This window comes from Brevibacillus fulvus (assembly GCF_016908525.1).
In the GTDB taxonomy this organism is placed as follows: domain Bacteria; phylum Bacillota; class Bacilli; order Brevibacillales; family Brevibacillaceae; genus Brevibacillus_G; species Brevibacillus_G fulvus.
Genome location: NZ_JAFBEB010000001.1, coordinates 171,500 through 402,185, shown reverse-complemented (window position 1 = coordinate 402,185; position 230,686 = coordinate 171,500). Strand labels below are relative to the sequence as shown.

Annotated in this window: 228 protein-coding genes, 1 tRNA gene and 1 other annotated feature (1 of these 230 only partly in view); of the genes, 27 read left to right on the top strand and 202 right to left on the bottom strand. The window is 50.2% G+C overall.

The window, feature by feature from the left end; all coding sequences use genetic code 11:
- From JOD01_RS02080 to JOD01_RS02060, 5 genes are all read right to left on the bottom strand, one after another.
- On the bottom strand, nucleotides 1-224 hold the start of the coding sequence (locus tag JOD01_RS02080; protein ID WP_204516547.1) for a glycine C-acetyltransferase. It extends 970 nt beyond the left edge of the window; only the first 224 of its 1,194 coding nucleotides appear in the window; its start codon is at nucleotides 222-224; its stop codon lies beyond the left edge, outside the window.
- A gap of 224 nt (nucleotides 225-448) precedes the next feature.
- Entirely contained in the window at nucleotides 449-2,551 is a 2,103-nt protein-coding gene (gene nagZ, locus JOD01_RS02075; protein ID WP_239565117.1) for a beta-N-acetylhexosaminidase, read from the bottom strand.
- A 36-nt stretch (nucleotides 2,552-2,587) separates the two neighbouring features.
- A complete protein-coding gene (locus tag JOD01_RS02070; protein WP_338028502.1) occupies nucleotides 2,588-4,303 on the bottom strand; it encodes a serine hydrolase domain-containing protein in 1,716 nt (571 codons plus the stop codon).
- Between the two features lie 17 nt (nucleotides 4,304-4,320).
- Complete coding sequence (locus JOD01_RS02065; RefSeq protein ID WP_204516545.1) at nucleotides 4,321-5,583, bottom strand: exo-beta-N-acetylmuramidase NamZ family protein; 1,263 nt, start codon at nucleotides 5,581-5,583, stop codon at nucleotides 4,321-4,323.
- Between the two features lie 406 nt (nucleotides 5,584-5,989).
- Nucleotides 5,990-6,184: a hypothetical protein gene (locus tag JOD01_RS02060; RefSeq protein ID WP_204516544.1), complete on the bottom strand. Its 195-nt coding sequence runs from the start codon at nucleotides 6,182-6,184 to the stop codon at nucleotides 5,990-5,992.
- A gap of 274 nt (nucleotides 6,185-6,458) precedes the next feature.
- Between JOD01_RS02060 and pdxR the strand changes: the two genes are divergently transcribed.
- Nucleotides 6,459-7,928 (top strand): MocR-like pyridoxine biosynthesis transcription factor PdxR, encoded by a 1,470-nt coding sequence (pdxR, locus tag JOD01_RS02055; protein WP_204516543.1) that lies wholly within the window; start codon nucleotides 6,459-6,461, stop codon nucleotides 7,926-7,928.
- Nucleotides 7,929-7,946: 18 nt separating this feature from the next.
- Entirely contained in the window at nucleotides 7,947-8,294 is a 348-nt protein-coding gene (locus tag JOD01_RS02050) for a DMT family transporter (protein WP_204516826.1), read from the top strand.
- A gap of 74 nt (nucleotides 8,295-8,368) precedes the next feature.
- On the opposite strand, the gene rbsB is transcribed toward JOD01_RS02050, so the two are convergent.
- The 16 genes from rbsB to JOD01_RS01970 form a co-directional block, all read right to left on the bottom strand.
- Nucleotides 8,369-9,340: a ribose ABC transporter substrate-binding protein RbsB gene (gene rbsB / locus JOD01_RS02045; protein WP_204516542.1), complete on the bottom strand. Its 972-nt coding sequence runs from the start codon at nucleotides 9,338-9,340 to the stop codon at nucleotides 8,369-8,371.
- A 25-nt stretch (nucleotides 9,341-9,365) separates the two neighbouring features.
- A complete protein-coding gene (locus tag JOD01_RS02040) occupies nucleotides 9,366-10,331 on the bottom strand; it encodes an ABC transporter permease (protein ID WP_204516541.1) in 966 nt (321 codons plus the stop codon).
- Nucleotides 10,321-11,829 carry a sugar ABC transporter ATP-binding protein gene (locus JOD01_RS02035; RefSeq protein WP_204516540.1) on the bottom strand — a complete coding sequence of 503 codons (1,509 nt, stop codon included), beginning with the start codon at nucleotides 11,827-11,829 and terminating at the stop codon, nucleotides 10,321-10,323. The genes JOD01_RS02040 and JOD01_RS02035 overlap by 11 nt, the downstream gene beginning before the upstream one ends.
- 14 nt (nucleotides 11,830-11,843) lie before the next feature.
- Nucleotides 11,844-12,239 (bottom strand): D-ribose pyranase, encoded by a 396-nt coding sequence (gene rbsD / locus JOD01_RS02030; protein WP_204516539.1) that lies wholly within the window; start codon nucleotides 12,237-12,239, stop codon nucleotides 11,844-11,846.
- Nucleotides 12,236-13,174 carry a ribokinase gene (gene rbsK / locus JOD01_RS02025; RefSeq protein ID WP_204516538.1) on the bottom strand — a complete coding sequence of 313 codons (939 nt, stop codon included), beginning with the start codon at nucleotides 13,172-13,174 and terminating at the stop codon, nucleotides 12,236-12,238. Before rbsK ends, rbsD begins: the two co-directional genes overlap by 4 nt.
- Nucleotides 13,174-14,178, bottom strand: a complete 1,005-nt coding sequence (locus JOD01_RS02020; protein ID WP_204516537.1) for a LacI family DNA-binding transcriptional regulator — start codon at nucleotides 14,176-14,178, stop codon at nucleotides 13,174-13,176. The genes rbsK and JOD01_RS02020 overlap by 1 nt, the downstream gene beginning before the upstream one ends.
- A gap of 272 nt (nucleotides 14,179-14,450) precedes the next feature.
- A complete protein-coding gene (locus tag JOD01_RS02015; protein WP_204516536.1) occupies nucleotides 14,451-15,020 on the bottom strand; it encodes a cysteine hydrolase family protein in 570 nt (189 codons plus the stop codon).
- 85 nt (nucleotides 15,021-15,105) lie between these two features.
- Nucleotides 15,106-16,095, bottom strand: coding sequence for a YpdA family putative bacillithiol disulfide reductase (locus JOD01_RS02010; protein ID WP_204516535.1), 990 nt, complete (start codon nucleotides 16,093-16,095; stop codon nucleotides 15,106-15,108).
- Nucleotides 16,092-17,189 (bottom strand): AbrB family transcriptional regulator, encoded by a 1,098-nt coding sequence (locus tag JOD01_RS02005; RefSeq protein WP_204516534.1) that lies wholly within the window; start codon nucleotides 17,187-17,189, stop codon nucleotides 16,092-16,094. Before JOD01_RS02005 ends, JOD01_RS02010 begins: the two co-directional genes overlap by 4 nt.
- A gap of 108 nt (nucleotides 17,190-17,297) precedes the next feature.
- Complete coding sequence (locus JOD01_RS02000; protein ID WP_204516533.1) at nucleotides 17,298-18,227, bottom strand: alpha/beta hydrolase; 930 nt, start codon at nucleotides 18,225-18,227, stop codon at nucleotides 17,298-17,300.
- A 135-nt stretch (nucleotides 18,228-18,362) separates the two neighbouring features.
- Complete coding sequence (locus JOD01_RS01995) at nucleotides 18,363-19,640, bottom strand: hypothetical protein (RefSeq protein ID WP_204516532.1); 1,278 nt, start codon at nucleotides 19,638-19,640, stop codon at nucleotides 18,363-18,365.
- Between the two features lie 176 nt (nucleotides 19,641-19,816).
- Complete coding sequence (locus JOD01_RS01990) at nucleotides 19,817-22,642, bottom strand: M14 family metallopeptidase (RefSeq protein ID WP_204516531.1); 2,826 nt, start codon at nucleotides 22,640-22,642, stop codon at nucleotides 19,817-19,819.
- A 184-nt stretch (nucleotides 22,643-22,826) separates the two neighbouring features.
- Nucleotides 22,827-23,177, bottom strand: a complete 351-nt coding sequence (locus tag JOD01_RS01985) for a DUF1516 family protein (protein ID WP_204516530.1) — start codon at nucleotides 23,175-23,177, stop codon at nucleotides 22,827-22,829.
- A gap of 106 nt (nucleotides 23,178-23,283) precedes the next feature.
- Complete coding sequence (locus JOD01_RS01980) at nucleotides 23,284-24,456, bottom strand: GGDEF domain-containing protein (RefSeq protein WP_204516529.1); 1,173 nt, start codon at nucleotides 24,454-24,456, stop codon at nucleotides 23,284-23,286.
- 120 nt (nucleotides 24,457-24,576) lie between these two features.
- The gene (rarD, locus tag JOD01_RS01975) at nucleotides 24,577-25,479 is read right to left on the bottom strand and encodes an EamA family transporter RarD (protein ID WP_204516528.1); all 903 of its coding nucleotides are present in this window, start codon (nucleotides 25,477-25,479) and stop codon (nucleotides 24,577-24,579) included.
- Between the two features lie 64 nt (nucleotides 25,480-25,543).
- On the bottom strand, nucleotides 25,544-26,608 hold the full coding sequence (locus JOD01_RS01970) for an undecaprenyldiphospho-muramoylpentapeptide beta-N-acetylglucosaminyltransferase (protein ID WP_204516527.1): 1,065 nt from the start codon (nucleotides 26,606-26,608) through the stop codon (nucleotides 25,544-25,546).
- 144 nt (nucleotides 26,609-26,752) lie between these two features.
- Here JOD01_RS01970 and JOD01_RS01965 point away from each other — a divergent pair, with 144 nt between their 5' ends.
- A complete protein-coding gene (locus JOD01_RS01965; RefSeq protein ID WP_204516526.1) occupies nucleotides 26,753-27,097 on the top strand; it encodes a histidine triad nucleotide-binding protein in 345 nt (114 codons plus the stop codon).
- Between the two features lie 54 nt (nucleotides 27,098-27,151).
- On the opposite strand, the gene moaA is transcribed toward JOD01_RS01965, so the two are convergent.
- Nucleotides 27,152-28,171, bottom strand: coding sequence for a GTP 3',8-cyclase MoaA (gene moaA, locus JOD01_RS01960; RefSeq protein ID WP_204516525.1), 1,020 nt, complete (start codon nucleotides 28,169-28,171; stop codon nucleotides 27,152-27,154).
- Nucleotides 28,172-28,370: 199 nt separating this feature from the next.
- Here moaA and JOD01_RS01955 point away from each other — a divergent pair, with 199 nt between their 5' ends.
- Nucleotides 28,371-29,966: an S-layer homology domain-containing protein gene (locus tag JOD01_RS01955; RefSeq protein WP_204516524.1), complete on the top strand. Its 1,596-nt coding sequence runs from the start codon at nucleotides 28,371-28,373 to the stop codon at nucleotides 29,964-29,966.
- A gap of 60 nt (nucleotides 29,967-30,026) precedes the next feature.
- On the opposite strand, the gene JOD01_RS01950 is transcribed toward JOD01_RS01955, so the two are convergent.
- The 3 genes from JOD01_RS01950 to JOD01_RS01940 form a co-directional block, all read right to left on the bottom strand.
- Complete coding sequence (locus tag JOD01_RS01950; RefSeq protein ID WP_204516523.1) at nucleotides 30,027-31,481, bottom strand: nicotinate phosphoribosyltransferase; 1,455 nt, start codon at nucleotides 31,479-31,481, stop codon at nucleotides 30,027-30,029.
- A gap of 204 nt (nucleotides 31,482-31,685) precedes the next feature.
- The gene (locus JOD01_RS01945) at nucleotides 31,686-33,284 is read right to left on the bottom strand and encodes an acetate--CoA ligase (RefSeq protein ID WP_204516522.1); all 1,599 of its coding nucleotides are present in this window, start codon (nucleotides 33,282-33,284) and stop codon (nucleotides 31,686-31,688) included.
- Nucleotides 33,285-33,347: 63 nt separating this feature from the next.
- A complete protein-coding gene (locus JOD01_RS01940; protein ID WP_204516521.1) occupies nucleotides 33,348-33,974 on the bottom strand; it encodes a fumarylacetoacetate hydrolase family protein in 627 nt (208 codons plus the stop codon).
- Nucleotides 33,975-34,159: 185 nt separating this feature from the next.
- Between JOD01_RS01940 and JOD01_RS01935 the strand changes: the two genes are divergently transcribed.
- Nucleotides 34,160-34,783 carry a SurA N-terminal domain-containing protein gene (locus tag JOD01_RS01935; protein WP_204516520.1) on the top strand — a complete coding sequence of 208 codons (624 nt, stop codon included), beginning with the start codon at nucleotides 34,160-34,162 and terminating at the stop codon, nucleotides 34,781-34,783.
- A gap of 183 nt (nucleotides 34,784-34,966) precedes the next feature.
- Nucleotides 34,967-35,890, top strand: coding sequence for a C40 family peptidase (locus JOD01_RS01930; protein ID WP_239565116.1), 924 nt, complete (start codon nucleotides 34,967-34,969; stop codon nucleotides 35,888-35,890).
- A 62-nt stretch (nucleotides 35,891-35,952) separates the two neighbouring features.
- On the opposite strand, the gene JOD01_RS01925 is transcribed toward JOD01_RS01930, so the two are convergent.
- From JOD01_RS01925 to JOD01_RS01915, 3 genes are all read right to left on the bottom strand, one after another.
- Nucleotides 35,953-36,231, bottom strand: a complete 279-nt coding sequence (locus tag JOD01_RS01925) for a hypothetical protein (RefSeq protein ID WP_204516519.1) — start codon at nucleotides 36,229-36,231, stop codon at nucleotides 35,953-35,955.
- A 75-nt stretch (nucleotides 36,232-36,306) separates the two neighbouring features.
- The gene (locus JOD01_RS01920) at nucleotides 36,307-38,076 is read right to left on the bottom strand and encodes a M3 family oligoendopeptidase (RefSeq protein WP_204516518.1); all 1,770 of its coding nucleotides are present in this window, start codon (nucleotides 38,074-38,076) and stop codon (nucleotides 36,307-36,309) included.
- An 86-nt stretch (nucleotides 38,077-38,162) separates the two neighbouring features.
- A complete protein-coding gene (locus JOD01_RS01915; RefSeq protein ID WP_204516517.1) occupies nucleotides 38,163-38,405 on the bottom strand; it encodes a hypothetical protein in 243 nt (80 codons plus the stop codon).
- 81 nt (nucleotides 38,406-38,486) lie between these two features.
- Between JOD01_RS01915 and JOD01_RS01910 the strand changes: the two genes are divergently transcribed.
- Nucleotides 38,487-39,557 carry a YheC/YheD family endospore coat-associated protein gene (locus JOD01_RS01910; protein WP_204516516.1) on the top strand — a complete coding sequence of 357 codons (1,071 nt, stop codon included), beginning with the start codon at nucleotides 38,487-38,489 and terminating at the stop codon, nucleotides 39,555-39,557.
- Between the two features lie 18 nt (nucleotides 39,558-39,575).
- Here JOD01_RS01910 and JOD01_RS19945 read toward each other — a convergent pair whose 3' ends face one another.
- From JOD01_RS19945 to JOD01_RS01890, 4 genes are all read right to left on the bottom strand, one after another.
- Nucleotides 39,576-41,420 (bottom strand): diguanylate cyclase, encoded by a 1,845-nt coding sequence (locus JOD01_RS19945; protein WP_204516515.1) that lies wholly within the window; start codon nucleotides 41,418-41,420, stop codon nucleotides 39,576-39,578.
- 219 nt (nucleotides 41,421-41,639) lie between these two features.
- Complete coding sequence (locus JOD01_RS01900; RefSeq protein WP_204516514.1) at nucleotides 41,640-42,311, bottom strand: GNAT family N-acetyltransferase; 672 nt, start codon at nucleotides 42,309-42,311, stop codon at nucleotides 41,640-41,642.
- A gap of 4 nt (nucleotides 42,312-42,315) precedes the next feature.
- A complete protein-coding gene (locus tag JOD01_RS01895; protein ID WP_204516513.1) occupies nucleotides 42,316-43,002 on the bottom strand; it encodes a GNAT family N-acetyltransferase in 687 nt (228 codons plus the stop codon).
- 29 nt (nucleotides 43,003-43,031) lie between these two features.
- A complete protein-coding gene (locus tag JOD01_RS01890; RefSeq protein WP_204516512.1) occupies nucleotides 43,032-43,889 on the bottom strand; it encodes a carbon-nitrogen hydrolase family protein in 858 nt (285 codons plus the stop codon).
- A 218-nt stretch (nucleotides 43,890-44,107) separates the two neighbouring features.
- Here JOD01_RS01890 and JOD01_RS01885 point away from each other — a divergent pair, with 218 nt between their 5' ends.
- A complete protein-coding gene (locus JOD01_RS01885) occupies nucleotides 44,108-44,296 on the top strand; it encodes a hypothetical protein (protein ID WP_204516511.1) in 189 nt (62 codons plus the stop codon).
- Here JOD01_RS01885 and JOD01_RS01880 read toward each other — a convergent pair.
- From JOD01_RS01880 to JOD01_RS01860, 5 genes are all read right to left on the bottom strand, one after another.
- A complete protein-coding gene (locus tag JOD01_RS01880) occupies nucleotides 44,293-44,925 on the bottom strand; it encodes a TVP38/TMEM64 family protein (protein WP_204516510.1) in 633 nt (210 codons plus the stop codon). The genes JOD01_RS01885 and JOD01_RS01880 overlap by 4 nt on opposite strands.
- Before the next feature lie 77 nt (nucleotides 44,926-45,002).
- The gene (locus JOD01_RS01875) at nucleotides 45,003-46,616 is read right to left on the bottom strand and encodes an ABC-F family ATP-binding cassette domain-containing protein (protein WP_204516509.1); all 1,614 of its coding nucleotides are present in this window, start codon (nucleotides 46,614-46,616) and stop codon (nucleotides 45,003-45,005) included.
- A 35-nt stretch (nucleotides 46,617-46,651) separates the two neighbouring features.
- On the bottom strand, nucleotides 46,652-48,586 hold the full coding sequence (locus JOD01_RS01870) for an ABC-F family ATP-binding cassette domain-containing protein (protein WP_204516508.1): 1,935 nt from the start codon (nucleotides 48,584-48,586) through the stop codon (nucleotides 46,652-46,654).
- A gap of 187 nt (nucleotides 48,587-48,773) precedes the next feature.
- Nucleotides 48,774-49,313, bottom strand: a complete 540-nt coding sequence (gene dut, locus JOD01_RS01865) for a dUTP diphosphatase (RefSeq protein ID WP_204516507.1) — start codon at nucleotides 49,311-49,313, stop codon at nucleotides 48,774-48,776.
- A gap of 74 nt (nucleotides 49,314-49,387) precedes the next feature.
- Entirely contained in the window at nucleotides 49,388-50,383 is a 996-nt protein-coding gene (locus JOD01_RS01860; protein ID WP_204516506.1) for a cation diffusion facilitator family transporter, read from the bottom strand.
- Between the two features lie 197 nt (nucleotides 50,384-50,580).
- On the opposite strand from JOD01_RS01860, the gene trhO reads away from it, so the two are divergent.
- Together trhO and JOD01_RS01850 are read left to right on the top strand one after the other, a co-directional pair.
- Nucleotides 50,581-51,507, top strand: coding sequence for an oxygen-dependent tRNA uridine(34) hydroxylase TrhO (trhO, locus tag JOD01_RS01855; RefSeq protein ID WP_204516505.1), 927 nt, complete (start codon nucleotides 50,581-50,583; stop codon nucleotides 51,505-51,507).
- Between the two features lie 129 nt (nucleotides 51,508-51,636).
- Nucleotides 51,637-53,088 (top strand): amidase family protein, encoded by a 1,452-nt coding sequence (locus tag JOD01_RS01850; RefSeq protein WP_204516504.1) that lies wholly within the window; start codon nucleotides 51,637-51,639, stop codon nucleotides 53,086-53,088.
- A 189-nt stretch (nucleotides 53,089-53,277) separates the two neighbouring features.
- On the opposite strand, the gene JOD01_RS01845 is transcribed toward JOD01_RS01850, so the two are convergent.
- The 5 genes from JOD01_RS01845 to JOD01_RS01825 form a co-directional block, all read right to left on the bottom strand.
- A complete protein-coding gene (locus JOD01_RS01845; protein ID WP_204516503.1) occupies nucleotides 53,278-53,721 on the bottom strand; it encodes a hypothetical protein in 444 nt (147 codons plus the stop codon).
- Nucleotides 53,722-53,816: 95 nt separating this feature from the next.
- Nucleotides 53,817-54,905 carry a YheC/YheD family endospore coat-associated protein gene (locus tag JOD01_RS01840; RefSeq protein ID WP_204516502.1) on the bottom strand — a complete coding sequence of 363 codons (1,089 nt, stop codon included), beginning with the start codon at nucleotides 54,903-54,905 and terminating at the stop codon, nucleotides 53,817-53,819.
- Between the two features lie 59 nt (nucleotides 54,906-54,964).
- Nucleotides 54,965-55,876 carry an RluA family pseudouridine synthase gene (locus JOD01_RS01835; RefSeq protein ID WP_204516824.1) on the bottom strand — a complete coding sequence of 304 codons (912 nt, stop codon included), beginning with the start codon at nucleotides 55,874-55,876 and terminating at the stop codon, nucleotides 54,965-54,967.
- 37 nt (nucleotides 55,877-55,913) lie between these two features.
- Nucleotides 55,914-56,255 (bottom strand): thioredoxin family protein, encoded by a 342-nt coding sequence (locus tag JOD01_RS01830; protein WP_204516501.1) that lies wholly within the window; start codon nucleotides 56,253-56,255, stop codon nucleotides 55,914-55,916.
- 101 nt (nucleotides 56,256-56,356) lie between these two features.
- Nucleotides 56,357-57,235 carry a LysR family transcriptional regulator gene (locus JOD01_RS01825; RefSeq protein WP_204516500.1) on the bottom strand — a complete coding sequence of 293 codons (879 nt, stop codon included), beginning with the start codon at nucleotides 57,233-57,235 and terminating at the stop codon, nucleotides 56,357-56,359.
- Nucleotides 57,236-57,352: 117 nt separating this feature from the next.
- Here JOD01_RS01825 and leuC point away from each other — a divergent pair, with 117 nt between their 5' ends.
- Nucleotides 57,353-58,780, top strand: coding sequence for a 3-isopropylmalate dehydratase large subunit (gene leuC, locus JOD01_RS01820; RefSeq protein ID WP_204516499.1), 1,428 nt, complete (start codon nucleotides 57,353-57,355; stop codon nucleotides 58,778-58,780).
- Nucleotides 58,777-59,367: a 3-isopropylmalate dehydratase small subunit gene (gene leuD, locus JOD01_RS01815; RefSeq protein ID WP_204516498.1), complete on the top strand. Its 591-nt coding sequence runs from the start codon at nucleotides 58,777-58,779 to the stop codon at nucleotides 59,365-59,367. Before leuC ends, leuD begins: the two co-directional genes overlap by 4 nt.
- A gap of 134 nt (nucleotides 59,368-59,501) precedes the next feature.
- Here the strand turns inward: leuD and JOD01_RS01810 are convergent, their stop codons facing one another.
- The 30 genes from JOD01_RS01810 to JOD01_RS01665 form a co-directional block, all read right to left on the bottom strand.
- The gene (locus JOD01_RS01810; RefSeq protein ID WP_204516497.1) at nucleotides 59,502-59,963 is read right to left on the bottom strand and encodes a hypothetical protein; all 462 of its coding nucleotides are present in this window, start codon (nucleotides 59,961-59,963) and stop codon (nucleotides 59,502-59,504) included.
- Between the two features lie 95 nt (nucleotides 59,964-60,058).
- The gene (locus JOD01_RS01805) at nucleotides 60,059-60,550 is read right to left on the bottom strand and encodes a YajQ family cyclic di-GMP-binding protein (RefSeq protein WP_204516496.1); all 492 of its coding nucleotides are present in this window, start codon (nucleotides 60,548-60,550) and stop codon (nucleotides 60,059-60,061) included.
- Between the two features lie 22 nt (nucleotides 60,551-60,572).
- Nucleotides 60,573-61,361 carry an SDR family oxidoreductase gene (locus JOD01_RS01800; RefSeq protein WP_204516495.1) on the bottom strand — a complete coding sequence of 263 codons (789 nt, stop codon included), beginning with the start codon at nucleotides 61,359-61,361 and terminating at the stop codon, nucleotides 60,573-60,575.
- A gap of 122 nt (nucleotides 61,362-61,483) precedes the next feature.
- Nucleotides 61,484-62,659 (bottom strand): FtsW/RodA/SpoVE family cell cycle protein, encoded by a 1,176-nt coding sequence (locus JOD01_RS01795; protein WP_204516494.1) that lies wholly within the window; start codon nucleotides 62,657-62,659, stop codon nucleotides 61,484-61,486.
- Between the two features lie 150 nt (nucleotides 62,660-62,809).
- The gene (gene pepF / locus JOD01_RS01790) at nucleotides 62,810-64,618 is read right to left on the bottom strand and encodes an oligoendopeptidase F (RefSeq protein WP_204516493.1); all 1,809 of its coding nucleotides are present in this window, start codon (nucleotides 64,616-64,618) and stop codon (nucleotides 62,810-62,812) included.
- 132 nt (nucleotides 64,619-64,750) lie between these two features.
- Nucleotides 64,751-65,800 carry a glucose-1-phosphate thymidylyltransferase gene (locus tag JOD01_RS01785; protein ID WP_204516492.1) on the bottom strand — a complete coding sequence of 350 codons (1,050 nt, stop codon included), beginning with the start codon at nucleotides 65,798-65,800 and terminating at the stop codon, nucleotides 64,751-64,753.
- A gap of 123 nt (nucleotides 65,801-65,923) precedes the next feature.
- Nucleotides 65,924-66,247 carry a hypothetical protein gene (locus JOD01_RS01780; RefSeq protein ID WP_204516491.1) on the bottom strand — a complete coding sequence of 108 codons (324 nt, stop codon included), beginning with the start codon at nucleotides 66,245-66,247 and terminating at the stop codon, nucleotides 65,924-65,926.
- A gap of 94 nt (nucleotides 66,248-66,341) precedes the next feature.
- Nucleotides 66,342-67,031 carry a DnaD domain-containing protein gene (locus tag JOD01_RS01775; protein ID WP_204516490.1) on the bottom strand — a complete coding sequence of 230 codons (690 nt, stop codon included), beginning with the start codon at nucleotides 67,029-67,031 and terminating at the stop codon, nucleotides 66,342-66,344.
- A gap of 180 nt (nucleotides 67,032-67,211) precedes the next feature.
- Complete coding sequence (asnS, locus tag JOD01_RS01770) at nucleotides 67,212-68,501, bottom strand: asparagine--tRNA ligase (RefSeq protein ID WP_204516489.1); 1,290 nt, start codon at nucleotides 68,499-68,501, stop codon at nucleotides 67,212-67,214.
- A 152-nt stretch (nucleotides 68,502-68,653) separates the two neighbouring features.
- Complete coding sequence (locus JOD01_RS01765; RefSeq protein WP_204516488.1) at nucleotides 68,654-69,832, bottom strand: pyridoxal phosphate-dependent aminotransferase; 1,179 nt, start codon at nucleotides 69,830-69,832, stop codon at nucleotides 68,654-68,656.
- A 163-nt stretch (nucleotides 69,833-69,995) separates the two neighbouring features.
- A complete protein-coding gene (locus JOD01_RS01760; RefSeq protein WP_204516487.1) occupies nucleotides 69,996-73,163 on the bottom strand; it encodes a WIAG-tail domain in 3,168 nt (1,055 codons plus the stop codon).
- 147 nt (nucleotides 73,164-73,310) lie between these two features.
- A complete protein-coding gene (locus JOD01_RS01755) occupies nucleotides 73,311-74,816 on the bottom strand; it encodes an AAA family ATPase (protein WP_204516486.1) in 1,506 nt (501 codons plus the stop codon).
- Nucleotides 74,809-75,345: a hypothetical protein gene (locus tag JOD01_RS01750; RefSeq protein WP_204516485.1), complete on the bottom strand. Its 537-nt coding sequence runs from the start codon at nucleotides 75,343-75,345 to the stop codon at nucleotides 74,809-74,811. The genes JOD01_RS01755 and JOD01_RS01750 overlap by 8 nt, the downstream gene beginning before the upstream one ends.
- Before the next feature lie 212 nt (nucleotides 75,346-75,557).
- A complete protein-coding gene (locus JOD01_RS01745; protein ID WP_204516484.1) occupies nucleotides 75,558-76,049 on the bottom strand; it encodes a cell wall elongation regulator TseB-like domain-containing protein in 492 nt (163 codons plus the stop codon).
- A 17-nt stretch (nucleotides 76,050-76,066) separates the two neighbouring features.
- Nucleotides 76,067-76,759 carry a hypothetical protein gene (locus tag JOD01_RS01740; RefSeq protein WP_204516483.1) on the bottom strand — a complete coding sequence of 231 codons (693 nt, stop codon included), beginning with the start codon at nucleotides 76,757-76,759 and terminating at the stop codon, nucleotides 76,067-76,069.
- A gap of 420 nt (nucleotides 76,760-77,179) precedes the next feature.
- Nucleotides 77,180-78,478, bottom strand: coding sequence for an amidohydrolase (locus tag JOD01_RS01735; RefSeq protein WP_204516482.1), 1,299 nt, complete (start codon nucleotides 78,476-78,478; stop codon nucleotides 77,180-77,182).
- 7 nt (nucleotides 78,479-78,485) lie between these two features.
- Nucleotides 78,486-79,109, bottom strand: a complete 624-nt coding sequence (locus JOD01_RS01730; RefSeq protein ID WP_204516481.1) for a redox-sensing transcriptional repressor Rex — start codon at nucleotides 79,107-79,109, stop codon at nucleotides 78,486-78,488.
- 15 nt (nucleotides 79,110-79,124) lie between these two features.
- A complete protein-coding gene (locus JOD01_RS01725) occupies nucleotides 79,125-80,012 on the bottom strand; it encodes a ComEC/Rec2 family competence protein (RefSeq protein WP_204516480.1) in 888 nt (295 codons plus the stop codon).
- A 52-nt stretch (nucleotides 80,013-80,064) separates the two neighbouring features.
- Entirely contained in the window at nucleotides 80,065-82,935 is a 2,871-nt protein-coding gene (gene dinG, locus JOD01_RS01720) for an ATP-dependent DNA helicase DinG (protein ID WP_204516479.1), read from the bottom strand.
- Nucleotides 82,936-83,032: 97 nt separating this feature from the next.
- Nucleotides 83,033-84,460, bottom strand: a complete 1,428-nt coding sequence (locus JOD01_RS01715; protein WP_204516478.1) for a tetratricopeptide repeat protein — start codon at nucleotides 84,458-84,460, stop codon at nucleotides 83,033-83,035.
- A 108-nt stretch (nucleotides 84,461-84,568) separates the two neighbouring features.
- Entirely contained in the window at nucleotides 84,569-84,952 is a 384-nt protein-coding gene (gene panD / locus JOD01_RS01710) for an aspartate 1-decarboxylase (RefSeq protein ID WP_204516477.1), read from the bottom strand.
- 25 nt (nucleotides 84,953-84,977) lie between these two features.
- Nucleotides 84,978-85,838 (bottom strand): pantoate--beta-alanine ligase, encoded by an 861-nt coding sequence (gene panC / locus JOD01_RS01705; protein ID WP_239565115.1) that lies wholly within the window; start codon nucleotides 85,836-85,838, stop codon nucleotides 84,978-84,980.
- Nucleotides 85,835-86,698, bottom strand: coding sequence for a 3-methyl-2-oxobutanoate hydroxymethyltransferase (panB, locus tag JOD01_RS01700; RefSeq protein ID WP_204516476.1), 864 nt, complete (start codon nucleotides 86,696-86,698; stop codon nucleotides 85,835-85,837). Before panB ends, panC begins: the two co-directional genes overlap by 4 nt.
- A gap of 245 nt (nucleotides 86,699-86,943) precedes the next feature.
- Nucleotides 86,944-87,924, bottom strand: a complete 981-nt coding sequence (locus JOD01_RS01695) for a biotin--[acetyl-CoA-carboxylase] ligase (RefSeq protein WP_204516475.1) — start codon at nucleotides 87,922-87,924, stop codon at nucleotides 86,944-86,946.
- Nucleotides 87,899-89,143 (bottom strand): CCA tRNA nucleotidyltransferase, encoded by a 1,245-nt coding sequence (locus JOD01_RS01690; RefSeq protein ID WP_204516474.1) that lies wholly within the window; start codon nucleotides 89,141-89,143, stop codon nucleotides 87,899-87,901. Before JOD01_RS01690 ends, JOD01_RS01695 begins: the two co-directional genes overlap by 26 nt.
- A gap of 135 nt (nucleotides 89,144-89,278) precedes the next feature.
- Nucleotides 89,279-90,391: an N-acetyl-alpha-D-glucosaminyl L-malate synthase BshA gene (gene bshA, locus JOD01_RS01685; protein WP_204516473.1), complete on the bottom strand. Its 1,113-nt coding sequence runs from the start codon at nucleotides 90,389-90,391 to the stop codon at nucleotides 89,279-89,281.
- A gap of 43 nt (nucleotides 90,392-90,434) precedes the next feature.
- The gene (bshB1, locus tag JOD01_RS01680) at nucleotides 90,435-91,130 is read right to left on the bottom strand and encodes a bacillithiol biosynthesis deacetylase BshB1 (protein WP_204516472.1); all 696 of its coding nucleotides are present in this window, start codon (nucleotides 91,128-91,130) and stop codon (nucleotides 90,435-90,437) included.
- Between the two features lie 5 nt (nucleotides 91,131-91,135).
- A complete protein-coding gene (gene mgsA, locus JOD01_RS01675; RefSeq protein WP_204516471.1) occupies nucleotides 91,136-91,540 on the bottom strand; it encodes a methylglyoxal synthase in 405 nt (134 codons plus the stop codon).
- 32 nt (nucleotides 91,541-91,572) lie between these two features.
- Entirely contained in the window at nucleotides 91,573-92,331 is a 759-nt protein-coding gene (dapB, locus tag JOD01_RS01670; protein ID WP_204516470.1) for a 4-hydroxy-tetrahydrodipicolinate reductase, read from the bottom strand.
- A gap of 5 nt (nucleotides 92,332-92,336) precedes the next feature.
- Nucleotides 92,337-92,675, bottom strand: coding sequence for a nucleotide pyrophosphohydrolase (locus tag JOD01_RS01665; RefSeq protein WP_204516469.1), 339 nt, complete (start codon nucleotides 92,673-92,675; stop codon nucleotides 92,337-92,339).
- A 169-nt stretch (nucleotides 92,676-92,844) separates the two neighbouring features.
- Here JOD01_RS01665 and JOD01_RS01660 point away from each other — a divergent pair, with 169 nt between their 5' ends.
- On the top strand, nucleotides 92,845-93,705 hold the full coding sequence (locus tag JOD01_RS01660) for a YitT family protein (protein ID WP_204516468.1): 861 nt from the start codon (nucleotides 92,845-92,847) through the stop codon (nucleotides 93,703-93,705).
- A gap of 70 nt (nucleotides 93,706-93,775) precedes the next feature.
- Here JOD01_RS01660 and JOD01_RS01655 read toward each other — a convergent pair whose 3' ends face one another.
- The 43 genes from JOD01_RS01655 to JOD01_RS01445 form a co-directional block, all read right to left on the bottom strand.
- Nucleotides 93,776-94,591 carry a sporulation protein YpjB gene (locus JOD01_RS01655; RefSeq protein ID WP_204516467.1) on the bottom strand — a complete coding sequence of 272 codons (816 nt, stop codon included), beginning with the start codon at nucleotides 94,589-94,591 and terminating at the stop codon, nucleotides 93,776-93,778.
- Between the two features lie 48 nt (nucleotides 94,592-94,639).
- Nucleotides 94,640-95,239, bottom strand: coding sequence for a DUF1405 domain-containing protein (locus JOD01_RS01650; RefSeq protein ID WP_204516466.1), 600 nt, complete (start codon nucleotides 95,237-95,239; stop codon nucleotides 94,640-94,642).
- A 167-nt stretch (nucleotides 95,240-95,406) separates the two neighbouring features.
- The gene (locus tag JOD01_RS01645; RefSeq protein ID WP_204516465.1) at nucleotides 95,407-96,177 is read right to left on the bottom strand and encodes a menaquinol-cytochrome c reductase cytochrome b/c subunit; all 771 of its coding nucleotides are present in this window, start codon (nucleotides 96,175-96,177) and stop codon (nucleotides 95,407-95,409) included.
- Nucleotides 96,178-96,210: 33 nt separating this feature from the next.
- Nucleotides 96,211-96,882, bottom strand: coding sequence for a menaquinol-cytochrome c reductase cytochrome b subunit (qcrB, locus tag JOD01_RS01640; protein ID WP_204516464.1), 672 nt, complete (start codon nucleotides 96,880-96,882; stop codon nucleotides 96,211-96,213).
- Nucleotide 96,883: 1 nt separating this feature from the next.
- On the bottom strand, nucleotides 96,884-97,402 hold the full coding sequence (locus JOD01_RS01635) for a QcrA and Rieske domain-containing protein (RefSeq protein WP_204516463.1): 519 nt from the start codon (nucleotides 97,400-97,402) through the stop codon (nucleotides 96,884-96,886).
- A 214-nt stretch (nucleotides 97,403-97,616) separates the two neighbouring features.
- Nucleotides 97,617-98,036 carry a DUF2487 family protein gene (locus JOD01_RS01630; protein ID WP_204516462.1) on the bottom strand — a complete coding sequence of 140 codons (420 nt, stop codon included), beginning with the start codon at nucleotides 98,034-98,036 and terminating at the stop codon, nucleotides 97,617-97,619.
- A 79-nt stretch (nucleotides 98,037-98,115) separates the two neighbouring features.
- Nucleotides 98,116-98,343: an IDEAL domain-containing protein gene (locus JOD01_RS01625; protein WP_204516461.1), complete on the bottom strand. Its 228-nt coding sequence runs from the start codon at nucleotides 98,341-98,343 to the stop codon at nucleotides 98,116-98,118.
- Between the two features lie 9 nt (nucleotides 98,344-98,352).
- Nucleotides 98,353-99,471, bottom strand: a complete 1,119-nt coding sequence (locus JOD01_RS01620; protein WP_204516460.1) for a hypothetical protein — start codon at nucleotides 99,469-99,471, stop codon at nucleotides 98,353-98,355.
- A 96-nt stretch (nucleotides 99,472-99,567) separates the two neighbouring features.
- Nucleotides 99,568-100,509: a tetratricopeptide repeat protein gene (locus JOD01_RS01615; protein WP_204516459.1), complete on the bottom strand. Its 942-nt coding sequence runs from the start codon at nucleotides 100,507-100,509 to the stop codon at nucleotides 99,568-99,570.
- A gap of 75 nt (nucleotides 100,510-100,584) precedes the next feature.
- The gene (locus JOD01_RS01610; RefSeq protein ID WP_204516458.1) at nucleotides 100,585-101,229 is read right to left on the bottom strand and encodes an anti-sigma factor; all 645 of its coding nucleotides are present in this window, start codon (nucleotides 101,227-101,229) and stop codon (nucleotides 100,585-100,587) included.
- Complete coding sequence (locus JOD01_RS01605; RefSeq protein ID WP_204516457.1) at nucleotides 101,226-101,819, bottom strand: RNA polymerase sigma factor; 594 nt, start codon at nucleotides 101,817-101,819, stop codon at nucleotides 101,226-101,228. The genes JOD01_RS01610 and JOD01_RS01605 overlap by 4 nt, the downstream gene beginning before the upstream one ends.
- 149 nt (nucleotides 101,820-101,968) lie before the next feature.
- Nucleotides 101,969-103,090 carry a hypothetical protein gene (locus JOD01_RS01600; protein ID WP_204516456.1) on the bottom strand — a complete coding sequence of 374 codons (1,122 nt, stop codon included), beginning with the start codon at nucleotides 103,088-103,090 and terminating at the stop codon, nucleotides 101,969-101,971.
- 326 nt (nucleotides 103,091-103,416) lie between these two features.
- Entirely contained in the window at nucleotides 103,417-104,703 is a 1,287-nt protein-coding gene (gene aroA / locus JOD01_RS01595) for a 3-phosphoshikimate 1-carboxyvinyltransferase (RefSeq protein WP_204516822.1), read from the bottom strand.
- A gap of 23 nt (nucleotides 104,704-104,726) precedes the next feature.
- Nucleotides 104,727-105,827 (bottom strand): prephenate dehydrogenase, encoded by a 1,101-nt coding sequence (locus JOD01_RS01590; RefSeq protein ID WP_204516455.1) that lies wholly within the window; start codon nucleotides 105,825-105,827, stop codon nucleotides 104,727-104,729.
- A gap of 60 nt (nucleotides 105,828-105,887) precedes the next feature.
- A complete protein-coding gene (hisC, locus tag JOD01_RS01585; RefSeq protein WP_204516454.1) occupies nucleotides 105,888-106,982 on the bottom strand; it encodes a histidinol-phosphate transaminase in 1,095 nt (364 codons plus the stop codon).
- A gap of 30 nt (nucleotides 106,983-107,012) precedes the next feature.
- Nucleotides 107,013-107,831 carry a tryptophan synthase subunit alpha gene (trpA, locus tag JOD01_RS01580; protein WP_204516821.1) on the bottom strand — a complete coding sequence of 273 codons (819 nt, stop codon included), beginning with the start codon at nucleotides 107,829-107,831 and terminating at the stop codon, nucleotides 107,013-107,015.
- Nucleotides 107,831-109,051: a tryptophan synthase subunit beta gene (gene trpB, locus JOD01_RS01575; protein WP_204516453.1), complete on the bottom strand. Its 1,221-nt coding sequence runs from the start codon at nucleotides 109,049-109,051 to the stop codon at nucleotides 107,831-107,833. Before trpB ends, trpA begins: the two co-directional genes overlap by 1 nt.
- Entirely contained in the window at nucleotides 109,038-109,685 is a 648-nt protein-coding gene (locus tag JOD01_RS01570) for a phosphoribosylanthranilate isomerase (protein ID WP_204516452.1), read from the bottom strand. The genes trpB and JOD01_RS01570 overlap by 14 nt, the downstream gene beginning before the upstream one ends.
- Nucleotides 109,682-110,485 (bottom strand): indole-3-glycerol phosphate synthase TrpC, encoded by an 804-nt coding sequence (gene trpC, locus JOD01_RS01565; RefSeq protein ID WP_204516451.1) that lies wholly within the window; start codon nucleotides 110,483-110,485, stop codon nucleotides 109,682-109,684. The genes JOD01_RS01570 and trpC overlap by 4 nt, the downstream gene beginning before the upstream one ends.
- Entirely contained in the window at nucleotides 110,475-111,500 is a 1,026-nt protein-coding gene (trpD, locus tag JOD01_RS01560) for an anthranilate phosphoribosyltransferase (protein WP_204516450.1), read from the bottom strand. Before trpD ends, trpC begins: the two co-directional genes overlap by 11 nt.
- Nucleotides 111,493-113,010 carry an anthranilate synthase component I gene (gene trpE, locus JOD01_RS01555; protein ID WP_204516449.1) on the bottom strand — a complete coding sequence of 506 codons (1,518 nt, stop codon included), beginning with the start codon at nucleotides 113,008-113,010 and terminating at the stop codon, nucleotides 111,493-111,495. The genes trpD and trpE overlap by 8 nt, the downstream gene beginning before the upstream one ends.
- A 279-nt stretch (nucleotides 113,011-113,289) precedes the next feature.
- On the bottom strand, nucleotides 113,290-113,658 hold the full coding sequence (gene aroH / locus JOD01_RS01550) for a chorismate mutase (protein ID WP_204516448.1): 369 nt from the start codon (nucleotides 113,656-113,658) through the stop codon (nucleotides 113,290-113,292).
- Nucleotides 113,655-114,764 (bottom strand): 3-dehydroquinate synthase, encoded by a 1,110-nt coding sequence (aroB, locus tag JOD01_RS01545; protein ID WP_204516447.1) that lies wholly within the window; start codon nucleotides 114,762-114,764, stop codon nucleotides 113,655-113,657. Before aroB ends, aroH begins: the two co-directional genes overlap by 4 nt.
- Entirely contained in the window at nucleotides 114,764-115,924 is a 1,161-nt protein-coding gene (aroC, locus tag JOD01_RS01540) for a chorismate synthase (RefSeq protein WP_204516446.1), read from the bottom strand. The genes aroB and aroC overlap by 1 nt, the downstream gene beginning before the upstream one ends.
- Nucleotides 115,925-116,114: 190 nt before the next feature.
- Entirely contained in the window at nucleotides 116,115-116,282 is a 168-nt protein-coding gene (locus JOD01_RS01535; protein ID WP_204516445.1) for a hypothetical protein, read from the bottom strand.
- A gap of 76 nt (nucleotides 116,283-116,358) precedes the next feature.
- Nucleotides 116,359-117,138, bottom strand: a complete 780-nt coding sequence (locus tag JOD01_RS01530) for a CheR family methyltransferase (RefSeq protein ID WP_204516444.1) — start codon at nucleotides 117,136-117,138, stop codon at nucleotides 116,359-116,361.
- A 127-nt stretch (nucleotides 117,139-117,265) separates the two neighbouring features.
- On the bottom strand, nucleotides 117,266-117,709 hold the full coding sequence (gene ndk / locus JOD01_RS01525; protein WP_204516443.1) for a nucleoside-diphosphate kinase: 444 nt from the start codon (nucleotides 117,707-117,709) through the stop codon (nucleotides 117,266-117,268).
- Nucleotides 117,710-117,814: 105 nt separating this feature from the next.
- Nucleotides 117,815-118,780 (bottom strand): heptaprenyl diphosphate synthase component II, encoded by a 966-nt coding sequence (gene hepT, locus JOD01_RS01520; protein WP_204516442.1) that lies wholly within the window; start codon nucleotides 118,778-118,780, stop codon nucleotides 117,815-117,817.
- Nucleotides 118,781-118,838: 58 nt separating this feature from the next.
- The gene (locus JOD01_RS01515) at nucleotides 118,839-119,432 is read right to left on the bottom strand and encodes a UbiX family flavin prenyltransferase (RefSeq protein WP_204516441.1); all 594 of its coding nucleotides are present in this window, start codon (nucleotides 119,430-119,432) and stop codon (nucleotides 118,839-118,841) included.
- A complete protein-coding gene (locus JOD01_RS01510) occupies nucleotides 119,429-120,292 on the bottom strand; it encodes a UbiA-like polyprenyltransferase (RefSeq protein WP_204516440.1) in 864 nt (287 codons plus the stop codon). Before JOD01_RS01510 ends, JOD01_RS01515 begins: the two co-directional genes overlap by 4 nt.
- Before the next feature lie 42 nt (nucleotides 120,293-120,334).
- Nucleotides 120,335-121,054: a demethylmenaquinone methyltransferase gene (locus JOD01_RS01505; protein ID WP_204516439.1), complete on the bottom strand. Its 720-nt coding sequence runs from the start codon at nucleotides 121,052-121,054 to the stop codon at nucleotides 120,335-120,337.
- Nucleotides 121,055-121,059: 5 nt separating this feature from the next.
- Complete coding sequence (locus tag JOD01_RS01500) at nucleotides 121,060-121,893, bottom strand: heptaprenyl diphosphate synthase component 1 (protein ID WP_204516438.1); 834 nt, start codon at nucleotides 121,891-121,893, stop codon at nucleotides 121,060-121,062.
- 63 nt (nucleotides 121,894-121,956) lie between these two features.
- Nucleotides 121,957-122,478 carry a hypothetical protein gene (locus tag JOD01_RS01495; protein WP_204516437.1) on the bottom strand — a complete coding sequence of 174 codons (522 nt, stop codon included), beginning with the start codon at nucleotides 122,476-122,478 and terminating at the stop codon, nucleotides 121,957-121,959.
- A 62-nt stretch (nucleotides 122,479-122,540) separates the two neighbouring features.
- Entirely contained in the window at nucleotides 122,541-122,771 is a 231-nt protein-coding gene (mtrB, locus tag JOD01_RS01490) for a trp RNA-binding attenuation protein MtrB (protein WP_204516436.1), read from the bottom strand.
- 73 nt (nucleotides 122,772-122,844) lie between these two features.
- Complete coding sequence (locus JOD01_RS01485) at nucleotides 122,845-123,525, bottom strand: lytic transglycosylase domain-containing protein (protein WP_204516435.1); 681 nt, start codon at nucleotides 123,523-123,525, stop codon at nucleotides 122,845-122,847.
- A gap of 137 nt (nucleotides 123,526-123,662) precedes the next feature.
- Nucleotides 123,663-123,739: transfer RNA gene (locus tag JOD01_RS01480), tRNA-Pro, on the bottom strand.
- 263 nt (nucleotides 123,740-124,002) lie between these two features.
- A complete protein-coding gene (gene folE / locus JOD01_RS01475) occupies nucleotides 124,003-124,566 on the bottom strand; it encodes a GTP cyclohydrolase I FolE (RefSeq protein ID WP_338028500.1) in 564 nt (187 codons plus the stop codon).
- A 207-nt stretch (nucleotides 124,567-124,773) separates the two neighbouring features.
- A complete protein-coding gene (locus JOD01_RS01470; protein ID WP_204516434.1) occupies nucleotides 124,774-125,046 on the bottom strand; it encodes an HU family DNA-binding protein in 273 nt (90 codons plus the stop codon).
- 224 nt (nucleotides 125,047-125,270) lie between these two features.
- Nucleotides 125,271-126,749, bottom strand: a complete 1,479-nt coding sequence (gene spoIVA, locus JOD01_RS01465; RefSeq protein WP_204516819.1) for a stage IV sporulation protein A — start codon at nucleotides 126,747-126,749, stop codon at nucleotides 125,271-125,273.
- Nucleotides 126,750-126,988: 239 nt separating this feature from the next.
- Complete coding sequence (locus JOD01_RS01460; RefSeq protein WP_204516433.1) at nucleotides 126,989-127,717, bottom strand: DUF3939 domain-containing protein; 729 nt, start codon at nucleotides 127,715-127,717, stop codon at nucleotides 126,989-126,991.
- A 16-nt stretch (nucleotides 127,718-127,733) separates the two neighbouring features.
- On the bottom strand, nucleotides 127,734-128,081 hold the full coding sequence (locus JOD01_RS01455) for a 2Fe-2S iron-sulfur cluster-binding protein (protein WP_204516432.1): 348 nt from the start codon (nucleotides 128,079-128,081) through the stop codon (nucleotides 127,734-127,736).
- 13 nt (nucleotides 128,082-128,094) lie between these two features.
- Nucleotides 128,095-128,391: a 2Fe-2S iron-sulfur cluster-binding protein gene (locus tag JOD01_RS01450; RefSeq protein ID WP_204516431.1), complete on the bottom strand. Its 297-nt coding sequence runs from the start codon at nucleotides 128,389-128,391 to the stop codon at nucleotides 128,095-128,097.
- A 48-nt stretch (nucleotides 128,392-128,439) separates the two neighbouring features.
- Nucleotides 128,440-128,628, bottom strand: coding sequence for a DUF2768 family protein (locus tag JOD01_RS01445; protein ID WP_204516430.1), 189 nt, complete (start codon nucleotides 128,626-128,628; stop codon nucleotides 128,440-128,442).
- Between the two features lie 118 nt (nucleotides 128,629-128,746).
- Between JOD01_RS01445 and JOD01_RS01440 the strand changes: the two genes are divergently transcribed.
- Nucleotides 128,747-129,202 carry a hypothetical protein gene (locus JOD01_RS01440; RefSeq protein WP_204516429.1) on the top strand — a complete coding sequence of 152 codons (456 nt, stop codon included), beginning with the start codon at nucleotides 128,747-128,749 and terminating at the stop codon, nucleotides 129,200-129,202.
- A 121-nt stretch (nucleotides 129,203-129,323) separates the two neighbouring features.
- On the opposite strand, the gene JOD01_RS01435 is transcribed toward JOD01_RS01440, so the two are convergent.
- The 14 genes from JOD01_RS01435 to prsW form a co-directional block, all read right to left on the bottom strand.
- Nucleotides 129,324-129,587, bottom strand: a complete 264-nt coding sequence (locus tag JOD01_RS01435) for a stage VI sporulation protein F (protein ID WP_204516428.1) — start codon at nucleotides 129,585-129,587, stop codon at nucleotides 129,324-129,326.
- A gap of 88 nt (nucleotides 129,588-129,675) precedes the next feature.
- Nucleotides 129,676-130,695, bottom strand: a complete 1,020-nt coding sequence (locus JOD01_RS01430; RefSeq protein ID WP_204516427.1) for an NAD(P)H-dependent glycerol-3-phosphate dehydrogenase — start codon at nucleotides 130,693-130,695, stop codon at nucleotides 129,676-129,678.
- Between the two features lie 15 nt (nucleotides 130,696-130,710).
- A complete protein-coding gene (gene plsY, locus JOD01_RS01425; RefSeq protein ID WP_204516426.1) occupies nucleotides 130,711-131,319 on the bottom strand; it encodes a glycerol-3-phosphate 1-O-acyltransferase PlsY in 609 nt (202 codons plus the stop codon).
- 13 nt (nucleotides 131,320-131,332) lie between these two features.
- Nucleotides 131,333-132,646, bottom strand: a complete 1,314-nt coding sequence (gene der, locus JOD01_RS01420; protein ID WP_204516425.1) for a ribosome biogenesis GTPase Der — start codon at nucleotides 132,644-132,646, stop codon at nucleotides 131,333-131,335.
- Between the two features lie 99 nt (nucleotides 132,647-132,745).
- Nucleotides 132,746-133,390, bottom strand: a complete 645-nt coding sequence (locus JOD01_RS01415) for a YphA family membrane protein (RefSeq protein WP_204516424.1) — start codon at nucleotides 133,388-133,390, stop codon at nucleotides 132,746-132,748.
- A 68-nt stretch (nucleotides 133,391-133,458) separates the two neighbouring features.
- Nucleotides 133,459-134,514, bottom strand: a complete 1,056-nt coding sequence (gene fni / locus JOD01_RS01410; protein ID WP_204516423.1) for a type 2 isopentenyl-diphosphate Delta-isomerase — start codon at nucleotides 134,512-134,514, stop codon at nucleotides 133,459-133,461.
- A gap of 148 nt (nucleotides 134,515-134,662) precedes the next feature.
- A complete protein-coding gene (gene rpsA, locus JOD01_RS01405) occupies nucleotides 134,663-135,838 on the bottom strand; it encodes a 30S ribosomal protein S1 (protein ID WP_204516422.1) in 1,176 nt (391 codons plus the stop codon).
- Between the two features lie 169 nt (nucleotides 135,839-136,007).
- A complete protein-coding gene (locus JOD01_RS01400; RefSeq protein ID WP_204516421.1) occupies nucleotides 136,008-136,601 on the bottom strand; it encodes a 1-acyl-sn-glycerol-3-phosphate acyltransferase in 594 nt (197 codons plus the stop codon).
- 5 nt (nucleotides 136,602-136,606) lie between these two features.
- Nucleotides 136,607-137,269, bottom strand: coding sequence for a (d)CMP kinase (gene cmk, locus JOD01_RS01395; protein WP_204516420.1), 663 nt, complete (start codon nucleotides 137,267-137,269; stop codon nucleotides 136,607-136,609).
- A 220-nt stretch (nucleotides 137,270-137,489) separates the two neighbouring features.
- The gene (locus tag JOD01_RS01390) at nucleotides 137,490-137,678 is read right to left on the bottom strand and encodes a hypothetical protein (RefSeq protein ID WP_204516419.1); all 189 of its coding nucleotides are present in this window, start codon (nucleotides 137,676-137,678) and stop codon (nucleotides 137,490-137,492) included.
- A gap of 28 nt (nucleotides 137,679-137,706) precedes the next feature.
- Entirely contained in the window at nucleotides 137,707-138,393 is a 687-nt protein-coding gene (locus JOD01_RS01385) for a flagellar brake protein (RefSeq protein WP_204516418.1), read from the bottom strand.
- 109 nt (nucleotides 138,394-138,502) lie between these two features.
- Nucleotides 138,503-139,849, bottom strand: coding sequence for a germination protein YpeB (gene ypeB, locus JOD01_RS01380; RefSeq protein WP_204516417.1), 1,347 nt, complete (start codon nucleotides 139,847-139,849; stop codon nucleotides 138,503-138,505).
- A gap of 130 nt (nucleotides 139,850-139,979) precedes the next feature.
- On the bottom strand, nucleotides 139,980-140,141 hold the full coding sequence (locus JOD01_RS01375; protein WP_204516416.1) for a hypothetical protein: 162 nt from the start codon (nucleotides 140,139-140,141) through the stop codon (nucleotides 139,980-139,982).
- Nucleotides 140,142-140,160: 19 nt separating this feature from the next.
- The gene (gene prsW, locus JOD01_RS01370) at nucleotides 140,161-140,832 is read right to left on the bottom strand and encodes a glutamic-type intramembrane protease PrsW (RefSeq protein WP_204516415.1); all 672 of its coding nucleotides are present in this window, start codon (nucleotides 140,830-140,832) and stop codon (nucleotides 140,161-140,163) included.
- Nucleotides 140,833-140,925: 93 nt separating this feature from the next.
- On the opposite strand from prsW, the gene JOD01_RS01365 reads away from it, so the two are divergent.
- Nucleotides 140,926-141,891, top strand: coding sequence for an asparaginase (locus JOD01_RS01365; RefSeq protein ID WP_204516414.1), 966 nt, complete (start codon nucleotides 140,926-140,928; stop codon nucleotides 141,889-141,891).
- Between the two features lie 74 nt (nucleotides 141,892-141,965).
- On the opposite strand, the gene JOD01_RS19940 is transcribed toward JOD01_RS01365, so the two are convergent.
- A complete protein-coding gene (locus tag JOD01_RS19940; RefSeq protein ID WP_204516413.1) occupies nucleotides 141,966-143,702 on the bottom strand; it encodes a stalk domain-containing protein in 1,737 nt (578 codons plus the stop codon).
- Nucleotides 143,703-143,887: 185 nt separating this feature from the next.
- Entirely contained in the window at nucleotides 143,888-145,120 is a 1,233-nt protein-coding gene (locus tag JOD01_RS01355; RefSeq protein WP_204516818.1) for a Glu/Leu/Phe/Val family dehydrogenase, read from the bottom strand.
- A 351-nt stretch (nucleotides 145,121-145,471) separates the two neighbouring features.
- On the opposite strand from JOD01_RS01355, the gene JOD01_RS01350 reads away from it, so the two are divergent.
- A complete protein-coding gene (locus tag JOD01_RS01350; protein ID WP_204516412.1) occupies nucleotides 145,472-146,206 on the top strand; it encodes a PIG-L deacetylase family protein in 735 nt (244 codons plus the stop codon).
- 66 nt (nucleotides 146,207-146,272) lie between these two features.
- Here the strand turns inward: JOD01_RS01350 and JOD01_RS01345 are convergent, their stop codons facing one another.
- The 7 genes from JOD01_RS01345 to JOD01_RS01315 all read right to left on the bottom strand — a co-directional run bounded on the left by JOD01_RS01345 (nucleotide 146,273) and on the right by JOD01_RS01315 (nucleotide 152,534).
- Complete coding sequence (locus JOD01_RS01345) at nucleotides 146,273-146,869, bottom strand: genetic competence negative regulator (RefSeq protein ID WP_204516411.1); 597 nt, start codon at nucleotides 146,867-146,869, stop codon at nucleotides 146,273-146,275.
- A gap of 295 nt (nucleotides 146,870-147,164) precedes the next feature.
- Nucleotides 147,165-147,578, bottom strand: a complete 414-nt coding sequence (locus tag JOD01_RS01340; protein ID WP_204516410.1) for a hypothetical protein — start codon at nucleotides 147,576-147,578, stop codon at nucleotides 147,165-147,167.
- Nucleotides 147,579-147,651: 73 nt separating this feature from the next.
- Nucleotides 147,652-148,581, bottom strand: coding sequence for an NAD(P)/FAD-dependent oxidoreductase (locus tag JOD01_RS01335; RefSeq protein WP_204516409.1), 930 nt, complete (start codon nucleotides 148,579-148,581; stop codon nucleotides 147,652-147,654).
- A 58-nt stretch (nucleotides 148,582-148,639) separates the two neighbouring features.
- Nucleotides 148,640-149,266 (bottom strand): LysM peptidoglycan-binding domain-containing protein, encoded by a 627-nt coding sequence (locus JOD01_RS01330; protein ID WP_204516408.1) that lies wholly within the window; start codon nucleotides 149,264-149,266, stop codon nucleotides 148,640-148,642.
- The gene (locus tag JOD01_RS01325; RefSeq protein WP_239565111.1) at nucleotides 149,229-149,849 is read right to left on the bottom strand and encodes a CPBP family intramembrane glutamic endopeptidase; all 621 of its coding nucleotides are present in this window, start codon (nucleotides 149,847-149,849) and stop codon (nucleotides 149,229-149,231) included. Before JOD01_RS01325 ends, JOD01_RS01330 begins: the two co-directional genes overlap by 38 nt.
- On the bottom strand, nucleotides 149,846-151,426 hold the full coding sequence (locus tag JOD01_RS01320) for a RecQ family ATP-dependent DNA helicase (RefSeq protein ID WP_204516407.1): 1,581 nt from the start codon (nucleotides 151,424-151,426) through the stop codon (nucleotides 149,846-149,848). Before JOD01_RS01320 ends, JOD01_RS01325 begins: the two co-directional genes overlap by 4 nt.
- The gene (locus tag JOD01_RS01315; RefSeq protein WP_204516406.1) at nucleotides 151,416-152,534 is read right to left on the bottom strand and encodes a YpbB family protein; all 1,119 of its coding nucleotides are present in this window, start codon (nucleotides 152,532-152,534) and stop codon (nucleotides 151,416-151,418) included. The genes JOD01_RS01320 and JOD01_RS01315 overlap by 11 nt, the downstream gene beginning before the upstream one ends.
- 106 nt (nucleotides 152,535-152,640) lie before the next feature.
- Here JOD01_RS01315 and JOD01_RS01310 point away from each other — a divergent pair, with 106 nt between their 5' ends.
- The 7 genes from JOD01_RS01310 to JOD01_RS01280 all read left to right on the top strand — a co-directional run bounded on the left by JOD01_RS01310 (nucleotide 152,641) and on the right by JOD01_RS01280 (nucleotide 159,453).
- Complete coding sequence (locus JOD01_RS01310; protein ID WP_204516405.1) at nucleotides 152,641-153,558, top strand: hypothetical protein; 918 nt, start codon at nucleotides 152,641-152,643, stop codon at nucleotides 153,556-153,558.
- 93 nt (nucleotides 153,559-153,651) lie between these two features.
- Nucleotides 153,652-153,861: a ferredoxin gene (locus JOD01_RS01305; RefSeq protein WP_204516404.1), complete on the top strand. Its 210-nt coding sequence runs from the start codon at nucleotides 153,652-153,654 to the stop codon at nucleotides 153,859-153,861.
- Nucleotides 153,862-154,012: 151 nt separating this feature from the next.
- Nucleotides 154,013-154,510 (top strand): inorganic diphosphatase, encoded by a 498-nt coding sequence (locus JOD01_RS01300; protein ID WP_204516403.1) that lies wholly within the window; start codon nucleotides 154,013-154,015, stop codon nucleotides 154,508-154,510.
- 198 nt (nucleotides 154,511-154,708) lie between these two features.
- Nucleotides 154,709-154,950 (top strand) — a binding site (T-box leader).
- Between the two features lie 103 nt (nucleotides 154,951-155,053).
- Nucleotides 155,054-156,208, top strand: coding sequence for a pyridoxal-phosphate-dependent aminotransferase family protein (locus JOD01_RS01295; protein WP_204516402.1), 1,155 nt, complete (start codon nucleotides 155,054-155,056; stop codon nucleotides 156,206-156,208).
- On the top strand, nucleotides 156,201-157,784 hold the full coding sequence (gene serA, locus JOD01_RS01290; RefSeq protein ID WP_204516401.1) for a phosphoglycerate dehydrogenase: 1,584 nt from the start codon (nucleotides 156,201-156,203) through the stop codon (nucleotides 157,782-157,784). Before JOD01_RS01295 ends, serA begins: the two co-directional genes overlap by 8 nt.
- 97 nt (nucleotides 157,785-157,881) lie before the next feature.
- On the top strand, nucleotides 157,882-159,165 hold the full coding sequence (locus tag JOD01_RS01285; RefSeq protein ID WP_204516400.1) for an ArsB/NhaD family transporter: 1,284 nt from the start codon (nucleotides 157,882-157,884) through the stop codon (nucleotides 159,163-159,165).
- A 12-nt stretch (nucleotides 159,166-159,177) separates the two neighbouring features.
- The gene (locus tag JOD01_RS01280; protein ID WP_204516399.1) at nucleotides 159,178-159,453 is read left to right on the top strand and encodes a hypothetical protein; all 276 of its coding nucleotides are present in this window, start codon (nucleotides 159,178-159,180) and stop codon (nucleotides 159,451-159,453) included.
- A 135-nt stretch (nucleotides 159,454-159,588) separates the two neighbouring features.
- Here JOD01_RS01280 and JOD01_RS01275 read toward each other — a convergent pair whose 3' ends face one another.
- The 45 genes from JOD01_RS01275 to JOD01_RS01055 form a co-directional block, all read right to left on the bottom strand.
- On the bottom strand, nucleotides 159,589-160,722 hold the full coding sequence (locus JOD01_RS01275; protein WP_204516398.1) for an HAD family hydrolase: 1,134 nt from the start codon (nucleotides 160,720-160,722) through the stop codon (nucleotides 159,589-159,591).
- Nucleotides 160,715-162,514 carry an ATP-binding protein gene (locus JOD01_RS01270; RefSeq protein ID WP_204516397.1) on the bottom strand — a complete coding sequence of 600 codons (1,800 nt, stop codon included), beginning with the start codon at nucleotides 162,512-162,514 and terminating at the stop codon, nucleotides 160,715-160,717. Before JOD01_RS01270 ends, JOD01_RS01275 begins: the two co-directional genes overlap by 8 nt.
- 1 nt (nucleotide 162,515) lies before the next feature.
- A complete protein-coding gene (locus tag JOD01_RS01265; protein WP_204516396.1) occupies nucleotides 162,516-163,232 on the bottom strand; it encodes a response regulator transcription factor in 717 nt (238 codons plus the stop codon).
- 94 nt (nucleotides 163,233-163,326) lie between these two features.
- Entirely contained in the window at nucleotides 163,327-164,556 is a 1,230-nt protein-coding gene (gene ccsB, locus JOD01_RS01260) for a c-type cytochrome biogenesis protein CcsB (protein ID WP_239565110.1), read from the bottom strand.
- Between the two features lie 23 nt (nucleotides 164,557-164,579).
- Nucleotides 164,580-166,211: a cytochrome c biogenesis protein ResB gene (gene resB / locus JOD01_RS01255; RefSeq protein ID WP_204516395.1), complete on the bottom strand. Its 1,632-nt coding sequence runs from the start codon at nucleotides 166,209-166,211 to the stop codon at nucleotides 164,580-164,582.
- A gap of 13 nt (nucleotides 166,212-166,224) precedes the next feature.
- A complete protein-coding gene (gene resA / locus JOD01_RS01250; RefSeq protein ID WP_204516394.1) occupies nucleotides 166,225-166,749 on the bottom strand; it encodes a thiol-disulfide oxidoreductase ResA in 525 nt (174 codons plus the stop codon).
- 110 nt (nucleotides 166,750-166,859) lie between these two features.
- Nucleotides 166,860-167,588 carry a pseudouridine synthase gene (locus JOD01_RS01245; protein ID WP_204516815.1) on the bottom strand — a complete coding sequence of 243 codons (729 nt, stop codon included), beginning with the start codon at nucleotides 167,586-167,588 and terminating at the stop codon, nucleotides 166,860-166,862.
- Nucleotides 167,589-167,681: 93 nt separating this feature from the next.
- Nucleotides 167,682-168,215 (bottom strand): spore maturation protein, encoded by a 534-nt coding sequence (locus JOD01_RS01240; protein WP_204516393.1) that lies wholly within the window; start codon nucleotides 168,213-168,215, stop codon nucleotides 167,682-167,684.
- Nucleotides 168,216-168,225: 10 nt separating this feature from the next.
- Nucleotides 168,226-168,816, bottom strand: coding sequence for a nucleoside recognition domain-containing protein (locus JOD01_RS01235; protein ID WP_204516392.1), 591 nt, complete (start codon nucleotides 168,814-168,816; stop codon nucleotides 168,226-168,228).
- Nucleotides 168,809-169,990, bottom strand: a complete 1,182-nt coding sequence (locus JOD01_RS01230) for a D-alanyl-D-alanine carboxypeptidase family protein (protein WP_204516391.1) — start codon at nucleotides 169,988-169,990, stop codon at nucleotides 168,809-168,811. The genes JOD01_RS01235 and JOD01_RS01230 overlap by 8 nt, the downstream gene beginning before the upstream one ends.
- 73 nt (nucleotides 169,991-170,063) lie before the next feature.
- Nucleotides 170,064-170,660, bottom strand: coding sequence for an SMC-Scp complex subunit ScpB (gene scpB, locus JOD01_RS01225; protein WP_204516390.1), 597 nt, complete (start codon nucleotides 170,658-170,660; stop codon nucleotides 170,064-170,066).
- On the bottom strand, nucleotides 170,650-171,414 hold the full coding sequence (locus JOD01_RS01220) for a segregation/condensation protein A (RefSeq protein ID WP_204516389.1): 765 nt from the start codon (nucleotides 171,412-171,414) through the stop codon (nucleotides 170,650-170,652). The genes scpB and JOD01_RS01220 overlap by 11 nt, the downstream gene beginning before the upstream one ends.
- Before the next feature lie 31 nt (nucleotides 171,415-171,445).
- Nucleotides 171,446-172,120: a site-2 protease family protein gene (locus JOD01_RS01215; RefSeq protein ID WP_204516388.1), complete on the bottom strand. Its 675-nt coding sequence runs from the start codon at nucleotides 172,118-172,120 to the stop codon at nucleotides 171,446-171,448.
- A gap of 126 nt (nucleotides 172,121-172,246) precedes the next feature.
- Nucleotides 172,247-172,654: a flavodoxin family protein gene (locus JOD01_RS01210; RefSeq protein WP_204516387.1), complete on the bottom strand. Its 408-nt coding sequence runs from the start codon at nucleotides 172,652-172,654 to the stop codon at nucleotides 172,247-172,249.
- Nucleotides 172,644-173,669 carry a ribonucleotide-diphosphate reductase subunit beta gene (locus JOD01_RS01205; RefSeq protein WP_239565109.1) on the bottom strand — a complete coding sequence of 342 codons (1,026 nt, stop codon included), beginning with the start codon at nucleotides 173,667-173,669 and terminating at the stop codon, nucleotides 172,644-172,646. The genes JOD01_RS01210 and JOD01_RS01205 overlap by 11 nt, the downstream gene beginning before the upstream one ends.
- A 17-nt stretch (nucleotides 173,670-173,686) precedes the next feature.
- The gene (locus JOD01_RS01200; RefSeq protein WP_204516386.1) at nucleotides 173,687-176,008 is read right to left on the bottom strand and encodes a ribonucleoside-diphosphate reductase subunit alpha; all 2,322 of its coding nucleotides are present in this window, start codon (nucleotides 176,006-176,008) and stop codon (nucleotides 173,687-173,689) included.
- A gap of 293 nt (nucleotides 176,009-176,301) precedes the next feature.
- Nucleotides 176,302-176,736, bottom strand: coding sequence for a peptidylprolyl isomerase (locus JOD01_RS01195; RefSeq protein WP_204516385.1), 435 nt, complete (start codon nucleotides 176,734-176,736; stop codon nucleotides 176,302-176,304).
- A gap of 153 nt (nucleotides 176,737-176,889) precedes the next feature.
- A complete protein-coding gene (lysA, locus tag JOD01_RS01190) occupies nucleotides 176,890-178,212 on the bottom strand; it encodes a diaminopimelate decarboxylase (protein ID WP_204516384.1) in 1,323 nt (440 codons plus the stop codon).
- Between the two features lie 193 nt (nucleotides 178,213-178,405).
- Entirely contained in the window at nucleotides 178,406-179,878 is a 1,473-nt protein-coding gene (locus JOD01_RS01185; protein WP_204516383.1) for a spore germination protein, read from the bottom strand.
- On the bottom strand, nucleotides 179,781-180,446 hold the full coding sequence (gene spoVAEA / locus JOD01_RS01180) for a stage V sporulation protein SpoVABEA (protein ID WP_204516382.1): 666 nt from the start codon (nucleotides 180,444-180,446) through the stop codon (nucleotides 179,781-179,783). The genes JOD01_RS01185 and spoVAEA overlap by 98 nt, the downstream gene beginning before the upstream one ends.
- Nucleotides 180,447-180,475: 29 nt before the next feature.
- Nucleotides 180,476-180,826, bottom strand: coding sequence for a stage V sporulation protein AE (spoVAE, locus tag JOD01_RS01175; protein WP_204516813.1), 351 nt, complete (start codon nucleotides 180,824-180,826; stop codon nucleotides 180,476-180,478).
- Nucleotides 180,827-180,832: 6 nt separating this feature from the next.
- Nucleotides 180,833-181,855 carry a stage V sporulation protein AD gene (spoVAD, locus tag JOD01_RS01170; RefSeq protein ID WP_420829067.1) on the bottom strand — a complete coding sequence of 341 codons (1,023 nt, stop codon included), beginning with the start codon at nucleotides 181,853-181,855 and terminating at the stop codon, nucleotides 180,833-180,835.
- A gap of 31 nt (nucleotides 181,856-181,886) precedes the next feature.
- Entirely contained in the window at nucleotides 181,887-182,327 is a 441-nt protein-coding gene (spoVAC, locus tag JOD01_RS01165; RefSeq protein ID WP_204516812.1) for a stage V sporulation protein AC, read from the bottom strand.
- Between the two features lie 162 nt (nucleotides 182,328-182,489).
- A complete protein-coding gene (gene sigF / locus JOD01_RS01160; RefSeq protein ID WP_204516380.1) occupies nucleotides 182,490-183,245 on the bottom strand; it encodes an RNA polymerase sporulation sigma factor SigF in 756 nt (251 codons plus the stop codon).
- 11 nt (nucleotides 183,246-183,256) lie between these two features.
- On the bottom strand, nucleotides 183,257-183,703 hold the full coding sequence (spoIIAB, locus tag JOD01_RS01155) for an anti-sigma F factor (protein ID WP_204516379.1): 447 nt from the start codon (nucleotides 183,701-183,703) through the stop codon (nucleotides 183,257-183,259).
- Between the two features lies 1 nt (nucleotide 183,704).
- Nucleotides 183,705-184,055 carry an anti-sigma F factor antagonist gene (gene spoIIAA, locus JOD01_RS01150; protein ID WP_204516378.1) on the bottom strand — a complete coding sequence of 117 codons (351 nt, stop codon included), beginning with the start codon at nucleotides 184,053-184,055 and terminating at the stop codon, nucleotides 183,705-183,707.
- Between the two features lie 152 nt (nucleotides 184,056-184,207).
- Complete coding sequence (locus JOD01_RS01145) at nucleotides 184,208-185,380, bottom strand: D-alanyl-D-alanine carboxypeptidase family protein (protein ID WP_204516377.1); 1,173 nt, start codon at nucleotides 185,378-185,380, stop codon at nucleotides 184,208-184,210.
- A 269-nt stretch (nucleotides 185,381-185,649) separates the two neighbouring features.
- Nucleotides 185,650-187,617 carry a DUF2207 domain-containing protein gene (locus JOD01_RS01140; protein ID WP_204516376.1) on the bottom strand — a complete coding sequence of 656 codons (1,968 nt, stop codon included), beginning with the start codon at nucleotides 187,615-187,617 and terminating at the stop codon, nucleotides 185,650-185,652.
- Nucleotides 187,618-187,765: 148 nt separating this feature from the next.
- Nucleotides 187,766-189,907 (bottom strand): methyl-accepting chemotaxis protein, encoded by a 2,142-nt coding sequence (locus tag JOD01_RS01135; protein ID WP_204516375.1) that lies wholly within the window; start codon nucleotides 189,905-189,907, stop codon nucleotides 187,766-187,768.
- Between the two features lie 230 nt (nucleotides 189,908-190,137).
- Nucleotides 190,138-191,097 carry an ABC transporter ATP-binding protein gene (locus tag JOD01_RS01130; RefSeq protein ID WP_204516374.1) on the bottom strand — a complete coding sequence of 320 codons (960 nt, stop codon included), beginning with the start codon at nucleotides 191,095-191,097 and terminating at the stop codon, nucleotides 190,138-190,140.
- A gap of 16 nt (nucleotides 191,098-191,113) precedes the next feature.
- Nucleotides 191,114-192,109 (bottom strand): ABC transporter ATP-binding protein, encoded by a 996-nt coding sequence (locus JOD01_RS01125; RefSeq protein WP_204516373.1) that lies wholly within the window; start codon nucleotides 192,107-192,109, stop codon nucleotides 191,114-191,116.
- A gap of 13 nt (nucleotides 192,110-192,122) precedes the next feature.
- Complete coding sequence (locus JOD01_RS01120) at nucleotides 192,123-193,040, bottom strand: ABC transporter permease (RefSeq protein WP_204516811.1); 918 nt, start codon at nucleotides 193,038-193,040, stop codon at nucleotides 192,123-192,125.
- Nucleotides 193,041-193,044: 4 nt separating this feature from the next.
- Nucleotides 193,045-193,977 carry an ABC transporter permease gene (locus tag JOD01_RS01115; RefSeq protein WP_204516372.1) on the bottom strand — a complete coding sequence of 311 codons (933 nt, stop codon included), beginning with the start codon at nucleotides 193,975-193,977 and terminating at the stop codon, nucleotides 193,045-193,047.
- A gap of 253 nt (nucleotides 193,978-194,230) precedes the next feature.
- Entirely contained in the window at nucleotides 194,231-195,874 is a 1,644-nt protein-coding gene (locus JOD01_RS01110; RefSeq protein ID WP_239565108.1) for a peptide ABC transporter substrate-binding protein, read from the bottom strand.
- 412 nt (nucleotides 195,875-196,286) lie between these two features.
- Nucleotides 196,287-197,588 carry a pyrimidine-nucleoside phosphorylase gene (locus JOD01_RS01105; RefSeq protein ID WP_204516371.1) on the bottom strand — a complete coding sequence of 434 codons (1,302 nt, stop codon included), beginning with the start codon at nucleotides 197,586-197,588 and terminating at the stop codon, nucleotides 196,287-196,289.
- Nucleotides 197,589-197,647: 59 nt separating this feature from the next.
- The gene (locus JOD01_RS01100; RefSeq protein WP_204516370.1) at nucleotides 197,648-198,460 is read right to left on the bottom strand and encodes a purine-nucleoside phosphorylase; all 813 of its coding nucleotides are present in this window, start codon (nucleotides 198,458-198,460) and stop codon (nucleotides 197,648-197,650) included.
- 16 nt (nucleotides 198,461-198,476) lie between these two features.
- Nucleotides 198,477-199,652: a phosphopentomutase gene (gene deoB / locus JOD01_RS01095; protein ID WP_204516369.1), complete on the bottom strand. Its 1,176-nt coding sequence runs from the start codon at nucleotides 199,650-199,652 to the stop codon at nucleotides 198,477-198,479.
- Between the two features lie 69 nt (nucleotides 199,653-199,721).
- On the bottom strand, nucleotides 199,722-200,609 hold the full coding sequence (xerD, locus tag JOD01_RS01090; protein WP_204516368.1) for a site-specific tyrosine recombinase XerD: 888 nt from the start codon (nucleotides 200,607-200,609) through the stop codon (nucleotides 199,722-199,724).
- An 85-nt stretch (nucleotides 200,610-200,694) separates the two neighbouring features.
- Nucleotides 200,695-200,934, bottom strand: coding sequence for a DUF4227 family protein (locus JOD01_RS01085; protein ID WP_204516367.1), 240 nt, complete (start codon nucleotides 200,932-200,934; stop codon nucleotides 200,695-200,697).
- Between the two features lie 148 nt (nucleotides 200,935-201,082).
- Complete coding sequence (fur, locus tag JOD01_RS01080; protein ID WP_204516366.1) at nucleotides 201,083-201,544, bottom strand: ferric iron uptake transcriptional regulator; 462 nt, start codon at nucleotides 201,542-201,544, stop codon at nucleotides 201,083-201,085.
- Between the two features lie 130 nt (nucleotides 201,545-201,674).
- On the bottom strand, nucleotides 201,675-202,301 hold the full coding sequence (spoIIM, locus tag JOD01_RS01075; RefSeq protein WP_204516365.1) for a stage II sporulation protein M: 627 nt from the start codon (nucleotides 202,299-202,301) through the stop codon (nucleotides 201,675-201,677).
- 58 nt (nucleotides 202,302-202,359) lie between these two features.
- Nucleotides 202,360-202,869 carry a dihydrofolate reductase gene (locus tag JOD01_RS01070; protein ID WP_204516364.1) on the bottom strand — a complete coding sequence of 170 codons (510 nt, stop codon included), beginning with the start codon at nucleotides 202,867-202,869 and terminating at the stop codon, nucleotides 202,360-202,362.
- Nucleotides 202,866-203,651, bottom strand: coding sequence for a thymidylate synthase (locus JOD01_RS01065; protein WP_204516363.1), 786 nt, complete (start codon nucleotides 203,649-203,651; stop codon nucleotides 202,866-202,868). The genes JOD01_RS01070 and JOD01_RS01065 overlap by 4 nt, the downstream gene beginning before the upstream one ends.
- Entirely contained in the window at nucleotides 203,648-204,826 is a 1,179-nt protein-coding gene (locus JOD01_RS01060) for an endonuclease Q family protein (protein WP_204516809.1), read from the bottom strand. Before JOD01_RS01060 ends, JOD01_RS01065 begins: the two co-directional genes overlap by 4 nt.
- Before the next feature lie 25 nt (nucleotides 204,827-204,851).
- Entirely contained in the window at nucleotides 204,852-205,409 is a 558-nt protein-coding gene (locus JOD01_RS01055; protein ID WP_204516362.1) for an NUDIX hydrolase, read from the bottom strand.
- Between the two features lie 157 nt (nucleotides 205,410-205,566).
- On the opposite strand from JOD01_RS01055, the gene mciZ reads away from it, so the two are divergent.
- On the top strand, nucleotides 205,567-205,716 hold the full coding sequence (mciZ, locus tag JOD01_RS01050; RefSeq protein WP_204516361.1) for a Z-ring formation inhibitor MciZ: 150 nt from the start codon (nucleotides 205,567-205,569) through the stop codon (nucleotides 205,714-205,716).
- A 185-nt stretch (nucleotides 205,717-205,901) separates the two neighbouring features.
- On the opposite strand, the gene JOD01_RS01045 is transcribed toward mciZ, so the two are convergent.
- The 11 genes from JOD01_RS01045 to JOD01_RS00995 all read right to left on the bottom strand — a co-directional run bounded on the left by JOD01_RS01045 (nucleotide 205,902) and on the right by JOD01_RS00995 (nucleotide 221,745).
- A complete protein-coding gene (locus tag JOD01_RS01045; RefSeq protein WP_204516360.1) occupies nucleotides 205,902-207,017 on the bottom strand; it encodes a M20/M25/M40 family metallo-hydrolase in 1,116 nt (371 codons plus the stop codon).
- 147 nt (nucleotides 207,018-207,164) lie between these two features.
- Nucleotides 207,165-208,721 carry an acyl-CoA carboxylase subunit beta gene (locus JOD01_RS01040; RefSeq protein WP_204516359.1) on the bottom strand — a complete coding sequence of 519 codons (1,557 nt, stop codon included), beginning with the start codon at nucleotides 208,719-208,721 and terminating at the stop codon, nucleotides 207,165-207,167.
- Nucleotides 208,690-209,199, bottom strand: a complete 510-nt coding sequence (mce, locus tag JOD01_RS01035) for a methylmalonyl-CoA epimerase (RefSeq protein ID WP_239565107.1) — start codon at nucleotides 209,197-209,199, stop codon at nucleotides 208,690-208,692. The genes JOD01_RS01040 and mce overlap by 32 nt, the downstream gene beginning before the upstream one ends.
- Nucleotides 209,200-209,645: 446 nt before the next feature.
- Nucleotides 209,646-211,832: a copper amine oxidase N-terminal domain-containing protein gene (locus JOD01_RS01030; RefSeq protein WP_204516358.1), complete on the bottom strand. Its 2,187-nt coding sequence runs from the start codon at nucleotides 211,830-211,832 to the stop codon at nucleotides 209,646-209,648.
- A gap of 48 nt (nucleotides 211,833-211,880) precedes the next feature.
- Nucleotides 211,881-213,125: a hypothetical protein gene (locus JOD01_RS01025; RefSeq protein WP_204516357.1), complete on the bottom strand. Its 1,245-nt coding sequence runs from the start codon at nucleotides 213,123-213,125 to the stop codon at nucleotides 211,881-211,883.
- A gap of 440 nt (nucleotides 213,126-213,565) precedes the next feature.
- Complete coding sequence (locus tag JOD01_RS01020) at nucleotides 213,566-214,849, bottom strand: dihydrolipoamide acetyltransferase family protein (RefSeq protein WP_204516356.1); 1,284 nt, start codon at nucleotides 214,847-214,849, stop codon at nucleotides 213,566-213,568.
- 20 nt (nucleotides 214,850-214,869) lie between these two features.
- Nucleotides 214,870-215,853, bottom strand: a complete 984-nt coding sequence (locus JOD01_RS01015) for an alpha-ketoacid dehydrogenase subunit beta (RefSeq protein WP_204516355.1) — start codon at nucleotides 215,851-215,853, stop codon at nucleotides 214,870-214,872.
- Between the two features lie 6 nt (nucleotides 215,854-215,859).
- On the bottom strand, nucleotides 215,860-216,861 hold the full coding sequence (locus JOD01_RS01010) for a thiamine pyrophosphate-dependent dehydrogenase E1 component subunit alpha (protein WP_204516354.1): 1,002 nt from the start codon (nucleotides 216,859-216,861) through the stop codon (nucleotides 215,860-215,862).
- Between the two features lie 19 nt (nucleotides 216,862-216,880).
- Entirely contained in the window at nucleotides 216,881-218,302 is a 1,422-nt protein-coding gene (gene lpdA, locus JOD01_RS01005) for a dihydrolipoyl dehydrogenase (RefSeq protein ID WP_204516353.1), read from the bottom strand.
- Between the two features lie 68 nt (nucleotides 218,303-218,370).
- Nucleotides 218,371-219,462 carry a Leu/Phe/Val dehydrogenase gene (locus JOD01_RS01000; protein ID WP_204516352.1) on the bottom strand — a complete coding sequence of 364 codons (1,092 nt, stop codon included), beginning with the start codon at nucleotides 219,460-219,462 and terminating at the stop codon, nucleotides 218,371-218,373.
- Nucleotides 219,463-219,693: 231 nt separating this feature from the next.
- Entirely contained in the window at nucleotides 219,694-221,745 is a 2,052-nt protein-coding gene (locus tag JOD01_RS00995) for a sigma 54-interacting transcriptional regulator (protein WP_204516351.1), read from the bottom strand.
- A 184-nt stretch (nucleotides 221,746-221,929) separates the two neighbouring features.
- Between JOD01_RS00995 and JOD01_RS00990 the strand changes: the two genes are divergently transcribed.
- Complete coding sequence (locus JOD01_RS00990; RefSeq protein WP_239565106.1) at nucleotides 221,930-222,190, top strand: DUF2627 domain-containing protein; 261 nt, start codon at nucleotides 221,930-221,932, stop codon at nucleotides 222,188-222,190.
- A gap of 81 nt (nucleotides 222,191-222,271) precedes the next feature.
- On the opposite strand, the gene JOD01_RS00985 is transcribed toward JOD01_RS00990, so the two are convergent.
- Both JOD01_RS00985 and JOD01_RS00980 read right to left on the bottom strand, forming a co-directional pair.
- Entirely contained in the window at nucleotides 222,272-222,451 is a 180-nt protein-coding gene (locus JOD01_RS00985; RefSeq protein ID WP_204516350.1) for a DUF2759 family protein, read from the bottom strand.
- Between the two features lie 112 nt (nucleotides 222,452-222,563).
- Nucleotides 222,564-223,400 (bottom strand): metallophosphoesterase, encoded by an 837-nt coding sequence (locus JOD01_RS00980; protein ID WP_239565105.1) that lies wholly within the window; start codon nucleotides 223,398-223,400, stop codon nucleotides 222,564-222,566.
- A gap of 105 nt (nucleotides 223,401-223,505) precedes the next feature.
- Here JOD01_RS00980 and JOD01_RS00975 point away from each other — a divergent pair, with 105 nt between their 5' ends.
- Nucleotides 223,506-224,165: a hypothetical protein gene (locus JOD01_RS00975; RefSeq protein WP_204516349.1), complete on the top strand. Its 660-nt coding sequence runs from the start codon at nucleotides 223,506-223,508 to the stop codon at nucleotides 224,163-224,165.
- Between the two features lie 12 nt (nucleotides 224,166-224,177).
- Here JOD01_RS00975 and JOD01_RS00970 read toward each other — a convergent pair whose 3' ends face one another.
- Nucleotides 224,178-224,327 (bottom strand): hypothetical protein, encoded by a 150-nt coding sequence (locus JOD01_RS00970; protein WP_204516348.1) that lies wholly within the window; start codon nucleotides 224,325-224,327, stop codon nucleotides 224,178-224,180.
- A 299-nt stretch (nucleotides 224,328-224,626) separates the two neighbouring features.
- Here JOD01_RS00970 and JOD01_RS00965 point away from each other — a divergent pair, with 299 nt between their 5' ends.
- Entirely contained in the window at nucleotides 224,627-224,791 is a 165-nt protein-coding gene (locus JOD01_RS00965; RefSeq protein WP_204516347.1) for an aspartyl-phosphate phosphatase Spo0E family protein, read from the top strand.
- Nucleotides 224,792-225,108: 317 nt separating this feature from the next.
- Here JOD01_RS00965 and spo0A read toward each other — a convergent pair whose 3' ends face one another.
- The 5 genes from spo0A to JOD01_RS00940 all read right to left on the bottom strand — a co-directional run bounded on the left by spo0A (nucleotide 225,109) and on the right by JOD01_RS00940 (nucleotide 230,662).
- On the bottom strand, nucleotides 225,109-225,903 hold the full coding sequence (spo0A, locus tag JOD01_RS00960; protein ID WP_204516346.1) for a sporulation transcription factor Spo0A: 795 nt from the start codon (nucleotides 225,901-225,903) through the stop codon (nucleotides 225,109-225,111).
- A gap of 259 nt (nucleotides 225,904-226,162) precedes the next feature.
- Entirely contained in the window at nucleotides 226,163-227,473 is a 1,311-nt protein-coding gene (gene spoIVB / locus JOD01_RS00955) for a SpoIVB peptidase (protein ID WP_239565148.1), read from the bottom strand.
- Between the two features lie 132 nt (nucleotides 227,474-227,605).
- A complete protein-coding gene (gene recN, locus JOD01_RS00950; protein WP_204516344.1) occupies nucleotides 227,606-229,336 on the bottom strand; it encodes a DNA repair protein RecN in 1,731 nt (576 codons plus the stop codon).
- 13 nt (nucleotides 229,337-229,349) lie between these two features.
- Nucleotides 229,350-229,799: a transcriptional regulator AhrC/ArgR gene (ahrC, locus tag JOD01_RS00945; RefSeq protein WP_204516343.1), complete on the bottom strand. Its 450-nt coding sequence runs from the start codon at nucleotides 229,797-229,799 to the stop codon at nucleotides 229,350-229,352.
- 5 nt (nucleotides 229,800-229,804) lie between these two features.
- Nucleotides 229,805-230,662, bottom strand: a complete 858-nt coding sequence (locus JOD01_RS00940) for an NAD(+)/NADH kinase (protein WP_204516342.1) — start codon at nucleotides 230,660-230,662, stop codon at nucleotides 229,805-229,807.
- Between the last annotated feature and the right edge of the window lie 24 nt (nucleotides 230,663-230,686).

Genomic DNA, 230,686 nt, shown 5'->3' with positions numbered 1-230,686 from the left:
CCTACCCCGTACTGGCGAGTCGCCGCCACCGCTGCCTCGATAAGGCGAGGGTCGGTAGCCAATCCCAAATAATTGTTGGAAGACAAATTGATTCGTTCTTTTCCGCCAACCTTGATTATCGGGCCGTTGGCGGTTTCCAGCGGATCGATCACGTTGTATAACCCTTTGCTTTTTAACTCCGCCAAATTTTCTTCAAGAAACTGCCGCAAGATGCTGCTGCCCATTGTCCATTCCTCCACTTCAGCTTTCAAAGTTTTCCTGAATTATCCATTCCTCGCCAACAGATGTCTTTCCTGAGTAGACAAAATGATTCCAGTTAAAAACGCTATATAATAAGGTTTACCTGCTGTAAGATTATCATTTTTCTTGCCCAATGTCCATATGGAGCGGACATATTTTGCGCAAAAAAACAGGGGATTTTTTCATCCCCTGTCCGGATTGCCACTTGCTATTGACCATACTCCAACCCAAAGCCAAATGGGTACAACAATTTCCCGTCCAGCCCCGGAATCGCCACCGGCAGTTTGCCCGTCGGTTTGGTTTCGCCAAACAGGACAGCGGCGGCGGCCTTAAAGCTGGCTTCGCGAAAACCGTACTGCGCCAGGTAAGCATCAGCTTCTGTTAGCGCGCTGATGTCGTACGGATTGCGAATCGCCACAACAATGACCGGTTTGTCAGTCGATTGCAGCAATTGCCGGTACAGAGCCATCACCGGATGTGTGGGCGAACGATCGGCCGCTGTGGCGCTGTAAGAACCAATGATAACGGCATCGGCAGCCGCAAGCTTGTTCTTCAGCTCGTCTGTCCATTTGCCTTCGCTGACATCCGCAACGGCAGTACGCGGATTATATCTCTTGATTGCCGCCGCCAGATTGTTTACATAAGAACTGCCAACGACGAGCAGATTCCGGTTTTGATTCGGCGCCAACGGCAAGATTTGCTCGTTTTTCACCAACGTAATCGATTGACCGGCGATTTCCGCCTCGGTGGCCCGATGTTCCGGCGAACCGACGATTTGCTTGGCTGTTTGGATCATTTGCGCTAGATCGCTCGGCTGTTCGGTTTTGAAAATCCCCCGCTTGACTTTCAGTGTCAAAATACGACGCACCGACTGCTCAATGCGTTGTTCACTGATCTCCCCGTTGTTGACCGCCTGTTTAAGCCCTTCGCTTACTTCCGCCAAACCAACCGGCATCAGGATAATGTCCACCCCCGCCTTGACCGCTCGAACGGCGGCGTCAACAGGTCCAAAATGGTCGGCAATCGCCTGCATATTCATGGCATCGGTAGACACCACTCCGTCGAAGCCCAATTGATCCCGGATCAATCCTGTAATCACCTTTGGCGAAAGCGTAGCCGGCAGCGCGATCAGCGTGCCGTCTTTTTGCGAAACAACTTTGGTATCGTCGATTTTGGGGAAGGTGACATGGGCAGTCATAATCGCGTCGACTCCCTGCTCGATTGCTTGCTTGAACGGATACAGCTCTATTTGCAGCAGGCGGTCCATATCATGGGGTACTTCCGGCAGTCCCAAATGGGAATCGACCGCTGTGTCGCCATGGCCCGGGAAATGCTTCGCCGTCGCTGCGATGCCGTTTTGCTGCAGTCCTTGCACATAGGCGATTCCCAACTCAGCCACCAGCTGCGGGTCACTGGCAAACGAGCGGACGCCGATCACAGGGTTATCCGGATTGTTGTTCACATCGAGATCAGGCGCGAAATCGGTATTAATGCCAAGTGCGGCCAGCTCTTGCCCAATGACATCGCCGGCGGCGCGAGCCAATTCAACCGATCTCGTTGCCCCGATCGCCATGTTGCCCGGCAGGTCAGTCCCTTCCTGCAAGCGGGTGACGATCCCTCCTTCCTGGTCAATGCTGATCAGCAAGCCATACTTCTCCGCCGCTTGTTGATAGTCGTTGACCAGCCGTACGGTTTGTTCGGTATTGACCACATTCTCCCGGAACAAAATCACGCCGCCTACATGGTACTTTTGAATCTGTTTTGCGATTTGCGGAAGCATCGTCGTCACATCTTTCCCCTCATACTTCCGGAAATCCGGCATCAGCAGCTGACCGATTTTTTCTTCCAATGTCATCCCGGAAATCGCTTTGCTGATCAGTTGGTATCGTTCGCCAATTTCCTTGACCACTTTGGCGGCCGGTTGCGAGCCCCGGTTATAATCGATGGCAATGCGATCGGCGAATTGTCCATCCGTCACCTGGATAAACGTTCTGCCATTGTGGTTCAGCAGGCGAACGAATCCTTGATTATCCACTGTTGCCACATTTTTGTTGGACGAACTCCATTGCAAAGAACGGTTCACCTTGGCAAAATGCCCGTCGGCAAATACATGCAGCGCGACCAATTGCAAAGTTTCTCCCTCTACTGCCGCTTCCACTTCCGGCAAGTTCATCTGGATGACGAGATCAACGACCGGCGACTGATCGGCCGCTTTTGCCGCAAAGGGAGTGAAAAAACTGGTCTGCGACAGCCAAAAAGTCAAGAGCAACGCTACGATCATCAAACGTTTCCCATTGAACAAATGGGTCATGGGCATTTCCTCCTTCACGGATGTTTCCCGCTTTGTTTATTCTTGGGTCCAGCCGTCCGCAATCCAGTTTGCCTTGAGCGGCTGACCATTCTGCCCGAAAATTTGCGGATTGTGAAGATACCAGCCACGTCCGTTTACCGATTCGTCTGTCGCATAACGGAACCGCAGCTTTTTGGTTCCTGCCGGAATTTTCCAGGAAAGCTGCTGCCAGTCGCTCTCCCCGGTCATCCCTGCTCCGATGGACTGCCAGTTTTGTCCGTCCGTCGTTGCTTCAACATAACCGTAGTCCCGCTCATTTTCGATCCGGTACCAGACGTCGGCGGAAAGTGTCCCTCCCTCTGGCAATTTGATCTCTGCCGTCAATGTCGTTTGCAGCTGATCGCCGCTGCCGGCAAACCAGCGTTTGTCTTTCCACGGGTTGGCAACAGGAATAGCCAGTGCCGCCTGCCTTGCCACAGTTCTGCGCACCGGATTGGTCGACACAGTCTCGCGGGTAGGATGTACGCGGTTGGTCAGCAAAATACAAATGGTTTCATTATTGGGACTCACGACAATCGACGTTCCGGTGTAGCCGGTATGCCCCATGGAAAAGGCGTCCCCCAGCGCATCCATGTACCAGCCCTGGTTCAACTCCCAGCCTAGCCCGTGATCATCACCGGGAAATTGCGGTAGTTGGTTTTCCATCATCAATTTGACCGATTGTTTGGACAAAATCTGTTGGCCTTTGTACGTGCCTTTATTCAGCATCATTTGGGCAAAGACGGCCAAATCCCGGGCGGTGCTGAACACGCCGGCATGACCGGCCACTCCATCAAGCGACCAAGCTTTTTCGTCATGGACCTGCCCCCAGACCATCGGCCGGTTCGTCCACGGCTGTGACTCGGTGGCCGCAATTCGCTTCTTCAAGCGCTCGGGCGGATTGTACATCGTGTCGGACATCCCCAGCGGTTCGACAATCTGCTGCTCGACATACTGGTCCAGACGCTGCCCGCTTATGCGCTCAACCAATGCTCCCAAGACGATCAGGTTCAAATCGCTGTAAACGTATTGTGTTCCCGGTTCGCTTTGCAGCGGATGGGCAAAGACAATCTGCAGTCGGTCTTCACGACTGGTACCTTGCAAATACAAGTCTTTGATGGAAGGTTCAAAGCCGGAGGTATGCACCAGCAGTTGACGAATGGTGACCCGCTCCTTGCCGTTTGCCGCAAATTCAGGGATATACTTGGCCACCGGATCGTCGAGTTTGAGCTTTCCTTGGTCATACAACTGCATGATGGCGGTAGCCGTAAACAATTTGCTGATGGAAGCCAAGTCAAAAATCGTGTCCGGCTTCATCGGTATCGGTTCATCCATGAGACCAAACTGGTCATCGGTATAGCGGGCCGCGTAACCGTAAGCCTGTTCTTTGACAATCACTCCCCGGCGGGCGATCAGGACAACTGCGCCCGGCATCGTCTTCTTCGCAATCTCCGCTTCGATCAATCGATCGATTTGCGCCAGCGGTTCGGCTGTCATTCCTGCTGCCGCATGGGCGCCTGGATGCAAAACGGATGAAGAATGCCCTGGCTGATCCCAAGAGTGACGCAAAGGGTTTTTGACCGGTTTCGCTTTCTTGTTTGTTCCCGCTTGGACGGTTTGCTCCTGCCCGGTTTGGACGGGTTCCTGCCCGGTCGGTTCGGCCGATACAGGCGGACGAAGCAGGCTGAAGCTCAAGACGGCACTTAATACAAGCAGGGTCTTTTTTTTCTTCACAACCATCTCTCCCCTGTTTATTTATAAAGCAAATAGCGTTGCCGCAATTCCTTGAATTTGTTCAGTTCCGGCTGCCAGGCGGCAATGATTCGTTCAACCGTTGCTCCGTGATCGATCGCCTGCCGGATTTGGTCTGTCCCGAGCAATTTGTCGATATAGTGGTCACTGCGCCAAGCAAATTGAGGAGACATCGCTTTTACCGCCGAGATGATCTCCAGTGAAGTGCGCACAGGCTGAAAAGCTTTGCGGTCCGTCACATAGATCTGGATACCGCCGACATTCTCCCCCTGATACTTCGAAAAGGTGGGCGAGAAATAAGCTTCCCGAAATTGCACCCCGGGCAAGCGGCGCTCGTTCAGCCGTTCGGCAAGCTCCCAGCCTTTGAGATAAGGCGCTCCGATCAGTTCAAACGGCCGTGTCGTTCCCCGGCCTTCCGACAGATTGGTTCCTTCAAACAGACACATCCCCGGATAGACCATCGCCGTGTCCACTGTGGGCATATTGGGTGACGGCATAACCCAAGGCAAACCGGTTTCTTCATATGCGGTGTCCCGTTTCCAGCCTTGCATCTGGATAACTTGCAATGATGCTTTTCGCCCAATCTCGTTTGGTACATATTGCTCATTGAACAACAACGCCAATTCTCCTACGGTCATTCCATGGCGAACGGGAATCGGAAAGACACCGACAAACGATTGAAAACGAGGATCGAGTACCGGTCCTTCCACTTGCTCTCCCCCCAGCGGGTTGGGCCGATCCAGGACAAGAAATGGTTTATCCGCCAAGGCTGCCGCTTCCATTGCATAAGCCATCGTGGAAATATAGGTGTAAAAGCGAGCGCCAACATCCTGGATATCAAACAGAATGACATCCGCTTCGGCAAACATCGGAGCGATTTGTTGCGGAGTTTTGCCGTACAAGTTGTAAAAAGGCAGCCCCGTTTTTGGATCTTCATACGTTCCAGGGGCAGAACCAGCCTGCTCGGTCCCGCGAATCCCGTGTTCCGGACCGTAGACGGCTACCAAATTCACTTTTTTGGCTAAAAGCGCATCGACATCATGCGTTAAGCGGGACGTCACTCCCGTTGGATTGGTGAGCAGGCCCACCTTTTTCCCATCCAGTATTTCCGGATGTTCCAGCAAAATCTCGATGCCTGTTTTAACTCGCGGTTTTTTTTCGCTTGCCGTGTTGGCCGCTTGCACCGTTCCCAGCCAACAAAACAAGACCGCCAACAACAGCAGCGAAACGGCACCGTTCCGCCAACGTTTGCTTCGCAACATAGCCCACCTCCCACGTTTTATGCGGTTTCTCCACTCTTATCTTCTTTTTAGGCTCTGACAAACACCTTGCTATTTATACCCATTATCTTAAATTGTTTCCATCCATTTAGCGTGAGTATTAAATACCAAATTTTTCTATACATTCCCAATCTTCAAAATAACAGATAGTAGAAAGGTCGCGATTGCCGAAAATAGCAAACCCCCCACTCGAAGCATTCGTCTTTTCTCTGACGATGCCCGAATGAGGGGTTGCAAGGTTTTTTTCACAAATCTATCACAACAAGTCTTTATATTTCTTGTAAAAAATCCAAATGGACAAGCCAAACACGACCGTTGCCAAATGTACACCGATGATCAATATCCAGATTGCCATAATTGTCCCTCTTTTCTCAAGATGGAGCCGTGATTACAAAACAAAATATAACAAGGTAAGCAGTGAAATGATTGCTGCAAGCGCATATATAATCATCATATTGGTGTAACGCTTTTTCGTTTTCTTGCCGTAATCCGCTTCTACCGGATTTCGTCCAATCCACAATGTCCCTACCAGTCCAATCAAGCATAGGATCGCGAAAATAACGATATATGGAGCAGTTGACATAGATGGTTCCCCCTTTACTTGCTACAATTCCATTCTATTATGCACGGCAGGCAGCAAAAAACATCCACTTTGCCAGAAAAAATGCCGTCCACTTTTCTGCAAAAATACGCCTCTATCAGCATACCATGTTGACCGGCTGGCTGTAACAATTGATTCGGTATTTGTCTGTTTTTTTACATTCCTTTCTGTTCTCTGCCTTTTCTCCTATCCGCGACTGCGCTACAATAAACGAATGGAGTATTTCACCACTAGACCAAAGGCTGTGACTGGCACAATGGAATGGAAGCCAAAACGTGGATCAGGCGTTCCGCTTTACAAACAAATCGCCGCTTATTTGGAAGAATGCATCATCAAAGGAGAATTTCCGCCGGGCAGTTTTTTGCCTTCGGAGAGAGAACTGGCCAAGAAATGGCAAGTCAACAGAAGCACGGTTGTTTCCGCATTTGAAGAACTGCGCGCATCCGGTATCATCGAGCGGATTCAAGGAAGCGGCACCCAAGTATCGTCCGTTCATGGGAGGTTCCCCCAGCAGCGAGTGCCGAATTGGGGTCACCTGGTTGAAGCAGGTTCATTTTTGCCTAATTACCCGTTGATCCGGAAAATTCGCAAGGAAACGTTGGACCACGAATTGATCGACATGGCCAGCGGCGAACTATCGCCAGACTTGTTCCCTGCCAATGCCTTTCAAACGATCATGGCCCAACAACCGTTCGACTATCATTTAGGGTATGGCCACCCGCAAGGCAATCTGGAATTGAGGCAGACGCTTGTGCACCATATGAAAAAATGGAGAGGCATCGACAGCACCGCTTCCTCCATCCTGATCACTTCAGGCGCTCAGCAAGCGCTTCATTTGATTGTGCAATGTCTGTTGAAACCGGGCGATGCCGTTGCCGTGGAAGACCCGTCTTATTTCTACTCGCTTCCGCTGTTTCATTCGGCCGGGGTACGCGTTTTTTCTCTGCCGGTAGGTGGAGACGGAATTGATCCCGACGACGTGCTGGAACTTCATCGCAAACATCGGATCAAACTGATCTTTGTAAACCCGAATTATCAAAATCCAACCGGCACCGTGCTGTCGCTTGCCCGCAAAAAAAGATTGCTGGAACTGTCCGTCCGTTTGGGTATTCCCATCGTCGAGGATGATCCCTACAGTCTGACAGCGTTTGATGGAGAACCGCCGCCTACGTTAAAATCGTTGGACCCGATGGCCAACGTGCTGTATGTCAGTTCACTAACAAAAATTGTCGCATCCGGCCTGCGCATCGGTTGGATTATTGGACCGCAAGCGGTGATGGAGAGGCTGGCAGACGCCAAGCAGATTATCGATTTCGGACATAGTGTTTTCCCCCAATGGCTGGCCAGCAAATTTTTAGGTTCGGATTCTTTTGTTCAGCATCTTCAGGCACTTCGCCACAGCTTAGGCCGAAAAAAAGATTTGATCACCTTCGCGCTGCATGACCTGCTGCCCACCGAGGTCGAATTTGTGGAACCTGCGGGAGGCATCCATATTTGGTGCCGGCTGAACCGGGAAGTAAACGAACAAAAACTGCTGAAGCAATCCATCAAGCAGGGAGTTGCCTACGTGCCGGGACTGGTGTTGGGTTCAAACAAAAACTGCATTCGCTTCACATTCGGGCGCGCCGAACAGGAACAAATCTATGAAGGAATCAAACGGTTCAGCGAGGTATTGAAAAGCTTGCTTCATGACAAATCTGGCGAATCGTCAGTCAACGTGCCCTAAGGAGGTGAGGTGAAGCGCATGATCGGTTACATCTGGCTAGCTGTTGCGATCGCCACAGAACTGTTTGCCACTTCCATGCTGAAAGCATCGAGCGGCTTTAGCAAGCTGTTCCCCAGTATCGGGGTGGTGATCGGCTTTGGGATCGCCTTTTATGCTCTATCCCAATCCCTGCTGCACATTCCGCTCAGCATTGCGTACGCGATTTGGTCAGGAGTCGGGACGGCCGTAACCGCTGTGATCGGGATCGCCGTCTGGAAAGAAAAGCTCACGCTCTCCGGCGTGCTCGGTTTGCTGTTAATCATCGCCGGTGTGGTTTTACTCAATCGAAACACGGCGAATGAGGCAGTCACCTTGCCTGACCAGTAAGCGGCCCGCTCTTGGCCTTCAAATATGCCAAAAACCTGCTGCGGCTGCAGCAGGTTTTTTTGGCGTCTGGTTGCTTATTGTTTGGTGACCAATTCCAAGTCAACCGGGATGAAGCTTTCCACTTTCTCGCCTTTCACGACTTTCAACGCTGTTTGAACAGACGTTTCCCCAATCGCTTCCGGTTTTTGCGCTACCGTTGCCGCCATTTTTCCATCGTTAACGGCTTTTACCGCATCATCGGTTGCGTCAAAGCCAACGACCGGGATGTTTTTGCCGGCTGCTTCCAACGCTTGCAGAGCACCCAAAGCCATTTCGTCATTGTGTGCAAATACAGCTTGAATGTCCGGGTTGCCTTGCAGGATGTTTTCCATTACGTTCATCCCTTTGGCGCGGTCAAAATCGGCTGGCTGGGAAGCAACCACTTTGATTCCCTCTTTGCCGTCAACCGCTGCATGGAAACCTTGACCGCGGTCACGTGCTGCCGATGTTCCGGCGATCCCTTGCAATTCCACGATGTTTCCTTTTCCATTCAAGGCTTTCAGGATATATTCTCCTGCCATTTGACCGCCTTTTACGTTATCGGATGCAATGTGGGAAACAACTTGTCCACCTTCAGCTGCGCGGTCGACCGTGATCACCGGGATGTTCGCTTGGTTGGCAGACTCAACCGCAGTGGCAATCGCGGCGCTGTCTGTCGGGTTGATCAAGATGACATCGACCTTTTTCTGGATCAAATCTTCGACGCCGCTGATTTGCTTCGCCGTATCGTCCTGGGCATCAACCACAATCAGTTCTGCCCCTGCTTCTTTTGCCGCTTTCTCCGCCCCTTCTTTCAGCGTAACGAAGAACGGGTTGTTTTGTGTGGAGATCGACAAACCGATCGTCACCTTGTCGGAAGCGCTGTTGGCAGCGTTTTCAGAGCTGTTCGCAGCCGGTTGCTCACTTGGTTTTGCGGAACCGCTTTCCAGGCTGGACTGCGTTGAGCATCCTGCGAGCACAGCCAACATCATGGTAGACGCAAGTGCAAATTTGGCAAATTTTTTCATTTGTTCATTTCCCCTTATCTTTGGTTTATTTATGAGATTTAGAACGGTCCAGCAAAACGGCGATCAAAATTACCGCCCCTTTGACAACTTGCTGATAGAAAGAAGAGACATTCAGCAAGTTGAGACCGTTATCTAACACACCGATGATCATCGCCCCAATCAGCGTGCCGACAATCCAGCCTTTTCCGCCGGACAAGCTGGTTCCGCCGAGTACGACCGCCGCGATCGCGTCGAGTTCGTACGACGTCCCTGCCGTCGGTTGCGCGGAGTTCAAGCGGGAAGTCAGGATGATTCCGCTTAAGGCGGCAAACAAGCCGCTGATGGAATAGACGATCACTTTTACTTTCGAGGTGCTGATCCCCGACAGGTTGGTTGCTTCTTCGTTGCTGCCCAAGGCATACACATGGCGGCCAAACGTTGTATTTTTGAGGATAATATACAAGATGACAAAGGAGATCAACATCCAGATAACCGGCATCGGAATATCGAGGAAAAATCCTTTTCCCAGCATGCCGAAATCATCATTCAGGCCTGTCACCGGTTTGCCTTCGGTGTATACGAGCGTCAGACCGCGGAAGACGGTCATTGTCGCCAATGTAGCGATGAATGGCGCGACTTTGCCTTTAGCGATCAACAAGCCATTGATCGCACCCATTACGGCGCCGCCCAATAATCCAAGCAACACGGCCAGGTATGTGTCCATGCCGCCGGCCATAAAACCGGCTGTGAGCGCACTGGACAAGGCCAAAATGGACCCTACGGACAAGTCAATGCCGCCGGTCAGGATGACAAAGGTCATGCCAAAGGCAATCAGCGCATTGATGGAAATTTGCCGGAGAACGTTGAAAATATTGCTAACTGTCAGGAAGTTGTCACTGACAATGCTTAACACGATAACAATCAATGCAAGTCCAAGCAAAGGGCCCATCCGTTGAATGACACTGGCACCCTTTTTATGAAGTTGCGCAGAACGTTGAACTTCAGCTTGCATAGCTATTTCCTCCCCCTGCTGCGGCGTGCATAATTTTTTCCTGTGTGGCTTCCTCACGGCTGAATTCTCCGGTGATGCGACCTTCGTGCATCACGAGAATCCGGTCACTCATCCCCAAAACTTCCGGCATTTCGGAGGAAATCATGATAATCGCCACGCCTTCTTTCACCAGTCGATTCATCAAGTCATAAATTTCCTTCTTCGCCCCGATGTCGACTCCTCTCGTCGGCTCGTCCAAAATCAAAATCTTCGGCCGGGTCGCCAACCATTTGCCAATCACGACTTTTTGCTGGTTCCCGCCGCTCAGCGAGCCAACGGTTTGTTCCCCGCTATGCGCTTTGATCAACAAGCTGCGGATCATTTCTTCCGTCAAGCTTTTTTCTTTGCCGAATTGCAGAAAACCGCCTGCGGACAATCTGCCCAGATTGGGCAAGGCCAAATTTTCGCGAATCGTTTGGGAAAGCACCAAACCTTCTTCCTTGCGGTCCTCCGTAACGAGAGCGATACCGGCGCGAATCGCGTCTCGAGGCTTCTTGATGCGGACTTCTTGTCCATCAATGAAGATGCGCCCCTGGTCAATCGGATCTGCTCCAAACAAGACGCGCGCCAACTCGGTTCGTCCCGCGCCCATCAATCCGGCAATTCCCAGAATTTCTCCGCCGCGAACAGAGAAAGAAATTTGATGGAGTTTGCCTGTGCGCGAAACTCCTTCCAGTCGCAATCGTTCCGCGCCAAGCTGAACTTCGATTTTGGGGAACCGTTCAGTAATTTCCCGACCGACCATCATGCGGACGATTTCATCCATGCTCGTTTCGCTCGTCCGTTTTGTCCCGACAAACTGACCATCGCGCAGCACGGTGATACGATCGCAAATTTGAAAAATTTCTTCCATCCGGTGGGAGATGTAGATCATCCCGACCCCTTTTTCCCGCAAGGAGTGAATGACTTCAAACAACGATTCAATCTCGCGGTTGGTCAAGGCAGCCGTTGGTTCATCCAGCACGAGGATGTCTGCTTGCATTGATAACGCTTTCGCAATTTCAATCATCTGCTGCTGACCGACGGATAACTCGCCAACCAACGTCGCAGGATCAAGCTGAATGCCCAGCTGGTCCAAATATTTTTGCGCTTCTTTCCGCATCAGCCGCCAGTTGATCCATTTCGTTTTGCCAATGGTAAATTCGCGTCCGAGAAACATATTTTCCATGATGCTCAAGTGGGGAATCAAATTCAGCTCCTGGTGAATGATCGCGATCCCCATTTTCGCAGCCGTCGCCGTCGTCATTTGCTCAAGCTGCTGTCCTTTGACCGTGATCGTGCCTTGATCTTTGCTGTAAATTCCGCCGAGAATTTTCATTAAGGTGGACTTGCCTGCACCGTTTTCCCCCATCAGCGCAAGCACTTCACCCCGTTCCAGGCGGAGCTCCACTCCATCCAGCACCTTCACACCGGGAAAGGATTTGCTAATGTTCTTCATTTCCAACAATAGCTCTGCCATGAATACCCCACCTTTTAAAAGATAACCCCCGCTTGCAGAATGATATTTGCGTAAGGAGTACATTCCCCTGTTCGAATCACCGCTTTTGCATGCCTGGTCAATTGTTTGAACTGCTCATGGGTGACCGTCTCGCTTTCCATTCCTTCCAGCATGCCTGACATTTCCTGCTTCAACTTTGGATTTTTTTCCGCCATTTCCTCTGCATAGACCACTTTTTCCACTTGCATCTCGGCGAGGATCGTTTCCAATGTAACGAGAAACGAAGGCAGGCCGGGCACTAATGCCAGGTCGATCCGTTTCACCCCTGGCGGGATCGGCAAACCCGCATCCGCGATCACAATTTGATCGGTATGGCCAAGTTCACTGATCACCTTGGTGATCTCGCTGTTCAACATCCCAAATTTTTTCATGCTAGTTCACCTCGTTGGCGGGAAAATTGCTCGACTTCGTCGGCCGTAGGCATCCCTTGCTGTGCGCCCAGTTTGGTTACAGCCAGCGCGCCTACCATGCTGGCATAGCGGATCGCATCCTGTACACTCGATCCTTTGGCAAGGGAGACGGCAACACCGGCATTGAAGGAATCACCTGCGCCGGTTGTATCCACGACGTCCACCTGATACCCCGTTACTCGACCAAACGTTCCGTCATCCGTCAGGTAGGCAGCTCCGTCCGCGCCCAAAGTTGTAATGACGATACCGACCCCTTTGTCCAGCAAAAGTTGCATCGCCTTCCGCAAACTGGTTTCATCGGTGACTTCTACGCCGGCCAGCAAGGCGAGTTCGTATTCGTTCGGAATCAGCACATCGACGTTTGCCAACAATTCTGCAGGCAAATCCTGCGCAGGCGCCGGGTTGAGAATAACTTGTTTGCCCAGCTGTTTCGCTTGCTTGGCGGCATAAAGCACGGTCGGCAGCGGAACTTCCAGCTGCAAGAGTATGGCATCCGCTTGTTCGATGCTGGACCGTTGTTGATCCAGGTCTTCCGGCAGACAATGAGCGTTGGCTCCGGCGACAACGACGATGCTGTTGTCCCCTTGCGACAACAAAATCGAGGCAATTCCGGTGCTGGCATCCTCCACCTGTTTGATTGTCTGTGTCACAATGCCATCGTTTTGCAAAGCAGTGAGCAATTGTTGGCCAAAGGCATCTTTGCCAACGGAACCGATCATGACGGTTTGCGCACCGAGGCGCGCGCAGGCGACCGCCTGATTGGCTCCTTTGCCGCCGGGTATAAAGTGCACCCGATTCCCCGGAACCGTTTCCCCCATTTGCGGCGGACGATCCGCTTCCACCACAATATCCATATTGAGACTGCCGACAACGGCAATGCGTGGGATTTTGTTCATCACGTTACCTTCTTTCTGGTTGTGCCTCGTTCCACTAATTCTACTTCCAGTTCATATTCTTGCGCGTTCGTGTCATTGCCCTGGATTTTTTCGATCAATACGCGAGCCGCCGTTGCTCCCATTTCGTAGATAGGCTGTGCGATCGTCGTCAATTCCGGTTCCGTCACCGCCGTCAAGGCGATGCCATCAAAGCCGCAAATCGAAATTTGCTCCGGCACGCGTATGCCCAATCGGCTCATCGTTTTTAAAGCACCCAATGCCATCAGATCATTTCCGGCAAAAATGCCATCGACATCAGGATGAGCGCGCAGCAATTGTTCCGCTGCCTTCATTCCGCCATCGAGGTGAAAATTGCCGGGAACCATCAAATCGGGCGAATACCACGGGAATTTTTTCACCAGCTCTTGATAGCCGGCCAACCGCTCCCTCGCAGTGACAAATTGCGGCGGTCCGTAAATATGCGCAATTTTTCGGCAACCGATTGAAAGCAAATGGTTGACCGCCATCTGTGCTCCCGCATAGTTTTTGGAGCGAATAACCGAACAAGTCTGGTTGGTTGGCGCGCGGTCCAGCGCAACGACAGGGAGATCGTCGATATGATACAGCTTTTGCATATCCTCCTGCCCCATTGTGTTGGAAGCAAAAATAATTCCATCAATATACTTCTTTTTGAGAACCTCGATATAAGAACGTTCTTTGTGTCCTTCATCATCGGAATTGCAGAGAATGACCGTATAGCCATGCGCCTGGGCCACATCTTCAACTGCACGGGCTACTTCCGGAAAAAACGGATTGGAAATATCAGGCAAGATAAAAGCAATCGTTCCTGTCTGCTTGCCCGCAAGCCCTCTGGCAACGGCATTCGGTTCATAATGAAGCAATTCAATCACTTTCCTGACTTTTTGTTCCGTATCCTTCGTGACATAACCGTTTTGGTTGATCACCCGTGAAACGGTCGCTACGGATACTCCAGCCAATTTTGCAACATCCCGAATTGTCGCCAAAATCACAACACCGCCAGACTTTTATCTGTAACCGGTTACATATTCGTTAAAAAAATAAAGAAAACATTGCTTTTTTCAATCTGTAAACGGTTACACATTTGACACATTAAATATACTGCCCCCTCGATTTTCTGTCAACATTTTTTTCATTTTTACATCCGTCCCGCTTTTTCGACATAACAAAAAAGCAGTGCCGCTGGGGACACTGCTCGGTTCGCAGACAAACCTGTTTTTGTTGCAGAAAGGCGCGTGTCGGGACATTTCTGCCTCTGTTAATTGACAGCTGCAGCCGGCACGACCTTCGCACCCAGACTCCCGGTAAAATGAGTCAAAGCCCACTCATGTCCGGCTTGGTTGAAACTGGCAACCGCATCCGCATGGACGACGATCGCAAACCCTTTGTTATAGGCATCAACTGCGGTATGCAGCACACAAATATCTGTGCAGACTCCGACCAGATGCAGCTCCTGAATGCCCCTACCCCGCAATTTCAGTTCCAGGTCGGTTCCGGCAAAAGCGCTGTACCGCGTTTTGTCCATGTAGTGGACATTCTCCCGTTCCTTCGTCTGCTGATAAAGCTCTGCCAGTTTGCCGTACAAATCCCTGCCCGGCGTACCTGCCAAATTGTGCGGCGGAAACAAGCGACTCTCCGGATGGTAGGGATCTTCGGGATGATGCAAGTCAACGGCAAATACGACAAAATCGCCAGCTTCAATCGCATCCTTGGTCAGCGCCACCAACCTGTCTTCAATTGCCTGCCCCGGTTTTCCGCATGTCAACGCCCCATCATCGGCAACAAAATCGACGGTATAATCAATCACAATCAGTGCACGGTTGGCCATGGACAACACCCTTTCCCGATTCGGAATCTCTTATGTCCATTTTATCCGATGCTTTGCCGAATTGCAGAGAAAATTTGCCAAACGCTTACTTTTCCAGCTGAGTGCCCTTGGCCGCCAAATAATCGGCGATCAGCTTTCCGTGAAAACGGCCGTTCTCAATAAAAATCGCATTGGCATGATTGCCGGCAGCGATCACCCCCGCAATAAACACACCCGGTACATTCGTTTCCATCGTCTGTTCATCAAAGCGAGGAACCCCCGTTTCCGGGTCGGTTTCGACCCCGAGCGAATGCAGCATGGTACGATCGGGACGGAATCCGATCAGGGTAAAGACAAAATCGTTTTCCAGCGTGAGCGGCTCGCCATTGGCATTGACGCGGATGTATCGATCGGCAATTTCCGTTACACTTGACGAGAGCAGCAGACGAATGCGCCCATTATTGACGGCGCTTTCGAACACCGGCCTTACCCAGCTTTTGACCCGCTCGGAAATTTGCGAGCCGCGCATGATCACCGTCACTTCCGCGCCCACACGTTCCAGATCAAGCGCAGCATCCACCGCCGAGTTGTTGCCGCCGACTATGGCGACCTTTTGACCGGCAAACGGATGGGCTTCCTTGTACAAGGAAAACACTTTGGGCAAATTTTCTCCCGGTACATTCAGACGATTCGGATGGTCGAAGTAACCGGTGGCGATAATCACATTGTCTGTCTGATAAGTATGATTCTGCTGAAACCGGTCAACGGTGTGCAAAGCAAAACCTGATCCGGTTCGTTCCACACTGGTCACCGTCTCGAACAAACGGGTCCGCAACTCATAACGGTTGGCAACGGTACGGTAATAATTCAGCCCCTCCAGCCGGGTCGGCTTTTCATTCGGCGTTGTAAACGGAATATCGCCAATCTCCAACCGCGGCGCCGTGCTGTGAAAAATCATATACGTCGGATATTGATAGATCGAATTGACTAACGTTCCTTTTTCAATGATCAACGGGTTGATTCCCGCTCTTTTCAATTCCACGGCAGCAGCCAATCCGCATGGCCCTGCCCCAATGATGATCGCTTGTTCCTTCATTTTGCCTGTTGCTCCTTTGATTGTTTTTCCGGAATCATCCGAGCTTCCCGCCGCTTTAACCACCATTTTAGCAAAGGCGGGATCGCAAACATAATAAAAAAGATTCGAAACACTTGGTAACTTCCTACCATAGATAAATCAGCATGCACCAACGATGCGGTCAACCCCATTTCGGCGACGCCGCCGGGAGCTGTACTTAAAAAGCCGGTGGCCACACTGACATCCGTCAGTCCGGACAGCCATACGCCCACCAGCAAAGAGAGAAACACGAGCAACACACTGCTGCAAATCGTATAGACCGCAATCTTGCGCAACCGCCCGAGCTTATCTACTTTCAATTTTAAGCCAATATAGGTGCCAATGACAATTTGGGAAAGGGTCACAATCCACTGCGGCAATTCCGGTGCTGTTTTGCCGGAGACGATGGTCAGAACAGCCGTTGCCAGCAAAGGGCCGGTCAAGACAGCCGCGGGCAATCCGATCCTGGAGGCGAGCATCGCGCCAACAATCGCGACAATCCCGTACAACCCATAATCAGTCAAGACGGCAGATTGATGAATCGGGGTCACGTGGCCGGCCAATGACTGACTGTGCAAGCTGTCTGCATGTCCTAAGCCGTGAACGGCAAAAAACGGCACAATAAACACTACCGAAAGCAAGCGGATCGTCTGCATAAACGAAACGGCGGTCACATCAACCCGCTCAAACTCTTCGGCGACCAGCACCATTTGGGATAATCCGCCGGGCACGCTGCCAAAGATCCCGCTCTCCACTTCCAGACCGCATTTTTTGGAGACAAAATACCCCAATAGCAGGCTGACGATAATCAGGGACACGGTCAGGGCAAACATCATCGGCAACTGAGAGACGATTTGCCGAGCGGTCTCCAGCGTAAAGGAAGCACCCAACATATAGCCCAAAGGGACAGAAGCGATTTGCCGCAAAGCAGACGGAGCGCCCAAACGCCGTTTGCTGAGCGCTTGCCAGAGAATAACGGCGATCATCGATCCAAGCAGCCAGGCAAGCGGCACATGACACCAGACCAAAATGACAGAACCGACAACCGCCACCAAAAACGTTTCTGCAATTTTCATACCTTAACGACTCCTAGTGAACAGCTGACCTGTATGAAAAACTTTCCTTTTCCTATAAGCATACTCCATTTTTGCCGGAAAGCCTATGTAAAAATGTGTCCGGCGAAGTTAAGCTGGATAGAAAGCTTGTTGCAATACCTCCCCGGCCTTGTCCAAGGCCAGCTTTCCTTTGACGACATAACTGCTCATGCTGACAAAACCGTGGGTCATTCCCGCAAAACGTTCACACTGCACCGGAACCCCGGCCTGCCGCAGTTTCTCGGCGTACGCTTCTCCCTCGTCGCGCAGCGGGTCATATTCAGCCGTCATGACGTAAGCTGCAGGCAATCCCCGGAAATCTTCGTACAAGAGCGGTGAGGCGAGCGGATTGTCCTGATCGGCTTGCTCGCGCAAATATTGTTCGCGAAACCAGAGCATGGACTCTTCTGTCAGCAAATAGCCGTGGGCAAACTGACGTTTAGACACCGTATCTTCTTTCAGACTCGTACTGGGATAAATCAGCAGTTGGAACACAAGCGGCGGCGTCTGTTTTTCCTTCGCCAATAGGGCAACGACCGCAGCCAGATTTCCTCCGGCACTGTCGCCGCCGACCGCGATCCGCCGGGGATCGGCCTGCAGCTGGTTGGCATGGCGGTACGTCCATTCCACTGCGGCGTAGGCGTCTTCCACCGCCGCGGGAAACTTGTGCTCCGGCGCCAGACGGTAATCAACCGAGATCGTCAGGCAATGGGCCCTGTTCGTTAAGGCACAGCAAATGTCATCGTGCGTATTCAGACTGCCCAGCACCCAGCCGCCGCCGTGGAAAAAAACGAGAACCGGATATTGCGCCTGTTCCTGCGTAGGATAGTACAGTCGGATCGGGATTTCGCCGGCCGGTCCGGGTATCGTACGGTTCTCGATTTTGCCAACCGGGTCTTTCTTTTGCAAACGCACTCGATCTTCCATCGCTTTTCTCGCTGTTTCTGGCGATAAAGTACGTGGTTGGGGAACGCTGCGTAAATACTCCAGCAAAGCAGCAACCTGAGGATCCAGCGTCATGAGTCATCTCCTCCTCTGTCCGTTTTGATTCTCTTATTGTGAACGTTCGCCCAAAGTTTCAGTCACAGCCAGCAGCTCGCAAAAGAAAATCCAGCCCGAAACATGGCTCGGGCTGGACACGGTAACGAAGAGCGCTTATTTATAATCCCCTTGCAAGTAATGATAGAATGCGGTATTGACCCATAGACGATTTGTGCTCACTTCCACGGATGGAGCGATTTTTTTCAAGCCGTTGACTACGTTTGCCGACTGTTCGGTCAAAGAGAATGACTGGGCCAAATAACGGCCGTCTTCAATCCAGTTGTTTGTGATTGGTTCATAGCCTGTCAGCGGGACAAGCGAATAATAGAGCGGCTGCCACCAGGACTGGTAGAGCAATCCGCTGGCATCTTCCTGATTTTTTTTGGCATAGCTCAAAATAATTTGATCAAACCGCTCTTTTTGCTGTTTGTCGGCAAACTCGAAACTCAAGTCATATTCTTTGGAATACGCGATCAAATTGCCATTTTTGATCTGGATCACTTGATAATCTTCGCTTTGCTGCGGTTCGCCCCATTCCGGCAAATATTTGAACGCAGATGTTTTTGGCTCCAATTGTACTTTCGCGTCCAACCCTTCGCTGCGCAACAGTCCGAGCAGCTGGATGGCGTGGGTGATGTCGCTGTGACCGTATGTGATCGTTCGCGTCGGGTCGAAATGAGGAGCATAATTCAGATCTTTCAAGTTATACCCGGTCACCAAATCCTGTTCAACTGCCTGATTTACCATGTTCTGCAATTTATCCGCCTTGATAATCTGGCTTTCCTGCCAAGCATGATAGACCTTGCTGTAAATATCATCATCAGACACATAGCCGAGGAAATTCTCGGACAATCCGCGAAACTCAAGAACTTTTCCCAACAACGCCGTTGCCAGCCGATCCGTGACGGCCTGATCCGGCGAAAAATCGGCGGTCAGCTCACTGGGCAACAATCCGGTATCGGCAGCGGCGGCAACCTCCCGCGCAGCTTGTCCATCAAGACTTGACGGAATACCTGCCTTTTTCACTTTTTGTTCCGGATACGTTTGCGCCAGTTCTTCGAGCTTGGCCGCTCTTAGCGCAATCCGTACGGCATCAAGCGAAGAAAAATGGCCCGAGTCGGAAGATAAATCTTCAGGCAGAAGTGCACTCGTCTCTTGCAGCGAAAGCAAACCTTTCAAAGCCCCCAGAAATTCAGCCTGGCTGACGGTTGCGGAAAAATCAACGCCATATTGACTTTTCAGCCGTTCCGCGGTGGCCTGAATGGGGCTTGCCACACCCGCCGTTTGCGCTGCAGCGGCAGTTGCCCAAACTGGCGAGCCGATCGGTGCGGCCAGCAAGGAAAACGCGACCGTGGCAGAGACAAGTTTGCTTTGTTTCAAACGTTTTAGCATAAAGGTTCCTCCACTCAAATGAAAGTAAATCGATATGTTTAGTATGTTTATTCTAGTCATATCCTGTTTGCTCTGTCAATTATTTCTTGTACGCTTGCCCATTATTCGTCCTCTCAACGAAAAACGGGCTGGGCCGAGGGAAGATGCCCCCTCGACGACAGCCCAGCACCCTTTGCTCAGTCGTTCAACATTCCTGCAAAAATCGCATTTGCCAACAAGCGGTAGCTAAACTGCGGATGGGCTCGCCAAACGAGATCATTGGCAAACAAAGTAATATCTTGATCGCCATCTGCTACGGTAAAGGCGAGAACTTCCCCTCTCGCATCCTTATGACCCGGCCACCATCCCGTTTTAAAGAAATCACGCTCATCACTGACGGTAATCAAAGTCTCGGCATCATCCGGCACTTCTGTAATCCAGGTACCGGTTGCACTGTAAAGCGGTTCCTCTTCATCATAAGCAGCCGTCTGCAAATGATCCTGAGAAAGCACCGCATGCAAAATGCCTTCATGGTAAATATCGGTTGTTTCATAATCGAAATCATCCAAAAGGTCTTCTTTTTTCACCGCCTTCATCGCGTAGCCGCCAATGCCGATATAGTCGCGATCATCAACATCGTCTTCTTCGATATTGCCCAGATCGTCAACGATCACGTCACTGCCTTTGAGCGAACTTTCCAGCTCAAACCCTAATTCTTTCAGGACAAATCGCAAAGCACCGGAGCCGATCGCCGCGACTTTCGGCTGTTTTAATTTTTTTGCGGGAACATCCTCTTCCACCGCTGCGACCTGCAGGTAGAAATCATCCTCGATCCGCTGCAAATCTTTCCGGGAGACAAGGAAATCGCCCATTTCATAGCCATCTTTGGATTCGGTCACCATCTTCACCGTTTTGCCATCCGCCAGCAATTGATTGACCGCTTTGATCGCTTCGTTGCTCGTATTGCGGATGATGTATTCATCGGCCCGCTCCGCTATTTCCGTTTTGATCGCCTTGCTCGCATTTTTCTTTGCCTGTCCGACGTAACGTTCAAAGGCCCCCTCTTCTCTCACTTCCATCCGGGTAAATCCGCGCATGTCATGGAAGTTTTGCACAACGGAATCATACATGGCGTCCCAATCGGAAATATCTTCGCCATCAAACAGAACCGCGTTTGCGAACCCGCGTTTCGCCTGATGCATGTCGACCACATACGTTCCTTTTGGATACTTGATGTCATCGACTTCGATCGTGCGGTTCGTCACTTTGACCTCGACATCATTGCGCATCAAATACTCAACCATTTTCGCCGCTTCCAGTGGGTTTTTTTGCAAAGCCGGATCAACCGGAATTACATAATATTCGGGGAAGAAATTCTCGCCGTCTTCCCGGGGACGGCCGATTTCCTCGCCATCTTGATTGACCAGCCATTTGTCAACGGAATGATCGTCCTTGCCCTCAACGCCGCGTTGGAAAATTTTCAGCTGTGTTTCAAACAGCTCGTCTTTGTTCTCCAGCACAAAGCGGACTCCGCCCAGCCCGGCATAAACGGTTGCCCAGAACGAATCCTGATTCATTTCCGGCACTTCCACCGTATGACCGAACGATCCTTGCATCATGGCGTAAACGGCCGTATAGGCAGGCGTATAGTCGTCCCAACCGTTCCCGTAATCATCCAATGGGATAATGTAGTCTTCGTACTTCGTGTTGGCAATGCCGGCTTTCCCCATCGCGTTCGCCTGATCGATCATCCCTTTCATCGACAGGTCGTATTCAAAGTTTGGATTGTGGGGCGGCGTACACGGCTCAATCAGAAATTCCGGAACAAAACCGTGAAAATCATAGAAGGATAAAGGTGTCCATTTGGCAATTTGCTCGACTGTCGCCAGCACTTCCGGCTGTGTCTGATACGTATGGTCGCGGTTCAAGTCAATATCGTTGGCATTGGCTCGAGTCGTGGCGACACGGCCGTCGGGGTTTTCGGAGAGGTTGAACAAAAGAATCGCATGATCAAGCACCTCGTCCACTTTCAGCGTCGTCCGGCGCTTGCCGTCTTCCGGGCGAAACTCAATCTCGTCTTCGGTCGCGAATTCACGGAGCAGCTCCAATATGGCATCCATCGCCGGTGTTTCATCGGGATGAGGATTGTTAAACCAGATCGGAACTTTGTAATCGTCCAAATCGCCATCTTGCAACTGTTCCAGCAATTCTTCCGGGTCCCGTTTCATTTTCGGCAGCGTTTTGTTCAGGTACGTATCGATCGATTTCCGATCTTTTGCCAAAACGGCAAAATACATGTCGCGCCCCTCGACTGACTCGCCGATCACTTCTACCCGTAAATAACGGTCATCACCGACATTTTCTTTGATCTCCTCCAATGCCGGCTTCAACTCGTCATATGTATGATAATTGTCGTAAGCGTTCAGTTTCAGATCGGCTTGATAGGCGATTTCCGTTTTCCAGTTTTTTGCAACCAATGGATATGTACCAAGCAAATCATTGAATTTTCTGCGAATGGAGCGGGAGGACAGATCGCTGGTGGGGACTTCTTCGCCATCGCGAGTGAGAAGCGTGTAGACAAGATCGAACTTGATTTTTGCTTTAACCATGTTTCCTTCCAGATGGGGCTGCTCGCTGAAGGAAATGAACGGTTCACCGCTGTACGCCTGGTCTTTTGCGCTGTATTTTTGCCAACTGGAAAACACTTTTCCGCCAAACGTCCATTCCAGATCATTGACGTCCTGCAGATCTTCGGCGACAAAGCTGACTTCCACTTCCTTCGGCTCAGTCATCGACAGCAGGTTGGTCGATACATCCATTTGCCGAAATTCTTTGGCTTCCACCGGAATTTGTCTCAGCGCCGACGTTTTCGTCTTCTTGGCTGTGTCAACGGCAGTGCCCGTTGTTGCCGCAGGTTCGCGGGACAGTTCGGCTTTTTGCTTGGCGCCGGCCCCTGTTTGCGGCGACAGCAAGGAAGCGGCCAACAGGAGAAACATGACTTTTGGAGCTAGTTTCTTCTTCATTCATCTACCTCCCATTTGCTTGGTTTCAAACTATTTACAGCTAATTTTAAAAATTTTTTAATTTATTGTCTATCATTTTTTCACTTTTTAGAAAACTTCCCGTCAAGCTCCCCACAACCGAAAAACACCTGTCGCCAAGCAGCTGGCAACAGGTGTTTGCATGCATCCGGTTCTTCGTCTTTTCTTAAATCACTTGGTATCCGATCAAAATGACCAAAACAAAGAGAACGAGGGAAAGGATGAAAAACGATAGATTCGCTTTTCCCTTGGTCGCTCTGCCCATTGTCATTTCAATCAGACCGATCGTTACCAAGCCCAAAATCCCTTTTATGTAGTAACGGACTTCTCCCGCCATATAGGCAAACAGCATCCATAGACCGGAAACGACAATGATCACAAACAGCAAGCGCAGGATCATATGCAGGATTTTGGCAATCCGGTTCTGACGCAAGCGTACCAGTATGTATGCGATAATATACAGCACAAAGGCAGCTTCCCATGCTCCGACGTGCGCGTGCAATAAACCTTGGCCCATTGTTTCTTTTCCCTACCTTTCCAAAATAAGCTAAGACAAAACTAACCCTATTATGGCATATTCGCCCTCATTATGAAACGAACAAATCGGTAAACTTTCGTGACGCTTAGGTGCTGACGCAGTTTCTCCCCTTGTCTTTTGCCCGGTACAATGCCTTGTCCGCCGCCTTCATGACTTCTTCCGGGGTTTTGTAGCGCTCGTTGCGCTGGGCAACGCCAATGCTGATTGTCACGCTTAACTGAGTCACTTTTTCCTTTTTGTGATAGCTGTATTTCTTGGCGGCAACGGACTCCCGCAGTTGCTCCAAATGCGGCAGTACTTCAGCGATGCTTTTTTTGGGAAAGATAATCGAAAATTCTTCGCCGCCATAACGATACGCTTTTCCGCCCCCGCTCACTTCCCGCAAGCCTGAGGCAACCAGCTTCAACACATCATCGCCCACATCGTGGCCATATGTATCGTTAAACTTCTTAAAGTGATCGATGTCCAGCATGGCGATCACATACGTTCCGCTCAGTTTTAACAGGTGGTCGCGGAGCGCACGGCGCGATGGCGCTCCGGTCAGTTCATCCAGATAGGCCATGGCGTAAGAAGAATGCAAAATGATGACGACCATCAAGATGCCGGCAAAGCCAAAGAAGAGCGGCCAACTAAGCGGATTTTCCCGGTTATGCAGCCCCAGCAACACAATCATCAACAGGCAAAGCCAGGCCGTCCGCAAAAATTGCCCCTGCTTTTTTCCTTTGAAGAAAATAATGATGCCGGCAAGGAAAAACAACAGCCAAGCGATTTGCGGTATCGGACTCCAACCGGCGGGCAGCGGAATCCAGGTCTGCTCAAGCACGCGCAGGAATGGCTGATTATCGGTGCGAATCAGCGAGTAGCTCAGCAGCAATTCCAACAACAGCACGACAAATCGGCTTAACCCCCAGTAGGTAAAAATTCCTCTTTCGTTCAAAAGATAAAACAGCAGCAAGTTGCCTGGGAGCAACAGCGCGAACGTTTGGAAAATGGCTTCCGTTTTTCCGCTCAATTCAAATATTCCGTAAACAAGCGAATATTGTGTCACCGACAGCAGCAAAGCGACGAAGAAGAGTCGACTCCGATTAAAAAAGATCCCCAGTATCATGGCAGAAGTTAAAAACATGTTGGACAAATAGGTGAGTCCTTGCACCAAGGTAGCTGGCATCTGATCCATTTGCTGAAAAACAACGTAACCGAGAATGACCAGACCTATTGGAATAATGTGTGGTTGAATTTTGTTCCATGTTTTTTTCAATGTTTGCCGTCCTCTCGTTAGCTGGATAAACCTTTGTCATTCATATATCGGCAAAATCGTTCCTTGCTTTATGATAAAAAACAACGACTCATCACTTGATCGAGTCGTTGTCAAACCGAACTATTTCGTTACTTCGAGTTTGCCTGGAAGATTGGCGGCTTTCTGTTTCGCTCTAAACGACGTAACCGTAAAGACGATCAAGCCAAGCCAGATCAAGACAAAGCTGATAAAGTCGGTCGTTGTAAACGACTCTTTGAACACGAAGATGGCCAGCAACAAACTGGTAGTTGGCGACAAGTATTGAATAAATCCGACTGTCGTCAAACTTAACGTTTTGGTCGCCTGGGCGAACCAGTACAGCGGCAAAGCGGTGGCTACGCCGGTTAGCGCCAACAGCAAGATCATCAACGGTGACATCGAAAAAGCGGTATCGGTATGCTGCACATGGATGGTTGCGAGATAGATGAGAGCGATCGGAAAAATGACGACCGTTTCCCAGGCGAGACTCATCAGCGAATCGAGTTTCACCACTTTTTTGGTCAAGCCATAAAAAGCAAAGCTGAGCGCAAGCAAAATGGAGATCCACGGAAACTGGCCAAATTCGACCGTAATGATGGAAACGCCGAGCGCCGCCAGAGCGATCGCCACCCACTGCCCTGCGTTCAATTTTTCTTTAAGGAAAATAACCCCAAACAGCACGTTGACCAGCGGGTTCATATAGTAGCCGAGACTTGTCTCCATCACATGCCCGCTATTGACCGCCCAAATATAGATCAGCCAGTTGGCCGTAATGAAAATTGCACTCAGCGCGACGGTCAGTCGTTTGCGCCAGTCGGTGAGAATTCCCCACATTTGTTTGAAGCGTCTCATCACCAACAGGACGATCGCCACAAAGACAAATGACCAAACAATCCGATGTGATAAAATCTCCAGTGCGGAAATTTGTTCAAACAACTTCCAATACAACGGCAGCAATCCCCAGGAAAGATACGCAACCACTGCATAGATAACTCCTTGTTTCATCCCCAGTTCTCCTCGATTCATCAAACCCCCGTCTCTTTCTACGGGGGCAAGCTAATTTGTTTATTTATTTTGCGCAAGACATGATCAGGTCGACCATGCTTTGAATCCCGTTGGCAACTTGATCCCGCTGCATCTTGGCCTTCATTTCCGCTCTTTGCTCATAGGTGGACAGCACCGTTTGCACAAAGCGTTCGCCGGTCAGCTGTTCTTCTTCAATGACCTCGGCATAGCCCCGTTTGCGAAAAGATTCCGCGTTCAAGATTTGATCTCCCCGGCTGGCCTGTCTCGACAAAGGAATCAGCACCATCGGCTTGTTCAACGTTAAAAACTCGAAGATGGAATTCGACCCCGCGCGGGAGACCACCAGATCGGTCATTGCCAACAGGTCAGCCAATCGCTCGTTGACATATTCGAACTGCCGGTAACCGTCCGCCTGAACCGAGGAATCCAGTTGGCCTTTTCCGCAAATATGCACGATTTGAAACCGTTCCAGCAATTGCTGCAAGTTTTGGCGGACCAGCTGGTTGATCTTTTGCGAGCCGAGGCTGCCGCCCATGATCAGCAATACCGGTTTGCTCGCGGAAAAACCGCAAAACGCCAAACCCTCTTTGCCGTTGCCGGCCGTGATCTCTTCGCGGATCACCGCTCCGACATGGAGCGCCTTGTTCGCCTGAAAATGATCCAACGTCTCCGGAAACGTGACGCAAACTTTCGTGGCGAAAGGAAACGACAAACGGTTGGCCAGACCGGGCGTAATGTCCGATTCATGGATAATGATCGGAACCTTGTTCATCCAGCCGCCGAAAATGACCGGTACGGACACGAAACCGCCTTTGGAAAACAGTACATGCGGTTTCAACCGTCTGATCAAACGCTGTGCCTGAAACACACCTTTGACTACCTTGAACGGGTCCTTGAAGTTATTCCAGTCAAAATAACGACGAAGTTTTCCGGTCGAAATGCTATGGTATGTAACATCCGGCAAGGCTTGCACCAATTGTTTCTCAATCCCGTTTTCCGAACCGATGTAATCCACTTTCCAACCTGCCCGAACAAAGTGGGGAATCAACGCCAAATTGACCGTGACGTGACCGGCCGAGCCGCCCCCGGTAAAAACAATCCGTTTCATTTTTTCTCACTCCACATGAAGCATGTTGAAACAAAGCTGTATCCATTTGGAAGGTATATGACCCTCGCCTGTCAAATATTCAATAAAGAGAATTATACCATACCATGCAAGCATTCGTTTGTACAGTGACGGGAGGAAAAAACAATGAGCGCAGACTGTTTGTTTTGCCAAATTGCCGATGGGCGCCTGCCAGCCCGAAAAGTGTACGAGGATGATCGGGTACTCGCTTTTCACGACATCAATCCGATCGCGCCGGTTCACATTTTGCTCATTCCCAAAAAACATATCGCTTCCTTGCTGGAGATCGCCCCTGAAGACAAGGAGTTGGTTGGCCATATCCACATGTGCGCACAGAAAGCAGCCCAAGTGGCGGGAGTCGAGCAAGACGGTTTTCGAGTCGTGACCAATATCGGAAAAAATGGGCAGCAAACCGTATTTCACTTGCATTATCATCTGATTGGCGGACGCCAATTGCGTTGGGATATGTAACAAGAAGGCATGCACATCCCCCTGCTGTTTAGAGAGGGGGATGTTTTGCTTGCCTTACCCGCCGATATGCGACATTTCCACTTTTTTACGATGCGTTTCCTCCGCAGTGTGCTTTCCGCGAATTTCCGAATAGCGATCGGCCCGTTTCCGCCAAATCTCAGTGAGCATAGTTTGCAGTTGCTCATCCGTATGCCCTTCCCGCAGCGGCTGGCGCAGATCGTATCCATCTGATGCAAACAGACAGGTGTACAATTTCCCCTCCGCAGACAGTCGAGCCCGCGTGCAACTGGAACAAAAAGCCTGGGTTACAGAAGAAATAAACCCGATCTCCTGGCCATTATCCCTGTAACGGTAACGTGACGCCACTTCTCCGAAATAATTCGGTTGCACAGGTTCCAACGGCAGTTCGGCGTTGATCATCTGCAAAATATCCCGGTTGGGGACCACCTGATCCAACCGCCACCCGTTGCTGTTGCCGACATCCATATACTCGATAAAACGCAAAATATGCCCTTTTTCGCGGAAGTAACGAGCCATCGGCAAAATATCTTGCTCGTTTGCTCCTCGTTGAACGACCATATTAATTTTCACTTCAAGCCCTGCCTCGGCCGCGGCATCGATGCCGTCGAGCACCGTTTTGACCGGGTACCCCCGCCCATTCAGCTGGCCAAATCGCTCGTCGTCCAGACTGTCCAGGCTGACGGTAACTCGCTGCAAGCCGGCTTGTTTTAGCTCCGCCGCAAACTTGGTTAGCAACGAACCATTGGTCGTCATCGCGATATCACGGACGCCTGCGACCTGGCTAATCTGTTGAATCAGCCGGGGCAACTCTCTGCGCATCAGCGGTTCACCGCCAGTGATCCTGATTTTTTCCACGCCTAACGATGTAAAGATACGGGTTAGCCTGACAATTTCCTCAAAACTGAGCAATTTATCCTGCGGCAAAAAAGCGAAATCCGGTCCGAATATTTCAGCAGGCATACAATACCTGCAACGAAAATTACATTTATCCGTTACAGAAATACGGAGATCACGGAGAGGACGATCCAATGAATCCAACACATGCTTTTCCAACCAGGCCTCTCTCCTTCATATGGCTTATGCGATTCTTTATGATGATTCTACCAGAATCATCCGGAGTTGAAAATGCCGCTTCTCCCCTGATTGTGCTATTCGATCCGATTGTTTCCTGTATTACCAATGTTCCTACAATGAACGGAATTCTGTAATCTTTTATACTTGTTACAAAACGCATGATGGGGTGAAATACATATTGAAAAGCTCAAAAAAACTGCTCTATACCTTTTTGATGCTGCCCTTGGCATCGCTGACCTTCATCTCATCCGCAACGGCCAGCCCCTTGCATGATATTTCCGGCAGTTATGCCGAAGAGCAAATACAATCCTTGTATGAGAAGGGAATCGTACTTGGCGACGAGAAAGGGCTTTATCATCCGGAAAAAGCGGTCACTCGCGCCGAGTTTATCACCATGCTCGACAAGACGCTGGGGCTTTCGCCGCTAAACAGCAATCTGCCTGCTTTTCGCGACGTTTCGCAAAAACACTGGAGTTACCCGTGGGTGCAAGCCGGTGTTTCGCTGGGGTTGATCAATGGGACGAGTACGAAAACATTTGCGCCGACTCGCGCGATTACACGCGAAGAGGCAGCGACCTTGCTGATTCGAGCCTTCTATGGCGAATTGCCGAAGAGCAGTTCTGCACGGAAGTTTGACGATCAGCGGGAAATTTCCGCTTGGGCCGCTCCCTACGTGCAAAAAGCGGCTGAACTGTCGATCATGAACGGTTTTGACGGTGAATTCCGCCCGGCTGACCCGCTGACACGCCAGGAAATTGCCGTCATCTTGGAGCGGATCTCGGAAAAACTGGAAAAACAGCCAAGCAATTCTTCTTCGGCCTTGCAAATCGGCTGGCAGTATGCGCTATCTGCCGATGCCTACATCCAAACCGTCAAAAACTCGGAAGTGAATGTCCTGTCTCCGCGCTGGTATTTTCTGGAGAAGAGTGGAACACTCTCGGATTCGACGAATCAACAACTGGTTCAATGGGCGCACAGCAACAACAAAAAAGTCTGGGCTTTGGTTGGAAACCGGTTTGATCCCGAATTGACCGAGCAATATCTGGGAACGGCCAGTGCGCGCAAGTCGCTGGTCGAGCAACTGGTGGCCAAGGTGAAAAAATACGATCTCGACGGCATTAACATCGACTTTGAAGGGTTCAAACCGGACAACCGCGACCAGTTTACGGCATTTATCAAAGAATTGGGCACCGCGTTGAAAAAGGAACAGGCAACGCTGTCAGTTGATGTTCCACCCAACTCCCATACATCCTGGAGCGATCCGTTCGACTTTGCGCAATTGGGCAAATATGCCGACTATGTGGTGGCGATGTCCTACGAGGAACATTGGAGCGGCGGGCCAACGGCCGGTTCTGTCGCTTCATTGCCGTGGTACGACGATAGTCTTGACACCTTGCTGGACGATGTCCCGGCTGACAAATTGATCGCCGGCATTCCCCTGTTTACCCGTGACTGGTACAAGCAAAACGGCAAGCTGCAGTCCGAAGATTTAACGTTGCCGCAATCGTATCAGGCAATTTCAGGATCTGTCGCCAAATTGACCTGGACTCCTGCGGTCGGTCAATATACGATCTCCTATACCAAAAACGGACTGACCCATCAAATCTGGATGGAAGACAGCCGTTCGCTTGCCTTGAAGTACCTCAACGCCAGACAAATGGGATTGCCCGGAGCCGCATACTGGTATGTCGGTTCGGAAAGTTCCGATGTGTGGACAAGCATTGAAAATGCGGAAAAGCTTTACTTGTATCAAAAAAACAAGCCGCTTCAATAATGGAAGACGGCGTGTCAGTCAAAAGGCTCTCCTTGATCGGGAGAGCCTTTTTTGCATCCTTTATGGTTCGCGGTCCAGCTTTTGATATTTGTGAATCAAATCCATTTTCGTATCCCAAACCAGCTGGCTCAAGTCAACCGGATATTTGGCAGGATTCAGTTTGCGCAAATATTCTTCCCAGAACAACGACAGCTGCGCTTTATGGTACTCGCGAATTTCCGCCAGCGTCGGCAGTTGATAAACTTGTTTGCCGTTTTCGTAAATCGGTTCCAGCAAGTCGACCGCTTCAAACTGGGTGACAAATTTATATAAATAGGTATGAACGGGGTCAAACAGCTTCAACTTGCTTTGATTTTTGACATCTTCCTCATGCATGGCGATATAATCGGCTTCGGCCTTGCCGTTCTGTTTGTTGATGATCCGGTACAATTTTTTGCGGCCAGGTGTCGTGATCTTTTCCGGATTGCCGGAAATTTTGATCGTCGGTTCATAGACGCCATTTTCCTCTTTGGCTACCAGCTTGTAAACCCCGCCGAGCGAAGGGTCATCTTTTGCAGTAATCAGCCTGGTCCCCACCCCCCACGAGTCAATCCGCGCACCTTGCGCTTTCAGGTTTAAAATGACGTTCTCATCCAGATCGCTGGAAGCCATAATCTTTACATGGTGCAAACCGGCGTCGTCCAGCATTTTGCGGGCCCGAATGGACAAATAGGCCAAATCTCCGCTGTCGAGGCGAATCCCCTTCAGCATTTTCCCCTCTTGCTGCAACTTTTGTCCCAGTCTGATCGCATTGGGAATCCCGCTGTTTAAAGTATCATAAGTATCAACGACCAGCACAATATGGTTGGGCAATGCCTTGGCAAAACGCTCAAACGCCTCCGCTTCGCTGGCGAAATCTTGTACCCAGGCGTGTGCGTTCGTCCCTTTGGTGGGGATCCCAAACATCATGCCCGCGCGGATATTGGAAGTTGCATCAAACCCTGCCAGGTAGGCTGCCCGCGCTCCCCAAATCGCCGCGTCCGCTTCCTGAGCGCGACGCGAACCAAATTCAAGCAATTCATCGTGCGGTGCTACCTGACGAATGCGCGCCGCCTTGGTGGCGATCAAAGTTTGATAGTTAAGGAAATTGAGCATGGCGGTTTCCAGCAACTGTGCTTCAAAGACGCGCGCTTCAACCTGAATCAGCGGTTCATTGGGAAAAATCAAGGTGCCTTCCTTGACCGCACGCAAATTTCCCGTGAACCGAAACGCCTTCAATTCTTCCAGAAATCGCGGGTCATACCCTTCTTCCTGCTCCGCCAGATAAGCGATATCTTCATCGGTAAAATGTAGCTCGTTTATGTAATGGACAATTCTCTCCAGACCGGCAAACACAGCAAAACCATTGCCGAACGGCAGATTGCGAAAAAACACTTCGAACAAACGTTTTTTGTTGTGCGTCCCATTGATCCAGTGTGCATACATCATATTGATTTGATATTTGTCGGTATGCAGCGTCAGATGTGCATAGTTCATCTTGAATGCATCTCCTCAACGATCGATTTGCGGTTACTTGCAGCTTCCGGGAATTGTTACAGTTCATTGAACAGAATACCATGATTTTCCGAAGGTTGAAAGAGTGACGAACTCGAAACGGCATTCGTACCTTTCCGGTTATGATTTCAATCATACCGAAAATTGACGAAAGAAAGCTGCCGGACATAACCGGCAGCTTGTCGTTCAGGATCGATCCAGTTCTTTTTGTCGCAATTCAATGCGCCGAATCTTGCCTGAATTGGTTTTTGGCAACTCATCGACAAATTCGATTTTCCGCGGGTATTTGTACGGCGCCGTCAGCTTTTTCACATGGTCTTGCAGTTCATAAACCAGCTCGGGTGTCCCTGTCGTTCCGTCTTTCAAAATGACAAACGCCTTGACGATATGACCGCGGATCGGGTCTGGGCTGGCAACCGCCGCTGCCTCCGCTACCAGCGGATGTTTGACCAACGCGTCTTCCACTTCAAACGGCCCGATCGTATAGCCGCTGGAAATAATTATGTCATCCGCACGTCCTTCAAACCAGAAATAGCCGTCTTCATCCATTCTTCCCTGGTCTCCGGTCACATACCAATTGCCGCGGTAGGAACGAGCCGTCCGTTCCGGATCATGCAAATAACCTTGAAACAAAGCAATCATCGAACGATCGATGGCAATATCGCCAACCTCTCCGACAGGCAGCGGGTTGCCCGCTTCGTCAATAATCGCTGCCTTGACCAAAGGCGAAGGCCGTCCCATTGAGCCTGGACGCGCTTCCATGCCCAGAAAAGTCCCGATCAACAAGGTACTTTCCGTCTGGCCGTAACCGTCGCGCACCAAAATGTTAAAGGCACGCCGAAACGTGTCAATAACCTCGCGATTTAACGGTTCCCCGGCAGAGCATGCTGACCGCAGTCGATCCAGTTTGTACTGCTCCAGCTTGTCCACTTTGGCCATCATCCGATATTCTGTCGGCGTGGCGCAAAGCACAGAGATTTGGAAGCTTTCCAGTAACTTCAGATAACGTGTCGGGGAAAATCTTCCACTGTAAACAAAAGCGGTTGCCCCTTTGCCTAAGATGGAAACAAACGGACTCCAAATCCATTTCATCCACCCCGGCGCCGCTGTCGCCCACACCAGGTCGCTTTCCTGAACGCCCAGCCACTGTGTGGCGGCAATCGCCAAATGAGCATACGGCCACCCATAGCTGTGCATGACTCCTTTCGGTCCGCCGGTGGTACCGGAAGTATAGGAAAGAATGGCGGTCTCATCTGCCCGGGTGTTTACGGTTGCAAATGTTTCGCTTGCTTTATCGACCAATGGGTTTAAATCAGTCCACCCTGCCTCATCCGCCCCGCCAAACACGAGGCAGTACCGTAAACTGTCGCAACCACTCCTGACTGTATTGATCTCCGGAATTAAGGGAGGAAAGGCGATCACCGCTTTCACACCTGCATGCTTGATCCGGTACTCAATATCTTTCGCCCGCAGCATTTCGGAACCGGGCAAAATAATTGCGCCGATTTTTAACAACCCCAAATACGTTCCGTACGCTTCCAACCCGCGCGGAAGCAGTACCATCACAGTGTCGCCGCGAGTCACACCCAATTCGGTGAACGCGTTGGCGATCCGGTTCGCATAGTTGACCAATTGTCCATATGTATGCGTAACCGATTCACCCGAATCTTCCACAATCAAAAGAGCCGCCTTGTCAGGGTGTGCGGAAGCATAGCGATCCACCTCTGCCGCAAAATTATACTCCGACGGAATTTGAATAGGTTGTTCTTTTGCTGTAAGTTCCATCTGCAAACCTGCCTTCTTTCCTTTTGCCATTTTTACCCGTTCATCAATGAACAATTTTATCCTTTATACCAGATTTACCGTGAACTCGCCCCAGTTCTCCTGCCCCCACAGCATGGTCAGCTTGTCTTGGTCTGCTACCGGTCCCACTCCGGCCGGTGTACCGGTATAAATAATGTCTCCCGTTGATAACCCATAATGCTGCGTAGTAAATTCGAGAATGGTCAACAGATCGAACAGCATGTCTTTGATATTGCCCGTTTGGACGATTTCACCGTTTTTTTGCAAGTGAAAGTCGGTTTGCTGGCATGCCGCTACACCGGGAAACGGATGAAACGGAGTGATGACCGCCGAATTGCGGAACCCTTTGGCTAACAACCAGGGGTGCCCTTTCTTTTTGATCTCCGACTGGACATCCCGCAAGGTAAAATCAATACCCAGAGCGATCCGGTCAACGACGTCTTCCACGCTCATCCCTTTTTGGTAAGGCTTTGCGATGTGCACAACCAATTCCACTTCGTGGTGCAGTTCTCCCTGTTGCCCCGGCAACGGAATGACGCTGCCATTTGCTTCGACCAAGGCGCGAGTAGGTTTCAAAAAGAGAAAAGGCGATTTCGGCACTTCATTGCCAAGCTCTTGCGCGTGCAAGCGGTAATTCCGTCCAACACAAAACACATTGTGAATCGGTTCCATTGTTTGTCCTTCTTTCGTTAAAGTAGTCTCTCTACCAATATATACCGAAACGAGATTTGGTTGAACCGTGTTTTTTCCGGCGGCAATTATGTAATTTTTGAGAAATGTGATTCCATCATTGTTACACAACAACGGTTTATAGTAATCTTGTAAAGGGCAACAACAAAAAGATATGGAGGTTAGGTATGAAAAAGTTTGATCTTAGCATGCTTACCATCGCAATTTTAATCCTCGCTCTCGTTGGCGTAAGCATTACCACGCAGTCCAGCTCAGCCAACGAAACATCAGCAACCCATGAGGTTGTTGCGAGGGTGAATGGCGAATCGATCACACAAGATCAGTTTTATCAACTTCTTAAAGATAAATACGGGGACAAAGTATTGGATGACACCATTGACCAACTGCTCGTTAAACAGGAAGCAGCCAAAAACAAGATCGTCGTCACAGATGATGAACTGAATAAAGAGTTTTCCGCTTACAAGGAAAGAATCAAAGATAACAAAAACTATTTGGAAGATTTGAAAGCAGACCCCGATCTCGACAGCAAGCTGAAAGACAGAATGTATTACAAACTGCTGGAAAAGAAAGCAATCGACAAATTGATCCCGGTAACCGATCAGGAATTGCAAGACTATTTTACGAAACATAAAGATGTGCTTTGGAAAAAAGCGACTTCCTTAGCAGAAGTGAAAGACAGCGTAAGAAGTCGCGTTCTGGACAAGAAAACGAACGATTGGATCAAATCTTTGCGAGAAAAAGCCGCTTTGGAAATCACCGACTCCGTTTTGGAGCACAAATTAAATGACTAGTCGGATGACCGAACGCCCGTCGCTGTGACGGGTGTTCTTTTTTGTATTGCCATAGTCCTACTCTCTCAATTATGACTAAAGTCATTTTTTTACGAATACCCGCAAATTTTCATAGATTACCAGAAAAAGATCAGGTAAAATTTGACGTAGACTGAAGAAAATTGTGGAAATGCGGTGACTACTTTGAACAGACAGAAACTTCTTCTTCCAATTTCCTTATTCTGCTTTATGATGGTTCCGCTTTCTGTCGAAGCGGAATCCACTACATATGTGGTTCAGCAAGGCGATACGCTCTACAAACTGTCCCGGGAATTCCATGTCCCTGTCGAAGAAATTCTCCAGCAAAACCAATTGACGACGGACAAGCTCTCCATTGGACAAGTGCTGCAGTTGAGCGGCAATGCGGAGCTTGCCCAGGACCCCGGCGAATCACTTGTTTTGGACAATGCCAACGTGCCGCCAGCAGCACCACCGGTTCAGGATCAGCCGGTCGCCGCAGCTGAACCGACGATCGTCACGGCGGATATTTTGCATGTGAGAGCATATCCTTCCTTGCAAAGCGAGATTCTCGGAAATTTGTCGTACGGCACCCCTGTGGAAATCAAAGAAACAGGCGATGAATGGTGCAAGATTGAGTTTCAGGGACAGCCCGCCTATGTCGCCGCCGCTTATCTCGGCAAACAACCTAAACTTCCTGCGGCGAACTTGTCAATCGGTGATGGTCAGTTGGCGAAACAATTGCAGACCATCATCAAGCCGGTGCTCAACACGCCCTATGTGTACGGCGGAACGACGCCAGCGGGATTTGATTGCAGCGGCTTCACCAGCTACGTGTTTCAGCAATTGGGCATCAAGCTCCCCCGTACTTCCGCCGAACAGTTCAATGTTGGCCAGGAAGTTGACTTGAGTCAAGCGCAGCCAGGCGATTTGTTGTTTTACGATACCGAAAAAAATGGACACATTTCTCACGTCGCCTTGTATATGGGAAACGGAACCATCGTCCATGCGACTGGCGTAACGGTTAAATATGAAAAAGTCGAGAATATGCAGAAATTGTATCCTTTCTATGGGGTAAAACGCATTTGGAACCCGATTGCCGCCAAATAAACAAGATAAGCAGTGCGCCGATACACAGCGCGCTGCTTATTTATTTTGAGCCAAAAGCCGTTTTATGATTGCGGTTGCTTCTGATTTTGCGACTGGTTTTGCCCGTTATTTTGGTTTTGTCCCTGTCCCTGACTCTGATTTTGCCCCTGCCCGAATTGAACGGACTCCAGCGTATGCTTGACCTTGTCGATTTCCGTTTGATAATCTTGAATAATCTCGGTCAAAACCGCAACGGATTCCTTGAAGTCGGGCTCCGTGCTAATGTGATCAATCGTCTTATGTAAATGGGACACTTTGTTTTCCGTTACTTTCAACAGGTCAACCAATTCCAATCCATTCACTTCCTAATCACCTCTTTTTGGCTTAGTGTGAACGGAAAGGCGGCAACTCATGCATTCCACACAAAGCAAACCCGCTTACCGGAGAGAGATAAACCGTTCGATGTCGTTCGCAATCAACTGCAGTGAATTTCGCCAGAATTGAACGGAACGCACATCCACACTCATGATCTTCCCTACATCCGCGATGTTCATTTTGCCTGTCACCGAGAGCAAGTAATCGTACTGATTAACAAATGCTTCCCCGCGTTGCAGGTATTCGGCATACAACCCTTTCGAGAACAGCAAGCCAAACGCATACGGGAAATTGTAAAAGTTCAGGTCGGCAGAATAATAGTGCGGCTTGCATACCCACATGTACGGGTGCAAATAGTTGTGATCCAGGCCGTCTCCATACGCTTCTTTTTGCGCTTTCAGCATGAGCTCTTTCAGTTCGTCAACGGACAACGAGCCATGTTCTCTTTGTTCAAACAGCCACGACTCAAACAGATACCGGCTGTAAATGTCGACGATCACTTGCGCCGCACTGGAAATATCCTGTTCGAGGATCGAGAACGCTTCTTCCGGAGTGGCCGATTCCAATGCCGCATTGGTAATGATCGTTTCGCAAAAGATCGACGCTGTTTCCGCAATCGGCATCGGGTAATCGCTGTTCAAGAAACTTTCCCCATTCAGACACTCTCCGTGGTAACCATGTCCCAACTCGTGAGCCAAGGTGCTTACATCGTTGAAGCTGCCGGTGAAATTGCTTAAAATCCGGCTTTCTCCGATCATATGCAAGTTATGGCAAAAAGCTCCGCCCCGTTTTCCTTCACGCGGCTCAGCATCGATCCAATGGTGATCAAACGCCTTTGCCGCATAGTTGGACAGTTTTGGGCTAAACGTGCCAAATTGCTTGACGATGAAATCACGCGCTTGTTCGTAGGTGAACTTCATTTCGGCTTCGCCAACCGGCGCAAACAAATCATAGAATGGCAGACCGTTTTGATGGCCAAGCAGCTCGGCTTTTTTGCGGAAATATTTGTGGAAGACCGGCAAACTTTCCCGCATCGCCGTTAACATTGCTTCCAGCGTCGGTTCATCCATCCGTGAATCAAGCAGCGTTTTTTCCAATGGAGAGCGATAAGCGCGCAGCTTGCTGACCGTAATGACTTCTCCTTTGATTCCGTTCAGGCTGGCAGCGGAAGACTCTTCCACTTTCTTGTACGCTTCCAATTCAGCAAAATAGGCGTTTTTGCGAACTTCGGGATCTTGTTCATACGCCATGTTCCGCACAACCGGCAGCGGCAGCTGTTTGCGTTCACCGTCTACCGTGATGTCCACCAAGAGCGTAGACAATAAAAGTTCCTGCAATTTGGACCAGGCGTTTGACCCGGTATTTTTCATTTTGGCGAGGATAATTTCTTCGCGCTCGCTCAAGCTATACTTATTTTTGGCAGCGATTTCGGTTATGTAATATTCATGCTCGCGCAGCAACGCCGAGGAAGCGATCACTTCCGGCAAACGATCGATGCCGCCCAGCCATTTCTGAAACAGGATCGACGGTTCGACCAGTTCCACGCTTTTTTCCTGCAGCTGATCGATCAACTGCAATGCTTTCATATTTTTCGCATCGGTGCTGGCGGTCAACTCCGCGAAAGCAAACAGCCGATACAATCGTTGAGACAATGAGGTGACCAGCTTGATATAAGTTTCCATTTTGGCCGCAGGCTGCGTATGATCCTGCAACTGTTCTTTCGTCCATTGTTGAAGTTGCGTTAATTCTTGATTGACCTGTTCCCGGTCACTTTGGCACTGCTCCGAATCAAAGGATGGATAAAGAGCATCCAGGCTCCAGCGCATGTTCATCAGCTTATTCCTCCGTAAAAATTTTTTTATTAAATCTATTGTAAAAAATCCCCGAACCAAGAGCAAGCAAAACCAACTGCCGCTGTTTATCCTTCCGCTTCCGCGCTGCCTTCCGCTCTAGCCAGCAACGCTTGCGTTTCGGGGGAAGCTTTGCTTCGCCGCTTTTGCTTTCGCTTTTTCTTTCGCATCAACCATAACGCTGCCAGCAGACAGAGCAAACTGGCCCCCTGCAGGACATGCCTGTTAGCTTCGGTCAGCCATTCTGCCATGCCAAGCAATTGACACAAAATCGAGAGCAGGATTCCAATCTTTGCGATCTGGAGGTTCATGAGTGTCCATCCCCTGCCTTTTGAATAGGATAAAATATCTTGATCGATAGGGTGATGCCTTTGCAACGGATTTTTGGGATCATGACTCATCGTATAAAGGATGTCCGGAAGTTTCTGCCGTATTATCGTGTCGCACGGTCGGAAGGCTTTGACGATGTAGTGGTCTTTACTCCAAGCAATCTCAACCTGAATCGCAAGACTGTTGTGGGCTATCGCCTGAAAAAAAGCGTCTGGTTGAAACAAACCAGCAAACTGCCCGCCATCTGTTATGACATTGGCTACTATTCCTCCCCCGCGAGCATCAGCAAGGTGAGAGCGATCAAACAGCACCCTTCTGTCCCCTTCATCACTTATGGTCTGGGAAATAAGTGGAAAATCCATCAACAGCTCAGCCGTTTCCCGGAACTCAACAGCTGTCTGATTCCTACGCAAGTTTGCGACTCACCGCAAGCTTTGCTGGATATGGCGCTGCAACATGCAACCATCATCATCAAGCCGATTAATGGGAAAGAAGGAAAAGGAATTTTACGTCTTCGCCGTTTTGCCGATAAATTCCTGCTGGAGCAAAATGATCAACCGTCTGTACTGTTGGATGAAACTGGCCTAGCCAACTTGTTCGCTGCCCGTTTTCGGACGAACCGCTATCTTATGCAGAAATGGATCGACATTCGCAATAAGCAAGGTACCGTATACGATGTTCGCGTCTTGATGCAAAAAAACGGAGCTGGCAGCTGGACGATTGCCGGTATGGCCGCCCGGGAAGGCGGAGCCGGTCGGATCACGTCCAATTTGATGGATGGCGGTACCCCTCATCCGTTGGCGGCCTATTTATTCGAGCAATTTCGTAAAAAACGCGCGAAAAAAATCATAAAACGGCTAACCCGCCTTTCCCCTATCGTATGCAGTCGACTCGAGGAATCATACCAGAGACGGCAAGCCGAATTAGGCCTGGATTGGGCAATCGATGCACAAGGACATGTCTGGCTAATCGAAGTGAATATTAAACCGGGCAAAATCCCGTTTCGTTCCGTCTTTCCCTTTGAAACGATCGAAGATGGCATTCGTTTGCCGATTCAATATGCACGTTATGTACTCGAGCAGGAACTTGCTGACAGCAAGGTTGATCTCCCCGCGGGCAAGGCCAGTTCCTGACGCGGGGGGAGAGAAACATTAGATGCTGATTCCGGCAGTTTGCGCGTCTCTCGACAGGACGGAAAGAAATGTCTCAACAACATCCTTGTCAAACTGTGTTCCGCTGCCCCTCTTCAGTTCCTCCATCGCCAGATCTTTGGTTAACGGTTGCCTGCGGTAATAGGCGGTTGAAACCATTGCGTCAAACGCCTCTGCTACGGAAATAATCCGCGCCCCCAACGGAATCCTTGTCAATCCATACGGATACCCCTTCCCATCCGGTCGTTCATGATGATAGAGAACATAAGGCAAAATGTCCTGCATTTCCTTGATATGGGAAAGCAGATTGTAGCCATAAACGGAATGCGCCTTGACAAGCTCATACTCAAAGCGCGTCAATTCCCCTTGTTTTAACGCGATGGAGGGCGCGATCGCCAGCATGCCGATGTCATGAAGCAGACCCGCTACCCGGATTCGGTTGATCTCCTCTGATGACATTCCCATTTTGCTGCCGATGGCGCAGGCGTAACGGGAAACAGCACTGGAATGACTGTCGGTAACTTCGCCATGATAAAAACGGGACTCTGCCAGAGAAAGAACGGTGTTGAGCATCAACCATTTCTCCTCAGCAACGTCAAGGTTCGGGCGACTCTTGTGCAGCTTCAGCTCACCGGCAGACACCACCTTGTTTTTCCCTTGCCGTTTTGCCGTATACATCGCCTGGTCGGCGAGCTCGACCAGCTGGCTGCCATCATCGTGCGCTGGACAAGCGGCCAGACCAATACTAATCGTAACGGGAAAGATCGACTCCGTTCCGCCAAGTTCGGCAACAGCCTGTCTGATCTGTTCGGCTATCTGCTTTCCTGTGTCAGGGTTGGTTTGCGGCAAAAGAATGACGAATTCTTCCCCGCCATATCGGCAAACCACATCGGTTGGCCGAACTTTGCGGCAGATGAGTTGGCTTACGTGACGGAGAACCTGGTCTCCATACAAATGCCCCAGATTGTCGTTGATTTTTTTGAAGTCATCGACATCACAAAACAGCAAAACGAGCGATTCATCCGCGGTCTTCGTCTTTTCGATCAGTTCCGTCAGCGTTTGCTTGAAGTAAGAACTGTTATAAACACCCGTCAACGGATCGGTAATACTTTCCAGGTAATGTTTTTCCATCTTGGAAACGACCTCGTGAAAGGCAACGGCGACCTCGGCAAACTCGGGTTCTTGCGGCATCTCCATTTTCTGCGTTCCTTGCTTGAGAACAGAATTCACTGCATCGCGCAACCAATGCAGTGGATTAATCATTAGTCTATTAATAATCAAGCCCATTCCGATGATGGCAAACAAACTGACAAAGATCCCTACCGAAACCGTCAAAGTTAACCGTTCCTTGATAAACATTGAAGGATCAGGATAATATCCAACGACTTCCAATATTCCGGTGTGACCGGAATTCGTCGCAATCGGGCTTAACAGGCGCACTTCGCCCAGCTGGCTTTGCTTCTGTTCCAGGTAGGTTAGCGACATTTGTTTGCTGCCGGGTATTTTGACGATTTCGGATGAGGAAGGAAACCCGATTGTATTCCGACTCGTGGAGGCGACGACTTGGTAGTGGTCCCCGATCTTTTCGTGATAAGTTAGGTAAGCCAACTGCGGTTCTGCCCTCTGGATCTGGTCAAGCGCAGACTGGATCTCACCATCGGCAACAGCCTTCTCCACTCTCACGCCAATTGACGAGGTCAAGTATTCAAAATGATGAAGATTGGATTGTCTCAACGATGTTTGCAAAAAGTAAGCGTCATAAGCAACCAGGGATGAAACTGCCACCAGTACCACAATTGTCACTAACACCATCATTTTGAGTTGCAAACTAATTGTTTTAAGCACAAACAGCTCTCCTACTTACCTAAAAATTTTGTCCATTCCAAGCATAATCATGGAAGTTCGACAACCTTGCATCAAGCAAGCTCAATGTTATGCAGACACAAGTTTATACAATTCTGCTCATCGTCAAATTTTCCTTTAAAATTCAAACAATTTTCCTGCCTTTGTCAAAAATGAAAAATCCCCAAGTAGCGTCTACTTGGGGAACAGAACTTTCATTCGTCAAATCGGAAGCAAATCAATGGTTTCCTTATCGCGAAGCTGCTCGATCATCTTTAACCAAGCTGTCGGTTTGTTCTCCAGAATTGCATAGTAATGTGTCAAGAACGTAACAACCAGCGATGCATCCAGCTGTTTCAATTCATCATTTGCGGGCATGAAGCAAAGATCGAGTTCGCTCACCGCTTCACCATCGTTTTTCCAGGACGGATGTACATAAGGGAAGTCAAGACGTTTGTAGCCAAGATGGGACAAAACCTCCCGGCGAACAAACGGGTCCATCGGTTTGACACCGCCGAATACATGATGCTCGACACGATACGGATCATAAATTTCAGCGAACATTCCCAGCATCTCTTGACCGGCTTGTGTTGCCAATGCTTCCAGATCTGCCTGACGCTTTTGGCTGAGAAAGCGTCCGATCCCCAGCCCCTCCCGGCCAATAATCGTAAAATCTGTCATCGCTACCCGTAATTGCGGGTAATAACGATATTCTGTTGCTCCTACCACATTTCCTTCATGAACAGCGACAAAAACACGAATCCCCGGATCTTCCAACGGTTCTTTCCACAAGGAAAATTCCAGTACCTCCTCTGCCGGAAACACTTCCTGCATCAATTGATGCATTTTACGGAACAACGGGTCATCGATATGGGTAATTCGTACATAATCCACTTTTTTATCCCCTCTCTGTTTCTGGATGAACGAAAAACGGATTTTTCCATTCCATCAGTGTTGCATAATTGCGGGATTCCGCATCATCCAAATAATTCGCCACCACTTTCACGGGGGTGCGCCCGCATCTGAGCAAAAACGTGATCACCGGATCAGCGATTTCTCCGCGCAACACAGCTTGCAAATACTGCTCCGCCGTCCATCTGTCGGCATGCTGTCCATAGCCCGGCATGCGGCCGCCACCGAGAAGCCGGGTCAGTCCCTTATGAACGACCAACTGGTACATCGCTTCCATCAAGAGCTTGCCTAGCCCCAGTTTGCGAAAGCGGGGGCGGACACTGATGTCGACCACATAGAGTGTATCGCCGTTCGGCTGATGATTGCGGATATAGCCTCCGTCTGTAATCTCTTCCCAAGTATGATCGGGATGGTTGGGATCGAAGTCAACCAGCAGCCCGGTCATGGACGCGACGACTTCGCCCTCAATCTCCACACAAAGCGCCCCTTCCGGAAACAACCGGACATGCTGCTCCAGCTGTTCTTCTTTCCACCAGAGGTCGGAAGGAAACGGAGGAGGAAAACATTCCTGCTGAATGGCAATCAAATCGGCAAAGTCTTCCTCTTGATAATTTCGCACTATCGCCTTGATCGGTTTTTTCTCGGCAAATACATACAGTTCTTTTCGGTACAACCGAATCCCCCCCAATGACGATGGTACGATCAGGACCAGTCCGTATACAGGTCGATCCGTCGATCTCGCCAGGTCGTAACCGATCCGCGCTGGCGGACTTGTTCCAACAAATCCAGATCCAAATCAGCGGTAATGATCATATCGTCGTTAATCTCCCCTTCCGCGAGGATTCCGCGCGGCGGGAACGGAATGTCATTGGGTGTCAAGACAGCGGCCTGACCAAAATTCGCCCGCATAAAATCAACGGTCGGCAACGAACCGATCGTCCCGGTCACCACCACATAGACCTGATTTTCAATCGCCCGCGCATGACTGGTATAGCGGACGCGGTGGAACCCGTGCCGATCATCCGTGCAGGATGGGCAGAAAATCACATCCGCTCCTTTGGCTTTTGCCATGCGGACAATTTCGGGGAACTCGATATCGTAACAAATCAGGATTGCAATTTTTCCTTTATCGGTTTCAAAAATTTGCAGTTTGTCCCCCGCTGCCATATTCCATTCCTTGACCTCGGTCGGGGTAATGTGCAGTTTTCTTTGCTCTCCCACCCGGCCGTCGGGGTAGAAAAGATAAGCGGTGTTATACAGTTTTCCCTGTTCGGCAATAATGTGGGTTCCCCCGATAATATGCATGCGATATTGCTGCGCCATTCGCTGAAACAGGTCAAGGTAGCTTTGCGTATATTGCGGCAATTGCTCAATGGCCAACGCTTGCCCTGCCTCATCCGGAATTGACATCAACTGTGTGGTGAACAATTCGGGAAACAGCAAAAATTCCGCGTCAAACTCGGCGGCTGTTTTGACATAATGTTCAACCTGTCCCGCAAACTCCGCAAAACTGGCGATCGTATGTAAATGATACTGTACAGCAGAAACGCGTATTTTCATAAGTAGTTCCCCCTTTAACTGTATTCTCCAAAAAAGAGCACGTCCAGAGCAGCTTGTCTATGCTGCCATCTGGTTATAAAAAACATCATAGCATGTTTTCGCTTTGGTTCAAACGTTTCCCGTACAGAAAACGTATCTGCGAGTTGCTCAGGCAACCTCTTTGATTGTCAGCTATTTTTTGCTATGATGCCAGTAAAAACATCAATGGGTGATCGTCTATGGAAGATTTGCTTGGCAAACCAGTCAAAACGAAAGATCGGCCAAGAAAAAAAGGCATAATCGAATATATCGATGAACAGCATATCGTTGTTTTTTGGCAGGTGCCGCGCAGTGAACGTGTCATCTTCTCCAGCCTGGAAACCATGCTGGAGAAAGTGGAGGTAGTGGACGAAGACAGAACCATTTAAGATCGGGCCGTTTTCGTCCCCGCTTTTTTCCACCATCTGTACCCCAGATAGGTTACCGCGATAAAGATCAGATAAATCGCCGCGGCCAGCGCCGTATCGCGCCAGTTGGCCAGCAGGCGGTTGCCGACAAAGGCCAACACCAGCATCAAAGGAACTTTCCCCAGACCAGAAGCAAGGACAAACGTCGACATTGTCACCTTGCTGATGGCCGCATACACATTGAGCAACGGAGATGGGACGATCGGAATCAACCTCGCAAACAAGATCGCCAGAAAAGCGTTTTTTTCAAACTGCTGTGTGATCGATGCCAGTTGAGCAAACCGGCTCAAATATGCCCGCCCTTGGCGGAAAAAAAACAGGCGGACGGCCAAAAACATCAACACGGAGGCAAGCAGCGATCCGGCAAGGTTAATCAAACCGCCCGTTAGCGGGCCGTATTTGGAACCCATGATCCCGGCGATAAGCGTAAACGGCACCACGGGAAACAAACCGATGAACGTCACCAGCGCGATCATCAGCGGAATCTGCGACGGCTCGCCGCCCCGCAGCCAGACAAGCAGAGGTTCCCGATACAACAACGCAATGGATATAACCACGATGTAACCGATGACAAACAGCCATTTTTTCATGTTGCGACTCCTCTGCTCCTCCATGCGCCTTTTTGTTTGCAAAAGACCCTCCCCGCTTTGTGGGGAGGGCTGTTTGTTCAGGCATACAACGCTGCCCGCTGTTGTTTCACATCTTCGCTTTCCAAATATTCGTCATAACTCATCATCTTGTCAATGACCCCGTTCGGCGTCAACTCGATCACCCGGTTGGCAATCGTCTGCACAAACTGATGGTCATGGGAAACAAACAAGACGGTTCCTTCAAATTCGATTAATCCGTTGTTCAAAGCGGTGATCGATTCGAGATCGAGGTGGTTGGTCGGCTCATCCAGAATCAGTACGTTAGCGGCAGTCAACATCATTTTCGCGAGCATGCAACGCACTTTTTCTCCCCCGGAGAGAACACTCGCTTTTTTCAACGACTCTTCCCCGGAGAACAACATTCTGCCCAGGAATCCGCGGATAAACGTCTCATCTTGTTCTTTGGAATACTGACGCAGCCAATCGACGAGATTCAGATCGACATTGAAATAATCAGAGTTATCTTTAGGGAAATACGCCCGGGAAGTCGTGACGCCCCATTCAAACGTGCCGCTGTCGGCCTCCAACTCGCCCACCAGAATGCGGAACAACGTCGTATTGGCCAATTCATTCGGCCCGACAAAAGCAATTTTGTCTCCTTTGTTAATGGTCAAATGCAGGTTTTCAAACAATTTCTCGCCATCGATCGTTTTGCTCAACCCTTCGATAACCAGCAAGTTTTTGCCTGCTTCCCGCTCCGGTTTGAAATTGATGAACGGATATTTGCGCGAAGACGGCTTAATGTCGTCAAGCGTGATCTTGTCCAGCAATTTTTTGCGGGAGGTAGCCTGCCGCGATTTGGAAGCGTTGGCGCTGAATCTGGCGATAAAGCTTTCCAGTTCCTTGATCTTCTCTTCTTTCTTCTTATTTTGTTCTCTCATTAATTTTAACGCCAATTGACTGGATTCATACCAAAAATCATAGTTCCCGACATACAGTTGAATTTTGCCAAAGTCAATATCGGCAATATGCGTACAAACTTTGTTCAGGAAGTGCCGGTCATGGGAAACGACAATGACGGTATTTTCGTAATTCAGCAGGAAGTTTTCCAACCACCGGATCGATTCGATATCCAGGTGGTTGGTCGGTTCGTCCAACAGCAAAATATGCGGATTCCCGAACAGCGCTTGCGCCAGCAGGACACGCACTTTTTCATTCCCGCTTAAATCTTTCATCATCTTGTTGTGCAAATCTGTCGGAATACCAAGTCCGATCAACAGTTCGGCCGCATCCGATTCCGCCTGCCAACCGTTCAAATCTTCAAATTCCCCTTCCAACTCGGAAGCTTTCAGGCCGTCCTCCTCGGAAAAATCAGGTTTGGCATACAGGGCGTTTTTCTCTTCCATAATTTCATAGAGACGTGAATGCCCCATGATGACCGTGGTCAGTACTTCTTTGTCGTCAAATTCAAAATGGTTTTGTTTCAGTACCGCAATCCGTTCGCCAGGAGTCACGGACACTTGCCCGCTGGTAGGTTCGATTTCGCCCGACAAAATTTTGAGAAAGGTTGATTTCCCTGCTCCATTCGCCCCGATTAAACCGTAGCAATTTCCGGGAGTGAATTTAATCGTTACATCCTCAAACAATGCTCTGCCACCGTAACGCAAGGTTACGCCATTTGTGCTGATCATTCGTCTAATTACCGCCTTTATCATTTATTTTACAGCTATTTTTGTTGTTCCATTTCTTCTACCAATGCGGAGAGTTCCGCCCATCTTTCAATGGCGGCTTCCAATTCGGCGGCGACCCGCTGCTCTTCCTGATACAATCCTTCGATTTTGGCATAATCGCTTGCCGCCTCGGCAATCGCCTGTTTCAATTCCGCCGCTTTTGTTTCCAGCTCGGCAATTTTGCCTTCGATGCTTTCCCACTCCTTCTGCTCCTTATAGGAGAGTTTGCGGGAGCGATTCTGATTTCTGCCCGTGGCAGACGACGCATTGGACGCTTCCGCCCGCGCCGTTTTGCCGGAAGGGGAAGAAGCTGGCGAGTTGGGCAAATCCGGCTGGGCGCGCCGAGCCTGAAGATAATCGGTATAGTTTCCGGTGAAGTGACGTATGTCTCCGTCACCTTCAAAAGCAAACAAATCGTCAACGGTCCGATCGAGGAAATAGCGGTCGTGAGAAACCGTAATCACCGTACCCGGAAACGAATCCAAATAATCTTCGAGAATGGTCAACGTCTCAATATCGAGGTCGTTGGTCGGTTCATCCAGCAGCAGCACGTTCGGTTCACCCATCAAGGTGCGCAGCAGATACAGGCGACGTTTCTCCCCGCCGGACAGTTTGCCAATCAAGGTCCACTGCATGTAGGGCGGGAAGAGGAAGCGTTCCAGCATTTGTGCAGCGGTGATTGTCTGACCGTCAACGGTATGGATGACTTCCGCCACCTCTTTGATATAATCGATCACACGCTGTTGGTCGTTCATTTCCACGCTTTCTTGCGTGTAATAAGCCAACTTGACCGTTTGTCCGATCTCGATCGAGCCAGCGTCAGGCTGGATGCGGCCGGCAATCAGATTGAGCAGCGTCGATTTGCCGCTGCCGTTTGGTCCGATAATGCCGATCCGGTCGCCCGGCTGGACAATATGACTGAAATCGCGGATGAGGGTGCGCTCCCCGTATCGTTTCTGCAAATGCTCGATCTCCAGCACTTTTTTACCCAACCGACTGGCTCCGAGCGCCATGTCCAACTTGTCTGTCGGTCCGTCCGCTTTTCGGTCGCGCAGTTCTTCCACCCGTTGAATTCTCGCCTTTTGCTTGGTCGTGCGAGCTTTTGCGCCGCGATGCAGCCAGGCCAGTTCCCGGCGCAGCAAATTTTGCCGCTTGCTTTCGGCGGCCGCTTCCAGTTCAAGACGTTCCGCCTTTTTCTCCAGAAAAGCGGCATAGTTGCCTTCGTAGCTGTACAACTTCCCGCGATCCAATTCGAAAATCCGATTGGCGACCCGATCAAGAAAGTACCGGTCGTGCGTTACCAGCAAAATTGAACCTTTGTACCGATTTAAATACTCTTCCAGCCATTCGATCGTTTCATTGTCGAGATGGTTGGTTGGTTCATCCAATACCAGCAGATCAGCCGGTTGAATCAAAGCGCGAGCCATTGCCACCCGTTTGCGCTGACCGCCAGACAATTGCGACACAGGGGCAAAAAATTGCGTGATGCCCAGGCGTGTCAAAATCGTCTTCGCTTGTGTATTCATTTCCCAGGCGTTGGCTGCATCCATCCTGTTTTGCAAATTGAGCAATCGCTGTTGTGCCTGCTGATTGTCCGGTTCGCGTTGCAAGTCGGCCAACACCTGTTCATAGTCTCGCAGGAGCTTCATCAACGGACTTTCCCCATAAAACACCTGGTCCAGCACCGTCGACGTTTCGTCAAACACAGGATTTTGCGGCAAATATTCCACATGGAAATGATTGGCGTGGACGACCTTGCCGCTGTCGGCCGTATCCAGACCGGCGATAATTTTCAACAGCGAGGACTTACCGGTTCCATTCACGCCGATCAGACCGATCCGCTGTTGTTCCGAAATATGAAAAGAGATCTGATCGAAAAGGACTTTTTCGCCATAACTCTTGGTAAGTTGTTCAACCGAAAGCATTTGCATAATCATGTTCACCTGGCCTTTACAAGTACACCAATCTCTATCGTACCATGTTTTGATTCGAAGCTCTAGGCTGACAGCCATTTTTTTATGGAAAGCAAGTCCCGCATCGTATTTGCCAGAAGCGGCGAGAAAGAAATGAACCAGTCAGCACTTATGCTGCTGGTTCAGGTTGCCAGTCCGTCTGACTTTATTTCGATTGTGTGCCGACACCGCTGCTGCCAAAGCCACCGGCACCCCGTTCTGTCTCATCAAGCTCTGCCACTTGTTCAAACATGGCCAGCGGCACCTCGCACAGCACTCCTTGGGCAATGCGTTCCCCTTTGCGGATCAGATAGGCATGCCGATCAACCGGTTGCTCGACCTGTATCGGCTGCTCGGATAGATCAAAACATTCATGGGAAATTGCTCCGGAAGGAATCCGGATATTGTCCATCAAAATGGCGACTTCGCCGCGATAGCCGGCATCGATTGTACCGGGAGAATTACTGATCCGCAGTTTGGTTTTGGCGCTGATTCCGGAGCGTGGGCGCACCTGCAATTCATACCCGTCGGGAATCGCGAAGGCGAGTCCGGTCTTGATTTTTGCCGTCTCTCCAGGCGCAATGATGACATCCTCTACGGCGACCAGATCAAAGCCGGCATCCAGCGCTTTTGCATAGCGTGGAATCGCCGCATCCGGATGAAGTGTTTTTACTTTTACTGCTACTTGTTCTCTCTGCTTCCTCATTGGTTTCCCCTCTCTGCGTTGTTGCAATTGCAAGCATTATACCATAAACAGACGAGGATTCGCTGTTTTTCGCCCTAAAGGGAACGATCCAGCGTTTGCGGCGACCAGTTCTGAACGCCGTTATCTTCGATAATTCCCAAGACAACATCCTTGATCTCCGGTTCGCCCAACAGTTTTCGTTCAATCCGAAATTTTATGTCATCGGCATCCGCCAGCGACAGGCCAATGCGCAGTTCGATCATCGCGTCGACATGATAATAGCGCCCTTCCTGGACAACCCGGATTCCGTTAATGTCCGTCACATCTTGATCCGCCAAAATAATCCGCGCCACTTTATCCGTTACGTCCGGCGGAGCCATCACGCCGATCAGCCCGACCATATTGTCGTAGCCGACGCGAAAAGCGACGCCCAGCATCAACAAGCCGATCAACATCGAAACAATCCCGTCCAGCTTGGTAAAATCAGTAAAAGCTGTGACAACGATCGCGACCAACGCGAGAAGCGCCCCGCTGACCGCTACCAAATCTTCGTAAAAGACCAAACGTGTCGGCGGTGCTGCGCGGCCAACATTTTGAAAAGAGGCCGGAATGAACGCCAATCCTTTTATCTGCACTCTTGCTTCCTTGACGATCTCTTTCATTGCTTTAATCAAAATCGCGCCATCGATCAACAAGTTGATGATCAGCACGCTGGTATTTAACCAAAACATGTCGGTTTTCACAGGATGCTGGAACAAATGCCATCCTTCTTTGATCGTTTCATAGGCCATCATCGTGACCACAATCACCGCGACCATGCAAAACAGATTGATCACACGGCCAAAGCCATTGGGAAATCTGCGAGTCGGGCTTTTTTCCGCCAAAATGCTGCCGACAAACACAAACCCCTGATTGACGGCATCCGCCAACGAGTGCATCGCGGATGCAAACATCGCCCCGCTGCCGCTTGCCGTCGCGGCCACCATTTTGATCGCGGCGATTACGGCATTGCCAAGCAAAGCCAAAGCTGATGATTTGTTTCCTTTTTTAATCAATGCCAAAAAACTCTCTGGTTCCTGTCCGGTGTTCATTCATTACCTCCGCATTCTCAAAATCTCTGATCATAATTATTCATACGATTCCGGTGGCGATCGGTTTCGTTTTACTTAGAAGAAGTGAAGAACCCTTGTGCCTTTGCAACAATTTCCCCTATCTTTTCTCCTAGTGATCGGTTATAATAGACGTTACGTTTTAATTTAAATTTAATAGGTAGGGGTGAATTTGTACAATGCAAGTACAAAAACCGTATCGAATTTTGTTGTACTATAAATATGTTCCCATTGAAAACCATGAACAATTTGCTGCCGAGCATCTTGCCTACTGCAAAGAGCTGGGGTTGAAAGGCCGCATTCTCGTTGCTCCTGAAGGATTTAACGGTACCGTATCGGGAACGATTGAACAAACCGACAAATATATGGCTGATCTGCGGAAAGATCCTCGTTTCGCAGACATGGAATTTAAAATAGATGAAGCTGACCAACATGCGTTCAAAAAAATGTTTGTCCGCGCGAAAAAAGAGATCGTAACCTGGCGTCTGGAAGAGGACGTCAATCCGAATGAATTGACGGGCAAACGCTTGTCTCCAAAAGAATGGTATGAAATGATTCAGCGCGATGATGTTGTGATTCTTGACGGACGCAACTATTACGAATACGATATCGGTCATTTCCGCGGTGCGATCCGTCCGGAAGTCCGCTCTTCCCGTGAATTTCCGGAATGGATTCGCAAAAACCTGGCCGATTACAAGGATAAAAAAGTCCTCACCTACTGCACAGGCGGAATTCGCTGTGAAAAATTGTCCGGCTTCTTGTTGAAGGAAGGATTCAAAGAAGTATACCAACTGCACGGCGGTATCGTATCCTATGGGAAAGATCCTGAAGTGAAAGGCAGACTGTGGGACGGCAAATGCTATGTGTTTGATGAGCGCATCTCTGTCCCGATCAACCGCACAGAGGAAGATGTCGTAATCGGCAAATGCTACTATTGCGGCAAAACGGAAGACCGTTATGTGAACTGCGCGAATCCGGAGTGCAACCGCCAACACATCTGCTGCCCTGAGTGCGAGAAAAAATACAAACGCTCTTGCTCGGATGAATGCCGCGAACATCCGCGGAACCGTTATGTTGAGGAAGAAACAGTGGCCAGCCACGCTTAATATGGCAAGCCGCTCCCTGTTCACATCACAGGGAGCGGCTTTTTTATATTGCAAATAATCATCATCGCACTGCTGTTTGTGTTATGCTTAAAACAGTATTGATCTTTGTCCTATGTTGAGGAGGCCCCGATGAACGACGATTGGATTGTAGAAGCCACAATAGAACAACTGCAGCAAGCGATGAGCGCGGGAAAAGTAACCGCGAGAACACTGGTGCTAACTTATTTGCAGCGAATCGCAGCCCTGGACAAGCAGGGACCGAAACTGAATGCGGTGTTGGAAATCAATCCTGATGCCCTGCATATTGCGGAAGCGCTCGATCTCGAACGTAAACAGAAAGGAATCCGGTCCCCGCTGCACGGAATTCCGATTCTTTTGAAAGATAATATTGATACAGGCGATAAAATGCATACAAGCGCCGGAACTCTCGCGCTAGCCAATTCTTATGCAAGCGCTGATTCGTTCGTTGCCCAACAGCTGCGCAAAAACGGCGCGATCATCCTCGGAAAAACGAATTTAACCGAAATGGCCAACTTTATGACCGTAAACATGCCGAATGGATACAGTTCCCGCGGCGGTCAGGTGCTCAATCCATACGGTCCAGGTGTATTTGATGTCGGCGGCTCCAGCTCCGGCTCCGCTTCGGCCATTGCCGCCAATTTGGCTGTCGCCGCCATCGGTACAGAAACATCCGGCTCGATTATCAGCCCGGCCAGCGCCAATTCACTGGTCGGAATCAAACCGACCGTCGGCTTGATCAGCCGCAGCGGAATCATTCCGATTGCCGTAAGTCAGGATACCGCCGGACCGATGACGCGCACGGTTCGCGATGCGGCGATTTTGTTAAGCGCAATGACCGGGATCGATGAAAACGATCCTGCTACCTGGACAAGCGGCGACTATGTCCAGACGGATTACTGCCAATATCTCGATCCGGATGGCTTGCGGGGCGCAAGAATCGGCATCCCCCGCTCTGTTTATTATGAGCGTTTGAATGAAGAACAGCGAACGATCATGAATGCGGCGATCGAGGCGATGAGACAGCAAGGAGCGATTATCGTAGACCCGGCAAATCTTCCTACCGCTGCCGAACCATGGGATCTCCATGTTTTGCTGCATGAGTTTAAACCGGCGTTAAATGCCTACCTCGGCAAATTGCCGGACCATACGAAAATTCGCAGCCTGCGCGACTTGATCCAATTTAATCTCCATCATCCGGAGCAAACTTTAAAGTATGGTCAAACCATTTTGCTTGATTCAGAGGCAACCAGCGGCACCCTCACTGATCCGCTATACATTGCAAGCCGGGTCAAAGACTTGCTGTTGGCAAAAGAACAGGGAATCGATGCTGCGATGAAAGAACATAAGCTGGATGCGCTCTTGTTCCCCAATAATTTTGGTGCCGGTATTGCGGCAAAGGCAGGCTATCCATCGATTACAGTACCGGCTGGATATACTCCTGACGGCCGACCGGTTGGCGTTACCTTTACCGGCCAGGCGTATAGTGAACCTACTTTATTGCGGCTGGCCTATGCCTTCGAGCAAGCGACCCACCACCGGGTACCCCCGCAATTTTCCTGAGCAAAATGCGTCCCCTTTTGCTTCAAAAACGGGCATGTCCGAATCGTTTCGATTCGGACATGCCCCATCTTAATCAAAATTGCGTAGCCATTGGCTGGCTTTCCCCTGCTCTTGCTGCTGACACAACAGCATTACGCATACTCCTGGTATCAGTTCATATGCGATGCTTGTTGCCAGAGCGACCGGCCATCACATCTGGCCTCCTCCCTGCTCGACTTGTCGTTGCAAAACTTCTCCCAAATCGCTTAGATCCACCTTAAACTGTTTATCTTTATAGTAAATCGTTGCCGTCGGGTCTCCTTTTTTACCGACAATGCGCAGACTGGCTGTTTTTACTTCATAGGTCCCGTCGTCATGAAATTGATAGGTCGCGTCTTTCAACTCGGCATTCAAAATGGGCAAGACCGTTGAGTGCAAAGCCTGATTCGTTTGTTCGACCATCGATCTGCCCAGTTTGATCACCTGTTCAGGTGTATAGTTTAACACGAGTACCATAACCGCACCGATCGTTACAAATATCGAGGTGAAGCGAAAAATGCTGCGCAGCACAATTTGCAGCACGGTGATCACCGCGATCACGAGCAGTACCAAAAGCCAGTAATCCTTAAGGATGGCGAGAAGTTGTTCCAACATCGATCACTCCTTCTCCCTCAAGTTTGTCCAAAACGAGGTGATGTTTAGTCCCATTTTTTTCTTTTCACAGGAAAAAGACGACACCTTCGCGTCGTCTAAGCTTTGCTTGCTATGCGCTTGCTTCCGCTGAGGAAGAGCGCGTACTCCAGCGGCCTGCGGATTGCTTCGCGGTACCGCTGCCAATCGCCCATTTCGCGAAAAATCTCCCGCCCTGGTTTCGGATTGACTTCAATCAGCCATACTTGGCCGGTTGTATCGATTCCGATATCCAACCCTAATTCTAACATCTGGCCATAATGCTGTTCAAGCGTCAACGCTGTCTGATATGCCAGCTGGTTGCAATCTTGGAGGATGGCCGCTGTTTTGTCGTGGCCAAACCGCTGCTCAAGAAAAGGTTGAGCCGACGCCGCTGTGCCGCCGCCATGCAAATTGGACGTAGCGCTGTTGCTTGTGCCGACGCGGATGCCGCAGCCGGTGACGCTCCACGCTCCCTGGCGATCCTTTTGAATCAATAGGCGCAAATCGATCGCCCGTTTGGGGATCAGTTCCAAAAACAGTCCCTGCTGAATCACATATTTGTCCCGCTTCACCCAGTTGTCAAGCCACTTGGCCAGCGCTGCGCTATTGCGTTTGCTGCCGCTTACCTTGTGGCGCTGTTGATCGCGTCCGAGCATCCGAAAGACTGCGCCTTGTCTGTCAATCCGCAATATCCCGCGGCCACCCGTTCCATTCGCCGGCTTTACATACACCCTTCGGTATTTGTCCAGCATCATCCGCAGATTCCGTTGACTGTACAGGCGTGTTTCCGGCAACCATTGACACATGATCGGGTTACGCTCCAGCACTTGATGCACCTTCCATTTGTTTGCCAATCTGTTGTTGGCATAGAGGAAGGTATTTTGTTTGCGCAATTTTACATATTCGCGAAAACGATGGGTGCGGCTGAAGCGAAAACGATCGATCACCACATCCGGCAAGCGGTATGTTTGTCGCGTCCATCCCGTCCCCTGCTGAAACGTATATCCCCTCACTTTACGTTGGCTGGCCAGCACATCCTGGGGGCCAAACAGATAAACAACACAGCCAAGCTCCTTTCCGGCACGGATCATGCGGCGGAAAAAGCTTGGCTCGGCAAAACGGGTCCCTTCATGCCAAGTTAAAATGCCGATCATGGGCTTTGTCATCCGCTACCCTCTTTTCTCGGTTTTCTTCTTGGCATTGTATTCGTTGGCAATGCTTTTGGTTAGGAGAGTCTTTGTTGCAGCTCCAGCAGTTCCGGCGGCCAGTCCGCGTACACTTCGATTTCCTGTTCGCCAAAAGGATGCAAGAAGCGCAATCGTTCGGCATGCAACGCCTGGCGTTTCAGCCCAAATTCCGCCCGTCCGCCGTACAGGACATCCCCGATCAATGGATGGCCCAAATAACTGAGATGAACGCGAATTTGGTGGGTCCTCCCTGTGTCCAGCCGGCATTCGAGCAATGCGGCATCCCGCCAGCTTTGTCGCACGAGAAAATGGGTGATCGCTGTCTCACCGTGCGGGGAAACGCGCCTGCGTTGCGGATGATGGCGGTCCCGCCCGATTGGCTGATCAATCGTTCCCTGCTTTTGCTTCAACTGTCCGTGAACAAAGGCTATGTAGTTGCGCTTGATCTGCCGCAAGCGCAACCGCTCGTCCAGCAGCGCGGCAGCCAAAGCATGTTTGGCGTACAAGACCGCGCCGGACGTGTCCTGATCCAAACGATGAATATGCCTTACTTTTGCCTGAATGCCAGTCCGTTGAAAATGGCCGGCAACCCAATGGTCCAACGTCTCCTGATGGCCCGGCTCTGTCGGATGCAGCAAAATCCCGGCAGGCTTATCCGCGACCAACAGATGATCATCCTCGTACAAAATCGTTAGCGGATGCGTTACCGGAGCGAGCCCCAACTCTTCCGGCTGACAGACGCGCAGGCGAATTTCCTGACCGGCTGCCGTTATCACGTGCTGGCCGACAGACAATCCATCCAGAAGAATGTCTTTGTGTTGAAAAAGCAGGTGAACCAGCTTTTTCGGCAGTTTCCACTGTTCCCGCAGCAGCTGGCCGGCAGGCATCCCCGCTTCTGCATCACCCAGGTTGCCAACAAGCCATTCGCCTTTTTTCTCCATTTTGATCATCACACAAGAGACCCTTTCGTCTTCTCTGCTAATTTGCCTAAGCCAACGCCGCGCTGACGTCAACGGCGCGATCGAGGAATTGCTCGATTTCTTCTCTGCTTTTGCCCAGCTTGCTCACGAACCGCACCAGCTCTTTTCCTTGTTTGAACGCGATAAAGCTGGGGATGCCGAACACATCCAGCTGTTGGCTCAGCTCGGGGAAATTGTCCCGATTCACCGCCACCATGTCGAGTTTGTCGGCATACGCTTTTTCGACATCCGGCATGAATGGATCAATCCGGTGACAGTCGGGGCACCAGTCTGCATAAAATTTGACGACAACCAGTTTATTTGAAGCGATCGCTTCTTGAAACTCAGCTTCTGTTTTGATTTCTTTCATGACAATCCTTCCTTTCTCCCTGCTTTATGATCAGTGTACCAAAATTCGCCTCCGTTGTCCGCAGGGGACGGCACTTTCCCGCACTTCCCCCATTCGTCCCGTTACTCCTCTCGGCGCAATAATTGGATAAATGCAGCGGCCGGCTTCGTCAAATGGCGATCCTTGCGATAGGCGACGACCAGCATTCGTTCCGGGCGAGTCCGCAGGCGGACGTAGACGGGCGGAATGGCGACCCAAGGCGACTGGGCAATCATCTGCGGCGCAAACGAAAATCCCATTCCCGCGGCAACCAACGATTGCACGGTTTGGATGTTGCTGCTTTCAAACACGATCCGGGGACTGAACCCGGCTTGCTCACACAATGTCAATGAGATCTGCCGAAATCCTTGCCCCTCTTTCAAGAGGATGAACGGCTCCGCGGCCAAAGTTGCCAGATCGACTTCCGACTGCGCGGCGATGGGATGCTGCGGAGGGACGGCCAAATAAATTTCTTCGTGAATCGAAGGTTCGGTCACGATCAGCGGATTCTCAATCGGCAATGTCAGCAGGCTCAGATCAATTTTTCCTCGGACCAGCAATTGCTCTAATTGACTGGACGTCTCTTCAACCAACTGAAGTTCGACATGGGGGAACTGCTGGGTAAACCGGGAGATCGCTTCCGGCATCACATAAGCGCCCGTGTTGGGCAAGCTGCCGACAATCAGCCGGCCCGTATCGCCATTGGCAAACGCGCGCATTTCCCGCTCCAGGCTCTCCGTTTGATCGAGCAAAGATTGCGCCACCTGGACAAACCGCTCGCCGGCATCCGTCAATTCCAACTGCTGCGGCAAACGATGGAACAGAACGACGCCCAGCATCTTTTCCAGTTTGCCGATCTGCTGGCTCAATGAAGGCTGAGCCAGATGCAACTTGTTGGCCGCTTTGGAGAAGCTGCGCTCTTCAGCGACGGCGAGGACATATTTAATCTGTCGAAGTTCCATGTTTTCCTCCCTATAAGCATAACCTATATCACTTATAACTATTATATCTTTGATCTATGCAAGCTGTCATGGTAAAACTCTTATATAAGCTGTAGTACGCAGAAGGAGGACGATTCCATGGCACCACGCACAATCATTGAGAAAATTTGGGAGCAGCATGAAATCCACGCTGAACCGGGCAAACCGAGCTTGCTCTATATCGATCTGCATCTGGTGCACGAAGTGACCTCACCGCAAGCTTTCGAAGGTTTGCGCCTCGCTGGGCGTAAAGTACGCCGCCCTGATCTGACCTTTGCCACCATGGACCACAATGTACCGACAACCGATCGGTTTCAGGTAAAGGACCCGATCTCCAAACAACAAATGGAAACATTGACTGCCAATTGCGCCGAGTTTGGCATTCCGCTGGCTGATTTGAACAGTCCGGACCAAGGGATTGTCCATGTCATCGGACCGGAACTGGGCTTGACCCATCCGGGAAAAACGATCGTTTGCGGCGACAGCCATACATCAACCCATGGAGCTTTTGGCGCCCTCGCCTTCGGAATCGGAACGAGCGAAGTGGAGCATGTTCTCGCTACCCAATGTTTGCAGCAACACAAACCGAAAACGATGGAAGTTCGGGTCAAAGGCGATCTTCCTTTCGGCGTCGGCGCAAAAGACTTAATTTTAGCGATTATCGCAAAATTCGGAACCGCTTTTGCCACTGGTTATGTGGTTGAATATACCGGTGAAGCGATCCGCAAGCTGACGATGGAAGAACGCATGACCGTTTGCAATATGTCGATTGAAGCCGGTGCGCGCGCCGGACTGATCGCTCCCGATGAGACCACCTTCGCCTATTTGAAAGGCAGACGCTACGTCCCACAAGGGGAAGATTTCCTCGCAGCTGTGGAAAAATGGAAACAGCTTTGCACGGACCCGGGCGCAACATATGATGCCTATGTGGAAATCGATGCTTCTACGATCGCCCCGCAAGTAACGTGGGGGACAAGTCCGGGCATGGGTACGGATATTACCGGAAGAGTGCCGGAACCGGCATCGTTTGCCTCCCCTGCCGAACGCAAGGCGGCAGAAGACGCGCTCGCTTACATGGGCTTGACTCCGGGCACGCCGATGAGCGAGATCAAGATCGACCGCGTCTTCATCGGTTCTTGTACCAACGGGCGAATCGAGGACTTGCGCAAAGCCGCATCCGTTGCCAAAGGACGCAAGGTGGCTGCTCATGTCAATGCGATCGTCGTTCCGGGTTCGCAAGCGGTCAAACATTTGGCGGAACAGGAAGGGCTTGACCAAATTTTCCGCGAAGCCGGTTTTGAATGGCGTGAGTCGGGCTGTTCGATGTGTTTGGCGATGAATCCGGACATTCTGCAATCTGGCGAGCGCTGCGCTTCTACGTCCAACCGCAACTTTGAAGGACGTCAAGGCCGGGGCGGACGCACTCACCTGGTCAGTCCGGAAATGGCCGCCGCCGCAGCGATTGCAGGACATTTTGTCGATGTCCGTGAATGGAAAGCAGATGCAACCAAGGAGGTCTTTCAATGAAGCCATTTGTCACTGTTACCGGTCTGGCTGCACCGCTTGACCGTGTCAATGTAGATACCGACGCGATTATCCCGAAACAGTTTTTGAAACGCATTGAACGCACTGGCTTTGGCCAATTTTTGTTCTACGAATGGCGCTTTACTCCCGAAGGAGAACCGATTGAATCGTTCGTCTTGAATCAGCCGCGCTACAAAGACGCTACCATCTTGCTGGCTCGCAACAACTTTGGCTGCGGTTCGTCGCGTGAACATGCCCCCTGGGCCTTGCTGGATTACGGCTTCCGCGTGATCATCGCTCCCTCTTTCGCTGATATTTTTTACAACAACTGTTTCAAAAATGGCATCCTGCCGATCAAACTGGCGGAAGAACAGGTAGACGAACTGTTCAATCGTTCCCGCGCCGAGGAAGGATACGCCTTAACCGTTGACTTGCAGGCACAAACCATTTCCGACTCCTCGGGTCTTTCCTACTCGTTCGAAGTCGATGAATACCGCAGATACTGCTTGCTTAATGGTTTGGATGACATCGGCCTGACGTTGGTGCATGAGGATAAGATTGCGGCCTATGAAGCCGCCCATAACAAATAAAGCCGGTTTGGGACAAATATATAGGATGTCCAGGTTGTCGGGGAAGCCCGGCAGCCTTTTTTTGTTGCGGCAAGTTCACTCCCCTTGTTCGTTCAGCAAAAAAAAGGTGCCTCCCATGGAGACACCTTGCATGCCTACTTTACATTGATCAGCTGGACTCGTTCTACCTTATAAGGCATGTGATTTCCGTAAGTCAATTCGACACGCAGTTCATGTTCACCTTCGGGCAGATTTTTCACTACAAATTCCGGATTGTGCGTCATTGCCACCAGTTTCCCATCCAGATACACATGCGCATGCCCTTTTCCGTGTTCGACTGATTCCGCCTCATCATCGACAAACGTGAAGTTTTGCGTGATCAGCTTCACATCTGCCGTTGTTCCGTCGACATTGACATCCAGGGCTAGCTCCGGTTTTTCTGAAGAGAACGGTTCAACGTAATCGCTGGACGCAGGAACACTCTCCGCTTCCGGTAAATAGGAACTGGAAACATCGAGCGGATCTTGCAGCAAGAATACAATACCAGCGATCAGGACGAAAAAGACTACGATGGCTCCGATGATTAAGCTGCGTAAGCTGATAATCATTACTTTCATGATTCTACTCTCCCTTTCTGTCAGGAGGATGTACCCCTTTTTGTACATGCATACGCCAAAAAGAGAAAAAATAGAATCAACTCGTCACGGAAAAATCAGCGATAATTGATAAATTGCAACTCAATTGGCAAATCCGCTTTGCGCAACGCGGCAATCACTTGCTGCAGTTCATCCTTGCTCTTCCCGATGACGCGGATTTGATCATCCTGGATTTGCGTCTTAACTTTGACGCCGGTTTCTTTGATCAAGGTGTTAATCTTTTTCGCGTTTTCTTTATCGATCCCCTGAATCAGTTTCACCCGCTGCCTGACCGTTCCCCCGCTGGCCGGTTCGATTTTCCCATAGTCAAGGTTTTTAATCGAGACGTTGCGTTTGATCAACTTGCCCAACAGGACATCTTTAAGCTGACCCAGTTTGAATTCATCATCCGACGTTAAGACAAGCTCTTCTTTTTCCAAGGTGATCCCGCTTTTGCTTCCCTTGAAATCAAACCGGTTTTCAATTTCCTTCAATGCAATGTTGACCGCATTGCTCACCTCTGCGAAATCGATCTGGGATACGATGTCAAATGAGCTCTCTTTACTCATCTTATTCCTGCCCCCTTTCGGCTTAAATCGCTTTCACCATCCCGCCGTCTACCAGCAACGCTTGGCCAGTGACGTAGCTGTTCGCCGGAGAAGCAAGGAAAGTTGCGACACGGGCAAATTCCTCAGGCTGTCCGTAACGGCCCAGCGGAATCGTCTGCTCGATTTGTGTCCGAACTTGATCCATCGTTGTCTGCTCTTGCTGTGCTTTCAATTGGTCCAAGGAAGCTACCCGGTCGGTCGCAATCCGCCCGGGACCAATCGTGTTGATCAGGATTCCGTCTGGGCCTAATTCACTCGACAATGTTTTGGCCAACCCGATAATCCCCGTCCGGAACGTATTGGACAAAATCAGATTGTCCAACGGTTGCTTGAAAGAAGAAGAGGCAAAATTGACGATCCGGCCAAACTGCTGCTTTCTCATGTAAGGCAAAACAGCGCGAATCGCCCGAACAAAGCTGAGCAAATTCAGTTCAAACGCGTTTTGCCAGTCTTCATCGCTCATCTGGTCAAATGTGCCCGCTTTGGGTCCGCCAGCATTGTTGATCAAAATATCAACCGAACCGAAACGCTCAGCAGTCTCTTTCACCAGCTGTTCAATTTGTTCCGCCTTTGTCACATCGGTGCGAATCGCCAGCGGGGCTTGACCAGAGATCCTTTCTATTTGCTCAGCCACTGCCGCCAACGCTGCCTCGTCTCTGCCCGATATGGCGACTTTTGCCCCTTCGGCAGCCAATGCCAACGCTGTCGCTTTTCCCAAGCCTTTTGTTGAAGCCAAAACGATCGCTGTCCGTCCTGTTAATTGCAAGTCCATCTATCCTTCTCCTCTCACCCTGGTATCGATAAAATGGCAAACTTATACAGGTTTCTTGTTTACCATTCTACTGAAAAATGGCGGGAAAGCAAAGAAAAAGCGAGGAGATGACAGGCTGCTCCTCACTTGTTTCGAATCGGCTGGCGAGACAGTCTTTGAAGTTCTTCGGCTTCTTTTTCTTCCAACTCCCACAGCGGCGGCGGTTTTCTCATACAGACGGCCAAAGCGAATCCGATCAGATTGGAGAGCAGCGAACTGCCCCCATAGCTGATAAACGGCAAAGTCAGACCAGTGATCGGACTCAGACCAATGTTCATACCGATATTGACAAAGATTTGAAAGCTCCACATCGTCACCAAGCCGCTGATAAAAAAAGCGGCGAAAGGATCGGGTGTTCGCATCGCCCATTGAATCAGCCGATACAACAGCAGGAAGTAAAGCAGCAATAAGCAACTGGCGCCGATGAAGCCCCACTCCTGGGCGACAACCGCGAATATAAAATCGGTATGCTGTTCCGGGAGTTTCGTACCTTGGGCCGCAAGCAGGTAGAACATGCCCATGCCGCCCAACTGGCCGCTGCCAACCAGTTTTCGCGCTTGCATATATTGAAAGCCGCTGCCCAATGGGTCGCTTTCCGGATGCAGAAACGAAGTCAGCCGTTCCCATTGATGGGGACGTATCAGGCGAAAGAACAGCTCAGGCGTATAAAGGTACAAGCCGCCGAGCAACAGAAAAAACAAGATGAGAATGGCGAACAAGGCGAAATGAAATTTGGGGGGGAGCTGTGTCAGCACGAAAAAACAAACCAGGAGCGAACAATAGATGAGCGACATGCCAAGATCGGGTTGCAGCAAAATCAGCACGGTGGGAATCGATAAAAGCGCGCCTACTTGGACCAGTTCTGTCCACGATTGGCATATCCCCTTCTTCTGTTCATAAACTCGCGCCAACATGAACAATGTCGTCAACCGTGTCAACTCGGACGGTTGCAAGCGCAAAAAGCCAAGATCGAGCCAACTTGTCGCCCCATTTACCCGTTTGCCCAGCAAAAACAAGGAAACAAGAAAAACAATCCCGCTGAGGTAAAACCAGTGAGCGTAGCGAGCCATGCAGCGATAATCCATTTTGCTCACCAGTGCGGCAACAAGAGTCCCCAATACGATCCACAAACATTGCCGGATGACGAAATAGTAGCCGTAGGTTGCACGCGTCGCACTAAAAACGGTGATCATCCCGAACAGCAACAAACCGGTCAGAGACAGGTAGATCAGCCAATCGCTCTGTTCTTTTTCTTCCATGGCATCCTCTCCTGTCACTATGATCTCTAGGGGTAGTCTGTCCGAAATGCGCCGGCAATATTGATCGTGCAACCCAGTCTGACCCTGGACAAACAAGATAGCCACCGGCGAATTGCCGATGGCTAACGAACAAGCATATGGTCAAGACGATTACAGGCCGGCCAACTGTTCCATTTCCGCCAGCAGCTGTTTGAACACTTCCAGCGCCTCCCGGATCGGTTGCGGCGAATTCATGTCGACACCGGCCCTCTTCAGCAAGTTTAACGGATAATCGGAACCGCCGCTGCCGAGGAACGTTAAATAACGGTCAACAGCTGGTTTGCCTTGCTCCAAGATTTGCCGGGACAGCGCGGTTGCCGCGGAGAAACCGGTAGCATATTTGTAAACATAAAAGTTGTTGTAGAAATGGGGAATTCTTGCCCATTCCAGATCAATCTCGCTGTCGACCACCATCTCCGGTCCATGATACTGGACGGTCAATTCACGATACAACGCCGACAAGTTTTCTGCGGTGAGCGCCTCTCCTGCTTCCACTTTGGCATGGATCGCTTTTTCAAATTCGGCGAACATCGTTTGCCGGTAAAGTGTGCCGCGGAATTGCTCCAGATAATAGTTAATGAGATACATCCGCTGCTGTTTGTCGGTTGTTTTTTGCAGCATATGCTGCATCAGCAACGCTTCGTTCAATGTCGAAGCCACTTCCGCCACAAAAATGCGATAGTCGGCATAGGTGTACGGCTGGGTCTTGTTGGAGTAATAGCTGTGCAAAGCATGCCCCATCTCATGCGCCAAGGTAAACATATTGTTTACGTTATCCTGATAATTCATCAACACATACGGATGAGTGGTATACGCTCCCCACGAATAGGCTCCGCTTGTCTTGCCTTCGTTTTCATATACATCAATCCAGCCCGAGGTAAATCCTTCTTCCAGCGCTTGGCCATAGTCATCACCGAGCGGACGCAGCGCTTCCTTGATCGTGGAAACCGCCTCGGCGTACGGGATTTCCATCTCGACTTCCCGTACCATTGGAACATACAAGTCGTACATATGCAACTCATCCAATCCGAGCATCTTTTTGCGCAAAGATACATAGCGGTGCATCAATGGCAAATATTCGTGGACGGTCGCAATCAGATTGTCATAGACCGAGACGTCGATATTGTCGGCAAACAAGGCGGCTTGCAAGGCCGACTCGTACTTCCGGACACGCGCGTAAAACACATCCCGCTTGACGGCGGAGGTCAAGGTTGCGGCAATCGTGTTGCGGTGCTTGCCATAGGTGGCGTACAAAGCGTCAAACGCTTCTTTCCGCACACGGCGGTCTTTGCTCTCCATAAACTGCGTATAGCGCCCTTTGGTTAACTCCACTTCTTCCCCGTTTTCATCGGTAATCGTCGGAAATTTGATATCGGCATTGTTCAACATGCCAAAGATTGTGGAGGGAGCTGCCGACAAATCGCTGACTTGCGCCAAAATCGCTTCTTCAGCGGCAGTTAAAGTATGCGGCTTTTGTCTGGTGATCTCTTCGAGCAAAAAGCGATAATGCGCCAGTCCCGGCTCTTGCTGCTGAAGCTCCGTTAACCGTTCGGTCGGAATGGCGAGAATTTCCGGCTGGATGTAGGAAATCGCACTGTATACCTGCGTGCTCAAGCCCATCGCCCTGTCGGTCAAAGCTTGATATGTACTGTTGGCGTTATCTTCGTCGCGGCGCATCCGGGCATAGACAAATACTTGATCAAGCGTTTTCCCCAATTCATCCTGCAGCGTCAAGGCATCGAGCAGGTTTTTACCGGTTTGAGCCAATGTGCCTTGCATCTTGGCCAGCTGTGCTGTCAACGTTTTTACTTTTTCCACATCTTTTTCCCATTCGGCATCCGATGGATAAATATCTTCCAGACGCCACTTGTATTCATCAGGCAATTCATTTCGTTTCGGCAAGCTTTTTGTTTTGTTCATCAACTGCAGCACCCCTCTATGGAAAATCATTCTGCTTTTTCTATCGTAGCCTAATTCAGCGGCAACTTCAAATAAAGACAAGCCAAAAACCTGCTTCGCCTGCGCGAAAGCAGGTTTCCGTTGACGAACAGCCTATGCTTCGCTCCCTTTCGAGCCGGAAGGCAGCATAATATACGATTTATCGCTGATAGTGAATACGCCCCGATTGGCCAGACGGTTGCCGACTACGCGCGAAAAACGGCCGAACACACTTTCCGTCACGGTCCAGTCAATGTTGATCAGCGCGCTGTTTTCCAGCAAGATGCTTTCCTCGATATGGTGGCAATTCAGCAATTCGACGCCATCCTGAACAGACAGATACGGCCCCAGCTTGCAGTTGGCGATGCGGCAATTGTTGCCGATCAGCACTGGTCCGATCAATTCGCAATTTTCCACAATGCTTTGTTCACCGATCACGATCTGGTCATCAAGCTCCTGCTTTAACATCCAACGGTTTGCCTGCAGCCAGCGGTCAATCGTTCCGACATCGGAATATTTGCCTAAAGCGATTGTATGGGTAATCTTGCAGCCGCGGTGGATCAATGCTTGGATCGCATCCGTAATCTCATACTCACCACGCGCAGACGGCTGCAGCTGTTCAATTGCCTCCAGGATCAACGGGGTAAACAGATAAGCGCCAATGATCGCCAAATTGCTTTTGGGATGACGCGGTTTTTCTTCCACCGAGACGATCCGGCCCCTCTTCACTTCGGCAATCCCGTAATCTTGCGGCCGTTCGACTTCGCTGAGCATGACGACGCCATCCGCCTTGGAGGTCAAGAAAGTCTGATGCAGCTGATGCAAGGAATCCATCAACAAGTTGTCTCCCAGCAGCAAAAGAAACGGGTCATCACCGATAAACGGTTTGGCCAGCAGCACCGCATTGGCGATGCCGAGCGGAGTCGGTTGTTCAATAAAGGTAATCGAGGCAGCGGAAAAAGCAGCGTCTTGCACAAATTCATGAATTTGCGTCTGCGATGGATGGATGACGATGCCGATTTCATTAATCCCAATCTCCAGCAATTTTCGGATGCAATAATACAGCACAGGATGGTTGGCTACCGGCAGCAACGTCTTGGGCTGCGAGAAAGAAAACGGATGAAGCCTGGTCCCGCGACCAGCGCATAAAATTAATCCTTTCATTTGCCTGACCTCCAGTCTAGTCCAATCCTGCTATTTACCCTATGCAAAAACAATTTGGAGGGAAAGGCGGACGCCTACCGGCAAATAAGAAAGGGCTGTGCATCCACAGCCCTCTCATAAGCCTTACCCGCGGTGTACCGATCGTTCTGTTTCCCACTCCTGTTTGAGGGAGAGAACAACCTGATACAGGTATTGGCGCTCTTTATTCTGTTCTTCCTTCATCATCGCCCAGCGCTGTTCCCATTCGGCCAGTTGCGCTTGCAGTTGCTGAATTTGCTGGGCAAGCATCTCGATCTGCGATTTCAGTTGGCTATCTTCCACCGGTTTTGGATTCCAGTCCAATTGGCTTACCGAACTGATCCGGCCAACTGCTTCCTCAATTTTTAGCGAACCGGAAAATACCCCCGGAGTGACCCACAGCGCATCGGACTTCCTCCGTTTTTCCATCGAAAACGACCTCCTCTAACCGAACTTCCTATCGTTATCGTATGTAGAAAAAGAAGATTAGGTACTAACCCGGCCGTCCCAAAATCGTTACTTTTTACAGCGAAGGATGCGAATCGCGGGCGGACGAATGTCTGCGAAAACGCATGCTGTAATTGCGCGCTTCCTCCACGCTGGTGATGTGCTGGTTCTGCCATTCCAACAAAATGCGATCGATATAGCGAATGTATAATTTTCCAACGGAGACCGCCTCACGCAAAGCGGTGATGATCAACTCCTCGGGATAACGATCTTGCTCCACCCAAATATGTAGTGTCTCGATTTCAAACGGAGACAACGGGCGTCCAAACGCTTGTTCAAATTGACTATACAGGTTGACAGTGCGCTGTTCGGTAGCTGCAACCTCTGACAAAGCTTCCCGGTTAACCAGTTCCTCGTTCAGCAAATTTTCTCCGACAAGGCATTGATACAACCGCTGATACAACAGCTCCAAATTATACCGTTCATAACGCAATCCAGTGTCCGGATCTACGTATTCATCAATTGTCAGCCACTCATCTTTCAGCAATCTTTGCAACAATTGGATAAGACGAACTTGCGGCATCGACAATCGCTCTTCCAGTTGATGAAGCGTCGGAAAATGGTTCCCCTCCTGTTGAAATGAGAGCAAATGAATGACGATCATCACTTCTTCATCGGAAAGCGATAATCGCTTGTATGTTTTCAGTATCAGATTGGAAATGGAAGTTGCCCCCGCTTGCAGCAACTGAACAATTTGTCGATCCATGTCGTACTTTCACCTCTACATTATTATAGCAAGGTAGAGTGGTCTCGCCTAGTAAGAAGTGACGATCTTTACATCTGTAAAATTTAACATGCACAGATGGCGAACTTACTGAAAAAGCCGGTACAGCGGAAATCCGCTGGACCGGCTTTTGTAAAACAGACGATCGCGCTAGAAACGAAATTACGGATAAAGGCGGTACAACAGACGCGGGAACGGAATCGTCTCACGCACATGCTCAAGGCCGCAAATCCAGGCAACCGTACGTTCCAGCCCCAAACCAAAGCCGGAATGAGGAACTGTCCCGTATTTGCGCAAGTCGAGATACCACTTATAAGCGTCTTCAGAGAGATGATGTTCCGAAAAACGTTGTTCCATCAACTCGGGATCGTCAATCCGCTGACTGCCGCCGATAATCTCTCCATAGCCTTCCGGTGCGATCAAATCGGCGCAGAGAACGACTTCCGGACGGTCTGGATCGGGCTTCATATAAAAGGCTTTGATCTCCGTCGGATACTTGGTAATAAACACCGGCTTGTCAAAATGCTCGGCAATCATTGTTTCGTCAGGCGCTCCGAAATCGTCGCCCCATTTGATTTCACTGCCTTTTTCCTGAAGAAGCTTGATCGCATCATCATAGGAAATACGCGGGAATGGAGCGGATACTTTTTCCAGCTTGCTTGTATCACGGTCCAAAGTTTTCAATTCTTTTTGGCAATTTTTCAATACCGACTGTACGATATGGGAAACGAACTGTTCCTGAATTTCCAGGTTTTCTTCGTGATCCACGAACGCCATCTCCGGTTCGATCATCCAAAACTCGATCAAGTGGCGGCGTGTTTTTGATTTTTCTGCACGGAACGTTGGACCAAACGAGAAAACCCGTCCCATTGCCATCGCCGCCGCTTCCATGTAAAGCTGACCGCTTTGCGACAGGTACGCATCTTCATCAAAATATTTGGTATGAAACAAGTTCGTCGTTCCTTCTGCGGAGGTCGGCGTCAAAATCGGCGGATCAACCTTGTAAAAGCCGTTTTGTTGGAAAAATTCATAAACGGCGCGAATTATTTCCGAGCGAATCGCCATAACCGCCCGTTGGCGAGGCGACCGCAACCAGAGATGCCGGTGATCCATCAGGAAGTCTACCCCATGCTCTTTCAAGGAAATCGGATAATCCTCGGCAATTTGAATAACCTCGATGCCGGTAACCGTAAGTTCATATCCGCTCGGTGCCCGATCATCGGCCCGTACGATTCCTGTTATGTACAAAGAGCTTTCCTGTGTCAGTTTGGAAGCATTTTCCCACACTTCTTCACTTACTTCTGCTTTTACCACAACCCCCTGAATAAATCCGGAGCCGTCGCGCAGTTGGAGGAATTGAATTTTACCGCTGCTGCGCTTGTTATAGAGCCAGCAGCCCAGTTTTACTTCTTGACCTTCATGCTGGCCAATTTTGGCAATAGTTGTTAACATCTGACTATGTCCCTCCATTTGCATAAAATAAACCGTAACAATTATACTATCGAGCTTGTCCAATTTCAATGAATGCCATCCGCCGGAAACATGGGAAAACCGCCCGGCACCATGTAATAACAGCCTGCCCGGCGGTTTCGTTGGACATCTGCTTATTTACCTGTGACAAACTTGCGAATGCGCTCGATCCCTTTTTCCAACTGCTCCATGGAAGCGGCATAGGAAATGCGCACATTGTGTTTCGCACCAAAGCCGCTTCCGGGAATCAGCGCCACCTTTTCTTGTTCCAGCAAGGCCTCCGCCCAAGCATCCACATCAGCAAAACCTTGTTTTTGCATGGCCTCGCTCACGTTCGGAAACACATAGAACGCTCCTTCCGGTTTTAAGCAAGAGATGCCCTCGATGCTGTTCAACAGTTCGACAACGCGATTGCGGCGTTTTTCAAATTCTTGTTTCATCATATTAAGCGGCTCCTGTGTGCCGGTGAGGGCAGCCAATGCGCCATATTGGGCAAAGGAAGTCGGATTGGACGTGCTGTGGCTGGACAAGTCGACCATCGCCCGGATCAATTGTTCGTTGCCTGCAGCGTAACCCATCCGCCAGCCGGTCATCGAGTAAGGCTTGGACATGCCGTTGATGATCACGGTATTCTCGTACGCTTCCTTGCTGAAAGAGGCTACGCTGACATGTTCATGGCCGTCATAAATCAATTTTTCATAAATTTCATCGGAAACCATTAAAATATTATGAGACAGACAGACGTCGACAATCGCTTCCAGTTCTTTTCGCGTGTAAATGCTGCCGGTCGGATTGCTTGGCGAGTTAATCACCAGTGCCCGAGTCCGAGGCGTGATCGCTGCCTTCACCTGTTCAGCGGTAACTTTAAAGGCATTTTCCTCCAAGCCTTCCACAAAAACCGGAACGCCTTCGGCCACTTTGACCATTTCCGGATAGCTGACCCAGAAAGGAATCGGAATAATGACTTCGTCACCCGGATTCAACAGGCTCATAAACAAATTAAACAGTGCATGTTTTCCGCCATTCGTCACCATGATTTGTTTGGTGGTGTATTTCAATCCATTGTCTTGTTCAAATTTATCCTGAATCGCTTTTAACAGCTCGGGAATCCCCGCCGTCGCCGTATATTTCGTTTTTCCTTCGCGCATCGCCCGTTCAGCCGCTTCAATAATATGTTGAGGTGTGTTGAAATCTGGCTCCCCTGCTCCCAACGCCACCACATCGACGCCTTGTCGTTTCAATTCGTTTGCTTTGGCAGTAATCGCCAGAGTTGGCGAAGGGGATAAAATCGAAACTCGTTTGGACAACTGCATGTTGATAGCTCCTCCTTCATTGTTTACATAAAATTTATTATGTAATTTTAACCGCGTTGGTTTGTTTAATATGGATAGCCTACCACACATAAATTCGGTTGTATAGAGATTCCAAAAAGGTTTTGCCCCTCCGCGTTCGAGGGGCATTTTCCGTTGTCTGTATTCATCTATTTATGTCTTCATCCACTGCCGGTTCGCTGAATACCGGCTGATCGCTCAGTGATGCCGACTGTTCAGAAGCTGGTTGTGCTTCCTGTTCCGCCACGCTCACTTGCTCGGCAGACGGTTCTACTGCTTGCGGCTGCGGTTGGATTCCTGGCTGCGGCTGGTCCGCTTGAAACTGTGTCAGTTGTGGTGGTGGCGGCTGTTGTTCTGTCAGTTGGCTGGTTGGCTCAGAAACGGTCGGCCAACTTGCTTCCTTGCTGCCAATCGCGATCCAATTGATCACGCCCTGGATCTCTCTATCCGCCGTGTTGCGGACCACGGTAAGGATCGCGTAATCGCGGGCTGTGCTTTTCAAGGCGGCATAGCAGGAAGGATGATTGGTCATTGCCACCATCACGTACTGCGCTGTCGGAAACGCCTCAGCAAATCTGACTTCCACCTCAATCGTGGTCGCGTAGGATGGCAACTGGAAAGGAACGAGGCCGAACAACTGCTTCGTTGTGCCGTTTGCCGACGAAGTTTGCACCGGATTAAAAGCCAGCTTGTCGCTCGTGACCGCACCTGGTGCCACGTGTTCCGCGGAAACAGCCGAATACGCCAGTTTTTGCCCGTCCACGCTCCGCTCAGCCAATTTGTTGCGCGTAATCGCTTCGTCGCGAATTTTTTCGCTCATAATCGTGTTGTTGACAATTTTGTCATTGGTCACGATGCCGTCTACGAGATGGTTGGTCGTAATGCTGGAATAAGCCAGCTTTTCCGCCGTTATCGTCCGATTGACGATTTTCGATGCGGTAATCGACTCATCTTGCAGTTTTTCGTTGGTGATGAGCTGATCTTCCAGATGCTCGGTCTTGATCGTCTGTTTGCGAATATGCGGTGCCTGAATCGCCTGATTGGCCAGCTTCTCACTGGTCACTGCGTTGTCAGCCAAGTGATCGGTGGTGATCGCGGACAAATCAATTTTTTCGCCGCTGATGCTGCGGTTGGCCAGTTTTTGTCTGGTGACCGATTCGTTTTGCAATTTGTCTCCCGAAACGGCTTGCTCTGCCAAATGACGGGTCAAAATTGTATAGTCGCGCAGATGTTTGGCGTTGACCGCATTCTCCGCCAATTTTTCGCCAGTGACAATCCCGTCAGCCAAATGGATTTCCTGAATGCTGCCAGGCTCCAGTTTTTCGCCGTTGACGGTGCGGTCGGCAATTTTGTCCCGCGTCACCACCCCGTCGCTCAAATGGTAGCTTTGCACCGCATTGGCATCCAGCTTCGCGCTGCCGATGCTGCGATCGGCGATTTTTTCGCGGGTGACCGCTTCGTTGGCGATGTTGGCGCTGCCTACCACATTTTCTTGCAGATGACTGTTGCTGATCGCTCGGTCAACGATATGGTGGGCATGGATGGAACTTCCGGATATCTTTTCAGCCGTTACCGCATGATCTTGCAAATGTTCATTGTCCACTGCCTGCAAATCCAGTTTGCTTCCGTCGATACTCCGGCCGGCGATCTTTTCGCGGGTGACCGCTTCGTTTTGCAGTTTATCACTGGTCACGGCTTTTGATTGCAAATGTTCGGCCCCAACCGAATTGCTATTCAAGTGAACAGAGTGAATCGATTTTTCGGCCAGTTTATCCTGGGTGACCGACCCTCGGGCCAATTGCCTGTTCTTGACCGCCTCTGAAGCAATTTTGGATGAAATGATCGCATTGTCGGCAATCTTGCTCGAGGTGATGCTTTGTTCTGTCAGTTTGTCAGTGGACACAGATTCCGGGGCCAGCTTGGAAGTCGTAATGGCATGATCGGCCAAATTTCCGGTCTGGACGGCCGATTCCTGTAGATGTTGATTGCCGATAATCTGGTCGGCCAAATGCTCTGACATGACCGCCCGCTTGCCCAGTTTTTCTTTGGTTACGGCGTTGTCCTGCAAATGCTTTGTTTGGATAATATTGTCCACCAAATGATTGCTGATAATGCTCTTGTCGGCGATTTTTTCCGCGGAAACGGCGTGGTCGGCGATTTTTTTGTTCGTTACTTGCGCATCGCCGATTTTTTTGGTAGTAACGGCCAAATCATTGAGATGCGCCGTTTGGATGCTCAAAGGCTGCAGATGTGCGGCGCCAACCGCTTCCTTGGCGATTTTCTCTGTCGTGACCGCCTGATAATCAAGCTGGTGCGTGCGAATTGCCCCAGGCGCAATCTTTTCCGATGTGATCGACTCCGTTTGCAGATGCACGGTATTGATCAAATACTCGGTGAGATGTTCTTCCTTGACGGAGTTTTCTGCCAGATTGTTGCTCTCAACCACGCGTTCGCCCAAATGCCTGTTGGCAACCGCCTGCGGCCGGATGTGATAGGAAGCGACCGCTTCATCGTCCAGCTTGCTGCTTGTGATGGCGCCGTTGCGGATTTTATCTGTTGTTACGGCACCATCTTCGATTTTGACCGAGTTGATGACATAATTAGCCAGATGATTTGTTTGGATCGTCCCGGTTCTGATTTTTTCCCCGCTGATCGACTGATCCTGGATCAATTCTTCTGTGATCGATTGTTGCTTGATATGTTTCGTTTCAATGCATTGGTCGGCAAATTTCATCGCATCGATTGTTTTGTCCGCCAGTTTTTCCGAGGTAATACTGTTGTCTACCAGTTTGTCGCCGGTAATGGCCCGATCCTGAATCATATCGCTGGAAATGATGTTGCGGTTGATATGTTCCGCATTGATCGCGAAAGGAGCGATTTTACTGGAGATGACCGCATGATTGGCCAATTTGCTGCTGTCAACGGCGTAATCTTTCAGCAGACTCGTATCAATGGAACCGAGCTTGATTTTCGTCGCATCAACCGCTCGATTGGCGATTTTCTCCGTTGTGACGACCTGGTCCGTCAAATCATCTGTATAAACAAACGATCTCGTTTGCGTGTCATTCCGTTCTTTCACCACTTTGGAAAATTTCGTCTGATTGGAAGTAGTACCTGTTTTGGGGACCATCTGGAGTGGCGGAAAGATACCTCGAGAATGACCCGGGAGCACTTCTTTGCTTTCCAATGGGATTTCCGTAAAACTCTCCAGCCATTCAAATTCCTGTTCCCCAAGCAAATCGAGCTTTGGGTCCGTCGGTTTCACCGATTTGCTTGAGCTTTTTCCCGTTTTGCGTCGGTTCTGCTTCGCCATAGTCTCCTTCCCTTCTCTCCGTATCTCATTTTGTAGAATATTCACGTCCAGAGAGTTTGGGCACTTATCGGATAAAATTAGGCGCAAAGCAAAAAACCCGGCATGATTTGCCAGGTTTCCTTTGCTGCAGGCAAGGGGAAGCCGAACTTACACAGCTACCTCTGCCATTTTCACGTTGTCCAACATCTTGCGGAACTCGTCGCCGTTCAGTACTTCACGTTCCAGCAAAATTTGCTCGCTCCCGCGAAATACTTCATCATGGCGTTTCAACAGATCGCGCGTACGCTGCAGCAAGTCTTCCAACAATTGATGAACCTCTTGATGAATCTCGGTTTTCGAAACATACTCCATATTGACAATTCCCAACCGGGACATGCCGCTTTGCACGATTTCCTGTACCATTCCCAACGCTTGTTCAAAGTCATTTTTCGAACCGGTGCTTCTGCCGCCAAAATAAATTTCCTCGGCAACCGCTCCGCCCAAACAGACCATGATCTGTTTTTCCAAAGCGTCTTTCGTATAGAGATAGCGGTCTTCCATCGGATTTTGCCGGACATAGCCCAAAGCTTTCCCGCGAGGTGTCAGCGTAACCTGGGCGACGGAGCCGGGTCTGACTCGTTCGCTCACAATGGCATGGCCCAACTCATGCAAGGCCACCCGCCGTTTTTCTTCCTCGTTTGCTTCCCGGTCTACTTTTTCCCCCATCATCACTTTATCGACCGCATAGGAAAAATGTTTCGCTTCGATCTTGTCCTTGCTTTCCCGCATCGCATAAATCGCCGCTTCGTTCGCGACGCTTTCCAGCTGCGCCCCGGAAAAACCGAACGTCTCTTGCGCCACTCTCTCCAAGGATACATCGCTGGCCAACGGCTTGTTGGCTGTATGGATCGTCAGCACTTGCTCGCGTGCCTTCAAATCCGGCAGATCGACAACGATATGCCGGTCGAACCGGCCTGGCCGCAACAGTGCGGAGTCCAGCATATCTTTGCGGTTGGTTGCCGCAATAACCAAAATACGCGGATTTTCGCTTGTACTGATCCCGTCCATTTCGGTCAACAGTTGGTTCAAGGTTTGGTCATACTCACGCTGCTGTTGTCCTTCCCGTTTGCCGCCGATCACGTCGATCTCGTCGATAAAGACAATAGCGCTTTCCTGGCCGTTCTTTTCGGCCAACGTTTTGGCTTCTTTAAAGATTTCCCGAATTCTCTGTGCACCTACCCCGACGTACATCTCGACGAACTGTGCCCCCGAAGCGGCGACGAAAGCCGAATTGGTGTAGTTGGCTGCCGCTTTGGCCATCAGCGTTTTCCCTGTTCCCGGAGGTCCGGTCAGCAAAACGCCTTTCAGCGGGCGAATGCCGTACTGTTTGATTTTATCTTTCAAGATTAAAAAATCGAGCGCCTCTTTCAGTTCGTTCTTGGCTCTCTCCTGTCCGCCGATATCGGCAAACTGTATATTTGTCACAGGGACAGCATGTTTGCCGGTTTTGCGTTTGGCGGAAATCCCCAGGTTACCGCCCTGCTGCCGAGCTACCAGAAAATAGAGGGCGACGATCACAGCCGCAAACACAACAAACGGCATGATATTCACACCCAGAAACAGGAGAAAAATGATGATCCCTGGCACGATCCCTAACAAAATTTCTTTACTCATGTCCAGTCACTCCTTGCTCTGGTGAAGTCCGCGGTACAATGGCAAAAAATTGGCCGGCATCCCGCTTGAGATAAATATAAATATTGTCCTGGTCCATTTGCGACGTCGCCGCGTCCAGTTGATTTTTCTGTTTCCATTCTGTCAACAATGCGGGAATCTTGCTGTATTGGTGCAAATCAACCGCTTCTGTAAAGCGGAATACATCGTTGGTCCAAATCTTTTGCAAAGCTTTGTCTTGATTTTCAAAAGTAATGTCTACATGCTTGTTTGGCGAAATCTCTTCGATATGCCGCAGCAGGGACTGGTACTCCGCCGGAAACGTATCCGGTTTGGTGATTTGCAAATTGACGGCAATTTCGTCGCGGGCCACTTGCAAATCAGCCAGTTTTGCTGACGTCATTTCTCCAATCTCCGTGCGGATCGGTTCTTCCACTTCCATCTTTGTGTACAGAAACCAACCGCCGAACAAAAGGGTGAGAGTAGCCACAAGCGTTAACAATATGGAGATCGGTGCCTTGCGTGTTTGCAACGTATACTCCCCCTTGCTATCTATAATATAGAATTTCAACATAGACATAAATGTAAGTGTAGTGGAACTGCTTCCGTCACTGATCGACTTTCAGTATAGCATTTCTTCTATCAAATTTCCTATGTAGATACTGCCATTGCTGTCACCACAGCGGTTGAACAGCAAAAAACCCGTTTGGCCAGCAGGCCGAAACGGGTTTGCTCCGCGCACGCTCATGAAGCGTAATCAATTGTTTGAACAACGTACGATTTGGTTACATTTCCCTGATAAAAATCATAGTGCAAATAACGGTATTTGCCGTCCGGATCAAGCAGCGTCACTTCCCAAAAACGCTGCTGTCCCTCCATGCCAGGGACAATCCGCAAAATCTCCGACTGCGGAAATCCTTTACGGACGGCTGCTTCGACATTTTCTCGCGGAATGGCATGCTCCATTGTATCAAAAACGATCTGATCCTTTGTCAACCAGGCGATTTCACGCGTCCCGACGCGATTTTTCCCAATGACCACCGCATACGTTTGCTTGCCGCGATACTCGTCAATTTGCTCGATTTCGGTAATATTCGTTCGTTCCAAGGCCCACTGCCGTGCCTGTTCCATCATCGCCCGTTTATCGCCAACCACACTCGAGACGAGATGGGATACAAACACAGCCACCCCTAAAAACAGAACGACTGCTGCCGTAATGATTACGCGAACTCGCACCGTACGTTTCTCCTCTCCTACAAACGAAACAACAATTGGTCTTGTTTTTTGCCATTTGGCGTATCCAATTGCAAGTCAACGACCAGCTGGCGCAACTGCCTTTGCTCCGGCTCATACCAAAGCTGATATTTGACGCGAACCTGATCAAGCACTTCATCAAGAACATCATCCACTGGAAAATGCGGCCCCAGCCAAAGAGCAATCATCGATTTGACCTCGTCAGGCGGCAGGGAAATCTCATAGCCGAGCCATTGCTGTTGGACAGGATCCGAAATTGGCAGCGGATCGATTGATTGCAATTGCGCCCGGATCACCGCCGCATGCTCATAGGGCGTGTAAAGGGAATAAGGCAAAAGCTGAGGATTTTGCGGCTGCCCGTCAAACAGCACGGACACCTCTTTGGCGTCGCGCTTCATGGTCAATTGGTGGCCGGTTATCGTGCCCGACAGTTCAAACGTGTTTGCCCGAAAATGACCGCTCAAGGTGTTGTTGTGAAACCAAACAGAAAACGGAATGCTGCGTTCCTGCGAAAGCGGACGGATCAATTCTTCCACCACTTCTCTGTCTGCCGTAAACCGTTCTGGTGAAGCTACAACTGAGGGGTGCCGGTTTTCGGGCTTGTCTAGCCAGTTGCCCAAAAGCATCCCGATGCAAAACAGCGCAGCAAAGACCGGCACCAACCACCAGACCCATTCCCGCCGGATGTACATGAATTCGCCTCCCGTCCTGTACAGCTTAAGATCACGCGCAAGACAAGCGTTCCGATTTACTTGGACGCTTTTCCACAGCGTATGCTATACAAGAAGGTTTTAGAACAGGCAGGAAAACTTACTAAACATACCGCGAGACAGGTCGGTCATACTACAGGTACACCCCAAGGAGGTGAGCGCGTGACACTGTCACAGAGAACGGCATCTCCTGATGCATTTCAGCTCGTGCTGAGGGAATACTGTGTTTCTTGGGCAGGTCTCTCATCACCGCTGCGAACCTTGTCACACTCTGCAAGCATCACCTATCGTCATACCCCACTTACGGAGGTCTGGAGAAAGGAACAGCACCACCAATGATTTAAAAAATCCTCTACCTACACCTACGCTCCACTTCTCTCCTGTCCAGCGGCAGGAGACCTTTTATCTTTTTAATTGATCAAACAGGCGGTTTGCTTCATAGATAGCCTTTTCTTCATCGATCGTCAACAGTTCGCGGTTCCGCATTAAAAATTTCCCGGCGACAATCGTATCGGTTACATCACGGCCATTGGCAGCATAAACGACGTGGGAAATCGGATGCTGAACCGGATGAAAATGAGCTTGGTTGGCATCCAGCATAATCAGGTCGGCTTGTTTGTCAACTTCCAGCGAGCCGAGCTGCTCCGATTGGAAGACACCGTCCGCTCCATAACGCGTGGCCATGCGCAGAGCTTGTTCGGCAGGGACTGCCACCGGATCGTTGAGAACCCCTTTATGGAGAATCGCCGCCAATTTCAACTCTTCAAACAAGTTGAGGTTGTTATTGCTGGCCGAGCTGTCCGTCCCGAGCGAAACGCGAATTCCTTTTTCCAGCATTTTCGGTACCGGCGCAACGCCGCTGGCCAATTTCAAATTGCTGATCACATTGTGCGAGACCCTCACCTGATAGTTTGCCAAGATGTCAATTTCCTCATCCGTCAAATGGACAGCATGGGCCACCAGTGTCGGACGGTTAAACACCCCGAGTTTTTCCAGATGAGCCACCGGGCGCGCTCCATAATCCTTCACATTTTGTTCCACTTCAAATTGCGTTTCCGACATATGAATATGCATCGGCAAATCAAGTTCTTCCGCTTTGTCCACCAGTTGGCGGATGAAATCGGGTGGACACGTGTAAGGAGCGTGCGGCGCCATCATCACCGTAATTCGTCCATCCGCTTGCAAATGCCACTCTTTGGCAAAACTGACCGCATCCTGAAGTTTGGCTTGCTGCTCCGCTTCCGAGCACAGCCCGATAATTCCCCGGCAGAGACGAGCCCGCATTCCGGTTTCGGCAACGGCTTGGCCGACTACCCCCATGTGGTCGTACATATCGACGAACGTCGTGGTTCCGGTACGGATCATTTCAACAATCGACAGGTGGGTGCCCCATTTTACATGATCAGCGGTAAATTGCGCTTCCATCGGCCACATTTTGTCTTCCAGCCACTGTTGCAGCGGCAAATCATCAGCGTACCCACGCAACAAGGCCATGCCGGCGTGCCCGTGCGTATTGATCAAGCCAGGCAATATGTATTTGTGTCGACCATCGATCACTTCATCGTAAGCGGACAAATCTTCAGGTGTCGGTCCAACATATACAAGCTTGCTTCCTTCAAAGGCAACCGCTCCCGACAGAATCACTTCGTTTTGCTCGTTCATGGTAATGACAGTTGCATTGGTAATTATTGTCTTCATCAAAGGCCTCCTAATTCAAGTAATAAGCCAAACTTTGCAAGCTGGAAGTCAGGTCGGCGTAATCGATCCGAACCTCTTTATCGGTTCGCAGGGTAATCGGGGCAAAATTGAGAATGCCTTCAATTCCTGCGTCGATCAACTCATCAGCGACCATTTGTGCCGCAAAATCCGGCACCGTAATAATTCCCAGGCGAATGTGCCGCGTTTTTACCGTTTGTTTGAGTTCCGCCAACGGCTGGATTTTCAAGCCGGCGATCTCTTCGCCAAACTTTTGCGGATCGGTATCAAAAATGGCGACAATGCGCATATTGTCCCGCAAATAGTCATTATAGTTGCTGATGGCATGTCCGAGATGGCCAGCGCCAACGACGGCAATGCGCAATTCTTGGTCAATGTTGAGGATGTGCCGGATTTTCCCGATCAAATATTGGACATCATAGCCGATGCCTTTTTTCCCGAACTCGCCGAAAGCAGCCAAATCTTTGCGAATTTGCGCCGGATTTACATCCAACGTGCTCCCCATCTGCTGGGAAGAAACGGTCGTGATACCCATCTCTTGCAAATGCGTCAGATACCGCAGATAAATGGGGAGTCTTCGGATCACTGCTTCGGATATTTTCTCTGTCTTTGCCATCGTTTCTCCCCCCTTTTATCTCTTTAAAATCCGGTATTGTTTTCCATTCGATAATATGGTGATCGTACCGTGCTGTTTCGTTATGTAGGTTTCCGCCCAAGATTCCCCCAACCGCTCCAGCACTTCCTCCTGCCCTCTGTTATGTTCCAACGGTGTTTTCCCTGTCTCGATGATAGCGACTTGCGGGTCCACCTTGTTCAAGAAAAGCTGCGAGGAAGCCTGATTGCTCCCTTGATCCGCCACTTTCAGCACCTCTGCCCGCAAAAGACCGGGCATCAGTCTCAACAGTTGTTCTTCCGTTTTTTCACTGATGGCACTCGTAAACAAAAATCGCAATTGATCCTGCTGCAGTTGAAATACGAGCGAATTGTCCTGCGGCGACAAGGAAAGCTGTTCCCCCGGATTCAACACCGTCAGCGTAATTTTTGGTTCAAAGCTGACCTTGTCTCCCTCCGACAGCAGCATCAGCTTCTTGTCAGACGGCAGGGAAATGGCGTTGGCGATCGTGGAGAAAATCGGTTTGGGCAAAAGAATCGTATCAAGTTGTGTGTGTTGGGCCAAACGCGCAAACCCGCCGGCATGTTCCGGCTGGTCATTGCTAATCACCAGATAGTCGATCGCCGTGACCTGCCGTTCTTCCAACAACGTTTGCAAAACTTCGGCGTCATCCGCACTGCCCGTGTCAATCAGCATGTTTTTTCCGCTGGGAAAACGGACCAGCGTACTTTCCCCGTTGGGCAGTGCAAAAAAGGTGACAACCATGCCGGTAAAGTCCCGTTCATTTTCACTTAAATATGGATCATCAATTTTCACGGTGTCCTGCAAATCAGATTCCCGCGCGCAGCCAGCCGTTGCGAACAAGAGCACTGACAACAAACTCAGAAAAATCGACATTTTTCTCATCCGCTGCATCCTATTCTATCACCTTAATCCTCGCCAGACTATTACAATCATTTTATGAATCTGTTGAGGTAGGCATGCCCGCCAAGAACGGTTCAATTTGCGCCCGCAGCTCGGTCCACGGTCCGGTCAACATTTGAAACGGCGGCAGCGATTGGATGAAAGCCCGTCCATATCTCGATTCAACAATCCGGGTGTCAAACACGACCAACACCCCGCGATCGTGGTGATGACGGATCAGTCGGCCGGCTCCCTGCTTGAACTGGATGACCGCCTGCGGCAAAGACAGGGACATGAACGGGTTTTTGCGCTCTGCCTTTAATCGTTCCGAACGTCCTTGGAGCACCGGGTGATTGGGCGGAGCAAAAGGCAGGCGGACAATCACCAGGGAACTGAGTGCCTGGCCGGGAATATCCACGCCTTCCCAAAAACTGCTCGTGCCAAGCAGCACCGCTTTGGGCAACGACTGAAACAGACGCACCAGCTTGCCGCGGTTGTTGCTGTCAATACCGTGTCCGAGAATGGTAAACTCCTCGTCTGCCAGCAATTCTTTCATCCCTTGATGCACACTGCGCAGCATCGCATAAGAAGTGAATAAAACGAGCGTTCTCCCGTTCGATGCCCGCGCGATGTCGACACACCCTTGAATCACCGCTTCCAAAAAGCTCTGGTCGGTTTCTTTGCCAAGAGCGGGAAAATCAGCAGGAATCAGCAACAATCCTTGCTTTTGATAATCAAATGGCGAGCCCAATGCCAGCGTTCGCACCTCGCGTTCGGGCAACTGATCCAACCCATACTGCGCCAGCATAAAGTCAAAGCGGCCCTTTATCGTCAAAGTAGCGGATGTAAGGATCAGACTGCGCTTTTCTGCGAACAGACGCCCTGCCAACTCCGCAGAGACATCCAGCGGAGCCCCGAACAGAAAAACCTGCTTGCGCGGCGTTCGCGGATCTACCTCCAGCCAAAAGACGACATCATCCGCTTCTTCCAGCAGCAGTTGATGCAGGCTGGTCATTGTTTGCCGAATTTGTTCCAGCCAGCCGTTGAGGTCGGCCATAGGCGAGCGAAGTTCATCCGTTCCCTGCGACGTTTGCTCAACAAAGCGCAGTAACGTTTCCAGTTCTGCCGCGTAGCTGGACAGCTGGCTGATGATTTTTTCTGTACTGGTTATGATGCGCTTCTGCTTTCCGGAAAACAGCTCCCGCCGATAGCGGACGGACAAGCGTCCAAAATCGGTCTCTTCCCCTTGCTTCAAAGCCCAATGATAAAGCGATTGCGTCCACTGCTGGCTGGTGTCCCGCAGCTGTTGATGAAGGGCAGACAAAGCAACACCCGTTTCCTGGACAGCGGAAGCAATCTGCTGATCCTCTGTTAACCGTTCCATCAAATCAGACAGAACCGTGCCCGCTTCCACGGACAAGCGATCGACGATGAGCTGCAGTTGCATGCTGGAAAACTGTTGTCCCAAATGATAAGTGGCCATTTCTTCCAGGTGATGTGCCTCATCGATGATCGCCACCTGATAAGGAGGCAAAATATGCCCCTCCGCTTTCAAGTCGCTGACCAGCAAAGCGTGGTTTACGATCACAATATCGGCATCTTTGACCTGCTCCTTGGCGCGAAAATAAAAACAGCGGCTAAACCAGGGACAGTTGTGGTTCTGGCAGGACTCGGCCGTACTGTTTATTTGCTGCCAAAACTGTTGCCCTGTCTGCGACAAACTTAGTTCTTCCACATCGCCCGTGATCGTTTGCGTCAGCCATACCAAAATTTGCGCTTTGATTAGGCGCAGTTCTTGACTGGTGCCATCCAACGGTTCCTGCAAACTTTGCGCAAATTTTCGCAAACAGAGATAATTGCTGCGGCCTTTTAATTTGGCTGCCGTGAAGGAAAACGGCAACGCCTGCTGCAAGGCGGGGATCTCTTTTTCATAAATCTGCTCCTGCAGTTGGATGGTTCGGGTGCTGATCACCACTTGCTGTTTGTTCGTTTTTGCCCAAACCACTGCCGGAAGCAGATAAGCCAGCGTTTTGCCAATCCCGGTTCCCGCTTCCACCAGCAAATGGGCTCCCTCATTCATCGCGGCGTACACTTCGTGCAACATTTCCTCCTGGGCATCGCGGCGACGGTATTCCGAGACCGTTTGCGACAGGATTTGTTCCTCTTCCAGAAGCCGTTCCAACGAAATCGGGCCGACCGGCTCCGGTTTGCGCTCTCGTTTTGGCAAACGGGGTGGTTTGCGCAGCGCCACCTGTTGAAAAATATCCCACTGCGTGTCTTGCGGCAACACTGCCCCGTCGTCCGTAAACGACAGCGCCGTCAATTTTTCCATTTCCACTTCCCGCAACAGCACTTGGAAATCGGACCGATAGGAGGAGACGAGCACCTGGAGCTGCTGCAGCGTAATCAACGGCAGCTCCCGCAATGTGTCGAGCAGATGAAGCAGCAACTGGGCGGTGGCCATTGCATCGCTGTCCGCCTGGTGGGGGCGATCATGCTCGATCTCCAAATCACCGGTTAGTTCGCCCAGCCGGTACGAGCTTTGCATCGGCAGGAGGATTCGCGCCATTTCCACCGTATCCAGCACATAACCGTCAAACGTATAATAGCCCTGGCTCAGCAGGGCTTCTTGCAAAAATTGCAGGTCAAACAAAGCGTTATGGGCTACAAAGGTCCGTCCTTCCAGCAACCGCAACAAATCTGGCAATACTTCTTCCATCGTTGGCGCGTTTTCCACCATATCGTCATGGATACCCGTTAACTGGGTAATGAACGGGGGGATGGACTGTTCCGGGTTGACCAATGTAGAGAAACTTTCCCCGATTTGTCCATTGTCGACCGTTACCGCCCCGATTTGGATAATTTTATCTCCTTGACGGGGGAGACCCCCGGTTGTTTCAAAATCAACCACAATAAAACGATTCAAGCTTCTGTCACCTCATCCGCAACACCCTGCTCAACTGATAGCATGAGTCGGGAACAAGCCAATCCCCCTGCTTCGCCCTCAACTTCCATGCGTCATCTTATACAGTATAAGGGATCAGTTGCTCAGCTTCCATTGGTTTCCCCATTTTTTGGGCACATAATTGCAAGTAAACAGGAAGTTCCTGTGACGGTCGATGATCCGGGTGGATTTTGCGGAAATATTGGTCCGCCTGTTCCCACTTTTCCTCCAGGACGGACAGCTTGCCCAACTGAAAATAGCCAAGCGACTGGACATACGGATCGGCGTCCTCCAAAAACCCGCGGGCAATCTGTTTGGCCGAAGCCAAGTCGCCATTGATCGCCAAAACGGTGACCACACCGCAACGCGCCAGGTAGTGACGGGGATTTTTTTGCAAAATAAAATCAAATGTTTTTGCTGCCCGCTCCCTGTCTCCATCAAATAATACCATCCAGCCGTAACTAAACAAAAAGTCAAGGTTGTCGGGAGCCAGCGCGATCGCTTTTTTCATTTGCTGCAACGCCCGCCTTGTGCCAGAAATCAGCCAAGTCGTCCAGGCCAGACCATGCCATCCCCATCCTTCCCGCGGTTGCTGTTCCGTGATCAGCTGATAGCAAAACTGAGCGCGATGATACTCCCCGGAAGACTCCAAAAACAAGGCAATTTCCCGCAACGTTTGCGGGTCATGTTCTTTGCTCGGCACCATCAGTCCTTCCGGCAGGATGATCTCTGCCCGTCTGTTCAACTGGCGCAACTTCCGCGCCGCCTGCAGCAACAAAATTTGCGCTTCCCGGTCCGCTGGGTAGAGCTGCAAATATCGTTCAGCGGTCGCGTAGGACTCCTGCGCTTCCCCTTCCTGAAGATAACAGAGCGCGAGATTAAACAACGCTTCGCGGTGATCCGATTTTTCGGCAAGCGCTGAACGGAAAGCCTGGCTCGCTTCCAGCCATTGTCCCTCTTCCGCGAGCATGCAGCCGATGGCATTGTAACTGATCGCAATCGTTTTGGGCGAACTGCCAGAGCGGCTCAACAAGCGAAATTCCCGCAAGGCCGCTTCTGTCTCACCGCAAAAAAACAGGCTGTAAGCGTAATAAAGCCTGCCTTCTTCCCAGTCGGGCGATTCTTGCAGCAAGTCGGAGAAGCACTGTTTGGCATCCTGAAACAGGCGCAAATGATAGTACCCCTCTCCTTTGCGAAACATATGTGAATAAGTATCCAGCTGGAAATCTTCTTCTGCCGGCAAACCGTTTGTCGTTGGCGGGAACTCATGGCCATCAGGCTGGGACGCTGTCGGACTGGCGTTTTCCTGGTGCTTGATCGTCGTAATCAGGCCGCTCAATTTTTCTTCAAACTGCAGCCAGGAATCGACCAACTTGTCACTAATCCCTCTTAACTGGAACAATTGGTTGGCCAAAGTAAGTTTTTCATTTCTCGTTGCATTTGGCCATTCTTGTTCAATGGCATCCAACTTTTTATGCAAGGAATCGAACCATTCCTCCAATTGCATAAAAGAGCCACCCCCTTTGCGGCTGTGAGTAGTTTCATTGTGTCACAAGGTGTGTGGCTCTATTCAACATTTTTGCAGATAAAAACCAGCTGATTCAACGCAGCTTCGTTACAGCACAGTTGATGGCTGCTCTTCCCCCAGCATTTGCACAATTTTGTTGCCCTCACCCAACACAGCGATGCGCGGTTGATGTTGGCGCGCGGTTGTTTCGTCCATCATCGCATAGGAAATGATAATAACCGTATCGCCAGGCTGAACCAGGCGCGCGGCCGCTCCGTTCAAGCAAATCACGCCGCTTCCCCGTTCACCGGGGATGACATACGTTTCCAGTCTGGCCCCGTTATTGTTGTTGACAATCTGTACTTTTTCATTGGGCAGAATGTCCACCGCTTCCAACAAATTCGTATCGATCGTAATGCTGCCCACATAATTTAAATTGGCTTCCGTCACCGTTGCGCGATGGAGCTTTGCCTTCATCATGGTGCGAAACATTTTTCTGCCTCCTTTCGTTTGTTTTTTATATAGTCACGATTTCATTGTCGATCAGGCGGGTATGTCCGAAGCGAACAGCCAAGGCGACGATCACCTGCTGCCCTTTTTGCAAAGTCGTCACTGGCTCGAGACTCGGGTATTGCAAAATTTCCACATAATCGATATCGGCCAGCGGTTGTGTTTCAATCGTTCTGACAATATTCTCGCGCACCTCTCTGGCCAACGCGCCCGGTTTCAGTTCCGCTTGCGCTTGCTGGAGACTGCGGGACAGGATCAGCGCTTGCTCCCGTTCTTCCGCAGACAGATACACATTGCGGGAACTCATGGCCAAACCGTCTTTTTCCCGTTTGATTGGACAAGGCACGATGTCAACCGGAACGGACAAGTCCCGGACCATTTGTTGAATGACGGCCAGTTGCTGCGCGTCTTTTTGACCAAAAAAAGCGGCGTCGGGCTGAACGATTTGGAACAGCTTCAGCACGACAGTCGCCACCCCGTCAAAATGACCCGGCCGCGATTTTCCGCAAAGCGGTTCCGACACTTGCGTAACCGAGACCGTCGTCAATACGGTCGAAGGATACATTTCTTCCACTGTTGGCGTAAACAGCAGATCGACCCCGGCCGCGCCGGCGACTTCCCGGTCGTGCTCGATATCGCGGGGATAACGGCTGAAATCTTCGTTTGGCCCAAACTGCAGCGGATTGACGAAAATGCTCATGACGACAAAATCGCAATTTTGCCGCGCCTTTTCCACCAAACTGACGTGTCCGGCATGCAGATACCCCATCGTCGGCACAAACCCGATCCGTTTCCCTTGCTGTTTTGCCAAAGAGACGCGTTTTCGCACCTCTGCAATCGTCGTTACCTGTTCCAATCCCTTATTCATGCTCCTTCACCTTCTCCATACAACTGTTTGATCGTATCTTCATTCGCGGTGAACGTATGCTGCTCGCTCGGAAATTGCCGTTCTTTGACTTCCGCTGTGTATTGCAGGACAGCCTGTGTGATGGCCTCGCCGATTTGAGCATACTGTTTGACGAATTTCGGTTTCAAATTGGAAGCATACCCGAGCACGTCGTGGAACACCAGCACCTGTCCGTCACATTTGACACCGGCACCGATCCCGATGGTGGGAATGCCGATATTCTCCGTAATGAATCCGGCCACTTCCTCCGGGACGCATTCCAGCACAATGGCAAATGCGCCCGCATCTTCCAGCGCCTTGGCTTCCGTCAGCAGCCGTCTGGCCGTCTCCGGATCTCTGCCCTGCACTTTATAGCCGCCCAGCTGATGAACAGACTGGGGCGTTAAACCGATGTGCCCGACTACGGGGATGCCCGCCTGGACACATTTGGTAACTACCGGGGCAATCTCCACCCCGCCCTCTATTTTGACCGCTTTTGCCTGCGCCTCTTGCATCAATCGTCCGGCATTTTTGACACTTTCCTCCAATGAGCCGTGATAACTCAAAAAAGGCATATCCGCCACGACAAAGGCGCGTTTGGCCGCGCGAGTGACCGCTTTCGTATGATGAATCATGTCTTCCATTGTGACGGGAATCGTTGAATCATAGCCAAGCACAACCATCCCCAACGAGTCGCCGACGAGAATCATATCCACTCCCGCCTCATCCGCCAATTTGGCGGACGGATAGTCGTAAGCGGTAATCATCACGATCGGTTCCTTACGCTCTTTCATTTTGCGCAACTCAGCAGTTGTCACTGGCACTTCTCTTTTTTTCTCCATGTTTGACCACCTTTTGCACTCGGCCCGCGGCATGATTGCCGCCTTTTCCGCAAAAAAACCTTCTCGCCGCAAACGGGAGAAGGTTGTCCGTACCAATTCATGCAGACTGGAATGTTCCTTCTGTCTCGGTCCCACGGGCTCTGAGCAGATTTTTTTAAAAGAATGAAAGAAAAAAAACAAGTCGGGTATCGAGTGCCATTCCGGATGGATTTGGCCTCTTCCCAACCACAGTATACCAAAGGTCTTCAATTTTCTCCATAATCGATATCGGCGGAGTACACTTTATGCTGCCGACCTTCCCGATCGACGACTAGCAGCACTCCTTCCTGGTCGAGACCAAGCGCTTTCCCTTCGATCGTATGGTGCAAAGTTCGGACGGTCACCACACGCCCCAGCGAGTAAGATTTTTGTTCCCACTCCTGGCGGACCCGGGCAAAGCCATGCTGCAAATAATCGAGATAATAAAATTCAAAATGCCGGCAGAAAGCTTGTATCAGACTGGCTCGCCGCAAGACGCGGCCCGTTTCCATGCGCAGTGAGGTGGCAATTTGCCGCAAATCTTCGGGAAAATCATCCGATGTTACGTTGACATTGACGCCCATCCCGATTACCAGGTAGTGAATCCGGTCAGACTCGGCATGCATTTCCGTCAGGATGCCGCATACTTTTTTGCCGCCGATCAACAGATCATTCGGCCATTTGATCTGGACCGGCAAAGAAGTCTGTTCTTCGATCGCCCGCGCCATCGCCACAGCCGTCAGCAAGGTAAGCTGCGGCGCTTTTGGCAACGGAATGTTTGGCCGAATAATCAAGCTCATCCAAATGCCCGTTCCTTGGGGGGAATGCCACTTTCTGCCCAGTCGTCCCTTTCCGCCTGTCTGTTGATCGGCGATGACCAGCGTGCCCTCGGGCGTCCCTTTGCCAGCGGCCTCATGAGCGAGCGGCTGGGTCGAGGCAACGCTATCGTAAGCAATGACGGTTTGACCGATCAGCTCGGTTGACAGCCCAGCCGTAATTTCGGCGGCTGTCACCGCATCCGGCGCTCCCAGCAGGCGATAGCCCGACTTGCGAACCGCTTCAATCCGGTATCCGTCTTTGCGTAATTCTTCGATATGTTTCCAAACAGCCGTCCGCGTACAATGGCAAGCTTGGCTTAAATATTCCCCGGAGACAAATTGATCCGGATTGGCATGAAATTCTTTAAGTATTTTTTGTTTGATATGCATCCCGTTCCACCTCTTTTTTTGCCGCTGCAAGCAGCGTCTCTGGCCTGTTGGCCAACCCATGCAAAGCCACCTGAACCAACAACGCTTGCAACACGCGTCCGATCCAGTCCCCCGGTTTTTTTTGCAGGTGCAACTGCAAGTCCTTCCCGCTGACTGTCAAATCTTGCAAAGTTTTTACCGGCAGCTGTTGGTAAGCCGCGTCGACCTCTGTATGTAAATCGGTTGGCTGCGCCGCATGCCAGCAAGCCATCAGCAAAGAAGCAAGCTGCAGGCAACGTTGCCGGCCAACGTTTAGCAACAAGGGCGCCCACTTGACAGATTCCGGCCTGTCCCACTCCGGGGCAACTCGCAAAAGCAGTGCAGCCAATCGGCCGATTTCCGCCTGTTCTTTATTGGACATGCGCAAAAAATGCGTCAATTCCGCTGTCTGACGCTGTCTGCTGCCAGCGGCATAAAACAGCAAAGACCATTTTTCCGGGAGGGTCGTCAAATGGACAAGCCGCCATGCCTGCGTTTCCGCAGAGGCAAACAGTTTTGGCAACCCCCATTCGGCATAGCCGCGCAACAGCCCTGTCTCGCCAATGATCCGAAAGCCTTGCTGCGGGAATGCGCCGTTCAGCAGCTTGTTCAATTCGTCGCGCATTCGTTCAACGGCAATCCGCGGCAAAAAGTCTGCGCTCTGTTTCATCGCTTCATAGGTCAACGGCTCGATCTCGAACCCAAGCTGTGCGGCAAACCGGGCCGCGCGCAACAAACGCAAGGCATCCTCGGCAAACCGCTGCTTCGGCTCACCAACCGCCCGGATGATACGCTGGCGCAAATCGGCTAGGCCGTGAAATGGATCAAACAGTGTGCCTGCTCGATCCATCGCGATCGCATTGATCGTGAAATCGCGCCGCTGCAAATCCTCTGTCAAGTCAGAGACGAACTGAACTTCGTCCGGCCGGCGGAAATCCCGATAGTTGCCTTCCACACGGAATGTGGTTACTTCAAACAAAGCATCCCCCTGCTTGACGGTCACCGTCCCGTGCTGCAAACCGGTCGGAATATGCTCGGGAAAAAGACGCATGACATCGCGCGGATGGGCATTTGTGCATATATCTATATCGTGAACCGGTCTTCCCAGCAACCAATCCCGCACGCATCCCCCGACGAAGTACGCTTCGAACCCGTTCTCTTCCAACCTCGCCAGGATCTGGTTCGCCTGTTCTTTTAACATCGCCCATCCCCTTTCGCTTCGCCGAATCGAGCATTTAACGCAAGGAGGCACTGCCTATGAAAATCTTGATGGCGATTTTTATCGTTCTCTCCAAGCTGCTCCAGTCAACGACCCGACACAAACTGTAACCGCTTATCAAAGCAGCCGCTCGTATAACGATTCATAAGCGGTTGCGATGGTTTCATGACAAAACTCTTGATTGGATCGTTGAATTCCGTTATTGGAAAACTGACGGTACAACTGTTCATCTTCCAGCAGCCGCAACGTTCTGGCAGCCAATCGCTCCACATCGCCAATCGGACAGAGGAAGCCAGTCACTTCATCAATGACCACTTCCGGGATGCCGCCCGCATTGGTAGCGACCACCGGCACACCGCAAGCCATCGCTTCCAACGCCACCAAGCCAAAGCTTTCCTTTTCCGACGGCAGCAGCATGACGTCGGCCAAAGAGATCACTTCGGCTACATCTTCCTGTTTGCCCAAATAAATGACATCATCTTGCAACCCCCACTCGTTCAGCTGATTGCGCACTTCGCACCAGTCTGGACCTTCGCCGACAAGAATCAATTTTGCCGGCATCTGTTGATGAACGCGGCGGAAAACTTCCACCACATCCCGCGTCCGCTTGACTGGACGAAAGTTGGAGATGTGCATAATGATTTTCTCGCCTTGCGGAGCAAACCGTTTTTTTAATTCATCGACTTGTTTGGGGTAGTAGCGGCGTTTGTCGACGAAATTGTAGATAGTGGTGATTTCTTTTTCTACTTGAAGCAAGCGCCTCGTCTCTTTGATCAGATCGTTGGAGACGGCGGTAACCGCATCGCTTTGTTCAATCCCGAACCGGATCATCTCGCTCAGGCTGGAATCGTAACCCAAAACCGTAATGTCCGTTCCGTGCAACGTGGTTACGATTTTCAAATGATCCCCGACCATTTGCTTGGCCAAATAGGCACAAAGCGCGTGAGGCACCGCATAGTGCACATGCAGGATGTCCAGCTTTTCGTTTCTTGCTACTTGGGCCATGCGATTGGCCAATGTCAAATCATAGGGAGGATATTTAAAAACATCATAATGATTCACTTCTACTTCATGATAATAAATGTTGGGGTGAAAACTTCCCAAGCGAAATGGCATGCCAGAGGTGATAAAATGAACGCGATGCCCTCTTTCCGCCAAAAGTTTACCCAATTCCGTGGCGACTACACCTGAACCGCCCAACGAAGGGTAACAAGTAATCCCGATATTCATCCTCGTACTCTCCTTTAGCTCTGTCCAAGGTTTGATCAGGAGTTTACAAGCCGTTTACAACAAACGGAGTAGCACTGATAAAACCCTCACCATACTGCACGCCTGTCTGCTGGCCAAACAGGCGCTCCCGATAAGCGACCGCTTCGATATAACCATTGTTGAGCGGGGTGCTTACGCTATTTTCTTCCCGTTCAAACTGACTGCGATAGCAACGCAAAACATCCAGTTTTTGCTCATATACGTCGCTGACATCGACCACGATACCGGGAGCCGCCGGCGAATTGATAAAATAATAAAGCAAGCGGCTGGGGCGATACGCCGGCCACTGCGGATCCGCATGGTATTTGTATATGCCGGCATTAAACACCGCTTCGCGGACGATGCGGCTCACGCTCTCGTGGTCAGGGTGACGATCTTGCCAATAAGGAGCCAAGACCACTTCCGGACGCGTCTGCCGGATCAGTTCGACAACCCGCTCGATCGCCTGTTCGCGAACTGGCTCCAGTCCGCGATCGGGGAAAGCAAAATTGTACCGGGCGGTTAAGCCGATCAATTCGGATGCTGCCGCCGCTTCTGCCTGCCGTCTCTCCACCGTGCCGTTGGAGGAAAGCTCCGCCAACGTAAGATCGAGAATGCCGACGCGCTTTCCGGCCTTGGCAGCTTTTAACAAGGTTGCCGCCGCGCCAATCTCGACGTCATCAGGATGGGCGCCAATCGCTAAAATGTCTAATGATTCCATGATCGTTACTGCTCCTTGTGAATAATTTCTCGCCATGCGATTTGGTCGTTGGCTAACGCGGTCAGCAAAATTTCCGCTGTCCCCATATTGGTCGCCACCGGAATTTTGTGAACATCGCACAAGCGGATCAGTGCCTGTATGTCAGGCTCGTGGGGTTGAGCCGCCAATGGATCGCGCAAAAAGATGATAACATCCATTTCGTTGCGGGCAATCATGGCACCAATTTGCTGATCGCCCCCTAATGGCCCGGACAAAAATCTTGTCACTTGCAGAGAAGTAGCTTCCATAATCCGCTGCCCTGTCGTTCCGGTCGCGAACAACTCGTGTTTGGCCAGGATCAATTCATAGGCGAGGGTCAACTGAACCATTTCCTCTTTTTTACGATCATGCGCGATCAGTGCAATTTTCAAGCGAATCCTCTCCCCTTGCGTTTTATCGTCTTTTAGTCAAGCAAATGTTCCAGACCGTAGACAAGCTGCTCCAGGTTGACAACCGCCTTGATCGCCATGTTGACGCCTGGCATAAACGATTCCCGGCTGATGGAGTCATGGCGAATCGACAAGGTTTGGCCGGTCGCGCCAAACAGCACCTCTTGGTGAGCAACCAAGCCAGGCAATCGGACACTGTGGATGCGGAAGCCGTCATAGTCGGCTCCTCTCGCGCCCGCGATGCTCTCTTCTTCGTCGGGATGACCCTGGCGCAGCGTGTTGCGGCTTGCTGCGATCATTTCTGCCGTCTTGATCGCCGTTCCGCTTGGCGCATCCAACTTCCGATCATGGTGGAGTTCAATAATTTCCACGTGCGGCATGTATTTGGCCGCCATCGCCGCAAATTTCATGCACAAAATGGCACCGATCGCAAAGTTCGGAGCGATCACCCCGCCCAATCCCGCCGTTTTGTACTGTTCGGTCAATTCGGCGATCTGTTCGGCAGTCAACCCGGTTGTGCCGACCACAGGGCGAATCCCCAGCTGCAAAGCGAGTTGCAAGTGTCGGTATACATGCTGCGGTGTCGTGAAATCGACCAGCACATCCGGCTGCAATTGCGCAAACCGTGCTTTTACTTCTTCATCTGTTCCTCTTGTATCGATGGGGCCGACATACAGCAACCCTGGATCTCCCTGGACCATTTTTACAGCTTCCTGCCCCATTCTCCCATTTGCTCCCGCTATGGTTACGCGAATTTGTTTATCTTCAGCCATATACGCTACTCCTCTATTCTTGTCCAGCGATCTTTATCGCGTGTATTAAATTTGTGCATAATACGGTCAAACGCTTCCTGCAAATCAATGCCGAGCGAGTTGGCAAAGCATAAAACAATAAACAAGACGTCTCCCAGCTCTTCTTCAACTGTTTTTTCCGCCTCATCGCTTTTTTTCGGCTTTTCTCCATAATAATGATTAATTTCACGCGCCAGCTCGCCAACCTCTTCCGTCATGCGCGCCATCATGGCCAAGGGCGAAAAGTACCCTTCTTTAAATTGGGAAATGTATTGGTCGACCTCTGCTTGGATCTGTTGCAAGGTTTTCCGATTTTGACTTTCCATGCAGACACTCCTTTTTCCATACTGTTCAGCCCAGCTTCAGGTTTTGTCTAAATTTATCCTAACCGATCTGCCGCGTTTTGCCAAATCCTAAAGATTCACTTTGTGGACAAGGCTATATCGCTGCTTTATAATGGCACTGGTAGTTGTTTACAAGGGAGCGAAAATACGGATGAATCTTCGATTAAAAAGCATCGCAGCCATTATTATCGGTTCGGCCATTATGGGGTTCGGGATCAACTCCTTCAACATACCGAATAACTTGGCGGAAGGCGGGATTACCGGGGTCAGCATCATCATCAAACTGTTGCTTCCCCTTCTCGATCAAGGGATCGTCTATTTTGTGCTAAACGTACCTTTGTTCTTTTTGGGATGGAAGATACTGGGGCGCACTTCCTTTGTTTATACGTTGATCGGCACGATCGCCCTTTCTTTGTTTCTCTCCCTTTTTGCCTCTCTGCCGCATCCGCCGGCGCTGGAAGACCGACTGCTCGCTTCATTGTATGCAGGGGTGACCGTGGGGGCCGGTCTTGGCATCATTTTCCGCTATGGGGGAACGACCGGAGGGACAGACATCATCGCCCGCATGGTGCAAAAATACTTTGGCATCAGCATGGGGCGGACACTGTTTATTTTTGATATGGCGGTCATTGCCATTTCGCTGGTCTATCTAAGTCTGGAAAGCGCGATGTACACCCTGGTAGCCGTTTTCATCTCCGCCAGAGTCATCGATTTCTTCCAGGACGGTTCTTATGCCGGAAGAGCCCTGACGATCATTTCCGACAAAGCCGACGAGATCGCCAAGCAAATCCTTGAGCTCGGCCGTGGCGTTACGCTGCTGACCGGAAAAGGCGCATATTCTGGCGAACACAAAAATGTCGTTTATGTCGTCGTCAGTCGCAACGAAGTGGTCCGCTTCAAAAATATCGTTCAAAACCTGGATCCGCACGCCTTTGTCATTGTCAACGATGTGCACGAAGTGCTGGGGGAAGGTTTCACCCTCGATGAGAACAAACAACCGCTGAACGAATAACCGAATCGTGGTTTTTAATACGAGGCAACCCCCTGCCATTGCGGACAGGGGGTTGTAACGTTGCCTGCTGTTAAATTGTATTCGCTTGCTCGCCATCATATTTTTTCCAGGCTGCATAAGCAAGCGCCATACTCACTGCGAAAAAAATGGAGAAAATGATGGCAAACGGTGAATGCGGACTCATCAAGGTAGCGAAAGCACTCCGCTCTTTCCCCGTAAAAGCTTCCTGCATGTCTGTGCTCAGTTCGCGCAACGTCTCTCTGACAAGCTGCCAATCAATATCGTCTTTGCGAATTTCTCTGGCCAACAATTCATAATCCGCCACGATCCGATTCATTTCCGCTTCCGTCAATTGGACGCTCATGCCTGGCTTGATCGCCAAAAACAAACGATAATTTTCATCGAATTGCGCCCGAAACTCGGTTAACTCCCGTTCAACGGAAGCATCCAACAGATTTTGCATCTGATTGGCATAAGACGCATAGTAATCTCTCCACATCGGCCGATCGGCGTTGCGCAACGCATCAATCGCGACTCTGACCTGGGTGGCATGCCAAAGCAACGCTGCTTCGTCAGCTTCTCCTCCCGTAAACACTTTTTTTGCCGCCAAAATAGACTGCGTCACCGCATGCAAGCTTTCGATTCTTATGGAACCGGGCAAGACCGTGTTGGGAAACGTCTGCGCAAGCTGGTTCATTCTTACCTGAGCTGCCTCGATTTCTTTCTTTTTGGTCAGCGTGAGCAACTCAGCCGCTGTTTTATCCAGTTGGATCAATTCATCGAGCTCTGTCGGTTTTTCCAGTTTGACCACGAAATAACCGATGGGCAATGCGAGAAGCAACCCGGCCAGAAACAAAGTTAGCAAAATTTTCGCGTTTCTCTTCAACAGAAAAAACCTCCTTCCACAGTACAGCCTATGGGAAGGAGGACAAGATTAGACCTTGTTTTGCGTAAGTTTGCTGTTTAAAAACCAGATCAAGGAAATGGATATCAGACTTAACAGCACGGTGCAAAGACCGACGATCCCCGTATAGGGAACAAGTACATCCGGCAACCAGGGATGAATATCCATAACATAATCAAGAAAATCGTTGTTCAATGTCCATAATGCTGCGATTCCCACCGGCAGCCAGCTCAACTGGTAAAACCGGCTGTATAACACTGACTCAACCGCCATGCCTCCATGTGAAATCAACAGCATAATATCGGTCCAATGGACTTCATTGCCTAGCGACCAGCCTGACAATATGACAGCAACAGCCCAAATCCCATACTTGAAGTTGGTAATTCCCGCCAACGCCTCTAATACAGGGATATGGCGACCAAGCAAATAGGTTAGCAACACCAAAGTGAACAAACCGCTCCCGGTTGGGCTATCGGGTACAAAAATGCGCAGATACGTTGGTGTATCGGCCAGCTGATTTCCATACCAGTAGAAGCCATAGATCGTTCCCAAGAAATTGATCACAAACAGCAACCACAGGAACCACTTCTTCTCTAAGGATTGCAAAAACCACTCCCATAACCAACTCATTTAATCGTCTCCCGCTCTTGGCCTGATCAACAAATCAGCAACAATTTTCAGGAAAGCCTCTGTTTCCTCTCCCTATCAGTATATAAGCTTTTCCCCTGCTTACTCAACAACGAATGCCATCCGTTTAGAATAAAAAGCCGACCGAGGTCAGCTTTTTACGGTGAACCTTATTTTAAACCTGCCATATACTCGGCCAGTTTTTTGATTTCTGCTTCATCCTTGATCAAACCAGCAGGCATGCCCGGCGGTTTTCCGTTTTTGATGATCCCTTCAATCTCTTCCGCGGAATACTTGCTTCCGATCTTTTGCAGGTTCGGTCCAACCATCCCTTCCATGTTGTTGCCGTGGCAACCCATGCAGGAGGTTTGCTTGGTCCAGATCTCATCAGGCTTGAAGTTGGGATCGCCGCTTGCTACAGCGCCTCCGCCAGCTTGATTGCTGGAATGGTGCAGAGAGTGTTCATGGTCGGCCGCCCAAGTCAGGTAGAAGATCCCGACCAAGCTTACCAGCATCAATCCGGTAGCAACCGGACGTTTTTTCGCACGACGCTCTTTGCCTTTATCCAACCAAGGAGCCAGCACCATTGCTCCAAAAGCTACTGCCGGAATAATGATGGTTCCCAAAACGACCCAGTCGCCCGACGCCCACGGATATTTCAGCAATTGGTACAGAAACAGGAAGTACCAGTCTGGCAACGGTACGAATGAAGTATCATTCGGGTTGGCTTTGTCGGTCAAAGGCGACGGATGAGACACCGTCAAAATCAGAAACCCGACCAGACATACTGCCGCAACCATCCATTCCTTAAGCAGAAAGTTTGGCCAGAAAGGCTCCGATTTACCCGGAAAATCCGAGTAGGAAGGAGCAATATTCGGGATGCGCTTCGCCGAAATTCTCGAGTCTCCGACGAAGGTAGCATCTTTATCGTGTTTTGCCATGCTATTTCCTCCTTTAATTGTCGAAGACTAAAATCATAGCGGACCTGAGATACCTTGAGCACGGATCATGATAAAGTGCCCAGCCAGCAAGCCCAGGAGAGCGCCCGGCAAGAAAAATACGTGGATCGCAAAGAAACGGGATAACGTTTGCGCCCCTACGATATCGCCGCCTGTCAACAAGGTTTTGATATACGGACCGATCAACGGTACGGAGTTGGCGATCTCCAAACCTACTTTTGTCGCGAAATAAGCGGTGTTGTCCCATGGCAGCAGATAGCCGGTGAAACCCAAGCCCAGCATGACGAAGAAGATCAACATGCCGACTACCCAGTTCAACTCGCGAGGTTTCTTGTAGGAACCTGTGAAAAATACGCGCAGCGTATGTAAAAACATCATGACGATGACCAAACTGGCACCCCAGTGATGCATACCGCGTACGATCACGCCGAAAGCGACTTCATTTTGCAGATATTTAACAGACTCGTACGCATTTACGATATCCGGAACGTAATACATCGTCAAAAACATTCCAGACAGGATTTGGATAACAGTAATAAAGAAGGTTAGTCCACCAAAGCAATATACGAACGCAGAAAAATGGTGCGCTGGGTTCACATGCTCGGGCACTTCATGGTCAGCCAAATCGCGCCACATTGGAGTGACATTCAGCCGTTCATCTACCCAATCATACATTTTTTGGATCATCTTATTCACTCACCCCCGGACGAGGATTTGGTTTGATTTTACCCAAATACAATTTTCCATCTTTGACTTCAGTTTCATATTCGTCAAGCGGTTTGGTTGGAGGCGTACCGATATATTGTTGACCGTTGATATTATATCGGCCTCCATGGCAAGGACAGTAATACTCATTTGGATAATCCGGGTTATCATTCCAGTTAACCGTACATCCCAAATGTTTACAAATCGGTGATAGAGCCAGAATCTCACCCTTGTCATTTTTTGTTACCCATGCAGACAATACAGAATCTGATTCATACCAACCATCCTTGGTGTGAACTTTGAATTCGACGCGTTTTGGTTCTGGACCAAATTCGTCTACGCTACCAACTGCTACTTTATCTCCACCAGCCGAAGCTTTTAATAATGGATCCACAGCAAAACGGATCATTGGAGTAATCATTCCTGCAGCAAGGAAACCGCCCGTTCCCATGAGTGCGTAGTTCAAAAATGTGCGTCTTGAGATCTCCCGTTTCTCACTCATCTCTTCTTTCCCTCCTTATCTTGTGGTTTCGCGTACGAAGTTTAATTTAATACACATTTACACTAGGTCAATCCCAATCATAGCTAACCAATTTTTAGATGTCAAGAATATCCATAGGAGATCAGAATATACAAAAGCTGTAAATGCCAAGATTGTTAGCATTTTGTCAAATATGTAACAACAATCCTTTTTTAGTATGACCAAACTTGCTTTCTTATCGTTTTTGCCAGAGCGCTAAAATCTCTTGATAGAGAACATCGACGGTAATCGCAAAGCGCAATTCCGAATCCAGTTCCTCATTGCTGATGGCCAAATAGGCGACCTTGCTTGCCTCGTTGACGGAGCGAACGCGGACCGGTTGTCCGCCAAAGTGCAGAACGACATAAAACGGGAAAGCATCGGGGGCCATAAGCTCCGCTTGCTCCTCTGCCATTTGGTAGCGAAGCGGATACAACAGCATCCGTCCTTTCAACCGTCTTTCCAAGGCTGCGGCGATATTCGTCAAATAGGCCATCTGCAGCGCGTGGGTGGGGATGGCAACTGCCGATTGATAAAAATAAATTGGGAGAAGCGCGGTGTCGACGTATGGCCGCAGCTCCTCCCATTTGTTCAAATCTTCACTCGTCCACTGCATCCAACATTTCTCCTCTTCGCTGGTTTGCCACTCTACAGTTCTCTACAGTTAGAGTAGCATGACCAGAGAACGCTTGCAATCAGCCTGTTTCTGTCTGTTCATAGGCAATAATCGCTTTTAACTCTGTTGTCAGCAGCAAAAACTCTTCCTTGTCCTTTTTGGCCAAAGCGCGATCAATTTGCTCGTACAGCGTCTTCTTGCGGTGGCTTCGCACCTGTTCATCCATTACGAGTTCCGACAACAAACCTGCCACCATGCTATTGTTACCATAATACATGTTATGTCCGTAAAAACTGGACCGATCCATACCAATCCCTCATTTCAAAAGTATAGTCGTGTCAACAAAACCATTGTAAGAGCCAAGCCACGCCTGACTGGCTGAAGTTGTCGTATACATCCATTCTTGCTCAGCGCTTTGTCCAACCTTGAGCAAACCAAGATGGACCATCATTTTCAACACACGGTTGGATAAAATATCAATCGGTTCGTCATAATAAAAAGGCTTGATCCACGGCAGCAGCAATCCGGACAATTGCGACTGGGCAATCCACCTTCCCGCTGACAGAAGCGGGATTAACTGAACCAGCATCGGCAAATTGGGAATCGCTCGTTTGTACAGGCGAAGCCAAAAGCGGATCAACTCGTGATAATGCTCGGCGACTGCCGGATCAGCGATCAATTCCCTTCCCTGATCAGTGATTCTGACAAATCCGCCGTTCTCTTCGATATAACGCCGAAAGTAGCAAAAGTCATAGAGCAAGGAAAACCGGTCGGGGTACAAATCGAAATGCAATCCGTAACCAAACCGCCATTTCTGCGGCGGCAACGGAGCTTCCTTCACGTTGAGGAACTGGAACAACTGCGTTTGATATCGTTTGTACATACCTCCGTCCGCTGTCAGCGGGATCGGTTCCGCTTCCAGAAAGCGAAGGAATTGCAGCATGTCATCGCACAGCGCTGTGCCCTCGTCGCGGTACCCCAACGGCTCCACCATGTCCGCCTGCCAATCTTTCGTCTGTGATTCCAGCCAGGCGTAAATGTAAGGTTCACGCAGATCATGAGGGGTTTGATATTGCCCTGCCCCTGTCCCTTTTGCCGGAAAGATCCAGCCGCGTTTCAACGCGCCGGCAATCAACCGTCGAGCTTCTTCTTTCGTTTTCTCCGCCGTTGCGGCCAAAGCGATGCTTGCCTTGGCCAACAGATCCTCCAGCGAAAACAGCAGACGTTTGTCCAAAAAGAGCAGCAACAGAAAATGTGCTTCGATCGGGGTCAATTTTTGCACTTCCAGCTTGATCGTGTGCCGATGTTGCAAATTGGCCAGCAATGACGTAATCAATTCGTTTTTGGAGTGAGGATTGCATTCGCAACCGTAATGCTCCGCAATTTGGTGAAGCTGCTTAATATCTGTAAACACCAATATCTCAGCAAGTTTCAACAGAATCCCTTCTCACTTCGCTTGATTTACCAATCATTCTTGCCAACTTGCGGAAAAGTAAAACAGGGAGCCCGATTTCTCGGGCTCCCTGCATCGTTATTCCTCTTCGTCCGCGCTCCAGTCGTCCAGCAGCTTTTGGTATTTTTTCGCTTCCTCATACCGGCCTGCCTGTGTCAGCAACGCCGTTAAACGCTTCAGTTGCTCCAAATCAAAGCCGGACAGGTCGACGTATTTTTCCAACGTCACGATCGCTTTGTCCGTTTTGCCCAGGGACAGATGAATATCGGCCAGCAACGAATAAGCGGCCAAATACTCTTCATCAATCGCCAGCAATGTTTCAATCATCGTCTCGGCTTCCTGGAGATGACCTAAGTGGAAGGCCATCATGCCCGTATTAAACAGCAATTCCGGCGATCGTTCGATTTCCAGCGCCTGACGGTACGTCTGATAAGCCTGTTCGAACTCGCCTTTTTGCGCCAGCGTTCGCGCTTTGAACAGCAGTGCCTCCAAGCTGCTCACCCCGGCCTCTTCCAACAGTGCCAGCGCCTCTTCGGTCCGTCCTACCCGCACATACAAATTTCCTAAAGCGGCCGCGATGCTTTCATTTTCAGGTTCCATTTCTCGCGCCGCTTCCACATAGCGAAGAGCCACTTCATCCAACCCTTGCAAACTGTACAGGTCAGCCAGCAACAGATTGAGATCAATCCCTGCATACCCTTCTTCCTTCAGCTCATACAAGATGGTTTCGGCCTGATCCAGTTGATTCCCGTCCAGCAGTACTTCTGCCAACAACAGCTGGCATTCCTGCCGCATAGTGCGATTCATCGCATCTGTGCGGCTCAACAAGTCGTTCAACAGATCAGAAGCTGAATCAAGGTGTCCCAGTTGATACCAGACATCAGCCAAATAGAGCATCACTTCAGGCAAGTCTTTTCCATGCTCCTGCACTTTTTGCAATGCCTGCAACCCCAACTCGATCTCGTCATTTTCAATTCGCTTTACCGCCTCATCAATCACATACAGCCACTGTTTTGTCATTGCTTTCACCTCTATCAATCTTCGCAGAGCAGGAAAAGACCGTCCTGAGACGGTCTTTGCACATTACTCAACCAATTATGCTCTTGTAATCCAACTCATGCCAATCACTGTCACCAGTATACCAAAAAAACTAAGAATGATGCCATACTTTGGTTTAAACACGTCGGTTTTCTCTTCTTCCGGCATGATTTGTCCGGACACTTTGTCCACCTCTGCTGTATCGGCCGGCAACGGTTCACTGCTCACTATGTAAGTGCCGTCAGCATCGTGCAGGTTGGAAGAGATCACCGGCGTTTTTTCGGATATGCTGCTCATGGCGACGATTTCGCCATTCATGATCATAGCTTCTTCCGCTTCATCCGTTCGAGTATTCGTATAAAGCGTGAACGTGCACAGCATCAACAAGACGACAGCAGCGCTAATTCCAAGGCGTCTCATCTTCGCTGTCAGCGTAAACACTTTTTTCCCGATCGGGATCGCCCATTTTTCTTCGGAAAGTATGCGGGACATTACCGCATCAACGATCGACCTGGCGGTAGGTACAGGCGCATACTGTTCTTTGTTTAACTGAATCCATTCGCTGCTTTCTTTCCAGATGTGGTACTCTGATCGACAGCCGTCGCATACCGCCAAATGATTCTCAAACCGACGGCGTGTCATCTCAGGCAAATTGTGATCGGCATAGTCAGGGAGCAGTTCCTGAGCTTCTCTGCACATCATCTTTTATTCATCCCTTCAGCTTCTTCCAAATGAGGGTCCAAGATGTAGGTCTCCAACTCTGACTTGATCGTTTGCCGCGCACGGAATAATAAAGACTTTACTGAACTTACCGTCAGATCAAGAATGGATGCAATTTCGTTATAATCCATTTGCTCATATTCCCGTAAGATCAAAGCGGAACGCTGCTTTTCCGGCAGACTGTTGATCGCTTGGCGGACAAGCACTTCTCGCTCGTTTCGCAACAGTTGTTGTTCCGGCAATCGTTCCGGCGAAACAACAGGCACTTGGAGCGTATCCTCAAGATAAACGTCTGAATTCCGGCTTCTTCGCAATTCGCTTAAAACGGAGTTGCGGGCAATCGTGTATAACCACGTCGAGAAGGATGCTTCCACATCACGGAAAGAGTGTATATTTCGATACGCTTTATAAAAAGTTTCCTGGCAAATATCTTCAGCGACATGCTCCAAATGCGCCTGACGAAGCATGTGCGTGATAAACGTCAAGATTTTCTTTTCATAGCGGCGTATGAGCTCTGCATAACACTCGATATTGCCTTCTTTTATTTCACGAATAAGCTGGGAATCGGTCATTCTCAGGAATACCCCCTTGCGATTCCGACTCCCCGATAGCCTTTGACTATATAGACTTCCGGGGATTCCAAAAGTTGCGCTTTCTCATCATACTTTTTTTCGTGCTTTTTTTCTATATTTTTAGCAAAAAACCCCATAAAGTCTTGGGGTTACATGGCGTAATTATAAGACTTTGTACGGATTAGCGCGCTTCCTGTTCCTAAAGAAGGGGCATGGTTTCCGTCTTGACAGATCCATCTCCCCTTCGACAAAACATACGAAGGAAGACATACTTCGCTAAAGTTGAGAATAGTGGAAAGAGCGGTATTTGTCAACCAATCTTCCTTCCTCAACAGGAAAAAATCTGCATCGGCCCCAGGGAGCAAGCTTCCCTTGCGCGGGTAACAGCCGATAATCTTGGCCAAATTTGTTGACGCCAGTCGAACGAGGTAACAAAGCAGTTGTTCTGCATACCCTTTAGGACCGCATTTTACCCGTATCGCTTCCAGGGGCGCCGCTGCGGGAAAATAGCGTTGCCAGTCCTCGCGCAAGTATTTCCATCCCTTTGTGCTTTCCTCTCCTTGCAGCAACGCAACCGGATAGAAGGAGCGGTACGCAGAGATCCGCTCAAACGGCGCAAAATCGCGCGAATACGTACGCACCTGGCCATAGATGCAATCAAACAGCCAGTTTTGCACGATTGCCTGCCTTTGTTCCTTCGTTCGGATGGTATTCTCGTTTATTTTCAGCTCGATGCAAGGCTTATACAAATCACATACCGCATACAGTTGCTGCCAGTCAATCCGTCCGTAATCGGCCGTCTGCCCAATCATCACCTGGAACAGTCGAAATCCGCAACGGCACAGTTCCCTGAGCCGCGCTGCATGAAACTGGCTGACATCCAACCCAATTTGTATGCCGTAATCGATCGGACTGTTGTAGTGCATCGCCATCTGATAAAAAATTTGCTCTCCGCTCATCCACTCATCGATCTGAATCGTATCCAGCAGGAAAGTATGGCCCGATTGTATATAGCGACGGACAGTGTCTATATATTTGTCGGTCTGCACGATCCGACTGGGTTGAATTTGGGTAAGTGCAATCAATCCAGGTACGATATAATATTGTGACGCATCAAATATTTTCGGCGTTTCATTTTTGACCGCCAATCGTTTTAGCCGAGGTTGATCCCTGCGGACTTCCTCAATTTTCCCTTGAGAGACGGTAATATCTGCCGAGAAAACCCCCTTCGCCGTAACAAGCGTCCCGCCTTGCAACACAAACCGCTCCATCTGCAATGCTCGTCCTCCCCTCGACCAGATCATGGTAGTACGAGCATATGCGATGACAGCCAAAAGAGAACAAAAATAAAAAAAACGTCGCAGCGCGCTTGTAAGCGCATACATACGACGCCAGCAAATTTTGCTGTAACCATATTGGATAGGAGTGGAGAGAAACCATACTGTACTTTTAATTATAAACACGACCCGATAAATGTCAACGCTTTTTTGACAAAATTGCAAACAATCTTTTTGAATCCGTTTTCAATTCGAGTTAGTCCCTTGACAAAAGTTTGCGAACCCTAGCAAAAACGCCGCTTTGCTCAGCGGCGTTTCCATTAAGCATGTTCAGTTATGGACGATAAAAGCTCAGCAAATCCCGGGAACGAGACATTGATCGCTTCCGCGTCAGCGATCGTTGTTTCACCGGTTGCCGCCAAAGCGGCAACCGCCATCGCCATGCCAATCCGGTGATCGCCTCTGCTGTCAGTCAGCGCTCCTTGCAATTGGACCGGACCTTCGATAATCAAACCGTCTTCTGTCGGGGTAATTTGCGCCCCGAGCTTGCCTAATTCCTCGGCAATCGTGGCAATTCGGTCGGTTTCTTTCACACGCAGCTCCTGCGCATCACGGATGATCGTCCGTCCGGTTGCCTGGGTAGCCAGCACTGCGATCACGGGAATTTCATCGATCAGGCGAGGAATCAGTTCTCCCTCAATCACCGCCCCATTCAACGGACGATAAGCAACATGCAAATCAGCTACCGGCTCTTCATTCCAGATCCGTTCATTTTCCAGACGAACTTCTCCCCCCATTGCGCGAATGACATCAAGAATGCCCGTACGCGTCGGATTCACGCCAACATTTTGAATGACCAACTCGCTGCCCGGAAGCATGAAAGCGGCAGCCAACAAAAAAGCAGCGGAGGAAATGTCTCCCGGCACCTCAATCTCTCGGGCCGTTAGTTGTTGGCCGCCCTGCACGGTGACAGTCAGTCCTTCCTGTCGAACATCGATGCCAAATGCGCGCAGCATCCGCTCCGTATGGTCACGGGAACGCATCGGCTCGGTTACGCTGGTGTCGCCGGCCGCTTGCAGACCGGCCAACAAAATCGCCGACTTGACCTGTGCGCTGGCGACTGGAGAAGCATAGGCGATCCCGTGGAGATCGCCACCGCGAATGGACAGGGGCGTATACTCCCCTTCTTTTCGGCCATCGATGCGGGCGCCCATTTGCCGCAGCGGCGTCATCACCCTTCGCATCGGGCGGCGGGCAATCGACTCATCTCCTTGCAAAACGGAGTGAAACGGCTGAGTAGCCAAAATTCCCGACAACAGGCGAATCGTTGTACCCGAATTGCCCACGTCCAGCACCTCTGCTGGTTCGTTCAATCCGTACCACCCTTTTCCTTCAACCGTTACTTCATCCCCTTGGCGGGTGATCTTCACACCCATCTGCTGAAAACAACGAATCGTGCTAAGGCAGTCAGCGCCCGCCAAAAAACCGCTGATCCGGGTTGTTCCTTCGGCAATCGCCCCGAACATGACCGCCCGATGAGAAATGGACTTGTCTCCAGGGACACGGACGACCCCGGATACTTTTTTCGCCTGCTTAACCTGCATGATTGGTTGACTCCTCCCCTACCGATTTAACCGAGTGTATAGACGTTGTAATCAAAATAGCGCAACAATTCTTCGCCCTTTTCCAATTCCTGTTGATTCCGGAACGTAATCCGCAAGACCCCCATCACGTCTTCCCGCGTTTCCAGGATGCGAATGTTGGTAATATTGATCTGCTTTGCACCCAGCAGCGTCGTGATGCGGCCGATTTCGCCCGGGTGGTCCGGGATATCGATGTAAAGATCATACAATGGTTGCATGGCGCCTTTTTGGCGTTCGGGCAAACCATCTCGGAAATCGCGCGCCTGGCGGAAAAACTCCTCAATTTGCTCGCGATCGGCCGTTTCTACCTTTGCCATGATCTCGTCGAGCGCATTGCGCCAATCTGCCGCAATCTTCAACAAGTGATGTTTGTTATTGAGCAAAATGTCCCGCCACATCCGCGGGCTGCTTGAAGCAATCCGCGTGATGTCGCGAAAGCCGCCTGCTGCCAAGCGCTTATACCACTCGTTTTGATCGTTGAAACGCGCGACCTGATTGACCAAAACCGCGGCCATAATATGCGGGAAATGACTGACCGCGCCCACGATTTGGTCATGCTCATCCGGGTCCATGACCACGATTTTGGCGCGAGTTGCCGTCAGGAGAGAGGTCAGTCGCTCAACTCCATCTTGCGGTGTCCCAGCCAGCGGCGTCAACACATAGTAAGCATTTTCAAACAACCGGTCCGAAGCAGCCTCCACCCCCGATTTGTGGGAACCAGCCATCGGATGACCGCCGATAAATTGCACGCCTTGCGGGAGACGCTGCTGGGCATAGGCCACTACCTTCGATTTGATGCTCCCGACATCGGTGACGATCACATCAGGCGCTAAGCTCAGTTCACTCAATTGGTCGATCAAAGGGTAGATCGTTTCGACCGGAGTGGCGATGAAGATGACCTTTGCTTCCCGCACCGCCGTCTGCAAATCCGTGGTGGCCGCGTGAATGACACCTGTGTTCAGCGCTTTGTCCAAATAATCTTGACGCAAATCAAAACCAACAATGCGTATTTGGGGATTTTGCCTGAGCGCAAGCGCGATTGACCCGCCGATCAGGCCAACCCCAAGTATAGCCACAGTTGTACTCATCTTTTCTCCTCGTTTCTCATGCCTGTATCAAAAGATGCCGGTCCAAGACCGACATCCGGTTTATTTGGAAGTATGCACGACCAGTTCTTCCAATGCTTTCAGCACCCGTTCGTTTTGCTCTGCATTGCCGACGGTGATCCGTTGGTATCCGGGATAGCCGAGCGCAGCGCCTGAGCGGAGAATAATGCCTTGACGCAGCAGCTTCTGGAACAATTCCGTTGAATCTTGACGGAAATTCACCAAGACAAAGTTCGTTTGCGATGGATAATAAGCAAATCCCCATTCGTCAAAGCGATCGGTCAGCTGCTTCAGCCCTTCTCTGTTCCGTTTTCGGCACTCGGAGACAAAGTCTTGATCCTGCAAGGACGCAAGCGCGGCCAGTTGTCCCAGGCTGTTGACATTAAACGGCATCCGAACGTGTTCCAGCTGATTGATCAACTCGCTGGAAGCAATCCCGTACCCAACGCGCAAGGCAGCCAGGCCATATATCTTGGAAAATGTGCGCAAGATGATAATATTCGGGTATTTCGCCAATAAAGGAATCGTTTGCGGATATTCTTCGGCAACGACATATTCGTAGTACGCTTCATCCAATACAACCAGGACATCGCGGGGAACTTGCTCAAGAAAGGCTAGCAGTTGCTGCTCGCTGACAATCGTTCCCGACGGATTGTTGGGATTGCATACCCAAACCACTTTGGTATTCTCTTTGATCGCCGCTGCCATCGCCGGCAGATCGTGCACGCCCTCTTTCAACGGAACTTCGATGATTTCAGCTCCGTCGATAATGGCATTGATCCGATACTCGGAAAAAGTCAGATCAGCCATAACGGTTGAGGACGTTTCGTCCAAATAGGCGCGGCTGATCATTTGCAAAATTTCATCGGAGCCATTGCCAAAAATCAACTGGTCCTCGTTCACTCCCAAAAATTCCGCCATTGCCTCACGCAACTGCATCGCTCCGCCGTCCGGATAGATCGCTAATGAATCCAGCGCCGCTCTGATTGCCTCTTTTGCTTTAGGTGAACAGCCAAACGGGTTTTCGTTGGAGGCCAGTTTGATCACTTCCGTCAACCCGAATTCTTTTTTGACCGCATCGATCGGTTTACCTGGTTGATAAACCGGTGCGTTTAATATTCGTTGTTTCGGCTGCATATTCTCCATCACTCCAGATAGCTTTTCCGTCTATTGTAACCCACTTGCCAATTGTTGTACAAAGTTTTTTATGTGTTGCATCCCTTCTGCCTTCGTCTCGGGTTGTGCCAGCAGGGAGAGGTTTCGTTCGATTTGTTGCACGATTGCGCTGCCGACGATGACTCCATCGGAGAAAGCGGCCACTTCCCGGACTTGTTCCGGTGTGGAAATGCCAAAACCGACAGCGGCAGGCAGGCCGCTGCTCGCTTTTACTTTTTGTACAAATTCGGCCAAGTCGCTTCTTAATTGGCTGCGCGCTCCGGTCACTCCCAGGCTGGAGACGCAATAAATAAATCCGCTCGCTTGCTCGCCGATCAACTTGATCCGCGATTCGGATGTCGGCGCCACCAGCGATATAAGATGAAGTCCATATTTTTTGGCGGCCGCGGTTGCTTCCGCGTTTTCCTCTGCGGGCAAATCGGGAATGACCGCACCATCGGCACCATGTTTGGCCAAATCGGCAAAGAAGCGCTCGACGCCATATTGCATTACCGGATTCACGTAAGTAAACAGCACAAGCGGCGTGTTGATACCGGCATCTCTCAATTTGGCGACGAACGCAAGCACATCAGCGATCGTCACACCGTTGGCCAAAGCCCGCTGGGATGCGCGTTGAATCGTCGGTCCGTCAGCCAGCGGGTCGGAATAGGCCACGCCCAATTCCAGCAAATCGGAACCGGCTTCCACCAACGCCTTGACGATTTCAAAAGAGACTTCCAGCGAAGGATCTCCTACGGTAATGAATGGAATAAACCGTTTTCGGCTGCGATCCGCAAACAGTTGATCAATCCGGTTTTGTCCCGTTTGAATCATTCTGCCGCACCTCCCTTTTGTTCCAACGCCGCTTGAATCGACATCACATCTTTGTCGCCGCGTCCGGACAAGCAGATCACGATAACCTGATCTTTCGCCATCTCGGGCGCCCGTTTCATCACTTCCGCTACTGCATGGGCGCTCTCCAATGCCGGAATGATTCCCTCGGTTTGGCACAAAAACTGTACCGCGCCCAGCGCTTCCTCGTCGGTAACGGCGGTGTAGCGAACTCTTCCCGTATCCTTTAAGTAAGCGTGCTCCGGTCCAACGCCGGGGTAATCAAGACCGGCGGAAATGGAATGGGCTTCTTGCACCTGGCCGTATTCATCCTGCAGCAAATAGGTCATCGCGCCGTGAATGACACCTGGTCTCCCCAGAGTCAAGGTGGCGGCGTGCTCCGCTGTATCGACACCCCGACCGGCAGCCTCGACTCCGCACAGTGCCACATCATCGTGCAAAAACGGATAAAACATGCCGATCGCATTGCTTCCGCCGCCGACGCAAGCAACAACCTCATCAGGCAAGCGCCCTATTTGCTCCAAAATTTGCGCTCGCGTCTCTTCGCCGATGATCTTTTGAAATTCCCGTACCATGTAGGGATAAGGATGGGGCCCCACGACGGAACCGATCACATAGAACGTTTCCTCCACTTGGGAAACCCAGTAACGGATCGCTTCATTTGTCGCATCCTTCAATGTCCGCGTTCCCGACGTTGCAGGGACCACTTCCGCCCCCAACAGGCGCATGCGAAACACGTTTAACGCTTGCCGTTTAATATCTTCTTCGCCCATAAACACCTTGCAAGATAACCCCAGCTTGGCCGCGACCGTCGCGCTGGCTACGCCGTGTTGCCCGGCACCCGTCTCCGCGATGATCGATTTTTTGCCCATTCGTTTGGCCAACAGCCCTTGCCCCAAGGCGTTGTTCAATTTGTGCGCGCCGGTATGGTTCAAGTCTTCGCGTTTCAGATAGATTTGCGCACCGCCCAATGCTTCTGTCATGCGCTCGGCAAAGTACAGCGGCGTCGGACGCCCGGCATACTCTCGCAACAAAAACGCGAGCTCCGCCAAAAAAGCGGGGTCTTTCCTTGCATCTGCAAACGCGCTTTCCAATTCTTCCAGCGCATTCATCAACGTTTCTGGTACGTACTTTCCGCCAAACCGGCCAAAGCGGCCCCGTTCGTCAGGGACTGTTGCTTGCTGATTAAATGTGGACATCCTGTTTCACCCTTTGCATGAATTGTTCGATTTTTTCCGAATCTTTGACCCCATCCGTTTCCACTCCGCTGGAGACGTCGATCAGTTCCGGCGCATATTTGTCCAGAAGTTCCCGCACATTGTCCAGATTAATCCCGCCGGCAATGATCGCTTGATGGGAAGCGCCAACCAGTTCCTTTAAGCGGGGAATTTGTTCCCAGGCAAACCGCTTGCCGGTCCCGCCCGCCAGCGCTGCATCGTGGGTATCAAATAAAAACGCCTCGACCGTTGGTTTGTATGCTTCCAGATCAAGCTGCAGCTTTCCCAGCGCGGCGACGGGAATCGCCTTCCAGATCGGCAGTCCGAATCGTTCCTTTACTTCCTGGCAAAACGCTGCCGTCTCCTGTCCGTGCAGTTGGATCACCTGCAAATCCGCCAAGCGGAGAGTATCTTCCAGCGCATCAATCGTCGGATTGACAAAAACGCCTACCGCCGGCGGATGACCAGGCACTGCGGCCAACAGACGGCCTGCTTCCTCGGGGAAGAGTTTCCGTCTGCTTTCGGCGAAGACGAATCCGATATAGTCCGCCTTACGTTCGGTTAACTGCCGCAAGGTTTGTTCATTTTTTATTCCGCAAATTTTTACTTTGGTCATTGAACCGGCCCCCGGACTTTGCGGCTGCCCGCCAAATCGATCACGGCTTGCGCCACATCCGCTTGTCGCATGAAATGCTCGCCGACGAGGACAGCGCGTGCCCCGGCCTGCTGCAGCCGTTCGAGATCCGCCCGTCGGGAAATGCCGCTCTCGCTGACAACCGTGATCTCTGGCGGAATCAAATGAATCAATTCGCCGGTCGTAGCCAAATCTGTCTGAAACGTTTTTAAATTGCGGTTATTGATCCCAAGCAGCTTTGGGGAAATAACCGAGAAAACCGTCTCCAGTTCGTCTTGATCGTGAACTTCCACAAGAACATCCATTCCCAACGAACCCGCCGCCTGGTAAAAATGGGCAATCTGTTCCTTCTCCAAAATAGCGGCAATCAGCAAAATGCAGTCGGCGCCATAGGCCCGGGCTTCCGCAATTTGCAGTTCATCGATGATAAAATCTTTTCGGAGCAGCGGTTGCGGCACATGCTCGCGAATCGCTTGCAAATAGCGCAGGCTGCCTTGGAAGTGCGGTTCGTCCGTCAAGACGGACATCGCTTCCACATCGGCTTCGACATATGCTTTTGCGATCGCCAGCGGGTCAAAATCCGCCCGAATCAACCCTTTCGATGGCGATGCCTTTTTTACTTCGGCGATCACGCTGACCGGCCGTTCGCTGTTGGCCAGCGCTTGGTGAAATCCGCGCGGCGCCGAGACGGTACGCGCTTGATCCAACAGCCGCTGCATCGTTGTGCCCGCTTTTAAACGTCGTACTTCTTCCTGTTTGGTTTCCACGATTTTAAGAAGCATTGGTCATTCCTCCTGCCACTTCGCGTACCTGTTCCAGTTTGCGCAACACATCGCCGCGGTCGATCAACTCTGCGGCGCAAATGACACCGGCGTCGATCGATTCCGCCCGGCCGGCCAAATATAGGATTGCCCCGGCATTCAGCAAGACGATATCCCGTCCCGCACCGCGTTTGCCGGCAAAAATTTCCCGAATCATCGTAGCGTTGGCATGCGGATCGCCGCCGCGCAGCTGTTCGATCGTATACCGGCGTAAACCAAATTGTTCGGGTTCCACTTCGTATTCGCGGATCGTGCCGTCCTTCAATTCCGCGACCTTGCTCGCTCCGGTAACTGTCAATTCATCCAGTCCGTCGCTGCCTGTGACAACGAGCGCCCGTTTTACCCCCAACTGCCGCAACACTTGGGCGACCGTGGACAAGAGCGTCGAGTCATAGACGCCCAGCAGTTGTTTTTCTGCTCCCGCCGGATTGGTCAGCGGTCCCAGCAAATTGAAGACCGTACGCACCGCCAACTCTTTTCTCGGCCCGGCGGCATGGGACATCGCCTGATGATACAGCGGCGCAAACAGAAAACAGAGGTTGGTTCGTTCCAGACATTGCGCGGCGCTTTGCGGATCAAGCGAAATCGGAATCCCCAATGCTTCCAGCACATCGGCACTCCCGCTTCTGCTCGATACGGCCCGGTTTCCGTGCTTGGCGATTTTCACTCCGGCGCTCGCTGCCACTAACGCGGAAGCAGTGGAAATGTTAAACGTGTTGCTGCCATCGCCACCGGTGCCGCACGTATCGACCAAATCATTGGCTTGCAGCGGAAACTTCGCCGCCCGCTCGCGCATCGCTTCGGCAAACCCGATAATTTCCTCCACTTGCTCACCCTTTACCCGCAAGGTGCCCAAGAATGCGCCGATCTGCGCCGGCGTGGCCTTTCCGTCCATTATTTCGCCCATCGCCTGACGAGCGGTTTCGCGATCCAAATGAACTCCTTGGAACAGCTGTGCTAATGCAGTTTTAAGCATGATACTCCTCCTTCTGGGCAAACAGTTGCTCGGCTTTCTCCAACGCGCGAATCATCGCGGATGCTTTGTTGACGGTCTCCTTATATTCCAGACGCGGCGAGGAATCCGCGACAATTCCCGCGCCCGCTTGAATATGAGCCTGCCCATCCTTGAACAAAATCGTGCGAATCGTGATGCAGCTGTCCAAATTGCCGGTAAAACTGATATATCCGATCGATCCGGCATACGTATGGCGAGCGTCCGGCTCCAGTTCGGCAATAATTTCCATCGCCCGCAATTTCGGGGCACCTGACACGGTTCCCGCGGGAAAAGCCGACAAAAACGCATCAAACGGATGCAAATCCGCCCGCAGTTTACCGCTGACATGGGAGACGAGGTGCATCACATGCGAGTAGTGCTCCAACACCATCTGTTCTTCCACGATTACGGTGCCGTATTCCGAGACACGCCCGACGTCGTTGCGTCCCAGATCAAGCAGCATGAAATGTTCGGCCCGTTCTTTTGGATCATGAAGCATTTCATGGGCCAAAGCGAGATCTTCGGCGGCATCCTTGCCTCGTTTTCGAGTTCCAGCGATCGGTCGCATTTCCACCTTGCCGTCTTCCACACGAACCAACACTTCCGGCGAGGTCCCGGCGATCGTTTCATTGCCGTATTGCAGAAAATACATGTACGGTGAAGGATTCAGCGTACGCAGCACACGGTAGACGGAAAACGGATCAAGTTCGGTTTCAACGCTGAACCGCTGGGAAAGCACCACTTGAAAAATATCGCCGGCGGCTATATATTCTTTCGCTTTCTCCACCATTTGCTCAAAAGCCGCTTGCTCCATGTTTGGCTTCACGCGCAATTGCGGTGTTGCTCCTCTCTGGTCCAGCAGCGGCAACGGCGATACCGGATTTGGCATTCTTGTTTGTCTGGCCAATTCGCTGATCCGTTGGCAAACCGCTTCATACTTATTGCGGATGTCCGCTTCGGAATCGCCCGCTTCTACGAGAAGATTCACAATGATCTGAATCTCCTGCTTCAAATGATCGTAGGCAATAAGTTCGTCGACCAGCAAAAAACGCAAATCCGGAACGTCGAACGCCTCTTGCCGATGGAGCGGCAAATCTTCGAAATAATGTAAGGTATTGTACCCGAAGAAACCGACTGCCCCACCTGTCAGACGCGGGAAATCAGCCAGCTTGGGGCTGCGGTAGCGATCAATCTGTTCGCGAAGATACAAAATCGGATTGCCGATAAGCTGCTCTGCTTTGCCCATCCGATCGGTCACCGTAATCTGGCTGTCTTTGGCCTCGATACGCAAAAATGGCTGTATGCCGATAAAAGAATATCGGGCCCACTGGGTTCCGCCCTCGACACTTTCCAGCAAAAACGAATCGTTTTGCCGGAATTTTTGGTAAAGGCTGATCGGTGTTTCCTGATCGGCCAAAAGCGACATACGTACAGGAATCAGGGAATAATCTGCGGCCAGAGTTTGCACCTCCGGCAAGGAAGGATAAAACATGGGGGACTCACTCCTCTTTTGTTCCAAGAGGACGGTATGTAGAGGAAGAAAACAAAAAACATCCAGAACAGAAAAAGTCCTGGATGTAGCCGGTCTCTATCATCCTAGCTTTCCTCTTCTCTCCTCAACCTGTCTCATCTCGGCTCTACTCATCTTACTCTGCTAAAAGCTAGCTTGCTTGCACTTAAAAAACACTTTCTCAACTCATCACTAACTCATCACTAAACTATGCTTACCTGATCTGCCTCTAATGCTAGTGGAAACATCTTGATTTGTCAACTAGCGATTTGCCAGATCGGGCCGCAGCTTGACAGCATCGCGCAAATAAACGTGATGAATGTCTCGCTGAGCTTTATCGGTATTCACCAGCATCATCACGCGAATACACAACGGCAGGCTGCCGGGTACCGGGATTTCCTGGGCGTGCATTAACGGAACGTACTCCCAGCCTTCCAACAGTCTTGCCCCTTGAGCAGGAAAGGCCGCTTTAATATCCTCCGTCGTCGTGATCAGCACACTGGCGATCTCCGCTGGATCAACCCCGTTTCGTTTCACCATCTCTTCGACCAGCCATTTGGATGCCGAAATAATCTCTTCCCGGCTATCTTCCGGTATGGTAATCGCTCCCCTTATTCCTCGCACGCTCATCTGTCTTTTCCTCCTTGTACGTCTCTCATCAATTGCAATACGCTTTGTTCGTCCACAGCTTTGACCACTTCTACCTGTCCGATCGCGCGAGGTAACACGAGGTTCAGTTGCCCCTGCACCACTTTTTTGTCCCGTTTCATGGCGGCGAGAACTTGTTCCGGCGCAAAACCGGTCGGCCATTCGGTCGGCAAGCGGTACGATGCGAGCAATTTTTTCGTCCGCACAGCAATCCCCGCTTCGGCCAGGCCGAGGCGCTCCGCCAACTTGGCGGCCAGGGTCATGCCAATGGCAATCGCTTCGCCATGATTGAGTTGGGCGTAGCGGCTCAACGCTTCAAAGGCATGGCCAAAAGTATGGCCCAAATTGAGCAAGGCCCGTTGTCCCTGTTCCGTCTCATCTGCAGACACGATGTTCGCTTTAATGGCACAACCTTGCCGAATCGCCTTGTCGATATAGCCGGCTTGCAGCGTCCAAAGAGGATCGACGTTTTGCTCCAGCCAGTTGACAAATGCTTCATCGGCAATCAAACCGTGTTTGATGATTTCCGCAAACCCGGCTGCTTTTTCCCGCTCGGGCAAGGTGTGCAGTGCAGCGGTGTCATAAATCACCATTAACGGTTGGTGAAAAGCGCCGATCAAGTTTTTTCCAAGCGAATGGTTGATTGCGACCTTGCCGCCGACCGAACTGTCGTGGGCCAACAGCGTTGTCGGAATTTGCACAAAGGGAATTCCCCGCATGTAGGTAGCCGCAACAAACCCGGCCAAATCGCCGATCACCCCGCCGCCCAGCGCCAGAATGACCGATTTTCGATCGAGCCCGGCGGAGATTGCTTCCGTCATCAACTGCTCATAGACCGAAAAGCTTTTCGCCTGTTCCCCGGCGGCAACAACCGCCGACTTGACCTGATAACCCGCTTGTGCGAGTCTGTCTCGCAGCCCATCCAAGTACAGCGGCGCGACATGCTGATCCGTTATGATCAGCAATGAATTGCGTTCGCTTACGCCTCGCTCCCGGAACAGTACCGCCACCTGCTGCAACAATCCTTCGCCAATGTAAATCGGGTAAGAACGTTCCGCCAATTCAACCTGCAATGTTTGGATACTCATCAGAACTTCTCCGTATACTCGCGGTATTGCCGGACATTTTCCAGCATATCGTCAAGCGAATCGGACGGAAACTTCTCACACATCGCCTGTGCAATCTCCCAGGCAACCACCGCTTCAGCGACCACGCTGGCAGCCGGTACGGCACAGCTGTCGGAACGTTCGATACTGGCGGAAAACGGTTCTTTTGTATCAATGTCAACGCTCATCAACGGCTTATACAAGGTCGGGATCGGCTTCATCACGCCGCGCACTACAATCGGCATCCCGGTGGTCATGCCGCCTTCCAGTCCGCCAGCGCGGTTTGATTTGCGCCGATACCCCGTTTCGGCAGACCAAATGATTTCATCGTGTACTTGTGACCCAGGCGAGTCAGCAGCGGCAAAACCAATCCCGATCTCCACACCTTTGAACGCCTGGATGCTCATGATCGCTTGCGCCAAACGCCCATCCAGCTTGCGGTCCCACTGCACGTGACTCCCCAATCCGATCGGAACCCCTTCGGTAATCACTTCCACGATCCCTCCCAGGGAATCTCCTTCCTGTTTCGCCTTGTCGATCAGCGCCATCATCGCTTGTTCTGCTTCCGGATCAAGACAGCGGACAGGCGAGTCCTCTGTTCTCGCAATCAATTCCGGCAAGCTGACATCGATGCGTTTGGCCTTCACTTCCCCGATTTGCAGCACCTGTCCGCCAATCAAAATACCGAACGGCTCCAAAATTTGCCGGGCAACGGCACCGACAGCGACACGAATTGTCGTTTCCCGCGCGCTGGAACGCTCCAAAATATTGCGCATATCGCGTTGGTGATATTTGATGGCACCATTCAAATCGGCATGCCCCGGCCGCGGGCGGGAAACTCTGCGGCGCTCTTCCCCTTCCTCCACCGGTTCAACGTTCATAATCCCTTGCCAATGTGTCCAATCGCGGTTTTCCACCACAAGTGTAATCGGCGCTCCGGTCGTAAAACCATGCCGCACGCCTGACAACACTTTTACTTGATCTTTTTCAATTTGCATCCGTCTCCCACGCCCGTACCCCTTTTGACGTCTAGCCAGTTGCTCATTGATTTTTTCTACAGAGAAGGGCAAATTGCTCGGTACTCCTTCGATAATTGCCGTTAACTGTGGTCCGTGGGATTCGCCTGCTGTTAAGTATCGCATTTTTCATTTCCTCCATCCGAACTGCGTCAAGAATGCGCTGTTGTTGGCATTTCCGCTTCATTAGAGTCTTGCAAAATGTATCAATCGACTCAGGCGATGCTTTCTCGCTTTTAAGCGTTATAATACCACAATTATTTGACAAATGGGAAATAAAAAAATGCTTCCCGTAAAAGAGAAGCATTTGTACTGGTTACTGTTGATCGGCAACAAAGAGGGAATGTTTGCCCGATTGGCCGCGAGTGAATTCCACGCCGACCAAGTCATCCAATTGTTTGCGTTCTGCTCCGAGTATTTGTCCGCATTCCTGTAACGTAATCAATCCGCGTCGATATGCTTCGATTACTTTGTGTTTATCCATAGGCAGCCTCCCAAATGTGTGTAGTTATCTCTATTTTTAGGAAGTTTTTGCAGAGTTATACGGGCATTTCTCCGATTTATCCCATTTTTCGATAAAAGAACGTATCTTCAGGCGTGAACTGATATTGCTGCGGCTGAAAAATTTGCTCCGTGCTGCCGACAAACAATACGCCGCCCGGACGAAGCGCTTTGCTGAATTTTAAATATAATTCATGTTTCGCTTCTTCCGTAAAGTAGATCATCACGTTGCGGCAGATGATCAAATCAAAACCGCTGTCAAACGGATCCGCCAACAAATTATGCTTTTTGAACGTGATTTGACTTTTCACTTCATTAGAAATTCGATAAGTGAGCGCATCTTTTTCAAAATATTTTTGGACAAGCTCCTTGGGGCAGTCTTGCAGTGAACGCTCCGTATATACCCCCTGCTTCGCCTTGGCCAATGCTCCTTCATCGATATCCGTTGCCAGCAGGGTAGCTTCCTTCATCCATTGTTTGCGCAACAGGATCAGCGCGAGGGTATACGGCTCTTCGCCAGTGGAACAAGCGGCGCTCCAGCATTTTAAGCGGCGCGATTCTTGCTGAAGGCGAGGCAAGATTTTTTGATCCAACACTTCCCAACGATTGGGATTGCGGAAAAATTCCGATACGTTGATGGTCATGCGATCGAGAAATTCATAAAACAGTTCTTTATCTTTGGAGATGGCAGCAAAATATTCCACGAAGGTCTGATAGCCCCGTTTCAAGCGCAACGAGGTCAGCCGCCGTTTCATTTGCGCCTCTTTGTACAAGGCCAGGTCGATCCCCGTCATTTTTTTTATGCTCTCGATAAACTGTCCGAAATCCTTATCTTCCATCTGTCACTTACTCCCTTCGTTGACCTTCCAGAGCGATTCGTCTTTAATCGACAAAATTCCTGCTTTTTTTGGGGGAGTTTCCAAAAAAAAAGACTCCCTGAGGAGTCTTTACCCGTTTTTACCGGAATTAAATCCAACGTTGGATCGTTTTTTCATAAGAAACTACTTCATTGTCATTGAACCACAAAGCGATTTCGCGTTCTGCGCTTTCCGGAGAATCAGATCCATGAATAATGTTCATGCCCACGGAAGTAGCAAAGTCGCCGCGGATCGTACCAGGAGCTGCATCAGCCGGATTGGTTTTGCCCATCATGCCGCGTGCGGTGCTGATTACATTGTTGCCTTCCCAAACCATGGCGAACACAGGACCGGACGTGATGAAATCAACCAACTCGCCAAAGAATGGGCGTTCTTTGTGTTCAGCATAATGTTTTTCCGCCAATTCGCGGCTTACGTTCATCAATTTTGCTGCAGCCAGCGTAAATCCTTTTTTCTCAAAACGGGAAACGATTTCACCGATCAAGTTGCGTTGAACCCCATCAGGTTTTACCATAAGAAAAGTTTTTTCCATTGTTGCTTTGCCTCCAAACACGCTATGTATTTTTTATTTTTGACACCAACGAAAATTTTATCAAAAGACCGCAACTCGTTCAACCTTGTTCACTTAAAAACTGTGTTAAAATTTCCGTTCTCCGATGAACGACGCAATCTCCAGCAGCGATTTTTTCGTTTGGTTTTCTGGCAAACCGGCCAACTCTTGCCGGGCGCGTTCGATGTAGCGTGCCGCCAAAGACTGAGCCACCGCAATTCCTTCGCCTCTCCGGATCAACTCGATCGCTTCATCCATATGCTCTTGCAGGGTGCCTTGCGCAATCCAGTTCTGGAACCGCTCCTTGTTTGCCCCTTTGGTCGCACTGTAGAGCGCCGGCAAAGTGATATTGCCTTGACGCAGGTCGCTTCCCGCCGGTTTGCCCAACTGCTTGTCGGTTCCGGTAAAATCTAGGATATCGTCGGTAATTTGGAAAGCCATCCCCACATTATAGCCATAGCGAAACATTCGTCTGACCAGATCGGCCGATGCTTCACTGGCAACCGCCCCCAATTGGCAGCTAATCGCAATCAACAACGCTGTTTTCCGTTTGATCCGGCGCAGGTAGGTACGAAAGCCTTGCTCCCAGTTATGCAGATCGCGGACTTGCTCGATTTCCCCTTTGCACATTTCCACAATCGCATGGGAGAGGATTTGATGAATTTGCGGATTAGCCAGTTTGGTCACCGTCGAAAGCGCGCGGGCCAAAATATAGTCGCCCGTATACATCGCCACCTTGTTGTCCCACTTCGCTTTCACCGTTTCGCGCCCCCGCCGTTTATCGGCATCATCGACCACATCATCGTGGACAAGGGTGGCCATGTGGATCAATTCCAGCGATACCGCAATATGTTTCAGTCTATCCAGATCATACGTGCCCCATTTGCCGCCCAGCAGCACAAACACAGGACGTATGCGCTTGCCACCGGCTTTCAGCAGGTGTGTTGAAGAGAGATAAAGATCCCGCAGCTGCGTATCGATCGCTCTCTCCAACTCTTGTTCGATGTAATTGACATCCGCTTTCAGTTGAAAATATATATCAACGAGTTTCATCCGATCCACCTGACTTGTCCCATTAATTAGTTTTGCCAATTCTCGTCTTTGCTTGCAATCAATCACCCCAACGTCGAAACAATGCATGATCGATGTCCAGTGAATCCAGTACCTTGCCAACGACAAAGTTAATCAAATCATCCATCGTTTCCGGCTGATGGTAAAATCCCGGCATCGCCGGGACAATCCTGGCCCCTGTCTGCGCCAGCTTCAACATATTTTCCAAGTGAATCGCGTGCAGAGGTGTCTCGCGGGGAACGAGCACCAGCTTGCGCCCTTCCTTCAGCATGACGTCGGCGCAGCGTTCCAGCAAATTGCCGGATGCGGCATGGGCCAGTCCGGACAACGTTCCCATTGAGCAGGGAACGACCGCCATGCCGTCACAGCGATAGGAACCGCTTGCCGCCGGACAAGAAAAATCGCGCAGTGTCCAATAATGCAGCTGTCCCGGGAAGTCTCGCTGCAGCTTTTCCTTGATCAGCTGCTCGCGGTTGTCCGTTTCCCACCCCAGCTCATCCCGAAACACCTGCCAGCCGGCTTCCGTTATCATCAAATGTACAAGATGGCCGCAGCGGAGCAATTCCTGCACCAGTCGCACTCCATACACCGCTCCGCTGGCACCTGTAATCCCGACCGCAATTCGTTTGTTCATGCGATCACCAAGTCCAGCATGGTGAAAGCAAACAGCAGGACGCTCAACGTTCCGTTCATGGCAAAAAAGGCCACATTCAACTTGGACAGATCGGTCGGTTTCACCAAGCTGTGTTCATAAATCAAAATCAGGCCCGCCACAATAACGCCAACCAAAAACCAGATGGACAGCGATGCCATCAGATAGATCGACACCAGACCGACAAACGTCAGCAAATGGCAAAACCGGGCAATAACCAGCGAATTGGCGATACCGAATCGGCTGGGCACCGAATAGAGTCCCTCTTTCCGATCAAAATCGTGATCCTGACAAGCATACAAAATATCAAAACCAGCCGACCAGAACATGACGGTAAAGAAGAGCACCATCGCCATCGCGTTGACCTGGCCGGTGGTGGCAATCCATCCGCCCAGCGGACCAAACCCGAGCGCGACCCCGAGCACAAAATGGCAAAGCCAAGTAAAGCGTTTCGTATAGGAATACAAAATAAGGACAAAAACAGCCAACGGCGAAAGCTTAAAGGCCAGCATATTCAGCTGGTAAGCGGCAACAAGCATGACGATGAAGGAAACGATAATAAAGACGACGGCTTCTTTTGCGCTGATCAAGCCGGCCGGAATCGCGCGGTTTGCTGTTCGCGGGTTTTTCGCATCAATATAGCGGTCAATCAGCCGGTTCAATGACATGGCCGCGCTACGAGCCCCGACCATCGCCACTGTTACCCAGATGATTTCCCACCAGGTTGGCCAGGAATGTTCGAGGACGATGTTCCCCAAAACCGCGCCGATGAAGGCAAACGGCAAGGCAAAAATCGAGTGTTCGAACTTGATCATCTCAAGGATTATTTTTAATTTACGCATGTTGTGCAAACACTTCCTATCCTACACAAGTATGTTCCTCTGCTATTTTTTTGTACCGATATGTAAAGCAGCAACGCCGCCCATGAACAGTTTTACCTGGACCGGCTCCAGGCCTGCCTGGACAAACATCCGCGCCAATTCCTTGCTGTCCGGAAAATGGGTCAAAGACTGCGGCAGCCAGGCGTATTCTTCATATTTGTTGACAATCAACTTGGCCACAAGAGGCAGAATCTTGTAGAAATACAAATAAAATAATTTGCGGTAAGGAATAAACGGGGGTTTGGATACTTCCAGGGATACGACTTTCCCCCCCGGCTTGACCACACGGGTCATCTCATTTAAAACCGTTTGGATATCAGGTACATTTCGCAAGGCAAAACCGATCGTGGCATAATCAAACGAATTATCGTCATAGGGAAGCTGCATCGCGTCCCCGTTGACCAATTGAACGATGTGGTTCAGCCCTTGCCGGGAAACTTTATAGCTGCCCACATCCAGCATGTTTTGACTGAAATCCAGTCCGACCACTTTTCCGTCCTGTCCAACGGCCTGGGCGAGCGCAATCGTCCAGTCGCAAGTACCGCAGGCCACATCTATGGCAGCTTGTCCAGGTTGGATGTTCAGCTGACGCATCGTATAGTTTCGCCACGCCACATGGGAGCCGAAACTGATAACGTTGTTCATTCGGTCGTATTCATTGGCAATGCTTTCAAACACCGAGTGGACAAACTCGGCTTTCCCCTTTATCTGTTCCTGTTTCACCGAGTTTACAACTCCTCAACTACCCGTTTCAAGCGACTTACCCGATTGGAATAGCGCGACATGATCCAGGTTAGCGGATTTTGATTTTCAATTGGCTGAAAGCTTTTCACCAGCTGCTCACAGCCGGAGAGCAATTCCATCGCTTTTGCTTCAATACCGGACAGCACGTTCGCCAAAGAGAAACCCTGTTTTTGCAACAAAACTTGCGAAAAACCGATCGGATTTTGCTGCTGCCATTTTAATTGCTCCCATTCTTCGATCATGCGCTCCGCTGCCGAGCTTTCTTCAAAGAGGGAGATCCAGAAGCGCCGGCTTTCGTCCTGCTTTGAAAAAAATTTCACAAAGGCAACGAAAGGAGCCGTATCGATCGTTTTGCGCAACGGCAAATACAGATCAAAGGACAACTTATTTTCCCGCTCCAGCATGTAAAGCTTCATCTTGGCTTCGTTGACCTGCTCAATCGCCTCTGCCAGCACCCGTATCGCTTCGACCTCACCCGCATCCGCCAACAATTGATAATAATAGCCGCTGAAAAAATCGCCTGCCAGTACGGTGAGCTGACGTGTGCGTTCGGCCGAGAGGGTTGCATCATAGGAAGTTTTCACCGTTTCATGTGTGTCCATTCCCAGTTGTACCAATCCGGTCGTGATGCACAAAATTTTCGATCTCTCCGCGTCCACCCCCTCTTCACGCAAATAAATATAGAGAAGAGCAAGGCGTTCCTCTGCTAACGCAGGGATATCAACGTATTTTTCCACAAAGGAAAGAGAGACCCGTTTGCTGATTTGTTCACTTATTTCTCTCAGTTCATTCATTACGGGTGTTTTTTCTATACTCATGAGTCCTCCTTCAAACGCCAACAGCCTGTACCTGAATCCTTTTAATCATATCATACTTCCTGATTATGGACTAACACTCTTAGCAAAAAAAGGATCAAATTGCACCGGATACGTCTCTTCAATGTAGGTTTTCATATCTTTAACCTGATCAGGCGGGATCAACTGGGCAACGGACTGCGGCCGATCGGCTTCGATCGCCACCAGCAGTTTCACCCCGGACTCCGCCTCGTTCTCTTCCAGCATGCGAAAATAAACATGCCGTGTGTTTTGCGTGTAATGAAATGCTTCATAAGCGACCTCGTAAAAATCCCTGTAAATCTCGGCAAGTTCAGCCTTCGCCGCAGAAGGGACCGAGAAATCAACAAAGATTGACTGGTTTTCCCATTTTACACGCTTAATATTATAATGTGTTTGCAGCAAAGTAAACAAATCCATCAGATTTTGCTCGCTCAACACAATCGGTTTTTCGGGACGAAACACGGTTACTTCCTGGGCGCTGTCTTGCCATTTTACGGTGGGCACAACAGACAGAAGCAATGCCAGCAGCGCCGAAGCAAAAAAAGCCGTCAGTAGATTGCGGAACATAGACATCCCTCCTCTACTTCATTGTACAAACAAAAAAAGCAGGCTATGCCTGCTTTTGTCCGTTATTCTTCCGTATCAATGACCCCGTGGCGGGTTTGAATAATCGCTTTTCCTCTTACTTTGATTGCGGAGGTATGTTCCGTGAACTGGGCAATCATCACTTCGCCCTTGTCCAGTTTTTCTGTATGATGAAAGCGGGTATCGGAGCCGCGTGTCAACCCGATTACAGTGACGCCGTTCTCCTTGGCTTTGATAACAAAAAAGTCCTGCATGTTATTAATGATGTTTTCCATTGTCGTCCCCCCTCGGCTGGCGAATTTGCCATTTTGTTTGCTAGTCTGCCCGTCCTGGAAAAGAATATGTTCCTTACCCTTGCTGATCCAGGCGACTCGTTATTTTCGCCACATATCGCCGCGTTTCCTCCGGCAACAAGTATGCCTTTTCTTCCAATTCCTCGTCATCATCGATCCCGAGCTGACGGATCCGTCCAGGTCCGGCGTTATAAGCGGCCAAAGCTACTTTTACATTGCCATCGAAACGTTGCAGCAGGCTTCGCAAATATTTGGTGCCGCCTTCCAGATTTTGCACCGGGTCGTACACATTGCGCACATGCATGGATCTGGCTGTGCTGTCCATCAGCTGCATCAGTCCTTTTGCGCCTGCGCGCGAGACGGCGTTTGGATTGAAATTGGATTCTGCTCTGACGACTTCTTTCACCAGGTCGGTGTCTACCCCATACTTTTTCGCGATCGTTTCGATTGTGTCCGTAATGGAGCGAACAGAAGCCGAGTTTTGGGTTGCTTCCCCTTGACCGCGGTCCGTTAGCGTCCCCGCAGAGAATCCTTTGTATCCAAAAGTAGGCGTTCCGTCCAGGTCGGCAATAATCTCTTCAGCGGTAATGACCCGCTGTCCGGCAGCGAGCCGGGCATCGAGCACATCCTGAAAAGCCGCATCTTCGCTTCCGCTGTCACCGATTGCGGCCAACGGGTTGAGAGACGGTTCCGTTATGTATCGAGACAGGTTTTGCAGCTGTGGAGTTACCTTCATGGAGCTCCAACCTTTCCTTGAAATCTACCCTCATTATAGAGGATTATCCGGTCCGCGCCAAGCAATATTTAGCATCAGCTAACCAAAATAAAAAAGCACTTCACTGCGAGCCAACTCGCCAAAGAAGTGCTTTCATATGGTCGGAATGCAGGGATTTGAACCCTGGACCTCACCCACCCCAAGGGTGCGCGCTACCGGGCTGCGCCACATCCCGATGATCATTCAGCTTCACCCGCTCATTAACGTTGCGTTAAAAACGGGATTCATCCGGAATTGCGTTACAAACGCTCTTTACCGAAGCAATCATAGTATAGCATGCAGACTCATACCCATGCAAGTATTTTGGGCTAAGTACCAAAAAAAATTTCCGCTGTGCGAGGAAGCGGAAAAACGCCTGTTTATCGGATGGTTCCGGATAAAAGGCGTTTTTTGTCCCTTTGCATTTACCGTCCGGACGATCGCTCGCGTCCCTTAAGCTTACAGCTTGATCAAATTGATCACTTCTGCCCGAGCTGCCGCATCTTGCTCGAAAACGCCGCGGACAGAGGTGGTGACCGTTTTCGCTCCCGGCTTCTTCACGCCGCGCATCGTCATGCACATATGTTCCGCTTCAACGACGACAACCACGCCATGCGGCTCGAGTTTTTTCATAATGGCATTGGCAACGGTCGAGGTGATTCTTTCCTGAAGCTGGGGTCTGCGCGCTACTGTTTCCACCGCCCGCGCCAGTTTGCTTAATCCCACTACGCGACCGCCGCGGGGAATATAAGCCACATGCGCCTTTCCAAAAAACGGAACAAGGTGATGCTCACACATCGAGAAAAACGGAATATCTTTAACGAGAACAATCTCCTCATGGTCTTCGCTGAAAATCGTCTCAAAATATTGCTCCTCGTCAACATCCAAACCTTCAAACGCTTCTGCGTACATTTTCGCTACTCTTTTCGGTGTATCGAGCAAACCTTCCCGGTCCGGATTTTCGCCTACGGCTTCCAAAATCATCCGAACTGCTTGTTCAATTTTCGCGTGATCAACACTCACTGTTTTCCTTCTCCTTTCCAAAAACCACATGGACATAAACCAAGCCCATCTTACCACAACCCCTGAAAAAAGCAAAACCGAAACTGTAAAAAAACTTCGCCAAACAGCAGCACTGCCAGCGAAGTTTCCGGTTCCGGCATCGTTTATAAACGATAAAAAATCCACATATACATGTGGATTTTTATGTAGGTTTTAATCGACTACAATTTACTTGATGGAGTCCTTTAATTGTTTTCCTGGTTTGAAAGCAGGAATTTTGCTGGAAGCAATCTCGATTTCTTCCCCGGTTTGCGGGTTACGACCTTTACGCGCCGCACGTTCACGAACCTCGAAGTTACCAAAACCGATCAATTGAACTTTATCACCGTTTTTCAACGCTTCCGCAATTGCATCCAAAACAGCGTCAACTGCTTTCGTCGCATCTTTTTTGGTGAGTTCGGTAGTCTCAGCTACTTTTGCAACTAATTCTGTCTTATTCATTCCTATTCACCTCCCCTCAAGGATTGCCGCTTCGGTATTATTTTTCTTTACTGAAATTCTTGGTTTTATACGCATTATGGTTAATTTTGCCGATCTGACAAGCTTATAGTAATATACCGTTATTGTAAATTCAAGCCTTTTCATGTCGAATTCTACCGAAAAAACAAAAAAGGCTTCCGGTTTACCGGAAGCTCCCCACTTTTTCTAGGTCTTTTTTCTCATTTTTATAAGATAATCGCAATTAACCCGCCGGACCCTTCGTTAATAATCCGGCCAAGCGTCTCCTGCAATTTATAGCGGGCGTTGTCCGGCATCATCGTAATTTTTGCCTGGATTCCTTCACGCACGATGGAATGCAGCGAGCGGCCAAAAATATCGGAGTTCCAGATGGAAAGCGGATCTTTGTCAAAATCCTGCATCAGGTAGCGCACCAGCTCTTCGCTTTGTTTTTCCGTACCAATGATGGGCGCAAATTCCGACTCAACATCTACCCGGATCATATGAATCGATGGTGCTGTTGCCTTCAGCCGTACACCGAAGCGGGGCCCTTGACGGATCATTTCCGGTTCGTCCAATGTCATCTCGTGCAGAGATGGGGCAGCAATGCCATATCCGGTCGTCCGCACCATATGTAATGCATCTGCGACCTGATCATATTCCCGCTTGGCGTGGGCAAATTCCTGCATAATCTTCAACAAATGGTCTTTCCCGGCGATCTCAACCCCGACGATTTCCATCAAGATGCGATCGTACAGTTCGTCCGGTGCATACAGATCGATCTCTGCCACACCTTGCCCCATATGCATCCCGGCCAAAGCCGCCCGCTCGATAAAGTCATATTCGCTAAACGAGCCGACCACCCGATCCACATCGCGCAGGCGGCGTATATCTTTAACGGTATCCCGTACAGCTTCCTCATAATTTTGACGAAGCCAGTGTCCATCTTCCAACACCATGACCCAGCTTGGCAGGTTCACATTTACTTCGTGTACCGGGAATTCATACAAGACTTCACGCAACAGCAGCAACACTTCCTGCTCGGTCAAATGATCGACAGACAACGCCAGAACCGGTACGTCATATTTTTCCTCCAATTCAGCTCGCAACGCTTGCGCCTCTTCGGAACGCGGCCGAGTGGAGTTGACCAAAATGACAAACGGTTTTCCTACTTCTTTTAATTCGTTGATGACTCGCTCTTCCGCTTCCACGTAACCATGACGGGGAATTTCTGCGATGGAACCGTCCGTCGTGATTACGATACCGATTGTGGAGTGTTCCTGGATAACCTTGCGTGTCCCCACTTCTGCCGCTTCCTCAAATGGAACCGGTTCCTCATACCAAGGGGTGTTCACCATCCGCGGACCATTTTCGTCTTCAAAGCCTTTCGCACCATGTACGGTGTAGCCAACACAGTCAACGAGGCGGACATTTATGGTAAGACCTTCTGCCACGTTTACTTGAACTGCTTGGTTCGGTACGAACTTTGGCTCTGTGGTCATAATGGTCCGTCCAGAGGCACTCTGCGGCAACTCATCCGTTGCGCGAATCCGTTCCGCTTCCGACGCAATGTTCGGAATGACCACCAACTCCATAAATCTTTTGATAAAAGTGGATTTTCCCGTCCGGACAGGACCAACTACTCCTAGATAGATATCACCGCCCGTTCGCTCTGCAATGTCCTTAAAGATGTCGATTCGTTCCACCATCGATGACCTCCTTTGAGTTTGTCTATTTTTACACTATGATTGTTTTTTCGAATTATCCCTCATAACCATTTTTTTTAGCGGAGAAATCTCGCACTCCAGTGAATGGACGATACCAGTTTATGTGGAAATAGAAACAATAGAACCAAAACAAGAAAAAGAAAAACCACCCGGCTTGCCGGCGGCTGATCCTTGTCCCTGACAAAGAGCAGCGCCGTGGCTCGAGTGGTTTTATGTAGTTATGGCAATTTTAACAGTCGGGGTTCATCTTTGACCATTTCATACGGAAACGATTTGGCCGGGACGAACATCGACTCGCGTGCGGCGACATACCGCGGGTCCGTATTCGGCGGAACCTCCGCCTTGCTGTTGCGCAGGATGACGGCAATGTCGGCGGCATAATCGATGCCGACTTCTCCCTTGGCATTGACAATCAGCGGCAACAGTTGGTTGCTTGCCATGCTGGGTACTTGCACCTCATCCATGCCAATCGCGTCAAAATCGATACGAAAATACCCGTTGCCGATGTCTTCCCCAATCGGCAGTTTCCCGCGGTTCGCCAAATAGCGGTCGACCGCCTGTTGAACGTCGGCCACTTTGCTGACAACGCTCAAGTTGATCAGTCTGACCGTGGGCTTCGTTTCCGGATCAATCAGGACATACTTGTAAACACCGCCCCGTTCAAAGGAATTGGCCGGTGCGTCCGGCAAGTACTTGGGCATTAACCGACTAAAATCAAGCTCATATTTTTCAAAGATCGGTGTATCCAACGGTTTCGTCACGATCGGCAAAACGCCGGTCTCCGTTTGGTACTGTTCGACCGCTTTTTGTGTTGCTTCCAGATAAAAACTGCTTGGCACCTGATTTTCGGCTCTTCTCTCTTTCGGATACATGCATCCCGAGAACAGCAACGACAAACAGGCCAGCATGCCAAGATACAGAAAAACGCTACGCTTTTGCCCTATCATGCGATATCTGACTCCTCTAGCTATAATCATCTTGCTCCCGCTTTTCCTGCTCCAGCAAAGCTTGGACAACCGTTTTCAGCTTGCTCTCCGGGACGAGGACAGTCACATCCCGTTCCGAAGCCTTTGCTTGACAAGCTAAACGGATTCCGCCGGACAAATCGGTTTCGCTCAATTTCCTTCGCTCCAGCTGCGTCGGCGGCGATAGAACCCCGCCCATATGCACAACTTTGCACATCAGGCAGGAAGCATGTCCGCCACAACGCTGGGGAATGAGCACGCGCGCGGCTCGAGCCAACGAAACAATCGTTTGGCCGGGACGCGTCCGCGTCGTTCTGCCGCTCGGCTGAAACGTAATCTTCCCCATTCGTCTCCCCCATTCAATATGGCTTGTGAACCAGCCGAACGCTTCCGGGCGTCTCGATTTTCATTTGACACCCCAATCGATATCCTTCCGTCCGCTCCGCCTTGCGCAAGCGTTTCTTTTCGGCCTCGGTCAGCGGATTGAGATATTCCATCCCTTCTTCGACTTTCGTGCGGCATTGGGCGCAGATCCCCCGCTCGCACAAATAACCCCAGGGCACATTGGCTGTCTTGGCGATTTGAACGATCGTTTGCCCTGTTTCGATCGGGAGGGTAAAAGCCCCTTGGCGTGAGCACATCGTCAGTTGTTCCATCCAAACTCCTCCTGCAAATTATGCACAAGCACTCGTTCTCGTTGATTATTATACAAATAAGACAAGGATGATCATAAACAAAATGGAGAGAAGCAACAGAAAGGCGATCGTTTTCAGAGCAAAACTGAGCATCCGGTTTTGCAGTTTTCGCGCGAAGATGACAAGAAAATTGCATACAAACATAAAAAAAATGGCCAGTAGTGATATGTTCATCTTGGTCATTGGATCAATTGACATCGCGATTGCAGCATCCTTTTCTCATTTTTGCCATTATTATAGCATACTTTCCGGGACACGAACCTAGTTTCGACATCTGGCATAGACTATGTTGACGATCGCCTATGGAGGGAAGAATATGAATAGTCGAAAATGGCGTAATCCTTATACTCCTCTCACGAAGAAGCTCGCTCGTGATACTGGTGGTCAAGCAGGTGTCCCACTCCCCAGCAAAAGTGTGGTACCAGCCGTGGATATTCGCTCCTCCGTCACCCGAATGCGAAACAATATCAAGGGGATCAGCAGTACGATCCGGCAGATGGAAGAGACAATGGATACGTTGTATGGAGCGATGGAGATGCTGGATTCCCTCGGAAAAACCAGCAGTAAAACAGCAACAGCGAAAAGTACCCCGGAGCAGACAAACAAGCGCGGTCTGCCTGAAAACGATCTCGCGGAGGAGTCGGCTGAGGCTTCCGCCAATCCTCTCGGCAATCTGGATTTGAACCAACTGATCAACTTGCTGCAATCGCCATTGGTTCAAGGATTGTTAAGCCAAACCGCCGCTTCGGGAAAAAGAAAAAAAGAGGGATGATTTCCCCTCTTTTTTTCTTGCTTGCTTCTGTAGATCAGCCATGTTCCTGTAGAGCATGATTGTTCCTAGTCTTACATTATGACATTTTTATAGCCGGGTAACGGTCATAATCGCCCATTTATTATTTCAGCAACTTCGCCAATGCTTGAAAATCGTTTGGGTTGACCTTGTTCTCGCGGAACATTTGGATGATTTTGTCTTCCTTTTCTTCCGATATAGAAGTGCCCGTAAGAGCGACAAGCGTTTTGATCAGTTGACGCAATTTCGTTTCATCGGCAAAGTCATTTTTGTTGACCTTACCGGCCAATGCACGAAGCTGCCCTTGATCCACCTGAAGTTTTCCTTGCAGTTTTTCTATCATCTTGCGCGACAAGTTGTTGCTCATCCAAACTCCTCCTTTTGCCCATGCGGTTTCACCCTATCGTATGTCAAAACCAGGCAAAAGGTGTGGCGTTTTTCCCTGAATCAAGGAATTACTGTTCCGGCATATCCAACTCGAATGTACGGCCCCGGCCCATCAAATCCTCCACTGCTTGCTGCGGCGATTTTCCATTAAACAGGATATCATGCAAAACGCGGGTGATCGGCATTTCCACTTGCTCACGAAGCGCCAATTCGTATGCCGCCTGGGTGGTCCGTACACCTTCCACCACCATTCCCATTTCACGCAGCACCTGATCCAGCGGTTTGCCTTGTCCGAGCATATAACCGGCACGCCAGTTGCGGCTATGTTTGCTGGTGCAGGTCACGATCAGGTCCCCGACTCCAGCCAGTCCCAAAAACGTCAACGGATTGGCCCCCAGCTTCGTCCCCAAACGGGTAATCTCAGCCAAACCGCGGGTCAACAAGGCGGCTTTTGCATTGTCGCCAAAGCCTAAGCCGTCGGACAAACCAGCCCCCAGCGCGATAATATTTTTCAAAGCACCGGCAATTTCCGCTCCGACCATGTCCGGATTGGTGTAAACCCGAAAATTGGGGGTCATCAACAAATCTTGCGCCTGCAGCATGCTTTCCGTGGACAATGAGGAAACGACCACGGTTGTCGGTGATTTGCGAATGACTTCTTCCGCATGGCTGGGCCCTGTCAAAACAGCCAACCGCTCGGCGATATCGCCTGCCAGTTCGTCGCGGATCACCTCTGACATTCGCTTCAGGCTTTCCAATTCAAAGCCTTTGGTGGCATGTATCAGCAGCACGTCAGGCTCCAGAAAAGGGCGCATCGCCTGCACGGTTTGCCGCATCGCATGCGAAGGGACGGCCAGAATGATTTCTTTCTTGCCCTTGACGACCGTCCCCAGGTCGGTTTCCGCGACAATCGCATCGGAAAGTCGGATGCCGGGCAAATATTTCGTGTTGCGATGCTGTTGATTAATCTCAGCCGCCGCTTCAAGGTTTCGCACCCAAAGGCGGACCTGGTGCTCGTTATCGGCGCAGACGGTGGCCAGAGCAGTGCCCCAGCTTCCCGCACCAATTACCGCTAGTTCTTTTGCCAAATCATTCTCCTCCACTTAATTGAGGTTTTTATTGACTTTTTCTCCCAGCTTGCGTTCGGTTCCACGCAGCAGATTGAGGATATTTTTATAATGGCGGATATAGGCAAACAGCATGATCAGCAAGCTAAACGCAGCGAGCATCGGCTGATGCGCGACCGTATAGAGCAAAATGGGCAGCAAGGTGACGAAAACAAGCGAGCCCAAAGAAACATACCGGGTAATGGCAATCACGATGATCGTCACGATGACTGCGATCAAAAAGGCAGTTGGCGAATAGCCCAATGCTACCCCAATGGTCGTGGCAATTCCCTTGCCTCCGCGAAATCCGAAAAAGACCGGCCAATTGTGCCCGATAATGGCAAATATTCCAGCAAAAGCATAAGCAAGTGTATCGCCGCCTGAAATCAGGTAGGCGATACCAAGTGCTGCCAAGCCTTTTAACAAATCAAGGAGAAGAACCAGGATAGCTGGGCCCTTTCCCAACACCCGCAGCGTATTGGTTGCTCCCGCATTTCCGCTGCCGTGCGAGCGAATGTCAATACCGGCGATCTTTTTGGCGATCAGATAACTAAAACTGATTGATCCGAGCAAATAGCCAATCACAATGGAAAACGCGTACTCCATGGTTTCCCTCTCCCTAGGTTTTTTTGCGTGTCAGGATACGTACGGGCGTACCTTCAAAAACAAACGCTTCTCTGATTTTATTTTCGATATAGCGCTCATAGGAAAAATGCATCAATTCCGGATCGTTGACAAACAGGATGAACGTTGGCGGCTTCACCGCTGCTTGCGTCACATAATTGATTTTCAGCCGTTTGCCTTTATCTGTCGGAGGCGGAGTCATAATCGTCGCGTCTGTCACAAGATCATTCAGCACTGAGGTTGGGACACGCATCGCATGCGCTTCCGCGACCTCGTTTACCTTCGGCAGGATCGTATGGATTCGCTGCTTGGTTTTCGCCGATACATAGAGGATCGGCGCGTAATCCAGATACTTGAATTCTTCTCGAATCAATTGGGTAAAATGCTGCATCGTTTTATCGTCTTTTTCCACAGCGTCCCATTTGTTAACGACAATGATCACGCCCCGCCCGGCTTCATGGGCATAACCGGCAATTTTCTTGTCCTGCTCGATAATTCCCTCTTCGCCATTCAGTACCATCAAGACCACATCGGAGTCTTCGATCGCTTTCATTGCGCGCATCACGCTGTACTTTTCCGTAGACTCGTACACTTTTCCGCGCTTGCGCATTCCCGCTGTATCGACGAGAACATATTGCTGGCCATCGCGTTCAAACGGCGTATCGATCGCATCCCTGGTTGTCCCGGCGATCTCGCTGACGATTACGCGTTCTTCCCCGAGAATTGCGTTGGTCAGCGAGGATTTGCCGACATTTGGCCGTCCGATGATGGAAACGCGAATGACATCATCCGGTCTGTCTTCCTCTTCTTTTGTCGGGAAATGCTTGACCACTTCATCCAACATATCGCCCAATCCGAGACCGTGGCTGCCGGAAATCGGGAACGGTTCTCCCAGTCCAAGCTGGTAGAAATCGTAGATCTCATTGCGCATATCCGGATTGTCCAATTTGTTGACTGCCAGCACAACCGGCTTTCCGGTTCGATTCAACATGCGGGCCAGTTCCAAATCGGCATCCGTTACCCCGATGCGTCCATCGGTAATCATAATAATCACATCTGCTTCGTCGATCGCCAATTCCGCCTGGTAACGCATTTGGGTTAAAATTTGATCATTTTCACCGAATTCAATACCGCCCGTATCAATCACATGAAAATTATGGTCAAGCCATTCACCCTTGGCGTAAAGTCGATCTCTGGTAACGCCTGGCTTGTCTTCCACAATAGCGATGCGTTCACCAACAAGCCGATTAAAAATGGTGGATTTGCCTACGTTCGGCCGACCCACAATTGCAACAACAGGCAATCCCATACTTTGCAACACTCTCTCTCATCATCTGTTTTTTATCCAAACTATCATACCATATTTTCCGAGCGGCCTACAAACAATCTCCCTGCACACCCAGACCGTTTATCCCCGTTTGCGCAACCAGTTGCCAATCGCCAGCTTTTCCTGCACAAAGCGCATCATCCGCCGAACGGTTGACCAGGACAGTGCGGCAGCCGCCCAAAACACCAGACTGGACCAGAGCAAATCTTGCGCATAGCCGCCGCCGATCTCCGGATTTTCTCCTCTGCCGAGAAAACTCAACGTATAAAATGCATCCGACAAAGGCATCGCCAACATAACCAGGAATAGTTGATACAGGCTGTTGCGAGTCATCACCAGCGCTATCGCATTAACGGCAACCGGCACCATTACAACTTCCTCCAGCAACAGCAGCACAGGGTCGCCAAACAATAATTTGCGCAAAAAATACAGCAGCATCGCGATAAAACAGCTGGCGACCAATAAATATCTGCGACGCCGTTCCGGAAGGAGATAATAGAGCCAGCCTGCTGCCAGCAGCGGCAAAAGCGCCCCGCTGATGTTGACGGAGATGGGCAAAAAGTAAAGCCGCCAGCTTACCATCGAGCAAAGCAAAATGGCGGTGACAATAGCCAGCATTTGTTTCCGGCTCAGCGAAATCCGGCGAAGCGGTTGGTCGAGACTGCCCATCCAGACCAGGCAGAGCAAGCACCATTGAATTACAAGTGACAGTACGCCATCATTCATCTTTTATCGCCTCGAACCCACATTCTTTTTCAAGAGTATGCCACAAAACGTATGGGTTCATTACGGATTTACAGATCCCGCCGGGCATAGCGATGGCAAGCAATCCCCCGCTGTTTTGCCCAAACGGCAAGTTCACCCGCGATCGTCAATGGCACTTTGCGCAGTTCGGCGCAAGTGGCAGCGCCCAAAGCAGTCATCGCGACGCGCAGCTGATGGTGCCACTCATCGATTGTCCTGAGGCAGTCTTCGAGCGATTCCTCTTGTACCAACCGCAAAAAAGCACCCGCCATTCCGACAGCAGAAGCTCCCAGAGCGAGCGACTTTGCTGCGTCCAGACCGTGCCGGATGCCTCCGGAGGCGATATATGTCAGTCGGAATCCGTCCACTTCACCGGCTTCCAGCAAGCTTTGCGCCGTCGTCAATCCCCAGTTGTCAAACATGTTCAACGGTTTGGCGCTGCGCTTGTTCTCTATGCGTGCGAAGTTTGTCCCGCCTGCTCCGCCGACGTCAACGATGCTGACTCCTGCTTCCGCCAATTGCCGAATCGTCTGCCGACTCATGCCAAAGCCGACTTCTTTGACGATGACCGGGACGGACAAATTGGAGGCAATCGCGGCGATCTGTTCCAAATAACCGGAAAAATCCCGGTCACCCTCCGTCATCAGCAACTCTTGCATTACGTTCAGGTGAATTTGCAAAGCGTTCGCTTCGAGCATGTCCACAACCCGTCTCGCCTGATCCACGCTGGCCTCAGCGCCGAGATTGGCAAAAATGATGCCATCCGGGTTCTCCCTTCGCACTACTGTATAGCTATCCGCCAATGCCGGATCGCGCAATGCGGCCATTTGTGACCCGACCGCCATGGCCAATCCTTTCTCTTTGGCGAGAATGGCCAACTTTTGATTGATCGTTGTTGTTTTTACAGCACCCCCTGTCATCCCATTGATGATAATAGGGGAAGCCAGCTCCAGAACATCCAGCTGGGTAGTCAGCTTTGTGTTTACATAAGATATATTAGGTAAACTATTGGGCACAAATGAAATGTCGTCCAACCCATTCTTTCCCGACTGTCCGGTTTGCAACGCAATTTGCACATGTTCCCATTTCCGAATCGAACGATCCAAGCCTCTGTTCCCTCCTTTCGGAAACCGATCCGACGTTTCCCGATGATCATGTTGCCAGGTTCTGGTTTGGCCGCTCATTTTGCGCAAGAGAAAAGGATACGCGTTCGACGACGTATCCCCTCTTCTTGTATCCGATGTTGATTTCGCCTTACTTCAGCTTTTCCCTCAGATCGCCAAACAGGTCACCCAAAGTTACACCCAACGGCTGGTTGTTTTCTTGCTGGAACGCTTGCTGCTCCCGTTTGTTCACTCGCTCCACCTGTTCTTCCCGATCTTCCTCCAACGCGCGGATGCTCAAGCTGATCCGTTGTTCGGCCGGATTAATATCGAGAATTTTCACCTGCACCTCTTGCCCTTCTTTCACCACTTCGCTCGGATTGTTGACGCGTTTGGTGGCCAATTGGGAAATATGAACCAATCCTTCGATGCCGGGAGCGATTTCCACAAACGCCCCAAAGCCGGCCAACCGCTTCACCGTACCGGTTACTACTTCGCCCGGTTTAAATTGTTCGGCGGCGGATTGCCAAGGACCCGGCTGTGTTTCTTTCATTGACAAGCTGATTCGCTCGTTTTCTTTGTCCACTTTCAAGACTTTTACTTTGACGCGGTCGCCTTCTTTCACAACATCGGAAGGTTTATCCACGCGATTCCAGGCCAGTTCGGACACATGCACCAAGCCGTCCACACCGCCGATATCGACGAAGACGCCGAAGTCGGTCAAGCGTTGAACAGTACCTTCCAGCACCTGACCTGCTTCCAGTTTGTCGAGCACTTGCTGGCGTTGGTTCTTCGCTTCTTCTTCCAGCACCGCTTTATGGGAAAGAATCACTTTGTTCTTTTCTTTATCCATTTCCACAACCTTCAATGTCAAGCTCCGTCCTTTGTAATCGGAGAAATCCTCAACAAAGTGGCGCTCGACCATCGAAGCCGGAATAAACCCACGCAACCCTACGTCAACGACAAGTCCACCTTTGACGATATCTTTCACTTCCGCTTCGATCACTTCGCCGGAAGCCATTTTCTGCTCCAGATCAGCCCAAGCTTTTTCGGCAGCAACCGCTTTTTTGGAAACAACCAGCTCTTCTTTTTCATCATTCAGTTTGATCACTTTTACTTCAAACTCATCTCCGACGGAAACAACATCGGCAACCTTATCCACATGCAAAGCGGACAATTCGCTGATCGGGATCAGCCCGTCGTATTTATATCCCACATCCACCAAAGCTTGTTTATCCTCCACTTTGGTTACCTTCGCTTTTACGACATCTCCCACTTGAATTGTCGCCACATCCGAAAGACTCACTGCATTTGTCATTTCATCCATAAGACTACCTCCTTAAATACCATCCGGTTCCAAACTGTTTCGATCCTTCTGGATAGTTATATATGTAACCACTGCCAGGGGCATGTAGTTAGCTGCTGTCCATTTTCTTACTGTAGGTTTATTATTCTTCCAATCGCGTCGTTCCATACGAAGTTATGGACATGAATTCCTACAGTCGATGTCGATCCAACAACGTTTGTATTTCGGCCATAATTTTTTCCGTAGTCAGCTTGTATGTGTCCGCACTGGCACTCATTGCACGTTGTTGGTAAAAATCAATCGGTTTCCCGAATACAACGGTTAATGGTTGAAAGAGTCGATATGATCCGATAATTGCCACAGGGATGACTGGGGCATCGCTTTTGTGCACGATCAGTCCCACACCGGTATAACCTTTCCCCAATCGCCCGTCCTTGCTGCGGGTCCCTTCGGGAAAAATGCCAAACAATTTTCCCTGTTCGAGCAATTGCAGCGCGGAACGGAGCGCGGTTCGATCCCCGACTCCCCTTTTCACCGGAAAAGCGCCAAACTTTTTGATCAAAAAGGATAAGACCGGAATGCGAAATAGTTCTTCTTTGGCCATATAGTGGATCTTACGGCGAAAACAGCTGCCGATCAAAGGCGGATCCAGTACCGAGATATGATTGGAGCAGAGGATAACTGGTCCTTCCTTAGGTATATGTTCCACACCGATAACTTGCCAGCGAAAAAAAACGGAAAAAAAGATGTGGAAGAGCTTCCAAAAGAACCGGTACAATCTCACTTTGCTCAGTCACCCGACTTTTTGCAAATATCCAGAAGCTGCTCAACAACTTCCTCTATGGAATGTCCCGTGGTGTCGACCAAAATGGCATCGTCAGCTTGCCGTAAGGGCGCTACTTCCCGCTCGCTGTCCCGTTTATCCCTCGCCTCGATCTCCGCTTCCAACTCTGCCAACGTGGCTGAATGGCCTTTTTGCGTCAACTCGGTCAAACGCCGCTTGGCCCGCTCTGTAATACTGGCGGTCAAAAAGATTTTCACATCGGCATCCGGCAAGACATGCGTTCCGATATCCCTTCCATCCATTACGACATTTCCTTCAGCAGCCAACTGCCGCTGCAAGTTGAGCATTTGCGCCCGCACCTGTCCGTGGCTGGCAACGATCGACGCTGCATTGCTGACGGCTGGAGTCCGAATCAATCCGGTAATATCCTGTTCATTCCAGAACACCTGCTGGCTGCCGCCATTTCTGCGCAGGTAAATCCGATTTTCCCGCAATAAATCTGCGACTGCAGACTCATCTGCCAAATCCAGATCCGCTTCCAGGGCGGCCCATGCCAAAGCCCGGTACATCGCTCCTGTATCGATATAAACATATCCAAGTTGTGCGGCCACTTTTTGGGCTACCGTGCTTTTGCCTGCCCCTGCTGGTCCATCAATAGCAATATTCATTATGTTTTCACCTGCTAAATTTAAGTCTGGTCGTGTAAGAAAAATAAAAAAAGCATCTATCAAATTGTTTCATCAAATAAGTAAGAAAAGCTTCATTGCGAAGCCTTTTTTGACAAATGCCACTTGTACCTGGACATCGAATAAAATTGCGGCGTCAACCCGGCAAGCGAGCCATTCTGTTAGTCAAAATCATACCATAGAATGGAAACAGGCGCAAACCTTATAAACTCCGGTTTACGCCTTCCAAGCGAACCGTTTCGATCAGAAAACTGCGCAAGGGTTCAAATTGCAGCATAATTTCACTCGCTACCAACAATAGCAAAAACACAAGCGTTGTTATGATAATCGCTTTTTCCAATGGACGAGCAAACCGATGATACTTCGCGTCAAAGTCGTCGTGAGTTGTCATGGCTTTCTCCTATCCTATTTTTTGGTCTTTACTCCAAAATACCCTTATTGCGCAATTCCAATTGACGCTGATAGCACGACCGTACGATTTGAGCTCGGTCTGCTTCCGACACCTTGGTAAATTTGACCGATACCCACTGGGGATAGCCTTCCTCCTCCGGTGGTTTGCAACGAACAACCTCCCCAACAACACGGGCATGCGCAATCGTTGCCGTCGATTTGTTTGGCAAGCATAGCCAGATGTTCAGCTCGTCCCCTTCGTTTAGCCGATAATGAACAGGACAGCTGAAAGACAGCCCGCCGCCGCTCAAGTCGATCGTTTTGGCAAGAAAATGATAGGCCCGCACTTTTTCATTCAACATAACGGCGATTTCGATTTGCAGTTCCACACGCACAAAATTTCGGCGCTGCGTCCGGATGATCTTGTCTTTCGGCGGGACTTTGATCATCAGCGTAGGAATCTGGTCCTTTCCTTTGCCAAGGATGGTGGTGTAAAAATGGTAATGGGAACCATCGGGACCAATGTACCAAAACTTGTACGGCGTTCCGCTCGGCAGAACTACGCTTCTTCCCGTTGAATCCGCAATCGGGATCTCAATCCACGCCAGCTCTCCTTGCATATCCGAGATCCGCGTCTTGAGCGTGCCCGCTTGTTGTGTTTCGGATTGTTTGTCCAATTCTATATAGATAATGTGTCCAATACGCGGAAGTACCAACCAAAAAGCCCCTTTCGTCTACATTCCCCTTTCCATTATAAACTGTTTGACAGGCAGACGAAAACAGGAAAGGCGGTTTTTGCGCCCTTCCTGTGAGAAGTTTTTTTGGCTAGCGGGAATCCATCTTGACGATTTCTTCTTCATCGCCGTTTTCCGCATTAATGTAAATCATGTACGTATTCCCGTCAAACTGGCTGGCAAATTCGTAGCAAAGAACTTCCTTGCCGTCGTTTTTCCCTTCAATCAAAGCCAGATTTTGCGAGGTGACTTTGATATGCGGGTTCAGTTTCGCCCGCGCTTGCTTGCTGTTCAGCTTCGGTTGCGGGATTTCGCGTTGTTTATGATTAAACAAATATTGTGTGGAGTGGAAGCCATTTACGTCTCCCGTATCCAATGCCACCTTCACCGTGACCGCGTCGGGATAAATCCGCACCCCTTTGACTTCCGGCACAAAGGTAAACACCGCCAATCCGCCATAACTGTCTCGTTCCGTGGCCACCATCGCCCCGTATCCATGCGATTGCAAAAACTGTGTCGCCCGCTGTTCGGCCTGACTCATGTTCAGCTTTTGCTGGCCGATGTCTCGCTCATTTAACAGCCAAACGACGTGTCCGCCTTTTTTGGTAATATCGAGATTGATCGGGCTGCGCAGCTGGTTGCTGGTAATCCGTACGCTGTAAGCGTTATTTTGCCCGTCTTTGCCGTTGTCGACGACTTGAACATTGGCCAATCGTTCATCCATCCCGACAAATTCAAGCGCTTTTTGCTTGGCTTGTTCTGGACCGACAGGTTTGCCATCCAGGCCTTTTATGCGAATTTGCTCTTTTCGGTCTTTGTTTTGGATGCCAGGCCCCCAATCAACCTCCGGAAATTCTTGAACGGTCTTGTCCACCGAACGGAAGCCGTCGACAATCGTATTATCCGATTTTTTGTCATCACCCGCTATCGCTGTTTCCACGTCCATCCAGCGCAACCGTTTGTCGATGACATTGGATTGAACTTTCACCAGCTGCTCCCGGATTTTTTTGGAGTGGTTGTAGAGATTTTGCAGCGTGGAATATTCCTTTTCGCTCAACGGTTGCTTGTCCAGGTCGCGAATGGCGACCCCGTATGAAAAATCGGCGACTTTTGACAAAAATTCTTCCGTATTGTTAAAAGGGACCAATGTCAGCGGAAGTTGCCCGACATCCGATTGAGCGGCATAGGCTAATCTCCATACATTGGTGAGACAAGGCGCTTCCTGCTTGCGTGAATTGACCACCAATGCCTTTCCCAGTTCATCATGCAATTTATTTAGATTGTAGTTTAAATCGTGAAAAGCCCGTTGGTACTGGTTTTCTGCCTTAATCAGGATGGAGTTCTTTTCATTATGCTCCTGATACCCCCACATGCCGGCCCCGATCAAAGCGACGACCGCAACCGGAAACAGGACGCGGGCTGTATGTCCATAAATCATGTCACGCATGGCCTCCTTTCAATATGTACCTGTCAGATGGCTCCAACCAGGTGGTTTTGTGCATAGTGTGAGTGAAGCGCTGGGGCTTTATACAAAAAAAGAAAGAACCGGTTCATACCAGTTCTTTCCATCAAGATTCTTCCAAAATGTTGAAGTGTTGATCATTATTGCACAAGCATTGTTTAAATCCCGTCTCGATTCTTCCTTCTTGGCCGCGGCGGCCCCTGAGCGTAAATTTTTCGCCGCATACATTGCATTGAATCGTCACTTTTGCTCGCTGATTTTTTGCCAAAACTCATTCCTCCTCTGTTTTAGTTTGGACGAGTTTTGGCTATTTTAGAATCGAATTCGTGGGCAAGCCGGACTTTTTTTAAACCTTGCCACCAAAGCAACACCATAAACGGCAAAATAAACCAGGGCCAATACTGGTTGGAAAAAATAAGATTATAGAGGGCATGCAGCAACATCGGCAACAGCATCGAAACCAACACGAATCGCTGTCTTTTGTGCTCTTCTGCAGAAAATTTGCCCAAACCGAGATAGTACCCCATCCAAACACCAAACAGGGCATGGCTGGATACCGGAAGGAAAGCCCGCCAAATGGCCACATTCAATCCGTTGATTACCAAATAAAAGAAATTTTCCAACGTGGCAAAGCCCAAAGAGACGGCGACCGCATAGACGATCCCGTCATAAGGCTCGTCAAATTCGACGTGCTTGTAGGCGGTATAATAAACGACAATCCACTTAAAAAACTCTTCCACCATAGCGGAGTTCAGAACCGATTGAAGAATTTGTCCCTGCAAATTCCACTCCGTCTGCATGATATGCTGCAGGATCATGATGGGAAAGACAACCAGCACACCAAAAAAAAAGGTGCGTATCACCATTGAAACGGGTTCTGGCCGCAGACTGTCACGCAAATAAAAATAACTGAGCAAGGCAATCCCTGGGGCAATTGCCGCACTGATGATGGCAAACATAAAGAGCATTGCTCCTTTACATAAACTAACATTCATCGTACCATGAATGATAACGAATGGAAACCCTGTGCGAAAGGCAGATGGACAACATCAATGGAAAAGGTATTATTGATCAATACAGGCGGCACCATCGCCATGTCGATGGATGCCTCGGAAACCGTAAAACCGCTTGACGATCAAGCTGTCGATAAGATTTTACCGTTTCTCACAAGTTATGCAGAAATCGAAACGATTAATCTTTTCAATCTCCCCAGCCCGCATATTACGCCCCAAATCATGAACGAGCTGAAAACGCGGATTGAACAGGAAACTGCCCGCACCGCATACTCCGGTGTGGTGATCACACACGGAACCGACACCTTGGAAGAAACGGCTTACTTTCTTGATTTGACCTTGTCTCTGTCAATACCGGTGGTGATCACCGGTGCGATGCGCAGCAGCAACGAACTGGGTGCTGACGGTCCTGTCAACTTGATCTCGTCTGTCCGGACGGCCGTCGATCCGGCCAGCCGCGACAAAGGAGTGCTGGTTGTCTTTAATGACGAAATCCATGCCGCCGCCCACGTAACCAAAACCCATACGAGCAACGTTGCCACTTTTCAATCCCCTCAATTCGGGCCAATCGGGACGATCAGCAAGAAGCATGTTCATTACCATCATGCACCGCTGGCTCGCGAATATTATCCGATCCGACATGCCGACGCCAACGTGCCTTTGATCAAGGCGGTTGCCGGGATGAATCCGGAGTGGCTGCAATTTTTGCTCGACCAGCCGATTGACGGATTGGTCGTGGAAGCGTTCGGTCTGGGCAACCTGCCTCCCGCTGTGCTCCCGATCCTGAAGCAGCTTCTGCAAAAAGGAGTTCCTGTCTTGCTGGTATCCCGCTGCTACAACGGACAAGTCCAGGATGTTTATGATTATGAAGGCGGGGGCCGGCAGCTCAAGTCGATGGGCGTCATCTTTTCCAATGGATTGAACGGGCAAAAGGCTCGGCTCAAATTAATGGTGGCGCTTCAACAGACTCGCGATGTCTCCGCCTTGCAGCAAATGTTCGATTGATTCGCCCGAAACAAGAGGAAATAAAAAAAGAAGCTGTCCTCAGCCAAATCGCGGCTGGTCGGACAGCTTTTTGTTTATTGCGTGATCAGGACGGACTGAGTATACGCATCCCAACCCACTTTCGCGCCTAATGCTTCACTGACAAATCGGATCGGTACCATCGTCGTATCTCCGTTTAACAATTGTGCGGGTACATCCAAATAGATTTTCTCGCCGTTTTTGTAGGCGATTTTGGAGCCGATCGTTAATTTGATCGTATTGTTGTCTTTGGTAGCGGTGACGGTTTGCGTCGCTTCGTCCCAATCCACTTTCGCGCCAAGCGCTTCGAAAATGGCCCGCAACGGCACGAGCGTCCGTCCGTTTATCTCAATCGGCGGCTTAGAAAAAGTTTGCAATTGGCCATTGATAAAAACAACAATGTGCTTGCTCGTATTCACCGGAACAAAGACCGGAACGGAACGGGCCGACAAACCGCTCTGCGGATCGGCAATTTCGATCAGAACCGTATAACCTCCGGTGATTTTGCTCAAATCTTTTATCGAGACATTCGGCTTGTCCAGATCATGCGGAATCCGTTTGAGCAAATCTCCGGCAAAATCGTAGACCAGCAAGTACACCGTATAGCCGGAATAAGAATCTTGCCAGTCGACAGCAATGCTGATTGTCCCGTTGCCGTTTAATAGAATGCCGCCGGGAAATGCCTGGCCGCTGGCAATGGGAAATGTCCCCGTTGCCGTGCCAGACGCCTTCCATTTAACCGGGGTGGACCGATATGTTTCACCATTAAGCACCATTTCCAGCACCAGTTCGTATGTGCCTGCCCTCAAGGCATATTGGTCCAAGCGCAAGCGAGAACTGTCTGAGGTTAATTTGATCCGTTTCACAACTTGCTCCTCTTCGTTCAGGACCAGCAAATAAAACACGGCCTGCTCATACGGCGAAGTCATGGTAAGGGTAAGCTGGATGGAGCCATCTTCCTTCAGCAAAATTTTGCCTGGGAAGTCTTTTCCATTCGGAATGGGTTCCAACTTGTTTGCCACCGGCACAACGAACGTAATTCGATTCGAGTCTACTTCGTTGTCCTTACTGTCCATTTCCAAGTACATGGTGTAGTTTCCGGCAGGCAAGGTCAGATCATTGGCCGAGATCGTCGGACGTTCCGGACGAAAGGCGATCCGTTTAACTTCCTCATCATCCTCATCGACGACAACCAGATAAAAACGGGCATCATCCTCGACAGCGGCTGAATGAATCGTAATTTGAACCGCGCCAGTTTTCGTCAGGCTGATCGTCCCGGGAAAAACGGATTGGCTGACCGGGATCTCGATGACGACCGCTTTTGTATACAATCGCGTTCCAAATGCAGCTTGGCCTGTTCCGTCACCGGCCTGAACAAAATATGTACCTGCCGCAACCGGCAATTGTTTCAGCGGGATCGCAAAGGTAATGCGCTTTGCATCAATCGCTGCCGTTCCTTCAGCCGTGTCGATTTCCTTTTTAGCATACGAAATATCGGTCACAGCATCGCTCGCCTCGCCGGCGCGGATTAAGGGCAATTGCCCGTTTTGTTCGTTCGCCTTTCCTTCAAAGGAAAGAATGATGTCATCGCCCCGCTGTTCATCGACCAGTACGGTTCCCTTTAACTGATCATCGTCAACAAAAAGCCCCCCCCATTCCGGTTGGAACTGATCGGTTACCGTGGTGCGGACCGTTGCCAGATCCATTGCACTTGTTTGTGCGATCCCTGCTCCCGCTGTGAGCAGAATGAACATGACGAGAAAAAGCATGCCTGTTTTTTTGACTTGTAGCACCGTCTCACTCCCCTTTTCTTAAGATTTTTAAGATACATCCATGATGCAATACCCGATCTTGACGTGGATGAAACCACCTATGGATAAATATTCCGGGGAGCAAAACAGATCGACAGACAAAATAAAAAAGGCCGGCCATAAGCAGTTTCTGCTTACAGCAGCCTTCTTTAAAGAAAATGGTGGAATTATACCCAACCGCGGAATCGGGAAGCTTCCGCCATTTTCCGAACCCCAACCATATAGGCAGCCAGGCGCATGTCTACCCGACGTGTTTGCGAGAGGGTATAGACGTTTTCAAAAGCTTTCACCATGACATGCTCCAATTTTTCTTCAACTTCCTGCTCAGTCCAGTAGTATCCTTGATTGTTTTGCACCCATTCAAAGTAGGATACCGTTACCCCGCCGGAGCTGGCCAATACATCGGGAACAAGCAAAATTCCGCGTTCTGTCAAAATTTTGGTAGCTTCCAAAGTCGTAGGACCATTGGCCGCTTCCACGACAATAGACGCTTTGATTTGATGGGCATTCGCCTTGGTGATCTGGTTTTCAATCGCAGCCGGAACGAGGATATCGCACTCCATTTCCAGCAGCTCTTTGTTGGAGATCGTATTGGTAAACAGCTTGGTCACGGTTCCAAAGGAGTCGCGTCGATCCAACAAATAGTCGATATCCAACCCTTCCGGATCGTATAAAGCGCCATAAGCGTCGGAGATCCCCACCACTTTTGCGCCGGCGTCATGCATAAATTTGGATAAATAACTGCCCGCATTCCCAAAACCTTGCACAATCACGCGGGCGCCTTCCAATTGAATTCCTCTGCGTTTCAATGCTTCGCGGATACAGATGGTCACACCTTTTGCGGTTGCCGTTTCGCGGCCATGCGAGCCACCCAACGCAATCGGTTTACCCGTAATAAATCCCGGTGAATCAAATTCGCGAAGCTTGCTATATTCATCCATCATCCAGGCCATAATTTGCGAGTTTGTGAATACGTCTGGAGCGGGTATATCTTTTGTCGGGCCGACAATCTGGCTGACAGCACGTACATAACCACGGCTGAGCCGTTCGAGTTCACGGAAAGACATTTCGCGCGGATCGCAAATGATCCCGCCTTTTCCCCCGCCATACGGCAAGTCAACGATGCCAGCTTTCAAGCTCATCCAAATCGACAAAGCTTTTACTTCGTCTTCCGTCACTTCCGGGTGGAAACGGATTCCCCCTTTGGTGGGACCCACTGCGTCATTATGCTGAGCCCGATAACCTGTGAAAACTTTTACTTCCCCGTTGTCCATGCGAACTGGGATGCGAACAGTGAGGACGCGCAATGGCTCCTTTAACAGTTCATACATCGACTCTTGGTAACCTAGTTTTTCAAGCGCTTCTTTAATCACCGTTTGAGTGGAAATCAACAGATTCATGCTTTCCTGTTGTTCATTTCCCTTGGTGCCTTCGGTTACCACTTCGTGCTTACCCATTATTTACCACCTCAAAATTGTTGTCGGTAAATCCATCGTTTAGTATACACGCTTGTACCATGAATGAGAAGATCTATTTTTTGTTCGCTGCCAAAGGCAGGTGAGTTTGCTTCAAGGCGTTACTTTTGTTATTTTGGGCAATTTACGAAACAAAAATGGCACTTATAGCGTCTCCGCAGAATTCACCTTTCATTACGGTACGTCTGGAGTTGTTTTGAATAAAAGACGCTCCTTTTTCCGTTCCGATATGCCATAATGATAGAAAAAGCGAACCGATACAAGGAGGTACTAGCCTTGACCAACAGAAATCTCTTATTTGTTTTTGCCCATCCGGATGATGAAAGCTTTTCCTCTGGTGTGACGATCGCCAAATACGCCCAGCAGACCGGTTCCGAAGTATACCTGCTTTGCGCTACCCGCGGCCAGGCGGGCAAGCCCGGAAATCCTCCTGTATGCACCATGGAAGAACTGCCGCAGGTACGGGAACAAGAACTTCGGTTGGCTGCCGGCATCCTCGGAATCAAGGAACTGCAAATACTCGATCATCAGGACAAATGCCTGGGGGAAGTTCCGCTTGAACAATTGCAAGGAGAAATTGCGGGCGCCATTGATCGATGGCAGCCGTCAGTCGTCGTAACCTTCGCCCCCCACGGTATTTCCGGACATCCTGATCATCAAGCGATTTCGCGAGTGACCGACCTTACTGTCAAATCGCTGCCTCTTGAAAAAAATCCGGTCCAAAAACTGTACCACGTCACTTTGCCACTGGAGTTGCTCGCTGCCAATCAGTACGGAGACCCGCTTGATAAGATTAGCACTACGATTTCGGCTCCGGAATATAAAGCGGTTGTGGGTCAGGCACTGCGTGCGCATAAAACACAGCATCTCTCTGTCCAACGCGCCTTTCCCGGCGTAATGGAAGGAAATGACGATCAAGTACGGGAACAGAACTATTTCATCCTGGCTTGGGCCAAGCGGGCAGAGATGCTTTCGGAAAAAACGACTGATCTGTTTGCCGGGGTTCTGTAAAGGGCTGTTGTGCCTCCCCCCTCTTAGACAGGAAAAACACCTAGCACTTCGACTAGGTGTTTTTTCTTACTTAAATCGATTGCAAAGTTCCTTTACCGCATCTTCTGCTACGATCACCTTTCCGTACTCCTCCAGCATATGAACGGTTGTTGGAGTCGCCTCTCCATACTCGGAGAGAATCGCAATCATTTTTTGATATCTATCTTGCTCAAGATCAACTTCTTCCAGCACAAGGTAGTACTTCCCTTGATAGAAGTAAGCAGCTCCGCCGTTTGTCAAAATCGAATTGATGCGATGAGCAGCTTCAATCATATGTTCAAAGTCCCGGAAAGAGTAAATAATCTGATCGCTCTCTTCCAGAGTCACTTCCAACTCGTACACTTCTTCATCGTATTCTTCTTCTTTGTCCACCTTTGAGCCAGTTTTGCCGCGTGTTACGATCACGACCATCCCCTGAGCAGGCAAGGCAAATACTTCAACAGCGACAGGCCCAGACACTTCAAACCCCAACTCATGATAGGCCTGTTCCATCATGTCGTTGAACAGTTCATGTACTTTTGGAATGTCACGCCACATGTCTTCTTTCTCAATACCTCGCTCCGAAAGATCGTCAAACGTTAAAAAGATTCGTATCTTGTCTTGACCAAGGCGTTCAACACGCATGACTGTCCCTCCTCGCCATCCAGTCGTATTACAAGTTATGAATCATAGCCTGTAAAAGTGCTCCGCTTTTTCTGCCGAACATCCATCAGCCAGATCACTATTTTTTCATTCACTCAACCGGAAGCTAGATTTTCATCCTATATCATACCATATTTAAGGACAAGAATATAGCGTAAAACTGCAGCGAGCGTGCGGGAGCAATCGACAGGCAGGCGCGATTTGGAGGTTGCTGTCACTTTTTGCGCTTTCCCGGGAAAGCGGTTAGTCAGCAAAGAAAAGTCGGCAGCAGCGCAAATTACAATCCGCGCAGCCTGGCTTTGTGACTGATCCAGAAACGATAAAGGCAGTAGAGCAAAACGACGAGTGTCACCAGGCATGTACAGAACGGGAATTTGATCAACTGCAACAAATAGAGCAAGAAAAAGTACCCGGTCAACACTCCGCTGACTATCCGCTCCAGGACGGAGTGCGTTCCGCCCGTCAGAAGTCTGCGCATATTGGCCAACAGTGGACGAAACAGAAACCAGTACGAAAGGGTCAAAAATAATAACGACGTTACAAACTGTGTCGGTTCAAATAATATGAACGCCAATGTTTTTGCAACATAAGCGGAGTCCAGGAGCGTGAACTGGGGGAACCCTGCTGCCGCACGACCAGCGGCGAGCCAAGCAATTACCCCCCACACCAGGTCTCGCCAGAAGATACGCATGATGTACACCCCACAGCAGCCAAACTGTTGCCCTGTAATATATGGCTTTCTGTGGGACTGTGTGCAAGTGCGTTTACATTTGTGGTACGAGCGGTTGTTTGCTCATTTCCAACAGGCGTTTATGTATCCAAATCGCCGCTTGCGAGCCGTCGCCCATGGCAATGCTCACTTGCTGGGAATGGGCCACGATGTCTCCGACGGCCCAAATGTTTCGGTAGGAAGTTTCTTTCGTTCGCGGATCAACGAGCAAATGCCCGTTATCCATCCGCTTGACCGGAAACGGATCAAGCAGACTGGTATTCAGGCGAGCGCCCGGAAAAGCGAGAAACGCCTTTTCTGCCTGCACCTGCCGGCCGGATTCCAGCCAAATACTCGCCAGCGCCCCGTCCCGCGCTTCGATCCGGGACACCGGCCCTTCGTATAGCTTGATGTTTTTCTGTTCCAGCAGATGCAGCTGTTCGGTTGCCAGCGGTGTGCGCGCGTGATTGACAATCAGCAGCTTGTCGGTATAGTACGTCAGGATCAACGCCATCTCCACCGCGTATTTTCCGTCTCCCAAAACAGCGGTTAACCGATCGATACTCTCGAAACCGTCGCAATCCGGACAGATAAAAATGCTTTCCCCCAAACAAGGGAGCAGCCCGGGAAGGGACGGAAAAGGATCGGTTATCCCGGTCCCTACCAAAATGGTTTTCGCCCGGTATGACTCCGCCCCGTTTTTGACAGACACCTCAAAAAGGCCATGCGACAGCTCACGCAAGTCGATCGCTTCATCCCATAAAAATTGGACGCCGTATTTTTTCGCCTGGGATTCACCCCGTTCCCGCAGCGTTTCTCCGCTGATCCCATCCGGATACCCCAGGATATTGCGATATTTTTTGGCGAGCAAGGACCGACCTTGTTTGCGATCAATCACCAGCACGCGATGCAAACTTCGTCCCAGTTGAATCGCTGCCTGAAGTCCCCCGATACCGCCACCGATTACAATTGTGTCATAAATCAAATGCCATCCCCACCAAAAGGTTATTTTTCATAGCGTAACCGAGTGGGGCGGCACTCATTCAATCAGCGTTGGAGAGGGGAATGAACACCGCTTTGCCGATCGGTAACGGCTGCAGCGGGTCAAGACCGTTATAGCGGACAATTCGCTCTACTCCGAAATTGTTGCCGTAATACTGCCGGGATAACTTGAACAATGTATCTCCCTTGCGAACAACATGGCGAATTGCTTTCGGCTTGCTTGCTGCTGTCGAGACGGCGTCGTTTGGCGCTTTCGCTTCCGCCGGACCGGGCGAAGAAATGATTGCCGCATCCGATCCGGCCGGTTTGCCCGACTCCACGGGCGCGGCAGAAACGGATGCCGTTTGCTGTTCGGGGCTTCCCGTCTGTTCAACCGACGTGTCCGGGACAGCAGCTTGACCGGTTGGCTTTACCGCTGTCCCTGCTCCCTGCTGGTGTTTGCTTGACTCGATGCTCGGGGCAGGACCGCTGCTCGCTTGATACAGCTCGACGCAAATCAGCCCTACGAAGACAACGGCAAAGATCAGGATGCCCGATCCCAGAAAGGTGGCCATGCGGTTGCGCTCGCGTGTGGCATGGCGAGTTTTCCGCGGAGGAAATCCCCCGATTCCCGCGGCTTGTTCGGCTGAGCTACGAACTTTCCTCCTGTTTTCCTCCTTCGTCTCCATTTTGCTCCTCCTCTCTTTCTCGTTTGTTCACGGTCCACCGCAAATACAGCGCCAGGAAAAAATCAATGGTGGTATGGGCAACAATCGGTCCGATCAAGTGATGACTCCATTCAAAAATGCTTCCGATCGCGAAGCTTGTGACATATACGCCGCCTGCAAGCAACGGTTTGCGCAAATAACGGACATGAATGAGAGCAAACAGCAGACTTGCCCATCCGTTTCCGATATACGTTTGCAAAACTCCGCGAAACAGCCACTCTTCGCCAATGCCGACTGACAGGCACAGCAGGAAGATCGACCAGAGCGACATCCGCGCAAAAATCCGTTCGTTGATTCCGCCATCATCTTGCCAATGCCGCGGCAGCCAGCGATCCATGCCAAGATTGGCCAGCACCAGCAGCGCTGCGATCCCGAGCGCGGCCAAAAGTTCAAACCACCCCGGCCAGGCAAACATCGCCACGGTATGGGTCCAGCCAAATAAAAACAAACTGCATGCAGCAGAGAGAATGAGGACGATTCCTTGGGTCAGCCATAAGTTCATCCGCAGCAAACGATCATCGATCTGCTGCAACCGGTTGGTCAATGGTGATGTCCTCCCCTATTGTATAATTCGACAGGCAGCAACATGCGCAAAGCCTCATGGAGATTCCAGTTTGTTTCGGGAAGTGCGGCGGTGAGCCGGCTGACGTCTTGTTCGTAGTCGATCCTCTGCAAACCGCAGGAGGAACAGCAATACAAATCGTATCCGAGATCGTCGGTACTTCCGAAATAGGCGGCCAATGCTTGTCGATAGCAGCCTTTTTGTTGCAGCCAATTAACCATTTGTGTCAATTTTGTCCGCTTGGCTTGCCTGGCCCGCTCGATCCGCTGTCCGATCCGATTGGCCGCATCTGCCGGAAAACCAGAATTGACCTGGACGCCATACGGTGGGCGATCGCTTCTGGCAATCAATCCGGCCTGTTCTGCATAAAACAGCAACAGCTCGGTTTGCGTCTCCGGCAAATCCAATCCGGCAGCGATTTCGGGATAAGCCAGTTTCAGCCCGGTCTTCGCGCGCAAGGAAGCAACAAACAGTTCAATCACAGCCGGTTCCGGATATTCGGCTTGCGACAGATGTTGGTGAATCGCCAAGTCTTCAATGGCAAAATACAAGGCGGCATAGCCCGGTTGCCCGTCCCTGCCGATCCGGCCAACCTCCTGCGTATATTCTTCGATGCTTCCCGGAAAATGATAATGCAGGACATAACGAATGTTCGGCTTGTCAATGCCCATTCCAAAGGCATTCGTCGCCACAATGACGCTCAATTCATCCCGCAGGAACTGCTCCTGGATCAAGACGCGATCCATCGCCGACATGCCGCCGTGGTAGCCTTCGACTTTGTCCAATCCGGCCAATTGACAAGTTGCCACGAACTGCTCGACCGCTTGCCGCGTGCGGCAGTAGACAATTCCGGGGCCATGCAGTTTGGCGACCGCTTCGATGATTTTCTCCCGTTTTTCCGCTTCATCCGTCACCGCAATGATGTCGTAGGCGATATTGCCCCGATTAAGCGACTGGCTGACGATATCTTCCTGATGAATGTGAAACAAGCGCGCGATTTCACGCTGCACTTCCTCGGTCGCCGTGGCTGTCACGGCCAGCACCGGCGGGTTGCCCAGTTTTTGCACGATCTCAGGCAACCGCAAATAATCCGTCCGGAAATCATGTCCCCACTGCGAGATACAATGCGCCTCATCGACCGCTACAAGAGAGACGCCGCGACGCGCCAGCAGCTGCTGGATGTTTGGCTGTTGCAATTTTTCCGGAGAGATGTACACCAGCTTATACCTGCCTTGTTCCACTTCGCTCAGCAATCGTCTCGTTTCGGCAGGTTCAAGCGAACTGTTCAGGTAGACCGCGGAAAATTTCCCACGCATCCGCAGCCGTTGCACCTGATCGACCATCAGTGAGATCAACGGTGAAACAACTAACGTAATACCCGGCAGCAGCTGCGCGGGCAACTGATACGTCACCGATTTGCCACTCCCTGTTGACAACAGCCCCAAAACACTGCGACCTGCCAACACCCGTTGGATAATCTCCAGCTGCCCGGGACGAAACGTGCGAAAACCATAATAATGTTGCAGCGCCTCATGCAGCCGTTGCTCTTTAATCGTCATAGACGGCTCCTTTCTGGCGGGCAAGTGCCAATCTAATTTGCAAATACGAATACTTATCCTGCAGATGATTTTTCAACAGACGCAACCGTCTCGTTTGCAGTCGGCTGCTCAACGTCTGGATCTCTCGTTGTTCCCGATCGCTGATATACGGGGAAATATCCCAGTCCGGATAAAGCAGCGCAATTTCTACCAAATGATCTTCCACCGTGTTCGGCGACAGCCGACGTTGTCTGGCAATCTCGGCAATCGACAGATTCTGGCGCAACAGCCTCCAGGTATGGGCGGCGCTGTCGCTTAACTGCCGGGACGTTCGCTGATCTGCTGTAAACAATCGGTGCAGGAGAGGAAAATTTTCGCCCTGCTCAGCCTGAATGCGTTCTGCCATCACGGCCAGGCAATGCAGCAGTTTAACCCATAAAAAGGAGGGCGGCTCCTGCCATTGTCTCGCCAACTGCGGCAAAGTCGAACCGGTCTGTCCCGCACCGGAAAATTGACGGACGACCAACTGTTGCAAACGTTCCGGAAACGCCTGCAACAAAAGCTCCAATTCCCCGACAAGCTCGTTCATCCAGCGCTCTCTTTCCGACGGAACGCCCAACTGTTCTTTCACCCATTGTTGGATCGATCGCTGCTGGACAACCGGGTAAAACGCAATATCCCGATGCAGCAGCTGCGAAACAGTCTGTACGAGCAAATGCAGCTTCAACCATTGGCTTTGCAGCTGTTCGTTGGCGGCGACCCGTCGGATTGGCTCAAGCCAGTTATCCAGTTGGTATTGCTCCACTCCCTCCCGCAAAAACTGTTTCCCGGCAGCTGTCAGCAAAAAAGTCGGTTTGGTTTTCGCGCGGTCGTCTGCCTCAAGCTGCAGCAGCCTTTGAGCTTTCAGGCTCGCAATAATTTCTTCCCAATACTCTCTCGAAAATTTGGGAAATAGCCGATAATAAGGATGAAGCCGAAAAAGATAGACATCTTGTACCGTCTGATTTCCTTTTCGCCCGCGCAATATGTAATAGAGTGACTGAACCGTTCTTTGCTTTTCCAAAGGCAAAAGACCATTCAGCAGCAAGGTTTTCATAAATTCTCGTTCATGCAGAATTGGATTGCTCATATTTTACTCCTTGTTCAGAGGAATAATCGGTTATGCTTCACAGTTGTTCTGGCACATGTTGATCGGGTCTGACCGGGGTCAGACGAACAGAATTTGGAGGATTATGATGAAAAGATTGCAAAAAAGCGAATTTATTCTTACTTACATGATCATCATATCATTTGCTTGTTTCATTGGTGGATTTTTTTTGGGCGCCGGCTACATGAAAGCAAAGGCTGATGCGCAAACGGCCGCACAGCAGGCGCAAGCAAAAGCGTTAGCCGAACGGGAGAAATTGTTGAAAGAGCAAAAATTGTACAAAGACCAGGACTTCACCCGGTTTTATTACGGCATTTATGCCCCGGCCGCCGAGCTGAAACAGCGCCATTTCGAAACGTTGGACAAGCTTGACGGCAAGCCGCGAAACGAACAGGAGAAACTGCTTGCGGAATTGTCGGAGTTGGCGGAAGACAATTTAAAGGACTTGCAAAAGGAAGTGATCCTCAACAGTTCGCCGCTGCTTGTTCAAGCCAAGGCCGACTATACACAAAGCCTGAGTACATATTTGGATGGTATCGAGCATGTGCTTTCCGCTCAAACTAATACTGCTTACACCGCTGAACAGATCAGCAGCCAACTTCAACCGTTTCAACAAAATTGGCTAAACGCTGATGCGGAGCTTTATCAGGCAGTGGCCACCTGGGATTCCGCCTACGCGAGCAAACGGCCGCTTCCGAATGTAAATCCATTGCAAGCAACATTGACACAATGGAAGTCCGCTCCGTTTCATTTCAAAGTTTTCGTCGTGGCGGAAAACATGGCCGCGCACAAAAAATTATATTCCTTTACCCCGCTCGATCTGACGGCCCGTCTGGATGCGATTATGCAATCCGAACAAAACCCGGTGCTTGCCCTCAAAAATGTTTCTTCAGCGGTTGAGTTGCTGACGGCGACGAATGCGGTCCGTGCCGGCGATTATCAAAAATTGCGGGCGAAACTTTATCAAAGTTTGCAAACACCTGAAATGCCTTTATACACCGAATAGACAAATTTTTTGTTCATTCTTGAAATCTGTTCAAACAAGGAATAAAATGAGTTATGAACATGGACGTACCATGAATTGGGAGGTGAAACCACTATGACAACATGGGTAGATAAAGATACTTGTATCGCATGCGGGGCTTGCGGCGCAACTGCTCCTGATGTTTTCGATTATGACGACGAGGGCTTGGCATACAACAAGCTTGACGATAACTCCAACTCTGCACAAATCCCTGACAACCTGATCGAAGATGTGCGCGACGCAGCTGACGGTTGCCCAACCGATTCCATCAAAGTGGAAGAGTAATCTTTGCGCTGTGCTCAGGTGGATAACCACAAAAAAACCACTCAGCCTTACCTTCAGGCATGAGCGGTTTTTTCATTTCTTTTGTGTTCGCTTCTTGTTATAATGTTCTAAGGTTTTTGGTACATAACGATTTTTGTTAGGAGGAAAGCAAATGGCTTTTACAAACAAAGTAGTTGACGCTTTTATCGAAATTCCGCGCGGCAGCCAAAACAAATATGAATTTGACAAAGAAGCCGGCGTGTTCCGCTTGGACCGTGTTCTTTATTCGCCGATGCACTATCCAACCGAATACGGCTACCTGGACCAAACCTTGGCGCTTGATGGCGATCCGCTCGACATCCTCGTGCTGACCACCTTCCCGACTTTTCCGGGCTGCGTCATCAAAGCTCGCGTAATCGGTGTGCTGGTCATGTCCGATGACAAAGGCCAAGACGAAAAATTGCTCGGCGTACCTGTGGATGATCCTCGCTTCGAAGGCGTGAATTCGCTCGAGGATGTAGCTCCGCATGTGTTGAAAGAAATCTCGCATTTCTTTGAGCGCTACAAAGACTTGGAAAACAAAGTGACCAAAATCGAAGGTTGGGAAGGTCCGGAAAAAGCGGCTTCCTTGATCGAGGAGTGCACCGCTCGTTACCAACAAAACAAATAATACATGCTGTAACGAGAACGCTTCCGGCGATTTTTTGCGCTGGGAGCGTTTTTTTGCTAATTGAACAAAAGCCGAATAAACCTGTTGGAAGTTGCTGAAATTGTTCATTTATTTTTTTTATTTTTTTTATTTTTTTGCTTGACCGATATTTCACTCCGTGCTAAAGTAAATAGCAAATCTCACAGTTACATGAATAGTCTAACAACGATGATGAAGAGAAGCTGTACGAGCGAAACCCCCAGAGAGCCGATGGTTGGTGCAAATCGGCGGTTCATTGTACAGATGAGCACTTCGGAGTTGCCAAACCGAACGCTGACTTTCAGCCAGTAGGTTTGTTCGGTTGATCCGTTATCTCTCAGGTCATTGACCTGGCAAGGTTCTCTTTTGCGAAAAAGAGAACGAATGAGGGTGGTACCGCGATTATACCTCTCGTCCCTCACTACTTCGGTAGTGAGCGTCGAGAGGTTTTTTTATTGCCTCATCCATAATACACATTACCACCAGCTTTACCCATGATTATGATCACACAGGAGGAAGAGAACCATGTTTGCAGACAAACTTATTTTGCGCATTCCCGGACCGACCCCAATCCCCCCGCGCGTTCAACAAGCGATGAATCACCCGATGGTCGGACATCGCAGCGGCTTGTTTTCCAATCTGTTCGTCAAAACAGCCGAGCGGTTGAAACCGATCTTCGGCACTGAGCAAGATGTGTATATCATCGCCGGAAGCGGGACATCCGCATTGGAAATGGGCGTAGTCAATACGCTGCAGCCACAGGATGAAGCGGTTGTGCTCGTCAGCGGCGCCTTTGGCGAACGGTTCGCCAAAATTTGCGAGCGCTACGGCATTATCGCCCACCGTCTCGAAGTCCCTTGGGGAGACGCGGTTACGCCGGAATTGCTGGCCGCCTATCTGCAAGATAAACCGCAAGTCAAAGCCGTTTTTGCCACGTATTGCGAAACTTCAACCGGCGTGCTGAATCCCGTCCGCGAACTGGCACAAGTCGTACGGGAAAAATCTGACGCATTGTTCATTGTCGATGGCGTCAGCTGCCTCGGCGCGGTCGAGTGCCAAATGGACGAATGGGGCATCGATATACTGGTGACCGGCTCGCAAAAAGCTTTGATGCTGCCGACCGGGCTGGCTTTTCTGGCTGCCAGCGAACGGGCTTGGAAAGTGATCGAAGCAAACCAGGCGCCCTCCTTCTATCTTGACCTTCGCGCTTATCGCAAGAGCCTGGCTGACCGGACCACTCCATATACGCCGGCTGTTTCACTGATCTTCGGTCTCGAAGAATCGTTGAACATGATCGAGGAAGAAGGCTTGCCGCAGATCATCAAACGTCATGAACTGATGCGGGATATGACCAGAGCGGCAATTCAAGCTTTGGGCCTGCCCTTGATGACGGCAGACCGCTACGCGGCACCAACCGTTACTTCCGTCAATCCGCAAGGGGCTTTTGACCCGGAACAACTGCGCAAAACCTTGAATGGCAAACACAATGTGGTCATCGCTGGCGGTCAAGGGCACTTGAAAGGGAAAATTTTCCGAATCGGGCACATGGGCTATTGTGAACCGCTTGATGTCATCACCGTTATTTCCGCCTTGGAAATGTCGCTGAAACAGATCGGAGCCGATGTGGAACTGGGAACAGGCGTAAAAGCTGCACAGGAGGTGCTTATCAACCATGTTTAAAGTTTTGATCAGTGACCCGTTGAGCACGTTTGGAATTCAAAAATTGTTGGATGCTCCTGACGTTGAAGTCGTTCAACAGACCAACCTCTCCCCTTCCGATTTGCTGGCCGTTATTGGCGAATACGATGCCTTGCTCGTACGCAGCCAAACACAGGTAACGGCGGAAGTGCTGGCCGCTGGCAAACGTCTGAAAGCGGTCGGGCGGGCCGGAGTCGGCGTTGACAATATTGATATTGATGCGGCGACCCAATCCGGTATCGTCGTGATTAACGCCCCGGATGGAAATACGATCTCAACCGCAGAGCATTCTTTCGCGATGCTGATGGCTGTGGCCCGCAATATCCCGCAAGCTCATAAAAAACTGACCGATGGCACCTGGGACCGGAAAAGTTTTCAAGGGGTGGAATTGAACAATAAGGTGTTGGGAGTCATCGGCTTTGGCCGAATCGGTTCGGAAGTGGCGAAACGGGCAAAAGCGTTCCACATGCAAGTGCTGGCCTATGATCCATTTTTGACCGAGGAGCGGGCGCAAAAGATGGGCGTGACAATGGCCACGGTCGACCAAATCGTGACCCAAGCCGATTTCATTACGGTGCATACGCCTCTGACCAAGGAAACGCGGCACTTGCTCAGCACCAACGAATTTGCCAAGATGAAGCAAGGCGTCCGGGTGATTAACTGCGCCCGCGGCGGCATCATTGACGAAAAAGCACTCTATGAAGCCATTTTAAGCGGAAAAGTGGCGGGCGCGGCATTTGACGTCTTTGAACAGGAACCGCCAACCGACAATCCGCTGATCGGTCTGCCGCAAATGATCGTCACCCCGCATCTTGGGGCGTCGACCGTGGAAGCACAGGAAAACGTCGCGATCGACGTATCGGAAGAAATCTTGAAGGTACTGCGCGGTCAGCCATTCAAAAACGCGGTAAACCTACCTTCCGTACCGGCACATGTGATGGAACGTGTCCAACCTTATTTCACTTTGGCTGAAAAGCTGGGGCATTTCCTTGCCCAAGTCAGTGTTGGTTCTGTTCAGGAAATCTCCGTTACATACAGCGGTGAACTGACCGAGATCGACATTTCGCCTTTGACTCGAACCATTCTGAAAGGGGTTCTCTCTTTCCACCTCGGTGAAGAAGTGAACTACGTCAACGCGCCGATCTTGGCCAAGTCGCGGGAAATCTCCGTCAATGAACAGAAATCGTCGCAAACGAAGGGCTTCACCAACCTGATCATGGTGTCGGTCAAAACGACACAGGAAACGCGCATGGTTGCCGGCACCCGTCTCAATGGCTATGGCGCGCGAATTGTCAAAATTGATGATTTCTCCATCGATGTGGCTCCCGAAGGATTTTTGCTGTTTGTCCACCACCACGATCGCCCTGGCGTGATCGGTCGCGTCGGAACGATCCTCGGCTCCAACGATGTGAACATCGCCACCATGCAAGTCGGACGGCGCGATGTCGGCGGCGAGGCAATTATGATGCTGGCTGTCGACAAACCGGTTTCCCGCGATATTCTCGACCAGATTGGGGAATTGGCAGAGATCAAGAGTGTGACCGAAATCGATTTATAAGAACATTCCTATCAAGCCTGGCTTGTCCAGGCTTTTTTTTACATATTGTTACGATATAATGAAGAAAAAAAGAGCATATTCATGAGAGGAGTCGCTTATGTCACATCAAGCACTGTTTGCAATTGCCTTATTCTTGCTTACATACGCTTTTATCATCAGTGAAAAACTGCACAGGACCATTGTTGCGATGGCCGGCGGAATTTTGATGGTCTTGCTGGGCATTCTCTCGCAGGAGGATGCAATCCGCCATATCGATTTCAACACGCTTGGCTTGCTGATCGGCATGATGATTCTGGTCAGCATCACCGCGCAAACCGGCGTTTTCAAATATGTCGCCATTCGGGCAGCAAAAGCGGCCAAGGGCAAGCCGATCACCATCCTCGTCTATCTTAGCGTGGTCACGGCGATGGCTTCCGCTCTGCTGGACAATGTCACCACCGTTCTGCTGATTGTTCCGGTCACCTTCAGCATCGCTCGGCAACTGCGCGTCAACCCGGTCCCCTATTTGATCAGTGAAGTAATCGCTTCCAATGTAGGAGGTACGGCCACCTTGATCGGCGATCCGCCCAATATCATGATCGGCAGTTCGGTGGAAGGGCTGGACTTCATGGCGTTTCTGGCCAATTTAACGCCGATCATCGTGATCATTCAGGCGGCGATTCTTGTTTGTCTCGTCTTCATTTATCGGCGGCAGCTGCAAACCACCCCTGAGCTTCAAGCAGTGCTGATGCAATTAAACGAAAAAGACGAGATTACCGATCCCGTCCTTTTGAAAAAGTCGCTGGCGGTCATCCTTTTAACCATTATCGGCTTTGTGCTGCACGGCGTTCTTCATCTTGACTCGGCGACAGTTGCGCTGTCCGGTGCCTTTCTGCTGCTTTTGTTTACGGGTGAACACTATCTGGAAGAGGCTATCAGCAAGGTGGAATGGACAACCATCTTCTTTTTCGTCGGGCTGTTCGTCCTTGTGGCAGGTTTGGAAGAAACGGGCGTCATTGCCAAAATGGCGCAAGCAGCAATGGATTTGACAGGCGGCGATCCGTTGCATACGTCGTTGCTGATTCTTTGGCTGAGCGCGATCGCCTCCGCCTTTATCGACAACATTCCCTTTGTGGCCACGATGATCCCGATGATTCATGACATGGGTTCGCTCGGCATTGACAATCTGGAACCGCTGTGGTGGAGCTTGTCGCTTGGTGCCTGTCTGGGTGGAAACGGTACCATCATCGGGGCAAGCGCAAATGTGATCGTAGCCGGTTTGGCCGCCAAAGAAGGACATCATATCACGTTTCTCGGGTTCATGAAAATCGCCTTTCCGCTGATGATCTTGTCCATCCTGCTTTCGCATGTCTATGTGTATCTGCGTTATTTTATCCTTTGAGGAGGTTTTGGCATGCTACATTATTCGTTTGATTCTTCGCTGGTGGAAATTACGGAACAAAAAAATGAGGACGACGTAACGTTCACGATTCAGATCAAATCTGAGACGATGCGCCAACGCTGGAAACAGGTCCGTTTCTACTTCGATGACAACAAAGATTATACCGATGCCTTCTTCTATTCCCACATCGATGGTCATTATGAAGTTATTGTACGCAACGACGCTGTTCTCCCCTTCTTGCTGCAAGCATTCCGTTATCGTTGCATCGAATCGTTGGCCTGGAAATAGCCGCTTTCCCTGCTAGCCTGTCAAACGCTTCGCATACAAAAATCCCGCCTTTGCTGAAGGCGGGTCTCCGATTGTTGTGTAGCCATGAAAAAGCAGACTGTCTTGATTGGACAGCCTGCTTTTTTTCTTGCTGCTTTACAAAATGGTGAGAATTTCGCTGACATCATTCAAGATGTAATCCGCCTGCTCCTGTTCAAACTTGCTCCGCGCGGCCTGACCAGATAGACCGGTCAACGTGGCGGCAAATCGGCACCCGATGGCGCGAGCTGCCAACAAGTCGGCCAATGAATCTCCGACAATCAACACTTCGTCGCCGTTGGCGATCGGCAGCGGGTAAGCGAGTGTCTGTTCGTCGGATTGCTGGAGTCCCAGCAGCCCTTTCACATAACAAAACGGATTCGGCTTGGCAAGCGGCGCTTTTTCCGGAAAAGCCGTTTCCGCCTGCAGCACGTGGCTGGCCGTGACGACTCGCTGCGGGTCGAAATGTTCCAGCAACCCCAGCTCAGCAAGCGGCACATGGGTTTCGATCGTCGGACGTCCGGTTCCGATTCCCAATGTGTACCCCTTTTCTTGCAGCTCTCGCAAAACTTCTTTGATTTTCGCCGGTTCGACGATCGGAATCTCATCCGTCAGAAACCCTTTTTTCCCTGGTTGCTGCGTCTCCCGGCCTATCGAAGAGGCGACCCGTCCATCCCCCAAATACCACTCTTGGAACGTCTCCTGACAAAGCGCCCAAAGTTGACTGTTGCGGGAAAACTGCGAAGTCTCCACCTGGCAATGCTCCTTGGCCAATTCGTTTAAATAAAGCAGCAGTTCTGACTTTTGCACGTTGCTCTTGGCAAAGTCAGCCGTAAACGCGGCAAAATCAAGGGCAAAATCCGGCTCATACTGTCTGGCCCATTCGCCCAACTGATTCAGTTCCGCACGATCGACCGGTCCCTGCAGGATCGCTTCAACCTGTTCCGGTTTATGCGGCCGCAGTTTTTCGCAAAGTCTAATCAATTGATAAGAGAAAGCGAGAAAAACCATATCCCAGTTCGAGTTAATTCCGCGCGATTTGATGAAATCCAATACTTGGTCCTCGGCAAACACCGTCCGGCGAACACGCCGGATCACCTCTTCCTCCGGATCAGGGGTAAATTCATCCCCCGGCAACCCCAAGTACAACTTGTTGTGCAGCAATTCCCAGACCGTTAGAGCCGAGGCATCAAAGTAACGCTCCTCGCTTAAAAAGACACCGTCCACGTCGAATAGTATGGTTTTAATCACTGTATGTTCCCTCGCTCTCCTTATAATTATTAGGCAATTGAATGATAAAGGTCGTCCCTTCGCCCAGCTTGCTTTGCACGTTAATGGCCCCGCCGTGCGCTTCGACGATATTTTTGGCAATCGCCAACCCTAAACCTGTACCGGCACTTCCCCTTGTTCGCGCTTTGTCTGCCTTGTAAAAGCGCTCAAACACGAACGGCAGATCTTCTTGCGGGATCCCGCTTCCGGTGTCGCTTACCTCTAAAACTAGCGGCTGCTCTCCGCTTGCCCGCAACGTGACAGTCCCTTCCGGCGGCGTATGGCGGAGCGCATTGTCGATCAGGTTGGTCAACACTTGTTCGATGCGATCCGGATCGATCAGGATGGAAGGCAGAGCAGTGTCCATGACAAGCCGCAATGCAACTCCGCGTTCCTTCGCTAATGTGCCAAACTTGCGCTGAATTCGTTCCAAATAGGGCACAAGGGCGATTGTCTCCTTTGACAATTCTACAAACCCTGCTTCCATTCGGGCAATGTCCAACAACTCGTTGACCAGACGGCTCATCCGTACAGACTCATCATAAATAATTTTCGCCAGCTCTTGCTGCTCTTCGCGTGACTCAACCACCCCATCGACGATCGCTTCACTGTAGCCCTGCAACATGGACAGCGGGGTCCGCAATTCGTGGGAGACGTTTGCCAGGAAATCTTTGCGCAGCTTGTCCATTTTTCGCTCTTTGGTCAAATCGCGCAAAACAGCGACCGCTCCGCGGATCTGCCCGCGATCATACAGCGGTACCATGACGATTGACCAGTTGCGCCCTTGTACGGCAATATCGGCGTTCACTGCCTGCTCGGTGGCGACCACCTGCCGGAATAGGTCAATAATCGGCAGATTGCCTTCCTGATGCTCATAGGCCCAATCCCTGGCAAAATGCTCCGCAGGCGGATTGGTGACGACGATTTTTCCATCGGCATCAACCATCATCACACCATCGACCATGCTGTGCAGGACGCTGGCCAACTGCTCTTTTTCGTTGGATAGCGCATGCACGAGTTCATTCAAGCGACTGGCCATCGTATTAAAGCTGGAGGCCAATTCACCGATCTCATCGTTCGTCCGGATCGGAATTTCCGCATGAAATTCCCCTTCCGCAATTTGATGGGCCGTCTCTTTCATTTTGCGAAGCGGATAGGCAATCCGCGAAGAAAGGAAGAACGCGAAAACGGTCGTTAACGTAAACCCTAGCACACCCACCACGAAAATGATCTTGCGGATTTCCAGCATCGATTCGTCAATCGCCTCGATCGCTTGATATGTCACGATCGCTCCGTGTTTGTCGCCACTGTATGTAAGCGGAACAGCCACCGCCAAAAACTGCTGCCGGTCATGCGGTGCACCGGAATCTCCCTTAAAGATGATCCGCGCCGGAGCAGGATATTTCCCTGCTACCGCTTTATCCAGTTGCAAGTTCGGATCGGTCACCAGCAATTCCTCCGCATCTTGCGGCAGCAAATTGGGCGTAATTTCCCGTCCCAACCGTTCCATGCGGCTGCCGACGACGATCAGACCTGTCTCATAGGCTTCTCCCAGTCCGCTGGCCATTTGCAAAGATTGAGGCAAATTCCGGCTGTTTTCAAAGTTTTGCGCGAGCTTTTTGGCCAGTTCCTGCAAGGTTTCCCCTTGTTCCCTTATATAATAGCTATCGAAAAATTGAACCAGCAACAGACTGAACAAGGTCAGGACAACGGCAAACAGCGCAATAATCGTCATCCATAACTTGCCAACAACACTGCGAAATAAAATATCCACGCTATTTTGGCACCTCTAGCTTGTAACCGACGCCCCATACCGTCGAAATCATCGCCGCCGCTTGCGGAGACACTTTGTTCAGTTTTTCCCGCAAGCGCTTGATATGTGTATCGACAGTTCGCAGATCACCGAAGAAATCGTAGTGCCACACATCTTTCAGTAATTCCTCCCGGGTAAACACTTTCTCCGGAGAGAGCGCCAAATAATGCAACAGTTCATATTCCTTGGGTGTTAAGCTGACTTCCTGACCGCTTGCCGTTACTTTATGGGCATCATGGTCAATCGTCAATTCCGGGAAAACGAGAATGGAATGACTCGGCACCGGCTCTGTTTTCAAATAGGCAGTAGCCGAAGATCGCCGCAAAATCGCTTTTACCCGGAAAACGACCTCGCGCGGGCTGAACGGCTTGACGACATAATCATCCACACCGGCCTCAAAGCCATGCACGCGGCTGGTTTCTTCCCCTTTTGCCGTCAGCATGATAATCGGCGTTGCTTTTTGCTCACGAATCCGTTGGCATACTTCGATACCATCCATGCCAGGAAGCATCAAATCGAGCAAAATGATATCGTAATCGGACGACAGCGCCATTTCCAATGCTTGCTCGCCCTGCTCGGCTTCATCGATCACGTAATTTTCCCGCTCGAGATACATTTTCAGCAAACGGCGAATTCTTTCCTCGTCATCAACAACTAAAATACGAACGGCAGTATCCATACTTACACCCCTATTTGTACAACTTCGTAAAACACTTCCCTTTTGATCAACGCAATGATAGACCAAAAAGCTGGGGTTCAGCCAGCTTTTTCATCTATACTCCTGCATATGAGTGTAAACCAACAATGACCAAATTCACAACTACCAATGTGATCAAGATGATCACAAAGCCAATCACCGACATCCAGGCCGATTTGGTCCCGACCCACCCGCGGGAGAGACGGAGGTGCAAATAAGCGCTGTAAAAGAGCCAGACGATTAAGGCCCACGTTTCTTTCGGGTCCCAGCCCCAAAATCTGCCCCACGCTTCGGAAGCCCAGATCATCGCGAATACGAGCGCGCCGAGCGTAAAGACCGGGTAGCCGATGGCAATGGCCCGGTAGCTAATTTCGTCAATCAACTCCGGATCGACATTGCTCAGGGACGGCTGCAAAGCGGCACCAATCCGTTTGCGCAACAGCAACCGCAACACGCCGTACAAAATCAATCCAGACAAAATCGACCAAATCATCGTATTGAGTTTGCGAGCGGCATCTTTTCCCTGCATCCAGCCTGGTGCCTCGAACAACGGCTGCATCGGCCCGGCCTGAATCAGTTTGGCATCTTTTGGGGCCACGATTGCCGGCATCGTGTAAACAACCTGTTGATTCACCATTTGACCCATATTATTTTGCGCTTGCGTCGGCAACTCAAAAACGGTTTTTTGGTTGCTGTGGGCAAAGCTGGTATCCATCACAATAAAGCCGATCAGCATCAGCACGACAGCCAGCACGATTTCCAGCCAGGTAGTGCTTTTGCTGCGCCGCTCCTGATTGATCGTCCGTACGAGATACATCAGGCCGGCGGCGAAACCGACCGCCAAAATCCCTTCACCCAAAGCTGCGGTAGTCACGTGAATTTTTAACCAGTAGCTTTGCAAGGAAGGAATCAATGGTGTTACTTCTTGCGGGAAGACGTACGCATAAGCGAGCATAATGATGCCCAACGGGATGACAAATGCCCCCAGCACGGTCAAACGGTAAATCCGGTAAATGACCAAATAGGCGAGAATAATACAGAAATCCATAAAGGCCATAAATTCGAACATGTTGCTGGTCGGGCTGCGCCCCGCGGCAATCCAGCGGGTGACAATATAACAAGCCTGTGCCAGAAATCCGACAACGGCGATATAATAGGCAATTTTCCCGAACCGCTCTTCGTGTTCCTGCGGGCTGCGTTTTCCCCATCTTTTTCCGGTTAGCGCCAACACAAACATGATTGTTGAAAAAACATAAAGAAGAAATGCGATATTTAACAGCCAATCGCTGAGTTGTATAACGTCCAAGCGCCTGTTCCCTCCTTACAGCCTCATTTTTTCTTTTGTTCAATCAGCATTACCAATTCCAGTTTCTCGACGAGATGATCCACTTCCTTGCGAATTCCGAACCAGTTTTTATTGGTATGCGCGGCTAAATGAAGCGTATCTCCATTGCGTTGCAGCCAAATGCGACGGTGCTGCCAATAAAAGCCCATGACCAAGCCGAGAATGACAATAAACGCCCCGAAATAAATGATCGGCATCGCTTTGTCTTTGCGGACGAGCAAACCGGAAATATCGATCAGGTCCGGCTTGACGATCTGCAGTGTGTAACGCTGATCTTGTTTTTCGGTAATGATCGAGCCTCGCAAATAGACCAGTTTCTCTTTGACTGGCTCTTTGTCCGAGGTAATTTCCAGCGCGAACATCGGATTGTTCGGCACATTCGTCTTCGTTGCCGGTTTCCCGGAAGCATCAAGGAAAAAGTCAGGATAATAATCGAGGACCCTCACTTTTATCCCGTCGGCTACCTGTTGTTCCGGTTTTGTCTCAAACAGATCAAGTTTGACGGACCCGACCGGGGTATTGCCCGCTTTCGTATCGATCAGCTGAAAGTTCAATGCTCCCAGTTGCATTTCTTGCACACCCGACTGATAGACCAGCAAGTCTTCGTATTCCAACGGATGGTTGACCACGATCGGTCCCCTGGCTACTTCCTGCAAATCGGGCTCGGCTCCCGGCAAACTCTTGTTTTTGTTCACATACAACACCGCATCGGTTTGATAGCTTTTCGGAATGACGCCGCCCTGCAAGTCAAGCTTCTCCGGCATTTCGTCTTCTTTCCAATATTCCGTGGTATACTGCTCGTTTTTGATATAATACGGCGTTCCGCTGATCGCCACGGTCTGTCCTTCCCTTACCCACACATACTCGTTCATATAGAACCCGGGCAAATTGCGCAGAAGTACGCCGAGCAGGAAAATAATCAGGCCGATGTGGTTGACATAAGGGCCCCACCTGCTGAACCGGGCTTTTTCGCCCATCAGAGAATTCCCTTCCTGATAAATGCGGTAGCCCTTCTTCTTCAATTCTTCGGCAGCTCGCGGAAACAAATCGTGCTTGTCCTCCTGCAGCTCCATGCTTCCGTAGATCTTCTGACCTTTCAGAAACGATTCATGCTGGTTGAGTCGCGGCTTGTTCAACGCTTTATACAACGGAATGATCCGGTCGAGACTGCAGATGACCAGCGATGTTCCGATCATCACCAAGAGCGTGACAAACCACCAGGAAGAGTAGAGGTTGTGAAAGCCTAACAAATAGTAAATTTTCCCCAACGTTCCATACGTGCTGGTGTAGAAGTTTTCGATTTCCGGTTCGGTATAAACCGGTACCGGGATGTATTGTTGCTGGGGAAAAATCGTCCCTACGGCCGAAGCAATTAACGTAATGATGATCAAATAAATAGCGATTTTTACGGAAGAAAAGAAGTTCCAGATTTTATCAATAACCGTTTTGGAATACGTTTGCGAACGACGCGCCATTCCCTCATAACGCATGTCGGGAAATTCTTTTGCCGTTTCCGCTGTCAGCTGTTGACGGCTGTCCAGCGGTTTGCCGCAGGACTCGCACAGCATCGTGCCGACAGGGTTGGTATGACCACATTCACACTTACGATCGTCCATGCTGTCTCCTCTCTCAAGGTAGGATTTTTGCCACTTTGTCTGCAATAAACTCCTCTGACATTTGCCCGACAAAAATATCCCGAACGACCCCGTCCTCGTCAATGAAGTAGGAAGCCGGGATTTGCCCAATTTTATACAATTTGGTTACATCCGATTTGCGATCCATCAAGATCGGAAATTGAACCCCAAGCGATTTTACAAACGGATCAACGGCCACTTCCGTCTCGCCGATATTCACGCCAACGACAACCAGCCCTTTATCCTTCAATGCTTCATATTGCTTCTGCAAAGCAGGCATTTCGGTTTTGCAAGGTTCACACCATGTTCCCCAGAAATTGAGTACGACCCCTTTTCCCCGCAAGTCTGTCAGCTTCACATTCGAACCGTTTAATTGTTGCAAACTAAAATTCGGCGCTTCATCACCCGCCTTCACAACCCCGGGATCTTTTACCACACTGGAGTAAATCGCGAAAATCAAAGCGACCAGCAAGACGCCGAGGATAATAATCCGAATATAGGTGCGGTTTTTCTTGTCCATCTCTTTAATCCCCTATCTTTTCTATATCCGATTCCTATTATAACGTTCCAGTTTTCTCACCTGCAGAGAGAATTTGAACAGATTTTGAACGATCTGCTCTTTTATGCCAATTATTGTTGGCCGATCAACTGTTTTTTCAGCTTGTCCACTTCCGCTGCGGTCAAATGGCGATAGGCACCTGGCTTGATCCCGTCAAGCGTGAGAAAGCCCAAGCGTATTCTGCTTAACTCCAGCACAGGATGACCGATCGCCTCACACATCCGCCGGACTTGCCGATTCCGTCCTTCATGAATCGTCAGTTCGATCAGCGCCCGGTTTTTTTGGGCATCGGCCTCCAATAGTTTTGCTTTCGCCGGCGCTGTCATGCCGTCTTCCAAGGCAATGCCGCGCTGGAGTTTCAATAGTTGCCGGCTGTCGGGAATTCCTTTCACCCACGCCCGATACACCTTGTCAATCTCATAGGAGGGGTGAGCCAGTTTGTTGGCCAACTCCCCATCGTTCGTCAGCAGCAACAACCCGGATGTATCATAATCCAGCCGGCCGACCGGATACACCCGCTCCTCAATTCCGCTGAGCAAATCCGTCACAATCCGGCGGCCTTGCGGATCATGGAGACTGGTGATCACTCCGGTCGGTTTATGTAAAAGCAGGTACAGATGCTGCTCTTTTCGAATCGGTTGCCGATCTACTTCGATCCGATCTTTTTCGGGATCAACCTTTGTTCCCAATTCGCGGACAATTTGTCCATTGACCGATACTCTGCCCTGCAAGATCAACTCTTCACTGTGCCGGCGAGAGGCGATTCCTGCCTGAGCGAGTACCTTCTGCAAACGTTCCAAACGTTCCATCCGTTTCACCTCTTCACCATCATACCTATTTCTATTAGTGTGGACAACTAAAAGCAAAAAACTTCTCGCTGCGGAGAAGTTTTTTCACCCAAAGATCAGATAAACGACGATTACCGAAAACACAATTCCAGCCAGGTCAGACCAAAGTCCGACCTTCAATGCGTAAGCTCCATTGCGGATGCCAACCGCACCAAAATAGACGGTCAGCACATACAAAGTAGTGTCCGTGCTGCCTTGGATTGTCGAAGCCAATCTGCCGATCAGCGAATCGGGGCCGTATTGCGCGATCAGATCGGTTGCGATCGCCAGGGAACCTGTGCCCGACAATGGACGCAGCAAAGCCAGCGGGACGATTTCTTTCGGGATGTGCAACGCCCGCAGCAAAGGCTCAAGGATCTGCAGCAGCAGGTCGAGCGCGCCCGACTCACGAAACAAGGTAATTGCCACCATCATCGCGATCAGATGGGGCAGAATCTTGATCGTTGTCCCCAGTCCGCCTTTTGCCCCTTCGATGAACGTCTCGTATACCGGAACTTTCTTTTGCCAGCCATAGACCAGAATGAAGGAGATCATGACCGGGATGGCCCAAAGTGAAACTAGCGATACCCATTGGTACATGAGATCCCTCCTATTTGCGCAGCTGACGCGAGCGAATTCGGTACCAGCGATCAAGCAGCAAGGCAAAAAAAGTGGCGGCAAAAGAGGAAACCAGCGTTGTTCCGACAATTTCGACCGAGTTGGCTGATCCGTACTGCATGCGGATGGCAATCATCGTGGTCGGGATCAGCGTAATACTTGCCGTATTGATCGCCAACAACGTGCACATCGCCGGAGATGCCGCTTGCTTGTCAGGATTCAATTTCTGCAGTTCTTCCATCGCTTTTAAACCCATCGGTGTCGCGGCATTCCCCAATCCGAGCAGGTTGGCGCTTATATTGGACAGGATATAGCCGATAGCAGGATGCCCTTTTGGCACATCGGGGAAAATCCAGCCGACGATTGGCGTCAAAGCTTTGGCCAGCAATTGCAACAGACCGGCCTTTTCGGCAATCCGCATCAGGCCCATCCAAAAGGCGATCACGCTGAACAAACCAAAGCAAACGGTTACGCCGTTTTTCGCTCCTTCAAAAACCGCCTGATTGATCAGTTCCATTCTGCCGTTGATGGCGGCGACGACAATGCTGGAGACGATGAGGAACAGCCAGATCAGGTTAAGCACCGAGCACCCCTCCCAGCATCAATTGCCACACCTGGGTCCAGAACGATTCGTATTGTGTGACCGTCTCCTGGGTTTTGAGCGTCGGCACCGCTTCCCGTACAGTTAACGGAATTTGTCCGATTACCCGATCGTTCAAATAAATTTGCAAATAGCCGACATGTTCGCCAAGCAATTCTCTGTTGAGCGTCGAGTGAAACAGATTAAGTTTCGTATGAATTTTATCTTTTTCTCCCGCTTGCAACGGGAAAGAAAATGAGTTTTCCGTTACATAGGTCAAATTCTCGTCTTCAATCCTCAAATTGCCCTCCGGATTGATCGTCTCCCCTTTGCCGATCAATTCCGTCGGCTGAAACGCCGCGAATCCGTAGTCCAGCAAGGCAGCAGAATCGTTCCAATCATCCGGCGCATTCAGAGTAATCGTCGCTAACTGGCGGCCATCCCGGGTCGCTGAGGAAGCGAGACAGCGTCTGGCCAGTTTCGTATAGCCGGTCTTCACCCCGTCAGCACCTTTATACAGGTGGAGCATCTTGTTCTTGTTTTGCAATCGTCTGTCCCATTGCTGTCCTTCCCAGGAGATGTTTTTCGTCTTGGTCGAAACAATTTTTTTGAAAGTCGGATTTTTCAACGCGTATGCGGACAATTTGACCATATCGTTGGCCGTGGAATAATGCATATTGCTGTCGTCGAGACCGTGCGGATTTGTAAAATTCGTCCGGGTCATCCCGATCAGCGCTGCTTTTTCGTTCATCATGTGGACAAATCCGGGTACGGAACCGCCCACATGAATCGCGATGGCCACGGCTGCGTCATTACCGGAACGAAGCATCAGCCCGTACAGCAGCTCCTCCAGCGTCAACCGCTCCCCTTTTTGCAAATAGATCGACGATCCTTCCACACCGACAGCTTCATCCGGAATGGTGACAACGTCCTGCAGATTGGCGGACTCGATGGCCACAATGGCGGTCATCGTTTTGGTCAGGCTGGCAATCCGCATTTTTTTATCACCATTTTTGGCATACAAGATCCGCCCGGAGGCCACATCGATCAAGGCTGCGGCTTCTGCGGAAATCTGCGGCGGACGAGCGGCGGCGGAGGTCGGTTGCAGCGGCCCCAATAATACTTGCAGAAAAAGAAAAACGACGAGTACGCCGACAACTTTTTTCCAGTGCTTCATAATGTCCTCCCCATACACTTTTTCCCGTGTCTGTACAAGTATATGGGGACGAGACATCTGATAGTACCGGAATCTAGTTGGGCAACTCCTCGTTTGACTCTGCTTCTTTTTTGGCAAAAAGCGCCGAAACCTCTTCATGCGCCTCTTCCAGATTGAAATGGATCGGCGGGTCTGGCAAATCGCCAAGTTCGCGCAAGCCGAAATGTTCGAGGAATTCTTTGGTCGTCTCGTATAAAATCGGACGTCCGATTCCCTCTGCTCGTCCGGCTTCGTGAATCAACTGTTTGGAAAGTAACGTATTCAACGCTTTTTCACATTTGACGCCGCGGATTTCCTCGATCTCCGAACGGGTAATCGGCTGCTTGTACGCAATGATCGCCAATGTTTCCAACGCTGCCTGCGAAAGTGTGGAGTGACTGGGTGATGATGCCAGTTTTTCAAAATAAGGCACATGTTCGGGAAGCGTGGTCAACTGATAAGCTTTCGCCACCTCGACAATCTGGATTCCTCTGCCTGAGCGGCGAAAGTCGGCTTTCATGTCTTCCAGCAAATCGATTACCGTTTCTTCGCTCAATTCGACTATTTCCGCAATTTGTTTCGCTTCGATTCCCTCATCACCTGAAATGAACAACAAACCTTCAATGACACTTTTGATTCGATCAAAGTCCATCATCCTGCCCCCTCTGCGAATTTCCGCTGATTAAAATGTCCTGGAACAGTTGATTTTGGATACAGGTCACCTGTTTGGCTTTCATTAATTCGAGCAGCGCCAAAAAAGTAGTGACGATTTCGGTCCGGCTGGCGGAAACGGCAAACAATTGGGAAAATCGCACCATTCCCCCGCCTGCCCTCAACATCTCCCTGATCTCGCGCATCCGGTCTTTGATCGAGATCTCATCGCGGGAGACTTTGGTCAGCGGTTCTTTTGTCTTGATCCGCTGCACCATTTTCTCTAATGCGCTGAGCAGATCGTATAAGGTGACATCCTGTATCGTCTTCTCTTCTTCCTTGATAAACGGTGTCAAATCTTCCGGCGGACGCGTATATACTTGACTGCGTCCGATCTCCATTTCGCGCAGTTGTTCCGCCAGCTGCTTGTAGCGTTTATATTCCAGCAGACGCTGCACCAATTCCTCGCGGGGATCGACTTCTTCCACATCCATCTCAAACAGCGGCTGGAAAACGTGCTCTTCCTTTTTCGGCAGAAGCATTTTGCTTTTGATCGATAAGAGGGTAGCCGCCATCACGACAAACTCGCTGGCCACATCCAGCTGCAAGGCGTGCATCGTATCAATCGTCGACAAATACTGCTCGGTAATTTCCGCGATCGGTATATCGTATATATCTACCTCGGCCTTGTCGATCAAATGCAGCAGCAAATCGAGCGGCCCTTCAAATGATTCAAGCTTAATACTGTATGACACACTATCCCGCCTCTTCTACTTCCGGAGAACATTAAAAAAACAGCGCCAGAATCAGATTGGCCACATAGGTGACACCACTGCTCAACCAGTACAACGGGTAGTAAAGAACGCCCTGCAAGGCTGGAATGAAAATCAGCAGAAGCAATGCCCACGGACCATACAGTTCTAGTTTGTAAAAAAATCCATCCCACCTGGGGGGAGCCAAAAAGCGAAAAATTTTCGAGCCATCCAGCGGCGGTATCGGCAAAAGGTTAAACACGACCAACCCGCAATTAATCGAGATCGACGAGATCAGCGTTACGTGAATGGCATACACAGCTTTATCGGAAAGTCCGGTCAATGAACCCGACAGCATGAAGAATCCGTAGAGAACGGTAAACAAGAGCGCCAACACCAAATTGACAAACGGTCCTGCCGCCGCTACCAAAACCATTCCTTTTCGCTTGTTTCCGCGAAAGTTGAGCGGATTTACCGGCACTGGCCGCGCCCAGCCAAACGGACCAAACAAAATCAAGATCAGCCCGAACGGGTCAATATGCGGGAGCGGGTTAACGGTTAATCGCCCTTCCCTTTTGGCCGTATCGTCTCCCAGCTTCCAGGCGACATAGGCGTGTGCCCATTCGTGGAGCGAGAAGGCAATGACAAACGCGATCAAACGAAATGGTACGCTTTTCCAGTCAAAATTAAACAAACCGGAGAAATCCATGTAAGCCTCCTTCCTCAAACATCGTTATCTTTTAGCATAACAGCAGCGCTACATGGTTACAAGTACAAGTCCGTCCGTTCGCAAAAAAGCAAGAGCCACTTGCTAGCAAATGGCTCTTGCCTCTACTCAGGATATGTCCCTAAGTAACTGCTGAAATTGTTCCATCACTTGCCGCTTGGGATATCCTTCAAATTTGAATTTGAACAGAATTTCATTTCTCGTCCGCAAAAAGTCCTCTAAAATATCCAAAGCACCGCAATAGCGGGGATAAATGGAATTCCCGCTGCCAAACAGTCCAATCCGCTTCCGATTCATGCCGGCGAGCTGCGCCGTCAGCTTTTTAAAAATATCATGGGGAAAACCGTCCCCGATGGTTGACGTCCCCAACAAAATCGTCTGATAAGGGCGAAAGTCTACTTCTTGCAGCGCCATCTCATAGAGATCAAAGACAGCGTAACCGGTCGTATCACAGCTCTCGATGAGCGCTTTGGTATTGCCGGTCATCGAATAATAGAAAACGGCTTTAGAGGTCAAAGCCATCACCGCTTTCATGACTGTAGTTGATCACATTGGTCTGGAAGAAATCGGCTTTCGTCCCCTGTTTGCTGCCATACGTGAGAATCCATTTGGATTTCAACTCCTGATTGTCAGGATATGGCTCAGGCATGCCGGAGTTGCGGCAAACCAGATTGGTCAAATATTCCACATAATCCTTATACTCATCAAGCGAGAGGGTTTCAATATCTTTAAACAAAAATTCAGCCCAGGTTTTTTCTTTTTCTACACACGCTTTGATAAAGGCGAGCGAGCGTTCCAACCGTTCCTGCGTATTCAATTCCGGATTTTCCAACATCAAGATTTGCATCAACTCGCCATAGAAGACCGAGTGCTGCGTCTCGTCCGTTTTAATCAAATTGATCATGTTGTTGGAGCCGATCATCCGGTTGCTGCGCGCCAGCGAATGAAAGTAAGCAAACGTGCCGGTGAAATAAATCCCTTCCAGCACCAGGTAGGCCAGCAACGCATCGTACATTTTGTCCAGACTGTCTGGGTCATCAACATAGGTTTGGATGCGTTCGAAAATGCTTTGATTTCGCTCAACCAGCAACGGAATTTCCTTGGGAGCATTAAATGCCTGTTTCTTTTCATTGGAATCCAGCATGGTCGCGGTCAAATATTGATACGAACGGGCATGCAATCCTTCGAACGCGCCAATGAGCTGAATGTTGGCTGCCACGCTCGGATCGGTGCAGTAGTAGCCCAACAAGAAATTGAACCGATTGGCCACCGAATCCAGCTGGGTAAGCATACCGGTAGAAACGTTGTAGACGTATCTTTCGTCTTCGCTCAATGCGTGGCGGTACTGTTTCAAATCTTCATTCAGTCTGATTTCATCTTCGATCCAATAGTTGCTGAACATCGCCCGGTTCAAGGTCAGCATGCTCGGGTATTTGATATCGTCCCAATCGCAAATTCCGCTGGCTTCCCCTTTGAATACTTTCGTCGCCTTGTTGTTTACTTTTCCATTAAACACGCGAAATGGTTGCAAGATGTAGTCCTCCTTACTTACGCTTCACAAGCAATGCAATTCTCGGCACGGTTTACGGCGTTCGTATCCGAATAGGTGTAATACAATGTTTTCATTCCCATCGACCAGGCGCCGGTATGCAGGCGCAGCAATTCACTCGCCTTGATGTCTTTATGGACATGCAAATTGTGAGAAATGGACTGATCGACATGTTTTTGCGCGGCGGAAATGATCTTCAACGACCACATTTCATCCATTTCAAATGCGGATTTGTAATACCAGATCGTTTTTGCGCTGAAATTGGTCGGAACCATCGTCACGGACATCCCGACTTTTTCTTCCTGATAAATCACTTCGTACAAAGCATCGAGGGAAGGCGAGCCATTCATAATAATGCTGTTGCTTCCGGTCGGAGCAACGGCGCTCAGGTAAGAATTGCGCAAACCGCCGTTCATCACTTTTTCCTTCAGTTCCAACCATTCAGGCGAGTTGTAACCTCTTTCTTCAAAGAACTCGCCGGTATGCCATTTCGAACCTTCAAATAACGGATAGCTGCCTTTTTCCAGCGCCAGTTTATGCGAAGCCAAGATATTGGCATAAGCGATTTTTTCAAAAAGCTCGTCCACAAACTTGGAAGATTCCTCCGACTCCCAACGGATTCCTTTTTCCGCCAGCAGCGTGGCCAAGCCGAGCGCACCCGCTCCGACAGCGCGATACAACTGGTTCGTATAAGTCGCTTGCGGTACCGGCGTACGATTCAACCCGATCACGTTGTCGAGCAAGCGGAACTGAATGTCGACGACCCGCTGCAAATCGACATCCTGCGTGAACACATTATGCAGAACGAGGGAGCTCAGGTTACACGTTACGAGTCCTTCCCCTTTTTTGATTTCGATCACTTCGCCGTCTTCTTCCAGCGTTTTCTGGATATATTCATCCGGCAGCATGTTTTGCACGATCTCCGAGCAAAGATTGGAACCAAGCGGTACGCCGGCATGGCTGTTCGGATTCATGCGGGCACACGTGTCCGAGAAGTAAATGTACGGAACACCCGATGTCTTCTGACTCTCATAAATCTTTTTATAAATGTCGGTCGCTTTGACCGTCTTGGACAGCTCCAGATCAGCCCGCTCGGCGAGGCGATAGTGGTACGTAAAGGCATGATCTTCCTTGTTCGGCTCTTCGCCATCCTGCAGTTTTTTCTTGTCATACAGGAAGTTCAGGTCAAAGCCCAGCTTCGTGCGCACTTCATACGGATCAAACAAGGTCCAGTTGTCCCGATTGTTCAGTCTGCGCATAAATTCGTCATGCAGACAAATCCCGGTAAAAATCGAGTGAGCCCGCCGTTCCTGGGAGCCTGTTTTCAGGCGAAGGTCAAGAAAATCGATGATGTCCAAGTGGAAATCTGGCAAGTACAGCGCGAATCCGGCTTTCCGGCTGCCCAGCTGATCCACGTATTCGGCGATGGAATTGAGCACTCGCGCCATCGGGACAATCCCGGAAGCTCGTCCCTTATAACCGCGAATCCAGCTGCCTTCAGCACGGAGCAATCCCAGGTAGAAACCGACGCCGCTGCCGTTTTGGCTGAAAATCGATGCGTCCTTCCAAACATCGGCAATGCTGACCAAACTGTCATCAATGGTTTGGATGTGACAGGAACTCAGGCTTCCCATCGGTCTTCCCGAGTTCATCAGCGTCGGCGTGGCCAAACCGATGTAGTGATTGCTGAGCGCCCAGTAAGCCTCTTTTATGTATTCAAACCGTTTTTCCGGCTGCTCGTCCTTCAGCAAATATAAGGCGGTCGTCAAAAACCGCTCTTGCGGCAGTTCCAATGTTTCGTCATTATACCCCTTGGCCAAATAGTTTTTGTTGATTAAAAACAATCCGGCATAACTGAACAAGCGGTCTTTGTCTTTGTCGATCAGCTTGCCCGCAGCAATCAGTTCTTCTTTGGTGTAGCTTTTGATCAAGTCGTCGGAATAGATTCCTTTTTCGGTTAAAGAATAAACCAGAGAATAATAATCACCATATCCTTTGCGGTAGTCGAACCCACGTTCTTTGGAGGCTTGCTTGTACAGTTTTCTTCTCATTGCCGATGCGGCAAGGAAAGTAAAATGGGGATTGTATTTGTCGATCCGGTCATTGGCTTCGCGGATGATAAGATCAAACAGTTTCTCAGCCTCAACCTCTTTCTTGCTGGTAATATCCCGAATTAATTTTGCCTTGAGATCTGCAATCTGTTCAGCCGTGTATTCTTTTCCGGTATCATTGACAATCTCGTCAACAAAGCGACTGAACCGATTTTCGTCAAATTCTGATCTTTGAATGTGTGACTTGCGGTTTTTCGTTACAAGCGTCATAACTTCCTCCTACTACCTGTTTACTAGATATAGTTTTTCGATCGAAATATATCCGAGTCATCGCCTAGATGTAGTATCAATTATACTAAGCATTGTTTCTCCCGTCCACCTCTTCTTGCAAGCGTCTATCACACGAACTGACAAAAAATCAGAGATTTCGAGTCTCGCAAAACCCTTTCACCGTCTGCTGTCATTCGCGTTTCTCGCTTTGCCGGTCAGCCTGTGGACGGCACGAAAAAATAAGCCCCCAGTCCTAGATGACCGGGGGCAGCCAGCTCATCACCGTTTCGTGACTACTCGTCCCAAACCGTTACTTCTTCCATCACGTCGCCTTGCTTGATGTCGTTCACATACTCCATGCCGCTGACCACTTGGCCAAACACGGTATGCACGCCATCCAGATGCGGGAAAGCATCGTAGCAGATAAAAAATTGCGAGCTTCCGGTATCTTTCCCGGCGTGCGCCATCGAAAGCGCTCCGACAACGTGTTTGTGCGGATTTCCTTCTGTTTCACATTTGATCGTATATCCGGCGCCGCCGGTTCCTGTTCCGTAAGGGCAACCCCCCTGTGCGACGAAGCCGGGAATCACTCTGTGAAAATTTAAACCGTTATAGAAACCGGAGTTTGCCAGTTTCTCAAAATTTGCGACAGTATTTGGCGCTGCTTCCGGGAAGAATTCAATCACCACTTCGCCGCCATTTTGCAGCTTGATTTTGCCTTTTTTCAATTGAATCAATCACCTTTCCGTCATAGTTTGCAATCGGTCAGCCTCTTTCAGACCTTTTCTTATCTTACCATGTTCTGCGCGGAAAAGCCCGTTTTTGCTCTTTCTCGACATAAAAAAACAGGTCTCTTTCGCAAAAAAGACCTGTTTGCACGCTTATCGTTGCAGTTGTGCTCGCTGCGGCAAAATATCTTGCCGCACCAGATCGTCCAGGCTCTCCCGTTTGACGACCAGCTCTGCCCGGCCATCCTTGACGAATACAACAGCCGGACGCGCGATCCGGTTATAGTTGTTGGACATCGCATAACCGTATGCGCCGGTACTGGGAACCGCCAGGATATCGCCGGCTTGCGTAGCAGGAAGTTTGACATCCCAGATCAACATGTCGCCCGACTCACAGCATTTTCCGGCAATGGAAACCAGTTCGTCTGCTTCCTCCGTCATCCGATTGGCAACGGCCGCTTCGTAAACCGCCTGATACAACGCGGGACGCAGGTTGTCGGTCATTCCTCCGTTCACCGCCACATATTTGCGAACATTCGGGATTTCCTTGGTAGCACCGATCGTATACAACGTCGTCCCTGCATCCCCAACGATGCTGCGGCCCGGTTCGATCCACAATTCAGGCAATGGCAGACCTTTGTCGGCAAACTCGTTCCGCACAGTCGACGCGATTGTCTCGACGTACACTTGCGGGGCAAGCGGCGTATCACCGCTCACATAGCGGATGCCGAAACCGCCGCCAACGTTGAGCACCGAAGAGACGAAGCCAAACTGTTCTTTCGCTTCCGCGAGCAGCTGTGTCAATCTTTGGATCGCAATCACAAATCCTTCTGTTTCGAAAATTTGCGAGCCTATATGGCTGTGCAGCCCAAGCAGCCGGAGCGATTCGCTGTCCAAAGCATGCTGAACCGCCTGTAATGCCTGGCCACTCTGCACGTCAAATCCAAATTTTGAGTCTTGCTGCCCCGTGGAAATATATTCGTGAGTATGGGCTTCAACGCCGGGTGTCACCCGCAATAAAATTTTTACCTGTTTGCCCCGTTCTCCGGCCAATTCGTTCAGCAGTGCCAATTCATAAAAATTGTCCACGACGAAACAGCCGATGGCGGCGTCGAGCGCCATCACGATTTCTTCCGGTGATTTGTTGTTGCCGTGGAAGTGAATCCGCTCCGCCGGGAAACCTGCCTGCAAAGCTGTGTACAGTTCGCCGCCAGAGACGACATCCAACGAAAGGCCTTCTTCCTCGACCAGTTTGCACATCGCCATTGTACAAAACGCTTTGCTGGCATAAGCTACCTGAAAGGCCAGCCCGGAAGCTTGAAAAGCCTGTACAAAAGCGCGGCATTTCTCCCGTACTAACGCCTCATCATAGACATAAAGCGGGGTGCCAAACTGCTCCGCAAGGGAGACGCTATCGCAACCGCCTATTTCCAAATGTCCTTTTTCATTGATTCGACTCGTACCATGCAAATACATTGTTGTTGTCCTCCCCATCCTCAACTCACACATCCGCTATGCTCGCTCAACGCTTGGCCTGGCATGCCCTTCCTATAGAAAAACAACTGACGCGTGTCACGCCAGTTGCGATGTATTTAACCAAGTAAAGCAGTGTGCCCTAACTATATCATAGTCCGCGAAATGTTGACAATGGATTGTTTTCCTACTGTGCTTATTCCCGATAGGGATTACGCGACTTGACAATCGCCGGACGCTTGCTGTTCCCGATCGGCACCGCCAACCTGACGAGAATCCCCTTTAGCGCTTTGCCGTCGAAAGGAATAAGCGGCCACAAGTACGGTGTATCCAACGAACGCGTCAATGCCAGCGTCAGCAGGACAAGGAAAATCCCGACGACAAATCCCGGCACGGAAAAGAGCCCGACCATGATCACCAGGAAAATGCGGACGAGGCGGTTCGCCAAACTTAATTCATAGCTTGGCGTTGCAAACGTTCCGATTGCGGCGATTGCCAGATAGAGTATCACTTCCGGCGAAAATAACCCGACGTTAATGGCCACTTCTCCGATCAAAATCGCGGCAATCAAGCCCATTGCCGTCGCCAATGGCGTAGGCGTATGAATCGCCGCCATCCGCATCAAGTCAAGACCGACTTCCGCAAACAAGAACTGGGCGACCAGCGGCACTTTCCCCATTTTCTTGATCCCGATGAAGTCCAGTGCTTCCGGAATATAGTGCGGATTTTGCGCCAGCAGCAGCCAGAGCGGCAGCAAAAATATCGAAGCCAAAATCCCGAAAAACCGCACCCAGCGCAGATATGCCCCGACCACCGGTCTTTGCCGATACTCCTCCGCATGCTGAACATGGTGGAAATAGGTGGTGGGCGTAATCATCACGCTCGGCGACGTATCTACATAGACCAGCACATGGCCTTCCAACAGGTGAATGGCGGCAACGTCAGGACGCTCCGTATAACGCACGAGCGGAAACGGGTTTAACGAATGGCCCAAAATAAACTCCTCTACCGTTTTTTCCGCCATCGGAACTCCATCGATTTGCACGCTTTTCAATTTGTCTTTGATCGTCTCGATCAGCCGGGGATTGGCAACCTGGTCCAAATAGGCAATCGCGACGTCTGTTTTGGATCGGCTCCCGATTTGGAGAACTTCAAAGCGCAATCGTTCATCGCGGATTCTGCGGCGGGTTAGCGCTGTATTTATGACCAATGTTTCCGTAAAGCCATCATGCGCTCCGCGAACGACCCGTTCCGTATCCGGCTCTTCCGGCTGACGGCCGGGGTACGTCTTCGCGTCCATAATAATGGCTTTGCTTTCCCCGTCAATAATCAAGCCAACCTGGCCGACCAACAGCTTGTCAATAAATTCATCGATCAGTTTGACCGTGGCCAGTTGGAAGAAGGGAATATATTGATGATACAACTTTTCGTAGACATTGCTTTGCATATCCTGCTCTTGCAAATTATTCAAGTCGCGCAAGATCTGGGTGACCAACGCATTGTCGGCAAAGCCGTTTATGTAATAGAGAAAGATTTTCTTTTGGCCAATGTTAAACTCATGCTGGGCTACGTCAAAGGTGACTCCCACGCCCAGCTTGCTGTTCAATTGCTCCTTGTTCTGCTCCGCCTGTTCCGAGATCGGCAGCTTCCCTGTTGTCCCGGTTGCCATACCACCCACTCCTTTCCAAAATCCATTTGACCGCCTTCAGGGTAATGGGACAACCAAACCGCAGGCTGTCGCGCCCCTCCATCTTCCCGATATCGCCGATGCCGATCACATGGGGAATGTTGGCGGCCTGCAGAATATCCACCGTATCGCCGTAAATGCGGCTCTCCAGCGTTTTGTCGCGATATCCATCCTTATCCACCGCATCCTCAATGATATTGCCATGATTGTCGATGGAGACCGGCACTTGAATTCCGCTGACCCACTTTGTATTGGAAGCAACTGCAATCGCACCCAGCACTTCGATGTCAGGATGACGGATCACATATTCGATCGCCTGCTCGCCCCGTCCTCGTCCGTAGTTGCCATTATCGTCAAACATGACCAGCACAGGATCATTGGCCGCCATTTTGATCAATTCCACCATTTGCTCTCCCGTCAACGGCGTCGGATTGCCTGCTGACAACGAGATGCAACGGCCGCCTACTTGCCTCGCTACTGATTCCACTGCTTTTTGGGCGATGTAGTCTCCATCGGTAATGATTACGATTTTTCGGCGTTTCCCGTTCATCAGCCCATCACCCCCCGCTCCCCGCGTGTTCAGCCTTTTGCCCGAAATGCGAGAGACGCGAAGAATCCGAACACGATCGCCGCGGAAATTCCCGCACTGGTTACTTCAAAGATACCCGTCAACACACCGATCACCCCGTGTTGCTGAGCTTCCTGAATCGCCCCGTGATAAAGCGAATGTCCGAAGCTGGTAATCGGTACAGTGACGCCTGCCCCGGCAAAATCGATCAACGGGTCGTACACTCCCAGAAAATCAAGCGCCACACCGACGACTACCAAAGTGCTCATAACATGTGCGGGCGTCATTTTTCCAATATCCAGCATCAATTGGCCAATGACACAAATCAACCCGCCGATCAAAAAAGCAATCGCGTAATCCATCATTTTTCAAGCACCTCCTTCGAACGCCACAGCGTGGGCGATGCAGGGGATGGCTTCCCCTTGCTGGTAGCTGATCGGACTCAGCAGCGCGCCGGTTGCGCAAACGAGCACGCGTTTCATGGCGCCGCGTTGCAGCTGGTTCATGATATAACTGTAAGTGACAACCGCGCTGCTGGCACAGCCGCTGGCACCGGCGAAAACTTCCTGTTCCGGGGAATATACCATCAGGCCGCAATCATTGTAGACCTTGTCCATATTAAATCCTTCTTTCTCCAGCATCTCCTTGGCGATCGGATAGCCGATCCCGGCCAAATCGCCGGTGACGATCAAATCATAGTCCTGCGGCTGTCTCCCCGTATCCTGGAAATGGGCGATCATTGTCGAAACGGCTGCAGGAGCCATTGCCGAGCCCATATCAAGCGGATCTTTCATGCCCATATCGACCACTTTTCCGATCGTTGCGTAAGTCAGTCGCGGGCCGTTTCCGCCGATGCCGACAACCGCCGCCCCCGCTCCGGTGACGGTCCATTGTGACGAAGGCGGTTTCTGCCCGCCATATTCGGTTGGGTAGCGATATTGGCGCTCCGCCGTGGCGTTGTGGCTGCTGCAGGCGGCAATCGCCCGTTCCGCAAATCCGGAATTGACCAGCGCGGCCGCATTGGCCAATGTCAGCATCGAAGTCGAACAAGCGCCGTACATCCCCAACGTCGGGATGCTGAGCAATTCCGCCGTAAAATTGGCAGTAATATTTTGGTTCAACAAATCGCCCGCCAAGAGCAAATCAATCTGGTCTTCCTTTAAATTTGCTTTTTTCAATGCAATTTGAATGGCATCTTCCAGCAATTTTCGCTCCGCTTTTTCCCAGGACTTTTGACCGGCATATATATCCGGATAAATTTTGTCAAACAACGAAGCGAGCGGGCCCTTTCCCTCTTTCGGCCCAACAACCGTGGCAGATGCCTGAACCCGCACATCCTCGGTGAATTGCCATGTCTGCCGGCTTACCCGACTTTTGGGCGCTGCAACCATCGTACTCATCTGCTATCCCCCATTCCCGAACTTAAAGTAAGCGAAAGATCGTTTTAATCAGTCCTGCGACGAACGCCGCGACCACGCCAAACACGATAACCGAGCCGGCCAGTTTAAACATGTTTCCGCCAACTCCCAACACGTACCCTTCGCTGCGGTGTTCAATTGCTGCCGAAGCGATCGAATTGGCAAACCCGGTAACGGGAACAGCCGAACCTGCTCCGGCATATTGTCCAATTTTGTCATATACACCAAGACCGGTAAGCAAGGCGGAAAGAAAAATAAGCGTCGCTACCGTCGGATTCCCCGCTGTCTTTGGCGTAAAATGAAACACATTTATATAGATGTTTTGCAAAAACTGACCGAACAGACAAATCGTCCCGCCCACCCAAAATGCGCGCCACGTGTTTAATACGACATTGCGTTTAATTTGATATTTTGCCGCTTGCTGTTTATACATCTCTTTCGTCATATGTAAGCCGGAAGCTTGTTTCGCTTTTGTTGCCACTGTGTTCACTCCTTTACATGTCCTCGTTCGTCTTTGACAGCTCAATTCGGGCAAGTAGTCAAGCAGTCTCCGGTAGTCGATAGTATGTGCGCCAACAGTTGAGAACATACAAAAAGACCAGTCAAGCTAATGCTCGATCTGGTCTCGAATCGTTTGCAAGATTCGTTTTTCCAAGCGGGATACTTGTACCTGGGAGATGCCCAACCGCTCGGCCACTTCCGATTGTGTCTGGTCCTTGTAATAGCGGAGATAGACAATCAGCTGCTCTCGCTCCGTCAGTCTGCTGATCGCATCTTTCAGCGCGATCTGCTCGAACCATTTGCCCATGCTGTCATCGGCAATTTGGTCGATCAACGTGATCGGATCGCCATCATTCTCAAATACCGTTTCATGGATTGACGATGGCGCTCTGCTGGCCTCCTGCGCAAAGACCACTTCTTCCGGCGTAATACCGACAGCCTCCGCCACTTCTCCGATTGTCGGCGATCGGCCGAAATGCTTGTACAGCTCATCCTTGGCCCGCCGTACCCGATTCGCCATCTCTTTCAGGGAACGGCTGACTTTCACTGTACCGTCATCCCGCAAAAATCGCTGGATTTCTCCGATAATCATCGGCACGGCATAGGTGGAAAATTTCACATCATACTGTAAATCGAACTTGTCCACAGCCTTGAGCAACCCGATACAGCCAATCTGAAACAAATCGTCGGCCTCATAGCCCCGATTGATAAAACGCTGAACGACCGACCACACCAAGCGGATATTGCTGTTGACCAACAGTTCCCGCGCTTCGTTGTCTCCGCTTTGGCTCTTGGCGATCAGCTCTTTTACCTGTTCGTTTGTCAGAAATGGCTGACTTGCATTTTTGATATCAGCTCCCATAAACACTACCCCTAATTCTGCATGGCTTTAGTTAGTGAAAGGCGCTTGGTTAAACGAATCTTGGTACCTTGTCCGATGATTGTAGCCACTTCAATCGAATCCATGAAATTCTCCATAATGGTAAAGCCCATTCCGGAACGTTCCAGCTCCGGTTTCGTCGTGAACAAGGGCTGCATCGCCTGCTCGACATCTGCAATCCCTTTGCCGTTATCCTCAATCTCCAACTCGACGATATCTCCTTCCAAGGCGACGGATATGCGCACCGTCCCTTCCGGATTCTCTTCGTAACCGTGAATAATCGAATTGGTCACTGCCTCGGAGACAACCGTCTTGATTTCCTCGATCTCTTCCAGCGTCACATCCAGTTGCGAGATAAACGAGGCAACGGCGATCCGGGCAAACGATTCGTTCTGGCTGAGTGCGGCAAACTCCATCGTCATAAAATTGCGTTTGATCATCTCAGGCCACCCCCAACACGTTCAGCGCTTCCAGTTCGTTTTCACGGAACTTGATCACCTTGAACAAGCCTGACATTTCGCAGATCCGGTAAATCGTCGGATTGATCGAGCAGACGATCATTTCCCCGTTGCGTGCGGAGATTTGCTTGTACCGGCCGAGAATGACACCAATACCGGAACTATCCATAAACGACAGATCTGCCAAACTTAATACAATATGCCGAAGGTTAGGGTCGCGAAGAACTTCCTCCACCTTTGTGCGCAATTCGTCAGCTGAATGATGGTCCAACTCCCCCTGAAGCCGAACAACCAGTACCTCCTGTTTTGTCTCCATTTCGATCCGCAAACTCATCGTTGGCACACTCCTTCTTCCCGTAATAACCTCTGTTTTCTCCTTGCTCACATCCATTTCCTGCCAGCCGACAAAAGAACAAAAAAATCGAGCAGCCTTTTTGTTTCTTTCGGGGCAACTCGATTCTTTTCGCGAGTTTTCGTGTTGTGGATCTACTGGTAGCTGATCAGAACGTCTCTTGTCGTTCGCTTGAGAATCTCCCAGAAACCTGCTTGGGCGATCGTTTTCGCCGGATAAAGTTCAACCCGCGACACTTCCTTGCCATCTTTCGTCCGGATAAAAATATGGCCAACGACGTCGCTGTTTTTAACGGGGGCCTTTAACGTCGGCTTTAACACAATCTGTTTCTCGTACATGTCAGGCGTTTCCCCTTTTTTGGTTAACAGACTGACCGATTGTGTCGTGATCACGTTCACTTTTGGCAGAAGACCCTTATCCACCATCAATTCTTTGATGACATCCCCTTTTTTGTAGACGGGGAACACTTGATAATGATTAAATGCATAGTTAAACATGGAAGTGACTTCGCTGTTGCGTGTTTTCGTATCCGGCTCGCCCAGGACCACGGCAATGACCCGCATATTGTTTCGTTTCGCGGTAGCGGTCAAGCAATAGCGCGCTTGTGAAGTAAACCCTGTCTTTAAGCCGTCGACTCCTTCGTAAAAACGAACCAGGCGGTTGGTATTGACCAACCAGAACGGATTGGCACTTTCTTTGCGCAGGTAATCTTGATAAATACCGGTAAACTTCGTAATGATTTCATGTTTCAGCAATTCCCGCGACATGATCGCAATGTCCATCGCGGAGGAATAGTGATTTTCGGCCGGCAAACCGTTTGCATTGACAAAGTGCGTATTTTTCATTCCCAGCTGTTTCGCCCGCTCGTTCATTTTCGCGACAAACGCTTCTTCCGTTCCGCCGATATGTTCAGCCATCGCTACGGAAGCATCGTTACCGGATGCGATCGCAATCCCTTTGATCATATCCTCGACGGTCATTTCCTCACCTGGCTGCAGAAAAATTTGCGACCCGCCCATCGATGCCGCATGTTCGCTCGCCCGCACTTTGTCGGTCAATTTGAGCTCCCCGCGGTCGATCGCCTCCATAATCAAGAGCAATGTCATCACCTTGGTAATGCTGGCCGGAGGAAGCTTCTCGTTTGCGTTCTTTTCATAAAGGATCGTGCCAGTGTCCGCTTCCATTAAAATCGCCGAGGACGCATGCGGTGCAATATTCAGCTTTTCTTCGGCTGCGTGGACCGTTGTTGAAGAAAAACAGGCAATGCTGAGCAATGAGCAAATGGATATCCGCAACAATTTTTGCATAGCTGACTCTTCCCTCCATTTCATGTTCTTATTCTCTCCGGACGCACAGGAAAATATTCACATAAAGGCGGGATCGAAAAAAAATCGGCTCCTCCGTCAACTTGGCTGAGCAAAGCAAAAAAGAGCACGCATGGAAAACTGCTGTGCTCTCTTTCATTTGCCAAAAAATCCGATTTTCCGTTGAAAATAAGCCTGTCTGTCTTATTCCGAGACTTGCAGTTTCAGCCAACCTGTCTCCATTTGTGCAAGCACGCATTGCGCCTGCCTGCTCAGAAAGCGTCAGCACCGCCACCGCCGCCTGAGTCTCCGCCGCCTGAGTCTCCGCCGCTGTTGGAATTCCCGCTTCCATCATAGCTGCCGCCGCTGTCTCCGGAAGAACCGCCATCGCTTTTGCTCTTGAACCATTTCGCGGTTTTGTTCTGGGGCCTATCTGGCGTCAAGCCGGTCGTTGGCAACCAAGGAAGCAAATCGGCAAAAAGCGTTTCCGGCTCAACATTGCGGACGAATGCCGGTCCGACCTCCAACAAAATCGCGTAAGGCATCAATCTCTCCAAGCTGTCCGCACGTTGCGAATCGAGACCGCTTCCTTCGGCAAGCTGTGTCCGCCATTTCTTGATCGCCGCCCGATAGGCAAGCACTTCACTCGACTTGCGGATGGATGGAATGAACGCAAGCAACAAGGGAGACAACAAAGTCGCCAGCAAATAGCTTCCTGTAACAGCACCGTCATCCGAAATCAGACAGCCGGCAAAAAAGCAGACGGCGAAAAAACCGTACATCCAACGTTTACGCGGAAATCTCCACAGCGAGAGAAACGCGAGAACAGCCAGAATGATGCCGAACACCCACAACTCGGTCACGAGCACATCTGCGTATAGCAAAAACAGCACTGTCAGAAAATGGATGATGAGCATCGCGATCGTCAACTGCTTCCGCAGTCGGCTAGGCCGAAACAAAGTCGCAAACGGCTGTTCCAAACGAAGCAACTGTGCCCATTCCCGGAAATAGCTTTGAAAGACCTGATATTTTTTTCGATAGTTTTGTACTCTGGTCCGGTTCTTTTGTTCGGTTTTGGTCGGTCCGGCAATCGCATCCAAGCGGAATTGCAGCCGATTCTCCTGTTTTTGGAACAACCAATCAAGCAAATACTGCTCGTAACGGGTCAAATCTGCCCGATTTCCAATGAACGTAAACAGATAGGTCTGTTTCGGCCCGTCCTTTTCCCGTAAAAACCGTTTGTTGGCGGTCACTTGCTCTACTTTTAACCGACCTTTCTGATAGAGCGAAAACAAGCCGGCCAGAAAATCGTTCTCCTGCAGACGTCCGTTCCGGTATAAATAGGAAATAAACAAGGGATCGGCCGCTGCCAAGTCAGCAAAGGTAATCTTGGCCCGGATTGAACGGAACCGTCGGAACAAGTGATCCAGCACGAGACAGCCAAACCCGACAAGAATGAGCACCAAGATGAATTGGTCCATTTTGGCGGCAAGCGACAGCAATCGCCCTCGCTCGCTATAACGATTTTCCTGTCGTTCTGCCTCCTGGATCAGTTGTTCCTTGCTTTGCTCGGAACGGTAATAACGCGCCTCCGTCAACAGCTGCTCCGGAAACAGCAGATGAATTTCCGAGTCTTGATAGGCCGGCAAGAAATCCGTTTGATACGATATAGTCCGGTTGTCAACGTTCGTGATGCGGCCCCCGGAACGATCGAAAAGATAGAGATGCAAATCATCCGGCGATACGTTGTCAGGCAGATGCAGCTCGATCGTTACATGATGCAAATCTGTTTCGTTCGAATCATCAAAAAATGCCCAATAAAATTTCGCCGTATCCTTCAATCTTTTTGCCGCCGCATCAATCCGATAGCGATAAAAGACACGCTTCGTTTCCTTGCTGGACGGTGAATAACTGTAAAACGTTTCCGCATCCTGTGTCGTTTCCAACAATGTTCCGTCCTCGTAAGCAAACTCGCCCAGCTGTTTGTTCGCGGGAGGCAGATACGCCTCAAAATATTCAATATTTTCATAATCGCCAATCGTTCGAACCATCCCGTCATACTGGCCGCGAAAAGTATAGGTGTACAATTCCTCCACGTACAAATCGCCATCCGGCAAAAGCTCCGCCTGAATATCAACACGATCGATCGTAAAACCGTCGCTCTCCTCGCTGCATCCGGCCGCCAGCAAAATCAGCATGAGAAAAGCAGACATTGCCAACATCTTTTGCCACTTTCGCACGATATCCCATCCCTCACCAACGCAAAACGTATTCGGCTCATTTTAACATACGATTTCCACTATTTGCCCAATACTTCTGATCTAAAAAAAACCTACCCGACACCAGAAGGACTGGTTGTCAGGTAGGCTTTTGGACCTATAATGGTTGTCAGATCGAAAAGCGTTCCACTTGTTCTGTCAAGTTTTCGGCCAGTTCCCGCACTTCTTCCACTCGTTGGTTAATGCGGGCGATGGAACTCAGTTGCTCATCAATCGTTTTCACGACATCGCGAATCGAGTCGTTGATTTCCCCGGACATCCGCGACAATTGCTGCATGGAAGTGGTCACGACCTGATTGCCGGCTGCCATTTGTTCAGACGTCGCGGTCATCGCTTCGCTTTGTTCGGCCGCTGATTGGATGTCAGTGACGATGTGCTGGAATGATTGGCCGACCGTCTCCACCGATTGCAAACTCGTATGGACCATGCCGGCGATGTGATCCATATGCTGACTCATCGTCATCGCCTCTTCATTGATGGAAAAGGCGATACCGGCGATTTTTCCTGAAAAATCACTGCTTTGCTCCGCCAGCTTGCGAACTTCGCTGGCAACAACGGAAAAGCCGCGTCCTGCTTCTCCCGCTCTCGCCGCTTCGATTGCAGCATTGAGTGCAAGCAGGTTCGTTTGCGAGGCAATCCCTTTGATCATTTCCACAATGCTGGTAATTTCCTTGGCGCGATCACGCAAATTGTGCATTTGCTGCGCCGTGTTTCCAACCTCGTGCGTCACTTGGCGGACTTTTTCAATCACTTCTTTGACCAGTTGCGTTCCGCCTTGTGCCCGCTCAAACGTATTGGAAGTCGCAACCGCTGTCGCTTCTGCCGCAACGGCCACTTGCTCAACACCGGTGGAAATTTCCGAAACCGTATTGACCGAAGCTTGTACTTCGTTCGTCTGTCTTTCTACCCTTTCGGAGATTTTGGATATATTGTCCGTAATCATGCTGATCGCATCTTTGTTATTTTGCGCGTACAAATTTAATTCGTCCGCGGCCGAATGCAAATACTTCGCCTGATGTTGCACCGTGGCGATCAACTGCCGCAGTTCGGCGACCATTTTATTCATGGTCCGACCTACCAAAGCAAGCTCGTCATTGCCTTTCACCTGAACTTCCACACTGAAATTGCCGCTGCCGATCCGTTCCATATCTTTGGCTATTCCAAACAGCGCCTGGCGAATGCGTTTGGCAAACCACCAGATCAAGCCGGCGGCGATCACGATGATCGGAATGCTGAACAGCAAAAAGTACCAGCCCATGTTGTTGATTTCGCCATAGACCTCACTTGTGCTGGTCGTCAAAACGACATTCCACTTCAATGTGGGAATCGGAGCAAAAGCGGCAAAAGCAGCTTGGCCATTGTCATTGTATAAGACGCTGTTGCTCATTTCGTTTTTCATAAGTTGCATCATTTCTTGGTAGTCACTGTTTTCGGCTAATTGAAGTTTGAAGTTATTCGCCGGATTTTTGTGGGCAACCACCAGTCCATCTGCTTTCACCAGGAAGGCGTATCCTTGCTTCATAAAAGAAATTTCCTGCATTTTCGCCAGCAAAGGTTCCACTGTAAACGCCACAACCAACAGACGACTCTTGTCGGCATTTTTTTCACCGACCGGACTGGCGATATAGACGAAGCCTTTTTCGGCGTTCGGCAAGATTTCTTCATCCGAGACAACCGGTGCTCCGGTGGTCATCGCCCGGAGAAAATACGCTTTTTTGCTGAAATCGTCATCCGTTCTGCCCGTTAACGAATACACCATCTTCCCGGATTGGGTATCGACGAGAAAAATCTTATAAATGTCTTTATTGCTCTGTTTCAACAACTGAAACTGTTCCATAATCAACGGTTCAAGATCAGTCGTCATCACTTTTTTGGCCGCCGTCTGCACGGTTGCTTCGACGATCTCCTGTGCCCATTCGTTAATCTCGTCACTATGTTGTTCAGCAAGCATCCTGGCCTGCGTGGAAGTGATCTCAATTAACGTTTGCTTTGAGTAAGAAAGTGCAATAAATTGCAAAGAGACAATAATGACGATAACGAGAATAATTCCAAAAGCGATCATTTTGGCAGCAATCGAACCACGCAGCAGATTGCGTGCCGATTGCAATTTGTCTGAAACTTGCCAATTGCCGGTTGGCGGAAATCGAACAGGTTTCCGGCTTTGGCCGTTTTTTCTGTTTCTGACGGCCGCTATTTTTTTGCCAATCTCTGTTGCTTTTTTCGCGATATTCCCCAATTTCCATCTCGGCATGGTCCTCAGCCCCCCAGTTACAATAAAAGAAAATAATGGAAATGTATATTTAGGAAAAGGACCCACATGGCATAAAGAAGGTTTATGCTGTGTGGGCCCCAATACCTGCATATCCATAATTTATCTTGCTGTTCGTTCTGGGTGTCGTTTATGAATCAGGTTGTAAGCGGTCAAGGGACCGTTGAGCGCAATCGCGAGGATCGTCTCCCGACACAATCGGGAACCGTCCATTAATTATACAAGTGACATGCGCTAAAATGGCCTGGTTCAATTTCTTTCCAGACTGGTTCATGCACAGCGCACTCCGGCATCGCCTTCGGGCAGCGAGTGCGGAAGTGACAGCCGCTCGGCGGGTTCAACGGACTTGGCACATCCCCTTGCAAAACAATCCGTTCGCGTTTCCGCTCAATTTCCGGATCCGGGATCGGAATAGCGGAAAGCAGCGCTTGCGTATACGGATGCAGCGGTTTGTCGTAAAGATCCTCACTCTTGGCAATTTCCACGATTTTCCCCAAATACATTACCGCAACGCGATCGGAGATATATTTCACCATGGACAAGTCATGGGCGATAAACATATAAGTCAGCCCCATTTTTTCTTGCAGTTGTTCCAGCAAGTTGACGACTTGTGCCTGAACGGATACGTCCAACGCCGAAATCGGCTCGTCGCAAACGATAAATTTCGGTTCGACCGCCAGCGCCCGCGCGATCCCAATCCGTTGACGCTGACCGCCGGAAAATTCATGCGGAAACCGGTTGATATGTTCCGGGTTCAGACTGACCAGGGACAGCAGTTCCTGAATGCGTTCCTTCCGTTTTTGGCCGGACGCCAAACCGTGAATGTCCAATGCTTCCCCGATAATATCGCCTACAGTCATCCGCGGATTCAAGGAGGCGTACGGGTCTTGGAAGATCATTTGCATATTCCGGCGCATCGCTTTCATCTCTTGGGGATTCAACTCCAAAATATTTTTCCCCTCAAACAACACTTCGCCGCCGGTCGGTTCATACAAACGCAAAATCGTACGTCCCGCCGTCGATTTCCCGCAGCCGGATTCGCCAACGACCCCTAATGTTTCCCCGCGTTTAATGTCAAATGAAATATTGTTAACCGCTTTTAATGTATTTCCGCCTACATTAAAAAACTTTTGCAAATTGCGGACTTCAAGCAGTGTGTCGTTTTTTTCCAATGTGCTCCTCCCCCTTCTATGATTTAACCCGCTCTTTTGCTAATTGATGGTGCAGCCAGCAAGCAGCTTGATGAGATTCACCGACTTGTTGCAATTCCGGATCGTATTGCTGGCAGACACGCATCGCTGATTCACAGCGGGCGGTAAACCCGCAGCCGACCGGGGGGCGCAGCAAATCAGGCGGGGTACCGAAAATCGGTGTCAATGGTTCGTCCTTGTTTAAATCCAGGCGCGGCACGGAACGCAATAACCCTTTTGTGTAAGGGTGTTGCGGGTTGTAGAAAATTTCATCAACCGTTCCCGATTCTACCACTTTGCCGGCGTACATGACGATCACCCGATCGCACATCTCGGCGACGACACCCAGATCATGGGTAATCAAAATAATCGAGGTATCCATTTTTTTCTGCAAATCTTTCATCAGATCAAGAATTTGCGCCTGAATCGTCACGTCGAGAGCCGTGGTCGGTTCGTCCGCAATCAGCAGTTTTGGCGAGCAAGCCAGCGCGATGGCGATCATCGCCCGCTGTCTCATCCCGCCGGAAAATTCGTGCGGATATTGCAACACACGTCTTTCCGGCTGCGGAATACCAACCATTTTCAGCAATTCAATCGCCCGTTCGCGCGCGGCGCTCTTGCTCATCTTCTGATGCTTGATCAGACCTTCCATGATTTGCGTACCGATCGTCAAGGTTGGATTGAGCGATGTCATCGGATCTTGGAAAATCATCCCGATCTCTTTCCCGCGAATCGCTTCCATTTCTTTTTTCGATTTTCGAATGATATCTTCACCGTTGAACAAAATTTGTCCGCTTTTAAATTCACCGGGCGGCATCGGAATCAGTTTCATAATCGATTGCGCAGTTACGGATTTTCCACTGCCGGACTCCCCGACAATCGCGACCGCTTCCCCGCGGTTCACATGAAAATTAACGCCGCGGACTGCTTTTACCTCTCCCGCATAAGTGTGGAAGGAGACTTGCAAGTCTTTTACATCAAGTATACGGTCCATTCTGCGATCCCTCCTATTTACGCAAGCGTGGGTCTACAGCATCGCGTATCCCATCACCTAACAAGTTAAAGGCGAGCATCGTTAGACTGATAAAGACAGCCGGGAACATGAGTCGCCATGGGTAATACCTCATCGCCGACAAGCCGTCCGAGGACATCGTGCCCCAGGACGCTACCGGAGCGGATACCCCTAAACCAATAAACGACAGGAACGATTCTGAAAAGATGGCTGTCGGTACAGACAAGCTCAGCGTCACGATAATCGGTCCCAACGCATTGGGAATCAAATGTTTGAAGATCAGCCGGACGTTGTTCGCACCCAAAGAACGGGCAGCAAGCACATACTCCTGCGCTTTTAACAACATCATTTGCCCGCGGACAATCCGCGCCATCCCGATCCAGCCGGTAATACTCAAAGCAATAATAATGGTCACTACCCCAGGGTCCATGATCACCATCAGCAAGATCACGACCAGCAAATACGGAATCGCATAAAGAATATCGGCAATCCGCATCATGATCTCATCTACTTTGCCACCGAAAAATCCGGCGATTCCTCCCCAGATTACCCCGATAACGAGGTCGACAAGCGCAGCCGCTACGCCCACTTCCAAGGAGATACGCGCGCCATACCAGATCCGGATAAACATATCCCGGCCCAAATCATCCGTCCCAAACCAATGCTCGGCAGAAGGCTTTTTATTTTTGCCTGCCAAGTCGGTTGAATAGTAGTTATGTTCGCTAAACATCGGAATGAAAATTGCACACAGCACAAGAATGACAATAAATGCCAGAGAAATCATCGCCACTTTATTGCCGCGCAGCCGGCGCCAAACGTCTGCCCAAAAGGAAAGGCTTGGCCGCTGAATCTCTTCCGCTTGTTTCAAATCCATCGAAATCGGTTCAAAAAGTTCTTTGGACAATTGCATCAGATCATTACTCCTTTCCGGTTCCACCAAGCTTAATTCGAGGGTCAACCAAAGTGTAGGCAATATCAACCAGCAAGACCAATACGACCAGAATGATTGAGTAGAATACCGTTGTTCCCATAATTACCGTGTAGTCGCGGTTGGTAATGGAAATAACAAATTCACGTCCCAATCCCGGTACCCCGAAGATACGCTCAATGACAAAAGCACCTGTTAAGATGTTGGCAAGCAATGGACCGAGATAAGTAATGACCGGCAACAACGCGTTGCGGACCGCATGCTTCACGGTGGTTGTCAAAGTGCTTAACCCTTTTGCTTTTGCCGTTTTGATGTAGTCTTGCGAAAGCACTTCGATCATGTTGGACCGAATCAAGCGGGCAATAAAGGCAAGCGGTGTCGCAGACAAAGCTACTGCGGGCAAGACTGTATATTTGAACGATTCCCACTTTGCAATCGGAAACCAGCCCAGTTTAATCGCAAAGAAATATTGCAGGAATGCGGCCAAAATAAAACTTGGGACAGACAACCCAATCGTGGCAATGACCATCGAGGTAAAGTCCGGCCATTTCGTATGCTTAAGCGCCGCGATAATACCAAGAATAATTCCGCCGAAAAGTGCGATAATCAGTGCTTCAATCCCCAAATAAGCGGAAACAGGGAAACCTCGATTAATTATTTGATTGACTGTCGAAGATTTCTCCGTGAAAGATGGACCTAAATCCCAGGTAACGACACCTTTCAAATAATCAAGATACTGCTGAAACACCGGTTTGTCCAATCCATATTTTGCTTCCAGCGCTGCTTTGATTTCGTCCGGAACATTTTTCTCCGAGGTGAACGGTCCACCCGGCACAGCTTTCATAATGAAGAAGGTAGCCGTTACGATGAGAAAAATGGATAGAATCATAAACAAGATACGCTTACCTAGATAACGGAACAATCTCTTTACCCCCTCTGTAGATTTTGTTGCTTTCACTTCCCATTTTTACACTGCACACAATTCACGCACCTTGGAACAGTGCAAAAATCGATTGTGTAATCCCAACCAGTCTTGACCTCTTGTGTTTTTCTCTCTCTCTTTCTGATTTCGCCTGGAAACAAGCAGATGATTCGCATAAGTTAAGGTATATGGAGATGTCCATATACCTTAACGTGAGCACCTACAATCTGATCTGAAAATCACTTATGAAAGATTATTTCTCAATGTCAGCCCATTTGAAGTCGATGTCGCCCAATCCGCTGACTTGTACGCCTTTGACGTAGTCTTGTTTCACCCAGGAATCGGTATAGAAGTAGATGGGTGCAACAGGCATTTCATCAACGAAGATTTTTTCAGCCTGTGCCAAAATTTCTTTCCGTTTCGCCGGATCTTTCTCCAGCGCGGATTGGTTCAGCAATTCTTTAAATTGCGCATTTTCCCAACGCGTATCGTTGTTCCCGCCATATTTATCCTTGAACAATTCCAGGAAGTTGATCGGGTCGTTAAAGTCACCCAACCAACCCATACGGCCGATTTGGAACTTCCCTTGGTGCAAATCTTCGATGTAAACTTTCCACTCGGTATTGGCCAGTTTCACATCTACGCCGAGATTTTTCTTCCATTGGTCCTGAATCGCTTGAGCGATTTTTTCGTGGTTGCTGTCGGTATTGTAGGAAAGCGTGATTTCCGGCAGTTTGGAAATGCCCAGCTCCTGCATACCTTCCGCCAGCAATTTTTTCGCCGTCTCCACATCGTTGTCTTTGAAGTAGCCATCCGGATTAAGTGACATCGATTGAGGAACAGCACCCAAAGCAGGCAACTGGTTCAATTGCAGGATGTTATCGATGATCGCTTGACGGTTGATCGCATACGCAAACGCTTTGCGGATTTTCACATTGTTGAATGGAGGTTGCTCGGTATTAAATTTATACCAATACGTACCCGCGATCGGTTGGGTGATTACTTTGCCTTCTTCTTTCAAAGCCGGAACGACGTCAACCGGAAGCGAGTTCAACGGTGCCCCAGCCCAATCCAGCTCACCGTTTTCATACATTTGCAATTCGGTGTTGGAGTCGTTTACCATCGAGAATTCGACTCTGTCCAATTTTACATTGTCTTTATCCCAGTAGTTTTCGTTTTTCTCGATCGCCAGTTTGTTTTTGTGTTCCCACTCAACCAGTTTGAACGGACCGTTACCAACGTGCGTGCTCGCTTCATTCGCCCAGTTCGGATTGCTTTCCACGACTTTTTTGTTAACCGGGAAGTACGTGTAGAATGCGGTCAGTTCCAGGAAGTATGGTGTCGGATTCTCCAGTTTCACTTCCAGCGTTTTATCATCCAGCGCTTTTACGCCGACTTCATCCAGGCTGACTTCACCTTTGTTCGCTTTTTCCCCGTTTTTGATGTAGTACAATTGGTAGGAATAGTTGGCAGCTGTTTTTGGATCAAGCACGCGTTTCCAGGCAAATTCAAAATCTTGGGCTGTGACCGGATCACCATTGCTCCATTTTGCGTCACGCAAGTGGAAGGTATAGGTAAGTCCATCTTCAGAAACATCTATTTTCTCAGCGGCAGATTCGATCGGTTTGTTATCTTTCAGACGGGTTAACCCTTCAAAAGTCGCACGTACAACCGCACCGGACGTGGAATCTTCCGCCAGTCCAGGGTCAGCGGTCGGAGGCTCGGAAGCGAAGTTCATCCGCAATACTTTCTTCTCTGTGCTGCCGGAATCAGAAGCAGCGCTGTTTTCCCCTTGTGATTGTTCTCCTGAGGAAGACTGGCCTGGCGCACCGCAACCTGCCATTGCCACACTTAGCATCGTAATGGAACTGATAAGTGCAAACACTGTCTTTTTCAATACAATAACCCCCATTTACTTTATCTGTCTCTTCTTGCAAAGATTCTGAAAATGAACAGACTACCCTTCTCTGCATCAACCCCTTTCAAGCAGTCAACTTGATTGCATACGATTAACTGCAAAGAAATTGTTGAGACATTTCTGAGAATGTAAAAGAGATACTTAACACTCCGTCTATTACATTAAAAATATACGGAATTTCTAGGACTGTCAACGATATTAGCCTGTTGTAAAAATAAAAAATTATAAAAATCTGTAAATTACCAACTTATTTCCTTTATTTATTTTCTATCATTTGGTTAGCTTCTCACTGCTTGATGAAGAGAGAAAACTCATTGAGTAAATACTCTCTCTGGATCGCCGCCTTGAGACAGTGAAAACCCATCAACAAGCGTCAATGGGTTTTCTTTCTTTAGATTATTTTATAAATAAACGGAGAAGCTTGGACCGGGCTTTCCGAGATCTGGAAAGCTGCTTCCACCTCCGGTCTGGCTGTATCGAGCAACTTTTGCTGATTGGCATAAACCGTAGCCAGCACTTCGCCTTTTTCGGCAAAATCGCCCACTTTCTTTTGCAACACAATGCCCACGGCCAAATCTATCTTTGTCTCTTTCGTCAATCTGCCTGCTCCCAGCAAAACAGACGCATGCCCGATATTTTCGGCATTGATTTCCGCGATATAGCCAGCCTTGACTGCCGTAATCTCGTATTTGAGCGATGCTTGCGGAAAACGGGAAAAATCATAAACCGCCTGAGCATCTCCTCCTTGCGCCGCTACCATCTCGGCCAATTTGTCCACCGCTCGGCCGCTGGCGATCAGCTCCTCCAGCTTGTGCCGGGCAACGTCCAATTCCGTCTCCTTGCCGCCGAGCACCAGCATTTGCGAGCCAACCGTCAGTGCCAGTTCGGTCAAGTCCTTTGGTCCGTCCCCTTTTAACGTTTCCACCGCTTCCTGCACTTCCAGGGCGTTGCCCACAGCGAACCCAAGCGGTTGATTCATGTCGCTCAGCACCGCAACCGTCTGCCGTCCTACTTGCCGTCCGATTTCGACCATGGCGCTGGCCAATCTCTCCGCATCTTCCACCGTTTTCATAAAAGCGCCCTTGCCTACTTTTACATCGAGAACGATTGCGTCCGCTCCTGCGGCGATCTTCTTGGACATGATCGAGCTGGCGATCAACGGCACCGCTTCCACCGTAGCGGTTACGTCCCGCAGCGCATACAGCTTTTTGTCGGCGGGGGTAAGATTGCCTGACTGACCGATAATCGCTACGCCGATCTCCCGCACTTGCTGCAAAAATTGCTCCCGGCTGCGTTCGACTTGGTAGCCGGCAAATGACTCCAGCTTATCCAGCGTACCGCCGGAGTGGCCCAGACCGCGTCCGGACATTTTCGCCACCGGAATTCCGGCAGCGGCAACAAGCGGAGCGACCACCAGCGAAGTCTTGTCGCCAACTCCACCTGTGCTGTGTTTGTCTACCTTAATCCCGTTGATCGACGACAAATCGATTTGGTCACCCGATGTTGCCATGGCCAACGTTAAATCTGCCGTTTCCCGCGGTGTCATCCCGCGCCAAAAGACGGCCATCGCCCAGGCCGACATTTGATAATCCGGGATTGTTCCTTCCGTATAGCCTTTGACAATAAACTGGATCTCTTCTGTGCTGTGCTCAAAGCCATCCCGCTTTTTTGCAATCAAATCAACCATTTGCATGGTAAACACCTCAATCACCGACTTTTCACTACACCCTTTGCCATCCTGCCGTCCGATCGTTACAACTTGGACACGATACCGTGGACAAGCGCCAAGAACCGCGCTTTCACCTGATTGGTCGTCTCCATCACTTCCTCATGGGAGAGCGGCTGTTCCAAAATGCCTGCTGCCATGTTGCTGATGCAGGAAATACCCAGTACCTGCATGTTGGCATGGCGGGCCACGATCACTTCCGGTACGGTCGACATGCCGACAGCATCACCGCCCAGCTGGCGGAGCATGCGAATTTCAGCCGGAGTCTCATAACTCGGCCCCAGCAGCCCGACGTAGACCCCTTCCTGCAAGGCAAAGCCTTGCTCTTTCGCTACCTCCTTCGCCAAACCGCGCAGCGATTTCGCATACGCCTCCGACATGTCGGGAAAGCGCAGACCCAAACGCTCGTCATTCGGTCCGATCAACGGATTGCGGAAGGTGAGATTGATATGGTCGCTAATCACCATCAAATCGCCAGGTTGAAAACTTTCGTTGATCCCCCCGGCCGCGTTGGTCACGATGATCGTTTCTACTCCGATGGCTTTCATCACGCGAATCGGAAACGTAACGGTATCCAGTTCATGTCCTTCATAATAATGAAACCGTCCTTGCATGGCTACCACTTGCTTGCCTTCCAACTGACCAATGACAAGCTGTCCCTTGTGCCCAACGACCGTGGACACGGAAAAACCGGGAATCTGTTCATAGGGAATCACCACCGCATCGCTGATTTCATCGGCCAGCACCCCTAAACCCGACCCCAATACGAGACCGATTGTTGGCGTCTGCTTGATTTTTTCCAGAATAAATTGCTTGGCTTGCTCAATTTTTTCAAACATCCATTCTACACCCCTATCACAACTTGGCTAAAAAGCTCTGGCCGATTGTCGGCTTTTCCACGTTAAAATTGTCTGCAATCGTTGCCCCAAGATCGGCAAAAGTCTCCCGTACCCCAAGGTTTTCCCCTTTGGCAAGGCCGCGATAGTAAACAAGCAAAGGCACATACTCCCGTGTATGATCGGTTCCGTGATGAATCGGATCGTTCCCGTGGTCCGCGGTGATGATCAGCAAATCGTTTTCCTGCAAGGCAGCCAGCAGTTCCGGCACACGAGCATCAAATTCCATCAATGCTTTGCCGTAGCCTTCCGGGTCGCGACGATGACCATATTTGGCGTCAAAGTCAACCAGGTTGACAAAGCTTAAACCGGTAAACGACTCGTTCATCGTATGCAGCAATTGATCAACGCCATCCATATTGTCTTTGGTCCGGATCGCCCGGGTAATGCCTTCATCCGCATAAATATCCGAGATTTTGCCAATCGCGATCGATGCCAGACCGTTGTCCACCAACCGATTCATGACTGTCGGCGCAAACGGTTTGACGGAATAATCATGCCGATTCGCCGTCCGGGTAAAGGAGCCGGGTTGACCGACAAATGGCCGGGCAATCACGCGCGTCACGGCAAATTCGTCGCGCAGTGTCAGTTCGCGGGCAATCTCACAAATCCGGTATAATTCCTCAAGCGGGACTACCTCTTCATGAGCGGCAATCTGAAACACACTGTCAGCGGAAGTATAGACGATGACCGCTCCCGTCCGCATGTGCTCTTCGCCCAGTTCGTCGAGAATCTCTGTTCCGGAGGCAACTTTATTGCCCAGCACCTTGCGCCCGGTCCGTTGTTCAAATTCCGCGATCAGTTCCGCCGGAAAACCGTCCGGATACGTGCGAAACGGCGTCGATACATGCAATCCCATGATTTCCCAATGACCAGTGGTCGTATCCTTGCCGATGGAAATTTCCTTCATTTTGCCCCAGTGGGCTGTTGGCGCTGCTACCGGACCAACGCTGCGAATCGGAGCGATATTGCCCAACCCCAGCTGTGCGAGATGAGGCAGCGCGAAATTTTCCACGCGTTCGGCGATATGGCCAAGCGTATTGGCCCCTTCGTCCTGAAAACGATTGGCATCCGGCAATTCGCCAATACCGACACTATCCATTACAATTAAAAACACCCTAGAAAAACGACTCATCGTTAGCTCCTCCTTTGCAAAACCCGAAAACGGTGATCGAGATGTCTGACTTCATGCAAAACCGAGAGCCTACGCTCTCGGGTGTGTTTTGGCATACACATCTTTTATCCGGGTTCTTGTGACATGTGTATAAATTTGTGTTGTGGAAATGTCCGCGTGTCCAAGCATCTCCTGCACAGACCGCAAATCCGCCCCGTTTTCCAGCAGGTGAGTGGCAAACGAATGCCGCAGCGTATGCGGTGTAATCTCGGCACGCACATTTGCCAACCTGGCGTAACGTTTAATAATTTTCCAAAAGCCTTGGCGAGTTATCTGTTTGCCCAAATGATTCAAAAACAGCGCCCGTTCCTCCGACTGCTTCAACAGTTTTTGCCGACCGGTCTGCATGTATTGGCGAACGACGTGGATCGCCATCGAGCCGAGAGGGATAATTCGTTCTTTTGACCCTTTCCCCATGCATTTCAAAAAGCCCATCTCCAGGTTGACATCCCCCACATGAAGCTGTACCAGTTCCGAAACGCGAATGCCTGTCGCATACAACAGTTCCAGCATCGCTTTGTCACGCAATCCTGACGGCTGCGACAAATCGGGACTATCGAGCAACCGTTCCACTTCTTCCACGGACAGTACCTTCGGCAAGCGCTTTTCGATTTTAGGCGTTTCCAGATGCAGCGATGGATCATGGTCCAGCAATTTATCGCGCACCAAAAATTGATAAAACGCGCGAATCGAGGCCATATTTCGCGAAAGAGTGGCAGTAGCCCTGCCTTTTTCCTGCAAAGACAACAAATACGCGACAATTAGCGTTCGCGTCGAATCTTCAATCCGTTCAATGCCCTGTTCTCGCAAAAAGGTTGTAAAAGCAATCATATCACGTTGATACGATTCCAGCGTATTGGCGGCCAATCCTTTTTCCACCGCGAGATAGTGGATAAACTGGTCAATTAGCATGTCCATGGAGGACTTCTCCTTCAGTCAAAAGTTTCCTTTACATTCTTTCAACAATGATAAAAAATTCTCCTCTTTTTTGGGGAAAAAACCTTTATTCTCCGGTCACATAAAACAACTGCAACCGGCTGTAGTAGCCATCAAGCGACTGGTCCTCTTCGGCGTTGAGCAGCTTTACAACTTTCACGGCATTCCCATGTGGTTCCCGATACGGGTTGGACGGCAGAAAATGATCGGATAAGAGCGTAATGATCCCATAGCATAACAACGAACAGGTAAAAAACAGCAGAAAAAAACGGATCAGTTCGATCAATCGGCGAAGTACAAAGCCCATTTCCAAGAGTACCTCCTGTGATGTCTTTGCTTCCATTATATGCGAACGAAGGCTTGACCATTCGTCACTGCTCCTGATGCCAGCCGTTCTTGCAATAGTATGTACCACAAACGAAAAACTTCTCTTAGGACCAAGAGAAGTTTTTCGTTCATTTAAAATCGTCTATATTTACGTGATCAATGCATCTCGAACAAATCCCGTAAAATGTTAAGCGATGGTCCAGTATCGTGAAATTGTAAACGGTCTTGACCCGTTCCTCGGCAGAGATCAGCAGATCTTCAAAAATTTCATCAACGGTCCCACAGTGGAGACAAATCAGATGATGATGATGATATTCCGCATTATCATCGCGAAGATCGTAACGGGCGACTCCATCACCGAAGTTCATCTTGTGAATAATCTTCAGTTCGCTTAGCAATTCCAACGTTCTATAAACTGTCGCCAAACCAATTTCAGGGGCTTTTTCTTTTACCAAAAGATAAACGTCTTCGGCACTCAGATGGTCCTCTTCATTTTCAAGCAAGACACGAACCGTAGCCTCACGCTGTGGTGTCAATTTATAGTTTTGGGAATGAAGTTGCTGTTTTATCTTCTCTAATTTCTCTTCCATAATAATGCCCCTCCCCGCTTGCTTACCCGCCAAGGCCGGCCGGCGGATAATAAGCAACGAAACCTGTTCCTATTATAGTAGAGGGGAATCATTTAAGTCAAATACATTCGTTATTAGATTGTAATGATTCTTATTTAAGCACATATTGCATGAGCTGCGGTGAAACAAACGTTTCAAACAAAACGGCGATCAGCAATACCCCCATCATGGAAACGACGAGAAACGTATAGCGAAAAAAGTAAGGAAGAATCAGCTCCCGTTTGACCAACAAACCGGTCTTGAGCAATCGGAGCGAAAAAGCGATCCCGCCGACGCCTATCATGACCAATGCAGGGACGATCAGCATGTTTTGCGGCAGCACGCCGAACAAAGAGAAGCTGATCCCCTGCCAGGCCAATTGATTGACAAGAAAGCCGACCGTAAACCCGATGATGACCCCTTTTACAAATAACACGAGCAGGATGAACGGAAGCCCGATAATCGATAAGCCGAGCAGCCACATCACCCCTACGGTTTTCAGGTAAAAGAGAGATGACTGTTGAAAATATTGCCTCGGATCGGTAATTCCGTGCTGGTCAAACTGTTTGAAGAAATATTGCAAAAAGCTGATCAACTCTTGTTTCTGTGTCGCCGCCAAGGAATTCACAATAAATGCCCCGAACACGACGCCCATCGCAAACAGGACGATTGTAAACAGATAGAGCGATTGGTGTTCTTTCAAATAGAGTTGGATGGTTTGTCCGATTTGTTTACGCACCCAAGCTCGCCTCCCGGTCCATGCTGATTACCTTAACAGTATGCACCGGACAAGCCGTTTATGACGACTGGTTTTCTTTTTTTGCTTTCCGTTCCCAGACGGTAAAAAAATAATCATAAGGATTTTGCTCGTCTTTCAACCCTTGCTCAGACATTTGTATTTGCCAATCGGCCTCCAGATTGACGGGGGGAAAATAGCGGTCGCCCTCAAATTCATCGTCGATCAGCGTGATATACAATTTGTCGGCGTACGGCAACAACTGCCGGTAAATTTCCGCTCCGCCGATGACGAACGTCTCCTGCGTCGGATCGAGCTGGGCCAACAATTCTTCCACAGAATGACACACGCGGCAACCTTCCGCGTGAAAAAGTTCACTCGCGGTCAAGATGATATTATCACGCTGCTGCAAAGGTTTGCCGATCGATTCATACGTTTTGCGTCCCATCACAACGGCATGTCCTTTGGTTACCCGTTGGAAATATTTCAAATCGGCAGGCAATCTCCAGGGCAATGCATTTTGCTTGCCAATCAATCGATTATTGTCCATTGCCCAAATCAACGAAATCATACCGCCACTTCCATCTCTATTTTAGGATGATGTTGATAGCCGATCAGGCGAATATCATCGGGAGTAAATTGGTAAAAATCTTTGACTTCCGGATTGATCCACAACGTCGGTGCAGGAAACGGCGTCCGTTCCAGCTGCTGTTTGATCGGTTCAAAATGGTTTTCATAAATGTGCGCATTATTTAAATAATGGACAAATTTGCCTGGCTTCAACCCTGTCACATGCGCGATCATATGAACAAGCACGGCATACTGGGTGAAATTAAACGGTACACCCAGCCCCAGATCAGCGCTCCGCTGCACCAACGTGCAATTCAGATAACCGTCGCTGACATCCCACATCGTCATAAACGCGCATGGCTGCAGCGCCATCTCTTCCAGATCTGCCAGATCCCACAGGCTGATAATATGGCGTCTTCCCTGCGGATTATGAATCAACCCCTCGATCAACTTGTCGATTTGCCGATGTTTCCTGACCTGATAGCCATAAGCTTTTCCGATTGTATGATCCTCGCGTGCCCATTCGTCCCAGACGGTTACCCCCATCTCATGCAGTTTGCGCACATCATTGCTTTGATACACGTAAATCCAGAACAATTCTTTCAACGCTGTTTTGAAAAAAACCTGTTTGGTCGTCAAAATGGGAAATTCCTGCTGAAGGTCGAACTGAAACGAGCGGCCAAACAGCTTTTTCGTAGGAATCCCGGTGCGGTTGTTGTCGTAATACCCATTCTCCAGGACGTCCCGGACCAAGGCAAGATATTGTTGATCTGCACTGTTCATAGGTTCTGCTCCTTTGTCATCGAAGATTGCTTTGTTGCAATTTTCCCGTATGTCCCCGCTCCGCCTGCAACAACGTCCAGCGCTCCGTTGCGCGCCATCAAGATCAGCTGCGCCAGCGTTTCACCGACCACCTGTTCCAGTTGTTGGGGCGCCACCCGATGAATAATGTTCATCTCCGTGCCAAACGCCGCAAACAATTTTTCCCGTGTTTTTTTGCCCAGACCGGGAATAAAGTCCAACGGGAATTGCTCCACATAGGCAGGACGATGATGCGGATGATTGCCTGCGGGCAGATCGGCCAACTGCTCAATCCGTTCTGCCACCCCGCGAACCACTCGTTTAAAACCGCAAGCAGGACAACGACCATCCCCCTCTGCCGGGAGCGGTGATTTGCAAGCTTGGCAAGCCGTCTGATGATACTTGCCCAGTCTCGGATGCAAGCCGTAATTGATCGCAACCCCGCGGCCCTCTGCTCGCTGCAGCGCTTTCTTCCACTCGGCAAAGCAAGGCTGGACCATCCGTATCGCCTGATATTCCCGTGCGATTTTGCCCAGCGAATGAGCATCGGAATTGGTCAAAAACGTGTAGGGATGCAGTTCGCTCAACCGGTCGGCCATTTCCGTATTAGCGCTTAACCCCAATTCGACCGCGGCGATCAGCGCCGGATCGGCAACTTCAGCCAAATGATCGGTGCAACTGCCATACAAGCCTTTATGCGGAGTGAAAATATGCGCCGGCACAATCAACCCGTCCAATGAGGCGACAAACAGTTGCAATTCCCGGGTGGTGGTTGCGATGCGCTGAGAACTTAACGTTACATTTTTGCAACGTTGCGCCAGCCAAGCGGTAAACTGTCTCATTTCGCTCAAACCCGGAAGATAGCAGAGAAAATGCGCCTCTCCCCGTCCCGCTTCCTTGATTTCCACTTCACAACCCAAGATCAGCATCGTTTGCTTGTAAGTGATTCCGCCGGATTCATGCGGCACCGCCAGCCCTTGTTGGATCAGGTCGGTTAATTCTTCCTGGACCTCGGGCGAATGGGCATCGATGATCCCGATCATTTCGATGCCTTTGCGCTCGGACGCTTCTTCAAGAATATGTGAAAGCGTCATTTGCCGGGAAGCCGTAATTTTTACCGGTTTACCGCTTTTGGTCCCGCCGATATGAATATGCATGTCACAGAAGAAGGAGCGGAGTGAGTCAGTCACGTTGCTGCAACACCCGATTCTCCCAGGCGAACAGCGCCAAAACCGTTTTGGCGTCTCTGATTTCACCCTGTTGATGCAAGTTTTTGGCTTCCGCCAACGTGATCGCCATTGTCTCGACGAACTCGTCCTCATCCGGACGAGCAGGACCTGGACGCAGTCCTGTCGCTATGTAAAGATGCAATATCTCATCGGCAAAACCGGGGGAGGTGTAAAAACTGCTGAGATGTTCCATCGAATCCGCCTGGTAGCCGGTTTCCTCTTCCAGTTCGCGATGCGCGCAAACGAGCGGATCTTCGCCTTTTTCCAGTTTGCCTGCGGGAATCTCCACAATCGTGCGCTCCAACGGTTTGCGAAACTGACGAACCACAATCATTTTTCCGTCAGCGGTCAGCGGCAAAACGGCAACAGCACCGGGATGGCGAACAATCTCCCGGGTGCTCGTTTTCCCGTTGGGCAGCAGCACCTCATCAATTTGTACCTGGATCACTTTTCCGGAAAAGATTTGCTTTGTAGTTACGGTTTTTTCTTGTAAATCGTTTTGTTGTTCCATAACACTCATCCCTTTTATCGCGAAAGTTTATGTTCTATCTGCACCCTCTGTACATATGCTAACAACAGGAAAGCTTGTCCATACTGACATATAACAGGACAGACGACAAGTCTGCCATCATCCTACTTATTGTAACGTGTAACGGAGGCGATGAGGAATGAAAACTTATACTTCTTCTGAACAATTGCGTTTGGTCGGCAAAGCTTGGGAAATCCGCGCCATGCTGCGCCAGTGGGCGAAACAGCCAATTACGCTGCAAGAGTGGCTGCAACGTCGGCATCGCGCCGTTCACTATCGCGCTGACTGAGGTCTGTCACACGGACGCCGGACAAAAGCGCGATTGCCATACCCAACGTTTTCCATAGCCATGGCCAAGACGGTCTGAAAGAATAGACTGGCCGCCTATCTAGTGTATCCGAATTCCCCCCGCTAATGAGAAAAACCCGGATGGCTCCGGGTTTTTTCCATGTTGACGGGCAAAACGGCTCTAAACTATTCCAACACTTCCGCAATGATCGCCAGTGCCAATTCCGACGCTTTATACAGTTCTTCAATTGGCATCCGCTCATTTTTGGTATGAATCTCTTCATAGCCGATCCCGAGATTTACGCTAGGGATTCCATATCCGTTGAACACGTTTCCGTCGCTTCCGCCGCCGCTCTTTTCCAGTTTTGGTTCACGCCCTACCCGTTTGACTGCCTCAATCGCCTTTTTCACGACAGGTGTTTCACTGTCATATTTGTAACCATGGTACATAAAGATCACTTCATTTTCGCAGCGTGCACCCATTTCGGCAGCGGCTTCCTCGAAAGCGGTCGTCATTTTTTTCACTTGCGCTTCCAATTTGTCCATGACCAGACTGCGCGCTTCCGACCAGATCTCCGCATATTCCGTTACAATGTTGAACGCTTTGCCACCCTCGATGCGGCCGATGTTGGCAGTTGTATCGGCATCGATCCGGCCCAACGGCATCCGGGAAATAGCCTTGCTAGCGACGGTGATCGCACTTACGCCATCTTCCGGATTTACCCCGGCGTGCGCCGCTTTGCCATAGATTTTGGTAATAATCCGGTATTGACCCGCACCGGCGACAATCACTTCGCCAACTTTTCCGTCCGAGTCAAAAATGAAGCCCATGTCGGCTTTCAACAAACTGCTATCCATCGCCCGGGAACCGACCAATCCGGACTCCTCGCCGACGGTAATCACGACTTGAATCGTTGGATGCGGCAAGTTTTTCTCTTTTAAGGTGCGAATGGCTTCAAAGATGGCGGAAATCCCCGCTTTATCGTCTGCTCCCAGAATGGTTGTGCCATCTGAAACGACATATCCATCTTTGATCGACGGTTTAACGCCATTTCCAGGTACAACTGTATCCATATGACTGCTGAACATGATCGTCGGCCCTTTGGCTGTTCCTTCCAGCGTAGCGATCAGGTTGTTGGCACCATGTCCTGTTTTTGCCGCAGCATCATCCTCTTCTACGGTAAAACCCATGGCAAGCAATTTTTCTTTCAGCACTTTGCTGATCTGACCCTCATTTTTAGTTTCACTGTCAATTTGCACGAGTTCCAGAAATTCTTGTAACAAGCGTTCTTGATTGACCATCGAAGTTTCCTCCTATATCGGTTCTATGTAAAACCACCCCAAGGATATCCGCTCCTTGAGGTAACCCATCGCTCATCCACCCTACTTTAAGCACCGGATGGGGTTGTCTTTCAAATCTCTTTAAGTATAACCCAACCATTTCCGTTTTTACAGCGGAATATTGCCGTGCTTCTTTGTCGGGCGCTGCTCCTGTTTCTGTTGCAACAGCTCGAGAGACCTTTTGAGATGCAGCCGGGTCGCCCGCGGATCAATCACCTCGTCGACCATGCCATATCCGGCCGCCACATAAGGATTGGCAAACCGGCGGCGATATTCACTGATTTTGTCCAAGCGTGTTTGTTTCGGCTCGGCGCTTTGGCGAATCTGTTTTGCGTAGATGATGGCCACCGCCGCCTCCGGTCCCATCACGGCCATTTCAGCTTGCGGCCAGGCAAAAACGAGGTCGGCTCCCATCGCTTTGGAGTTGAGCGCTACAAAAGCGCCTCCATACGCTTTGCGCGTAATCACGGAAATTTTTGGCACAGTTGCTTCCGCATACGCATACAAAATCTTTGCCCCGTGGCGGATCAGTCCGCCATGCTCCTGTACCAATCCGGGATAAAATCCAGGCACATCCACAAACGTAATCAGAGGAATATTGAAACAGTCGCAAGTGCGGACAAAACGGGAGAGCTTGTCGGACGCATCAATGTCCAATCCGCCAGCCATATATTTCGGCTGATTGGCGACAATCCCCACACTGTGACCGTTGATACGCCCGAATCCGACGACAACATTTTTGGCGAATTCGGCCTGCACCTCCAGAAAGTCACCATAATCAACAATCAGCTGGAGCAGCTTTTTCACGTCATATGCTTTCGTTCCGACAGCCGGCACGGTTTCGATGAGTTCCTCGATCCAGTCGCGCTCTGGCCCGTCATACGGCAAAACGGGAGGCATTTCCCGACAGTTTTGCGGCAAATAACTGAGCAACTGGCGGAGCTGGTAAAAGACGTCGTTTTCCGTTGCGGCTGTGAAATGCACGTTGCCGCTGAGAGCAGCGTGGACGCGAGCTCCGCCCAATTCTTCGCTGCTTATTTTCTCTCCTGTCACCGTCTCCGTCACTTTCGGACCGGTGATGAACATTTGCGAAGTATGTTCGACCATCAGCAAAAAATCCGTCAAAGCCGGCGAATAGACGGCTCCGCCAGCGCACGGGCCAAGGATGACCGAAATTTGCGGTATCAATCCGGAATAGCGCACGTTTCGGTAAAAGATTTGCCCGTATCCGTCCAGAGCAGCCACTCCTTCCTGAATGCGGGCACCTCCGGAGTCATTCAACCCGATCAAAGGAGCGCCCGTCTTGCCGGCCAAGTCCATAATCGCCGCAATTTTTTTCGCGTGCATCTCCCCCAGCGCCCCGCCGAACACGGTAAAATCTTGGGCAAACACAAACACCAAACGTTTATTGATTTTGCCATAGCCAGTGACAACTCCTTCGCCAGGAGCCTCGCCATACTCGCACGCCAATGAAGTCGATCGCCCCGTCACAAATGAATTCAGTTCCACAAAACTTCCGGAATCCAGCAAGAGCGCCAGTCTCTCTCTGGCCGTCTGTTTGCCGCGATCGCGCTGGGCCGCAATCCGATCATCCCCTCCTCCCTGTTCGATCAACCGTTTGCGCCAATGGAGCTCATCGATTTTCTGCTGGATCAGCTCGCTCATCACCGGACTCCTTTCGCGGAAGGGATTGGATTAATTCGATCAACACACCGCTGGCGGCCTGTGGATGCAAAAAAGCAATCAGGCTGTCGTTTGCCCCCTGCCTCGGGCACTCATCAAGCAGACGCACTCCTTGGTTGCGCAAATGAGCGAGCTGCTGCTCTATATCCCGTACCTCAAAAGCGAGATGATGCATTCCCTCTCCTCTTTTGCGCAAAAATTTGCCTACCGGACTTTCCGTACCGAGCGGCTCCAATAGTTCAAGCCGCATCTCGCCACATCCAAGCATACAGATTTTCACTTGCTCTCGATCGACCACTTCCTGCTGAAGCAGCAACATTCCGAGCTGCTCACAATAAAAAGGCAGCACCGCTTCGATTCGCTTCACCGCAACACCAATATGCGCGAACTTGCCGCCAGGGATGTGCTTCGTCCCGTTTGAGCCGCTCCATGCCGCAAAACCAGCCACAATCTCTCGCAATGGCAATCCCTCTCTTACTCAGCGCGTTTTCTCGCCAGCTTCATACCAAATGCTTATGCCCGCTCCAGAAGAAGGATAACCAAACCGCCCGCAGAATGCCGCGTTGGGATGAATGTCAGTCAATCAGCCGATGTTGCCACAATTGTGAGAGTTGGGTACAATCTTGTAAAGATACCTTCCTTTACGAACTGCTATTTTCCCTTCGCCGTTGCGGCAACTGCGACATGAAACTACTTTTTAAGGAGGTCAGAATGAAGAAATCGACGATCGCGCTGTTGTCCAAAATTCTTATCGTTATACTCGTTTTGTCTCTTGTCCTGCCTGCCGTTGTCTATTTCCAGACATAGGAAACCGTTATCATCCGCTCAAAAACGAAACAAGCTGACGCCTGTTTCAAACCAGACGTCAGCTTGCCCTCCCTCTCTTGCCGAGAAGTTGTTCCTGTTCTATTTATACACGTAAAATGCACCGGTTTTTGGGTCATATCCGACTTTATAGCCGAGTTTTTCCGCAATGGCACGAACCGGAACCATCGGCATACCGTTTTTCAACTGGACAGCGGTTGGCAATGTGACGGACGTATTGCCGATCACAGCCTGATTGGACCCAACCGTCAAACGAGCCACGGTAGTGCCGCTGACAATTGAAACGGTTTTTTGATCCCAGATCGTTGAGAGCGCCAATGCTTCTTTAAAGAACTGTGCAGGAACCATCGTCGTATCTGCCGATACATACGGCGCGACACTAACCGGGTAGGTTTTGCCGTTCAATGTAAAGGAAGCGACATTCAGCTTCATGCTGGCTGCCCCCGCCGGAATCGTAAAAGCAGGCGTTGTCGCCGCAGGTTTCGATGCAGCCGGTGCCGGTGTCGTCACTTTTGGCAACGGAGCTCCGCCAACACTAACCGGACGAGAGAACAGCACACCTTTTTCTTCCGAATTATACAGACTTACATTGTAGACGCCTTTTGCCGAAGGTGTCTTGATGCCGCCCTTATTGCTGATAATGATGCTGGCAGCCGTCCCGGCCGGAATATCTTGGCCAGGATAAATCAACAGGTTGTTGCCGCGCACTGCAACGTAGTTGGCATTCACCCGGTTAACCGACACATTCGTTGTCGCGATATAAGCAGGAACTTTGAAGCCTGCCGGAAGGACAACCTCAATAAAATCTTGCCCTTTTCGCAACGGCATGCCCATCCCTTTGATTTCGATGTTAAAGCCTGCCGGTGCGTTCAACGCCGTCGTTTGCAAGTAAACGGTAGCCGTGCTGTTGTTTACCGCACTCGCAGCCGGTGCTGGCGTCGTCGTGGTCGCTGGTGTTGTCGACGGAGTCGATGTCACTGGAGTCGCCACAGCATCGCGGATTGTGAAACTGTCGGACGTAATCGTCTTGCCATCCACGGTCATTGACAATGAATAAGAACCTGGGGTTTTCGGATGGGTGATCCCCGCACTCGAACTGATCACCACACGCACCGTATTGGTTGTACCCATGCCGCTGGGAGCGGTCAGATACAACCGGTTGCCGGTGACCGACGCTTTGCTGACCGTTCTGCCGTTTATGGTAAAGTTGGACGTAGTCAGAAAAGTTGGCATTGTCGTTCCAGCCGGGAACTGAATGACGACATCATCGCCCGCCTTCAGTTTGCTGTTGCCAAAATTGGCCTCAAACGAGAAACTGGACGCAGCTCCTGTCGTAATGCTGGACAAGGAAACCGGGAAATCGATATCGGCAGCAGAACTGGATGATGCGGAAGAACTGCTTGAGTTGCCATCGCCGTCGATATCGAATTCCTCCGATTCATACTCTTCATCCATATACTCGAGGGTAATCGTATAGTCATCGTCCTCTTCCGGAGTCTCAATGCCGGCCGATTTTTTGAACACGATCTCATCGAGGTCATCTCCATCGACATCAGATGGAATGGTGATCGTGACCTCATCGTCATCGACTTCGACATCATCCACCTCTTCACCGTTAATCTCGACATCTTCGGTATCGATATCACTCGGCAGCATGTCTTCATCCGGGAAAGTGATGACGATTTCTTCATCTTCTTCCAACTCATCGTCGAGATCAAAGTTGTCAAAGACCCATTTTGCTTCCTCGTATTCTTCATCCGTAGATATATCTACATCGAATTCGCCGTCGTCGTCATCATCGTCACCATCGCCGATTTCGACATAGTCATAATCGTCATCGTCGTCGTTTTCCGTTTCGACGGTAATCTTATAATCGTCATCGTCTTCCGGATTGGTGATAACACCGAAAATATCGACGGTGATGGTGTCACCCTCTTCATAGTCGTCCGGCACTTCAATCGTGATTGAATTATCGTCGTCATCGTAGGAGACGTCGTTTGGTTCGTCTCCATCTACTTCGACGTCACCCTCATCGATATCGTCATCGATCTCAAATTCGTCATCGAAGGTGATGGTAATTTCATCACCTTCGTCCAAATCTTCCTCGATTTCAAATTCAATCGTATAGTCCGTTTCCTCATCTGTGTCTGTATCATCGGCGTCAACACTCACGTCGGTGACGGCATAGGCTTGCGGCACGGAAAGAAACGGAACGGTTGCGATCGTCGCAGCCATCATTACAGGCAAAACCCTTTTACGTTTCTCCATGACAGAATCCTCCTATAACTGAAAGTAACAGCTTTTTCTCACTATCGATTATTTCGTGATGCTGAACTTGTCAGTTGTGATCGATGCGTCGTTAATGGAAAGATCGAGCGAATATTGGCCAGCGGTGCTTGGGTTTTTGATGCCTGCGCTGGAGCTGATCTCTACTTTTACATCGTTGTCAGAATAGAAACTGCCGGAAGCCGTGATCGTAATTTCATTATCGTCGACTTTCACCGATTTCGCTTTCGTTCCGTTCAATTTTACATAGGAGGTGCTGATAGAAGAAGGCAGGTCAAACGAGCTCGGGAATTCAATGGTCAATTGATAGTATGGTTTCAGTTGTTCGTCATCAAAGTTGGCTTCGATCGTGTAACCCGATTTTTCCCCTGCTTTGTTGCTGGACAACGTAATTGGCTGTTCGTCTGCATCCGGATTGCTTACGACTTCATAGTCAGCGGAAGTGTAGGTTTTGCCATCCCATTTCACTTTCACATGGTAGTTGTCTTTTTTAGAAGTCGGGTTGTTGACACTGGCAGCCAGTTTGAATTCGATTTCCGCCTCATCATCGTCATCCGCACCGGTTGGCACTTTCAATTTTACGGTCGAACCGCTGATCTCAACGCCTTTTACGCTGGAACCGTTGATTTTGACATAGCTGTTTTTAATGTCGCCAGGCAGCATGTCTTTGTCAGGGAAAGTGACTTCCAACCATTCATTTTTCTTCAAATCGTCATCCAAATCCAAATCTTCCAGCAACCAGGAAGTTTGTTTGCCGGCATAATTGTTGTCGGTCGTTACGGTGAAATCTTCATCGTCGTCATCGTCCGCATCATCGCCGATACCGACTTTATCATAGTCGTCATCGTCATCGTTCTCGGTTTCTACCGTAATTTTGTAGGTGTCATCATCATCCGGGTTCGTGATAACGTCCTTCAATTCAACCGTAATTTCGTCACCGTCGTCATAATCGTCAGGCGCTTCGATGGTGATGGAGTTGTCATCTTCATCGTATTTAACTTTATTCGCTTCTTTATTTTCAACTTCCACATCATTTTCATCGATGTCTTCATCAATTTCGAATTCATCGTCGAAAGTGATGATAATCTCGTCACCTTCGTCCAAATCTTCTTCCAATTCAAAGGTGATTTCATAATCGGTCGTTTCACCAGTATCGGTGTCATCGGCGTCAACTTCCACGTTTTTAACAGCGTATGCGCTGTTTGCGGCAAAAAATGGTGTGGTCGCTACGGCAGCGGCCAACATGAAAGGCAGCACTTTTTTCTGTTTGTTCATATTATCCTCCCAAAAAATCTTCAAAATTTTTCTTATCTGTGGTTTCACGGGTGCTTCGCTCTCTTTGTGAACTGTTGATCTTCAGCGGCTTGCCGGCCGTACTTGGAACAAGTTCAGCGGCAGGTCGGCAACAACTTTGTTCGCAGTTCGCAATCGCCCCCTCCTGATAAAAAAATTTTTACCCACCAACCAAGATCGACTCCAGTTTACCATAAATAGAGAGACGAGGGAATGTTTAATATAAATTTAATCAAATTTTATCGAATTTTAGCACTTCCCAACGTTCAGTAAACGGACGTCTTCTTAAAGTATGACGGCCAAACAGGAAAAAAGTTTCATCCTTCTCCAGATTTTCGTAAAAAAAAGAAAAAACCAGCTTCCTTTTCAGGACAACTGGCTCTTTCCTGCTTTTATTTACAGGATTTCGGGATTTCGTCAGCCTAGTAAATCGGCGTGTCCGGTCCTATGTTTTCTAGTTTTTGCTTGACGCTTTGCAGGAAACGTCCGCAAACGAGTCCGTCCAGTATGCGATGGTCAAGCGACAGACACAGATTGACCATTGAGCGTATCGCGATCATGTCCTCGATGACGACCGGCCGTTTGACAATCGCTTCGACACTCAAAATCGCTGCCTGCGGCGGGTTGATAATCGGTACGGACAACACGGAACCGAATGAACCGGTGTTATTCACCGTGAACGTGCCGCCTGACATATCGTCGAGCGTCAGTTTCCCGGCGCGCGTTTTCGCAGCCAACTCTTCCACCGCTTTGGCAATGCCGAACACCGATTTTTGGTCGGCGTTCTTGATGACGGGTACAAACAAGGCATCCTCGGTGGCAACCGCTATGGAGATATTTACATCTTTCCGGACGACGATTTGCTCGCCTTGCCAGGTCGAATTCATCATCGGGTATTCTTTCAACGCTTCTACTACCGCCTTGATGAAAAATGGCAGGAACGTCAAATTGATCCCTTCCTGTTCTTTCACTTTCGTTTTCCATCGGTTGCGCAGCTTGACCAGATTGGTGACATCTACTTCAACCATCGTCCAGGCGTGCGGGATTTCTTGCTTGCTTTGCGTCATCCGCGCAGCGATCGTTTTTCTCAGCGGCGTTACCGGAATGACCAGGTCCCCTTGGCTCGGCTTTGGTATGCTCGGTGTTGGTGTGCTGATCGCCGGCGCCTTGACGGACGGTTCTTCATAGACAGCAGGCGAGTTGCGCGGAGCGGGAGCAGTTTGCGCTGTACTCTTTTGTCCCCCTTGTTCGATCACCTGCTGCACATCCTTGCGTGTAATCCGCCCGCCTGCACCCGTTCCCGTAATAAGCGTCAAATCAATGTTGTGTTCCTGGGCGAGACGCAAGACGGCAGGCGAAAACCGCTGTTTGGCTGCCGCCGAAGCAGCCGTTTGCTCGTGCTGCCCTGACGCCATGCCGCTCTCTTGGCGGATAACAGTGTCAGCGGACGGTTCCGCTGCCGCGCTGCCGGCTTCTTCAATATATAAAATCAGCGTGCCTACCGAGACTGTTTCTCCTTCCGGAACGACGATTTCCGTCACTTTGCCAGCCACTGTTGAAGGCACTTCCGCGTTTACTTTGTCTGTGGCTACCTCAGCGAGCGCGTCGTATTTCTGCACCACATCGCCCACCTTGACCAGCCACTTGCTAATGGTTCCTTCGGTTACGCTTTCGCCGAGCTGGGGCATCAGCACTTTCGTTGCCATCGTTTACCTCCTATACCATTTCAAAAGTGTGCCAGTTCGCGCATCGCTTGCAGCACCTGATCCGGATTTAAAATAAATTGCTTTTCCAACGTCGGACTGTAAGGCATTGCCGGAACGTCCGGACCGCACAGCCGACGGATCGGGGCATCCAGGTCAAACAGACAGTGTTCCGCAATGATCGCCGCCACTTCGCCTCCGACGCCGCCTTCCTTGTTATCTTCATGGACGATCAGCACTTTGCCCGTTTTCGCTGCCGCTTCCACAATCGCTTCTTTGTCGAGCGGATACAAGGTGCGCAAATCGAGAATATGCGCGCTGATCCCTTCCTGCGCCAATTTTTCCGCGGCCTGCAAGGCAAAATGCAAAGTTAAGCCGTAAGAGATCACCGTAATATCCGTTCCTTCCCGTTTGACCTCCGCTTTGCCGATCGGCACGGTATAATCGGTTTCCGGCACTTCCCCTTTAATTAAGCGATAGCAGCGCTTATGCTCAAAAAAGAGCACAGGATCGTCGTCGCGGACCGCTGCCTTTAACAAACCTTTGGCATCATAAGGCGTAGCCGGAACAACCACCTTCAACCCGGGCACATTGGTAAACATCGCTTCCACCGACTGCGAATGGTACAGACCGCCGTGCACGCCGCCGCCAAACGGAGCGCGAATCGTGATCGGACAGTTCCAGTCATTGTTGGAACGGTAGCGCATCTTTGCCGCTTCACTGACGATCTGGTTTACGGCCGGCATGATAAAATCGGCGAATTGGATTTCGGCGATCGGCCGCATGCCATAGGCTGCAGCACCGATCCCGACGCCAACGATGGCTGATTCCGCCAACGGCGTATCAACCACCCGCTGTTCGCCAAATTCTTCGATCAGGCCGGCAGTTGTGCGAAACACCCCGCCCCGTACGCCGACATCTTCCCCCAAAACAAACACGTTGGGGTCCCGTCGCATTTCTTCGCGCATCGCCATCGTAATCGCATCAATATATGAAATAACCGCCATTTTCCGTTAAACCTCCTTACTCTCTCCGTACACATGCTGATACAAGGACGCAGGATCAGGATATGGCGCGTTTTCGGCATACTCCGTTGCGTCATCCACTTCCTGTTGCACGCGCTGGTTAATTTCCGCTTCCTTCGCTTCATCCATGACGCCAACCTCGCGCAAATAGGCAGCAAAGGCTGGCACAGGATCGCGTCGTTTCGCTTCCTCCACTTCCTCACGGGAACGATAAGTGCGATCGTCGTCGTCGCTGGAATGGGGAACAAGCCGGTACATGATCGCTTCGATCAGTGTCGGCCCCTCGCCGGCGCGCGCACGATCAACCGCTTCCTTGACCACACGGTATGTTTCGATCGGATCGTTCCCGTCCACCGTAATGCCTTTGAACCCGTAACCGATGGCCCGATCGGCCACTTTGCCGCCCAATTGCTTTTTCAGCGGAACAGAGATGGCGTATTGGTTATTTTCACAAAAGAAAATGACTGGCAATTTGTGCACGCCGGCAAAATTCGCTCCTTCATGAAAATCCCCCTGATTGCTGGACCCTTCGCCGAACGAAGTATATACAACGTGATTTTTGCCCTGCATACGTCCCGCCAAAGCGATGCCTACAGCGTGCGGCACCTGGGTTGTCACCGGGCTGGAACCGGACAGCATATTCAGTTTTCTGCTGCCAAAGTGGCCCGGCATTTGCCGCCCGCCGCTGTTTGGTTCCTCTGCCTTGGCAAAGACGGACAACATGCAGTCGCGCGGCGTTTGCCCCATCACTAACACAAAGCCCAAATCACGATAGTACGGGCAGGAGTAATCGTTGCCTTTTTCAAAAGCAAATGCTGCTCCCACCTGAGCCGCCTCTTGTCCCTGACAGGAGACAACAAAAGGCACTTTGCCCGCCCGGTTCAACAGCCATTGCCGTTCGTCAATTTTTCGCGCCAGCAACATGTAGTAGTACATGTCCAGCACCTGTTCGTCGGTCAGCCCGACTTCCTTATGGCGATTTACCATCATCGCGTCCAGTCCTCCTACCTTACGAATGAATAGCTTCCCCATCGACATCCAGCGCCGCTTCGGCAATCGCTTCCGAAAGCGTCGGATGCGGATGAATCGTTTGTCCGATTTCCCAAGGAGTGGCATCAAGCAGACGAGCCAACCCCGCTTCGGAGATCATGTCGGTTACGTGCGGGCCGATCATATGGACACCCAGCAAGTCGTTTGTCCGGGCATCAACGACCAATTTCACAAACCCGTCATTCTCTCCCAATACCAATGCTTTGCCCAAAGCCTTGAAACTGAATTTTCCCGTCTTGATCTCATAGCCTTGCTCTCGCGCTTCTGCTTCCGTCAAACCAACACTGGCGATTTCGGGACGGCTGTAGGTGCATTTCGGTACTTGCCGGTAATCCATTGGCTGAGGCTGCCGTCCGGCCATATGTTCCACAGCGAGCAAACCTTCATGGGCGGCCACATGCGCCAGCTGCACGCCGCCAATGACATCCCCTACGGCATAGATGTGCGGTTCTGCTGTCTGGAAATGCTCGTTTACCACAATGGCGCCACGGTCGATTTGAATTTCCGTCGCTTCCAGACCAAGATTCTCAATATTGGCCTGGCGTCCGACCGAAACAAGCAGTTTTTCGGCGGAAAAGGCTTTTTCTCCTTCTGCCGACTCCGCTTTGATCGTAACCTGTCCCTCGGTAATCGTTACGCTGTCCGGTACAACTTTTGCCGACGTCACAATCTTTACCTTCCGTTTCTTTAACAGACGAGTGATTTCTTTGCTCACTTCTTCATCTTCCAACGGTAAAATGCGATCGGCGTACTCAATCACGGTAACCTCAACCCCGAAATCATTCAGCATCGATGCCCATTCAATTCCGATCACGCCGCCGCCAACAATCACAATGGAAGCAGGCAGACGCTCAAGCTGCAAGGCTTCGTCGCTGGTCAGCACATATTCTCCGTCGACTTTAAGCCCAGGGAGCGTGCGCGGACGAGATCCGGTCGCCAGCAGCAAGTATCGCGGAACCAAAATTTCCTGTTCGCCGTTTTCCCGTTCGATGCGTACTGCACCGGCTTGCGGCGAAAAGATTGACGGGCCCATTACCCGGCCAAATCCGGCGAAAACGGAAATTTTGCCTTTGTTCATTAAATATTGAACACCTTTGTGCAATTGCTCGACGATCGCTTCTTTCCGCTGCTGCACTTTGGCAAAGTCAAAACGGAGATTATCCGCCATGACGCCAAACTTCTCACTTTCACGCAAAGTGGCAAAAACTTCGGCGCTACGCAATAACGCTTTTGACGGAATGCAGCCGCGGTGCAAACATGTTCCGCCCAATTTCTCCTTTTCCACCAGCGCGACAGACATTCCCAGCTGGGCTGCGCGAATAGCCGCCACGTAGCCGCCCATTCCCCCGCCCAACACAACCAGATCAAATTCTTGTGACATGGTTTCAATCCTTTCTCTGATCTGTCTCCCGGAAGAACCGGGAGGCAGATATGAATCATCCGATTTCGTTACTTTGCAAAAACTGTTTTTTCGTTGCGCAAAAACGTGCTGCGTGATTTGGCCATTTGCATAATTCTTTCTTCGGCCATCCGGTCGGCCGCTTGATAAGAAGGGATCCGATCCCGTTCCGAGATTTCGAATACTTTTAGAATACTATCATAAATCGTTTCTACTTTCTTCAATGCTCTTTCGCGGTTGTAGCCCTGCAGTTCATCAGCAACGTTGATCACCCCGCCGGCATTGATCACATAATCGGGAGCATAGACGATGCCCATCTCATGGACCAGATCGCCGTGCCGCTCTTCTTTCAACTGGTTATTGGCCGCTCCGGCAATCACTTTTGCCTTTAACAGCGGGATCGTCTCGTCATTGATGACCGCCCCCAAAGCGCATGGCGCAAAAATATCGCAGTCAACGCCAAAAATATCGCGCACTCCCACCGCTTTGGCGCCGAAATCACGGACGGCCCGGTTCATATTTTCTTCCTGGATGTCGGTTACGACCAGATTGGCCCCTTCCTCATGCAAATGTCTGCACAGATTGTAGGCAACATTGCCCACACCCTGAACCGCGATCGTTTTGCCGGACAGACTGTCATCGCCAAACGCAACCTTGGCCGCGGCTTTCATACCGCGATAGACGCCATAGGCTGTAACCGGCGAAGGATTGCCGCTGGAACCAAACGCCGGCGAAACACCGGTCACGTAATCCGTCTCCATATGGATCAGGTCCATGTCGGCAACGGTCGTACCCACGTCCTCCGCCGTGATGTAACGGCCGTTCAAGCCTTGAATATAGCGGCCAAATGCGCGGAACAACGCTTCGCTTTTATCTTTGCGCGGATCGCCGATGAGCACCGCTTTGCCTCCGCCAATATTCAAACCGGCTGCCGCATTTTTGTAGGTCATGCCGCGAGCGAGACGGAGAGCATCGATGACCGCTTCTTCTTCCGACTGATACGTCCACATTCTTGTTCCGCCAAGCGCCGGTCCAAGCGTCGTGTCATGAATCGCAATCACCGCCCGCAATCCGGAAGCGGCATCGTGACAAAAAACGAGTTGTTCATAATCGTAGCGTTGCAAATAATCAAAGATTTTCATAGCAGAAGCCCCCTAAATGATCAGGAATAAAGTTCGTCTTTCGCTGGAATCCTTCCTAGGTTTCACTGGAGTTAATTCCGCTATGAGTCTTTGCAATATGAATGCCAAACATTCTCATGCCTGCTTGCATACCGTAAAAGCATCCTTTTGCGCGAAATGCTGTCGTGCTGTCTGCAAAACCGCTCACACTTTTGCAAAAATTTGCAGGCAACAAATTGCATAGACAACAAATTAAAGCAAACCAAACTTCTCCATTTTGTAATACAGCGCTCGAATCGAAATTCCCAGCCGTTTGGCCGCTTCCGTACGGTTGCCTTGCACCGCTTCCAGCTGACGCTTAATCAGAAGTTTTTCCGTTTCCTCGAGCGCTGCTTTCAAACTTTGGTTTGGCCGATCCGGCGGCAATCCGGCGGCGCTCGGCTCCGTCGCTTTCGCCGACAGCGCGGGAAGATGCGCAGCTAATATGACCGTTTCGCTGTATTTCATATTGATCATGGCCCGACCGAGGATGTTTTCCAGCTCCCGCACATTTCCCGGCCAATGATAACTGCCGAGCAGCTTCATCGCCTCCGGTGCCACCGCTTCCACACTGCGCCCGTAATCCAAATTCAACCGGTGCAAAATGTGGCGGGCCAACGGTTCGATGTCACTGAGCCGTTGCCGCAATGGCGGAATATGGATCGGTACGACATGCAGCCGATAGTAGAGATCTTCGCGGAATCTGCCTTCCTGAATCGCTGACTCCAGATTGACATGCGTCGCTGCGATAATGCGCACGTCGATGGCGATCGGTTTGCTGCCGCCTACCCGGACGATTTCTTTTTCCTGCAGCACCCGCAGCAATTTGGCCTGTGTACTGACCGACAATTCACCGATTTCGTCCAGAAAAATCGTCCCGCCGTTGGCCTCTTCGAACAAGCCGCGTTTGCCGCCCCGCTTTGCACCGGTAAAAGCCCCTTCTTCGTAGCCAAACAGTTCGCTCTCCAGCAATGATTCAGAAATGGCGGCGCAGTTTACCCGGATAAACTGGTGATATTTACGGTCGCTCGCATTATGGATAGCGTGGGCAAACAGCTCTTTCCCTGTGCCCGATTCTCCGCGCAGCATCACGGTCGCCGGGGTGACGGCAACCCGCTTCGCCTGAAGCAGCGCCGTTTTCATCGGTTCACTCTGTCCGATGATCTCTTCAAAGGTGTATTTTGCCTCCAAAGTACGAATGATGCTGCGCGCTTTCTCCAGCTCTTCGCTCAATGTCTTGAATTCTGAGATATCGTGAATGACGCCGACACTGCCTCTTAATATCCCATCGACGATCACAGGCGCAACATTGACAATCACGTCTTTTCGCTTCGGGCCCAGCTTCATCGGTACTCCCCGCACCGGCTTTTTCGTTTTCAACACTTGCAAATGCATGCTTTCGCCTTCAGAGATATCCACAGTGGCCGGCTTGCCGATGACATCATCCTGACTGAGCCCTGTAAGCCTCGTATAAGCGGGATTAATCATCAGTCCAATCCCGTTTGCGTCTACGACGGAAATCGCCTCATCCGACGACTGGATAATCGCTTGCAGCATACTTTTCAGTTCTTTCAAATCGGTAACTTCTTCGGCAAGCGCCATAATTTCCGTAATGTCTCGGAAGACCGCGATTGCGCCGATGATTTTCCCCTGCAAATTCCTGACCGGAACCCGATTGGTAATAATTCGGGTGCGATTGGGCAGTACTTGTTCCTGGTTCAACTCGGGTTCGCCTGTTTGCAAGACAATATGTAATCGGGTATTGGGAATGGTCGTGCTCGCTTTTGTTCCCAGAACCTGTTTTGCCTCCAGCCCAAACAACCGTTGGGCCGCACTGTTAAACAGGGTAATGATTCCTTCGGCATTCACTCCAATAATGCCGTCATGGGTGGAGTTAAGCATCGTTTGATATTCCCGCTGATTTTGCAACAACTTTTTGATCAGCTGATTGCGTTCTTCCAGCAGGTGGATCATCATGCTGCTGATCGTGCTGGGAATCAACACGGTTTTGTCGCGCTTTCTGTGCAAAATATCAGCGTAAATCGCGTGGTCGTTGGTTGCTTCCAGGATGACATCAATCTCCTGCTGTAAATAGGGTTGATATTCCACGGAAACTTCAATTCCCAACGATTGGGCAAGCTGGATGCCAGGCGCGTCTTTGCGTTTGTCAACGACCGCAACAACCTGAATCTGCTCCATCTTGCACAAAGTCCGCAACAGCAGCGTTCCACCTTTTCCCGCACCAACGATGAGAAGTTTATGCATTTTGTCCCCTCTTCCTCCATCGTACCCATTTCTATTATATACTATTAGTAGCTGCTATTAGAAGCTATTAATAATTTTTTCTTCGCTCCAAGTGCATCTTCGTTTTCTTTGGTTCGTTTCGTGGACAACGACGTGCCAATCGGCTATGATGAATGCAGTTACCATCGTAAAGGAAGTGGCTCCCTTGCTCGTACAAAAGTTGCTCGCTTTATTGATTATGCTGATTCCCGCAGCGATTGCGGTCTTTGGAATCAAGCTGATGCGTGACACCCTTTATCTTCTGTTCAATCCTACGCTGCCCTTTCAATGGGCAAAATTTATCCTCGGCCTGATCCTGTTTGTACTTCCGGTCTTGTTTATCGGCGGATTTATTCTTCACCACGACCGCAAACGCAATCGGGTACAGCCTCGGTTCATGCTGCCGGAACAAGAGGACGAAGAGTAACAGCATCCTCCTTCACATATTGCGGAAAGAAAAAAAGACTACGCATTGTGCATAGTCTCTTTTTATTGATTATGTAATCTGTTACGCCTTTGGCAACGTTGCGTAATAGATAATCAAGACGTCCGCCACGACAAAGGTAACCAAAGCAATGAAACCGTATCCAACCGCAAACATGTTCTTCGCTTTGAATGAACGTACAACTCCTGCGAAAATCAAGATCGTAAAGACAAACATCAAAATCTCAAACAAGGTGATGTGCATGATAACGACAACTCCTTTGGCAGAAATAGGCTGGAAAAATACAATGGCAATTCCATTATATAGTGTACCTTTTGCGGATACAAGTCGTATCTGAAATTGTTTCCATTTTTTCTTACTGTAAAAAAGTCATCACCGTAACCTCCGGTTTGCAGTACAATCGGACCGGCATCAGGGTGGTACCGAGCCCTCGATTGGTATACAGAAAGCGGTGAGTTGGGGAGCCACCCAAGCGATATAATCCCCCGACATATTTGCGGCCCATTAACGGCGTCACGATCTCACCCAGCTTTGGCAGGCGTATTTGCCCGGCGTGACTGTGCCCGGACAGCTGCAGCCAAAAACGATCGCCCGCCCCAGACAGCGCCTGATCGGCGAAATCCGGTTCATGGACAAGCAAAATAACGGCGCTTTCCTGCGGAATCCCGCGTAAGGCTTGCGGCAAACTCGGCTGACCGTGCAGCGCATCGTCCAGGCCCGCCACATAAAAGGTCCCGCTATTTCGCCTTATTTGCACATGACCGTTGAGCAGCACCTCGAATCCCGATTGCTCCAAGCCGCTTTTCACTCGCAACGGGTTGACCCGGTAGTCATGGTTGCCTAAAACCGCATATTTCCCCAGCGGCGCATTCAACTTTCGCAACAGCGGGATCGCATCCTCTATCCGCGAAAGATCCGTATCAACCAGATCTCCTGTAAAGCACAGCAAATCGGGCTGTTCTCCGTTAATCATCTCTATGACTGCCGCCAATTCTGTTTGGCCATAATAAGGACCAAGGTGAAGGTCGCTGATCTGGACCAGCTTGAGCCCTCCAAGCGAGCGGGCCAGCTCTCCCGCAGAAAACGTAATGCGTACCAGTTCTGTCTGCTGGCGTTCGGCAAACAACGAGAAAAAACCAAAACGATGCATGTAGACGAACATTCTTGCCAGCATTTTTCGATTACGCCGCAATGGCCCTTCCTCCTCGCTTGTCAGCCCGCCGCTGTTTTGCTCCAGCCTTCTCCAATCATTATACTTGACTGGTAGAGGAATGTCAGGAAAGGATGGTCGGTCACGATGTCACGGCGAATCGCCGCGCTTTGCTCCCTATGTTTCATTTGTTTCATTGCCGCCGGTTGCCAGGTACAACTCAAACCGACAGAACAACTCAATTTCACAGAAATCCAAAGGTCTTATTACGAAATCGTCTACAATGATTCCACTTTTCTGGCCGGTATTGCCAATATGCTGAATACCAATCCAATGACTGACGTGTCCTGCTATGCAGATGGATATTTGACCGCACTGCAAAATCGTCGCCTGTACGAGGAAGTTTCGCCGGTTGTATACGATCAGCTCGGCAAAGAACTCGGCGACCAACTGGCCTCCCAGTACATCCACATCGTTAGCGAACTGCCGAAATTGGCGATGGCCACAGGTGAATGGCTGGCCAAAAAGCAAGTAGCTCCCGGTTCGCCCCAATATCGTCAGCTCGCCGACGAATATCAACAGCTCTCCGCCCTGTTGTGGGACTCGCCGGTACCGTTAGCCGAAATCCTTGCCTATCCAGGCGCGAACGCAAAAAAACTTGGCCGGGCTACACTCGATCAATTGGCGCGAAAAATTCTCGACCAATGCGAACAGATGCAGCGGCAGATCCAATCGTTGCCGAACAAGCCGGTTGCCGAGTCCGGCACAGTTTCAGGGAAAGGAGCATTTTTTTCCGCCTTCCCCTGACTCACCTTTTCTTTAGAACAGCTCTTTGCGCTGAACGGACGCTACCGGCTTCGCCTGGTTGCTGACAAACTCATCCTTGCTAGATTGCTCCGCGCTTTGCGGCGGCCTGGCGGTTTTGGACTCCTGCTCTTTGCCGGTCCGATTTTGCTCAAGCTTTGCCACTGTTAGCCCTCCCTTTTGTTTCGCCATACTCCTATCGTGCGCCAAGCTTCCCGCTTTTATTTCCCCGGCAGTGAAAACCCAGCGTTTCACTTGCACAAAACACAGCCGTTTCCTGCCCGACAATGACATACTGTCTGTAATCCGGAAGCTAACATTAACGTAATTTATCGATCCTATTAATAGCTTTAATTAATTTTGAAATTTTTACATTATATTCAAATTTAAGTTCGAAAAACACTTTTCTTTTTTCCTTTCATTGTTTACTATCAATAATTATTAGCAAAAAATGGAGTGGGATAATGCCGAAAGAAGAAGATCCGCAAGATTTGCTGAAACTGATCGACTTTCACAAGAAGTATTTGATCGTCCTCGCCAAAGAACGCAAGCTCAGCCATCCGACCGTGCTGATCGTGAGTCAATATTTGGACAAACTGCTGAATCGCTACAACCAGCAAAAATCATAAGCTTCAAAATAAAACCGCCATCCCTTTCCGATGGCGTTTGGTTTTCTCCGCTGCCTTTATCCTTGCCTCCATTTTTCCGCTTCGTCTATGTTCATCCCCAGCTGAGCGAGTCCAATCGCTTGGCGGTTGCAACTGTCCGAATCGCCCATTTGTTCCCGTCTCCGTTCCATCAGACGTATGAGAAATCGGAATAGAGTACGATAATATCAGCTTATGGGAAACGCTGACAGTACCAATGTAAAAAGACATTGGCCGAGTTGAGCCAATGTCTTTTTATAAAAGTGCTTTCCCAAACTTCGAACCTTTGATTGCGCCGCTTAGCTCACTTTATGCTCAATCCGCAGCTTATCCGCCACCATCGCGATAAATTCGGAGTTGGTGGGTTTCGCTTTCGTATTGGAAATGGTGTAGCCGAACAGATTGGAGATCGAATCAATGTTGCCGCGGGACCAGGCTACTTCGATCGCATGACGGATCGCCCGCTCCACCCGGCTGGCGGTGGTGTTGAACTTCTTCGCGATGTCCGGATAGAGCACTTTTGTGATCGAACCAAGCAGCTCTACATCGTTGTAAACCATCGTGATCGCTTCCCGGAGATACAAATAGCCTTTGATATGAGCAGGAACGCCGATTTCATGGATAATATTGGTGATGCTCGCATCCAGATTTCGTCCTTTGATCGCCAAGTTGTTCCCCGGTTTTACCTGACTGGACACAAACGATGAATTGGCAGTGGGGCTGATGTTCATTTGACGAATCCGTTGCGCCAGGATCTCCATGTCAAACGGTTTCAATATGTAGTACGACGCTCCCAATTCGACTGCTTTTTTGGTGATTTCCTCTTGGCCAAAAGCAGTCAGCATAATAATCTTCGGTTGCGGAGACAGGCGCATCGTTTGCATTTGTTCCAGAACAGCCAATCCATCCAAATGAGGCATAATAATATCCAGAATCAAAATATCCGGAATACGTTCCTCCAGCAATCGAATGACATCGTTACCATTATAGGCAATGCCGACAACTTGCATGTCATGTTGACTGTTAATATATTCCTCTAACAGACTCACAAATTCCCGATTGTCATCTGCCAACAAAACCTCGATCTTACTCAAATTATTTCCTCCTTACAATCCTGTTCGCTTATGGGATAAATGCATGTTCGTAAAAGCTCTCAGATGCGGCATGGTTTCCGGTTTTTGTTCTCAAAAATTATTCGACAACAGCATGTTAGTTCCTGCCAATGACGAAAGATTGAATGATTTTTCCGATATTTCGACAATGTTTTGGTTTTCTTTTCCCTTTTCGGCCGCTTCTGTCTGTCCTACTCGACAAAAAAGGCCGTTCTGCGCAAGAACGGCCTGTTTGTTTGCTTTAGGCAACTTTTCCTTTTTGCAACGGAAAGGAAGGTGAGCTCGAACGAACCGGGACTCCGGCATCCTGCAGCATCCATTCGATGTAACAGCCATAGCCGGAAGTCGGATCATTGACGAATACATGGGTAACTGCTCCCACAAGCTTGCCGTTTTGGATGATTGGACTTCCGCTCATCCCTTGCACGATGCCGCCTGTCTTCTGCAGCAACCGTTTGTCCGTCACTTTGATGACCATTCCTTTTGTCGCGGGAAAATGCTGTTTGACAACATTGACAATCTCAATGGAAAACTCCTCGACTTTCTGTCCATCGACAACGGTTAAAATCTTGGCCGGTCCTTCCTGCACTTGTTCCGCCAACGCAATAGGAATAGGTTCGGAATATAGACTTCTGTTCGGTTTTTCCTTCATCTTGCCAAAAATGCCAAACGGGGTGTTCTTGGTTATGGAGCCGAGAATTTGATTTTCGTTATAAAACCGAGCAAACTTCTCACCTGGATTGCCGCTTTCCCCTTTTTCGATTGAGGTCACGCTTGCCTGTACAATCTGTCCATCCCCAACGTTAATTGCTTGTCCGGTATCCACATCGGAAATCACATGGCCAAGGGCGCCAAACGCTCCTGACTTCGGCTCATAAAAGGTCAGTGTGCCGACACCGGCTGCGGAATCGCGGATATACAAGCCCATCCGGTATTCCTTGTCTTTCGTATCTTTGGCAGGAGTCAACGAGAGTGACAATTTCTCCTTGCCCCGCACGACCAACAGTTGAATCGGTTCCTTTTTCGCTCCAGCCTCATTGACGACTTTTTTCACATCGCTCATGTCATTGATAAACAGATCATTCATTTTGATAATGGTGTCGCCTACATTGACACCAGCTCGTTCACCGGGTGAGTACTTTTCCGCTCCCGTGTTGACCAGATGATGGCCCACCACTAAGACGCCGGCTGTCTGCAGTTTGACACCGATTGACTGTCCGCCGGGCACAACGCGCAAATCTGGCAATACATTGACTTTGACCGCTTTCAACGGAATGCTTCCCCATTTGAGGGCCAGCTCAGCGTGTCCGGCTTTTTTCGGTTGAACCGACAGCGGCTTACTGAGATCAACCTTTACTTCCCGCGCCTCCACACCATTTACTTTTACGATCTCCGGGTTGCTGTTGACCAGAGTCCCCATGACCGGGACGGATACTTGCAGCTGTTGTAAGGACCCCTCGAGTAAGCGAAGCTCATGCGGAAACGAAGACAGGTCACGAAAGGGGGTTGAACTGACAATTAGCGCTGTGATGAGCAAAAGAAAAGCGCCCATCCACTTTTTTCTCTGTTGATGGATCACCAGCAATCACTCCTACGTTCCCTACCTACACCTACTGCTACACCTCCAACTTGCGTATCTATAATGTTACCGAGGGCAACTCGGATTATTACGGAAAAAAAGCTGTCAAAGTAAATTGACAGCTTTTCTCCCTTTTGCCAGTTGAAGCATTTCCCTGGCATGTTCTTTTGTTTTCTCGGTGATCTCCGTACCGCTCAGCATCCGAGACAATTCCACGACGCGCTCTTCTTCCGGCAACAGCGTAACGGTGGTCATCGTCGTATCGGCCGTAGCTTCCTTTTTAATCGTAAAGTGGGCGTCGGCAAGCGCCGCCACCTGCGGCAAATGCGTAATGCACAATACTTGACGGTTCTTCGCGACCCGGGCCAATTTTTCGGCGATCGCTTGCGCAGCCCGGCCGCTCACTCCCGTATCCACCTCGTCAAAAATGAGCGTTTCGACCTGCTCCGCATCTGCGAGAATCGTCTTGATCGCCAACATGACCCGTGACAGCTCGCCGCCAGAGGCGATTTTGGCCAACGGACGCAGCGGTTCGCCCGGATTGGGAGAGATCAGAAATTCGATCTGGTCCATCCCGTTGGCGTCAATTCGCCGTTTGACCCCTTCAATTTCGATCCCCTGTTCGTCGGCAATTTGTCGGACCTCGATGGCAAAGCGGGCTCGCTCCATATGCAATTCCTTCAACTGGGTTTCGATCGCTTCGGCCAACTCGCTCGCCAGCTGTTTGCGCAGTGCGCTCAGCTCCAGCGCCTCCACTGCCAAATCTGCGGCAAGTTCACGAACCCGCTCCTCAAGTTGCAGCAGCCTGCTGTCATATTGTTGGATCTCTTCCAGTTCATCCTGAATCGTCGCAGCGTATTCCAAAATGTCGTCCACGCTTTTTCCGTACTTTCGTTTCAGGCTTTGAATCTGGTCAAGGCGCCGCTCGACCTCCGCCAGCTGTTGCGGGTCAAAATCGAGACGGCCGGCGAATTGGCGAAGTTGATGCACTGCATCATCCACTTGGTAATAGGCATTTTGGATCGTTTCCACCAACGGCGCCAAATTTTCGTCATACTGCAGCAGCCGTTCCAATTCGCTCATCGCATGTCCGAGCCAGTCGAGGCCGCGTCCGTCGCCGTACAAGGACCGGTAGGCATCCTGAATCCCTTCGTACACTTTCTCGTAATTGGCCCATTTTTTTCGCTGGTTCAACAGCTTTTCGTCTTCACCCGGCTGCAGTTTCGCTTCTTCGATCTCATTCAACTGATAGCTGAGCAAATCGATGCGCTGTACCAATTCCCGCTCATTTCGCGACATCCGTTCCCAATCTTGCCGGTTTTTTCGATAGGCGGCATACAAGGCAGCATACTCTGCTTTGGTTCGGGCCAACTGTTGTTCGCCAAAGGCGTCAAGCCAGTCGATATGTTTCTCCGCTTGCATGAGCAAATGGGTGTCGTGCTGGCCGTGAACGGTGACCAGCCAAGGTCCAAGCTCGCGCAACATAGCCAATGTAACCAGTTGGCCATTGATCCGGATGATGCTTTTCCCCTGCGCCGATATATCGCGTCTCACCACGAGCACGCCGTCCTGTTCCACCTGTACGCCAAACCCTTCGCAAATTTGCAACGCCGGATGGCTGGCGGGAAGTTCAAACAAGCCTTCCACTTCCGCCCGTTTCTCTCCATAGCGGACGAAGTCGGCGGATGATCGATCTCCCAGCAAAATGCCCAATGCATCAATAATGATCGACTTACCGGCTCCGGTTTCACCTGTTAAAATATTTAAACCTTGACGGAACGAAATGGTCACTTCTTTGATTATCGCAAAATTGCGGATGGAAAGTTCGACTAACATTCTGAAACCACCTTTATAGCATGTCCGTAAAACGCTGTACCACTTCTGCCCCTGCATCCTTGGAACGGCAGATGATCAAGATCGTGTCGTCGCCTGAAACGGTGCCCATCACCTCTGGCCATTGCGCACTGTCAATCAGGGCAGCCACCGCGTTGGCATTCCCCGGCAATGTTTTCAATACGATCAAGTTTTCCGCATAATCAATCGAAACGAAACTGTCCAGCAAGATTCGCTTCATTTTTTGTACAGGGTTAAACTTTTGCTCAACAGGCAGTGAATATTTATAACGTCCATCTGGCAATGGCACTTTGATTAAATGGAGTTCCTTGATGTCACGGGACACCGTCGCCTGCGTCACATTAAACCCGGCCGCCCGCAAGCGGTCAACCAGTTCATCCTGCGTCTCCACTTCATAATTGGCAATAATTTCGCGGATTCGAATGTGGCGTTGCCCTTTATTCATTGATTTTACTCCCATTCACCTTGAAGTTTTGTGCGAATTGCTTCAAAAAAGCTGCCTTTTTTCAGTTTGATCAACGGCGTAACGTAGGGCGATTTGGAAATAAAAATTTGATCTCCCCCTTGCAGTCTGTAGCCAAATTGACCATCGATGGACAGCCCCATCTCATTATGGACCGCATCCACCTCAATCCGGATCACTTGCTCGGCGGAAAAAACCATCGGTCGTGCGGTCAACGAATGGGGCGCAACTGGAGTCAGCAGCAAAGCCGGGACGTTGGGAGCGACAATCGGCCCTCCGGCGGACAGGGAATAAGCTGTCGAACCAGTCGGACTGGAGACAATTACGCCATCCCCATTATAAGTAGCGACATAGTCGTCATCCAAATAAATTTCGCACTGGATAATTCGGCAAAAGGACCCTTTCGCAATCCCAATGTCGTTCATTGCTGTGTAAACGCCTAATATATCACCATCTCGAACCAGTTTTGCTTCCAGCATACTCCTGTGTTCGATCACGAACTTCTCAGACAAAAGGTTATCGACTGCTTCCGGCAAATTGTCCGGTTCCGCTTCAGACAGGAAACCAAGCGTCCCCAAATTGATGCCGAAAATCGGCAAAGAACAACCGGCCAATCTCCTGGCAATGCCCAATAACGTGCCATCGCCGCCCAATACACACGCAAATTGGGCGTTTTGGCATAATTGTTCAAGGGTGGCCGCAATCTCCGGCCGGCCAAGATCAGCGGCGATATTTTCCTCCAGCAGGACTGTGGCCCCTTTTTGCTCCAATAAATACAGCAATTCTCTGGCTACAATTCGCGTTTCCGGTTTACCTTTGTTTGCAACTATCCCTATCGTTTTCACTTTGCCACCCCAACTCTGGTTGGA

Bases quoted from the DNA above. Each gene is read 5' to 3' on its own strand.
- nagZ (WP_239565117.1), bottom strand. From the start codon at position 2,551: ATGACCCATTTGTTCAATGGGAAACGTTTGATGATCGTAGCGTTGCTC.
- JOD01_RS02065 (WP_204516545.1), bottom strand. From the start codon at position 5,583: ATGTTGCGAAGCAAACGTTGGCGGAACGGTGCCGTTTCGCTGCTGTTG.
- JOD01_RS02060 (WP_204516544.1), bottom strand. From the start codon at position 6,184: ATGTCAACTGCTCCATATATCGTTATTTTCGCGATCCTATGCTTGATT.
- pdxR (WP_204516543.1), top strand. From the start codon at position 6,459: ATGGAATGGAAGCCAAAACGTGGATCAGGCGTTCCGCTTTACAAACAA.
- JOD01_RS02050 (WP_204516826.1), top strand. From the start codon at position 7,947: ATGATCGGTTACATCTGGCTAGCTGTTGCGATCGCCACAGAACTGTTT.
- rbsB (WP_204516542.1), bottom strand. From the start codon at position 9,340: ATGAAAAAATTTGCCAAATTTGCACTTGCGTCTACCATGATGTTGGCT.
- JOD01_RS02040 (WP_204516541.1), bottom strand. From the start codon at position 10,331: ATGCAAGCTGAAGTTCAACGTTCTGCGCAACTTCATAAAAAGGGTGCC.
- JOD01_RS02035 (WP_204516540.1), bottom strand. From the start codon at position 11,829: ATGGCAGAGCTATTGTTGGAAATGAAGAACATTAGCAAATCCTTTCCC.
- rbsD (WP_204516539.1), bottom strand. From the start codon at position 12,239: ATGAAAAAATTTGGGATGTTGAACAGCGAGATCACCAAGGTGATCAGT.
- rbsK (WP_204516538.1), bottom strand. From the start codon at position 13,174: ATGAACAAAATCCCACGCATTGCCGTTGTCGGCAGTCTCAATATGGAT.
- JOD01_RS02015 (WP_204516536.1), bottom strand. From the start codon at position 15,020: ATGGCCAACCGTGCACTGATTGTGATTGATTATACCGTCGATTTTGTT.
- JOD01_RS02010 (WP_204516535.1), bottom strand. From the start codon at position 16,095: ATGAAGGAACAAGCGATCATCATTGGGGCAGGGCCATGCGGATTGGCT.
- JOD01_RS02005 (WP_204516534.1), bottom strand. From the start codon at position 17,189: ATGAAAATTGCAGAAACGTTTTTGGTGGCGGTTGTCGGTTCTGTCATT.
- JOD01_RS02000 (WP_204516533.1), bottom strand. From the start codon at position 18,227: ATGACGCTGGATCCTCAGGTTGCTGCTTTGCTGGAGTATTTACGCAGC.
- JOD01_RS01995 (WP_204516532.1), bottom strand. From the start codon at position 19,640: ATGCTAAAACGTTTGAAACAAAGCAAACTTGTCTCTGCCACGGTCGCG.
- JOD01_RS01990 (WP_204516531.1), bottom strand. From the start codon at position 22,642: ATGAAGAAGAAACTAGCTCCAAAAGTCATGTTTCTCCTGTTGGCCGCT.
- JOD01_RS01985 (WP_204516530.1), bottom strand. From the start codon at position 23,177: ATGGGCCAAGGTTTATTGCACGCGCACGTCGGAGCATGGGAAGCTGCC.
- rarD (WP_204516528.1), bottom strand. From the start codon at position 25,479: ATGAAACAAGGAGTTATCTATGCAGTGGTTGCGTATCTTTCCTGGGGA.
- JOD01_RS01970 (WP_204516527.1), bottom strand. From the start codon at position 26,608: ATGAAACGGATTGTTTTTACCGGGGGCGGCTCGGCCGGTCACGTCACG.
- JOD01_RS01965 (WP_204516526.1), top strand. From the start codon at position 26,753: ATGAGCGCAGACTGTTTGTTTTGCCAAATTGCCGATGGGCGCCTGCCA.
- JOD01_RS01950 (WP_204516523.1), bottom strand. From the start codon at position 31,481: ATGAACTATGCACATCTGACGCTGCATACCGACAAATATCAAATCAAT.
- JOD01_RS01945 (WP_204516522.1), bottom strand. From the start codon at position 33,284: ATGGAACTTACAGCAAAAGAACAACCTATTCAAATTCCGTCGGAGTAT.
- JOD01_RS01940 (WP_204516521.1), bottom strand. From the start codon at position 33,974: ATGGAACCGATTCACAATGTGTTTTGTGTTGGACGGAATTACCGCTTG.
- JOD01_RS01935 (WP_204516520.1), top strand. From the start codon at position 34,160: ATGAAAAAGTTTGATCTTAGCATGCTTACCATCGCAATTTTAATCCTC.
- JOD01_RS01920 (WP_204516518.1), bottom strand. From the start codon at position 38,076: ATGAACATGCGCTGGAGCCTGGATGCTCTTTATCCATCCTTTGATTCG.
- JOD01_RS01915 (WP_204516517.1), bottom strand. From the start codon at position 38,405: ATGAACCTCCAGATCGCAAAGATTGGAATCCTGCTCTCGATTTTGTGT.
- JOD01_RS01910 (WP_204516516.1), top strand. From the start codon at position 38,487: ATGACTCATCGTATAAAGGATGTCCGGAAGTTTCTGCCGTATTATCGT.
- JOD01_RS01890 (WP_204516512.1), bottom strand. From the start codon at position 43,889: ATGAAAATACGCGTTTCTGCTGTACAGTATCATTTACATACGATCGCC.
- JOD01_RS01885 (WP_204516511.1), top strand. From the start codon at position 44,108: ATGGAAGATTTGCTTGGCAAACCAGTCAAAACGAAAGATCGGCCAAGA.
- JOD01_RS01880 (WP_204516510.1), bottom strand. From the start codon at position 44,925: ATGAAAAAATGGCTGTTTGTCATCGGTTACATCGTGGTTATATCCATT.
- JOD01_RS01875 (WP_204516509.1), bottom strand. From the start codon at position 46,616: ATGATCAGCACAAATGGCGTAACCTTGCGTTACGGTGGCAGAGCATTG.
- JOD01_RS01870 (WP_204516508.1), bottom strand. From the start codon at position 48,586: ATGCAAATGCTTTCGGTTGAACAACTTACCAAGAGTTATGGCGAAAAA.
- dut (WP_204516507.1), bottom strand. From the start codon at position 49,313: ATGAGGAAGCAGAGAGAACAAGTAGCAGTAAAAGTAAAAACACTTCAT.
- JOD01_RS01860 (WP_204516506.1), bottom strand. From the start codon at position 50,383: ATGAACACCGGACAGGAACCAGAGAGTTTTTTGGCATTGATTAAAAAA.
- trhO (WP_204516505.1), top strand. From the start codon at position 50,581: ATGCAAGTACAAAAACCGTATCGAATTTTGTTGTACTATAAATATGTT.
- JOD01_RS01850 (WP_204516504.1), top strand. From the start codon at position 51,637: ATGAACGACGATTGGATTGTAGAAGCCACAATAGAACAACTGCAGCAA.
- JOD01_RS01845 (WP_204516503.1), bottom strand. From the start codon at position 53,721: ATGTTGGAACAACTTCTCGCCATCCTTAAGGATTACTGGCTTTTGGTA.
- JOD01_RS01840 (WP_204516502.1), bottom strand. From the start codon at position 54,905: ATGACAAAGCCCATGATCGGCATTTTAACTTGGCATGAAGGGACCCGT.
- JOD01_RS01835 (WP_204516824.1), bottom strand. From the start codon at position 55,876: ATGATCAAAATGGAGAAAAAAGGCGAATGGCTTGTTGGCAACCTGGGT.
- JOD01_RS01830 (WP_204516501.1), bottom strand. From the start codon at position 56,255: ATGAAAGAAATCAAAACAGAAGCTGAGTTTCAAGAAGCGATCGCTTCA.
- JOD01_RS01825 (WP_204516500.1), bottom strand. From the start codon at position 57,235: ATGGAACTTCGACAGATTAAATATGTCCTCGCCGTCGCTGAAGAGCGC.
- leuC (WP_204516499.1), top strand. From the start codon at position 57,353: ATGGCACCACGCACAATCATTGAGAAAATTTGGGAGCAGCATGAAATC.
- leuD (WP_204516498.1), top strand. From the start codon at position 58,777: ATGAAGCCATTTGTCACTGTTACCGGTCTGGCTGCACCGCTTGACCGT.
- JOD01_RS01810 (WP_204516497.1), bottom strand. From the start codon at position 59,963: ATGAAAGTAATGATTATCAGCTTACGCAGCTTAATCATCGGAGCCATC.
- JOD01_RS01805 (WP_204516496.1), bottom strand. From the start codon at position 60,550: ATGAGTAAAGAGAGCTCATTTGACATCGTATCCCAGATCGATTTCGCA.
- JOD01_RS01800 (WP_204516495.1), bottom strand. From the start codon at position 61,361: ATGGACTTGCAATTAACAGGACGGACAGCGATCGTTTTGGCTTCAACA.
- JOD01_RS01795 (WP_204516494.1), bottom strand. From the start codon at position 62,659: ATGGAAGAAAAAGAACAGAGCGATTGGCTGATCTACCTGTCTCTGACC.
- pepF (WP_204516493.1), bottom strand. From the start codon at position 64,618: ATGAACAAAACAAAAAGCTTGCCGAAACGAAATGAATTGCCTGATGAA.
- JOD01_RS01785 (WP_204516492.1), bottom strand. From the start codon at position 65,800: ATGAAAGGATTAATTTTATGCGCTGGTCGCGGGACCAGGCTTCATCCG.
- JOD01_RS01780 (WP_204516491.1), bottom strand. From the start codon at position 66,247: ATGGAAAAACGGAGGAAGTCCGATGCGCTGTGGGTCACTCCGGGGGTA.
- JOD01_RS01775 (WP_204516490.1), bottom strand. From the start codon at position 67,031: ATGGATCGACAAATTGTTCAGTTGCTGCAAGCGGGGGCAACTTCCATT.
- asnS (WP_204516489.1), bottom strand. From the start codon at position 68,501: ATGTTAACAACTATTGCCAAAATTGGCCAGCATGAAGGTCAAGAAGTA.
- JOD01_RS01765 (WP_204516488.1), bottom strand. From the start codon at position 69,832: ATGCAGTTGTCCAAACGAGTTTCGATTTTATCCCCTTCGCCAACTCTG.
- JOD01_RS01760 (WP_204516487.1), bottom strand. From the start codon at position 73,163: ATGGCGAAGCAGAACCGACGCAAAACGGGAAAAAGCTCAAGCAAATCG.
- JOD01_RS01755 (WP_204516486.1), bottom strand. From the start codon at position 74,816: ATGAGTAAAGAAATTTTGTTAGGGATCGTGCCAGGGATCATCATTTTT.
- JOD01_RS01740 (WP_204516483.1), bottom strand. From the start codon at position 76,759: ATGTACATCCGGCGGGAATGGGTCTGGTGGTTGGTGCCGGTCTTTGCT.
- JOD01_RS01730 (WP_204516481.1), bottom strand. From the start codon at position 79,109: ATGGCAAAGACAGAGAAAATATCCGAAGCAGTGATCCGAAGACTCCCC.
- JOD01_RS01725 (WP_204516480.1), bottom strand. From the start codon at position 80,012: ATGAGAAAAATGTCGATTTTTCTGAGTTTGTTGTCAGTGCTCTTGTTC.
- JOD01_RS01715 (WP_204516478.1), bottom strand. From the start codon at position 84,460: ATGCAATTGGAGGAATGGTTCGATTCCTTGCATAAAAAGTTGGATGCC.
- panD (WP_204516477.1), bottom strand. From the start codon at position 84,952: ATGTTTCGCACCATGATGAAGGCAAAGCTCCATCGCGCAACGGTGACG.
- panC (WP_239565115.1), bottom strand. From the start codon at position 85,838: ATGAATAAGGGATTGGAACAGGTAACGACGATTGCAGAGGTGCGAAAA.
- panB (WP_204516476.1), bottom strand. From the start codon at position 86,698: ATGGAGAAAAAAAGAGAAGTGCCAGTGACAACTGCTGAGTTGCGCAAA.
- JOD01_RS01695 (WP_204516475.1), bottom strand. From the start codon at position 87,924: ATGCATATCAAACAAAAAATACTTAAAGAATTTCATGCCAATCCGGAT.
- JOD01_RS01690 (WP_204516474.1), bottom strand. From the start codon at position 89,143: ATGTTAAAAGAACAGGCGAACCAGATCCTGGCGAGGTTGGAAGAGAAC.
- bshA (WP_204516473.1), bottom strand. From the start codon at position 90,391: ATGAATATCGGGATTACTTGTTACCCTTCGTTGGGCGGTTCAGGTGTA.
- bshB1 (WP_204516472.1), bottom strand. From the start codon at position 91,130: ATGGAATCATTAGACATTTTAGCGATTGGCGCCCATCCTGATGACGTC.
- dapB (WP_204516470.1), bottom strand. From the start codon at position 92,331: ATGGCTGAAGATAAACAAATTCGCGTAACCATAGCGGGAGCAAATGGG.
- JOD01_RS01665 (WP_204516469.1), bottom strand. From the start codon at position 92,675: ATGGAAAGTCAAAATCGGAAAACCTTGCAACAGATCCAAGCAGAGGTC.
- JOD01_RS01660 (WP_204516468.1), top strand. From the start codon at position 92,845: ATGAATCTTCGATTAAAAAGCATCGCAGCCATTATTATCGGTTCGGCC.
- JOD01_RS01650 (WP_204516466.1), bottom strand. From the start codon at position 95,239: ATGAGTTGGTTATGGGAGTGGTTTTTGCAATCCTTAGAGAAGAAGTGG.
- JOD01_RS01645 (WP_204516465.1), bottom strand. From the start codon at position 96,177: ATGGCAAAACACGATAAAGATGCTACCTTCGTCGGAGACTCGAGAATT.
- qcrB (WP_204516464.1), bottom strand. From the start codon at position 96,882: ATGATCCAAAAAATGTATGATTGGGTAGATGAACGGCTGAATGTCACT.
- JOD01_RS01635 (WP_204516463.1), bottom strand. From the start codon at position 97,402: ATGAGTGAGAAACGGGAGATCTCAAGACGCACATTTTTGAACTACGCA.
- JOD01_RS01630 (WP_204516462.1), bottom strand. From the start codon at position 98,036: ATGCAGTGGACGAGTGAAGATTTGAACAAATGGGAGGAGCTGCGGCCA.
- JOD01_RS01625 (WP_204516461.1), bottom strand. From the start codon at position 98,343: ATGGATCGGTCCAGTTTTTACGGACATAACATGTATTATGGTAACAAT.
- JOD01_RS01615 (WP_204516459.1), bottom strand. From the start codon at position 100,509: ATGACAAAACAGTGGCTGTATGTGATTGATGAGGCGGTAAAGCGAATT.
- JOD01_RS01610 (WP_204516458.1), bottom strand. From the start codon at position 101,229: ATGATGTGCAGAGAAGCTCAGGAACTGCTCCCTGACTATGCCGATCAC.
- JOD01_RS01605 (WP_204516457.1), bottom strand. From the start codon at position 101,819: ATGACCGATTCCCAGCTTATTCGTGAAATAAAAGAAGGCAATATCGAG.
- JOD01_RS01600 (WP_204516456.1), bottom strand. From the start codon at position 103,090: ATGGAGCGGTTTGTGTTGCAAGGCGGGACGCTTGTTACGGCGAAGGGG.
- JOD01_RS01590 (WP_204516455.1), bottom strand. From the start codon at position 105,827: ATGAGTACAACTGTGGCTATACTTGGGGTTGGCCTGATCGGCGGGTCA.
- hisC (WP_204516454.1), bottom strand. From the start codon at position 106,982: ATGCAGCCGAAACAACGAATATTAAACGCACCGGTTTATCAACCAGGT.
- trpB (WP_204516453.1), bottom strand. From the start codon at position 109,051: ATGTCCACATTTAATCAGCAAGCAACAGTCCCTGACGAACGGGGCCGC.
- JOD01_RS01570 (WP_204516452.1), bottom strand. From the start codon at position 109,685: ATGACCAAAGTAAAAATTTGCGGAATAAAAAATGAACAAACCTTGCGG.
- trpC (WP_204516451.1), bottom strand. From the start codon at position 110,485: ATGCTTCTTAAAATCGTGGAAACCAAACAGGAAGAAGTACGACGTTTA.
- trpD (WP_204516450.1), bottom strand. From the start codon at position 111,500: ATGCTTAAAACTGCATTAGCACAGCTGTTCCAAGGAGTTCATTTGGAT.
- trpE (WP_204516449.1), bottom strand. From the start codon at position 113,010: ATGTTTTATCCTTCCTTGCCGGAGGTGCAAACTCTGGCCGCAGATTAT.
- aroH (WP_204516448.1), bottom strand. From the start codon at position 113,658: ATGAGCGTGCGAGGAATAAGGGGAGCGATTACCATACCGGAAGATAGC.
- aroB (WP_204516447.1), bottom strand. From the start codon at position 114,764: ATGAGTATCCAAACATTGCAGGTTGAATTGGCGGAACGTTCTTACCCG.
- aroC (WP_204516446.1), bottom strand. From the start codon at position 115,924: ATGCGATACTTAACAGCAGGCGAATCCCACGGACCACAGTTAACGGCA.
- JOD01_RS01535 (WP_204516445.1), bottom strand. From the start codon at position 116,282: ATGGATAAACACAAAGTAATCGAAGCATATCGACGCGGATTGATTACG.
- JOD01_RS01530 (WP_204516444.1), bottom strand. From the start codon at position 117,138: ATGGAAGATAAGGATTTCGGACAGTTTATCGAGAGCATAAAAAAAATG.
- ndk (WP_204516443.1), bottom strand. From the start codon at position 117,709: ATGGAAAAAACTTTTCTTATGGTAAAACCTGATGGGGTTCAACGCAAC.
- hepT (WP_204516442.1), bottom strand. From the start codon at position 118,780: ATGAAACTCGTTGATATATATTTTCAACTGAAAGCGGATGTCAATTAC.
- JOD01_RS01515 (WP_204516441.1), bottom strand. From the start codon at position 119,432: ATGAACAAACGAATTGCGGTCGGGATTACAGGTGCCAGCGGAGCGGTG.
- JOD01_RS01510 (WP_204516440.1), bottom strand. From the start codon at position 120,292: ATGCGTAAATTAAAAATAATCCTTGAGATGATCAAGTTCGAACACTCG.
- JOD01_RS01500 (WP_204516438.1), bottom strand. From the start codon at position 121,893: ATGAGTATAGAAAAAACACCCGTAATGAATGAACTGAGAGAAATAAGT.
- JOD01_RS01495 (WP_204516437.1), bottom strand. From the start codon at position 122,478: ATGTTCCGCAATCTACTGACGGCTTTTTTTGCTTCGGCGCTGCTGGCA.
- mtrB (WP_204516436.1), bottom strand. From the start codon at position 122,771: ATGGAAAACATCATTAATAACATGCAGGACTTTTTTGTTATCAAAGCC.
- JOD01_RS01485 (WP_204516435.1), bottom strand. From the start codon at position 123,525: ATGAAGGTAACTCCACAGCTGCAAAACCTGTCTCGATACATAACGGAA.
- JOD01_RS01470 (WP_204516434.1), bottom strand. From the start codon at position 125,046: ATGAATAAGACAGAATTAGTTGCAAAAGTAGCTGAGACTACCGAACTC.
- JOD01_RS01460 (WP_204516433.1), bottom strand. From the start codon at position 127,717: ATGATAGGGCAAAAGCGTAGCGTTTTTCTGTATCTTGGCATGCTGGCC.
- JOD01_RS01455 (WP_204516432.1), bottom strand. From the start codon at position 128,081: ATGGGGAAGATTACGTTTCAGCCGAGCGGCAGAACGACGCGGACGCGT.
- JOD01_RS01450 (WP_204516431.1), bottom strand. From the start codon at position 128,391: ATGGAACAACTGACGATGTGCTCACGCCAAGGGGCTTTTACCCTCCCG.
- JOD01_RS01445 (WP_204516430.1), bottom strand. From the start codon at position 128,628: ATGTCAATTGATCCAATGACCAAGATGAACATATCACTACTGGCCATT.
- JOD01_RS01440 (WP_204516429.1), top strand. From the start codon at position 128,747: ATGAATAGTCGAAAATGGCGTAATCCTTATACTCCTCTCACGAAGAAG.
- JOD01_RS01435 (WP_204516428.1), bottom strand. From the start codon at position 129,587: ATGAGCAACAACTTGTCGCGCAAGATGATAGAAAAACTGCAAGGAAAA.
- plsY (WP_204516426.1), bottom strand. From the start codon at position 131,319: ATGGAGTACGCGTTTTCCATTGTGATTGGCTATTTGCTCGGATCAATC.
- der (WP_204516425.1), bottom strand. From the start codon at position 132,646: ATGGGATTGCCTGTTGTTGCAATTGTGGGTCGGCCGAACGTAGGCAAA.
- JOD01_RS01415 (WP_204516424.1), bottom strand. From the start codon at position 133,390: ATGAATGATGGCGTACTGTCACTTGTAATTCAATGGTGCTTGCTCTGC.
- rpsA (WP_204516422.1), bottom strand. From the start codon at position 135,838: ATGGATGAAATGACAAATGCAGTGAGTCTTTCGGATGTGGCGACAATT.
- cmk (WP_204516420.1), bottom strand. From the start codon at position 137,269: ATGAATATTGCTATTGATGGACCAGCAGGGGCAGGCAAAAGCACGGTA.
- JOD01_RS01390 (WP_204516419.1), bottom strand. From the start codon at position 137,678: ATGACAACTCACGACGACTTTGACGCGAAGTATCATCGGTTTGCTCGT.
- ypeB (WP_204516417.1), bottom strand. From the start codon at position 139,849: ATGATTTATGGACATACAGCCCGCGTCCTGTTTCCGGTTGCGGTCGTC.
- prsW (WP_204516415.1), bottom strand. From the start codon at position 140,832: ATGTTTGCCATCATCAGTGCGGCAATTGCCCCAGGGATTGCCTTGCTC.
- JOD01_RS01365 (WP_204516414.1), top strand. From the start codon at position 140,926: ATGGAAAAGGTATTATTGATCAATACAGGCGGCACCATCGCCATGTCG.
- JOD01_RS01355 (WP_204516818.1), bottom strand. From the start codon at position 145,120: ATGAATCTGTTGATTTCCACTCAAACGGTGATTAAAGAAGCGCTTGAA.
- JOD01_RS01345 (WP_204516411.1), bottom strand. From the start codon at position 146,869: ATGCGTGTTGAACGCCTTGGTCAAGACAAGATACGAATCTTTTTAACG.
- JOD01_RS01340 (WP_204516410.1), bottom strand. From the start codon at position 147,578: ATGCGTATCTTCTGGCGAGACCTGGTGTGGGGGGTAATTGCTTGGCTC.
- JOD01_RS01330 (WP_204516408.1), bottom strand. From the start codon at position 149,266: ATGGAGACGAAGGAGGAAAACAGGAGGAAAGTTCGTAGCTCAGCCGAA.
- JOD01_RS01320 (WP_204516407.1), bottom strand. From the start codon at position 151,426: ATGACGATTAAAGAGCAACGGCTGCATGAGGCGCTGCAACATTATTAT.
- JOD01_RS01315 (WP_204516406.1), bottom strand. From the start codon at position 152,534: ATGAGCAATCCAATTCTGCATGAACGAGAATTTATGAAAACCTTGCTG.
- JOD01_RS01310 (WP_204516405.1), top strand. From the start codon at position 152,641: ATGAAAAGATTGCAAAAAAGCGAATTTATTCTTACTTACATGATCATC.
- JOD01_RS01305 (WP_204516404.1), top strand. From the start codon at position 153,652: ATGACAACATGGGTAGATAAAGATACTTGTATCGCATGCGGGGCTTGC.
- JOD01_RS01300 (WP_204516403.1), top strand. From the start codon at position 154,013: ATGGCTTTTACAAACAAAGTAGTTGACGCTTTTATCGAAATTCCGCGC.
- JOD01_RS01295 (WP_204516402.1), top strand. From the start codon at position 155,054: ATGTTTGCAGACAAACTTATTTTGCGCATTCCCGGACCGACCCCAATC.
- serA (WP_204516401.1), top strand. From the start codon at position 156,201: ATGTTTAAAGTTTTGATCAGTGACCCGTTGAGCACGTTTGGAATTCAA.
- JOD01_RS01285 (WP_204516400.1), top strand. From the start codon at position 157,882: ATGTCACATCAAGCACTGTTTGCAATTGCCTTATTCTTGCTTACATAC.
- JOD01_RS01280 (WP_204516399.1), top strand. From the start codon at position 159,178: ATGCTACATTATTCGTTTGATTCTTCGCTGGTGGAAATTACGGAACAA.
- JOD01_RS01265 (WP_204516396.1), bottom strand. From the start codon at position 163,232: ATGGATACTGCCGTTCGTATTTTAGTTGTTGATGACGAGGAAAGAATT.
- resB (WP_204516395.1), bottom strand. From the start codon at position 166,211: ATGGACGATCGTAAGTGTGAATGTGGTCATACCAACCCTGTCGGCACG.
- resA (WP_204516394.1), bottom strand. From the start codon at position 166,749: ATGGACAAGAAAAACCGCACCTATATTCGGATTATTATCCTCGGCGTC.
- JOD01_RS01240 (WP_204516393.1), bottom strand. From the start codon at position 168,215: ATGTACCAATGGGTATCGCTAGTTTCACTTTGGGCCATCCCGGTCATG.
- JOD01_RS01230 (WP_204516391.1), bottom strand. From the start codon at position 169,990: ATGAAGCACTGGAAAAAAGTTGTCGGCGTACTCGTCGTTTTTCTTTTT.
- scpB (WP_204516390.1), bottom strand. From the start codon at position 170,660: ATGGACTTTGATCGAATCAAAAGTGTCATTGAAGGTTTGTTGTTCATT.
- JOD01_RS01215 (WP_204516388.1), bottom strand. From the start codon at position 172,120: ATGGATTTCTCCGGTTTGTTTAATTTTGACTGGAAAAGCGTACCATTT.
- JOD01_RS01200 (WP_204516386.1), bottom strand. From the start codon at position 176,008: ATGACGCTTGTAACGAAAAACCGCAAGTCACACATTCAAAGATCAGAA.
- lysA (WP_204516384.1), bottom strand. From the start codon at position 178,212: ATGTATTTGCATGGTACGAGTCGAATCAATGAAAAAGGACATTTGGAA.
- JOD01_RS01185 (WP_204516383.1), bottom strand. From the start codon at position 179,878: ATGGCAACCGGGACAACAGGGAAGCTGCCGATCTCGGAACAGGCGGAG.
- spoVAEA (WP_204516382.1), bottom strand. From the start codon at position 180,446: ATGAACGGGAAACGCCGAAAAATCGTAATCATTACCGATGGAGACTAC.
- spoVAE (WP_204516813.1), bottom strand. From the start codon at position 180,826: ATGGATTACGCGATTGCTTTTTTGATCGGCGGGTTGATTTGTGTCATT.
- spoVAD (WP_420829067.1), bottom strand. From the start codon at position 181,855: ATGGTTGCAGCGCCCAAAAGTCGGGTAAGCCGGCAGACATGGCAATTC.
- spoVAC (WP_204516812.1), bottom strand. From the start codon at position 182,327: ATGACGAAAGAGATGTATAAACAGCAAGCGGCAAAATATCAAATTAAA.
- sigF (WP_204516380.1), bottom strand. From the start codon at position 183,245: ATGGGAGCTGATATCAAAAATGCAAGTCAGCCATTTCTGACAAACGAA.
- spoIIAB (WP_204516379.1), bottom strand. From the start codon at position 183,703: ATGATCAAACGCAATTTTATGACGATGGAGTTTGCCGCACTCAGCCAG.
- spoIIAA (WP_204516378.1), bottom strand. From the start codon at position 184,055: ATGAGTTTGCGGATCGAAATGGAGACAAAACAGGAGGTACTGGTTGTT.
- JOD01_RS01145 (WP_204516377.1), bottom strand. From the start codon at position 185,380: ATGCAAAAATTGTTGCGGATATCCATTTGCTCATTGCTCAGCATTGCC.
- JOD01_RS01135 (WP_204516375.1), bottom strand. From the start codon at position 189,907: ATGCCGAGATGGAAATTGGGGAATATCGCGAAAAAAGCAACAGAGATT.
- JOD01_RS01125 (WP_204516373.1), bottom strand. From the start codon at position 192,109: ATGGACCGTATACTTGATGTAAAAGACTTGCAAGTCTCCTTCCACACT.
- JOD01_RS01105 (WP_204516371.1), bottom strand. From the start codon at position 197,588: ATGCAAATGGTTGATTTGATTGCAAAAAAGCGGGATGGCTTTGAGCAC.
- JOD01_RS01100 (WP_204516370.1), bottom strand. From the start codon at position 198,460: ATGTTTGAAAAAATTGAGCAAGCCAAGCAATTTATTCTGGAAAAAATC.
- deoB (WP_204516369.1), bottom strand. From the start codon at position 199,652: ATGAGTCGTTTTTCTAGGGTGTTTTTAATTGTAATGGATAGTGTCGGT.
- xerD (WP_204516368.1), bottom strand. From the start codon at position 200,609: ATGGACATGCTAATTGACCAGTTTATCCACTATCTCGCGGTGGAAAAA.
- JOD01_RS01085 (WP_204516367.1), bottom strand. From the start codon at position 200,934: ATGGGCTTTGTACTTCGCCGATTGATCGAACTGATCCGTTTTTTTCTG.
- fur (WP_204516366.1), bottom strand. From the start codon at position 201,544: ATGGAAGAGAAATTAGAGAAGATAAAACAGCAACTTCATTCCCAAAAC.
- JOD01_RS01070 (WP_204516364.1), bottom strand. From the start codon at position 202,869: ATGATTTCGTTGATTTGGGCAATGGACAATAATCGATTGATTGGCAAG.
- JOD01_RS01065 (WP_204516363.1), bottom strand. From the start codon at position 203,651: ATGAACAGTGCAGATCAACAATATCTTGCCTTGGTCCGGGACGTCCTG.
- JOD01_RS01060 (WP_204516809.1), bottom strand. From the start codon at position 204,826: ATGCATATTCATATCGGCGGGACCAAAAGCGGTAAACCGGTAAAAATT.
- JOD01_RS01055 (WP_204516362.1), bottom strand. From the start codon at position 205,409: ATGGAACAACAAAACGATTTACAAGAAAAAACCGTAACTACAAAGCAA.
- mciZ (WP_204516361.1), top strand. From the start codon at position 205,567: ATGAAAACTTATACTTCTTCTGAACAATTGCGTTTGGTCGGCAAAGCT.
- JOD01_RS01045 (WP_204516360.1), bottom strand. From the start codon at position 207,017: ATGGTCAATCAAGAACGCTTGTTACAAGAATTTCTGGAACTCGTGCAA.
- JOD01_RS01040 (WP_204516359.1), bottom strand. From the start codon at position 208,721: ATGAGCGAGCTGATCCAGCAGAAAATCGATGAGCTCCATTGGCGCAAA.
- JOD01_RS01030 (WP_204516358.1), bottom strand. From the start codon at position 211,832: ATGGAGAAACGTAAAAGGGTTTTGCCTGTAATGATGGCTGCGACGATC.
- JOD01_RS01025 (WP_204516357.1), bottom strand. From the start codon at position 213,125: ATGAACAAACAGAAAAAAGTGCTGCCTTTCATGTTGGCCGCTGCCGTA.
- JOD01_RS01020 (WP_204516356.1), bottom strand. From the start codon at position 214,849: ATGGCAACGAAAGTGCTGATGCCCCAGCTCGGCGAAAGCGTAACCGAA.
- JOD01_RS01015 (WP_204516355.1), bottom strand. From the start codon at position 215,853: ATGGCGGTTATTTCATATATTGATGCGATTACGATGGCGATGCGCGAA.
- JOD01_RS01010 (WP_204516354.1), bottom strand. From the start codon at position 216,861: ATGATGGTAAATCGCCATAAGGAAGTCGGGCTGACCGACGAACAGGTG.
- lpdA (WP_204516353.1), bottom strand. From the start codon at position 218,302: ATGTCACAAGAATTTGATCTGGTTGTGTTGGGCGGGGGAATGGGCGGC.
- JOD01_RS01000 (WP_204516352.1), bottom strand. From the start codon at position 219,462: ATGAAAATCTTTGATTATTTGCAACGCTACGATTATGAACAACTCGTT.
- JOD01_RS00995 (WP_204516351.1), bottom strand. From the start codon at position 221,745: ATGCATAAACTTCTCATCGTTGGTGCGGGAAAAGGTGGAACGCTGCTG.
- JOD01_RS00985 (WP_204516350.1), bottom strand. From the start codon at position 222,451: ATGCACATCACCTTGTTTGAGATTTTGATGTTTGTCTTTACGATCTTG.
- JOD01_RS00975 (WP_204516349.1), top strand. From the start codon at position 223,506: ATGTCACGGCGAATCGCCGCGCTTTGCTCCCTATGTTTCATTTGTTTC.
- JOD01_RS00965 (WP_204516347.1), top strand. From the start codon at position 224,627: ATGCCGAAAGAAGAAGATCCGCAAGATTTGCTGAAACTGATCGACTTT.
- spoIVB (WP_239565148.1), bottom strand. From the start codon at position 227,473: ATGGGCGCTTTTCTTTTGCTCATCACAGCGCTAATTGTCAGTTCAACC.
- recN (WP_204516344.1), bottom strand. From the start codon at position 229,336: ATGTTAGTCGAACTTTCCATCCGCAATTTTGCGATAATCAAAGAAGTG.
- ahrC (WP_204516343.1), bottom strand. From the start codon at position 229,799: ATGAATAAAGGGCAACGCCACATTCGAATCCGCGAAATTATTGCCAAT.